At 65.5% G+C, this 227,443-nt stretch carries 208 protein-coding genes, 1 tRNA gene and 4 pseudogenes (2 of these 213 only partly in view); 102 read left to right on the forward strand and 111 right to left on the reverse strand.

Annotated elements, in window-relative coordinates:
• From AC4D2R_RS08815 to AC4D2R_RS08825, 3 genes are all read right to left on the reverse strand, one after another.
• On the reverse strand, positions 1–591 hold the 5' portion of the coding sequence (locus AC4D2R_RS08815; RefSeq protein ID WP_490939392.1) for an NADPH-dependent F420 reductase. The gene continues 102 nt to the left of window position 1, outside the view; 591 of the gene's 693 nt are visible here — the first part of the coding sequence; it begins with the start codon at positions 589–591; its stop codon lies off the left edge, out of view.
• A 96-nt stretch (positions 592–687) separates the two neighbouring features.
• Complete coding sequence (locus tag AC4D2R_RS08820) at positions 688–1,893, reverse strand: MFS transporter (RefSeq protein WP_490939394.1); 1,206 nt, start codon at positions 1,891–1,893, stop codon at positions 688–690.
• Between the two features lie 114 nt (positions 1,894–2,007).
• A complete protein-coding gene (locus AC4D2R_RS08825; RefSeq protein ID WP_490939396.1) occupies positions 2,008–2,691 on the reverse strand; it encodes an SDR family NAD(P)-dependent oxidoreductase in 684 nt (227 codons plus the stop codon).
• A 157-nt stretch (positions 2,692–2,848) separates the two neighbouring features.
• Here AC4D2R_RS08825 and AC4D2R_RS08830 point away from each other — a divergent pair, with 157 nt between their 5' ends.
• Positions 2,849–3,727, forward strand: coding sequence for a helix-turn-helix domain-containing protein (locus tag AC4D2R_RS08830; protein ID WP_490939819.1), 879 nt, complete (start codon positions 2,849–2,851; stop codon positions 3,725–3,727).
• 706 nt (positions 3,728–4,433) lie between these two features.
• On the opposite strand, the gene AC4D2R_RS08835 is transcribed toward AC4D2R_RS08830, so the two are convergent.
• From AC4D2R_RS08835 to AC4D2R_RS08845, 3 genes are all read right to left on the reverse strand, one after another.
• Positions 4,434–6,818, reverse strand: a complete 2,385-nt coding sequence (locus AC4D2R_RS08835; protein ID WP_490939398.1) for an ATP-binding cassette domain-containing protein — start codon at positions 6,816–6,818, stop codon at positions 4,434–4,436.
• A gap of 164 nt (positions 6,819–6,982) precedes the next feature.
• A complete protein-coding gene (locus AC4D2R_RS08840; protein ID WP_490939400.1) occupies positions 6,983–8,011 on the reverse strand; it encodes a zinc-dependent alcohol dehydrogenase family protein in 1,029 nt (342 codons plus the stop codon).
• A gap of 75 nt (positions 8,012–8,086) precedes the next feature.
• The gene (locus tag AC4D2R_RS08845) at positions 8,087–9,853 is read right to left on the reverse strand and encodes an MOSC domain-containing protein (RefSeq protein ID WP_490939402.1); all 1,767 of its coding nucleotides are present in this window, start codon (positions 9,851–9,853) and stop codon (positions 8,087–8,089) included.
• Between the two features lie 129 nt (positions 9,854–9,982).
• On the opposite strand from AC4D2R_RS08845, the gene AC4D2R_RS08850 reads away from it, so the two are divergent.
• Positions 9,983–10,627 (forward strand): peptide deformylase, encoded by a 645-nt coding sequence (locus tag AC4D2R_RS08850; RefSeq protein ID WP_490939404.1) that lies wholly within the window; start codon positions 9,983–9,985, stop codon positions 10,625–10,627.
• On the opposite strand, the gene AC4D2R_RS08855 is transcribed toward AC4D2R_RS08850, so the two are convergent.
• On the reverse strand, positions 10,624–12,654 hold the full coding sequence (locus AC4D2R_RS08855) for a S9 family peptidase (RefSeq protein WP_490939406.1): 2,031 nt from the start codon (positions 12,652–12,654) through the stop codon (positions 10,624–10,626). The two genes, AC4D2R_RS08850 and AC4D2R_RS08855, sit on opposite strands and share 4 nt — an antisense overlap.
• A 208-nt stretch (positions 12,655–12,862) precedes the next feature.
• On the opposite strand from AC4D2R_RS08855, the gene AC4D2R_RS08860 reads away from it, so the two are divergent.
• Positions 12,863–14,188 (forward strand): amino acid permease, encoded by a 1,326-nt coding sequence (locus AC4D2R_RS08860; protein WP_490939408.1) that lies wholly within the window; start codon positions 12,863–12,865, stop codon positions 14,186–14,188.
• Between the two features lie 73 nt (positions 14,189–14,261).
• On the forward strand, positions 14,262–15,095 hold the full coding sequence (locus AC4D2R_RS08865; protein WP_490939410.1) for a putative RNA methyltransferase: 834 nt from the start codon (positions 14,262–14,264) through the stop codon (positions 15,093–15,095).
• On the opposite strand, the gene yczE is transcribed toward AC4D2R_RS08865, so the two are convergent.
• The gene (gene yczE, locus AC4D2R_RS08870) at positions 15,067–15,711 is read right to left on the reverse strand and encodes a membrane protein YczE (RefSeq protein WP_490939412.1); all 645 of its coding nucleotides are present in this window, start codon (positions 15,709–15,711) and stop codon (positions 15,067–15,069) included. The genes AC4D2R_RS08865 and yczE overlap by 29 nt on opposite strands.
• Before the next feature lie 161 nt (positions 15,712–15,872).
• Between yczE and AC4D2R_RS08875 the strand changes: the two genes are divergently transcribed.
• The 3 genes from AC4D2R_RS08875 to AC4D2R_RS08885 all read left to right on the forward strand — a co-directional run bounded on the left by AC4D2R_RS08875 (position 15,873) and on the right by AC4D2R_RS08885 (position 17,884).
• Entirely contained in the window at positions 15,873–16,349 is a 477-nt protein-coding gene (locus tag AC4D2R_RS08875) for an NfeD family protein (protein WP_490939414.1), read from the forward strand.
• Positions 16,350–16,398: 49 nt separating this feature from the next.
• Positions 16,399–17,346, forward strand: coding sequence for an SPFH domain-containing protein (locus AC4D2R_RS08880; RefSeq protein ID WP_490900269.1), 948 nt, complete (start codon positions 16,399–16,401; stop codon positions 17,344–17,346).
• A gap of 190 nt (positions 17,347–17,536) precedes the next feature.
• Complete coding sequence (locus AC4D2R_RS08885) at positions 17,537–17,884, forward strand: RNA polymerase-binding protein RbpA (protein ID WP_120168085.1); 348 nt, start codon at positions 17,537–17,539, stop codon at positions 17,882–17,884.
• A 93-nt stretch (positions 17,885–17,977) separates the two neighbouring features.
• Here the strand turns inward: AC4D2R_RS08885 and AC4D2R_RS08890 are convergent, their stop codons facing one another.
• The 18 genes from AC4D2R_RS08890 to AC4D2R_RS08975 all read right to left on the reverse strand — a co-directional run bounded on the left by AC4D2R_RS08890 (position 17,978) and on the right by AC4D2R_RS08975 (position 38,692).
• The gene (locus AC4D2R_RS08890) at positions 17,978–18,724 is read right to left on the reverse strand and encodes a polyprenol monophosphomannose synthase (protein ID WP_490939416.1); all 747 of its coding nucleotides are present in this window, start codon (positions 18,722–18,724) and stop codon (positions 17,978–17,980) included.
• 490 nt (positions 18,725–19,214) lie between these two features.
• Entirely contained in the window at positions 19,215–20,843 is a 1,629-nt protein-coding gene (locus tag AC4D2R_RS08895; RefSeq protein ID WP_490939418.1) for an amidohydrolase, read from the reverse strand.
• A gap of 48 nt (positions 20,844–20,891) precedes the next feature.
• The gene (locus tag AC4D2R_RS08900; RefSeq protein ID WP_490939420.1) at positions 20,892–23,714 is read right to left on the reverse strand and encodes a DEAD/DEAH box helicase; all 2,823 of its coding nucleotides are present in this window, start codon (positions 23,712–23,714) and stop codon (positions 20,892–20,894) included.
• Positions 23,715–23,762: 48 nt separating this feature from the next.
• The gene (gene tatC / locus AC4D2R_RS08905) at positions 23,763–24,590 is read right to left on the reverse strand and encodes a twin-arginine translocase subunit TatC (protein WP_490939422.1); all 828 of its coding nucleotides are present in this window, start codon (positions 24,588–24,590) and stop codon (positions 23,763–23,765) included.
• 5 nt (positions 24,591–24,595) lie between these two features.
• Positions 24,596–24,898 (reverse strand): Sec-independent protein translocase subunit TatA, encoded by a 303-nt coding sequence (gene tatA / locus AC4D2R_RS08910; RefSeq protein ID WP_490900274.1) that lies wholly within the window; start codon positions 24,896–24,898, stop codon positions 24,596–24,598.
• Between the two features lie 37 nt (positions 24,899–24,935).
• A complete protein-coding gene (locus AC4D2R_RS08915) occupies positions 24,936–25,286 on the reverse strand; it encodes a hypothetical protein (RefSeq protein WP_490939424.1) in 351 nt (116 codons plus the stop codon).
• Positions 25,287–25,300: 14 nt separating this feature from the next.
• Complete coding sequence (locus AC4D2R_RS08920) at positions 25,301–27,283, reverse strand: helix-turn-helix transcriptional regulator (RefSeq protein WP_490939426.1); 1,983 nt, start codon at positions 27,281–27,283, stop codon at positions 25,301–25,303.
• A 134-nt stretch (positions 27,284–27,417) separates the two neighbouring features.
• Complete coding sequence (locus tag AC4D2R_RS08925; protein WP_490900277.1) at positions 27,418–27,813, reverse strand: FKBP-type peptidyl-prolyl cis-trans isomerase; 396 nt, start codon at positions 27,811–27,813, stop codon at positions 27,418–27,420.
• Positions 27,814–27,849: 36 nt separating this feature from the next.
• Positions 27,850–28,785, reverse strand: coding sequence for an FKBP-type peptidyl-prolyl cis-trans isomerase (locus AC4D2R_RS08930; protein WP_490939428.1), 936 nt, complete (start codon positions 28,783–28,785; stop codon positions 27,850–27,852).
• 125 nt (positions 28,786–28,910) lie between these two features.
• Positions 28,911–30,272 carry a Pup--protein ligase gene (gene pafA / locus AC4D2R_RS08935; RefSeq protein WP_490939430.1) on the reverse strand — a complete coding sequence of 454 codons (1,362 nt, stop codon included), beginning with the start codon at positions 30,270–30,272 and terminating at the stop codon, positions 28,911–28,913.
• On the reverse strand, positions 30,272–31,000 hold the full coding sequence (gene prcA / locus AC4D2R_RS08940; protein WP_490939433.1) for a proteasome subunit alpha: 729 nt from the start codon (positions 30,998–31,000) through the stop codon (positions 30,272–30,274). The genes pafA and prcA overlap by 1 nt, the downstream gene beginning before the upstream one ends.
• Positions 31,001–31,003: 3 nt before the next feature.
• Positions 31,004–31,819 (reverse strand): proteasome subunit beta, encoded by an 816-nt coding sequence (gene prcB, locus AC4D2R_RS08945; protein ID WP_490900487.1) that lies wholly within the window; start codon positions 31,817–31,819, stop codon positions 31,004–31,006.
• A 6-nt stretch (positions 31,820–31,825) separates the two neighbouring features.
• Positions 31,826–32,026: a ubiquitin-like protein Pup gene (locus AC4D2R_RS08950; RefSeq protein ID WP_490900281.1), complete on the reverse strand. Its 201-nt coding sequence runs from the start codon at positions 32,024–32,026 to the stop codon at positions 31,826–31,828.
• Between the two features lie 31 nt (positions 32,027–32,057).
• Positions 32,058–33,704: a depupylase/deamidase Dop gene (gene dop, locus AC4D2R_RS08955; RefSeq protein ID WP_490939435.1), complete on the reverse strand. Its 1,647-nt coding sequence runs from the start codon at positions 33,702–33,704 to the stop codon at positions 32,058–32,060.
• Positions 33,701–35,464: a proteasome ATPase gene (gene arc / locus AC4D2R_RS08960; RefSeq protein WP_490939437.1), complete on the reverse strand. Its 1,764-nt coding sequence runs from the start codon at positions 35,462–35,464 to the stop codon at positions 33,701–33,703. Before arc ends, dop begins: the two co-directional genes overlap by 4 nt.
• Before the next feature lie 140 nt (positions 35,465–35,604).
• Positions 35,605–36,669, reverse strand: coding sequence for a tRNA (adenine-N1)-methyltransferase (locus tag AC4D2R_RS08965; protein WP_490900284.1), 1,065 nt, complete (start codon positions 36,667–36,669; stop codon positions 35,605–35,607).
• A 101-nt stretch (positions 36,670–36,770) separates the two neighbouring features.
• Entirely contained in the window at positions 36,771–37,934 is a 1,164-nt protein-coding gene (locus tag AC4D2R_RS08970) for a site-2 protease family protein (protein ID WP_490939439.1), read from the reverse strand.
• Entirely contained in the window at positions 37,931–38,692 is a 762-nt protein-coding gene (locus AC4D2R_RS08975; RefSeq protein ID WP_490939441.1) for an HAD family hydrolase, read from the reverse strand. The genes AC4D2R_RS08970 and AC4D2R_RS08975 overlap by 4 nt, the downstream gene beginning before the upstream one ends.
• 139 nt (positions 38,693–38,831) lie before the next feature.
• Between AC4D2R_RS08975 and AC4D2R_RS08980 the strand changes: the two genes are divergently transcribed.
• Positions 38,832–39,689 carry a PAC2 family protein gene (locus AC4D2R_RS08980; RefSeq protein WP_490939821.1) on the forward strand — a complete coding sequence of 286 codons (858 nt, stop codon included), beginning with the start codon at positions 38,832–38,834 and terminating at the stop codon, positions 39,687–39,689.
• A gap of 78 nt (positions 39,690–39,767) precedes the next feature.
• Here AC4D2R_RS08980 and mshC read toward each other — a convergent pair whose 3' ends face one another.
• Together mshC and AC4D2R_RS08990 are read right to left on the reverse strand one after the other, a co-directional pair.
• Positions 39,768–41,051, reverse strand: a complete 1,284-nt coding sequence (gene mshC, locus AC4D2R_RS08985; RefSeq protein ID WP_490939444.1) for a cysteine--1-D-myo-inosityl 2-amino-2-deoxy-alpha-D-glucopyranoside ligase — start codon at positions 41,049–41,051, stop codon at positions 39,768–39,770.
• A 71-nt stretch (positions 41,052–41,122) separates the two neighbouring features.
• Complete coding sequence (locus AC4D2R_RS08990) at positions 41,123–41,947, reverse strand: undecaprenyl-diphosphate phosphatase (RefSeq protein ID WP_490939447.1); 825 nt, start codon at positions 41,945–41,947, stop codon at positions 41,123–41,125.
• A 50-nt stretch (positions 41,948–41,997) separates the two neighbouring features.
• Between AC4D2R_RS08990 and AC4D2R_RS08995 the strand changes: the two genes are divergently transcribed.
• Positions 41,998–42,933 carry an aldo/keto reductase gene (locus AC4D2R_RS08995; RefSeq protein ID WP_490939449.1) on the forward strand — a complete coding sequence of 312 codons (936 nt, stop codon included), beginning with the start codon at positions 41,998–42,000 and terminating at the stop codon, positions 42,931–42,933.
• Positions 42,934–42,938: 5 nt separating this feature from the next.
• On the opposite strand, the gene AC4D2R_RS09000 is transcribed toward AC4D2R_RS08995, so the two are convergent.
• Complete coding sequence (locus AC4D2R_RS09000) at positions 42,939–43,244, reverse strand: hypothetical protein (RefSeq protein WP_490939452.1); 306 nt, start codon at positions 43,242–43,244, stop codon at positions 42,939–42,941.
• Between the two features lie 41 nt (positions 43,245–43,285).
• On the opposite strand from AC4D2R_RS09000, the gene AC4D2R_RS09005 reads away from it, so the two are divergent.
• The gene (locus AC4D2R_RS09005; protein ID WP_490939454.1) at positions 43,286–43,519 is read left to right on the forward strand and encodes a DUF5703 family protein; all 234 of its coding nucleotides are present in this window, start codon (positions 43,286–43,288) and stop codon (positions 43,517–43,519) included.
• Here the strand turns inward: AC4D2R_RS09005 and AC4D2R_RS09010 are convergent.
• Positions 43,516–44,685 (reverse strand): acyl-CoA dehydrogenase family protein, encoded by a 1,170-nt coding sequence (locus AC4D2R_RS09010; protein WP_490939456.1) that lies wholly within the window; start codon positions 44,683–44,685, stop codon positions 43,516–43,518. The two genes, AC4D2R_RS09005 and AC4D2R_RS09010, sit on opposite strands and share 4 nt — an antisense overlap.
• The gene (locus AC4D2R_RS09015; protein WP_490939458.1) at positions 44,685–45,986 is read right to left on the reverse strand and encodes a M20/M25/M40 family metallo-hydrolase; all 1,302 of its coding nucleotides are present in this window, start codon (positions 45,984–45,986) and stop codon (positions 44,685–44,687) included. The genes AC4D2R_RS09010 and AC4D2R_RS09015 overlap by 1 nt, the downstream gene beginning before the upstream one ends.
• A 226-nt stretch (positions 45,987–46,212) precedes the next feature.
• Between AC4D2R_RS09015 and AC4D2R_RS09020 the strand changes: the two genes are divergently transcribed.
• Positions 46,213–46,296, forward strand: a tRNA-Leu gene (locus tag AC4D2R_RS09020).
• A 146-nt stretch (positions 46,297–46,442) separates the two neighbouring features.
• Positions 46,443–46,832: a hypothetical protein gene (locus AC4D2R_RS09025; RefSeq protein WP_490939460.1), complete on the forward strand. Its 390-nt coding sequence runs from the start codon at positions 46,443–46,445 to the stop codon at positions 46,830–46,832.
• 94 nt (positions 46,833–46,926) lie between these two features.
• On the opposite strand, the gene AC4D2R_RS09030 is transcribed toward AC4D2R_RS09025, so the two are convergent.
• Positions 46,927–47,277, reverse strand: coding sequence for a hypothetical protein (locus AC4D2R_RS09030; RefSeq protein WP_490939462.1), 351 nt, complete (start codon positions 47,275–47,277; stop codon positions 46,927–46,929).
• 17 nt (positions 47,278–47,294) lie between these two features.
• Here AC4D2R_RS09030 and AC4D2R_RS09035 point away from each other — a divergent pair, with 17 nt between their 5' ends.
• Positions 47,295–47,513 carry a hypothetical protein gene (locus tag AC4D2R_RS09035; RefSeq protein ID WP_490939464.1) on the forward strand — a complete coding sequence of 73 codons (219 nt, stop codon included), beginning with the start codon at positions 47,295–47,297 and terminating at the stop codon, positions 47,511–47,513.
• 94 nt (positions 47,514–47,607) lie between these two features.
• On the opposite strand, the gene AC4D2R_RS09040 is transcribed toward AC4D2R_RS09035, so the two are convergent.
• Positions 47,608–48,273, reverse strand: a complete 666-nt coding sequence (locus tag AC4D2R_RS09040; protein WP_490939466.1) for a hypothetical protein — start codon at positions 48,271–48,273, stop codon at positions 47,608–47,610.
• Between the two features lie 400 nt (positions 48,274–48,673).
• Between AC4D2R_RS09040 and AC4D2R_RS09045 the strand changes: the two genes are divergently transcribed.
• The gene (locus AC4D2R_RS09045) at positions 48,674–50,092 is read left to right on the forward strand and encodes a S8 family peptidase (protein WP_490939468.1); all 1,419 of its coding nucleotides are present in this window, start codon (positions 48,674–48,676) and stop codon (positions 50,090–50,092) included.
• A gap of 324 nt (positions 50,093–50,416) precedes the next feature.
• On the forward strand, positions 50,417–50,767 hold the full coding sequence (locus AC4D2R_RS09050) for a hypothetical protein (protein ID WP_490939470.1): 351 nt from the start codon (positions 50,417–50,419) through the stop codon (positions 50,765–50,767).
• Between the two features lie 13 nt (positions 50,768–50,780).
• Here the strand turns inward: AC4D2R_RS09050 and AC4D2R_RS09055 are convergent, their stop codons facing one another.
• From AC4D2R_RS09055 to AC4D2R_RS09080, 6 genes are all read right to left on the reverse strand, one after another.
• Positions 50,781–51,527: a M50 family metallopeptidase gene (locus AC4D2R_RS09055; RefSeq protein WP_490939472.1), complete on the reverse strand. Its 747-nt coding sequence runs from the start codon at positions 51,525–51,527 to the stop codon at positions 50,781–50,783.
• A 69-nt stretch (positions 51,528–51,596) separates the two neighbouring features.
• Positions 51,597–52,340 carry a GAF and ANTAR domain-containing protein gene (locus AC4D2R_RS09060; RefSeq protein ID WP_490939474.1) on the reverse strand — a complete coding sequence of 248 codons (744 nt, stop codon included), beginning with the start codon at positions 52,338–52,340 and terminating at the stop codon, positions 51,597–51,599.
• 107 nt (positions 52,341–52,447) lie between these two features.
• Entirely contained in the window at positions 52,448–53,677 is a 1,230-nt protein-coding gene (locus AC4D2R_RS09065) for a kynureninase (RefSeq protein ID WP_490939476.1), read from the reverse strand.
• A 75-nt stretch (positions 53,678–53,752) separates the two neighbouring features.
• Positions 53,753–54,664, reverse strand: a complete 912-nt coding sequence (locus AC4D2R_RS09070) for a MaoC family dehydratase (protein WP_490939478.1) — start codon at positions 54,662–54,664, stop codon at positions 53,753–53,755.
• Positions 54,661–56,001 (reverse strand): 3-oxoacyl-ACP reductase, encoded by a 1,341-nt coding sequence (locus AC4D2R_RS09075; protein ID WP_490939480.1) that lies wholly within the window; start codon positions 55,999–56,001, stop codon positions 54,661–54,663. Before AC4D2R_RS09075 ends, AC4D2R_RS09070 begins: the two co-directional genes overlap by 4 nt.
• Positions 56,002–56,003: 2 nt before the next feature.
• Entirely contained in the window at positions 56,004–57,320 is a 1,317-nt protein-coding gene (locus AC4D2R_RS09080) for an acetyl-CoA C-acetyltransferase (RefSeq protein WP_490939482.1), read from the reverse strand.
• A 64-nt stretch (positions 57,321–57,384) separates the two neighbouring features.
• Between AC4D2R_RS09080 and AC4D2R_RS09085 the strand changes: the two genes are divergently transcribed.
• Positions 57,385–58,176 carry a TetR family transcriptional regulator gene (locus AC4D2R_RS09085; protein WP_490939484.1) on the forward strand — a complete coding sequence of 264 codons (792 nt, stop codon included), beginning with the start codon at positions 57,385–57,387 and terminating at the stop codon, positions 58,174–58,176.
• Positions 58,173–60,260: an acyl-CoA dehydrogenase family protein gene (locus tag AC4D2R_RS09090; protein WP_490939486.1), complete on the forward strand. Its 2,088-nt coding sequence runs from the start codon at positions 58,173–58,175 to the stop codon at positions 60,258–60,260. The genes AC4D2R_RS09085 and AC4D2R_RS09090 overlap by 4 nt, the downstream gene beginning before the upstream one ends.
• A gap of 90 nt (positions 60,261–60,350) precedes the next feature.
• Here the strand turns inward: AC4D2R_RS09090 and glgA are convergent, their stop codons facing one another.
• Positions 60,351–61,544: a glycogen synthase gene (gene glgA, locus AC4D2R_RS09095; protein WP_490939488.1), complete on the reverse strand. Its 1,194-nt coding sequence runs from the start codon at positions 61,542–61,544 to the stop codon at positions 60,351–60,353.
• A 92-nt stretch (positions 61,545–61,636) separates the two neighbouring features.
• Here glgA and glgC point away from each other — a divergent pair, with 92 nt between their 5' ends.
• Both glgC and AC4D2R_RS09105 read left to right on the forward strand, forming a co-directional pair.
• Positions 61,637–62,881, forward strand: coding sequence for a glucose-1-phosphate adenylyltransferase (gene glgC / locus AC4D2R_RS09100; RefSeq protein ID WP_490900309.1), 1,245 nt, complete (start codon positions 61,637–61,639; stop codon positions 62,879–62,881).
• 191 nt (positions 62,882–63,072) lie between these two features.
• Entirely contained in the window at positions 63,073–63,615 is a 543-nt protein-coding gene (locus AC4D2R_RS09105) for a GNAT family N-acetyltransferase (protein WP_490939490.1), read from the forward strand.
• 95 nt (positions 63,616–63,710) lie between these two features.
• Here AC4D2R_RS09105 and AC4D2R_RS09110 read toward each other — a convergent pair whose 3' ends face one another.
• Positions 63,711–64,808 carry an alanine racemase gene (locus AC4D2R_RS09110; protein WP_490939492.1) on the reverse strand — a complete coding sequence of 366 codons (1,098 nt, stop codon included), beginning with the start codon at positions 64,806–64,808 and terminating at the stop codon, positions 63,711–63,713.
• Positions 64,809–64,911: 103 nt separating this feature from the next.
• Between AC4D2R_RS09110 and pepN the strand changes: the two genes are divergently transcribed.
• A complete protein-coding gene (gene pepN, locus AC4D2R_RS09115; RefSeq protein WP_490939494.1) occupies positions 64,912–67,518 on the forward strand; it encodes an aminopeptidase N in 2,607 nt (868 codons plus the stop codon).
• Here the strand turns inward: pepN and lplAB are convergent.
• The 5 genes from lplAB to AC4D2R_RS09140 all read right to left on the reverse strand — a co-directional run bounded on the left by lplAB (position 67,503) and on the right by AC4D2R_RS09140 (position 71,744).
• The gene (lplAB, locus tag AC4D2R_RS09120) at positions 67,503–68,582 is read right to left on the reverse strand and encodes a lipoate-protein ligase LplAB (RefSeq protein WP_490939496.1); all 1,080 of its coding nucleotides are present in this window, start codon (positions 68,580–68,582) and stop codon (positions 67,503–67,505) included. The genes pepN and lplAB overlap by 16 nt on opposite strands.
• Before the next feature lie 101 nt (positions 68,583–68,683).
• Positions 68,684–68,938, reverse strand: a complete 255-nt coding sequence (locus AC4D2R_RS09125; RefSeq protein WP_490900314.1) for a type B 50S ribosomal protein L31 — start codon at positions 68,936–68,938, stop codon at positions 68,684–68,686.
• Positions 68,939–69,020: 82 nt separating this feature from the next.
• Positions 69,021–69,701 (reverse strand): hypothetical protein, encoded by a 681-nt coding sequence (locus tag AC4D2R_RS09130; RefSeq protein ID WP_490939499.1) that lies wholly within the window; start codon positions 69,699–69,701, stop codon positions 69,021–69,023.
• 387 nt (positions 69,702–70,088) lie between these two features.
• Positions 70,089–70,901, reverse strand: a complete 813-nt coding sequence (locus tag AC4D2R_RS09135; protein ID WP_490939501.1) for a TrmH family RNA methyltransferase — start codon at positions 70,899–70,901, stop codon at positions 70,089–70,091.
• Between the two features lie 54 nt (positions 70,902–70,955).
• Entirely contained in the window at positions 70,956–71,744 is a 789-nt protein-coding gene (locus tag AC4D2R_RS09140) for an ABC transporter ATP-binding protein (RefSeq protein WP_490939503.1), read from the reverse strand.
• A gap of 115 nt (positions 71,745–71,859) precedes the next feature.
• On the opposite strand from AC4D2R_RS09140, the gene serB reads away from it, so the two are divergent.
• Together serB and AC4D2R_RS09150 are read left to right on the forward strand one after the other, a co-directional pair.
• Positions 71,860–72,762: a phosphoserine phosphatase SerB gene (gene serB, locus AC4D2R_RS09145; RefSeq protein WP_490939505.1), complete on the forward strand. Its 903-nt coding sequence runs from the start codon at positions 71,860–71,862 to the stop codon at positions 72,760–72,762.
• Positions 72,763–72,868: 106 nt separating this feature from the next.
• Positions 72,869–74,374 carry an MFS transporter gene (locus AC4D2R_RS09150; RefSeq protein ID WP_490939507.1) on the forward strand — a complete coding sequence of 502 codons (1,506 nt, stop codon included), beginning with the start codon at positions 72,869–72,871 and terminating at the stop codon, positions 74,372–74,374.
• Positions 74,375–74,483: 109 nt separating this feature from the next.
• Here AC4D2R_RS09150 and AC4D2R_RS09155 read toward each other — a convergent pair whose 3' ends face one another.
• The gene (locus tag AC4D2R_RS09155) at positions 74,484–75,233 is read right to left on the reverse strand and encodes an SDR family oxidoreductase (RefSeq protein WP_490939509.1); all 750 of its coding nucleotides are present in this window, start codon (positions 75,231–75,233) and stop codon (positions 74,484–74,486) included.
• Positions 75,234–75,330: 97 nt separating this feature from the next.
• A complete protein-coding gene (locus AC4D2R_RS09160) occupies positions 75,331–76,068 on the reverse strand; it encodes a beta-ketoacyl-ACP reductase (RefSeq protein WP_490939511.1) in 738 nt (245 codons plus the stop codon).
• A gap of 138 nt (positions 76,069–76,206) precedes the next feature.
• On the opposite strand from AC4D2R_RS09160, the gene AC4D2R_RS09165 reads away from it, so the two are divergent.
• From AC4D2R_RS09165 to AC4D2R_RS09175, 3 genes are read left to right on the forward strand one after another with little or no spacing between them, the layout of a single operon-like run.
• Positions 76,207–76,650: a DUF3099 domain-containing protein gene (locus AC4D2R_RS09165; RefSeq protein WP_490939513.1), complete on the forward strand. Its 444-nt coding sequence runs from the start codon at positions 76,207–76,209 to the stop codon at positions 76,648–76,650.
• Positions 76,647–76,988, forward strand: a complete 342-nt coding sequence (locus AC4D2R_RS09170) for a hypothetical protein (RefSeq protein ID WP_490939515.1) — start codon at positions 76,647–76,649, stop codon at positions 76,986–76,988. The genes AC4D2R_RS09165 and AC4D2R_RS09170 overlap by 4 nt, the downstream gene beginning before the upstream one ends.
• Positions 76,989–77,858 (forward strand): SURF1 family cytochrome oxidase biogenesis protein, encoded by an 870-nt coding sequence (locus tag AC4D2R_RS09175; protein WP_490939517.1) that lies wholly within the window; start codon positions 76,989–76,991, stop codon positions 77,856–77,858. It begins immediately after the preceding gene.
• Between the two features lie 41 nt (positions 77,859–77,899).
• On the opposite strand, the gene AC4D2R_RS09180 is transcribed toward AC4D2R_RS09175, so the two are convergent.
• Positions 77,900–79,498 (reverse strand): ABC-F family ATP-binding cassette domain-containing protein, encoded by a 1,599-nt coding sequence (locus AC4D2R_RS09180; RefSeq protein WP_490900324.1) that lies wholly within the window; start codon positions 79,496–79,498, stop codon positions 77,900–77,902.
• A 178-nt stretch (positions 79,499–79,676) separates the two neighbouring features.
• On the opposite strand from AC4D2R_RS09180, the gene AC4D2R_RS09185 reads away from it, so the two are divergent.
• Genes AC4D2R_RS09185 through AC4D2R_RS09195 form a run of 3 tightly spaced genes read left to right on the forward strand, consistent with a single transcriptional unit; the run spans position 79,677 to position 81,693 of the window.
• Complete coding sequence (locus AC4D2R_RS09185) at positions 79,677–80,351, forward strand: biotin transporter BioY (protein WP_490939519.1); 675 nt, start codon at positions 79,677–79,679, stop codon at positions 80,349–80,351.
• Positions 80,348–81,043, forward strand: coding sequence for an energy-coupling factor ABC transporter ATP-binding protein (locus AC4D2R_RS09190; protein ID WP_490939521.1), 696 nt, complete (start codon positions 80,348–80,350; stop codon positions 81,041–81,043). Before AC4D2R_RS09185 ends, AC4D2R_RS09190 begins: the two co-directional genes overlap by 4 nt.
• 23 nt (positions 81,044–81,066) lie before the next feature.
• On the forward strand, positions 81,067–81,693 hold the full coding sequence (locus tag AC4D2R_RS09195) for an energy-coupling factor transporter transmembrane component T family protein (RefSeq protein ID WP_490939523.1): 627 nt from the start codon (positions 81,067–81,069) through the stop codon (positions 81,691–81,693).
• 104 nt (positions 81,694–81,797) lie between these two features.
• Here AC4D2R_RS09195 and AC4D2R_RS09200 read toward each other — a convergent pair whose 3' ends face one another.
• From AC4D2R_RS09200 to AC4D2R_RS09225, 6 genes are all read right to left on the reverse strand, one after another.
• Positions 81,798–82,127: a metal-sulfur cluster assembly factor gene (locus AC4D2R_RS09200; RefSeq protein WP_490900328.1), complete on the reverse strand. Its 330-nt coding sequence runs from the start codon at positions 82,125–82,127 to the stop codon at positions 81,798–81,800.
• A 32-nt stretch (positions 82,128–82,159) separates the two neighbouring features.
• Positions 82,160–82,930, reverse strand: coding sequence for a Fe-S cluster assembly ATPase SufC (sufC, locus tag AC4D2R_RS09205; RefSeq protein WP_490900329.1), 771 nt, complete (start codon positions 82,928–82,930; stop codon positions 82,160–82,162).
• A 64-nt stretch (positions 82,931–82,994) separates the two neighbouring features.
• Positions 82,995–83,360 carry a non-heme iron oxygenase ferredoxin subunit gene (locus AC4D2R_RS09210; protein ID WP_490900330.1) on the reverse strand — a complete coding sequence of 122 codons (366 nt, stop codon included), beginning with the start codon at positions 83,358–83,360 and terminating at the stop codon, positions 82,995–82,997.
• Positions 83,357–84,622, reverse strand: coding sequence for a Fe-S cluster assembly protein SufD (sufD, locus tag AC4D2R_RS09215; protein WP_490939823.1), 1,266 nt, complete (start codon positions 84,620–84,622; stop codon positions 83,357–83,359). Before sufD ends, AC4D2R_RS09210 begins: the two co-directional genes overlap by 4 nt.
• 47 nt (positions 84,623–84,669) lie before the next feature.
• Positions 84,670–86,145 carry a Fe-S cluster assembly protein SufB gene (sufB, locus tag AC4D2R_RS09220; protein ID WP_490900331.1) on the reverse strand — a complete coding sequence of 492 codons (1,476 nt, stop codon included), beginning with the start codon at positions 86,143–86,145 and terminating at the stop codon, positions 84,670–84,672.
• A complete protein-coding gene (locus tag AC4D2R_RS09225; RefSeq protein ID WP_490939526.1) occupies positions 86,145–86,960 on the reverse strand; it encodes a helix-turn-helix transcriptional regulator in 816 nt (271 codons plus the stop codon). Before AC4D2R_RS09225 ends, sufB begins: the two co-directional genes overlap by 1 nt.
• A gap of 127 nt (positions 86,961–87,087) precedes the next feature.
• On the opposite strand from AC4D2R_RS09225, the gene AC4D2R_RS09230 reads away from it, so the two are divergent.
• Genes AC4D2R_RS09230 through AC4D2R_RS09240 form a run of 3 tightly spaced genes read left to right on the forward strand, consistent with a single transcriptional unit; the run spans position 87,088 to position 89,769 of the window.
• Complete coding sequence (locus AC4D2R_RS09230; RefSeq protein WP_490939528.1) at positions 87,088–88,038, forward strand: ABC transporter ATP-binding protein; 951 nt, start codon at positions 87,088–87,090, stop codon at positions 88,036–88,038.
• Complete coding sequence (locus AC4D2R_RS09235; RefSeq protein WP_490939531.1) at positions 88,035–88,778, forward strand: ABC transporter permease; 744 nt, start codon at positions 88,035–88,037, stop codon at positions 88,776–88,778. The genes AC4D2R_RS09230 and AC4D2R_RS09235 overlap by 4 nt, the downstream gene beginning before the upstream one ends.
• Before the next feature lie 4 nt (positions 88,779–88,782).
• Positions 88,783–89,769 (forward strand): COX15/CtaA family protein, encoded by a 987-nt coding sequence (locus tag AC4D2R_RS09240; protein ID WP_490900335.1) that lies wholly within the window; start codon positions 88,783–88,785, stop codon positions 89,767–89,769.
• Between the two features lie 33 nt (positions 89,770–89,802).
• Here AC4D2R_RS09240 and AC4D2R_RS09245 read toward each other — a convergent pair whose 3' ends face one another.
• Positions 89,803–90,699 carry a dihydrodipicolinate synthase family protein gene (locus AC4D2R_RS09245; RefSeq protein ID WP_490939533.1) on the reverse strand — a complete coding sequence of 299 codons (897 nt, stop codon included), beginning with the start codon at positions 90,697–90,699 and terminating at the stop codon, positions 89,803–89,805.
• A 22-nt stretch (positions 90,700–90,721) separates the two neighbouring features.
• On the reverse strand, positions 90,722–91,663 hold the full coding sequence (locus AC4D2R_RS09250; protein WP_490939535.1) for a heme o synthase: 942 nt from the start codon (positions 91,661–91,663) through the stop codon (positions 90,722–90,724).
• Positions 91,664–92,017: 354 nt separating this feature from the next.
• Here AC4D2R_RS09250 and tkt point away from each other — a divergent pair, with 354 nt between their 5' ends.
• Genes tkt through pgl form a run of 6 tightly spaced genes read left to right on the forward strand, consistent with a single transcriptional unit; the run spans position 92,018 to position 100,314 of the window.
• Positions 92,018–94,204: a transketolase gene (gene tkt / locus AC4D2R_RS09255; protein ID WP_490939537.1), complete on the forward strand. Its 2,187-nt coding sequence runs from the start codon at positions 92,018–92,020 to the stop codon at positions 94,202–94,204.
• 44 nt (positions 94,205–94,248) lie between these two features.
• The gene (gene tal, locus AC4D2R_RS09260; RefSeq protein WP_490900339.1) at positions 94,249–95,385 is read left to right on the forward strand and encodes a transaldolase; all 1,137 of its coding nucleotides are present in this window, start codon (positions 94,249–94,251) and stop codon (positions 95,383–95,385) included.
• A 5-nt stretch (positions 95,386–95,390) separates the two neighbouring features.
• Positions 95,391–97,016, forward strand: a complete 1,626-nt coding sequence (locus AC4D2R_RS09265; protein ID WP_490939539.1) for a phosphoglucose isomerase-related protein — start codon at positions 95,391–95,393, stop codon at positions 97,014–97,016.
• Positions 97,017–97,035: 19 nt separating this feature from the next.
• Positions 97,036–98,580 carry a glucose-6-phosphate dehydrogenase gene (gene zwf, locus AC4D2R_RS09270; RefSeq protein ID WP_490939541.1) on the forward strand — a complete coding sequence of 515 codons (1,545 nt, stop codon included), beginning with the start codon at positions 97,036–97,038 and terminating at the stop codon, positions 98,578–98,580.
• Positions 98,577–99,518: a glucose-6-phosphate dehydrogenase assembly protein OpcA gene (locus tag AC4D2R_RS09275; RefSeq protein WP_490939543.1), complete on the forward strand. Its 942-nt coding sequence runs from the start codon at positions 98,577–98,579 to the stop codon at positions 99,516–99,518. Before zwf ends, AC4D2R_RS09275 begins: the two co-directional genes overlap by 4 nt.
• The gene (gene pgl, locus AC4D2R_RS09280; RefSeq protein ID WP_490939545.1) at positions 99,508–100,314 is read left to right on the forward strand and encodes a 6-phosphogluconolactonase; all 807 of its coding nucleotides are present in this window, start codon (positions 99,508–99,510) and stop codon (positions 100,312–100,314) included. The genes AC4D2R_RS09275 and pgl overlap by 11 nt, the downstream gene beginning before the upstream one ends.
• Positions 100,315–100,410: 96 nt before the next feature.
• Here the strand turns inward: pgl and secG are convergent, their stop codons facing one another.
• The 13 genes from secG to AC4D2R_RS09345 form a co-directional block, all read right to left on the reverse strand.
• Positions 100,411–100,659 carry a preprotein translocase subunit SecG gene (secG, locus tag AC4D2R_RS09285; RefSeq protein WP_087027007.1) on the reverse strand — a complete coding sequence of 83 codons (249 nt, stop codon included), beginning with the start codon at positions 100,657–100,659 and terminating at the stop codon, positions 100,411–100,413.
• Positions 100,660–100,710: 51 nt separating this feature from the next.
• On the reverse strand, positions 100,711–101,526 hold the full coding sequence (gene tpiA, locus AC4D2R_RS09290) for a triose-phosphate isomerase (protein ID WP_490939548.1): 816 nt from the start codon (positions 101,524–101,526) through the stop codon (positions 100,711–100,713).
• Between the two features lie 84 nt (positions 101,527–101,610).
• The gene (locus tag AC4D2R_RS09295; RefSeq protein ID WP_490939550.1) at positions 101,611–102,861 is read right to left on the reverse strand and encodes a phosphoglycerate kinase; all 1,251 of its coding nucleotides are present in this window, start codon (positions 102,859–102,861) and stop codon (positions 101,611–101,613) included.
• A gap of 10 nt (positions 102,862–102,871) precedes the next feature.
• Positions 102,872–103,879, reverse strand: coding sequence for a type I glyceraldehyde-3-phosphate dehydrogenase (gap, locus tag AC4D2R_RS09300; RefSeq protein WP_490900346.1), 1,008 nt, complete (start codon positions 103,877–103,879; stop codon positions 102,872–102,874).
• A gap of 243 nt (positions 103,880–104,122) precedes the next feature.
• Positions 104,123–104,752 carry a superoxide dismutase gene (locus AC4D2R_RS09305; protein ID WP_490900347.1) on the reverse strand — a complete coding sequence of 210 codons (630 nt, stop codon included), beginning with the start codon at positions 104,750–104,752 and terminating at the stop codon, positions 104,123–104,125.
• A gap of 120 nt (positions 104,753–104,872) precedes the next feature.
• Positions 104,873–105,853, reverse strand: coding sequence for a DNA-binding protein WhiA (whiA, locus tag AC4D2R_RS09310; protein WP_490939553.1), 981 nt, complete (start codon positions 105,851–105,853; stop codon positions 104,873–104,875).
• Between the two features lie 10 nt (positions 105,854–105,863).
• Positions 105,864–106,895: a gluconeogenesis factor YvcK family protein gene (locus tag AC4D2R_RS09315; RefSeq protein ID WP_490939556.1), complete on the reverse strand. Its 1,032-nt coding sequence runs from the start codon at positions 106,893–106,895 to the stop codon at positions 105,864–105,866.
• Entirely contained in the window at positions 106,895–107,794 is a 900-nt protein-coding gene (rapZ, locus tag AC4D2R_RS09320) for an RNase adapter RapZ (RefSeq protein WP_490939560.1), read from the reverse strand. The genes AC4D2R_RS09315 and rapZ overlap by 1 nt, the downstream gene beginning before the upstream one ends.
• Before the next feature lie 75 nt (positions 107,795–107,869).
• Positions 107,870–109,912 carry an excinuclease ABC subunit UvrC gene (gene uvrC, locus AC4D2R_RS09325; protein ID WP_490939562.1) on the reverse strand — a complete coding sequence of 681 codons (2,043 nt, stop codon included), beginning with the start codon at positions 109,910–109,912 and terminating at the stop codon, positions 107,870–107,872.
• Positions 109,913–109,979: 67 nt separating this feature from the next.
• Complete coding sequence (locus AC4D2R_RS09330; RefSeq protein WP_490939564.1) at positions 109,980–110,648, reverse strand: lysophospholipid acyltransferase family protein; 669 nt, start codon at positions 110,646–110,648, stop codon at positions 109,980–109,982.
• The gene (locus AC4D2R_RS09335) at positions 110,635–111,306 is read right to left on the reverse strand and encodes an HAD hydrolase-like protein (protein WP_490939566.1); all 672 of its coding nucleotides are present in this window, start codon (positions 111,304–111,306) and stop codon (positions 110,635–110,637) included. The genes AC4D2R_RS09330 and AC4D2R_RS09335 overlap by 14 nt, the downstream gene beginning before the upstream one ends.
• A gap of 59 nt (positions 111,307–111,365) precedes the next feature.
• Positions 111,366–114,275, reverse strand: a complete 2,910-nt coding sequence (uvrA, locus tag AC4D2R_RS09340) for an excinuclease ABC subunit UvrA (RefSeq protein ID WP_490939568.1) — start codon at positions 114,273–114,275, stop codon at positions 111,366–111,368.
• An 86-nt stretch (positions 114,276–114,361) separates the two neighbouring features.
• Positions 114,362–114,739 carry a GntR family transcriptional regulator gene (locus AC4D2R_RS09345; RefSeq protein WP_490900355.1) on the reverse strand — a complete coding sequence of 126 codons (378 nt, stop codon included), beginning with the start codon at positions 114,737–114,739 and terminating at the stop codon, positions 114,362–114,364.
• Positions 114,740–114,896: 157 nt separating this feature from the next.
• On the opposite strand from AC4D2R_RS09345, the gene AC4D2R_RS09350 reads away from it, so the two are divergent.
• Both AC4D2R_RS09350 and AC4D2R_RS09355 read left to right on the forward strand, forming a co-directional pair.
• Positions 114,897–115,535, forward strand: coding sequence for an MBL fold metallo-hydrolase (locus AC4D2R_RS09350; RefSeq protein WP_490939570.1), 639 nt, complete (start codon positions 114,897–114,899; stop codon positions 115,533–115,535).
• Positions 115,536–115,745: 210 nt separating this feature from the next.
• Positions 115,746–116,402: a VOC family protein gene (locus AC4D2R_RS09355; RefSeq protein ID WP_490939572.1), complete on the forward strand. Its 657-nt coding sequence runs from the start codon at positions 115,746–115,748 to the stop codon at positions 116,400–116,402.
• Positions 116,403–116,460: 58 nt separating this feature from the next.
• Here the strand turns inward: AC4D2R_RS09355 and AC4D2R_RS09360 are convergent, their stop codons facing one another.
• Positions 116,461–116,649: a hypothetical protein gene (locus tag AC4D2R_RS09360; protein WP_490900358.1), complete on the reverse strand. Its 189-nt coding sequence runs from the start codon at positions 116,647–116,649 to the stop codon at positions 116,461–116,463.
• A 463-nt stretch (positions 116,650–117,112) separates the two neighbouring features.
• On the opposite strand from AC4D2R_RS09360, the gene AC4D2R_RS09365 reads away from it, so the two are divergent.
• From AC4D2R_RS09365 to AC4D2R_RS09375, 3 genes are all read left to right on the forward strand, one after another.
• Entirely contained in the window at positions 117,113–117,835 is a 723-nt protein-coding gene (locus AC4D2R_RS09365; RefSeq protein ID WP_490939574.1) for an HAD family hydrolase, read from the forward strand.
• A 47-nt stretch (positions 117,836–117,882) separates the two neighbouring features.
• Positions 117,883–120,240 (forward strand): glycoside hydrolase family 65 protein, encoded by a 2,358-nt coding sequence (locus AC4D2R_RS09370; protein ID WP_490939576.1) that lies wholly within the window; start codon positions 117,883–117,885, stop codon positions 120,238–120,240.
• A 95-nt stretch (positions 120,241–120,335) separates the two neighbouring features.
• Positions 120,336–120,914 carry a TetR/AcrR family transcriptional regulator gene (locus AC4D2R_RS09375; RefSeq protein WP_490939579.1) on the forward strand — a complete coding sequence of 193 codons (579 nt, stop codon included), beginning with the start codon at positions 120,336–120,338 and terminating at the stop codon, positions 120,912–120,914.
• A 32-nt stretch (positions 120,915–120,946) separates the two neighbouring features.
• On the opposite strand, the gene AC4D2R_RS09380 is transcribed toward AC4D2R_RS09375, so the two are convergent.
• The 3 genes from AC4D2R_RS09380 to AC4D2R_RS09390 all read right to left on the reverse strand — a co-directional run bounded on the left by AC4D2R_RS09380 (position 120,947) and on the right by AC4D2R_RS09390 (position 123,073).
• The gene (locus AC4D2R_RS09380) at positions 120,947–121,264 is read right to left on the reverse strand and encodes a hypothetical protein (RefSeq protein ID WP_490939581.1); all 318 of its coding nucleotides are present in this window, start codon (positions 121,262–121,264) and stop codon (positions 120,947–120,949) included.
• Between the two features lie 159 nt (positions 121,265–121,423).
• A complete protein-coding gene (locus AC4D2R_RS09385) occupies positions 121,424–122,119 on the reverse strand; it encodes an SGNH/GDSL hydrolase family protein (protein WP_490939583.1) in 696 nt (231 codons plus the stop codon).
• Positions 122,120–122,284: 165 nt separating this feature from the next.
• A complete protein-coding gene (locus AC4D2R_RS09390) occupies positions 122,285–123,073 on the reverse strand; it encodes a trans-aconitate 2-methyltransferase (protein WP_490939585.1) in 789 nt (262 codons plus the stop codon).
• A 39-nt stretch (positions 123,074–123,112) separates the two neighbouring features.
• Here AC4D2R_RS09390 and AC4D2R_RS09395 point away from each other — a divergent pair, with 39 nt between their 5' ends.
• The 3 genes from AC4D2R_RS09395 to AC4D2R_RS09405 all read left to right on the forward strand — a co-directional run bounded on the left by AC4D2R_RS09395 (position 123,113) and on the right by AC4D2R_RS09405 (position 127,541).
• Positions 123,113–125,659 (forward strand): DEAD/DEAH box helicase, encoded by a 2,547-nt coding sequence (locus tag AC4D2R_RS09395; protein WP_490939587.1) that lies wholly within the window; start codon positions 123,113–123,115, stop codon positions 125,657–125,659.
• Positions 125,660–125,703: 44 nt separating this feature from the next.
• Positions 125,704–126,189, forward strand: coding sequence for a GNAT family N-acetyltransferase (locus tag AC4D2R_RS09400; RefSeq protein WP_490939589.1), 486 nt, complete (start codon positions 125,704–125,706; stop codon positions 126,187–126,189).
• A gap of 83 nt (positions 126,190–126,272) precedes the next feature.
• The gene (locus AC4D2R_RS09405; protein ID WP_490939825.1) at positions 126,273–127,541 is read left to right on the forward strand and encodes an alpha/beta fold hydrolase; all 1,269 of its coding nucleotides are present in this window, start codon (positions 126,273–126,275) and stop codon (positions 127,539–127,541) included.
• Here AC4D2R_RS09405 and AC4D2R_RS09410 read toward each other — a convergent pair.
• Both AC4D2R_RS09410 and AC4D2R_RS09415 read right to left on the reverse strand, forming a co-directional pair.
• On the reverse strand, positions 127,538–128,302 hold the full coding sequence (locus AC4D2R_RS09410; RefSeq protein ID WP_490939591.1) for an ion transporter: 765 nt from the start codon (positions 128,300–128,302) through the stop codon (positions 127,538–127,540). The genes AC4D2R_RS09405 and AC4D2R_RS09410 overlap by 4 nt on opposite strands.
• Positions 128,302–128,814 carry a DUF421 domain-containing protein gene (locus AC4D2R_RS09415; protein WP_490939593.1) on the reverse strand — a complete coding sequence of 171 codons (513 nt, stop codon included), beginning with the start codon at positions 128,812–128,814 and terminating at the stop codon, positions 128,302–128,304. The genes AC4D2R_RS09410 and AC4D2R_RS09415 overlap by 1 nt, the downstream gene beginning before the upstream one ends.
• 304 nt (positions 128,815–129,118) lie before the next feature.
• Here AC4D2R_RS09415 and AC4D2R_RS09420 point away from each other — a divergent pair, with 304 nt between their 5' ends.
• The 5 genes from AC4D2R_RS09420 (at position 129,119) to AC4D2R_RS09440 (ending at position 133,323) form a co-directional block, all read left to right on the forward strand.
• Positions 129,119–130,465, forward strand: coding sequence for a DUF2254 domain-containing protein (locus AC4D2R_RS09420; RefSeq protein WP_490939595.1), 1,347 nt, complete (start codon positions 129,119–129,121; stop codon positions 130,463–130,465).
• A gap of 174 nt (positions 130,466–130,639) precedes the next feature.
• Positions 130,640–131,134 (forward strand): hypothetical protein, encoded by a 495-nt coding sequence (locus tag AC4D2R_RS09425; RefSeq protein WP_490939597.1) that lies wholly within the window; start codon positions 130,640–130,642, stop codon positions 131,132–131,134.
• Positions 131,135–131,240: 106 nt separating this feature from the next.
• Positions 131,241–131,501, forward strand: a complete 261-nt coding sequence (locus tag AC4D2R_RS09430) for a DUF2630 family protein (RefSeq protein ID WP_490900371.1) — start codon at positions 131,241–131,243, stop codon at positions 131,499–131,501.
• 284 nt (positions 131,502–131,785) lie between these two features.
• The gene (locus AC4D2R_RS09435; protein ID WP_490900372.1) at positions 131,786–132,058 is read left to right on the forward strand and encodes a hypothetical protein; all 273 of its coding nucleotides are present in this window, start codon (positions 131,786–131,788) and stop codon (positions 132,056–132,058) included.
• Positions 132,059–132,354: 296 nt separating this feature from the next.
• Positions 132,355–133,323, forward strand: a complete 969-nt coding sequence (locus AC4D2R_RS09440) for an oxidoreductase (RefSeq protein WP_490939599.1) — start codon at positions 132,355–132,357, stop codon at positions 133,321–133,323.
• Between the two features lie 114 nt (positions 133,324–133,437).
• On the opposite strand, the gene AC4D2R_RS09445 is transcribed toward AC4D2R_RS09440, so the two are convergent.
• The 4 genes from AC4D2R_RS09445 to coaE all read right to left on the reverse strand — a co-directional run bounded on the left by AC4D2R_RS09445 (position 133,438) and on the right by coaE (position 139,581).
• On the reverse strand, positions 133,438–134,475 hold the full coding sequence (locus AC4D2R_RS09445; RefSeq protein ID WP_490939601.1) for a TerC family protein: 1,038 nt from the start codon (positions 134,473–134,475) through the stop codon (positions 133,438–133,440).
• Positions 134,476–134,606: 131 nt separating this feature from the next.
• Positions 134,607–136,361, reverse strand: coding sequence for a hypothetical protein (locus AC4D2R_RS09450; RefSeq protein ID WP_490939603.1), 1,755 nt, complete (start codon positions 136,359–136,361; stop codon positions 134,607–134,609).
• A 76-nt stretch (positions 136,362–136,437) separates the two neighbouring features.
• Positions 136,438–138,516 (reverse strand): excinuclease ABC subunit UvrB, encoded by a 2,079-nt coding sequence (gene uvrB, locus AC4D2R_RS09455; RefSeq protein ID WP_490900376.1) that lies wholly within the window; start codon positions 138,514–138,516, stop codon positions 136,438–136,440.
• Between the two features lie 87 nt (positions 138,517–138,603).
• Positions 138,604–139,581 (reverse strand): dephospho-CoA kinase, encoded by a 978-nt coding sequence (gene coaE / locus AC4D2R_RS09460; RefSeq protein WP_490939605.1) that lies wholly within the window; start codon positions 139,579–139,581, stop codon positions 138,604–138,606.
• 106 nt (positions 139,582–139,687) lie between these two features.
• Here coaE and AC4D2R_RS09465 point away from each other — a divergent pair, with 106 nt between their 5' ends.
• Positions 139,688–141,337 carry a RecQ family ATP-dependent DNA helicase gene (locus AC4D2R_RS09465; protein WP_490939607.1) on the forward strand — a complete coding sequence of 550 codons (1,650 nt, stop codon included), beginning with the start codon at positions 139,688–139,690 and terminating at the stop codon, positions 141,335–141,337.
• Positions 141,338–141,368: 31 nt separating this feature from the next.
• On the opposite strand, the gene AC4D2R_RS09470 is transcribed toward AC4D2R_RS09465, so the two are convergent.
• Entirely contained in the window at positions 141,369–141,707 is a 339-nt protein-coding gene (locus AC4D2R_RS09470; protein WP_490939609.1) for a DUF8129 domain-containing protein, read from the reverse strand.
• Positions 141,708–142,080: 373 nt separating this feature from the next.
• Between AC4D2R_RS09470 and AC4D2R_RS09475 the strand changes: the two genes are divergently transcribed.
• From AC4D2R_RS09475 to AC4D2R_RS09490, 4 genes are all read left to right on the forward strand, one after another.
• Entirely contained in the window at positions 142,081–142,308 is a 228-nt protein-coding gene (locus tag AC4D2R_RS09475; RefSeq protein ID WP_490939611.1) for a hypothetical protein, read from the forward strand.
• A 98-nt stretch (positions 142,309–142,406) separates the two neighbouring features.
• Positions 142,407–143,117 carry a GAF and ANTAR domain-containing protein gene (locus AC4D2R_RS09480; protein WP_490939613.1) on the forward strand — a complete coding sequence of 237 codons (711 nt, stop codon included), beginning with the start codon at positions 142,407–142,409 and terminating at the stop codon, positions 143,115–143,117.
• A 9-nt stretch (positions 143,118–143,126) separates the two neighbouring features.
• Entirely contained in the window at positions 143,127–143,567 is a 441-nt protein-coding gene (locus tag AC4D2R_RS09485) for a hypothetical protein (protein WP_490939615.1), read from the forward strand.
• A 149-nt stretch (positions 143,568–143,716) separates the two neighbouring features.
• A complete protein-coding gene (locus tag AC4D2R_RS09490; RefSeq protein WP_490939617.1) occupies positions 143,717–144,859 on the forward strand; it encodes a class I SAM-dependent methyltransferase in 1,143 nt (380 codons plus the stop codon).
• A gap of 181 nt (positions 144,860–145,040) precedes the next feature.
• On the opposite strand, the gene rpsA is transcribed toward AC4D2R_RS09490, so the two are convergent.
• The 3 genes from rpsA to polA form a co-directional block, all read right to left on the reverse strand.
• Positions 145,041–146,513 carry a 30S ribosomal protein S1 gene (gene rpsA / locus AC4D2R_RS09495; RefSeq protein ID WP_490900384.1) on the reverse strand — a complete coding sequence of 491 codons (1,473 nt, stop codon included), beginning with the start codon at positions 146,511–146,513 and terminating at the stop codon, positions 145,041–145,043.
• 263 nt (positions 146,514–146,776) lie between these two features.
• Complete coding sequence (locus AC4D2R_RS09500; RefSeq protein ID WP_490939619.1) at positions 146,777–148,096, reverse strand: GNAT family N-acetyltransferase; 1,320 nt, start codon at positions 148,094–148,096, stop codon at positions 146,777–146,779.
• 77 nt (positions 148,097–148,173) lie between these two features.
• Positions 148,174–150,936 (reverse strand): DNA polymerase I, encoded by a 2,763-nt coding sequence (polA, locus tag AC4D2R_RS09505; protein WP_490939621.1) that lies wholly within the window; start codon positions 150,934–150,936, stop codon positions 148,174–148,176.
• Between polA and AC4D2R_RS09510 the strand changes: the two genes are divergently transcribed.
• The 3 genes from AC4D2R_RS09510 (at position 150,935) to AC4D2R_RS09520 (ending at position 152,285) form a co-directional block, all read left to right on the forward strand.
• Positions 150,935–151,420, forward strand: coding sequence for a PaaI family thioesterase (locus AC4D2R_RS09510; protein ID WP_490939623.1), 486 nt, complete (start codon positions 150,935–150,937; stop codon positions 151,418–151,420). The genes polA and AC4D2R_RS09510 overlap by 2 nt on opposite strands.
• A gap of 88 nt (positions 151,421–151,508) precedes the next feature.
• The gene (locus AC4D2R_RS09515) at positions 151,509–151,730 is read left to right on the forward strand and encodes a hypothetical protein (protein WP_490900388.1); all 222 of its coding nucleotides are present in this window, start codon (positions 151,509–151,511) and stop codon (positions 151,728–151,730) included.
• Between the two features lie 60 nt (positions 151,731–151,790).
• The gene (locus tag AC4D2R_RS09520; RefSeq protein WP_490939625.1) at positions 151,791–152,285 is read left to right on the forward strand and encodes a hypothetical protein; all 495 of its coding nucleotides are present in this window, start codon (positions 151,791–151,793) and stop codon (positions 152,283–152,285) included.
• 77 nt (positions 152,286–152,362) lie between these two features.
• On the opposite strand, the gene AC4D2R_RS09525 is transcribed toward AC4D2R_RS09520, so the two are convergent.
• The 4 genes from AC4D2R_RS09525 to AC4D2R_RS09540 all read right to left on the reverse strand — a co-directional run bounded on the left by AC4D2R_RS09525 (position 152,363) and on the right by AC4D2R_RS09540 (position 155,051).
• Positions 152,363–152,800, reverse strand: coding sequence for a response regulator transcription factor (locus AC4D2R_RS09525; protein ID WP_490939627.1), 438 nt, complete (start codon positions 152,798–152,800; stop codon positions 152,363–152,365).
• Positions 152,801–152,889: 89 nt separating this feature from the next.
• Complete coding sequence (ligD, locus tag AC4D2R_RS09530; protein WP_490939629.1) at positions 152,890–153,912, reverse strand: non-homologous end-joining DNA ligase; 1,023 nt, start codon at positions 153,910–153,912, stop codon at positions 152,890–152,892.
• A gap of 83 nt (positions 153,913–153,995) precedes the next feature.
• Positions 153,996–154,787 carry a ZIP family metal transporter gene (locus AC4D2R_RS09535; RefSeq protein WP_490939631.1) on the reverse strand — a complete coding sequence of 264 codons (792 nt, stop codon included), beginning with the start codon at positions 154,785–154,787 and terminating at the stop codon, positions 153,996–153,998.
• A gap of 45 nt (positions 154,788–154,832) precedes the next feature.
• Complete coding sequence (locus AC4D2R_RS09540; protein ID WP_490939633.1) at positions 154,833–155,051, reverse strand: hypothetical protein; 219 nt, start codon at positions 155,049–155,051, stop codon at positions 154,833–154,835.
• Positions 155,052–155,219: 168 nt separating this feature from the next.
• On the opposite strand from AC4D2R_RS09540, the gene AC4D2R_RS09545 reads away from it, so the two are divergent.
• Positions 155,220–155,897, forward strand: coding sequence for an alpha/beta hydrolase family protein (locus AC4D2R_RS09545; RefSeq protein WP_490939635.1), 678 nt, complete (start codon positions 155,220–155,222; stop codon positions 155,895–155,897).
• A gap of 872 nt (positions 155,898–156,769) precedes the next feature.
• Entirely contained in the window at positions 156,770–157,228 is a 459-nt protein-coding gene (locus AC4D2R_RS09550; protein ID WP_490939637.1) for a DUF4189 domain-containing protein, read from the forward strand.
• A 119-nt stretch (positions 157,229–157,347) separates the two neighbouring features.
• On the opposite strand, the gene AC4D2R_RS09555 is transcribed toward AC4D2R_RS09550, so the two are convergent.
• The gene (locus AC4D2R_RS09555) at positions 157,348–158,238 is read right to left on the reverse strand and encodes a LamG-like jellyroll fold domain-containing protein (protein WP_490939639.1); all 891 of its coding nucleotides are present in this window, start codon (positions 158,236–158,238) and stop codon (positions 157,348–157,350) included.
• Between the two features lie 399 nt (positions 158,239–158,637).
• On the opposite strand from AC4D2R_RS09555, the gene AC4D2R_RS09560 reads away from it, so the two are divergent.
• Entirely contained in the window at positions 158,638–159,444 is an 807-nt protein-coding gene (locus AC4D2R_RS09560) for an AfsR/SARP family transcriptional regulator (RefSeq protein WP_490939641.1), read from the forward strand.
• Positions 159,445–159,958: 514 nt separating this feature from the next.
• Here the strand turns inward: AC4D2R_RS09560 and AC4D2R_RS09565 are convergent.
• The 4 genes and pseudogenes from AC4D2R_RS09565 to AC4D2R_RS09580 all read right to left on the reverse strand — a co-directional run bounded on the left by AC4D2R_RS09565 (position 159,959) and on the right by AC4D2R_RS09580 (position 162,501).
• Positions 159,959–160,369 (reverse strand): DUF7793 family protein, encoded by a 411-nt coding sequence (locus AC4D2R_RS09565; RefSeq protein ID WP_490939643.1) that lies wholly within the window; start codon positions 160,367–160,369, stop codon positions 159,959–159,961.
• Positions 160,370–160,592: 223 nt separating this feature from the next.
• A pseudogene (locus tag AC4D2R_RS09570) lies at positions 160,593–160,817 on the reverse strand (thiamine pyrophosphate-binding protein); the annotation flags it as partial.
• A gap of 8 nt (positions 160,818–160,825) precedes the next feature.
• Positions 160,826–161,602: a cyclase family protein gene (locus tag AC4D2R_RS09575; protein ID WP_490939827.1), complete on the reverse strand. Its 777-nt coding sequence runs from the start codon at positions 161,600–161,602 to the stop codon at positions 160,826–160,828.
• A gap of 359 nt (positions 161,603–161,961) precedes the next feature.
• Positions 161,962–162,501 carry a helix-turn-helix domain-containing protein gene (locus AC4D2R_RS09580; protein ID WP_490939644.1) on the reverse strand — a complete coding sequence of 180 codons (540 nt, stop codon included), beginning with the start codon at positions 162,499–162,501 and terminating at the stop codon, positions 161,962–161,964.
• An 81-nt stretch (positions 162,502–162,582) separates the two neighbouring features.
• Here AC4D2R_RS09580 and AC4D2R_RS09585 point away from each other — a divergent pair, with 81 nt between their 5' ends.
• From AC4D2R_RS09585 to AC4D2R_RS09595, 3 genes are all read left to right on the forward strand, one after another.
• Positions 162,583–163,755, forward strand: coding sequence for an aminotransferase class V-fold PLP-dependent enzyme (locus AC4D2R_RS09585; RefSeq protein WP_490939646.1), 1,173 nt, complete (start codon positions 162,583–162,585; stop codon positions 163,753–163,755).
• A 312-nt stretch (positions 163,756–164,067) separates the two neighbouring features.
• Entirely contained in the window at positions 164,068–165,582 is a 1,515-nt protein-coding gene (locus AC4D2R_RS09590; RefSeq protein WP_490939648.1) for a Na+/H+ antiporter NhaC family protein, read from the forward strand.
• 593 nt (positions 165,583–166,175) lie between these two features.
• Positions 166,176–166,604: a nucleotidyltransferase domain-containing protein gene (locus AC4D2R_RS09595; protein ID WP_490939650.1), complete on the forward strand. Its 429-nt coding sequence runs from the start codon at positions 166,176–166,178 to the stop codon at positions 166,602–166,604.
• A 796-nt stretch (positions 166,605–167,400) separates the two neighbouring features.
• Here the strand turns inward: AC4D2R_RS09595 and AC4D2R_RS09600 are convergent.
• Positions 167,401–167,832, reverse strand: coding sequence for a cupin domain-containing protein (locus tag AC4D2R_RS09600; RefSeq protein WP_490939652.1), 432 nt, complete (start codon positions 167,830–167,832; stop codon positions 167,401–167,403).
• A gap of 161 nt (positions 167,833–167,993) precedes the next feature.
• Here AC4D2R_RS09600 and AC4D2R_RS09605 point away from each other — a divergent pair.
• Together AC4D2R_RS09605 and AC4D2R_RS09610 are read left to right on the forward strand one after the other, a co-directional pair.
• Positions 167,994–168,128: pseudogene (locus AC4D2R_RS09605) on the forward strand (aldehyde dehydrogenase family protein); the annotation flags it as partial.
• Between the two features lie 457 nt (positions 168,129–168,585).
• On the forward strand, positions 168,586–170,004 hold the full coding sequence (locus tag AC4D2R_RS09610; protein ID WP_490939654.1) for an NAD-dependent succinate-semialdehyde dehydrogenase: 1,419 nt from the start codon (positions 168,586–168,588) through the stop codon (positions 170,002–170,004).
• 1,064 nt (positions 170,005–171,068) lie between these two features.
• Here AC4D2R_RS09610 and AC4D2R_RS09615 read toward each other — a convergent pair.
• Positions 171,069–171,284 carry a hypothetical protein gene (locus tag AC4D2R_RS09615; RefSeq protein ID WP_490939656.1) on the reverse strand — a complete coding sequence of 72 codons (216 nt, stop codon included), beginning with the start codon at positions 171,282–171,284 and terminating at the stop codon, positions 171,069–171,071.
• Positions 171,285–171,659: 375 nt separating this feature from the next.
• Here AC4D2R_RS09615 and AC4D2R_RS09620 point away from each other — a divergent pair, with 375 nt between their 5' ends.
• From AC4D2R_RS09620 to AC4D2R_RS09690, 15 genes are all read left to right on the forward strand, one after another.
• Positions 171,660–172,139: a hypothetical protein gene (locus tag AC4D2R_RS09620; protein ID WP_490939658.1), complete on the forward strand. Its 480-nt coding sequence runs from the start codon at positions 171,660–171,662 to the stop codon at positions 172,137–172,139.
• Positions 172,140–172,222: 83 nt separating this feature from the next.
• Positions 172,223–173,080 (forward strand): hypothetical protein, encoded by an 858-nt coding sequence (locus tag AC4D2R_RS09625; RefSeq protein ID WP_490939660.1) that lies wholly within the window; start codon positions 172,223–172,225, stop codon positions 173,078–173,080.
• A 357-nt stretch (positions 173,081–173,437) separates the two neighbouring features.
• Complete coding sequence (locus AC4D2R_RS09630) at positions 173,438–174,091, forward strand: maleylpyruvate isomerase family mycothiol-dependent enzyme (RefSeq protein WP_490939662.1); 654 nt, start codon at positions 173,438–173,440, stop codon at positions 174,089–174,091.
• A gap of 131 nt (positions 174,092–174,222) precedes the next feature.
• The gene (locus tag AC4D2R_RS09635; protein ID WP_490939664.1) at positions 174,223–174,423 is read left to right on the forward strand and encodes a DUF1905 domain-containing protein; all 201 of its coding nucleotides are present in this window, start codon (positions 174,223–174,225) and stop codon (positions 174,421–174,423) included.
• An 882-nt stretch (positions 174,424–175,305) separates the two neighbouring features.
• Positions 175,306–176,361: an LLM class flavin-dependent oxidoreductase gene (locus AC4D2R_RS09640; protein ID WP_490939666.1), complete on the forward strand. Its 1,056-nt coding sequence runs from the start codon at positions 175,306–175,308 to the stop codon at positions 176,359–176,361.
• 785 nt (positions 176,362–177,146) lie between these two features.
• Entirely contained in the window at positions 177,147–177,803 is a 657-nt protein-coding gene (locus tag AC4D2R_RS09645) for a 4a-hydroxytetrahydrobiopterin dehydratase (RefSeq protein WP_490939669.1), read from the forward strand.
• 204 nt (positions 177,804–178,007) lie between these two features.
• Positions 178,008–178,364: a DUF6994 family protein gene (locus AC4D2R_RS09650; RefSeq protein WP_490939671.1), complete on the forward strand. Its 357-nt coding sequence runs from the start codon at positions 178,008–178,010 to the stop codon at positions 178,362–178,364.
• Between the two features lie 32 nt (positions 178,365–178,396).
• Complete coding sequence (locus AC4D2R_RS09655) at positions 178,397–179,425, forward strand: acyltransferase family protein (RefSeq protein ID WP_490939673.1); 1,029 nt, start codon at positions 178,397–178,399, stop codon at positions 179,423–179,425.
• Positions 179,426–179,858: 433 nt separating this feature from the next.
• Positions 179,859–180,983: a ribosome small subunit-dependent GTPase A gene (gene rsgA, locus AC4D2R_RS09660; protein WP_490939675.1), complete on the forward strand. Its 1,125-nt coding sequence runs from the start codon at positions 179,859–179,861 to the stop codon at positions 180,981–180,983.
• A gap of 533 nt (positions 180,984–181,516) precedes the next feature.
• Positions 181,517–182,833, forward strand: coding sequence for an ABC transporter substrate-binding protein (locus AC4D2R_RS09665; RefSeq protein WP_490939677.1), 1,317 nt, complete (start codon positions 181,517–181,519; stop codon positions 182,831–182,833).
• 60 nt (positions 182,834–182,893) lie between these two features.
• Positions 182,894–184,027: a carbohydrate ABC transporter permease gene (locus AC4D2R_RS09670; RefSeq protein WP_490939679.1), complete on the forward strand. Its 1,134-nt coding sequence runs from the start codon at positions 182,894–182,896 to the stop codon at positions 184,025–184,027.
• The gene (locus AC4D2R_RS09675; protein WP_490939681.1) at positions 184,024–184,926 is read left to right on the forward strand and encodes a carbohydrate ABC transporter permease; all 903 of its coding nucleotides are present in this window, start codon (positions 184,024–184,026) and stop codon (positions 184,924–184,926) included. Before AC4D2R_RS09670 ends, AC4D2R_RS09675 begins: the two co-directional genes overlap by 4 nt.
• The gene (locus tag AC4D2R_RS09680; RefSeq protein ID WP_490939683.1) at positions 184,926–186,380 is read left to right on the forward strand and encodes a GH1 family beta-glucosidase; all 1,455 of its coding nucleotides are present in this window, start codon (positions 184,926–184,928) and stop codon (positions 186,378–186,380) included. Before AC4D2R_RS09675 ends, AC4D2R_RS09680 begins: the two co-directional genes overlap by 1 nt.
• A gap of 42 nt (positions 186,381–186,422) precedes the next feature.
• On the forward strand, positions 186,423–187,442 hold the full coding sequence (locus AC4D2R_RS09685; protein WP_490939829.1) for a LacI family DNA-binding transcriptional regulator: 1,020 nt from the start codon (positions 186,423–186,425) through the stop codon (positions 187,440–187,442).
• Positions 187,443–187,567: 125 nt separating this feature from the next.
• Positions 187,568–188,635: a Gfo/Idh/MocA family protein gene (locus AC4D2R_RS09690; RefSeq protein WP_490939685.1), complete on the forward strand. Its 1,068-nt coding sequence runs from the start codon at positions 187,568–187,570 to the stop codon at positions 188,633–188,635.
• On the opposite strand, the gene AC4D2R_RS09695 is transcribed toward AC4D2R_RS09690, so the two are convergent.
• Positions 188,632–189,126, reverse strand: coding sequence for a Type 1 glutamine amidotransferase-like domain-containing protein (locus AC4D2R_RS09695; RefSeq protein WP_490939831.1), 495 nt, complete (start codon positions 189,124–189,126; stop codon positions 188,632–188,634). The two genes, AC4D2R_RS09690 and AC4D2R_RS09695, sit on opposite strands and share 4 nt — an antisense overlap.
• A 601-nt stretch (positions 189,127–189,727) precedes the next feature.
• Here AC4D2R_RS09695 and AC4D2R_RS09700 point away from each other — a divergent pair.
• Positions 189,728–190,342 carry an NADPH-dependent FMN reductase gene (locus AC4D2R_RS09700; RefSeq protein WP_490939687.1) on the forward strand — a complete coding sequence of 205 codons (615 nt, stop codon included), beginning with the start codon at positions 189,728–189,730 and terminating at the stop codon, positions 190,340–190,342.
• Positions 190,343–190,644: 302 nt separating this feature from the next.
• Here the strand turns inward: AC4D2R_RS09700 and AC4D2R_RS09705 are convergent, their stop codons facing one another.
• The 4 genes from AC4D2R_RS09705 to AC4D2R_RS09720 form a co-directional block, all read right to left on the reverse strand.
• Positions 190,645–192,375 (reverse strand): L-aspartate oxidase, encoded by a 1,731-nt coding sequence (locus AC4D2R_RS09705; protein WP_490939689.1) that lies wholly within the window; start codon positions 192,373–192,375, stop codon positions 190,645–190,647.
• 258 nt (positions 192,376–192,633) lie between these two features.
• Positions 192,634–193,113 (reverse strand): SDR family oxidoreductase, encoded by a 480-nt coding sequence (locus AC4D2R_RS09710; protein ID WP_490939691.1) that lies wholly within the window; start codon positions 193,111–193,113, stop codon positions 192,634–192,636.
• Positions 193,114–193,387: 274 nt separating this feature from the next.
• The gene (locus AC4D2R_RS09715; protein ID WP_490939693.1) at positions 193,388–193,813 is read right to left on the reverse strand and encodes a hypothetical protein; all 426 of its coding nucleotides are present in this window, start codon (positions 193,811–193,813) and stop codon (positions 193,388–193,390) included.
• Positions 193,814–193,880: 67 nt separating this feature from the next.
• A complete protein-coding gene (locus tag AC4D2R_RS09720) occupies positions 193,881–194,264 on the reverse strand; it encodes a sigma-70 family RNA polymerase sigma factor family protein (RefSeq protein WP_490939695.1) in 384 nt (127 codons plus the stop codon).
• A 538-nt stretch (positions 194,265–194,802) separates the two neighbouring features.
• On the opposite strand from AC4D2R_RS09720, the gene AC4D2R_RS09725 reads away from it, so the two are divergent.
• Both AC4D2R_RS09725 and qcrB read left to right on the forward strand, forming a co-directional pair.
• The gene (locus AC4D2R_RS09725) at positions 194,803–196,158 is read left to right on the forward strand and encodes an NAD(P)/FAD-dependent oxidoreductase (protein ID WP_490939833.1); all 1,356 of its coding nucleotides are present in this window, start codon (positions 194,803–194,805) and stop codon (positions 196,156–196,158) included.
• Positions 196,148–197,791, forward strand: coding sequence for a cytochrome bc1 complex cytochrome b subunit (gene qcrB / locus AC4D2R_RS09730; RefSeq protein ID WP_490939697.1), 1,644 nt, complete (start codon positions 196,148–196,150; stop codon positions 197,789–197,791). Before AC4D2R_RS09725 ends, qcrB begins: the two co-directional genes overlap by 11 nt.
• Here the strand turns inward: qcrB and AC4D2R_RS09735 are convergent.
• A pseudogene (locus tag AC4D2R_RS09735) lies at positions 197,782–198,648 on the reverse strand (IS481 family transposase); the annotation flags it as partial. The gene qcrB and the pseudogene AC4D2R_RS09735 sit on opposite strands and share 10 nt — an antisense overlap.
• 258 nt (positions 198,649–198,906) lie before the next feature.
• Here AC4D2R_RS09735 and sigJ point away from each other — a divergent pair.
• From sigJ to AC4D2R_RS09760, 5 genes are all read left to right on the forward strand, one after another.
• Entirely contained in the window at positions 198,907–199,809 is a 903-nt protein-coding gene (gene sigJ / locus AC4D2R_RS09740) for an RNA polymerase sigma factor SigJ (RefSeq protein ID WP_490939699.1), read from the forward strand.
• Positions 199,810–199,883: 74 nt separating this feature from the next.
• The gene (locus AC4D2R_RS09745) at positions 199,884–200,969 is read left to right on the forward strand and encodes a lipocalin-like domain-containing protein (protein WP_490939701.1); all 1,086 of its coding nucleotides are present in this window, start codon (positions 199,884–199,886) and stop codon (positions 200,967–200,969) included.
• Between the two features lie 84 nt (positions 200,970–201,053).
• Positions 201,054–202,160, forward strand: coding sequence for a pyruvate dehydrogenase (acetyl-transferring) E1 component subunit alpha (pdhA, locus tag AC4D2R_RS09750; RefSeq protein ID WP_490939703.1), 1,107 nt, complete (start codon positions 201,054–201,056; stop codon positions 202,158–202,160).
• Positions 202,157–203,152 (forward strand): alpha-ketoacid dehydrogenase subunit beta, encoded by a 996-nt coding sequence (locus tag AC4D2R_RS09755; RefSeq protein WP_490939705.1) that lies wholly within the window; start codon positions 202,157–202,159, stop codon positions 203,150–203,152. Before pdhA ends, AC4D2R_RS09755 begins: the two co-directional genes overlap by 4 nt.
• A 12-nt stretch (positions 203,153–203,164) precedes the next feature.
• Positions 203,165–204,436 (forward strand): dihydrolipoamide acetyltransferase family protein, encoded by a 1,272-nt coding sequence (locus AC4D2R_RS09760; protein ID WP_490939707.1) that lies wholly within the window; start codon positions 203,165–203,167, stop codon positions 204,434–204,436.
• Positions 204,437–205,892: 1,456 nt separating this feature from the next.
• Here AC4D2R_RS09760 and AC4D2R_RS09765 read toward each other — a convergent pair.
• A complete protein-coding gene (locus tag AC4D2R_RS09765) occupies positions 205,893–206,174 on the reverse strand; it encodes a hypothetical protein (RefSeq protein ID WP_490939709.1) in 282 nt (93 codons plus the stop codon).
• A gap of 495 nt (positions 206,175–206,669) precedes the next feature.
• A complete protein-coding gene (locus AC4D2R_RS09770) occupies positions 206,670–207,770 on the reverse strand; it encodes an alkene reductase (protein WP_490939711.1) in 1,101 nt (366 codons plus the stop codon).
• Between the two features lie 83 nt (positions 207,771–207,853).
• Between AC4D2R_RS09770 and AC4D2R_RS09775 the strand changes: the two genes are divergently transcribed.
• Positions 207,854–208,210 carry a MerR family transcriptional regulator gene (locus AC4D2R_RS09775; protein ID WP_490939713.1) on the forward strand — a complete coding sequence of 119 codons (357 nt, stop codon included), beginning with the start codon at positions 207,854–207,856 and terminating at the stop codon, positions 208,208–208,210.
• A gap of 161 nt (positions 208,211–208,371) precedes the next feature.
• Here AC4D2R_RS09775 and AC4D2R_RS09780 read toward each other — a convergent pair.
• A pseudogene (locus AC4D2R_RS09780) lies at positions 208,372–208,607 on the reverse strand (type I methionyl aminopeptidase); the annotation flags it as partial.
• Here AC4D2R_RS09780 and AC4D2R_RS09785 point away from each other — a divergent pair.
• Positions 208,587–208,757: a hypothetical protein gene (locus AC4D2R_RS09785; RefSeq protein ID WP_490939837.1), complete on the forward strand. Its 171-nt coding sequence runs from the start codon at positions 208,587–208,589 to the stop codon at positions 208,755–208,757. The pseudogene AC4D2R_RS09780 and the gene AC4D2R_RS09785 sit on opposite strands and share 21 nt — an antisense overlap.
• 110 nt (positions 208,758–208,867) lie before the next feature.
• The gene (locus tag AC4D2R_RS09790; protein ID WP_490939715.1) at positions 208,868–209,770 is read left to right on the forward strand and encodes an NADP-dependent oxidoreductase; all 903 of its coding nucleotides are present in this window, start codon (positions 208,868–208,870) and stop codon (positions 209,768–209,770) included.
• A 363-nt stretch (positions 209,771–210,133) separates the two neighbouring features.
• On the opposite strand, the gene AC4D2R_RS09795 is transcribed toward AC4D2R_RS09790, so the two are convergent.
• Together AC4D2R_RS09795 and AC4D2R_RS09800 are read right to left on the reverse strand one after the other, a co-directional pair.
• Entirely contained in the window at positions 210,134–211,189 is a 1,056-nt protein-coding gene (locus AC4D2R_RS09795) for a zinc-dependent alcohol dehydrogenase family protein (RefSeq protein WP_490939717.1), read from the reverse strand.
• A 574-nt stretch (positions 211,190–211,763) separates the two neighbouring features.
• Entirely contained in the window at positions 211,764–212,483 is a 720-nt protein-coding gene (locus tag AC4D2R_RS09800; protein ID WP_490939719.1) for an SDR family oxidoreductase, read from the reverse strand.
• Positions 212,484–212,566: 83 nt separating this feature from the next.
• Between AC4D2R_RS09800 and AC4D2R_RS09805 the strand changes: the two genes are divergently transcribed.
• The 8 genes from AC4D2R_RS09805 to AC4D2R_RS09840 all read left to right on the forward strand — a co-directional run bounded on the left by AC4D2R_RS09805 (position 212,567) and on the right by AC4D2R_RS09840 (position 220,508).
• Positions 212,567–213,139 (forward strand): TetR/AcrR family transcriptional regulator, encoded by a 573-nt coding sequence (locus tag AC4D2R_RS09805; RefSeq protein ID WP_490939721.1) that lies wholly within the window; start codon positions 212,567–212,569, stop codon positions 213,137–213,139.
• Between the two features lie 651 nt (positions 213,140–213,790).
• Positions 213,791–215,041, forward strand: a complete 1,251-nt coding sequence (locus tag AC4D2R_RS09810; protein ID WP_490939723.1) for a DUF418 domain-containing protein — start codon at positions 213,791–213,793, stop codon at positions 215,039–215,041.
• A 1-nt stretch (position 215,042) separates the two neighbouring features.
• Positions 215,043–215,276 (forward strand): MFS transporter, encoded by a 234-nt coding sequence (locus tag AC4D2R_RS09815; protein ID WP_490939725.1) that lies wholly within the window; start codon positions 215,043–215,045, stop codon positions 215,274–215,276.
• A 305-nt stretch (positions 215,277–215,581) separates the two neighbouring features.
• The gene (locus tag AC4D2R_RS09820; RefSeq protein ID WP_490939835.1) at positions 215,582–216,781 is read left to right on the forward strand and encodes a pyridoxal phosphate-dependent aminotransferase; all 1,200 of its coding nucleotides are present in this window, start codon (positions 215,582–215,584) and stop codon (positions 216,779–216,781) included.
• A complete protein-coding gene (locus AC4D2R_RS09825; protein WP_490939727.1) occupies positions 216,778–217,737 on the forward strand; it encodes a 2-hydroxyacid dehydrogenase in 960 nt (319 codons plus the stop codon). Before AC4D2R_RS09820 ends, AC4D2R_RS09825 begins: the two co-directional genes overlap by 4 nt.
• Positions 217,738–218,767: 1,030 nt before the next feature.
• Positions 218,768–219,133 (forward strand): TetR/AcrR family transcriptional regulator, encoded by a 366-nt coding sequence (locus AC4D2R_RS09830; protein WP_490939729.1) that lies wholly within the window; start codon positions 218,768–218,770, stop codon positions 219,131–219,133.
• Entirely contained in the window at positions 219,130–219,489 is a 360-nt protein-coding gene (locus AC4D2R_RS09835) for a hypothetical protein (protein WP_490939731.1), read from the forward strand. Before AC4D2R_RS09830 ends, AC4D2R_RS09835 begins: the two co-directional genes overlap by 4 nt.
• A 23-nt stretch (positions 219,490–219,512) precedes the next feature.
• Positions 219,513–220,508, forward strand: a complete 996-nt coding sequence (locus tag AC4D2R_RS09840) for an alpha/beta hydrolase family protein (protein ID WP_490939733.1) — start codon at positions 219,513–219,515, stop codon at positions 220,506–220,508.
• A 222-nt stretch (positions 220,509–220,730) separates the two neighbouring features.
• Here AC4D2R_RS09840 and AC4D2R_RS09845 read toward each other — a convergent pair whose 3' ends face one another.
• Positions 220,731–221,981 carry an MFS transporter gene (locus AC4D2R_RS09845; protein ID WP_490939735.1) on the reverse strand — a complete coding sequence of 417 codons (1,251 nt, stop codon included), beginning with the start codon at positions 221,979–221,981 and terminating at the stop codon, positions 220,731–220,733.
• A 74-nt stretch (positions 221,982–222,055) separates the two neighbouring features.
• Here AC4D2R_RS09845 and AC4D2R_RS09850 point away from each other — a divergent pair, with 74 nt between their 5' ends.
• Positions 222,056–222,613, forward strand: a complete 558-nt coding sequence (locus AC4D2R_RS09850) for an ArsR/SmtB family transcription factor (RefSeq protein ID WP_490939737.1) — start codon at positions 222,056–222,058, stop codon at positions 222,611–222,613.
• Between the two features lie 252 nt (positions 222,614–222,865).
• Here the strand turns inward: AC4D2R_RS09850 and AC4D2R_RS09855 are convergent, their stop codons facing one another.
• From AC4D2R_RS09855 to AC4D2R_RS09870, 4 genes are all read right to left on the reverse strand, one after another.
• On the reverse strand, positions 222,866–223,198 hold the full coding sequence (locus tag AC4D2R_RS09855; protein WP_490939739.1) for a hypothetical protein: 333 nt from the start codon (positions 223,196–223,198) through the stop codon (positions 222,866–222,868).
• Positions 223,199–224,128: 930 nt separating this feature from the next.
• Positions 224,129–224,818: a Type 1 glutamine amidotransferase-like domain-containing protein gene (locus tag AC4D2R_RS09860; protein WP_490939741.1), complete on the reverse strand. Its 690-nt coding sequence runs from the start codon at positions 224,816–224,818 to the stop codon at positions 224,129–224,131.
• 812 nt (positions 224,819–225,630) lie between these two features.
• Positions 225,631–226,332 carry a cache domain-containing protein gene (locus AC4D2R_RS09865; RefSeq protein ID WP_490939743.1) on the reverse strand — a complete coding sequence of 234 codons (702 nt, stop codon included), beginning with the start codon at positions 226,330–226,332 and terminating at the stop codon, positions 225,631–225,633.
• Positions 226,329–227,090 carry a FadR/GntR family transcriptional regulator gene (locus tag AC4D2R_RS09870; RefSeq protein ID WP_490939745.1) on the reverse strand — a complete coding sequence of 254 codons (762 nt, stop codon included), beginning with the start codon at positions 227,088–227,090 and terminating at the stop codon, positions 226,329–226,331. The genes AC4D2R_RS09865 and AC4D2R_RS09870 overlap by 4 nt, the downstream gene beginning before the upstream one ends.
• Positions 227,091–227,410: 320 nt before the next feature.
• Here AC4D2R_RS09870 and AC4D2R_RS09875 point away from each other — a divergent pair, with 320 nt between their 5' ends.
• Positions 227,411–227,443 carry the 5' portion of an APC family permease gene (locus tag AC4D2R_RS09875; RefSeq protein WP_490939747.1) on the forward strand. It continues 1,494 nt past the right edge of the window, so the window shows 33 of its 1,527 coding nt (coding positions 1–33); it begins with the start codon at positions 227,411–227,413; the stop codon falls past the right edge of the window.

Below are 227,443 nucleotides of genomic sequence, written 5' to 3' on the forward strand. Positions count from 1 at the left end.
CCACGATTCCTTCAATGGACTGTTCTCGACAGCATCGAAGCCAAGGTCGTTGTAGAAGTCCGTGACGAAATCGACGGCCTCGGGGTAGTCACTGGAGACAACCAGGGCTTTCCGGTCCGCAGCACCGGCGGGTCTGGCCAGACGGATCAGAGCAGGCTGGGTGTCGCTGGGGACGCGGATCTGGGCCCGTGCGTGGAACTGGACATGGGTGAATGCCTTGACGATTTTCGAGGCCGGAAGCTGCTCCTGGCGCAGTTCGTGGATGGTCTTCAGGCCGGAGTCGACTTCGAGGAAGTGGTCGTCGCGCCAGGTCATGTAGTTGTTGTTATCGATGACGATCTTCCCGGCGAGCTCTTTGGCCGGCAGGAGGTCGTCCGGGGAGTAGGGGAAGCCCAGGAAGGCGACATCCGCTGCGGCTGCCGCGTCGGTCGCGTATGCGGCGGAGGCCAGCGGGCCGAGCTCGCGAACCAGCCCTGTCAGGGTTTCGGGGTTGCGTGAGTTGGCGATGACGACGGTGTAACCTGCCGCCACTGAGGCACGGGCGAGTGTGCTGCCGGCCTGGCCAGCACCGAGTATGCCGATGGTTGTCATGAAAAGTGCTCCTTTTGGGCAGGCGTGGCGCGGGTGCGCGGGCCTTGTGAAAGTGGGGTTGTCACTCGTGATGCTGGGATGCAGCCGGACGGGGGTTTAGTTGCTTACAGGAGTGGAGATGTCGTTCGCCCGCCGGCGGAGGCTGGTCAGGACCATTCCGCCAAGGATGGCGAGGACACCGCCAATGATGAGGGTTGCGCTGGCCGATACGCTGTCGACCAGCACACCCCCGACAATTGCGCCTACCGCGATCGCGATATTGCAGACGGTGACGATGAGGCCGCCGATCTGTTCCAGCCGCCCAGGTTCGGTGCGGGCCCCCCAGCTCAGGACGGTCGTCGGGACGCCGCCGAAGCCGAAGCCCCACAGGGCGACGGCGATGAACAGGCCCACGGTCGATCCGCTGGTCAGAAGCATGGTCAGCATGCCGGCGGCCACGAGGAGGGGGAACAGGAGAATCGCGGCGCGGAGGGACCGGTCGACGATGGGCCCGCTCAGGGCGGTGCCAAGGACATTGGCGATCCCGAAAACGAGGAGCATGACAGCCAGGCCCCCGGCGTCGATATTCGAGACGCTTTCCGCCGCCGGACGGATGTAGGTGAAGCCGCTGAAATGGCCGCCGAAGATCAGCAGGATGGCGGTAAGGCCGGCGATGACGATGCCCGACCGCAGCGTGGCTCCAAGAGCGCGCAGGCCACTGACGGCCGTTGGTATGACATGCGGCAGGGTAGCCGTCTGCGCGATGAGCGCGACGAGCCCGACACCGGCGCCGAGGAAGAACACCCCGCGCCACCCCCAGACCTCCCCCAGCCATGCGCCAAGAGGAACAGCGACGACGGTCGCGACGGACACGCCTGCATTGATGATGGTCAGGGCGCGGCCGAGGTGGTCGCCGGGGACCAGCTTGGCCGCCATCGCGGTGGCCAAGGCCCAGAAACCGCCGAGCGCCACGCCAAGGAGGACCCGCGCCAGAAGCAGCACGGGAAGACTGGGTGCCAGGGCCACGATGACATTGGACACGATGGCCAGCGCGGTGAGGCCGATCATGATGAAGCGGCGGTCCACCCGTGGGAGCACCACGGCGATGAGCAGCGCGGCGAACGCGCCGGCGATGGCGGTCACGGTGACGCTTTGGCCCGCGGCACCGATTGATACCTCCAAGTCGTCGGCGATACGCGGGAGCAGGCTCGCCGGAAGGAATTCGGACATGACGATGGCGAAAATCCCGATGCCGAGGGAAATGACGCCTCCCCACGATGCTCGTTGGTGGTGTGTGGATTCTTGTGTGGTTGTGCTGGTCAAGATTTCATCTCTCTGGTGCGGAAGGCGTGTGCGTTTGAGAACATTCGAAACCGATGGCAGGGACAGGGTACTGAGGTGAGCGCGGGCGCTCACCTCAGTACCGCGGGCCGGCTGCTACCAGGAAACGTTGCCGTTCTCGTCCTGCAGAGTGCCGGTGGGGCCGTCCGCACCAAGGGTTGCAAGGCGGACGACGATGCGGGCGGACTCGTCCACCGGCCGGCCCACTCCGAAGGCCGCGGTCATGTCGGTGGCGGCGGTCCCGGGTTCGACTGCATTGAACTTGATGCCCGGCTGGGATTTGGCGTACTGCACGGTGAGCATGGTCGCCGCGGCTTTGGACGCAGAGTAGAGCGCCAGAGGCAGATTGAATTCGGGCCGCTCAGGATTGGTCACGGCCCAGAATGATCCAGCGGTGCTGGAAACGGTGACAACATTGGGGTTTTCCGAGTTGCGCAGCAGAGGGAGCGCGGCCTCCGTGACACGGACAATGCCGACCGCATTCGTGTCGAAGGCGTGAAGGGCGGTGGGTCCGTCCAGCTCCGTAGGCAGAACTCCGGCATTGTGGATCAGGACGTCAAGGCGGCCTTCGCGCGCCTCAATCGTCGCGAGAGCGTTGCGGACCGAAGAATCATCGGTGACGTCAAGCTGCACAAAGCGCGCACCGAGGACCTCGGCCGCCTTCTGGCCCCGCTCCGAATCGCGTGCCCCGATGTAGACGACGTGCCCGAGGTCCAGAAGCTGACGAGCGGTCTCGAAGCCGATGCCCTTGTTGGCCCCTGTGATCAAGGAGATGGTCATGATGTCCTATCGAAATAGATTGCGTGAATGGGTCGTTGACGACCGTATGCGCACCAACCCGAACCAACCAGAGCCCTCCCGAGACCGGGGTGTGGCAGGCCCCCCCCTAACCCGATCCCGCAGCAACCCCGAACCGGGAGCTCGAACAACGCCCGGAATAAGGGGTGGAAACGGTGGAGCAGGCAATGCGCTCGGCGCCTACCTGCGTGCCCGGCGGGAAATGATCACCCCCGCCCAGGCAGGCATCCCCGTCATGGGCGCCCGTCGTGTCCCCGGACTTCGGCGCGAGGAGGTTGCCATGCTCGCCGGTATCAGCGCCGACTACTATCTGCGCCTTGAACGCGGCCGCGACCGGCATCCGTCGCTGCAGGTACTGGAAGCAATAGCCCGCGTCCTGCAGTTGGATGACGACCACTTCACCCACCTGCTGTCCCTGGTGGCCGAAGTTCCGCGCCAGCGACAGCGCCGCCCGCGCAGGGAAATCGTACCGCCCGGGGCGTTGAAGCTCCTTGAGTCGCTGAATCAGCCGGCTTTCATCGAAGGGCGCTACTTCGACATCCTCGCATCCAACCCGCTCGCCAAAGCGCTCTCGCCGAGACTGGACACCGGACGGAACCAGCTGATGGACATGTTCCTTGACCCGGCGGAGCAGGCACTGCAGCCGCAGTGGAAAGACGTCGCGGAGTGCCTCATCGCCAATCTCCGCCAATCTGTCGGCACCGATATCGAGAATCCACGGTTCGTCGAACTCGTCGGAGAGCTTTCCCTGACCAGTCCCCTCTTCGCACAGCTCTGGGCCCGACATGAAGTGCGCGGGCAGAAGGGAACCATGCTCCGCTTCAACCACCCACAGGTCGGCGAACTGCTCCTCAATCGCGAAAGGCTGAGCATCGGCGGTGCCGAAGGTCTCATGCTTGTCGTGTTCCACCCAGATGCCGGCTCCCAGGACGCAGAAAAACTCTCACTGCTCGCATCAGCAGGCCTACCGGTCACCTCCGGGTCGAAGCTTTCCCAAGCGGTCCGTTCCTTCAGCTGACCTGGCATCTGCATGAGGGGCGCGGGTGCGGCAGGAAACACACCGTGCGGGTCGTTCCGGGTTCATCCGCCCGTGTGAAAGTACCGCCCGCTGGTCCGGTGAGTTTCAGGAGGAACGGGTCGGTGTGGAGTGTCGCCCATTCCGCGATGATGTCTTCAAGGATGCGCCCGTCGTGTTCGCTTGTCGGATTGACGGGCCGGCCGGTCGCCCTGCAGATGTCAATGCGGTGCATCCACACGTCACGTGTGAATCCAATGTCGAAAAGATAGTTCAGCGGCTGCCATCCCAAGGGCACTCCGTCCATGCTCCCTAGAGGCAGCAGCCGAAGCGCTCCAACCGCCTTGGGCAGCCGCCTGCGTGCCTTGAGCGCCGCGCCGGCAGCGTACTCCCACCGTGAAGGGATGTCCTCGGCGCTCAGGCTGGTCCTTGCCCTAGCTGTGCCTCTTTGAGCCCGTCGACCCAATGCCGGCGGCCGATCCGCGCGGTGAGTTTGCGCCCCCGCCGGACCTGGCGGGTCCGGCGGCGTGCCGACCCGGCCGCGGGTCCTGCGGTCTACCGCCAGCCTCCACGGGACCTTTCCTGGGGTGTGCGTGCTTCGAAACCAGGATCGGCAGTGCCGGCTGTCAATACGTTTTCTCCAAGAAATCGGGGATCCCTCCGGCAGCGGTCAAACAGACGCAGGGACGCCGTTGCCGGAAGTGAGCCCTCAGGCGCCGATGTAGGCCGCCAGATGCTGCCCGGTGAGCGTGGACCGGTCGGCGACGAGGTCGGCAGGTGTTCCCTCGAAGACGATCTTGCCGCCGTCGTGGCCCGCCCCGGGACCCAGGTCGATGATCCAGTCCGCATGAGCCATGACCGCCTGGTGGTGCTCGATGACGATGACGGACTTGCCTGAATCGACGAGCCTGTCGAGCAGACCGAGCAGCTGCTCGACGTCGGCCAGGTGGAGGCCGCTTGTCGGTTCGTCGAGAACGTAGACGCCGCCCTTTTCCGCCATCTGGGTTGCAAGCTTCAGGCGCTGCCGTTCTCCGCCGGACAGCGTGGTGAGTGGCTGGCCCAGGCTGAGGTATCCAAGCCCGACGTCGGCGAGCCGGTCAAGGATGGCATGTGCGGCAGGAGTGCGGGCCTCCCCCGCGGCGAAAAATTCCTCGGCCTCCTTCACCGACATCGCAAGGACCTCGCTGATGTCCTTGCCGCCGAAGCGGTATTCCAGGACGGATGCCTGGAAGCGCTTCCCCTCGCATTCTTCGCAGACAGTGGCGACGCCGGCCATCATCGCCAGGTCGGTGTAGATGACGCCGGCGCCGTTGCAGGTCGGGCAGGCACCCTCCGAGTTGGCACTGAACAGCGCAGGCTTCACGCCATTCGCCTTGGCGAAGGCCTTGCGGATCGGTTCGAGCAGCCCGGTGTACGTGGCCGGGTTGCTGCGCCGCGAGCCCTTGATCGCTGCCTGGTCGACCGAAACCACCCCGTCGCTTCCCGAGACCGAGCCGCGGATGAGCGAGCTCTTCCCGGAGCCGGCAACCCCGGTGACGACCACGAGGACCCCGAGCGGGATATCGACGTCGACGTCGCGCAGGTTGTGCGCGGTTGCTCCCCGGATTTCCAGCGCACCGTTGGGTGTCCGGGCGGACTGCTTGAGCGCGGCCCGGTCGTCGAAATGGCGGCCGGTGAGGGTGCTGCTGGTCCGCAGCTCCTCCACTGTGCCTTCGAAGCAGACGGTGCCGCCGGCGGTGCCTGCCCCGGGGCCGAGATCGACGACGCGGTCTGCTATCGCGATCGCCTCCGGCTTGTGTTCAACCACAAGCACGGTATTGCCCTTATCGCGCAGACGCAGCAGGAGGCCGTTCATGCGCTGGATGTCGTGCGGGTGCAGTCCGATCGTCGGCTCGTCGAACACGTAGGTGACGTCAGTTAGCGAGGACCCGAGGTGGCGGATCATCTTGGTGCGCTGTGACTCGCCGCCCGAGAGCGTGCCGGTGGACCGGTCAAGGCTGAGATAGCCGAGCCCGATCTCGACGAACGAGTCCAGGGTCTCCCCCAGCGCCGTCAGCAACGGCGCCACCGACGGCTCGTCAAGCGTCCGCACCCACCCTGCAAGGTCGCTGATCTGCATGGCGCAGGCGTCGGCGATGCTGATCCCTGCGATTTTCGATGACCGGGCCGCCTCGCTGAGCCGCGTGCCACTGCACTCCGGGCACGTTGTGAACGTCACCGCCCGGTCGACGAACGCCCGGATGTGCGGCTGCATTGCCTCCCGGTCCTTGGCGAGGAACGACTTCTGGATCTTCGGGATCAGGCCCTCGTAGGTCAGATTGATGTTGTCGACCTTGATCTTGGTCGGTTCCTTGTAGAGCAGGTCGTGGAGTTCCCGCTTCGTGAATATGCGGATTGCCTTGTCTGGATCCAGGAAGCCACTGCCGCTGAAGATGCGCCCGTACCAGCCGTCGACGCTGTAGCCCGGGATGGTGAGGGCGCCCTCGTTCAGCGATTTGCTGTCGTCGTACAGTTGGGTCAGGTCGAAGTCGGTGACCGATCCCATCCCCTCGCAGCGTGGGCACATGCCGCCGGTGATGCTGAAGCTGCGTCGCTCCTTGACCGTCGTCCCGCCGCGCTCGAGCGTGACGGCACCGGCACCGCTGATCGAGGCGACGTTGAAGGAGAACGCCTGCGCCGATCCGATGTGCGGCTGTCCGAGGCGGCTGAAGACGATGCGCAGCATGGCGTTGACGTCGGTGGCGGTGCCGACCGTGGAGCGGGGATTGGCACCCATCCGTTCCTGATCGACGATGATGGCCGTCGTCAGCCCTTCAAGTACGTCGACCTCCGGGCGGGCCAGCGTGGGCATGAAGCCCTGCACGAAGGCGCTGTAGGTTTCGTTGATCATCCGCTGCGATTCGGCGGCGATCGTGCCGAACACCAGGGAGCTCTTGCCCGAGCCCGAGACGCCGGTGAACACCGTGAGCCTCCGCTTTGGAATCTCGACGCTGACGTCCTTGAGGTTGTTGACGCGCGCGCCCCGCACGCGGATCAGGTCGTGGCTGTCGGCATCATGGATCGCCTGCTCGTCAGTCCTCGTGACCATGCTCATGGTGTCTCCCCCTCTGTTGTGCGGGCCCGTTTCCGCGGTGTCCCCCGGCGTCGTCTGGGTCTATCTAACCAGCAACCATCGACACTCCGCGGCTCTCTTGGTCGGCGTCAAGAAGCAGAGCGGAGGCGGTTCCACGGGGCGGCAGCCCGCCACGGCCCTGGAGCCTAGGGGCGGACCAGCACCTTGAGCGCCTCGCGGTTCGCCATGGCCCGGTAGCCGTCGGCGATGTCCTCGAGTTTCACGGTGCGGTCGAACACGCGGCCGGGCTGGATCCTCCCGTCGAGCACCTCCGGGAGGAGCTTTTCGATGTAGGCCCGCGCCGGTGCTACGCCGCCGCTCAGGGAGACATTGCGCATGAATTCCCGGAACGGCATGGGCACGTCGGCATACTGTGGTGCCCCAACCCGGCTGACGGTGCCGCCGGCGCGCACTGCTGCGATGGCCGCCTCAATGGCAGGCAGGGTGCCCACGCACTCAAGGACGGCGTGGGTGCCGTCTCCCCCGGTCAGTTCCTTCACCCTCGCGAGACCTGCCTCGCCGCGTTCGGGCACGATGTGCGTTGCACCGAAGTCCCGCCCCAGATCTGTCCGGACGGCATGACGGCCCATGAGGATGATCTGGTCAGCACCAAGCCGTTTGGCAGCGATGACGGCAGACAGTCCGACCGCTCCATCACCGATCACTGTGACGTTCGAGCCGGGTCCGACCTTCGCAGTCACGGCGCTGTGGTGGCCGGTGCACATGACATCGGAGAGGGTCAGGAGCGCTGGGATAAGGTCCGAGTCCTCCGGCACCGGCACTTTGACGAGTGTTCCGTCGGCCTGGGGAATACGAGCCGCCTCGCCCTGGCCGGCGTCGGGGTTGCCCCAGTGGCCTCCGTTCCGGCAGGAGGTCTGCAGGCCCGCGCGGCAGAAGTCACAGGTCCCGTCCGACCAGACGAACGGCACGATCACCACGTCACCGCGCCTGACTGTCGCAACTTCGCGGCCGATCTCCTCAACGACTCCGACAAACTCGTGTCCCATCCGCTGCCCCTGCTGGGTGGGCTCCATGGATCCGTACGGCCACAAGTCGCTCCCGCAGATACAGGAGGCGACGATGCGCACGACGGCGTCGGTGTCGTCCCTGAGCGTTGCATCGGGCACGTTTTCCACCCTGATGTCTCCGGCTCCGTACATCAAAGTTGCGCGCATCGCTTCCTTTCCTTGGCTGCCGGTCAATGGCAGCCACCTTCGTTGGCTAAGGCGGAGTCCAGGGCAGCGGGGTGCTCAGCTGTCCAGGACGACGTCTTCGGTTGGGCGGGCGCAGCAGATGAGTGCCTGCCCGGCGACAGGTGCTTCGAGAGGTTCGGGCTGATAGGCCACTTTCCCGGAGATGACCGCGGTGAGACAGGTATGGCACACACCGGTGCGGCAGGACCAGCGGGTGGGTACGTCGCACGCCTCGGCCAGTTCCAGTAGCGAGGCGTCGCTCCCGCGCCAGCGCACCGTGAGACCGCTTCGGGCGAAGGACACCGCGGGCCCCGTGCCGGGATCGCCGGTGGGCTGGTGCGGCGGCACGGTCTGGTGGTCGGTGACGCCGGGGTTGATCGGTGGAAGCGTGCCGAACAGTTCCGAGTAGATCCGGCCGGGCGCGAGACCCAGGCCGGTCAGGGCGTCGGTGATCGAGCCAATGAAGGCCTGCGGGCCGCAGACGTATGCCGATGCGTCTGCGGGAACGCCCATCGCACGGAACCGGTCGACTGTCGGCCGGCCGTTGACTGCGTTGGCGACGACGGACTCGGACCGCGTGTAAAAGGTGAAGCCGCGGGCGTGGGGCAGCCGGTTCAGGTACGCCTGCGCTTCGGTGGCGAAAACCTGCTCGGCCGGACTCCTCGCGGTGTGGATCCACCAGACGTCCCTGCTGCTGCCCGTACGGGCGAGCTCCTTCAGCATCAGGATCACCGGTGTGGCTCCGACACCGGCCGAGATGAGGAGCACCGGACCGTCTCCGTCGTGGAGCCGGAATTGCCCCCGGGGCGCCGCGACGTCGAGGGTCCCGCCCACGGCCAGGCTGTCGTTGAGGTAGCGGCTGATGAGCCCGTGGTCTTCGCGTTTGACGCTGATGCGGAAGGTGTGGGGATCGGGCATGTCCGATATGGAGTAGCTCCGGATCGAGGCCGGCCCGCCGGCGTCAACCCGGAGGGTCAGGTATTGGCCGGGGATCACCGGATCGAGGCTCACGCGCTCGCCCGCGCTGAGGTAGACGGAGGTGATCGTTGGCGTTTCGCGGACGGTCTCGGTGATCGTCATGGGGCGGAAGCCGGTCCAGCCGGGTTCCTCGTCGGGCGGGCCGGTCACTGTTGCGTTGGCCAGGTCGGTAGTGAGCAGGTCGTGAAAGGACTGCTGCCAGCCGGGGCTAAGCGCCGGAATGTCGACCGCCTTGCGCAGCGCCTCAGCCGAACGGTTCGGCAGGTAGAGCAGCGCGTCTGTTTCGGCGACGCTGAGCTGGTGCGGTCCGGAGCGGATCTTGATGATCGGGTCGCCCGGCCGCACTTCGCCTTCGGTGATGACCCTCAGGTAGAAGCCGGGGAGGTGGTGGCCCACCAGCAGGGCGGGCATCCGTGGTTCGCCGAGGTGCATGCCCACCCGGAAGCAGGTGACGCGGGGCTGTGTCACCTCGAATTCCGCCCCGCCGATCCGGTAACGGTCCCCGATGCACACTTCGCTGTCGGGCAGCCCGTCGACGGTGAAGTTTTCCCCGAATGCCCCCGGTTCCAGATCGTCGCGGCCGAGGAATTCCGACCAGTGCTCGTAGGACTGGCGCTGGTAGACGAGGACGGCGCGCTGTTCGCCTCCGTGCCCGCCCAGATCGCCCTGGCCGTCGCCGTCGACGTTGAGCGTGCGTACCATGTGCGGGCCGGTCACCGGGGTTTTGTAGACACCCGTGTAGACAGTGTCTCCCTGCCACGCGACGCCCTTGGGCTTTCCGACATTCAGCGACAGCAGTCTGCCGCTGGTGGGACTGCCGGCGTTCGTCATGCCGGCGGCAGCCATTCCCGCTTTTTCCTCTTCATGATGCGCGGTAGCCTACTCAGCGTTCCGCCCAGTCGCCAGAGTACGGCCTTTGGCGGCCACGATCCGGCGTAACATTCGCGCGCACTCGCCGCTCGCTACGATGATCTAATGATCCCCGCTCCCGGCCCGACCTACTCCCTCCACCAGCTCCGCGACGCGATCCATACGGTGATCGGCCTGGACGTGCCTCCCATCGTGAGGGCCGGCCACCCGGTGCTGCGCATGCGGGCCCTGCCCTTCGAGGGCCAGATCAACGAGGCCGACCTCGCGGCGCTTATCCAGACAATGCGCCGGGTCATGCACAACGCGCCGGGTGTCGGGCTTGCCGCCCCGCAGTTGGGCATACCGCTCAGCATTGCGGTGCTTGAGGACAAGGGGATCGACGACGACGCCATCGCCGCGGCCCGGCGGCGCACTCCCCTGCCCTTCCTTGCGATCATCAATCCGAGCTACTCCCCCGTGGGCCAGGCCGCCGACGCGTTCTACGAGGGCTGCCTCTCGGTTCCGGGTTACCAGGCTGTGGTGGAGCGGCACCGGGAGGTGTCCCTGACGTTCCAGGAGATCGGCGGGCGGACCATCGATAGGCGCTTCAGCGGCTGGGCGGCCCGCATCGTGCAGCACGAGACGGACCACCTCAACGGTGTCCTTTACCTTGACAAGGCCATTACCCGGTCCCTCGCCGAGAACACCGAATACACGCGCCGGTGGGCGCATCCGACACCCGATGAGGCGCGCCGCGGCCTCGGCTTCTAGCCCGCGTCCCCCTGCCTGGGGTTGAGGGAGCTGGGCAGCCAGGCGGCCCACCACCGAAGGATGTGCTCAAAGCGCTGCCTTCGGTGCCACGGCGAGCCGGTGCGCGAGAGCTCGTGGGTTTCACCCGGGAAGACCAGGAGTTCCGTGGGCACGCCCTGCTGCTTCAACGCCGTGTAATACCGCTGAGCCTGCTCGAGCGGGCAGCGGAGGTCCTCCTCCGAATGGATCACCAGCGTGGGCGTCTTGACCGCCGCGATCTGCGCAAAGGGGCTCTGGGCGCGCACGCGGTCGTGGTCGGTGCCGGTGTACTCCTCGGAGAAGAACCAGCCGATGTCCGCCGAACCGACGAACGACTGTGGATCGAGGTAGCCGCGCTCCACGATTGAAGCGGCGAACCGGTGGTCGTGCGCGATGGTCCACGCGGTGAGGTAGCCGCCGTAGGATCCGCCCATGATCCCGAGCCGGCCGCTGTCCATCGTCTCGTACTTCTGGAGGGCGCCCTCAAGGAACGCCAGCACGTCCAGGAGGTCCACGGTGCCCATCGCCTCCTTGATTGCCGCGCCGTGCGACGTGCCGTAGCCGGCGGATCCGCGCGGATTGCACATCACCACGGCGTACCCGGCCGCGGCGCAGACCTGCGCCTCGTCGAAGTAGCCCCAGCCGTATTGGGCAAACGGTCCGCCGTGGATCATGAGCAGCACCGGGTGCGGGCCCTCACCTTCCGGGAGCAGCACCCACCCGTGCACGGGATATCCGTCGGGACCGGGGAAGGTCTCTTCGATGGGCTCGGCGACCCGGGTGTCCGAGCGCAGGGCGGCGGAAAAGTCGGTGAGCGTGCGCAGTCCATCGGGGGTCACCACTGCGGCATCCCCCATCGTTTCGGGACCGGTGTAGCTCACGAGCACCGTATTTCCGGCCGAGGCCGCGCCCGTAACCGTCAGGGCGCCCCTGGCAAGGACGGTCTGTCCGCCGGCGGGGGAAACCTCGAGGAGTTCAACTGCTCCCCGGGTGCGGTTGAATGCCAGGACCGATGATCCGCCGTGCCGGACGAGCCGGTCCACCTCCCCCAGGTCGAACCCGTCGACGTCGGTAAGGCGTTCCACCGCCGACGGCGAGCCGGTGGGCGCGGCGTAGAGCGCGGTGCTGCGGGCGACGAAGTTCCGCCCGCTGGGGGAAAGGTCGACACCGAGGTAGTAGAGCCAGGCACCGTCGGCGCTTTCGATGGGCGACGCGCAATCGAGCAGGGACGCCTCGGCCAGGTTCGACAGCCGCTGCCTGTCGGAGCCGTCTCGTGAGATCGAGTAGACGTCGCTGACGAGCGTGAGGTCGGCGTCCGCACCAAGGGCTGCAGTGAAGAGGATGCGTGAGCCGTCTGCAGTGAAGCGGGGCACGCCATGGTCGGCGGGGTCGTCGGTGAGCCGGCTGGCCTCTGGAACCGGTCCCGGTGCGGTGTCGCCGTTCTCCTCCTTGGCCCGGCCGGCCGGTTCAATGAACGGCTCGGCCTGGAGATCCGGCAGGTCCACCGTGAAGATCTGCGCGCGCTTGTCCTGAAGATAGCCGAGCCCGTTCATGCGGTACTTGAACGTGGTGATGAGCCGTGGATCTTCGGCGGAGGGTCCAACACCGTCGGTGGTTCCGTAGCGTCCCGGGTCGGGGACGCGCGCGAGGAAGGCAATCGTCGAGGAGTCAGGCGCAAAGTCGAATCCTTCCACTCCCAGCGGCTGATCCGTGAGCTGGACCGGTTCGCCGCCGTCGGCTTCAACGATGTGGATCTGGGGTTTTCCGCCAGGGGCGCTCCGCAGGAAGGCGAGGACCGCGCCGTCGGGCGAGTACTGCGGAGCCGTGTCGCGGAAGCCCCGGGTGAGCCTGCGCGGTTCGCCGGTGCCGGTGCGCACCTCCCACAACTGCCCGACATAGGCGTCTGCGGCGAAGTCGGGCCGGGTCACCGCGACTGCCCCGCGTGAGCCGTCGGGCGAAAGCGCGGGCGGGCCCACCGAGGAAAGCAGGTTCAGCTGATCGTGTCTCATCTTTCCGACCCTAACCGTGCGCAGCCTCCACCCCAATCCCCCGGGCAGCTATTTCGGGCCCGGCGGTCCCCGCGCGGGCGTGGTGAGCCTTCTCCACGGTGACATATACCCCACCGATGTGCCGCCGGCACCGCGCATCGGATACAAAGGAATGATGCCCAGTCCGCCAGATCCAGCAGTTCGTCCGCCCCTTCGCGCAGCCCGGCTGATGAAACAACGGCAGCTGACAATGATGGGTCTCGGCAGCGCCATCGGCGCTGGCCTCTTCCTGGGTTCCGGTGCGGGTGTGGAGGCAGCCGGTCCCGCCGTCCTGATTTCATACCTCGTCGCCGGCACCCTGATCATCCTCGTCATGTGGGCGCTGGGCGAAATGGCAGCCGCCCATCCCAACAGCGGGGCCTTCTCGGTGTACGCGGAAAAGGCAATGGGCAAGACCGTGGGGTCAACAATCGGCTGGCTGTGGTGGTTCCAGCTCGTTGTGGTCATCGCGGCCGAGGCCCTCGGCGCGGCCGCCCTCCTGTTCTCGATCTGGCCGGTCCTGCCACCCTGGGCCCTGGCGCTGATCTTCATGACCCTGTTCACGGCCATCAACCTCACCGGAGTGCGCAACTTCGGCGAGTTCGAATACTGGTTCGCGATCCTGAAGGTTGCCGCGATTGTCGTATTCCTCCTCATCGGAGCCGCCCTCGTCCTGAACCTGCTCCCCGGGGCGCAGTCACCGGGGCTGTCCAATGTCACCACGGATTTCGCACCCGCAGGGCTCGAGGGCATCGCGACGGCGTTGTTCATCGTCATCTTCGCCTTCGGCGGCACCGAAATCGTCAGCGTCGCCGCGGCCGAGACCGAAAACCCCTCACGGAGCATCGGGCGGGCCGTCCGGACCGTCGTCTGGCGCATCCTCGTCTTCTATGTGGGCTCCGTCCTGGTGATCATCCTCGTGCTGCCCGCCACCTCACCGGCCCTGGCCTCCCCCTTCAAAGGGGTGCTCGACGCGGCACAGATTCCCGGCGCGGGCACCGCAATCACCATCGTGGCGGTCCTGGCACTGCTCTCGGCACTCAATGCGAACCTCTACGGTGCCTCGCGCATGATCTTTTCCCTTGCTGAGCGCGGGCAGGCGCCCCGGTTCATCGAACACCGCAGCCCGTCCCGGGTGCCGCGGCGGGCTGTGACCACGTCGGTGGTCTTCGGCTTCGCGGCCGCCATCCTTGAGCTGCTGTTCCCGGAGCGCATTCTGCCGGCCCTTTTCCAGCTGATCGGCTCCACCTGCCTGGTGGTGTGGGGATCCGCGCTGGTGTCCCAGATCATCCTGCGGCGGCGTGCGGACCGGGCCGGCACGCCCCTGCCGGTGCGGATGAAGGCGTTCCCCGGACTCACCGTTTTCGCGCTGGTCATCCTTGGAACGATCTTCGCTGTGGGACTCAGCGGCGAAACGAGCCGGACCCAGCTGATCAGCACCGCCTTCGTCATCGCTGCCATCGCCGCGGCCAGCACCCTGTTCCGGAAGGCACGTTCACGGCAGCTGGCTTCCTGACCGGAGCGGGCGGTGCCCGCTCCGTGGCTTCACGCGGGCGTCCCGGCACGGCGTGCGCGCCTAGGATTGCTCTATGCCTACCGATGCTGACGCGATCCTGCAGTGCCCGGTCTGCGGCTCGGCCGTCACGGTGCTGCCGGCACTGTTGAAGTGCGCGCAGGGGCACCGGTTCGACGCGGCGCGGCAGGGATACTTCAACCTCCTGACGGGCCGGGGAACCCGGTTCGAAGCAGACACGGTGGAGATGGTCGACGCCAGGGAACGGTTTCTCGGCGCGGGCCATTACGGTGCTCTGCGGGACGTGCTTGCCGACGCCGGTCAGCGATTCGCCCCGCGAGCCGGGGTGCTGCTGGAGGCCGGGGCGGGCACCGGCTACTACCTGCGGGGGCTTGCCGACCGCATTCCCGGTACCCCGGTGGCCCTCGATATTTCGAAGTTCGCGCTGCGCAGGGCCGCACGGCGGCTTCCGGAGGGCCTGAACCTGGTCTGGGACGTGTGGCGTGAACTACCGGTCCGGTCGGGTGCGGCCGACGTCATCCTCAATGTGTTCGCCCCCCGGAATACTGGAGAGTTTCTCCGCGTGCTCAGCCCCGAGGGGGTTCTCCTTGTTATAACGCCGCTGCCGGGGCACCTTGCCGAAGCCGGGGCGGTGATCCCACTGCTGAGGGTCCCTGAGGGGAAACCGGAGGACGTCGGTGCCTCCTTCGACGGGGCACTTGTTGAGATCGAACGCACAGCGGTCGAGTTCCCCATGATGCTCTCCCCGGCCGCGCTCCGGGACGTGGTGCTCATGGGACCGGCCGCCCGCCACCTCGGGCAGGACGGCCTGTCGAAACTGCCCGACGACAGTCAAGCCGACCGGACGGTTCGGGCGCGGTTCACTGTTCAGGTGTTCCGTCGCCCCTGACCGGACGGCCGGCGACGGGCACCCGGAGGATGTGAAGCGCCCAGTGAACCAGCGGCCCGATGGCCAGGGCGAAGATGACGGTTCCGGCGCCCACCACGCCGCCCAGGAAGAAACCAACGACGACGACGCTCAGTTCGATCGATCCGCGCACCAGCCAGACGGGGAAGCCGGTCACGCGGACCAGGCCCGTCATCAGGCCGTCCCGCGGGCCCGGTCCCATTCCGGCCCCGATGTAGAGCGCCGTTGCAAGGGCAAGGAGCAGCAGTCCCGCCGCGAACATGAGCGCCTGGAGGAGGACGAGCGACGGCGTGCTGAGGAAAACCAGCACTGCGTCGGCGGCAAGACCCACGAGGAAGGTATTGGCGATGGTCCCCCATCCCGGCCGCTGCCGGATCGGAATCCACAGCAGGAGCACGCCGATGCTGACGGCGACCGTTGCCACTCCGAAGCTCAGCCCGGACACCCGTGCGATCCCCTGGCCGAATACGTCCCACGGCGATGCGCCGATATTCGCGCGGATCATCAGCGCGATCGCAGCGCCGTAGAGGAAGAGTCCAACATAGAGGCGGGCGTGGCGCAGGAGCACGCGCCGGGCGCGGCGGGGGTGAGAGGGCACCCTCAAGTTTCCCACCCGCGGCAGCGCAGGACCCAAATCGGTAACGACCGGGCGCCCGGAGGCCGGATCCCTAGGTTCTCCGCCGCGACTTTGACACAATGGCAGGGAAGGGCACCGCAGCGGGCTGCGGTGCTGGTTCCTGCACTCGATGAGGAGTAGAAATGCTGAACTGGCTTATCGAGAACGCTTGGATCCTGTGGCTGGTCCTCTTCCTGGGGCTTGCAGCTGTTGAGACGCTGACGCTTGACCTGCTTTTCATCATGCTCTCGCTGGGCGCCCTCGCCGCCCTTGTTGCATCCTTCCTCACCGAATCGTTCTTCCTGCAGGGCGTCGTCTTCTGCATCGTGTCCCTCCTGATGGTCCTGCTCGTGCGCCCCATCGCCCTGAAGCACCTCAAGGCGGGAAGCGGTGACTCGCTCTCCAACGTCAGCAGGCTGATCGGGGAATCAGCGCTGGCCCTCGAAACTGTCACCTCTTCCTCCGGCACGGTGAAGATCGGTGGTGACACCTGGTCGGCACGGACGCTCGACGGGGCCTCACTGCCAGCCGGTACGCGCGTTGCCGTCGCCCGCATCGACGGCGCGACCGCCGTCGTCACGCCCGCCCAGCCAACCGGCGCGCCCGCCGACGAGCCCTAAGGGCCTGCACAAACCCAAGACTTGCATTTCCAACGATAAAAGGGGACCTATGAACGGCGACGCCGGGACCATCGGACTGACAATAGTCCTGATTTTCCTCATTCTTTTTGTGCTGACAGTGTTGGTGAAGTCGGTCCGGATCATTCCGCAGGCCCGTGCCGGCGTGGTGGAACGGCTTGGCAAGTACCTGAGGACCCTGCAGCCGGGCCTGACCATCCTCATCCCGTTCGTCGACCGCCTGCTCCCCCTGCTTGACCTCCGCGAGCAGGTTGTCTCATTTCCGCCGCAGCCGGTGATCACCGAGGATAACCTGGTTGTCTCGATCGATACGGTTGTGTACTTCCAGGTGACCGATCCCCGGGCCGCAACCTATGAAATCGCCAACTACATCCAGGCGGTGGAGCAGTTGACCACCACGACGCTGCGCAACGTGGTGGGCGGGCTGAACCTTGAAGAGGCGCTGACCTCGCGCGACCAGATCAATGGCCAGCTGCGCGGAGTGCTCGACGAGGCAACCGGACGGTGGGGCATCCGTGTCTCCCGCGTCGAGCTGAAGGCCATCGATCCGCCCCTGTCGATCCAGGACTCGATGGAAAAGCAGATGCGGGCCGAGCGCGACCGCCGCGCCGCGATCCTCACCGCGGAAGGCACCAAGCAGTCGGCGATCCTCACCGCCGAGGGTCAGCGGCAGGCCGCCATCCTCGCAGCGGAGGGCGACGCCAAGGCTGCGATCCTGCGGGCCGACGGCGAATCCCAGGCAATCCAGAAGGTGTTCGACGCCATCCACAAGGGAAATCCCACGTCGAAACTCCTCGCCTACCAGTACCTGCAGACCCTCCCCAAGCTCGCCGACGGGTCCTCGAACAAGCTGTGGATCATCCCCAGCGAGATCGGTGACGCACTCAAGGGCCTGGGCAGCGTCCTCGGTGCCGCTGGTGTCGACGAGTCGCCGCTGGCTGCGAGGCCTTCTGCCGATTCGTCAAGCCGTGCACAGTAGGCGCTGAACGGGTATACTTGGATGTTTGCGGGTATTTCTTTTGCCCGGCAGGAACATTCCCGCTGATGGCGGAGTTATACAGAGTGTGGATAGCGAGACGTCTCCGGCTGCGCAAAATCAGCAGGGGGCTGGCAAGAATCCACATATCGGTGCCGGGTTACCCGGAAGCCACTCTTGAGTAGGAGAAAATATGAGCGATCGCAGCCTGCGCGGCATGCGCCTCGGAGCGCAAAGCATGGAAACCGAATCCGGTGTGGAGCCGGCTCCGCGCCAACGCGTTGAGTACCGCTGCGAGGACGGCGAGCGAGTGTTCGTCACTTTTGCTGCCGAAGCGGAGATTCCGCCGGTTTGGGTTTCCAAGACCGGCAAGGAGGCGCTGCTGGTGGACGGGGAGCGTCCCGACACATCGAACGACAAGCCGGTCCGGACCCACTGGGACATGCTCCTCGAGCGTCGTTCGGTGGACGAGCTCGAACAGATTTTGCAGGATCGGCTGACAATCCTCCGCGAACGCCGGGGAGAACGCCGCTCGGCCTGACGCCTGCGTCAGCAGAACGGACCGTGAGGGCCGGTGACTACGCTGTAAGGCGCGGTCACCGGCCTTTCGCTTGCCCTGTGCCCTGCTGGGCGCCTAACGGACGGCGTCGCGCTTCTTCGTCAGTGCGGTGAGTTTGGCAAGGCGTGCCTGAAGGCCCCACTTGGTGACATTGGCGATTGCCTCGAAGACAATGTTTCCGCTCATCTTCGAGGCGCCAAGGACGCGCTCCACGAAGGTGATCGGCACTTCGGTGATTTTCAGGCCGAGGCGCGCGACGCGGAAGGTCATGTCCACCTGGAATCCGTAACCGACCGATTCGACGGAGTCGAGGTCGAGCTGCTCCAGGGTGGAGCGGCGGAACGCGCGGTAGCCGGCCGTGACGTCGCGGACGGGCAGGCCAAGCAGCAGCCGGGAGTAGGCGCTGCCGGCGCGCGAGAGCAGCTTGCGCCGGGCGGGCCAGTTGACGACGCTTCCGCCTTTCACCCAGCGCGAACCGATCACCAGGTCGGCGCCGTCCACCGCGTCGAGGAGGCTCTGCAGTTCTTCGGGACGGTGGGAACCGTCGGCGTCCATCTCCACGAGGACGCCGTAACCGCGCTCCAGCGCCCAGCGGAACCCGGCGATGTAGGCAGCGCCGAGCCCCTCTTTGCCCGTGCGGTGGAGCACGAAGACCTGTGAGTCCCCGGCGGCCATCTTGTCGGCGAGCTCGCCGGTGCCGTCGGGGCTGTTGTCATCGACGACCAGCACATCGGAGGCCGGAACGGCCTTGCGCAACCGGGCGAGGGTGAGCGGCAGCGAATCAATTTCGTTGAAGGTCGGAATGATTGTTACAACACGCACTCGGAGGGCCTTTCCAGCGGGATGCGCAGGGCGCAGGTGATGCTCCGGTCCCCGGAGCCAAACCGTCAGTATATGGGACGGAATGTTTCAGAAGGGACTGTTGCGCCGCTGGGTGGCTGATGTGCTCAGGTGCGTGGGGAACCGCTCTAGCCGGGTGGACGGAGCGGGTCCCCGCGTCTTCGTACCAGAATCGGCGGTACGCCAAACCTGTTCTCTGATGACGCGGGGACCTGCCCTCTTCCAGCACCGGCACCGCAGCACAGCTTCCCCACTGGACTGCCGGTATTGCGGTGGGATCCGGCCAGGTCATTCCCGAAGGAAAACTCCTCTAACCCGTAAAGCACCAGCTTACGTGCTCGCGTCGGAGTGTCAACACGCCTCTGACGTGGGAAAACGTGCCTTTGCGCAGGTCAGGGGCGTTTCCGAAAAACCCGGTTTTTCCCCCTTGTGCTCCCGCCGGTTTTGCCCTTCCGCCAGTGCCCGCGGAACGTCAGGCGAGCCCGGAGGAGTAAAGCACCTGCCCGTGGTGGACGGTTTCCAGGCACGCCGGCGGGTTCTCCGTGTCGAGGGCGGGCAGGACGGGGGTGCCAGCGCGGGGGTCGGTGCTCCATGACTGCACCCTGTTGTCCGGTGTCTGGACCATTAGCTCATCGACCCGCCACACAGCGTAGGAGGCCGGTGATCCCGGGACCAGCTGGCCGAGCATCGGGTTTCCAGCACCGGCCGTGCGCCAGCCGGCACGCGTGTGGGCGATGAACGCGGCGCGCGCCGAGATGCTCTCGTTGGGGTTGCTGTGGTTGATGCAGGCTCGCACCGAGGCCCACGGGTCAAGCGGCGTGACGGGGCTGTCAGATCCCATGGCGACGGGCACCCCCGCGGCCAGGAGCGAACCGAAGCGGTTCATGACCCCGCGGCGGTCTTCACCGAGCCGCTGGCTGTACAGCTCCCCCGGCCTGCCCCACAGGGCGTCGAAGGATGGCTGGGCGCTGACGGTGATGCCGTAGTGGACGAGGGCGGCGATGGCGGCGTCGTCGGTCATTTCGACGTGTTCGAGCCGGTGCCGTGAGCGCCGGATGGCGTCGATGCCCAGCTCCTTCTCGACCCGGGCGAGCCCGCGGAACACGACGTCGAGGCCGGCGTCTCCGATCACGTGGAAGCCGGCCTGCACCCCTTCGGCCGTTGTGGCGCCGAGGTGCGCCGCAACCTCGTCCTCCCCCAGGAAGGCGTGGCCGCGGTTGCCGGGGTCGTCACTGTAGGGCTGACGGAGCGCGGCAGTGCGGGAGCCGATCGATCCGTCAACGTTGAGGTCACCGGCCAGGCCGGCGAGGCGGCCGCCGAACGACTCAAGCGTCGAGCGCACCTGTTCACGGGACGTCGCCTGCTGTGCCCAGTAGGCAAGGACCTCGGGCAGCGCGCCGTGCGGACCGGAACCGCCGAGCTCAAGCAGGGTCTCGAGGTCCCCGCGGTCGGCGATGTGCGGGGCGGCCATCTCGACCACGGCGACGATGCCCCGGGAGGCGGCGTGGGTGAGCGCGGCCCGCTGGTAGGTGCCGCGCTGGGCGGGACTGAGCGAGCGTGACGCGGCGCGGGCAGCCGTGTGGGCGGCCCGCACGACGAACCCGTCGTCCCAGCCGTCGAGTGCGGCGAGCCCCAGCGTCGAGGCAAGCGCCCCCGAGACGGCGGCGGAGTGGACGTCGGCGCGGGTGAGGTAGACGAAGCGGCCGCCGCTGGCGGCGTCGAGTTCCCCGGCGGTCGGCACCCGTTTCTCCGGCCAACGGGACTCATCCCAGCCGTGGCCGAGGATAGTGCCTTCGGAGGACCGCGCCGAGGCCTGTACCGCGTCGAGGAGGTGGCGCAGGCTGGCGCAGCCGGAAAGGTCGACTGACGCAAGGCTGATCCCGGTTTCCGTCGTGTGAACGTGGGAGTCGACGAAGCCCGGGGCGATCAAGGCACCGTCGAGATCGACAGTGCGGATCCCCGGGCCGATCAGGTTTTCGGCAGCATGTTCGCCGCCGACCCAGGCGATCGTGTCGCCGTCGACGAGCATTGCGGTGGCAAACGGGTCAGCAGCACTGTAGACCGATCCGTTGCGGTAGAGGACCGGCAGTTTCGTATTCATCAAGTCTCGAAGCGGCTTTCGTTAGTGTGTGGCTGGCTGTGCCAGGGGCTATTCGGTGATGCTTGAGTAGGCGACAACGCCTCGCCGGATGAGGGCAATGGCTTTGATGCAGCGCCGGTGCAGGCCCTCGGGCAGGTCGCGTACCTTCGCCAACTGGTCGAGGAGGTCGATGACCTGTTTGGCCCACCTCACGAAGTCGCCGGCGGCGAGATCGGTTCCGTGGAGCGCCGCCTGGAGGGAGCGGCCCTGCGCCCATTTGTACATGGGCCAGGCAAGGCCAAGCTCGGGTTCGGTGGTGACGGGCAGGCGGTGCTGTTCCTCGAGGTCGGTGAGGCGGGACCATTCGCGAATGATCGTGTCCACTGCACCCTCAAGGCCGGCGCTGGGCATGACCGGCCGCAGCCCCCGCTCCTCCCGCTTGGCCTGGTAGACGAGCACCGAGGCGACGGAGGCGAGCTCCGCGGCGTCGAGCTCGGTGAACGCGCCCTTTTCGATCGACAGGGCGATCAGCAGGTCCTTCTCCCCGTAGATCCGTCGCAACCTCTGCCCCGCAGCGGTGACCCTGAGCCCGTCCCTCTCGTCGGCCTGCAGATAGCCGTAGGAGTGGAGTACCTCGGATACCCGGTCGAAGGTCTTGGCGATGGTGTTGGTGCGCCCCCGGATCTGGCCCGCGAGGCGGTCGGTTTCCTTACGGAGCTTCAGCCACCGCTCGGACCAGCGCGCGTGCTGCTCGCGTTCGCTGCAGCCATGGCACGGGTGTGCACGCAGGCGCCGGCGAAGGTCGGTGATGGCGCGCTCCTCGGCCGCAGCCGAGGACGAGTGGAGGCCGTCGGCGCGGCCCGCTCCCCGCCGCGGCGGGCGGTTGGCCTGGAGGGCGTTGCGCATTGACGAGGTGAGGTCCCGGCGGTCCTTGGGGCTCTTGGCGCTGAAGCTCTTGGGGATCTTGATCCGGGAGAGGATCTCCACGGGCCCGTCAAGGTCCTGGACCCCGACGCGCCGGATCTGGGTTTCAAGGGTCAGGACGGTGGGCCGCGGTTCGCGGGAGGTGTCGGTGTCGAGCACGACGGCGTAACCCTGGCTGCGTCCGCCGGGCACGTCGATGACGTCGCCGGGGCGGAGCGCTTCAAGGGAGGCCTCGGCAGCCGAGCGCAGGAAGCGCGAGCGGTCGCGTGAAGCCCGGGTTTCGAGGTCGGACAGCTCCCGGCGGAGGTTCGCGTACTCCCGGAAGTCGCCTAGGTGGCAGGTCATCGATTTCTCGTAGCCCTTGAGGGAGTCTTCGCGGCTGCGCAGCTGTTTCGCCAGCCCGACAACGGACCGGTCGGCCTGGAACTGGGCGAAGGAGGTCTCGAGGATCTCACGGGACCGTTCCTGGCCGAACTGGGCAACGAGGTTGATGCTCATGTTGTAGGTGGGCCGGAAACTTGAATTGAGCGGGTAGGTCCGCCGGGACGCGAGCCCGGCCACCGCGCCGGGATCGGTGCCCGGCTGCCACAGCACGACGGCGTGGCCCTCGACGTCGATGCCGCGGCGCCCGGCGCGCCCGGTCAGCTGCGTGTACTCCCCCGCCGTCACGTTGACGTGGGCCTCGCCGTTGAACTTGTCGAGCTTTTCGAGGACCACGGAGCGCGCGGGCATGTTCACTCCAAGCGCGAGGGTCTCAGTAGCGAAAACCGCCTTCACCAGGCCCGCCGCGAAAAGTTTCTCGACAACCTCCTTGAAGGTGGGAAGCATGCCGGCGTGGTGGGCGGAGAACCCCCGGACCAACCCCTCGCGCCAGGTCCAGAAGCCGAGGATCTCGAGGTCGTCGCGTGGAATGTCGGCGGTGGCGTCGTCGATGGTTTCACTGATGACGGCCCGCTCCTTTTCGGTGGTGAGCCACAGGCCGGCGTGCAGGCACTGGCTCACCGCGGCTTCGCAGCCGTTGCGGGAGAAGATGAAGGTGATCGCCGGCAGCAGGCCTGCCCGGTCGAGGGCGGTGATGACCTGGGGGCGGCTGGCCCGGCGCACAAGGGTGTTCTGCGGCTGGCGACGCGGCTGCGCCTTGCCGCGCCGTCCGTTGCCCGAGCCCCAGTTCGCGCGCTGGTTGAGCCGCACCTCGCTGCTGGCGAGTTCAAGCAGTTCGGGATTGACGTCGTACTGTTCGGCCGCGCCCGCCTGCGGGCCCCCCGGCGCAGCCTCGTCGAAGGCGACCTCGCCGGCAAACAGGTCAAGGAGGTTTTGGGCCACCATCACGTGCTGCCACAGCGGCACGGGGCGGTGTTCGGACACCACGACGTCGGTGTCGCCGCGCACGGTGTCGAGCCACGCTCCGAACTCTTCGGCGTTGGAGACGGTGGCGCTGAGGGAAACAAGTTTCACCTCCGTTGGCAGGTGGATGATCACCTCCTCCCACACCGCCCCCCGGAACCGGTCGGCCAGGTAGTGGACTTCATCCATCACCACGTAGCCGAGGTCGTCGAGGGTCTCCGAGTCCGCGTAAAGCATGTTGCGCAGGACCTCGGTGGTCATGACCACCACGTCGGCGTCGGGATTGATGCTCGTGTCGCCGGTGAGCAGGCCCACCCGCTCCGGGCCGTGAACGGCGGACAGCTCGGTGTACTTTTGGTTGCTCAGCGCCTTGATGGGCGTTGTGTAGAACGCCTTGAGTCCGTGCTGCAGGGCGAGGTAGACGGCGAACTCCCCCACTACCGTCTTCCCCGCGCCGGTCGGTGCCGCGACGAGGACGCCCTTGCCTGATTCAAGGGAGGTGCAGGCGTCGCGCTGGAAGGGATCGAGTTCGAAGGAGAGCGTCTGTTCGAAGGCCGAAAGGCTGGTCCGCGAATACCGGGTGCGTTCCTTGGCAGCCTGGTAGCGCTCTGCGGGGGTGCTCATCTTTCAACCCTAAACGCTCGGGATCACTCCAGCACGCATCGGAGTGCCTCAGGCCGGGTCGATGGAGGACGCCTGGCCTGCGGTTGCCGCCACAGCGGCCTCGCGGGCGGCGTTGCGCCGGTCCCTGCGCTTGTCGTTGAGCAGGCACAGGCCGATCGCGATGAAGAACAGCACGAGCATCGGCACGGCAAGGTAGAACATGCTCACGGCGTCGGCTCCAGGGGCGGCCATCGCCGCGAACAGGCACACAAGGAACACGGTGATGCGCCAGGCCTTGAGGATCTGTTTGCCGCTGAGGAGCCCCACAAGGTTCAGGCCGAACAGCACAACCGGGAGGAGGAAGGCAACGCCGAAGGCGAGCATCAGGCGCAGGATGAAGGTGATGAAAACCGTCACGGTGATGATGTTCGAGAATCCGCCCGGCGTGAAGTCGGTGAGTACCCGAACGGCGTTGGGAAGCACAAGCCAGGCCAGATAGATGCCGGTGAGGAACAGCGGCACTGCGACGGCGATGAAGGACAGCGAGATGCGGCGTTCCTTGGAGTGCAGCCCGGGGGTGATGAAGGCCCACAACTGGTACAGCCACACCGGGCTTGAAATGATCAGCCCCAGGAAGACCGAGACCTGGATCAGCAGGTCGAACGGGGACGCGACGCCGTCGAAGTTCAGGGCCGCGGTGCGGCCCTCGCGGGCGTTGAGCTCCACGACGGGCGCCGAGAGCGCCTCAAGCACCGGGTTGTAGATAAAGAAGCCCACGACGGTGCCCGCGATGACTGCCAGGCCCGACTTGAACAGACGGTTGCGGGCTTCCTTCAGATGTTCCTTGAGGGGCATCCGCCCCTCGGGGTTGGCTTTGCGCCCTTTGGTGCGTGCCATTGTTCCTACGGTGTCGGAGCTGAGGGTCCGCCCGGCGGGGTTGTGGAGCCGTGGCCGGGCGGGCTCTGCGGCGTGGTGGGGCGGTAGTCGGTGCCGGGTGTGCCCGGCTGCGTCGTGCCGACGACACGTCCTTCGACGGTCGGTGCGTCGCCGTCAGTGTTGTTCTCGTCCTTCATCTGCTTCACCTCGGACTTGAAGATGCGCAGCGACTGGCCCAGGCTCCGGGCGAGGCCGGGAAGCTTCGGCGCGCCGAAGAGAACAATCGCGAGGGCGATGATGATGACGATGTGCCAGCCTTCGAGCCTCATGCCCAAAATCCTTCCGTAGATGCCACTTAAGTTTAGGTCATAGATGAGGCAGGTCCCGCAAAAGCTGGGGCCGGTTGGCCTCCGCCCGGCGCCTGATCCGCCGTTCGCGCCGTCGCGCCCCGCGAAGGTCCCGCGCTTCGGCGTTGGCGCGGCGGACGTTTTCGGGGGCGGAAAACACCGCCGGTGCGGCCCGCATGGTGTGCCCGTTGTCCGGGACGGCGTCGGTGCGCGGCCCGGCGCTGACCGCTCCGAGACGCTCGGCCGTCGCCTCGAATTCACTCAATGTTGCGGCGGCCTTCCGGAAGACCTTGAAACCCACAACGATCAGGAACAGGGCGCTGAGCGCAAGAAGCGCGACCCACAATACAATCCACGTCCACCAAGGCATTCCCTCAGTCTAGTTCAGGCGTAGTTCGCCAGCGCCGCCTCGAGCCAGGCCTCCGTCTCGGTGCGCAGGTCCCGTGGTTCGACCACCGCCGCGGTCCCGCCGAGCCCGGCGAGCAGGCCCGGGAGCCATGCTGTTGATCCCGCGCGCAGGACCGCACCGAGGCTGCCGTCGGGCAGTTCCTCCGTCCTATCGGCTGTGTACTGCTCGGCAACCCATATGGCCGGCGGTCGCAGGAGCAGCGTGATCTCCCGGTCGGCGGCCGACGGTCGGTAAAGCTCCCCCGCCGGGCCCTGCCCCTGGCGCTCCACGTCCACCCGCCCTGCAGAGGCCGGGCGGGTGGTCAGGCTGGCGCTCTGGATGCGGTCGAGGCGGAAATTGCGCATGCCCGCGGACTCGACGCACCACGCTTCGACGTACCAGTGGTCGCGGTGGGAGAACGCGCGGACGGGTTCGATCAGCCGTCGGGTGATTTCATCGCGGGCCGGCACCAGGTAGGACAGCTCGACCTGGAGCCCCCGGCTCAGTGCCTCCTGGAGCACCTCGAGGGTCGGATTCACCTCATCCTCGCTCAGCTTCGCCGCGACGACGGTGCCCATCCTGGCTGCGCTCCCCGCAGCGGCGGTCAGCTTCGCCTGGGCTCCGAGCAGGGCGTCGCTGTCGACGAGTCCCGGAAGGTCGCGCAGGGCCTGCAGCCCAACGAGGAGGGCGCTTGCCTCATCCATGCCGAGGCGCACCGGGTGGGAAAGGTTCGCCGCATTGCTGAGGAAGATCCGTCCGCCTTCGACGGAGACGTCGATCAGCTCGTCGGGGTAGTAGCGGGGTCCGCTGACGAAGAGCAGGTCAAGGTCCCGTGTCAGCTGTGCCTCGGTGACCCCGAAGCGTTGCGCCGTGGCGGTCAGCTCGGCCCCGGGGTGGGCCAGGAGGTAGGGCACGAGGTCAAGCAGGCGCAGCAGGTGGTCCTGCGCGGAGGCCTTGCGCCGCGGCGCGTGGTTCGGGTCCGCGGAGAAGGTGATGTGTTCGGGGGCGGTGCGTGCGGCGTCGAGCGCGCCCTGCAGCAGGGTCCGCACTGCGTGCGCCAGGTCCGCCGGCTCCACGACGGCGGCGCTGGCCCCGAAACCGGCGATCTCGGCGGCAAGGAGCGCCTGGTCCGCGTACCGGACCTCGAGCCGGTCCCATTCCTCGCCGGCTTCCACAACGCTCGTGCCCCGGCGCACGCGCAGCAGGTTACAGGTGCCGGGCCGGGCGAGCAGGACAGCCGATGACTCGTCATCACGGCGCTTCAGCGAGGAAAGGGCGGCGTTGATGTCGAAGGACTCGGGTACGTCGAAGGTGCCTTGGAGCGTGCGCGGCGCCGATGTCATCCGGGACAGGCGGAAGAACCTCTCCTGTTCGCGGATCGTGTCGAAGCCCACCAGATACCAGTGGCCGAAGCGCGAGCCCATCCCCCACGGGAGGACGGTCCGGTTTTCGTCGCGTCCCGTGCTGGCCGCCCGGTAACCGAAGGTGAGGGGACGCCGCTGCGCCAGGGCATGCCACACCTCGTCCCAATAGGGATCGCTTGTCTGGATGCGCGGCTGGATGGGCAGCGGTGCCGGCGTCTCCGAGGCGAGGGTGCGGGTGCTCAGCTTCCGGATGGCGCGCGAGGCCGCGGAATCGAGCGCCGCCGAATCCCACATGCCGGCGGCGAGGCTCAGCAGCGTGTACTCGGCCGGGGTGAAGCTCACGCCGGACAGCCGGTACTCCTCGGCGTTGATCCGGTAGCGCTGGACGGTGTTGTCGGTGTCGAAGACATGGTCGTCGCTGAAGGCCTCAAGCGGAATGCCCTGTTCCCGGAGCATCGCCTTGTCGCGGTCGAACAACTTCTCGCGGGCCGCGGTGGTCGGAGCCTCGCGGTAGAGCTCGATCTCCTCGAACAGTTCCTCCTTACTGAAGCCCCGTTTGCTTGAGAGCAGCAGGATGACGAGGGTCAGGAGTCGTTCGGTTCGTTTAGCGGACACGGTGGATACATTACCGCCCGGGCGCGCCCGGGCAGGACAAGGCGGCCCTCCCGGTGGTGATATGCGAAAGTGCCGCGCCCCGTGGTGTGGGGACGCGGCACTTTCGCGGTGGTGCAGTGGCTAGGTGCTGGCTCCTAGCGCACGTCCAGCAGGTCAACGACGAAGATCAGAGACTCGTTCGGCCCGATGGCCGAACCGGCACCGCGTGCTCCGTAGGCCATGTCGGAGGGGATTTCGAGCCGTCGTCGTCCGCCGACCTTCATCCCGAGCAGCCCCTGGTCCCAGCCCTGGATGACCTGCCCGATGCCGACGCGGAAGTCCAGCGGTGCGCCGCGGTTCCAGGAGGCGTCAAACTCCTCCCCCGTCGAGAAGGCGACCCCAACGTAGTGGGTCGACACGGTGTCGCCGGCCTTGGCGGCCTGCCCGTTGCCTTCGATCAGGTCCTCGATGACGAGCTCGGTTGGAGCTGCGTGGGCGGGGAAGTCGATCTCGGGCTTCTGGCGGTCGAACTCGCGCTTACCGAATGACATGGGGCTCCTTCGCGTTAGTGATGGGTGTGCGGACCGCTACTTGGCAGCGGTCTTGGCTGTGATTTCGATGTAGAAGACCAGGGTGCCGGAGGGCCGGCCCTGCGGTGCCGGGTCTCCGTACGCCCACGGGCCGGGAATGACGAGGAGGACCTTCGAGCCGACCTTCTGGCCGCTCAGGCCCTCGGTCCACCCCTTGATGACTCCGGTCAGCGGGAACTCGGCGGGCTCGCCCCGTTCAAAGCTTGAGTCGAACTGCTTGCCGTCCTCCCAGCGCCAGCCGCTGTAGTTGGCGGTGATGCTGTCGGACTCCTTGACGACTTCGCCGGTGCCTTCCTTCAGCACCTTGACGACGAGGTCCTTGGGCGGGTCGTTCTTCGGGATGGTGACCTTGGGCACGCCCTTGTCGTCGAACGTGAACTTGGGCAGCTCTCCGGCCTTGTCGAGCTTCTCGACCTCTTCGGGAGCCAGGGTCTGGGGCTCGGGCGCGGCGTCCTTGGCGGAGAGGACCTTCAGCACGATGACCTGCTGCGGCGTCTCCGGCTGGCCCTCGACGGGCTCCATGGGGCGCGTGTACGCCACCTGCGAGCCGACGTTCGTTCCAACGAGGACCTCGTAGAGCTCGGCGTCGGCCTTCTTCAGTTCGTCGTTGACCGGCAGCGGCTGGGGCTCCCCGGACGAGTAGGTTTCGCCAACTGTGCTTCCGTCTTCGGCATTGAGGAAGATGGCGTTGAAGGTGATCTGCTGACCTGCCTCGATGGGATCGCCGTCGCCTTCGACAACGGTCTTCACGGCAGGGCCGGTGACCTTGAGGGGGGTCTCGAATTCAACCTTGGGCGCTTCCTCGTCGGATCCGCCGGTGACCTTCAGTGAGTCGAAGATCCCGGCTTCGCCGGCGGAGCGGCCCGTCGTCGATCCGCCGCACGCCGTCAGCACGAGCAACAGCGGCAGGAGGATTAAGAGTATTTTTCGCACAGAACTTCTTTCACTGGAATTATCGGTAGTTCAGGCGGCGCCGAACAACAGGCCGCATCAAGCCTAACGGGTCGGTGCGGCCCGTTTCTCCCGTCCGCCGGAATTCGTTGCAGGACGTGTCGGCCTCAGAGGTGTTCAAGCAGCGCGTCGACGCGCTCGTCAACCGACTTGAAGGGGTCCTTGCACAGGATCGTCTGCTGGGCCCTGTCGTTGAGCTTGAGGTGCACCCAGTCAACCGTGTAGTCGCGGTTGGCTTCCTTCGCCCTGCGCACGAACTCTCCGCGCAGCCGGGCCCGGGTGGTCTGCGGGGGCGTGTCCATCGCATCCTTCACGACGACGTCCTCAACCACGCGGGCAGCCTCGCCGCGGGCCTGGAGGAGGAAGAACAGGCCGCGGGTACGTGATATGTCGTGGTAGGTGAGGTCGAGCTGGGCGGCGCGCGGCGAGTCGAGGTCGCCGCCCTGCCGTGTGAGGTAGCGGTCGATGAGCTTTTTCTTGATCGCCCAGTCCACTTCCCTGTCGATGCCCGAGGTGTCTCCCGAGGCGATGGCGTCGAGGGTGCGCTCCCACAGGCTGAGGATGGCCGGCACGTGGGGCGTGTGGGCGCCGTGGCTCTCCACGAACGCGGTGGCGCGGGCAAGGTATTCGCGCTGCATCTCGAGGGCGGTGATCTGCCGGCCGTTCGCCAGCTTCAGCAGCTGGCTTCCGGTGAGGTCGTGGGAGATCTCGCGGATGCTGCGGATCGGGTTCTCGAGGCGGAAATCCCTCATCATCGCGCCGGCTTCGACCATGCGCAGGATGAGGTCGACGGAGCCGACCTTGAGCCGGGTGGTTGTCTCCGACATGTTTGAGTCGCCGGCGATGATGTGCAGGCGGCGGAAGAACTCGGCGTCGGCGTGCGGTTCATCACGGGTGTTGATGATCGGGCGCGACCGGGTTGTCGCCGAGGAGATCCCCTCCCACAAATGGTCCGCGCGCTGCGAGAACGCGTACAGCGACCCGTTCTGGGACTTGAGCACCTTCCCCGCCCCGACCAGCAGCTGCCGGGTCACGAGGAACGGGATGAGGATGTCGGCGAGCCGGGCGAACTCCAGCTTGCGGGGAATGAGGTAGTTCTCGTGGCTGCCGTAGGAGTTGCCCGCGGAATCGGTGTTGTTCTTGAACAGGTAGATGTTGCCGTTATAGCCTTCGTGGCTCAGCTTCCGCTGGGCTTCGACAACAAGGTCCTCGAGGATGAGCTCACCGGCCCGGTCCTGGGCAATGAGCTGGGCGAGGTCGTCGCACTCGGCCGTCGCATACTCCGGGTGGGAGCCGACATCCAGGTACAACCGTGCACCGTTGGTGAGGAAGACGTTCGAGGAGCGCCCCCAGCTCACGACCTTGCGGAAGAGGTAGCGTGCCACCTCTTCCGGCGAGAGCGGCCGGGAGTTGGGCCCTGAATAGGAAATCCCAAACTCCGTTTCTATCCCAAATATACGGCGGTCCATCAGCGGGAACCTTCGGGGGAAGCGAGCATCGATTCAAGCTCGGATGCGATGATGCGGCGGAACGCCCTGTGGCTCCCGCGGGAAGTCTCCGGGTCGCGGTCAAGCACCGCTACTTCGAGGAGCCCCGGTCCCAGCCGGTTGCCTCCCCGCCCGTCGGCGCCGTCCTGATGGAGCGAATCCACTGCGGCCCGGACGGCCTCGGGGAACGTCAGGTCCCCCGACCACTTATTCCTGAGCAGCTCCACGACGGTCTCGGCGGCGCCGCCCATCACCACGAATCCTGTCTCGTCTGCGATCGACCCGTCGAATGTGAGCCGGTACAGGTGGTCCGCCGCGGGGACCTCCCCGACCTCGGCGACCACCAGCTCCACCTCGAACGGTTTGCTTTCGGCGGTGAACACCGCGCCGAGGCTTTGGGCGTAGACGCTTGCCAGGCCCCGGGCGGTGACGTCTTCGCGGTCATAGGAATACCCGCGGACGTCGGCGTAACGCACTCCCGCCTGCCTCAGACTCTCGAATTCGTTGTACTTGCCGACGGCGGCGAAGGCGATGCGGTCGTAGATCTCACCCAGCTTATGCAGCGACGGCGAGGGGTTCTCGGCCACGAGCGCGATGCCGTCCCGGCAGCTCATGACGATGACTGAACGCCCCCTGCCGATGCCCTTCCGCGCGAAATCGGCGCGGTCCTTCATCAGCTGTTCCGGCGATACGTAGAACTGCTGTGTCATCGTCTACGCCTCCCGTCCAGCAATTGAGCGGCTCGACAGGACCCCGAGCGCGAACGTCTCAAGTTCCCGGTCCGCGACCTTCCGCGCCCCGGCGCCGCTGACCGTGTAGACAACGGGCCACAGCTGTCGGACCACGTCGGGGCCACCCGTGGCCGAATCGTCGTCGGCGGCGTCATAGAGCGATTCGACGGCCACCCGGATGGCTGTGTCCTCATCAAGGTTCGGTTTCCACAGCTTCTTCAGGGCACCGCGCGCGAACGCCGATCCTGACCCGACGCTGTGGTGCTCCTGTTCCTCGTACCGCCCGCCCGTGACGTCGAAGGAGAACAGGCGCCCTTCCCGCCGGACCGTGTCGAATCCGGCGAATAGAGGAACCACGGCAAGGCCCTGCAGCGCCATCGGCAGGTTCTGCCGGACCATCGCTGCCAGCCGGTTCGCCTTTCCGTCGAGGCTCATCCGTGTTCCCTCGATCTTTTCGTAGTGCTCAAGCTCAACCTGGAACAGGCGGGTCAGGTCGAGCGCGATGCCGGCGCTGCCGGCGATGCCCAGGACGGAGAACATGTCGGCCGGAAACACCTTTTCAATGTGCCGGCTGGCAATGACGTTGCCCATCGTGGCGCGCCGGTCCCCCGCCATGAGCACGCCGCCGGCGTAGGTCAAGGCCACAATGGTCGTGGCGTGCGGGGCGAGGGCACCGGCCGAGGCCGGGATGTCTACCCGGGTGCGGGAGGCGAGCAGGTCGGGATGATGTCGGCCCAAATGATCGGTGAAGGACGTTGCCGCTGCCCTCGCGATCGCCCCTGCTGCGTCTTCCGGCATCATCCGCTACTGGCCACCCTTCTGGACGAAGCCCCTCACAAATTCTTCGGCGTTCGATTCAAGCACGCCGTCGATTTCATCGAGAAGGTCGTCGACGCCCTCTGTCTGCGAGGTGTCCTGCCCGGCGGCGGCGGGCAGCGGCTCTGGCGTGCTGTCCTCCTGCTCCTCAGGACGTGTTTCCGTGGTCTTGTGATCCTGTGTTGCCATGATGAGCACCCTCCGGTTTGTTGTGCTGGTTCTATGGTGCCACGCGGGGTTCGGCCCCGCTCAACAATCGTGTGAGGAAGTCTTCAGCATTTGCCGATTGGGCAAAAAGCCGCTCGGTGAGCTGCGCCGTGCCCCGCAGCGGCTCCCGCGTCTGCACTCGCTGGAGGCGGTTCTGGTTGGGAAGCTCGAAAATGATCGAATCCCAGCTGGCACCGACCACTTCAGCGGGGAACGTCGCGATGCATTTGCCCCGGAAGTACGCCCGGGTGTCGCGGGGCGGTTCGGACATCGCGCGCTCGACCTGCGCGCCGGAAACCAGCAGTTCTGCCTGGCCGCGCTGGGCGAGCCGGTGGTAGATGCCCTTGCTGGGGCGCAGGTCGGCGTACTGCAGGTCGATCAGGGCCAGCCGGTGGTCCCCCCACGCCAGGGAGTCGCGCTCCCGGTAGGCCTGGAGGATCTTGAGTTTGGCCACCCAGTCGACCTGCGTCGAGGCCGACATCGGGTCCCTGCGCAGCAGGTCGATCAGCGAACCCCACCGGTCGAGCACGTCCCGGGTCTGCTCGTCGGCACCCGGGGCGCACGCCGCCGCGGCCGCCCCGTGGTAGATCTCCTGCAGATCGAGGGCTGTGACGTTCCTGCCGTCCGTGAGCTGGACGGTGGCCGTGAGCGTGGGGTCGTGGCTGATGGTCTGGAGGGCGCGGACGGGTTCGGCGAGTTCCGGCACCGGTGCGCTGCCGCTTTCGATCAGGGACAGCACGAGCGCCGTCGTGCCGAGTTTGAGGTAGTTGGAGACTTCATTGAGATTGGCGTCGCCGATGATCACGTGAAGCCTGCGGTACTTCTCCGCGACGGCGTGCGGCTCATCGCGCGTGTTGATGATCGGCCGGCGCACGGTGGTCTCGAGACCGATCTCGTTTTCGAAGAAGTCGGCGCGCTGGCTCACCTGGAACCCGGGCTCCTGGTGGGCCGCCCCGATTCCCACCCGGCCGGCGCCGCAAAGAACCTGCCGGGAGACGAAGAACGGAATGAGCGCCGCCGCGAGGTTCCCGAAGGGGACGCTGCGGGGTACGAGGTAGTTCTCGTGGGAGCCGTAGGAGACACCCTTGTTGTCGGTGTTGTTCTTGTACAGGTGCACCGGTGAGAAGCCGGGGGTGGCGGCGATGCGCTCCATGGCCGCAAGGGCCACCCGGTCCCCCGCCCTGTCCCAGAGCACGGCGTCGAGCGGGTTCGTTACCTCCGGGCTGGAGTACTCGGGATGGGCGTGGTCGACGTAGAGCCGCGCCCCGTTGTTCAAAACCAGGTTCATCAGCACGGCCGGGTCCTGGAGGTCGGCGCCGTCGTCGAGCGCCACCTGCTCGGCCGTGAGCACGGCAGGCTCGTCGGTGAGCTGCGCCGGAGGCACCGACGCCCGGTCGACCAGCCAGCCCCGCGCGTCGGCAAGGGGCGCTTCGTCGGTGTAGTCCCACCGGGTTCCGGCCAGGTTGCCGAGCCCCTCCCGAAGGGTCGCGGCGTAGGCGTTGACCACCTGGGAGGAGAGCATTGTCGGGTTCGCCGCGGGAAGGCCGGGGGCGATGATCCCGTACTCCGTTTCGGTTCCCATGACCCGGTGCACCGAAACCTCGCCCGCTGTGGTTCCCGCCAGGACGGGCGTGGACGAGGTGCCCGAGGTTGTGGTCATAGATACTGGCCGGTGTTGGCGGCAGTCTCGATCGCCTTGCCGGGCTCCTGGCCCGCCTTGCCCTGGACGATCGTCCTGATGTAGGTGATGCGTTCGCCCTTCTTGCCGGAGATCCGTGCCCAGTCATCGGGGTTGGTGGTGTTCGGCATGTCCTCATGCTCGCGGAACTCATCGACGACAGCGCGCATGAAGTGTTCGATGCGCAGGCCCTTGCTGCCCTCAAGCAGGAGGTCCTTGATCGCGTACTTCTTGGCCCGGTCCACCACGTTCTGGATGACCGCTCCCGAGTTGAAGTCCTTGAAGTAGAGCATCTCGGTGTCCCCGTTGGCGTAGGTCACCTCGAGGTACTCGTTCGACTTCTCCGTCGAGTACATCTTTTCCACCGTGAGCCGGATCATTTCCTGGACGGTGACCGCCGCGTTGCCGCCGTACTCGGCGAGGTCGTCGGCGTGGAGGGGCAGGTCCTCGGTGATGTACTTGGCGAAGATTTCCGCCGCACCTTCGGCGTCGGGCCGCTGGATCTTGATCTTGACGTCGAGCCGGCCCGGACGGAGGATCGCCGGGTCGATCATGTCCTCGCGGTTCGAGGCGCCGATCACGATCACGTTCTCGAGTTTCTCCACGCCGTCGATCTCGCTGAGCAGCTGGGGCACGATCGTTGTCTCGACGTCGGAGGACACCCCGGTGCCGCGGGTGCGGAACAGGGAGTCCATTTCGTCGAAGAACACAACGACGGGGCTGCCGTCCGAGGCCTTCTCGCGTGCGCGGGAGAAGATCAGCCGGATGTGGCGTTCGGTCTCCCCCACATATTTGTCCAGCAGCTCGGGGCCCTTGATGTTGAGGAAGTAGCTGCGGATCTGCTCGGTGCCCGACCGCTCCGCGGCCCTGGCGGCGAGCGCGTTGGCCACGGCCTTGGCGATCAGGGTCTTGCCGCACCCCGGCGGGCCGTACAGGAGGATTCCCTTCGGCGCCTTCAGGCCGTGCTCACGGTAGAGGTCGGGGTGGAGGAAGGGCAGCTCGACGGCGTCGCGGATCTGCTCGATCTGCGGGCCCAGGCCTCCGATGTCCTCGTACCCGATGTCGGGCACCTCCTCCAGCACGAGGTTCTCGACCTCGCTGCGCGCAACCTTCTCAAGGCCGAAGCCGGATTTCGTGTCGACGGCGAGGGCGTCGCCGACGCGGATCCGCTGGGTCTGCAGGGGGCCGCTCAGCCGGATGACGCGCTCGTCGTCCGTCCGGCCGACCACGAGCGCCCGGTCGACGCCGAGCAGCTCCTTGACCGTGACGATCTCACCGGCCCGCTCGTAGCCGAGGGCGGCAACGATCGTCAGCGACTCGTTGAGCAGCACCTCCTGCCCGGCGGAAAGCTGGCGCACATTGATCAGCGGGCTCACCGTCACGCGCAGCTTCCGTCCGGACTGCAGGATGTCCGCGGTGTCCTGCACGGTGGCCTGCGTTGTGGTTCCGGGCTCGGCCGCCTGCTGGGCGTTGACCTGGATGACCGTTGCGAAGCTGAACGGGGCCGCGCCCTCCTTTTCGAGGGCGGCCTTGAGCCTGATGATTTCGGTGCGCGCCGACTCGAGCGCTGAGACGAGGCGCGTGTTGTTCTGCGTGGCCGAGGCTAGCTGCCTGTCGATGTGCCGCAGTTTGTCCCGCAGCACGTTGAGCTGGCGCTGGGCCACAGCGTACTCGCCCGGCGTCGGTGCGTTCACCTGCCCGGAGCCGTCGGGACGGGAAGCGAAGTTTTCAGATTCCGACATAGCGTGTCGCCACCTTCAATTCGGCATACCTATGAATCGACCATAGCGCAGGCAAAGGCGCTGGGAACGATCGTTGCACTTTCAAACGTCTCAATTGCAATGTTCGTTTCCTTCGCGGCCGATTTTCATCCCCGGTCGGTTCAGGAACCGGTCGGGTTCTCCGCGTCGCGCCGCGCCTGGGCCTCCTCGGGAGGAAGCGCGCCGCGCTGGATGGTCGAGGCGGCGTCGCGGGCAACACGCCGCAGGCGCTTGTCGGACACCTCCCGCTCCCCCACGGCCTGCGGGGTCCAGGCGTTGAGGTCCGCCTCGCTGAAATCTGTTTTCGACGGGCGCCGCTTCTGGATCAGGCCTGTCGCCCCGTGCGCCAGGCGCCGGGTGGTCAGGAGGAATCCGGTGTGGGCAACCATGCGGTGGTCCGGACGCACGGCCAGGCCTTCGAGGTGCCAGCCGCGCACCATCGACTCCCAGGCCTCGGGTTCGGTGAACCGGCCGTCGGCCCGGATCGCTTCGGCAGTGCGCGAGAGCTGGGTCACCGTGGCAACGTAGCTGATCCACACCCCGCCGGGCGCCAGGACGGTTCCAACGGCGTCGAGGCACTCCCAGGGCGCGAGCATGTCGAGCACCACCCGGTCCACGCTGCCGGGTTCTTCCTTTTCGACCACCTGGTCCTGGAAGTCGCCGAGGGAGATCTTCCAGGCGGGGTGGGGTCCGCCGAAGATGGTTTCGACGTTGCCCCTGGCGATGTCGGCGAATTCCTCGCGGCGTTCGATCGAGTGGAGGTAGCCCGAGTCGCCGACCGCGCGCAGCAGTGAGATCGAAAGGGCGCCGGATCCGACACCCGCTTCGACTACCCGGGCGCCCGGGTAGATGTCGCCCATTGTGATGATCTGGCCGGCGTCCTTGGGGTAGACCACTGCGGCCCCGCGGGGCATAGAGAGCACGAAGTCGGACAGCAGCGGGCGCAGCGCCTGGTAAAGCTGCCCCGTGGTGTTGGGAAGGACGGTCCCCTCGGGCTGCCCGATGACCTTGTCGTGGAGCAGGAACCCCTTGTGCGTGTGGAAGGCGCCGCCCGGGGTGAGCGTGACGGTGTTCATCCGGCCCTTTTCGTCAGTGAGCTGGACCCGCTCTCCCGGACGAAACACGCCCCTCCTGCTCGCTGCGCCGTGGGGTCCGTTCCCGGCAGGGAGTTCGGCGGGTGTGTTCATTTTCGAGTGATCCTTCGCGTTGAGGTGATGCTGAGACGTGCAGGTCGTGCTGAGACGTGTGCTGGGACGAGCCTCTGGTGCGGGCCGATCGGGCGGGCGGGTCAGGGCCGACCCGGGGTGCGCCTGCCTGTGACGGCGTCGATGGCGGCCGAGCGGTGAAGCAGGCCGGTGACCCTCCCGCGGGGGTCGATGACGGGGAATTCGTTGCCTTCGAGCCGTGCCAGCAGCTGCAGGAGCTGCTCTCCGGCGGCGGACTCGGGAACGATCGAACCGGCGGGAAGGGGCCGTGCGGCCGCCGCTGCCGGTGTTGCGGCCGCCGCTGCCGCCGGCACGTCGCCCAGTGCCACCGGGTCGACGACCGCATCCGCCCCGCCCCCGGCTCCGATCAGGATCACGGCGGCGTCGGGGCGTCCCGCAAGGAGCTGGCGGACATGGTTCACAGGGGTGGCGGCGGGAACCGCGAAAGCGGGTTGCTTGAGCCGGGCGGCGCTCACCTCGGGCAACCGCAGGCGCATCCTGGCGATCGTGATGGCCTCTCCTGCTCCGGACCACATGACCGCACCGGCAATCACTGCCACGATGATGAGGGGCAGGGACGGTGCCTGTCCGGCAAGGAACGGCACGCCGAGCACGACGGCGAGAATCAGCACGACGATGAGGCGCCCGGCCCAGCCCGCGGCGATGGTGCCCTTCTCCTGGCTGCCGGTGGCTTTCCACACCGCCGATTCGACGAGCCGGCCGCCGTCCAGGGGCAGCCCGGGGAGGAGGTTGAACGCTGCAAGGAGCAGGTTCGCCCAGAGGAGGATGTTCGCGAGCAGCTGGGCCACCGAGAACGGCTCGGTGAGGGTGAGGATCCCCCAGCTGAGCACCGCGAGGACAAGGTTCGCCGCGGGCCCGGCAAGGGCAACGCTCAGTGAACGGCCGGGCGAGGCGCTGAACGTCTCGAACTGGGTGTGCCCGCCCCAGAGGTTCAGCACGATGCGGGTGGTCGGCCAGCCGAAGGCCCGGGCGGTAAGGGCATGGGCAAGCTCGTGGATGAGGACCGACAAGGCGAGCAGCAGGGCGTAGGCGAGGGCGACGCCGTAGGCGCCGACGCCAAGTTCCGGGAAGTTCAGCGCAACGCGTGGTCCGAAGAAGAGCGCGATCGCCGCCGTGATGAGGAACCAGGACCATGTCAGAACGATCGGGATTCCCGCGATCCTGCCCAGGGAGACCCCCAGCTTCTGGCTGCGGCGTTCCGGCCCGGTGGGGGCCGCGGCGTTCATTCTCCGGGCTCCGGTGTGGATGCCCCGCCGGAAACCAGGGAATCCAGGTCCCGGAGCGTCCTGCCCTCGAGGGTGGTCCAGTCGGTGCGCCGAGGGTCTTCGGGCAGCGGCACGAAGTGTGGCACCGCAAGCGTCACAACCCCGGCACCAAGGGCCGAGGTCACCCCGGGCAGCGAGTCTTCGATGGCGACGACCCGTTCCTTGGTCAGGCCGGGGGTACGCTCGGCAAGGCGTGCGAACGCCGTGAGGTAGGCCTCGGGGTGGGGCTTGCCGTGCGTAACGCTGTCGCCGGTGACAAGGAGGTCGAATGTGTCCTCGGGCAGCTGGGCCTGCACCTCGGAGGCGAGGGCGAGCTCGGACATCGTCACGAGCGCGCAGGGAACGCCGTTGAGGCGGAGTTCTTCAAGCAATTCCCGGGCTCCCGGGCGCCAGGGGACCTGACGGCGGACCTTCTGCACCACCACGCCGGTGAGGTGGTCGATGATTTCCCGCACGGTCAGCTGAACGCCGGCCTGCTGGAGGAGTCCGGCCGAGAACGGCAGGGCCTGCCCGACGAGCGCCTTGGCCTGCTCGGGCGACCAGGTTCCGCCGTGGGCCTTGACGATTTCCATTTCCGCTTCGATCCAGTACGGCTCCGTGTCGACGATTGTTCCGTCCATGTCCCACAGCACGGCCTGGACGGCGGCACGGGATTCCGGATCGGCTGGGAACGGGCGGGGGCGGGCGTCGACGGCGGTCGGGGAAGCAGGGGTGGCCATGTCCCAAGTCTACGGCGGGTACAGGGGCGTCTCCTGCGGCTCCGCTGTCCGCGAAGCACTCGCGCGGTGACTGACATGTCCGCTCGCTGAGGTTTAGGGTGAAGAAGTGAACACCTTCGACGACAGCCAGCCGCACGGCGTGCGCGACCTCTTTCAGGACGACGCGAACCCCGACCGGCGCGTCACCATCATGCTCGCCGCGTTCGAGGGGTGGAACGACGCCGGCGAAGCGGCAAGCGACGCCCTGCGGTTCGTGGGCCGCTATCTTGGCAGCGAGAAGATTTCGACCATTGACGCCGACGAGTTCTACGATTTTCAGTTCACCCGCCCGATGATCAAGCGCAACGCCGCTGGGCAGCGGAGGATCAAATGGCCGACGACGAAGATCAGCCGGGCGCCCGTGCCCGGTTCGAACGTCGACCTCATCCTCGTTCACGGCGTCGAGCCTTCCTACAAGTGGCGTGCCTACACCGCCGAGCTTGTCGCCTCCGCTAAGGAGCTGAAGGTCGACTGCATCGTCCTTGTCGGCGCACTGCTTGCCGACGTCCCCCATTCCCGTCCGATTCCTGTGACCGTTACTTCCGATGACGAGCTGCTGCGCGAGGGCCTCGACGTCGAGCCGTCAACCTATGAGGGTCCGATCGGGATTGTCGGGGTGCTGGCGGAGGTGGGCCTGCTCGCCGACATTCCGACGATGTCCCTCTGGGCGGCCGTGCCCCATTACGTGGGGCAGTCGCCGTCGCCCAAGGCCCAGCTGGCCCTGCTGAACCGGCTTGAGGAACTCCTGCAGGTCAACCTGGAGACGCAGGTGCTCAGCGAGGAGTCGGAGGCGTGGGAGCGCGGCGTTGACGAACTCGCCACCGAAGATCCGGAGGTGGCCGCGTACGTGAGGCAGCTCGAGGAGGCCAAGGACACGGTGGACCTGCCCGAGGCCAGCGGCGAGTCGATTGCGCGCGAGTTTGAGCGCTACCTCAAGAAACGCCGGCGCGAGCAGTAGCTGCCGGCCCCCGGGCCCGCGCGCAGGTTCCCGCCGTGGTCTTCCGGAGCCGCTCGCGCTTGGAGGCGGGTTCCGTGCCTACAGGCGGATGCCGAGCAGGGCGTCAAGCGCCGCGGCGGTTGACCGGGCGCCGTCGGCGGTGCCTGCCGGGAGCCCGGCTGCCGCAGCGGTCTCCGCCCACCGGTCTACCGCCCGCAGCGCTTCGGGAGCGTTGAGGTCGGCCGCAAGCGCGGCCCGCAGGTCTTTGATCAGGGTCTCGGTCGATGCGGCGGTCGAGGTGCCCAGTGCCCGGCGCCAGGCTCCGAGGCGCGCCGTGGCCTCCTGCAGCGCCTCGTCGGTCCAGGACCATTCGGAGCGGTAGTGGTGATTCAGGATGGCGAGGCGGATCGCCGCAGGCTCAACGCCGTCGGTTCGCAGCTTGGAGACGAGCACGAGGTTCCCCCGTGACTTGCTCATCTTCTCGCCGTCGTATCCAACCATCCCCGAGTGGGCGTAGTGGCGCGCCAGGGGAACACCGGCGCTCGCTGATGCGTGTGCGGCGCTCATCTCGTGGTGGGGGTAGATGAGATCGGATCCGCCGCCCTGCACCGTGAAGGGGGAAGGGAGGAACCGCTGGGCGATGACCGAACATTCGACGTGCCAGCCGGGACGTCCCTCGCCGAGGCTTCGGCCTTCCCAGCTCGGTTCACCGGTCCGGGCCACGCGCCACAGCAGCGGGTCGAGGGCGTGCTTCTTCCCGGACCGCTCCGGGTCTCCGCCGCGTTCGGCGAACAGTCGGACCATCTCGTCTTCCGCCAGGTTGGAGACCTGCCCGAGGAACCACAGGGCGTCGTCCTTGCCGTGCATGGCCGAGGCCGCCGTAACCGAAAAGTAGATGTCGCCGTCGGGCTCGCCGTCGGAGCCGGGCACGGCGTAGGCAAGGCCGGCGTCGCGGAGTGCCTCGACCACCGGAACGATCCAGTCGATTGCCTCGACCGCCCCGACGTAGTGGTCCGGCGCGAGGACGTTGAGGGCTTCCATGTCGGTACGGAACAGTGCGATCTGCTCTTCGGCCAGATCCCGCCAGTCCACGCCGGTGGCGGTGGCGCGTTCAAGGAGCGGGTCGTCGACGTCGGTGACGTTCTGCACGTAGCTGACGGTTGCCCCGGTGTCCCGCCAGACGCGGTTCAGGAGGTCGAACGCGACGTAGGTGGCCGCGTGCCCGATGTGGGTCGCATCATAGGGGGTGATTCCGCACACATAGAGGCTCGGATTGTCCTCCTGCGGCAGGGGGACGACGCGCCCCTGGGGTGTGTCGTACAGTTCGATGCCCGACTGCTGGCCGGGAAGGTCCGGGACGGGGCTGGAGTTCCACGCAATCACCCTTCTACCTTACGTTCTCGCGGCGGCTGCCCGGCACAGGCCGTCTGCGTCGCGGAGGCAGGCGGACCGGCTCAGGCGCTGATGACGTTGGTCCCGAGCAGGGTGAAGAGCACGAGGCCGAGCCCGATCCGGTACCAGACGAAGAGTCCGTAGCTGCGCGTGGAGACGAACTTCAGGAACCAGCCGATGATGGCGAAGCCCACACCGAAGGCGATCACCGTGGCAAGTGCGGTCTCCCCCAGCCCATAGGGGCCCTGGTTGTCAAAGCTCTTGACCAGCTGGAAGATGCCGCTGCCGAAGACCGCAGGCACGGCAAGGAGGAAGGAGTAGCGTGCGGCGGCTTCGCGGGTGTAGCCCATGAACAGTCCGGCTGTGATGGTTCCGCCCGACCGCGAAACGCCGGGGATCAGGGCCAGCGCCTGCGCGAATCCGTAGAGGATGCCGTGCCGGTAGGTAAGCCGCCGGAGGTCCCGGGTCTGCCTGCCGACGGCGTCCGCCACCGCGAGGATCAGCCCGAAGACGACGAGCATCGTCGCAACTAGCCACATGCTGCGGAACGTGCTTTCGATCTGGTCCTGGAACAGCAGGCCAAGGATCACGATCGGAAAGCTGCCCAGGATCACCAGCCAGCCCATGCGGGCGTCCGGATCCTGCCGGCTCACCTTGCCCGTCAGTGAGCCGAACCAGGCGCCGACGATGCGGACGATGTCGCGCCAGAAGAACACGATGACGGCGGTCTCGGTTCCCAGCTGGGTGATGGCGGTGAAGGCGGCACCCGGGTCCTGCGCGTTGGGCAGGAGTTCTCCGGCGATGCGCAGGTGGGCGCTGGAGGAGATGGGCAGGAATTCCGTAAGGCCCTGCACAAGGCCCAGGATGGCGGCTTCAATCCAATTCACATGTATAGACCCTAGAGCAACCTTCTCGGCGCAGGCTTTAGGCTTGCTGTATGCAACGGCGAAACGTGGGAATCAGCGGCCTGGCCGTCTCGGTGCTCGGACTCGGAACGATGGGCTGGGGGCAGGAGGTCGACGACGAGACCGCACGCGAGCAGCTGCGGCTCTTTGTCGACGCCGGCGGCACCCTCGTCGAGTCCGCCGCGCGTTACGGCGAGGGCCAGGCCGAGGCGATGCTCGGCGGACTGATCGGAGACGTCGTCGCCCGCTCGGAGCTCGTGCTGACCGTCCAGGGCGGGGCAACGCGGGCGGGAAGCCGGACGGCTGACTCGTCACGGCGCGGACTCCTCGATTCACTCGACGCCTCCCTGTCGCGGCTTGGAACCGACCATGTGGATCTGTGGCTGGCGCCGGCCCCGGACGCCCAGGTGCCGCTCCATGAAACTCTCAGCGCCCTCGAAGCCGCCTACGTGTCGGGGCGGGCCCGGTATGTGGGCGTTTCGAACCATGCCGGGTGGGAATTCGCCCGTGCCGCCGCAACCGCCGGGTTCCCGATCGTCGCGAATGAAGTCGAGTACTCCCTGCTCAGCAGGGGCGTGGAGCGGGAGGTGGCGCCGGCAGCCGCCGCGGCCGGTGCCGGCATCCTGGCCTGGGGTCCGCTGGGGCGGGGCGTGCTGACCGGGAAGTACCGCGGGCGGGTGCCTGCTCATTCCCGCGGAGCTTCGGACGTCTGGGCGCCCTACGTCGAGTTCTACCTCGAGGGCAGGCCTCTGCGCGTCACCGACGCCCTGTGCACTGCCTCACAGGGCCTCGACCTGCAGCCCCATGAGCTCGCCCTTCGCTGGCTCCTGGGCCGGCCGGTGGTTGCCGCTGCCGTCGTGGGGGCGAGGACGGCCCATCAGCTCAAGGAACTGCTGGCGACCGAGATCAAGCCCGTTGCCGGCCAGATCACCGACGTCCTCGATGAAGTGTCCGCTCCGGTGAGCTAGTCCGATCAGCGGTCGTTGTCAACCCGCTCTTGAACGGGTTCCTCGTCCAGCTCCTCGTCCGACACCTCGTCGAGGTCGTCCTCCGAGAGCTCGTCGGCGTCCTCATCGGACTCGTCGTAGATTTCCAGCGGCGTGACCTCGCCGTGTGCTTCGTACAGTGCTTCCTCATACGCTTCAAAGGCGTCGGCCACAGCCAGGTACGCCGCTTCAACCGCCGGATCGTCGTCCATTCTCCGCGAGGCCGACGCCGCGAGGTGCTCCTCAAGGGCTGTCACAAGGGTCTGGAGCGCGACACGCGGATCTAAGCTCATGGGTTAGACGTTATCGGTAAAGTGGTGCAAATTGGAGGGATATGCGCGAACAATTTCTCAACGCAACCACGGTGCGCAAGCGCGATTTCGCCCGCCAGTACGAGTACCTCGTCTTGACGGTCAATGCGGGCGAACCGGTGTCCGCTGCCCGGAAACTCCTCAGCGAGCACGCCGAATACGGCAAGTGGGAACTTGAGCGCAGCTGCATTTTCCTCGGCGGAGGACGCCGATACTGGCTCCGCCGGAAGGTCCTTCGCGTCGAGCGCACGGCCTAGCGCTCCAGCGGCCCCAGCCAGGCAGTCGCCACTGTATTGAGCGCCGAGTCTTCGGACGAGGGGTGGAACCGCCCGGCCAGTGCGTCGCGGTGGAGCCGCCCGATCTCGCTCGTTGCCGCGTAGCCGGCACCTCCCGAAACCGAAAGTCCCATGTCGGTCAGCCTCCGCGCTGCTTCGACGGCGTTGGTCTTCAGGCCCACCAGTTTGGCGAACCAAAACGGCCCGTGGTCGGTCACCGCGTCAAGATCCGTTGTGACAGCCCGCAGCTGCGCATCGAGGGCATCGAGGCGCATCGCACCTTCGGCTATGCGCCGGCGGACCAGGGGATCCTGGGCATGCGTAAGACCCTGCTGATGCGAAGTGCGGCGGTTCGCAGCCTCGACCGCCAGCTGCAGCGCCCGATCGGCTATCCCCGTGTAGACCGCGGCGATCAGCGTTTCGAACGCTGCGAAGAGCGCAAAGACCATGGGATCCGCGTTCGGGCCAACCGGCAGGTGCCGGAAGATCCGCGCTGCCGGAACGTGCACGCCCTCGAGACGGGTGGTGTTGGACTGGCTGGCGCGCATCCCCAGCGGATCCCAGTCCTCGATCACTGTCACCCCGGAGGTCCCGCGCGTCACGAAGCCGTGCACCAGGGTGTCGTCCCCATCGGCTGACCCGCTCGCCTTCCCGAACACCCCGAGACGCGTCCAGGCTGGAGACAGGCTCGTGAAAATCTTGGTGCCCGTGAAGGTGTACGAGCCGTCGGGCTGTGGGTCTGCCCGGGTGAGGGAATCGAACAGCACTGCGTCATTGCCGGGCTCGGAGAGGCCGAAGGCATACACCTCGCCGGCGGCGGACTCGTCGAGGATGAATTCCAGTGAGGGGTCACCGCGGTCGCTGAGGAGCTTGGCGACTGCTGTCCACACCAGGTGCATGTTGATGCCCAGCGCCGTCGCGGGGGCGGCCGCGGCGAGTCGGCGCTGGGCCGCGGCGGCCTGCACCATCCCCGCTCCCGAACCGCCTGAGCCGGCCCGGCAGAACAGGCGCAGGTAGCCGGCGGCGGCGAGGTCGGCGAGGTCCTCGGAGAAGAACGCGTTGCGGCGGTCGTACTCCGGCGCCCGCTGGCGGACGGCCTGCAGGAGCGAGTCGGGGAGCAGTTCCTCCTCGAGGGTTGGCGGGACCATCAGTAGGTGCTCAGCAGCCGGGTCAGGACCTTCGTCCCGAAGCGCAGCGAGTCGGCAGGCACGCGTTCGTCGACTCCGTGGAACATGCCGGTGAAGTCAAGCTCATCGGGCAGCTGCAGCGGGGCGAATCCGTACCCGGTGATCCCGAGGCGGCTCAGCGACTTGTTGTCGGTTCCGCCGGAGAGCGTGTAGGGAAGGACCTTGGCCCCGGGATCCTCGCTGTGCAGGGCATCGATCATCGAGTCCACGAGGTTCCCGGCGAACGGCACTTCCAGGGAGACGTCCTTGTGCTCGTAGGAGACCTCCACACCCTCCCCCGCCAGTTCCCGCACTATCTCAAGCACCTTCTCCTGCTGCCCGGGGAGTGTCCGCACGTCGACCAGGGCCTCGGCCGTGCCCGGGATGACGTTGTGCTTGTAACCGCTTTTCAGCATGGTCGGGTTGGAGGTGTTCTGGAGAGTTGCTCCGACGAAGCGCGCCACCGTTCCCAGTTCGGCGAGGAGGCGCTCGGGGTTGTCGGGGTCGAATTCGACGCCCGTCAGTTCGGTCACGCCGTCGAGGAACTGCCGGGTGGTCGGGGTCAGCTCGATCGGCCACTTGTACTCGCCCACCCGCGCCACGGCACGCGCGAGCCGGGTCACCGCGTTGTCGGTGTTGATTTGGGAGCCGTGCCCGGCGCGCCCGTGCGCGACGAGCCGCAGCCAGGAGATGCCCTTCTCCGCCGTCTGCAGCAGGTAGGTCCGCTGCCCGCCGATTGTGGCCGAGAAGCCGCCAACCTCGGAGATGGCCTCGGTGGCGCCGTCGAACACCCCGGGCTTGTTGTCGACCAGCCACGACGCCCCGTACTTGCCGCCGGCTTCTTCATCAGCGAAGAACCCGAAGATCAGGTCGCGCTTCGGGCGGATCCCGCTGCGCTGCAGGTGCCGAAGCACGGCAAGGATCATGGCGTCCATGTCCTTCATGTCGACGGCGCCGCGCCCCCAGATCAGGCCGTCGCGTTCCTCCCCGCCGAATGGGTCGGCGCTCCAGTCCTCCTTCTGGGCGGGGACGACGTCAAGGTGCCCGTGGACCACCAGGGCCGGCAGCGACGGGTCGGTTCCCTCCATGCGGGAAATGACCGAGGCCCGGCCGGGAGCCGCCTCATAAATTTCGGTCGCGAGGCCCGTCTCTTCGATCAGCCCGGCGGTGTACTCCGCGGCGGCCCTCTCCCCCGGCCCGGCATTGTCTCCGAAGTTTGAGGTGTCGAACCGGATGAGCTCCTGGCAGATCCGTACGACTTCGTCTTCGGGTTTGATGCTCATGAAGGTCCTCCTCGGTGGCGGTAGCTCCCCCAAGCCTACCGAGCCCGCAACGCCGCGGCCGGAGCCACCCCGGGGGCAGCCGACGCGGTGGGAAGGAAGGTCCGGAATTCCGCCTCCCGCCGGCCGCCGGGGTCGGGTGGAACGCCTCGATTAAACGGTTCGGCATATCTCGTGTTAGAGTTTTTTTCGCCGCTTTCGACGGTTTTCAACCGGAAAAAGCCCACCCGCGCGGGTGGCGGAATGGCAGACGCGCTAGCTTGAGGTGCTAGTCCTCTTATTGAGGGTGGGGGTTCAAGTCCCCCTCCGCGCACAGTGAAAAGCCCCGGATTTCCGGGGCTTTTCTGTTTAATCGTTTCCTCCGCGGGAGGAGGCGGATGTACGCAGGCTTACCCCTGCCGCCATGGCGAGGCTGCCTGTCCCGTTCCTTTCCGGCGGAGTCCCTGCGAGGATGGGGGCATGGGGGAAACAGGAAAGATCGTCAGCGCCGGCGCGCTCATCGCTGTCCTTGCGGGGTGTTCGTTCAACTACCTGTCGGAGGACGCCAAGCGGGAACTGCGCGATGGGTCAAGTCAGTATCAACAGGCGATCCTCGCCGACCTGCACGTCACCGAAGCCGAGTACCGGGGCGCGGTTGCCGAGGCCCATGCCTGCGTGGCCGCGGCAGGTATGACGGTCGAGCCGGTACGGCCGATGGATGACCAGCAGCTGGGCTTTGGCTCCTCCTATACCGGGGACCAGGCGGCCTCGGATGCTCTGCAGGAGAAGGCCACCCGTTGCCAGGAGGACCACCTTGGCGCCGTCGGCCGGGTCTGGGTGTCGCAGGGCGACAAGCTGACACCGCAGTAAAGCCCGGCGCGGCCTGGGAGTGATAATGGACGTTTCGCCCCGCGTTGATTCGTCGCGAATGGGTCCGGCGCGGCCGGAGGACGTACCCCGCCAATCAAGTGCCTGGCGGGTTCATGCTGACCCAGGTCACCGTGCCGTCGAAGGTCCGCCCGGCGCGGTTCAGCAGACCGGTGATGAGTTCCTCGATCAGCGTCTGCCGGACCGCGTATTCGACCCACTCACCGACCGTTGCAGGCTCCCAGGCCTGCCAGGACGGGGAGTCGGTCGTGTCCGGGTGCACGATCCGCACGCCGTACAGCACCGGGTCATGCTCCCAGTGGAAGAGGATTTCGAGGCTTCCGTCCGCAGCTGCGATGTCCACGATGCGCAGGTCGAAGCCCCCGACCGGGACCCGGAAACACTCCCAGGCTGCGGCGACTAATTCCCGGGGCGCGAGGTGCTTCATGGGGTTAGGCTTGGGGCATGGCGCAGCCGCCCATCAGTGCCACCTGGGTCAAGCTCTTGCTTGCCGGATTCAGCGCGTTCGTGAGCGTGTGCTGGCTGATCATCTGGGTTTTCGATCCCGACCGGATGCTCCATCCGCTCCTCGCAGCCCTCTTCCTTGTCCTTGCCGCGACGTACTGGATGGGCTGGCGCCGGGATCGGTCCCGGCAACGGCACGGGCACGGCGGAGGCCCGTAGCGCGGATGCGTTGCGGCGACGCGCCCTCCGCCTGAGAGGCACCGCCGAGCAGGCTGCACTGGCCCGCCGCCCGCGAAGGACGGCGGGCCCGCTGTCAGGACGGAGCCACGACGTCAACGATTGCGAATCTCTTGCCTTCCTCCGAGAGGGGCTCCGGCCGGGTCATGACCCCGTAGGTGCCCGGTGCGAGGTCCGCCGAGAGGGTGATCCGCATTGAGTAACACCCGTTGGCGTCGGCATACGCCACCGCATCTCCGATCAGCGATCGATCCGTCTGGTACGGACCGAACATGACGTGTACCGCAGCACCCGGGGTGTAACCGCCGCCGGAGATGTTCCAGGAGCTTCCCGCCTCGCGGGTGACCCGGACCTCATCCTCGCGCGAGGAGGGAACGAGGTCGGGGTAGGTCGCTGCCGGAGCGTGCACCGCGGGCTGGGCCGGAACGGGTACCTCCGGCATGGGTGCTTGAGCCGGTGCTTGAGCCGGTGCTTGAGCCGGTGCCGGAGCTGCGGCCGGTGCTGCGGCTGGCGCTTCAGCCGCGGGCGTGGGCGTTGGTTCCTCCCCGGCCGGCGTCGTCGTCGGTGCCGGGGTGGCTGTCGGTTCCGGAGCCTGCGTGGTCGGTGCGGCGTCGGCAGGTGTGGCGCTGGCTGGCGCGCTCGAGGCCGGGCGGTCCGGCGATCCCGAAACGTCCTGAGCCGGGCTGCACCCGGCGAGAAGGACCGCGGCGATGGAGAGTGCAAGGACGGGTGATTTCTTCAACGTAATTGCCTGTCTATGAGAGGTGTGGATGGCTCCTTTGAAATACATGCCCTGACGGCGCGCGGAAAGCACGGCGGAATAGGGTGTGGACTCATCGAAAACCGTGGCTGGGGCTCTGTTCAGCCCGCACACGAGTGCGATTTGGCACCCGGCTGCCCCCACAAGCCGCGTACTGAGGAGGACTCTACAACCGCCGTCGCCAGCTGGAACAGCCGGCCGGATCACGGTCGTACAACGTTTGTCCCACGTCAACCCCCGGGCAGATAGCTGACCCGCCTCCGTTCTCAGGCGGGGGCGTCGCCGATAGCATTTGTAGGGACACAGCGACCCGTCTGACCAGCTGCCCGTGGACCGCAGTTCCTGCTGATCCGCGCAGCGCCGCATCCCTTTGAGGACCCCCATGCCAAAAGATGCACGCCGTTACCTTTCCAAGGCCGCCGCCTGCGCCGTCGCCGTTCTCGTCGGTTCACTCGCCGTCCATCCGGCAGCGGCCACCGCCGATCCCCCACCAGCTCCCGCCGCTCCCCCCGGAACGGTCCGGGTGGATACGGGGGTGCAGCCGCCCGACCGGTTCATCGTGAAGTTCGACCAGCCTGCCGGAGCCTCCTCCGGCGAGCGCGCCGAGGCTTTCCGGCAGGTGGTCAGCAGCGTCGGAATCTCGATGAAGGAGATCCGCCAGACCTTCGACGGGGCAGCCGTGCTCCAGGCGGCAGGCAACTTGAGCGAAGCGGATGCGGGAAGGGTTGTGGCTGCGCTTGAATCCCGACCGGACGTGGAGTACGCCGAACCGGATCAGTTCCTTCATCCCGCTGCCACCGTGAACGACCCGTACTTCCCGCAGCAGTGGGGCCTGTTCGGGGCCGCGGGAATGCGGGTCCCCGCGGCATGGGACCTCTCGACGGGGGCCGGGGTAAGGGTGGCGGTCGTCGATACCGGAATCACCGCACACAGCGATCTCGCACCGAACCTGCTTCCCGGCTATGACATGATCGCCGATACCGCCCTCTCCGGGGACGGGGACGGCCGCGACGCCGACCCCTCCGACCCAGGGGACTGGTGTGCCGAGCTTGATACGCCGTCCTCCTGGCACGGCACCCATGTGGCAGGCACCATCGCCGCTGCAGCGAACAACGGCAGGGGCGTGGCGGGTATCGCCCACAACGCCAAGATCCAGCCCATCCGCGCCCTCGGCCAGTGTGGAGGGTGGACAAGTGACATCGCCGCGGCGCTGGTGTGGGCAGCCGGCGGGGGCGTGCCCGGGCTCCCGGTGAACCGCACACCGGCCCGCGTCATCAATCTCAGCTTGGGCGGGAACGAACCGTGCAGCGCCACAATGCAGGGAGCCGTCAACTACGCGGTGAACGCAGGAAACGCCGTCGTTGTGGCCGCCGCGGGCAACGAGAACGCGCCCGTCGCCCGGTCGACTCCGGCCAACTGCCAGAACGTGGTGACGGTCGGTGCCACCGGCACCCAGGGCGGCCGCGCGCCGTATTCAAACTACGGACCCGGCGTAGACATCAGCGCTCCCGGAGGAGACCCCTCCCCCACCGGGAGCGGGATCATCTCCACCTGGAACAGCGGAACAGCACGCCCGGCCGCTGAGAGCTACACCTACATGCTGGGGACATCCATGGCAGCGCCCCACGTCTCCGGAGCGGCAGCACTCATGATCTCGCTCAACCCCAGGCTCACCCCCGCCCAGGTGGAGCAGACGCTCAAGCGCACCGCCCGGCCCTTCCCCGGAGGCTGTGGCACCGGCGGCTGCGGGACGGGGTTGGTCGACGCCGCTGCTGCCGTCGGCGCGTCCCGCCCCCGGTAGAACGCCCCCACCGGGGAGCCCCAGCGGGGTGCAGGCGCGCTGTGCAGGGCCCGTCCGTTCCGGAGCCTGCAGGATGGGCCTACCGCGTATGCACGGCACCGGCCCTGCCGGGCATGCCGCGTTGAAGGTGCGATGTTAACGGCCGGCATGGGCTGCGGCCGCACCGTGTGCCGGCTCACCCCGAGCGCCCGGCGCTGCGACGCCACGCCGGGAAAACCGGCCGCCACGCCGTCCATGCCCGGCGCCGGGCATAGACGGGCGGTGGACAGCGTTCAATAACCCTGTCGCAGGAATCGCGACCGTACCCCCACCTGGAGCCCTTCTGTGAACAACGCTGCCCTTCCCGCCTCCGAAATCTTCGACGTCGTATGGACGCCGGAGCAGTTGCACACCGTCGCTGCGGAGAGCCTTCGCGTCCAGGAACACGTTGCCTACCGCGACGCGCTTGCGACTCTGGCGTACCACGCCTCGAAGCGGGAATACGACCGTATCCGTTGCCTGGTCAGCGGCGTCATGGGCGGTCTTGCCGGTACCCACCACATCACCGCGGCGCTCCAGGCAGCACACCTGGCGGTCGTCGTGCCCGGTGTGCTGAGCGCCCGTCAGGTTGAACTCCTCACGATGCCCCTCGCTGCAGCGCTGGCCCCCGAGGCCCGGCTGAGAATGGCCGCCTGACCGGGCGCCCTCCTCAGCGGACGCCCAGCACGACACTTCCGGCGAGTAGATAAGCGCTGCCGATACCGGCCCCGGCAATCACCACGGCAAACAGGAAGAGCCACACGGCTGATGGGATCCCGGTCCGTTCCTGGAGCAGGTGGGCGTCCGAGCCGAGCCGCCCCCGCCCACCGCGCCGGTGGAGCCTCACAACGTTCATCCAGTCCCGCAGCGACCCGACCAGGAGACCGAGCCCTCCGCTGAGCGTCACCCCGGCAACCACCGGTGGCGGGGCATAGGCCACAAGGAGGGATGCCGCGGCCGCTGCTGCTCCAGCGATGAGGAAGCCCTGGGCGTTGCGGATCAGGAGAACCAGCAGCAGCAGGACCACAGACCCGACGGACAGCGCCGCGGCGGACCAGCCCGATCCAGCCGCCCACACCAGAAGCACTCCGACGACCGCGGGCGCGGGGTATCCCCAAAAGCCCGTCCATACGGTCTTCCAGCCGGCGCGCCCCCAGCTCGTGGTTGTGCCCGACTGATCGAACCGCAACCGGATGCCGCTCACGCGCTGCAGGGTTGAGACCGCGGCAAAGGCGTGTCCAAGCTCGTGGACGACCGTGACGAATAGGCCCGAGTACCGCCACGCGGGCCGGGGCACCGTTGCGGCGAACGCCCCGCCCAGGATCAGCGCCAGGAAGGGCGGCGTCAGGACAGGCGGGGCGACGGCGACAAACGCTCCGGCGAAGGAATTCCACCACGCCTCACCAAAAGCGCTCACGGGCCCCAAGGCGTTGCGGCCGGTGCTGTGCCGGGCCGGCTTCCGGCGACGATGCCGAAGACAGGGGCGCTAGCCATCGAAGTGGGTTTTGACCGGCCCGTTGCCGGTCGAGGCCACGAGTGCGGCAGCGACATCGCGCAGCTTCATATTCCGCGAACTCGAGGCCGACTGCAGGATCTCGAACGCAGCCTCCTGGCTGCAGCGGTTCTGCCCCATGATGATCCCCACGGCAAGATCGATCGTCGTGCGGGAATCCATCGCCGCCTTGAGGTCTTTCGTTGAGTCGGTGAGCTTCGCGATGCGCACCGAGAGGCGCAGCGCCTTGGACGCCTCGTCGGCGAACTGTTCGGCTGCGGCGATGGCGTCGTCGTCGAACGCGTTCGGCTCCGTCGAGTACAGGTTCAGCCCCGCGCTCGCATCACCCTCGAGGAGAATCGGGACACCGAGGATCGAGTAGAGGCCGTGTTCCTGGATCGCCTCCCGGTATTCGGGAAAGCGGTTGTCTTCACGGACGTCCCGAACATGGACGAGCTTCTTCTCGCGTGCCGCCCGCAGGCACGGTCCATCCTCAAAGTTGTACTGGATCTCATCCATCTTCTGGGCATGTTCGCTGCTGCTGGCCACCGTGCCCGCACGCCGGTGGCGCAGGAGGGTCACGCCGCACAGCATTTCGCCGTTTTCTCCCTCGAGGGTTGCGGCAGCGAGCTTCACCAGCTCTGTCAGGAACTGTCCGACGTCGTCGCTGTCCAGCACCATGTCCTGCAGCAGGGAACTCATCTGCTCGTTTCGGATGCCGCTGTCGTTGCTAACCATGTATGGCCTCCGCGGAATCAGGGTCGTTTAACGTGAACGGGGAATACCGACACCTTACAGCCGGGCGCCCCGAAAACCGCGCGGCAGCCGTGATTCTTCCGCGCCGATTACTTGCCGGTCATCCTGCGCGCGATGCCGGTGACGCCGGCGAGCGTTTCCTCGAAGGTGGTGGACAGCGGAGAGAGTCCAAGGCGTATCCCCGAGGGATTGCGGTAGTCCGGGATGACCCCCTCGGCCCACAGCTCGGGAACCATCCCCTCGAAGCTCGGGTGGTCGATGGTGATGTGTCCTCCACGCTCGCCCGGGGCAGCCGGCGAGGAGACAACAACACCGAAGCGGCCGAGGAGTGCCTCGACGGCCTCTGCGGCGAAGCCGGTCAGTGCCACGGACTTCTCGCGCACCGCAGCCATCCCCACCTCCTCAAGGAGTCCGATCATGTCCTGCAGCGCAAGCATTCCAACGATCGGCGGAGTGCCCGAGACGATCCGGCGGATCCCCGGCGCCGGCTCGTACGAGCTGCCCATGGCGAAGGGGTCCGCGCTGCCAAGCCAGCCCTGGATCGGCTGCTCGAAGTCATTGAGGTGCCGCGCCGCCACATATGCCCAGGCAGGAGCACCCGGTCCGCCGTTGAGGTACTTGTAGCTGCACCCGGCGGCGTAGTCCACGCCCCACGCATCGAGTTCAGCCGGGACCGACCCCACGGAGTGGCTCAGGTCCCACAGCACGCGGGCGCCAACGTCGTGGACCACGGCGGTGATGCCCGGAACGTCGGCCGCGTAGCCGGATCGGTAGGCGACATGGCTGAGGACCACCAGCGCGGTCTTTGGCCCGACGGCGCCTGCGACCGCCTGCACTGTTGCGCCGGCGTTGGGCGGTACATCCAGCCAGCGGATGGTCAGTGCCCGTTCCCGGGCGATGCCCTCCATGAGGAAGCGGTCGGTCGGGAAGTTCTCGCGGTCGATGACGATCTCCGTGCGGCCGGGGGCCGCTGCGACGGCGGCACGGGCGAGCTTGTACAGGAGCACGCTCGTTGAATCGGCGACGATGCACTGACCGGGCGCCGCGCCCAGGGCCACCGCGCCGAGCCGGTCACCGAGGCGCTGCGGCAGCTCCAGCCAGCCCTCGTCCCACCCCCGGATCAGGCGCCCGCCCCATTGGCTCCTGATGAACTCGGGCAGCGTGTCAAGGGTCGCCGCAAGGGGCCTGCCGAGCGAATTTCCGTCGAGGTAGGCAACGATGCCGTCGTCGTCATCGGCGACGAAACGCGAAACGTAGCCGGCAAGAGGATCCTTGGCGTCGAGTTCCCGGGTGCGGGCCAGCAGTTCTTCTTCGATCATCTGCCCAGTCTAGAGCGGGAGGCGCCGGTGTTTGCACCGCGTTTCCGCGCTTCGGCCCGGCTGCGCCGTCACCGCTCACCCTGCGCGTTCGGTGACCCAGCCGGTGAAGTGGGGGCGCCGGGCCTCGCCGGACCAGGCGACGACGTCGGTTCGAAGCTGCTCCGGCGAGTGCTGGTTTGGGGACTGCCGCAGGGCCACGGCGACCTTCCGGGGAAGCAGCACCGGTGTGGAGAAGTCGATGGCCCATTCGAGGATTCCGGGCGCTGACCCGGACCCGCTCGGCCGGGCCTGCTCGACCATCCGCGCCGCCAGGTACATCCCGTGCGCAATCGCACCCTTCATGCCGAGGGCGCGCCCCGAAGGAGCGCTGAGGTGGATGGGGTTCCAGTCCCCCGACACCGCCGCGTAACGGCGCCCGGCGTCGGAGCCGAGGTGCCATACGGCCGTCGGCGGCGGGGGCGTGAAGGGCCCGCCGGCCGGTGCCCCGTCAACACCGTTCGCGGAACCGGTGCCGCGGGCCAGGTAAGTTGAGCGGCCCGCCCAGACCGGCTCCCCGGCCACCGAGACCTCGGCGACGAGGTCCACCTGGGTCCCGGACCGGTGCGGCCGCAGGTTTTCGGCGAACGCCGTCACGTCGAGGCGCTCGGCGGCGTCAATGGGGCGCTGCTGCTTCACGGCGTTCCCGAGGTGCACGAGTCCCAGCAGCGGCAGCGGGAAGTCCTTCCGGGCCAGGACGCTCATCGCAACGGGAAACGCGAGGGTGTGGAGGTAGGAGGAGGGCAGGACGTCCCGCGCGGTGGTTCCGACCAGGTGCTGATACGCGGTCAGGTGCGCCGGATCGACCGAAATCCCGGCGGAGGTGTGGCGGGCTGCGGGAAGGACAAGCGCCAGCCGGACGCCGGTGAGCTTCCGCCGGGCGGCGAGCAGGGCCGCCCGGCGGTACAGGTCGGGAAGCGCGGGCACGCCGGCGAGGGCGACGTCGCTCATGCGCCGACCAGGTTCTGCCCGCAAACGCGGATCACCTGCCCGTTGATTCCGGCGGCGGGGCCGGATGCGAGGAAGGCGATCGTCTCGGCGACGTCCACCGGCTGCCCTCCCTGCTGCAGGCTGCTGAGCCGGCGGGCCACCTCCCGGGTGAGCAGGGGAATTTTCGCCGTCATCTCGGTCTCGATGAAACCCGGAGCCACGGCGTTGATGGTCCGTCCTCCGCCGTCGATCCCCGCGGCCGTGGCCCGGACCATGCCGATCACGCCGGCCTTCGAGGCGGCGTAGTTGCTCTGCCCCCGGTTCCCCGCGATGCCGCTGGTCGAGGCGAGGCTGATGATCCTTCCGTCGGCAGCGAACGTGTCCGATGCGAGGAGTTCCTCGTTGATGCGCAGCTGGGAGGAGATGTTGACCGCCGTGACGGAGTTCCAGCGTGCCTCGTCCATGTTGGCCAGCAGCTTGTCACGGGTGATGCCGGCGTTGTGAACGAGGATATCCAGTGACCCGTACCGTTCACTGACATGTTTCAGGATCCGGGACGCTGCGTCCTGCTCGGTGATGTCGACCTGCAGGGCCGTGCCGTTGACGCTGTTGGCGACGGCCGCGAGCTGCTCCCCGGCGGCGGGAACATCGACAACGACCACCCGCGCGCCGTCCCGGTGAAGCACCTCGGCGATCTTGGCGCCGATCCCCCGGGCAGCGCCCGTGACCACGGCCGTCCTGCCGGCCAGGGGCAGCACCGGATCGTGCGCCTCCGTACCCGGAACCGGGGCCACGGCGATGAACTGCCCGTCGACGTACGCGCTCCTGGCGGACAGCAGGAAGCGCAGGGCCGCAAGGGCGCTGCCGGAATCGGCTGCCGCCCCCGCGGTGAGGACGATGCCGTTGGCTGTAGCCCCCGACCGGAGCTCCCGGGCGACGGACCGCAGCGCCCCGTCGACGCCCTGGCGGGCGGCGGCGACGGCGGGCTCGGACGATTCCGCTGCGGGCCTGGACACGGTGATGACGCGGCCACAGGGAAGCAATTGCCGCAGGGCGGCGCCCAGCGTGAGCATTGGGCCGGCCAGGTCCTCGGGCCGCGAGGCCTCATCGAGGACCACGACGACGGCGCCGAACTTGTCCGAGGGTGCGGCATGGCGGCGCACGTCAAGGTTCCACTCAAGGGCGGCGCGGGATACTGCGTCAGCCCCGGCGCCGCTGCCGAGCACCAGGAGCGGCCCCTCAAGCAGGGGCGCGCCGGGTGTGTGGCGGCGCAGGACCGCGGGGCGGGGAAGGCCGAGGGCCTTCGCAGCGCGTCCGGGAAGCGGGGAGTTGATGAGGTTGAGGTAGTTGTCCGCCACGGTCAGCGTGCCTCGAGGATGGCGATGACGCCCTGCCCGCCGGCGGCGCACACGGAGACAAGACCCAGGCCCGAGCCCTTCTCGGCGAGCGACTTCGCCAACGACGCCACGATGCGCCCGCCGGTCGCGGCGAACGGGTGGCCTGCCGCGAGCGATGAGCCGTGGACGTTGAGCCGGCTCCGGTCGATCTTGCCCAGTGCTCCGTCCAGGCCGAGCTGGTTGCGCCCGAACTCCTCGCTCTCCCAAGCGGCGAGCGAGCTCAGGACGGTGGCGGCGAAGGCTTCGTGGATCTCGAAGAAGTCGAAGGCGTCGAAATTCAGGCCGTTGCGCTTGAGCAGCCGGGGCATCGCGTAAACGGGGGCCATGAGCAGGCCCTCCTTGCCGTTGACGAAGTCAACGGCGGCGGCCTCGGCGTCGACGATGTTGGCGAGCATCGGCAGGTTGTTCTCGCGGGCGTAGTCCTCGGATCCGAGGAGCACCACCGAGGCGCCGTCGGTGAGCGGGGTGGAGTTGCCTGCCGTCATAGTGGCGGGGGTGCTGAGGCTGTTGCCGAACACCGGCTTCAGGGAGGCGAGCTTTTCGAGGGAGGTGTCGGGCCGGAGGTTGGCGTCGCGGGTCAGGCCCCGGTAGGGGGTGAGCAGGTCGGAGAAGAACCCGCTTTCGTAGGCGGCGGCGAGGTTCCGGTGGCTGCTCAGGGCAAGTTCATCCTGAGCCTCCCGGCTGATCTTCCAGGCGGCGGTGGTCAGCGCCTGGTGCTCTCCCATCGACAGGCCGGTGCGTGGCTCTGCCGTTGTGGGGGCGGTGGGTGCCAGATCCTTCGGGCGCAGCCTGCTGACGGCGGCAAGCTTCTGCTGGGGCGTCTTCGCCCGGGAAAGGTCGAGCAGCACCCGGCGGAACCGTTCGCTCACGACGATCGGCGCGTCCGATGCGGAGTCGACGCCGCCTGCGATTCCGGATTCGATCTGGCCCAGCTTGATCTTGTTGGCCAGCCCGACGACGGTCTCGAGCCCTGTGGCACAGGCCTGCTGCAGGTCATAGGCGGGAGTCTCCGGTGAAAGCGAGGAACCCAGCACCGCCTCACGGGTGAGGTTGAAGTCGCGCGAGTGCTTCAGCACCGCTCCGGCGGCCACCTCGCCGATCCGCTGCCCCTGGAGCCCGAACCGGGCAACAAGGCCGTCGAGGGCCGCGGTGAGCATGTCCTGGTTCGAGGAGTGGGCGTAGGCTCCCCCGGCCCGTGCGAAGGGAATGCGGTTGCCGCCGATGACTACCGCTTTGCGGACCGTGCTTGAGGTGCGGGTTTCCCCGGCCTGATCTGACATTGGAGGCTCTCCTGGATGGGCGGGCTGATTACCGATACCAAGCGTACCTGATACGCTGAGTATCATGAACTCTTCCCCCCTACTTTCCGGGGCTCGAACCGACACCGCGCCTCCCGCGGACGGCCGGTCAAGCCGCTGGGAGGAGCACCGGGCCGAACGGCGCCGCGCGCTGATCAGCACGGCGCGCCGCGCCGTCGACACGCTGGGACACGGGGCGTCGATGGAGGACATCGCCGCTGCCGCGGACACCTCCAAATCCGTCTACTACCGCTACTTCGGGGACAAGACCGGCCTGCAGCAGGCGATGGCCGAAGTGGTGCTCAGCCAGATGCAGCAGAAGGTGCTCGCCGCCGCACGTCAGGCCAGGACGCCGCGGCAGGGCCTGCGGTCAATGGTGTCGGCGTACCTCCAGATGGCTTCGACTTCCCCCAACGTCTACGCGTTCGTGACCCGGGTGGGCGCAGCCGACCCTGCAGCAGGCTCCGATCCCGCGGCCGGGGCCGGCCCCGGGACGGACCCGAACGGCGCGGGACGAACCCCCGATCCGTTGACCCACTTCCTCGAGGCGGTCACGGAGATGCTCGCCGCTCCAATGAAGGCCTACCTCCGGTCCGCTCCGCACGCAGCGGTGGATCCGGCGCTCGCCTACTGGCCCCGGGCGGCGATCGGGATGATCCGGGCAGCCGGTGAGCTCTGGCTCTCCCAGCCCCCATCACCGGACAAGCCGACCGAGGACCAGCTTGCCGAACAGCTCACCAACTGGCTGTTCGACGGCATCAGCCACCAGGTGCCCGCCGTGCGCACCGACGACCCCGCCACTTCACCACCCGTTTCATCCGCAAAGGACAAGTCATGACACAGACAGTGACCCGCCCGACCCTGAAGGTCCCTGCGGCGCCCGCGATCGCCGACAACGACCAGGCGGTCATCGACGCCGCAGTGCTCGGGGAGCTTCTCCTTGGCAAGTGGGCAGCGGTACGCCGTGTCGCGCGCGACCTCGCCGGGCGACCTGAGGTGCACAAAATCGAAGGGCTCACCCACACCGAGCACCGCAAGCGCTGCTTCGACCAGATGCACTACCTCGTGCAGCACAAAGCCATTCATCGGGCGTTCCCCACCGAACTCGGCGGGGATGACGACCACGGCGGCAACATTGCCGGGTTCGAAGAGCTCGTGGTGGCGGATCCCTCGCTGCAGATCAAGGCCGGTGTGCAGTGGGGCCTGTTCGGGGCCGCCGTGCTGCACCTGGGCACCGAGGAACACCACAAGGCGTGGCTGCCCGGCATCATGAACATGGACATCCCGGGTTGCTTCGCGATGACGGAGACGGGCCACGGCTCGGACGTCGCGAGCATCGCCACGACCGCCGTGTACAACCCGGCCGACGAAACCTTTGTCCTCTCGACGCCCTTCCGGGCGGCCTGGAAGGACTACATCGGCAACGCGGCGGTGGACGGGCGGGCCGCCGTCGTCTTCGCCCAGCTGATCACCTCGGGCGTCAACCACGGCGTCCATGCCTTCTACGTTGAACTGCGCGGCCCAGACGGCGCCTTCCTGCCGGGAATCGGCGGCGAGGACGACGGCATCAAGGGCGGCCTGAACGGCATCGACAACGGCCGGCTCCACTTCGACGGGGTCAAGGTGCCGCGCGCCAACCTGCTGAACCGCTACGGAAGCGTTGCTGCCGACGGGACCTACAGCTCCCCCATCGCCTCCCCGGGACGCCGGTTCTTCACGATGCTCGGCACCCTCGTCCAGGGAAGGGTCTCCCTCGACGGCGCCGCCGTGGCCGTCAGCAAGCTGGCGCTCAAGGCCGCCATCACCTACTCCTCCGAGCGCCGGCAGTTCAACGCCGCCTCCGACCTCGAAGAGGAGGTCATCCTCGACTACCAGCGGCACCAGCGGCGCCTGCTTCCGCGCCTCGCCGCGACCTACGCCGCCTCCTTCGCCCACGAGGAACTGCTCGAGAAGCTCGACGGCGTCTTCTCCGGAGCGCACGACACCGACGAGGACCGCCAGGACCTGGAAACCCTCGCCGCCGCCTACAAGCCGCTGTCCACCTGGCTCGCCCTCGATACGCTCCAGGAGTGCAGGGAGGCCTGCGGCGGGGCCGGCTTCCTCACCGAGAACCGCTTCACCTCGCTGCGGGCGGACCTCGACATCTATGCGACCTTCGAAGGCGACAACAACGTGCTGCTGCAGCTGGTGGCCAAGCGCCTGCTCACCGACTACGCCAAAGAGTTCAAGGACATGGACTTCGGGGTGCTGGCCCGCTACGCCGTCACCCAGGTCGCCGGACGCACGGTCCACCGCTCGGGCCTGCGCCGTGCTGTCCAGACGGTTGTCGACACCGGATCGGAGAAGAAGTCGGCGATCGCGCTGCGCGACGAGGCAACCCAGCACGGGCTGCTGGCCGACCGCGTCAGCACCATGGTGGGCGAGCTCGCCGGTGAACTGCGCGGAGCGAAGCGCATGCCCCAGGCGGAGGTCGCGGCCCTGTTCAACGAAAACCAGCACCAGCTGATCGAGACGGCGCGCGCACATGCCGAACTGCTCCAGTGGGAGGCGTTCACCCGCGCGGTCCACACCGTCGACGAGCCGGGAACCAAGCAGGTGCTCACCTGGGTGCGGGACCTGTTCGGGCTGTGCCTCATCGAAAAGAACCTGGCGTGGTACCTCATGAACGGACGGCTGTCGGCGCAGCGGGCCCGGACGCTCAGCGCCTACATCAACCGGCTGCTCGCGAAGATCCGGCCGCACGCGCTCGACCTCGTTGACGCGTTCGGCTACGGTCCCGAACACCTCCGCGCCCAGCTCGCAACAGGGGCCGAACGGCAGCGGCAGGAAGAGGCCGCCGCCTATGCCCGGGCCGCGCGGGCCGGCGGCGGGGCGCCCATCGACGAAAAGACGTTCCTCGCCCGGCGCGGCCAGGCCAGCTGACGGACGGCCCGCTGAACCACTCCCGTCGAGGGCGCACTAATGACCGGCCCAAGGGCGTTTGGGGCGTCGGTTGTGCGTCCTCGACGGGGATCAGAGGACGCTGCGGTAGACCTCGAGTGTTGTCTGGGCGATCGATCCCCACGCGAAGTGTTCCTCCGCGCGGGCACGCCCGGCCTCGCCCATGCGGCGGGCCCGGGCGGGGTCGGAAACCATTTCCGTCAGCGCCGCCGCGAAGTCGGTCACGAAACGCTCGGGATCAAGGGGAGTCCCCGTCCCGTCCGCAACCTGCTCGAGCGGGACAAGGGTTCCGGTGACCCCGTCGTCGACGACTTCCGGGATGCCTCCGGTGGCGCTGGCGACGACCGCTGCCCCGCATGCCATCGCCTCAAGGTTGACGATCCCCAGGGGCTCGTAGATTGACGGGCACGCGAAGGCTGTGGCGTGGCTGAGCACCTGGACCAGCTCACGCCGCGGCAGCATGCGTTCGATGAGAATCACCGAGCCGCGCTTTTCCTGAAGGTCGTTGATCAGCTTCTCGGTTTCGGCGGCCAGTCCCTTGGTGTCCGCCGCCCCGAGGACGAGGACGAGCTGGACCTCCGCCGGCAGCTTGGCTGCGGCGCGGAGCAGGTAGGGCACGCCCTTCTGGCGCGTGTTGCGGCCGACGAAAACCACGCTGGGGCGGTCGGGATCGATGCCCAGCGCCCGGACGGCGTCGTCATCCTCATCCCTCACCCACTCGCTGACGTCAATCCCGTTGTGGACTACGCGCACCCGCGCGGGGTCCACCTTCGGATAGCTGCGCAGGATGTCGTCCCGCATCCCCGCCGAAACCGCGATGACGGCCGCGGCGGCCTCGTAGGCGGTCTGCTCGACCCACGACGAAAGCGCGTATCCGCCGCCGAGCTGTTCGGCCTTCCATGGGCGCAGCGGCTCGAGGCTGTGCGCGCTGAGCACGTGGGGTATGCCGTGGAGCAGTGAGGCGAGGTGGCCAGCCATGTTCGCATACCAGGTATGGGAATGAACGAGGTCGGCGCCGCCGATATTCTCGAGCATCTCAAGGTCGGCGCCAAGGGTCTGCACCGCGGCGTTGGCCTCCGCCAACCCCTGCGGCACACCGTAACTGCGGACTTTCGCGCCGTGGTAGTCGGCCGGACGCTCGGCGCCGAAGCAGTGAACGTTGAGATCGACCTGCCCGGCCAGCACGCGGCTCAGTTCGGCAACGTGGACTCCCGCCCCGCCATAGATTTCTGGGGGAAATTCTTTTGAGACAATATCTACTCGCACCCCCCCAACGTAGTGCAGAGCGCCCAAGTCCTCTAGTGTGAGTTGAATTGGACCGACACGTTGAGCACTCAAGGAAGAGCAGGGGGTCACTCGTGGCACTGAAGAAAGTCCTAGCGGTTGTACTGGCAGGCGGCGAAGGAAAGCGGCTGATGCCGTTGACCGCCGACAGGGCCAAACCGGCCGTGCCGTTTGCCGGAAGTTACCGACTTATCGACTTCGCGCTCTCAAACCTCGTCAATTCCGGTTATCTTCAAATCGTGGTGTTGACCCAGTACAAGTCGCACAGCCTTGACCGCCACGTGTCGGAGACGTGGCGCATGTCCACCCAACTCCAGCAGTACATCGCCTCCGTCCCGGCCCAGCAGCGCCGCGGCAAGAGCTGGTTCCTCGGCAGCGCCAACGCCATCTACCAGTCCCTGAACCTGATCCATGACGCCCAGCCCGACATCGTCGTCGTCATCGGCGCCGACCACGTGTACCGGATGGACTTCGAACAGATGGTCAACGCGCACGTCGCCTCCGGCGCTTCGGTGAGCGTTGCGGCGGTGCGCCAGCCCATGAACCTGGTTGACCAGTTCGGCGTGATCGAAGTGGACCAGAACGACCGCGGGCGCATCGCCGCGTTCGTTGAGAAGCCCAAGTCGACGCCCGGGCTGCCCGACGACCCGAACAGCTTCCTTGCCTCGATGGGCAACTACGTGTTCACCGCCGACGCCCTGGTGAAGGCGCTCGAGGAGGACGCCGCCCGTCTTGACACCAAGCACGACATGGGCGGGGACATCATTCCCCACTTCGTGGAGCGCAACGACGCCGCGGTCTACGACTTTACGACGAACAACATCCCGGGTTCAACGGAGCGGGACCGCCAGTATTGGCGCGACGTCGGCACCATGGACTCCTACTACGACGCGAACATGGACCTCATCTCACCGCTGCCCCTGTTCAATCTCTACAACCTGCAGTGGCCGATCTACACTCGTCAGAGCGTCTCGCCCCCGGCGAAGTTCGTCCGCGGCGCAACGGGCCGCACCGGCGAAGCGCACGACTCGATCGTCTCGGCCGGTGCCGTGATCACCGGAGGCAGGGTCCAGGGTTCGGTGCTTGCGACAGACGTGTTCGTTGAGGAGGGCGCGGAAGTCACCGGGTCGGTCCTCATGGACAAGGTGGCGGTCGGTCCGGGCGCCATCGTGCGGCGGGCCATCGTGGACAAGAACGTGAGGATCCCGGCCGGAGCACGCATCGGCGTCGACCGGGAGCTCGACCTCAGCCGCGGGTATTTCGTCACCGACTCCGGACTGACCATCCTCAGCAAGGGCCAGACCGTACCGGCGGGCTAGCTCCTTCAGGCATTCGAGGCCGGTCCGCCGGTGGGCTCTGTGCGGGCCCACCGGCGGTCCCGGCCGGGGTTTACCATCTGCGGCGCTGGTTCAGGACGGCCGGGAAGGTGAATTCATTTTTCGCCCCATCCGATATCGAGCATCCGGAAAGAATGGCCGGCATTCAAGAAACCGGCACCTACACTTTCTCAATGGACATTGCGGGTGTGCGGATTCGCCGCGCGGTTGAGGACGACTGGCAGGACATTCGCCGGCTGCGGCTGGAAATGCTCGAAGATACCCCGTCGGCCTTTGTTGAGACTCTTGAAACCGCGCTGGGGCACGACCCGGAAGAATGGAAATTCCGGGGCCGCCGGGGTTCGGGCGGGGATTCCATAACCCTTGCCGCAATCGCCGGTTCCGGCCGTTGGGTGGGCACCATGGGTGCATACCTTCCGGCCGAAGAGCCCGCAGCGCTGCTTGTCGGCGTCTATGTGGCCCCTGCTTACCGGGGCCGTGAGTCCGGAGTGGCGGAAGGCCTCCTTTCGGGGATTGAACGGTGGGCCGCGCTCCGGTGCTCCAGGATCGCGCTGGAGGTGCACGAGGACAACCTGCGTGCACAGGCGTTCTACCGGCGCCGCGGCTATGCGCTGACGGGGACCACCCGCCCGTACGAGCTGAGCCCGGGTCAGCGGGAGCTTCAGATGGTCCGGGTGCTGGCCCCCGAGGGTCCGCTTCCCGGCTCGCCGCGCTGACCAGCGCCGCCGTCAAGAAGTCCCGCGCCCCTTCGCCACCCCCTGGGCTTTCCCGGGCCGGTTTGCTCGGGCCGGTTTGTTGAGGCGCCGGTGGATCAGCTGTTGCGCCCGCGGGCGGCGACCGACCAGCGTCCGACCACCGCGCCACCGCTGACGACTTCCACCTCGTCCACGAGGTTCATCGTGAGGCACACATGGTTCGGGACCACGCGCAGCCGGCGGCCCCGCGCCGGAAGCTCCTTCCCTTCCGGCCATTGAACCGTTGCGTGGTGCTCCGACAGCGCGGTGATCCGCGCCTCCGGGTGATCCAGCAGGCGCCCGTAGCCCGTGGCCCAGGCCGCCCTGTCGCTGCCGAGGACCTTGCTTCCGGTATCGAGGAGGAAGCGGCCGGGCTCTCCCCGCGTGCCCTTGTGGTGGCTGACCACCGTGCCGGCCACCGTCAGCGCTATGTCCTCCGGCGCACAGTTCCCCAGTTCCCACTGCTGCGCGTCGCCGAACACGTAGACGCCGGGGCGGAGTTCGGTGACTGTCGTCCCGCCGTGCAGGGTGGCGGTCGGCGTCGACCCGCCGCTGACATCGACAATGGCGAAGCCGGCAGCGCGCAGCGCCCCGGCTGCCTGCATCAGCGCCGCATCCTCCTCGCGCACCGCGGCGGCCGGCATGCCGGGAGCGTAGCTGTGGCCGGGGAACGTGAAGATTCCGGTGACCTCGAGCCCGGCCGCGGCCGCGGCGGATGCGACGGCCAGCGCATCGCCGGGGTCGACGCCGCTGCGGTGGTGGCCGCTGTCGATCTCGACGCGCACCGCAACGCCGCCTGCGTCCCGGCCGAGGTTCCGGCCCAGAACGAGCGCGCTTTCGGCCGAGTCGATCCCAACGGTGACGCGGGTGGTTTCCGCGAGCCTGCGCAGGCGGTCGGCCTGCCGCCGGTCCACCCACAGCGGATAACCGATGAAGATGTCCTCTACACCATGTGCGGCGAAGACCTCGGCTTCACCGATGGTCGCCACGGTCAGCCCTGCCGCCCCTGCGGCAAGCTGGCGGGCGGCTATTTCCGGAACCTTGTGGGTCTTCGCGTGTGGGCGGAGCGCCACTCCCCGGGCGCGGGTGGCAGCGCTCATTGCGGCGATGTTCCTCTCGAGCACGTCGACGTCGATCATCACCGCCGCGGGGGCGATCTCTTCGGGGATATTCATGCGATGAGCCTCCAAGCCGACATCCGTCGATTCTGCCACCCCATGGAGGCCGGGGGCCCGTACGGCGTCCGGCGGGGCGGGCCGCACGTGATTGAATAACCGGGTGTTAAACGAAAATCTGCGCCGGGACGAAGCCGCCGAGCGGTCAAGCCACATCCGGGTTGAGAGCTATGCCGTCACCCTCGACCTCGGTGGCGCGGAGGACGCCTCGGTCACCGGGTTCCCCAGCGAGTCGCTCATCGAGTTCAGCTGCTCCGAACCGGGAATGTCGACCTTCCTCGACTTCGTTCACGACGGCGTCGAAACAGTTCTGCTCAACGGGGACCCCCTCGACCCGGCGGCTGCCGTCGACGGCGCGCGCATCCACCTGCCACACCTGTCGGAGCACAACACGGTACTGGTGCGCGGCACCGCCAGCTACAGCCGCAGCGGCGAGGGAATGCACCGCTTCGTCGACCCCGCCGACGGGCTCACCTACCTCTACACCCAGTACGAGCCGGCCGATGCCCGGCGGGTGTTTGCCAACTTCGAGCAGCCGGACCTGAAGGCCTCATTCTCCTTCACCGTGCTCGCCCCCGAGGCCTGGACCGTCGCCTCGAACGCGGTTGCCTCCGCCGCGGAGCCCGCCGGAAACGGGACGCTCCGGTGGCGCTTCGCCCCCACCGAGCGCATCTCCACCTACATCACGACGGTCCTAGCCGGCCCCTACCACTATGTGAAGGACGCCTGGTCGCTTCCGGCGGCCAGTGACGGCGGCCGTCCTGAGATTCCACTGGGGCTGTACTGCCGCCGCTCCCTCGCGCCGTCCTTTGACCACGAGGCGATCTTCGACGTCACCAGGAAGGGCCTCGCCTTCTTCCACGACCTCTTCGACTACCCGTATCCGTTCGGCAAGTACGACCAGGCGTTCGTCCCCGAATACAACCTCGGCGCCATGGAGAACCCGGGGCTTGTCACGTTCACCGAAAACTACGTCTTCCGCTCCGCTGCAACCGCCGCACAGTACGAGGCCCGCGCCAACACGATCATGCATGAGATGGCCCACATGTGGTTCGGCGACCTCGTCACGATGACCTGGTGGGACGACCTGTGGCTCAAGGAGTCGTTCGCGGACTTCATGGGCACGCTCGCCGTCGCCGAAGCTACCCAGTGGAAGAGCTCGTGGGTCAGCTTCGCAAACAAGCGCAAGGCCTGGGCCTACGTGCAGGACCAGCTGCCCACCACCCACCCGATCGTTGCCGACATCGCCGACCTCGAAGCCGCGAAACAGAACTTCGACGGCATCACCTACGCCAAGGGCGCCTCGGTGCTCAAGCAGCTCGTCGCCTACGCCGGCTTCGATGCCTTCACCCGGGCCGCGCGGAACTACTTCGGCGCCCACGCCTTCGGCAACACCACCCTCGCCGACCTGCTGCATGAGCTCAGCGCCGCCTCCGGGCAGGACATGACGGCGTGGGCACGTTCCTGGCTGCAGACCTCGGGTGTTCCGGCGCTGAGCGCCGAGGTCGACGTCGACGGGAGCGGGCACTACACCTCCGTCTCCATCCGGCAGGACGCCCTCGACCCGGCCACCGGCAGCGAAGAACCGCGGCCGCACTCGATCCGGGTCGGCTTCTACTCGTTCGGCCCGGACGGGCAGCTGGCCCGCACCAGCGCCCACGAGGTGCAGCTTGCCGGTGCCACCACTGTCCTTCCGGAGCTGGCCGGGATGAAGCAGCCGGACCTTCTCCTCGTCAACGACGACGACCTGACGTACGCGAAGCTTCGTTTCGACGCCCGCTCGCTTGCAACGCTCCTGGCAGCGGTGGAGCGGATCACCGATCCGCTCGCACGGGCCGTGTGCCTCTCGGCGCTGTGGTCGAGCACCCGCGACGCCGACCTGAGCTCGCAGGACTACCTTGCGGCGGTGGAACTCGCGGCACCCGCCGAGACGGGGGTCGGGGTGCTGCAGGTGCTGCTGCAGAACGCGTCGACGGCAGTGGAGCGCTACACCCGGCCGGTGGCACGCCCCGGCATGCGTGAGCGGTATGCCCGCCTGCTTGAAGCCGGCCTGCGCGCCGCCGAGGAAGGCTCGGACATCCAGCTGGTCTGGGCGCGGGCACTGGCGGTGTGCGGCCGCACGAGTGCGTCGGCCGCCAAGACGGTCCGCGGCATGCTCGACGGTTCCGCCCCGGTGCCCGGGCTGGCCCTCGACGCGGAGCTGCGGTGGCTGCTGCTCTCCGCGCTGGCCGCGCAGAACCTGACGGGCGTCGACGAGCTTGAGGCCGAGCTTGCCCGCGACAACACCGCGTCGGGAAAGGTCGCGTTCACCCTGGCGTGCGCGGCCGTGCCCGACGCCGCGGTAAAGGAACTGGCGTGGCGGGAGGCCTTCTCCGGGACCCGCCTCTCGAACGAGCTGCTCAGCGCGACAATCGACGGGTTCTCCCTGGGCGGCACCGAGCTCACCTCCCCGTTCACGGCCCGCTACTTCGACGGCATCCGGGAGATCTGGTCGGCTCGGGGAATCGAGATGGCCACCCGGGTGGTGCGCGGGCTCTACCCCGGCAGCCAGGACCTCGACGGCGAGCCCCTGCAGCAACCGGTGGTGGAGCGCACCGACGCCTGGCTGGAAGCCAACACCGACGCCCCGGCGGCCCTGCGGCGCATCATCGTCGAGGAGCGCGACCAGCTGGTGCGCTCCCTCACGGCGCAGGCCTACGGCACCCGCTGAAGCCAGTCCTCCGTGCCGAATTTGGTCTCGACGAGTTCACCGGCACGCCGGAGGTCCTCGGCCGAGAGCACCGCATCCGTTGCTCCGTAGCGCTGCCGGAACGTGTCGATCAGGACGGCGATGATGTCCTCCCGGCTCAGCCCCGTCTGCCGGCGCAGCGGGTCGACGCGTTTCTTGGCGCTCTTCGTCCCCTTGTCCGACAGCTTCTCCTTGCCGATCCGCAGCACCTCAAGCATCTTGTCGGCGTCGATGTCGTAGCTCATCGTGACGTGGTGGAGCATTCCGCCGTTCGCGAGCCGTTTCTGTGCGGCGCCGCCGATCTTGCCGAGGTCCGTAGCGATGTCGTTGAGGGGCTGGTACCAGGCGGTGATGCCCATCTTCTTGAGGGCTTCCATCACCCAGTCGTCCAGGAAGGGATAGGAGTCGGCGAAGCTCATCCCGTCAACGAGGGTCTGCGGCACATAGAGGGAGTAGGTGATGGCGTTGCCGTGCTCCATGAACATCGCACCTCCCCCGCTGATGCGGCGGACCACCGTGACGCCGTGGCGCTCCACACCCTCTGGATCGACCTCGTTGCGCAGCGACTGGAAGCTGCCGATGACCACCGAGGGAGATTCCCACTCCCAGAAGCGCAGCGTCGGGTTGCGGGTGCCTGCGCCGACGTCGTGGGTCAGCACCTCATCCATGGCGACGTGCATGGCCGTGCTCAGCGGGGTCGGGGCGATGATCTCCCAGGCGTGGTCTGAGAAACCCGTGGCGCGGCCCAGGGCGCGCCGCACGGCTGTCGCTATGGCTTCGGGCGAGAATCCGAAGAGCTGCACCGACGGGTCGAGCCCCCTGCGCACCGCCTCCGCGAGGTCTCCCGCGCTTGTATCTGCGGGAAGGCCCTCAAGTGCGGCGTTGATATCGGCGAGGGCCTCATCCGGCTCAAGGAAGAAGTCACCGTTCACCGACACCCCGGAGAGGCGCCCATCACGCACCTCGAGGTCAACGGCCGTGAGCTTGCCTCCCGGGGTCTTGTATTCGCCGTGAAGGCGTCGCGGGCTGCCGGTGCTGGGGGTCATGTTCGTCTTCCTGAAGAGCCGGGCTTTAAGCGAGTGAAGCCACGCCGCAGATGGGGCGTGGCTTCACTGGAAAGCAGAGGAGCTGGGCGGTGCGCCCGTAATTACTTCTTGCCGAAGCCCTTGAAGCGGGCGTTGAAGCGCTCGACGCGTCCGGCGGAGTCCATGATCCGCTGCTTGCCCGTGTAGAAGGGGTGCGACTCGGAGGAGATTTCCACCTCGATCAGAGGGTACGTGTTTCCATCCTCCCACTCGACGGTCTTGTTCGAGCCGGCCGTCGACTTCGTCAGGAACGACTTGTCCGAAGCGAGGTCGCGGAAAACTACGGTTTGGTACTTGGGGTGGATATCAGACTTCACAGGAATACCTTCTCTGGTTGCCTGGATTTTGCCAGGCACTGGTGATTGAAAGTTAGGGCGGTCCGGGGACCAGCTATCCATCCTATCGTAACCCGGGCAGCTCCGCTAAAGGGGGCTGGGGTATGTCCACGGGCGCGCCCCACTGTGTGTACCGGGCGGAGAGTGTGGTCTGGATTTCGTTCTGGGAGCCTTGGAGGAACACTTCGGCAGGGCGGAAAAGATCGTCGAGCCACAGCTGGAACGAGGTCATCCGCACGCCCTGGAGTTCGGGACCTTGGCTGGCCGTGAGGCGGGTGTAGAGCATGCCCTCCCGGTCCGATGCGTAGTCGACCGAAAATTCGGCGGAACCGGACAGCAATGCCCTCAGGGCGGCCGGATCGGATGTGGCCGATGCCGCTTCAACGAGGACGGCCGCGTACCGTTCCTCCGGTCCGCCAGCGGGGTTGGCGGCTGCCCCGCCCTCCGCGGTGAGCAGGAACCCGGAGCCCCCGGTGACGAGGATCCGCACCCCGTACTGCTCGTTCACCAGATCGAGTCCGAAGTCCGGCGCGGTGCGGACCTCGGCTTCGTGCGTGCCTGCGGGCAGCCCAGTGGCATCGGTGGAGAGCACCTGGCGTGCCGTTTTGCCTTCGCGCATGGCCGCCTCGACACACGCGCCGGCCGGCTCCCCCGGCACGCGCTTGACCCGTTGCGGGGCGAGCAGCTCCCTGCAGGCCGCCTGCACCTCCGGCACCATCTGCTGCTGGCTCTGGGACAGCTTCACCGTGGGGCCAGGCTCGGCCGTGGCCGTTCCGGCTTTGGGGTCCGCCGAAGGCTTTGCCCCGGCGGTCGGCGCCGGTGGGTCACCGGGCGTCGGCGTCGGGATGGGAGCTGAGGAGGGCGGGGCCGGGGTCGGTGGGGCATTTGCGGCCGGTGCGGATCCGAGGGCGGCGGAACTCGCCGACGGCCGGGCCGGTTCCTCTAGTTGGCTTGCCAGCCGGCCGCAGCCTCCCAGCGCCAGGGCAACGGTGACCGACACCGCGGCTACAGGCAGAAACGCCCTCCTCGTGCGCGGTGGGCTGTGCCCCGTCCGGACCGTCACGCTCCCAGTGTTTCACCGTTGCCCGGGACCAGCCAGAGCGGGCCGCACAACGGGTGGACCGTCGCGCGGCTAGGGTACGCGGTACCTGCATTCCCAGAAAGCAACCGCCGCCGCCGCCGCGACATTGAGCGAATCGACGCCGGCATGCATGGGAATCCGGAGGGACAGGTCTGCGGCCGCCATAGCCTCCTCCGACAGCCCTTCACCCTCGGTGCCGAACAGCAGCGCAAGCCGTGCAAGGCCGGCCGCCCCGATCTCCTGGACCGGCCGCGAGCCGGGCCCGAGCGCCAGCGCCGCGACGGTGAACCCGGCGCCCCTGAGGGTCTCAAGCTGGGCGGGCCACTCGCTCAGGCGTGCCCATGGAACCTGGAACACGCTGCCCATGCTCACACGGATCGCCCTGCGGTACAGCGGATCCGCGCAGCGCGGGCTGATCAGGACGGCGTCGACGCCGAGGGCTGCAGCGGAGCGGAAAATTGCCCCCAGATTGGTGTGGTCAACCACGTCCTCAAGCACTGCGACCCTCCGCGCCCCGGCGAGGACCGCTTCGACCGTTCTGGGGGCCGGGCGGTGCATTGCGGCAAGTGCCCCCCGGTGCAGGTGGAAACCGGTGATCTGCTCAAGCGTCGCCTCGCTGCCGAGGAAGGCGGGGACGTCCGGGAAACGGTCCAGGACGTCCCCGAGTTCGGGAAGCCACTTTTCGGTGAGGAAGAAGGAGCGCGGAACATGTCCGGCGTCAACGGCCCGGCGGAGCACCTTCGAACTCTCGGCAATGTAGAGGCCCTCCTCCGGCTCTCGGCGCCGGCGGAGCAGGGTGTCGGTGAGGTTGGCATAGTCGGCGGCCCGGGGATCGCCGGGGCCTTCGAGGTGGATCAGAGTCATGAACCGGCGTCCGGGGCCGGGACACGGCAAATCCTGCTGGGCATGCCGCAGTGCCTAGTTTGTGCGCGCGACCGCGCTGTAGCGGCCGTCGGCGTGGCTGAGCCTCAGGGGCAGGTCGAATGCCTCGCTGAGGTTCGCTTCGGTGAGCACGTCGCCCAGCGGCCCTGCTGCAACCACGGCGCCATCGCGCATCAGCAGCGCGTGGGTGAAGCCCGGCGGCACCTCTTCGAGGTGGTGGGTGACGAGGACGATGGCGGGCGAGTCCTCGTCCTGTGCCAGCTCCGTGAGCCGCTGGATGAGGTCTTCGCGTCCGGCGAGGTCGAGGCCCGCGGCGGGCTCGTCGAGCAGCAGCAGTTCGGGGTCGGTCATCAGTGCCCTGGCGATCTGCACCCGCTTGCGCTCCCCCTCGCTGAGTGAAGCGAACGGACGGTTGATGAACGTCGACATCCCCCAGGCGTGAAGGAGCTGGAACGCCCGGCGCTCGTCAAGCCTCTCGTACTGCTCGCGCCAGCGTCCGGTCACACCGTAGGAGGCCGTGACAACGACGTTCAGCACGGTTTCGTGCTCGGGAATCTGGGTGGCAAGTGCCGCGGAAGCGAGGCCGATCCGGGGGCGCAGTTCGAACACGTCCACCGCGCCGAGAACCTCGTCGAGGATTCCGGCAACGCCCGTGGTCGGATGCAGGCGCGCCCCGGCGATCTGCAGGAGGGTTGTTTTCCCGGCGCCGTTAGGCCCCATGATCACCCAGCGTTCGCCTTCCTTGACCTGCCAATCGACGCTGTCCAACAGCGTCTTGCCTCCTCGGATGAGGCTCACCCCGGCCAATTCAAGAACGTCACTCATAGCACTAGACACTAGGCTAATACCCGGGCAGTTGGCGAAATCCGCACCGCCGCCCGGCCCCGCCCGAAGGGCCCGCCCGCGTCGGACGGGCACCCCTGCATCCCCTGGAGGTTCAATGACCGCGCCGTTCCGAGTCGTCAGCTACGGTTCCGGTGATTCCGAAGCCGCCTTCGACGCTGTCAAGGAGGCCGTCCGGTCCGCCGGAGGGCGCATCTCAGCGGTCGACGACGCCGGCGATTCCCGGTACCGGGTTCAGGCGCTGACGGTTGAGCATTCGGGCCCGGTCGGGGACCTGCGTGCCGCACTGCCCGGAGCGGGCAGCGCCGCAGCCGGCGCTCCGGCGCGACCCGTGGGAACCGCCGTTGTGCCGGCTGCGGTATTCGGTCCGGGCACCAAGCTCCTCGTGCTCGATGTCGATTCGACCCTGATCAAGCAGGAGGTCATCGAACTGCTCGCCGCATTCGCCGGCCGCGAGGCCGAGGTGGCCGCCGTCACCGAGGCCGCGATGCGGGGTGAGCTCGACTTCGCCCAGAGCCTCCACGCACGCGTCGCCGCCCTCGCGGGGCTGCCCGAGGCGGTCATCGACAAGGTCGGCGCCCAGATCGAGTTGAGCGAGGGTGCCGCCGTGATGGCGGAGGCTTTCCTTGGAGCAGGTCATCGAGTGGCGGTGGTTTCCGGCGGGTTCAGCCAGCTCCTCGACCCGCTGGCGGCTCGCCTGCGGCTGACGCACGCGAAGGCCAACCTGTTGGAGATCCGCGACGGGATCCTCACCGGCCGGGTGTCGGGCCCGGTTGTCGACCGGGCGGAGAAGGAGCGATGCCTGCGCCGCTGGGCGGAGGAGGCAGGCATACCGCTCGAGCGGACCATCGCTGTCGGCGACGGCGCGAACGACCTGGACATGCTCGGAGCCGCCGGCCTGGGAGTGGCCTTCAACGCAAAGCCCGCCGTCAGGGCCGCCGCGGATGCCGCCATCGACCTGCCGTATCTCGACGTCGTTCGGCATTTCGCCGGAATCTGATCCCGACCGGGCGCGGGATACTCCCCTTACGGGCCCCGCACGAGCCTCCGCGGGCGGGTCCGGCCTGGCGGCGACAGTGTCGGTGCCCGTCAGTACACTGGAACGCATGACCGGGCAGGAACCGGCCCACTCCAGGGCCGCTGCGGATCCCCACGCTGGCGCAGGCCCCTCCGAGGACGCGACCACCGCCTCCACGCCGATCGAGGACGGCGGGGCATCGGGCCCGGCCGACAGCGACGCCATCGACACGTCCCTGCGCAGTCCGGCAGAGCGGTCCCGCACCTTCACCGGCATCCTCGTGAACACCGGCCTTGCCAACATCACCACCAGTTATCTGTGGTTCGCCCTGACGTTCTGGGTGTATCTGCAGACGCGCAACGTCATCGCCACAGGGGTGGTCGGTGGCGCGTACATGCTGTTGATCGCACTCTCCAGCATCAGCTTCGGCACCTACGTTGACCGCTACCGCAAGCTGTCCGTGATGCGCTTCGCCGCCGCCTTCACCCTTGGAATGTTCCTGCTCTCCGGGGTCATGTTCGTGCTGACACCGACGGCCTCGCTGCTGGACCTGACCCGGCCGTGGTTCTGGATCTTCACCCTGATCATCCTGATCGGCGCTGTGGTGGAGAACATGCGCAACATCGCGCTCTCCACCACGGTCACCATCCTCATCGAGCCGGAGCGTCGGGCCAACGCCAACGGGCTGGTCGGCATGGTTCAGGGACTGATGTTCATCGTCACCTCGGTGCTCTCCGGGCTGTCGGTCGGGCTGTTGGGCATGGGCTGGACGATCGTCCTCGCCATCGTGCTCACGGCACTGGCCTTCGCTCACCTGCTCACGCTGCGCATGCCCGAGGAGGTGCGCGCGGCCGTCACCGACGCGCACGGCGGATTCGACCTGCGCGGCTCACTCGCCGCCGTGCTGGCCGTCACGGGGCTGTTCGCGCTCATCCTGTTCTCCACGTTCAACAACTTCGTCGGCGGGGTCTACCTGGCGTTGATGGATCCCTACGGGCTGGAGCTGTTCCCCGTTGAGCTCTGGGGAACATACTTCGCGGTCGGCGCCACCGGGTTCATCGTGGGCGGCGCGCTGATCGGCAAGTTCGGACTCGGATCAAACCCGCTGCGCACGATGCTCTTCGCCGTGATCCTGATGGGCATCCTCGGTGCGGTGTTCACGCTGCGGGAGTGGGCGTGGCTTTACATCGCCGGGATCTGGCTCTACCTCGTTCTTGTGCCCTTTGTTGAAGCCGCCGAGCAGACGGTCATCCAGCGGGTTGTGCCCCTGAACCGGCAGGGCCGGGTGTTTGGATTCGCCATGGCGTTCGAGTCCGCGGCCGCGCCGGTCACGGCGTTCCTCATCGCGCCGATCGCCCAGTTCTGGATCATCCCATACGCACGGTCCGAGGAGGGCGCCGCCCGGCTGGCCCCGCTGCTGGGCGAGGGCACCTCGCGCGGCATTGCCCTGGTGTTCCTCGTGGCCGGGATCATCCTGATTCTTGCCGCACTGCTGGCCTTCCTGACCCCGGTCTACCGCCGTATCTCGGCGTCGTATGCGCAGACCGCGGCCGAGGCGTCCGAAGCCGAAACCGCGGCATCCGACACCCGCTGATCGGAGGGACTGCGGCCCGCCGCTCGCGGCCTGTGATCCACGGAAACGCGACAGGCCCGCTCCCGGTACTCCGGGAGCGGGCCTGTCGGGTGAGGTGCGGCGGAAGCGGTCAGTCCTGTGACACGAAGCCGCGGGCTCCCCCGACCAGTTCGGTGTGGCCGGTCGGCACGTCGGCGGTGACCATCTTCACGATTTCCGCTGCGAACTCCGCAACCGAGTAGAGCTTGCCGGCCTCGCTGCGCCGGGCCTCGATCGCGCCGGGAGCTGCCCGGTCGAGCAGGGTGGCCGTCACGGTTCCTTCGATCATGTCGCCGGAGACGACGACGAGGCGAATGCCCCTGTCCTCAAGCATCGGAATGAGCTCCCGCAGGGCGTCCTCGCCGGCGCGCTTGCTGCGGGCGACGGGCTCGTAGGCGTCCATGGTGGGCACCGTGTCGATGAAGTGCGCCTGGTGGCTCGTCACGAAGACAACGCGGGAACCGGCGGGCATGACTTCGGCGGCGGCCTTGAGCATGTTGACCTGGGCGTCGCGGTTCAGTTTCCGCGCGTAGTCTTCGCCGACCCCGCGCTCCATGCCGCCCGAAGCGTTGAGGACCAGCAGGCCGAGCCCGCCGAAGTCGCTCACCGCCGCGTCGACGAGGGCCTGAGGGCCTTCTGGGGTTGTCAGGTCCGCGCCGACGGCGACCGCCCGGCCGCCCGCGGCCTCGATGCCTGCAACCACCTTGTTCGCCCGGGGTGCCTTCTGCCGGTAGTTCACCACGACCGATGCGCCTTCCGCGGCCAGCAGTTGGGCCACATCGGCCCCGATGCCCCGTGATGACCCGGTGACGATTGCTCCAATGCCGTCCAAAGCACCCATAAATACTCCTTCTTCGCGCGGGTGATTCCCGCGTATCGTGTCTTCGCGTGATCGCTGCGGCGGCAGCGGGTGCTGCAGCCGAATGCTGGTTCGGGGACTAGTGACCCATGCCGAGGCCGCCGTCGACCGGGATGACGGCGCCGGAGATGTAGCCGGCCTCCTCGCTGGCGATCCACCGGACAACCTTCGCCACCTCGTCCGGGGAGGCAAAGCGGCCGGCGGGAATCGTGGCGAGGTAGCTCTTGCGCGTTTCATCGGATAGTTCCGCGGTCATGTCGGTATCGATGAAGCCCGGCGCGATGACATTGGCCGTGATCCCCCGCGAGCCGAGCTCCCGGGTCAGGGAGCGGGCGATGCCGATCAGCCCCGACTTCGACGCGGAGTAGTTGATCTGCCCCGGCGCACCGTACAGGCCCGTGACCGAGGAAATCAGCACCACACGGCCGCGGCGGAGCCGGATCATGCCCTTTGACGCCCGTTTGACGACACGGAAGGCCCCGCTGAGGTTCGTGTCGATGACATCGGTGAAGTCGGTCTCGCTCATCCGCAGGAGCAGGGTGTCGCGGGTGATGCCTGCGTTGGCGACAAGCACCTCAACAGGGCCGTGCGCCGCCTCGACCTCCTTGAACGCCGCATCGATCTGCTCCTCGCTCGTCACATCCGCCTTGACCCCCAGCAGCCCCTCGGGCACGTCGCCGCTGCGGTAGGTGATCGCCACCTTGTCCCCGTTGGCAAGGAACGCCTTTGCGATCGCAAGCCCGATTCCCCGGTTGCCGCCCGTGACCAGGACGCTGCGCGCGGGCCTGCCTTCATCGCCGAGATTTGTTGCCTGCACAGGGATCCTTTGCTTTCGGGTACGCGTTGTTATTAAACGAACTATGTCAAAGTGTCCCGTCGATCCTAGCCGCGAGGTGGCCAACTTTAACAACGGACGCTCGGGTGAGACAATGGATTGGGCCCTTTTTGGAGTGTGATGAGTAAGCAGACAAGGCAGCGAAGGCGCGACACCGACGTCCACAGCATTTCCGACGCCCGCGAATCCCACACAGACGAGATGCGGTCGCGGATGATCAAGTACTCAATCTCCATGGGGGTCAGGCTTGTCTGCCTTATCCTCGTCTTCTTCGTTGAGGGCTGGATGATGTGGGTCGTGATCGCCGGCGCCGTCGTCCTTCCCTATTTCGCAGTGATCCTCGCCAATGGCGGCAGCGACGTAAGCAACATCCAGCACAGCGACGCCCTTGTCGACCACGTCCCCCTGCGCGAAATCGAGCAGTCGGCTCCCGCTGCGGAGCCTGAACCCTCCGACGAAATCCTGGCCGGTGAGCTGGTTGAGGACGACGACCCAGACCAGCCGGAGCAGCAGAGGGGCGACGGTTTCCCCTTCGACGGCCGCTCCACGGGGTCGGCAGCGTGAGAGGCCCGGGCTTCAGCATTTTCGACCACCTCCCCGGCAGCCAGAACCAAGACGGACAAGACCCAAACCGGCAGAACCAGGACCGGGCCGCAGGCCGCGGGGCTGGCGGAACGGCCGACGCCGTGTGCTCGCGGAAGGGCTGCAGGGAAGCAGCCCAGTGGCAGCTGTTGTGGAACAACCCCAAGATCCACACCCCCGAGCGGCGGAAGGTCTGGGCTGCCTGCAGCGCCCACGTCGCGTGGCTTGAGGACTACCTCAAGCTCAGGGGACTCCATAAGGAGACGGTGGCGCTGGCACCGGAGCGGACGGAAACGCCGGCACCGGGCGGAGCGGCATAGATGAAGCGGTACAGATTCCTGGTTTCCCCGCGCTGGCTCGGCTGGTTCGCCCTCGTCCTCGTGCTTGCCGCGGCCTGCGGTGCGCTGGGCAAGTGGCAGCTCGACCGCAGGGACAGGGTGGTGGCGACCATCGAGCGCATCGAGTCCAACTTCGAGCGCAGCCCGGCAGACTACGCCGCCGGTGCGAACGACTTCGCAACGTTCACCCCCGACCGGGAATGGACTCCCGTCCGGTTCACGGGTGTCTACGAGACGGCTGATCAGCTGATCGTGCGCAACCGCCCCTTCAACGGCCAGCCCGGCTACGAGGTGCTGACGCCGCTGCGGCTCGACGACGGTACCGCGGTGATCATTGACCGCGGCTGGCTGCCGATCGGCAATGACCGCGCGGGCCGGCCCGACACCGTTCCCGCCCCACCGTCCGGGCGGGTGGAGGTTGTTGCACGGGTGCGCCCTGCGGAACCGGCGGTCGACCGCGGGGCTCCGGAGGGACAGACGGCATCGATCGACCTCAACGGGTACGCCGCCCGGCTCGACTATCCGCTTCAGACCGGCGCGTACGGACAGTTGGACCAGGAAACACCGGCCCCCGCGCAGTCACCGCTGGCTTTCCCGAAACCTTCGATCGATGAGGGCCCGCACCTTTCCTATTCCCTGCAGTGGTTCGCCTTCGGGGTGCTGCTGTTCGTCGGCTTCGGATACGCGGCCCGGCAGCAGGCGGTCGTCGACGCCGACGAGTCCGAGGCCGCCGAGGGCCCCGCCAGCGGTACTCCCCCGGAAGGCCCGCAGCGGACGCGCGCGCCCAGGCAGCGAAGGCCAACGGCGGAGGAAGAGGAAGACGCACTCCTTGACGCCCAGGGCCTGCAGTGACCCGTCCTGTCCCGCCCGAAGGCGGGACAGGACCCACGCGGTCAGGCCAGCGTCACCAAATCCAGGTAGTCCTCGTTCCAGAGATCCTCGACGCCGTCGGGCAGGAGCACGACCCGCTCGGGCTTGAGCGCCTCGACGGCACCCTCATCGTGGCTGACCATGACGACCGCCCCGGTGTAGTTCGCCAGGGCGCCGAGGATTTCGGCACGGCTGGCCGGGTCGAGGTTGTTCGTCGGTTCGTCGAGCAGCAGCACGTTCGCCGACGACGCGACGATCGTCGCAAGCGCGAGGCGGGTCTTCTCTCCACCGGAGAGCACTCCTGCAGGCTTTTCGACGTCGTCGCCTGAGAACAGGAACGACCCGAGGATGCCGCGCACCTCGGCGTCCTTCATGTCGGGGGCGGCGCTCTTCATGTTTTCAAGGACGGTGCGCTCGGTGTCGAGGGTCTCGTGCTCCTGGGCGTAGTAGCCCACCTTGAGGCCGTGGCCCGGGATGACGCGTCCGGTGTCCGGGGTGTCAACCCCGGCGAGCATCCGCAGCAGCGTGGTCTTCCCGGCGCCGTTGAGGCCGAGGATGACCACCTTCGAACCGCGGTCGATCGCGAGGTCGACATCGGTGAAGATTTCGAGGGAACCGAACGACTTGCTCAGCCCCTCGGCCGTCATCGGTGTCTTGCCCGAAGGGGCCGGATCGGGGAAACGCAGGGCGGCGACGCGGTCGCTCGCGCGGACGGCGTCGAGGCCGCCCAGCAGGCGTTCGGCGCGCTTGGCCATGTTCTGGGCTGCGACCGCCTTCGTGGCCTTCGCCCGCATCTTGTTGGCCTGGTCCATGAGGACCTGCGCCTTCTTCTCGGCGTTGGCCCGCTCGCGCTTCCGCGCCCGCTCGTCGGTCTCGCGCTGCTGCAGATACCGCTTCCAGCCCATGTTGTAGATGTCGATGGTCGCGCGGTTGGCGTCGAGGTGGAAGACCTTATTGACCGTCGCCTCAAGGAGGTCGACGTCGTGGCTGATCACGATCAGGCCGCCCTGGTGGTTGCGCAGGAATTCGCGGAGCCAGGTGATCGAATCGGCGTCGAGGTGGTTGGTCGGTTCGTCAAGGAGCATCGTCTCCGCCCCGGAATACAGGATGCGGGCGAGCTCCACGCGGCGGCGCTGGCCGCCGGAGAGGGTGCGCAGCGGCTGGTTCAGGATGCGCTCCGGCAGGGCGAGGTTCGAGGAAATGGCCGCGGCTTCGGCCTCGGCGGCATACCCGCCGCCGGCAAGGAATTCCGCCTCGATGCGGTCATAGCGGTTCATCGCCTTGGCGCGCACGGCGGTGTCCTCGCTGGCCATGTCCTCCTGCGCCTGGCGGAGGTTGCGGACGACAGTGTCAAGGTTGCGCGCGGACAGGATGCGGTCGCGTGCGAGCTGGTCCATGTTCGGCGTGCGGGGGTCCTGCGGGAGGTAGCCGATCTCCCCGTTCCTGCTGACGCTGCCACCGGCCGGGAGGGACTCCCCCGCCAGCACCCGCGTCATCGTGGTCTTGCCGGCGCCGTTGCGACCCACAAGGCCGATCTTGTCCCCACGGTCAATGCGGAAAGACACCGACTCCATCAGCAGCCGGGCTCCTGCACGCAGCTCCAAGTTCGATACGGTAATCAATGCCGTGGCCTTTCCTTGCCCTGCGCATGCACAGGGCGTTCTTTTGTGAGAACCCTACAAAGGTTTCTATGGTGTCCGGCGCTATTGTCGGATGAGGGCGGCACCGAGTTGTCGATGGGCTCCAAATCCGGCCCGTTTCCGGGCGCGGCCTGTGTCGGACACTTCCAGGAAGAGAACAATGAATCGATCGAACCGAAAGTTCCCACGCCCGGTCGGAGAGCCCCGCCGGCGCGTCCGGGAGCGGTGGACTTCCACCGACCTGTCGCTGATTGCGGTCTTCGCCGCGCTCATTGCCGCCCTTGCCATCGTACCCGGAATCCCGGTAGGCGCGCTCGGGGTGCCCATCACCCTGCAGACGCTCGGCGTGATGCTCGCAGGGATCGTCCTGGGACCCGGCAGGGGCGGAGCCGCCGTCGGGCTGTACCTCCTTGCGGGTCTGGCCGGCCTTCCGGTGTTCAGCGGCTTCCGCAGCGGCCTGGGCGTCCTCGCCGGACCGTCCGCCGGCTACCTCATCGCCTTCCCCCTCGCAGCGATGCTCGCAGGCTTCCTGGCCGTCGTGCTCCTCAGGAGGGTCCGACGGTTCCGTGTCGGTGCACTCTTCCTTGCCTGCTTCGCCTCGAGCCTGCTGCTCATCCACCCGCTCGGAATCGCCGGACTGGTGATCAACGGCGGACTGCAGGTCCGCGACGCCATCGTGCTCGACGCCGCCTTCCTGCCGGGAGACGTGATCAAGAACATCCTCGCGGCAGGCATCGCGCTGGCCGTGCACCGCGCGTTCCCGGCACTGCTCCGCCGGGACCCCCTTGGAAGCCGCGTCGGTGAGCCCGCCGGAGGAACACCTCAGTCTCCATGATCGTCTTCACCGAGGCATCAGTCGCCTCGCCTGCCGACGAGGACGGCGGCAGCCGGACCATTCTCCATCCGCTCTCCCTCGAGCTGCGCGAGCGCCGCATTTCCGTCATCGGCGCCAACGGATCCGGCAAGTCCACCCTGCTGAAGCTGATCAACGGCCTCGCCGTGCCCACCTCCGGGCGGGTAACCGTCGGCGGCCTCGACACGGTGCGGCGGGGCCGCGAGGTGCGCCGGAATGTCGGATTCGTCTTCACCGATCCGCTGTCGCAGCTGGTGATGCCCACCGGGCGTGAGGACGTGGAGCTCTCCCTGCGCAGCCGGATCCGCAGGCCAGACGAACGCCGGGCCGCGGGAATGCGGGTCCTTGAGGCGTACGGCATCGGCCATCTCGCCGACCGGTCGATCTACGACCTCTCCGGCGGTGAACGCCAGCTGCTGGCCATCGCCGTTGTGGCCGCAGTGGATCCCGGGATCCTGATCGCCGACGAGCCCACGACCCTGCTCGACCTCCGCAACGAGCACCTCATCCGGTCGGTGATCAGCGGGCTCCCGCAGCAGGTGATCTTCACAACGCACAACCTGGCCTTCGCCCAGGACAGCGAACGTACCCTGGTGCTCGACGACGGGCATGTTGTTTTCGACGGAGCGCCCGGCGCCGCCGTACGGTTCTACCGGGAGCTGTGCGTCCCGTGAGGGGTCATGGTCAGCTCCTGGGGATGTACGTTCCCGGCAGCTCCCTGCTCCACCGGACCCCGCTGTGGATTAAGGCCCTGCTCTGCGTGGGACTCAGCACGGCCGTCCTCGTCGCCCGTCAGCCGGTGTGGACGGCGGCGGGACTGGCCCTGATGCTGATCCTGCTGACCATCGGCGCCCGTCTTTCACTCCGGCGGGTGGTGGGGGTGGTGCTGCCGCTGCTGCCGGTGCTCGGCCTCCTCGCCGTCTACTCGTGGTTCAGCCGGGGACCCGAGGCGGCTTTCGTGGTGCCGGGGAGCATCGCCGTGTGCGTCCTCGCCGCCCGGCTCCTCACTGTCACGACGCCCGGCCAGGAACTCCTCGACGGGCTTGTGTACCTTGTCCGGCCGCTGCGGCGCGTCGGCGCCGACCCCGAGCGGTTCGCCCTCGCCCTGTCGATCATGGTGCGGAGCATCCCCTACCTTGTGGGCTCGCTGTCGGACCTCCGTGATGCAGCCAAGGCCCGGGGCCTGCAGCGCAGCCCGCGTGCCGTGGTCATCCCCGTTGTCGTCAATGCCGTCGCCTACGCCCAGGCGACCGGGCAGGCACTGGCCGCGCGCGGGCTCGGCGAGCACCAGGAGGCGGACCGGGAGCCTCAGCAGGACCCCTGACGCTCGAACCAACACTCCACGACGCACGGAAGGGGCGGCTCCGTTCGAGCCGCCCCTTCCTTTTCTGCCTGCGCCCAGGTGGGGCGCCGCAGATACTGACAGTCCTAGATGTTGAACCCGAGGGCGCGCATCTGGTCGCGGCCGTCTTCGGTGATCTTCTCGGGACCCCACGGCGGCATCCATACCCAGTTCAACCGCCACTCGTCGACCACGCCGTCGAGGGCCTGGCCCACCTGCTCCTCGAGCACGTCGGTGAGCGGGCACGCGGCGGTGGTGAGCGTCAGGTCGATCAGCAGTGCGCCGTCGTCAGCATACTTGAGCCCGTACAGCAGCCCCAGGTCCACGACGTTAACCCCGAGCTCGGGGTCGATCACGTCCTTCAGCGCCTCTTCGACATCCTCAAGCGAGGTCGATGCTGCTTCTACTTCACTCATCGTTTTTCCTTTCCCGGTCGGGGAATTCGGTTCTACGCTTCGACCGCGGGGCTGGCCGCGGCGAACCGGTCGTAACCCTCTTCTTCGAGACGGTCCGCGAGCTCCGGGCCGCCCTGCTCGGCGATCCGGCCGTCAACGAACACGTGGACGAAGTCTGGCTTGATGTAGCGGAGGATGCGGGTGTAGTGCGTGATCAGCAGCGTTCCCATTTCGCCCTTGGCGTGCTCGCGGTTGACGCCCTCGGAGACGACCTTCAGGGCGTCGACGTCGAGGCCGGAGTCGGTCTCGTCGAGGATGGCGAACCGGGGGTGGAACAGCTCGAGCTGGAGGATCTCCACGCGCTTCTTCTCGCCGCCCGAGAAGCCCTCGTTGACGTTGCGCTGGGCGAAATCGGCATCGATGCGCAGCTGGCTCATTGCCTCCTTGACGTCCTTGGTCCAGTGGCGGAGGCTCGGGGCCTTGCCGTCGAGCGCCGTCTTGGCGGTGCGGAGGAAGTTGGTCATGGTGACCCCGGGAACCTCGACGGGGTACTGCATGGCCAGGAAGAGTCCGGCCCGTGCGCGCTCGTCGACGCTCATGGAGAGCACGTCTTCGCCGTCGAGGGTGATCGAGCCGCTGTCGACGGTGTAGCGGGGGTGCCCGGCGATGGTGGATGCCAGCGTTGACTTCCCGGAGCCGTTGGGGCCCATGATGGCGTGGGTTTCCCCGGTCTTGATGGTCAGGCTGACGCCTTTGAGGATCTGCTTGGTTCCCTGATCCGTCACGATGCTGACGTTTAGGTCCTTGATTTCAAGGGTGGACATCTGTATTCCGTTCTCCTTTGCCCCGGGTGCAGGGCGTCGTCTAAGTGTGCTGGTGCTGCGGCGGTCAGCCGAGCTGGGGGGCGGGCGCTCCGTTGGTGACAGTGGTGATGTCCACGTACACGTCGCCGTCGTGGATTTCCAGGGCGAACACCGGGACCGGTTCGTAGGCGGGAAGCTGCAGGGGTGCCCCGTTGCGCAGGTCGAACTGCGAGCCGTGGCCCCAGCACTCGATGGCGCAGCCTTCGACGTCGCCCTCGGAGAGGGAGATGTCGGCGTGGGAGCAGGTGTCGCCGAGAGCGTGGATGTCGCCCTCGGAGTCCCGCACGATCGCCACCGGGTAGTCATCGATCAGCACGCGCAGGGCCTGCTTCACTTCGATGTCGTCGACGCTGCAGATCAGCTCGCCGCGCGGCGTTGCTTCAGCACTCACAGGTTGCCTGCCGCGAGCTCGTTCTCAAGGGCAAGGGAGAGCCGCTCTTCGAGGGCCGGCACCTTGATCTGCTGGATGACCTCGATGAGGAAGCCGCGCACAACGAGGCGGCGGGCCTCCTTCTCGGGGATGCCGCGGGCCATGAGGTAGAACAGGTGCTCGTCGTCGAACCGGCCGGTGGCGCTGGCATGGCCGGCACCCTCGATCAGGCCGGTCTCGATCTCCAGGTTCGGCACGGAGTCGGAGCGCGCACCGTCGGTGAGCAGCAGGTTCCGGTTCACCTCGTAGGTGTCGGTTCCCTCTGCCTCCTTGCGGATCAGCACGTCGCCGACCCACACGGTGTGCGCACCGGCGCCCTGGAGGGCGCCCTTGTAGGTGACCCGCGACTTGCAGTTCGGCACGGCGTGGTCGACAAGGAGGCGCTGCTCGAGGTGCTGGCCGGCGTCGGCGAAGTAGACACCGTACATCTCGACCTCCGACCCGGGCGCGGTGAACACCGACGAGGGGGTGAGGCGTACGAGGTCACCGCCAAGGGAGACAACCACGTGCTTGAAGCGCGCGTCGCGGCCGATCCGGGCCTGCTGGGAGGAGACGTGGACGGCGTCGTCGTCCCACTCCTGGACGCTCACAACGGTGAGTTCGGCGCCGTCTCCGACGACGATCTCGACGTTCTGGGCGAGTGTCGCGTCTCCCGAGTGGTCAAGGACGACCACGGCGCGGGAGAACCGCTCGGCGGAGATCACCAGGTGCTGGGCGGCAGGAGCGGCGTCCGTTCCCGAAATGGCCACCGTCACTTCGCTGTCAGCGGTGGTCTCGGCCGGGATCGTGATCACCGTTGCGGTGGGGACCGCGGCCCACGCCGCGGCAGAGACCCGGTCCTCGGGGATGCCCGCCGACCCAACGCGGGCATCAGAGCGGTCGACGGTCTCGACCCGCACGTTCGACGCACCGGAAACCTTGAGCACCGGCTCGGCGCCGGTCAGTGGCTTGGTGTGCAGGCCGCGCAGGCGGGCAAGCGGGGTGAACCGCCAGTCCTCCTCGCGCCCGGTGAGGGGCGCGAAGTCCGCGAGGTTGAAGGACTTCAGCCGCTCCCCCCGTGATGCTTCCGGGACCACCGGTGCGTTGCCGTGGCTGTGCTTTTTCAGGCCGTGCTGCTCGGAGCCGGCGTTGAGCTCGGAGAGGCTTTCGCCCTCCTCGCTGAACCCGTCGATGGAGGGCGCGCCGAGGCGCGCCTTGCCATCAAGCTCTGAGACATCGGTCAGGGCGCCTTCCGGCGCTGTTTCATACACGTTTGTAGCGTCAGCCATTGCTAGCCTACGGCCCCTTCCATCTGGAGTTCGATCAGGCGGTTCAGTTCGAGCGCGTACTCCATGGGGAGTTCACGGGCGATCGGCTCGATGAAGCCGCGGACGATCATCGCCATCGCCTCATCTTCGGGCATCCCGCGGGACATCAGGTAGAACAGCTGCTCCTCGCTGACGCGCGAAACCGTGGCCTCGTGGCCCATCGTGACGTCGTCCTCGCGGATGTCGACGTACGGGTAGGTGTCGGAACGCGAGATGGTGTCGACAAGGAGCGCGTCGCAGCGCACTGTGTTCGCCGAATGCTTCGCCCCTTCGCGCACCTGGACCAGGCCGCGGTAGGCGGCACGTCCGCCGCCGCGCGCCACCGACTTCGAGATGATCGACGACTTCGTGTTCGGCGCGATGTGAACCATCTTGGAGCCGGTGTCCTGGTGCTGGCCCTCGCCGGCGAACGCGATCGACAAGGTCTCGCCCTTGGCGTGCTCGCCGACCAGGTAGACGGCCGGGTACTTCATGGTGACCTTCGAGCCGATGTTGCCGTCGATCCACTCCATGGTGGCGCCTTCGTGGGCGACCGCACGCTTCGTCACCAGGTTGTAGACGTTGTTCGACCAGTTCTGGATCGTCGTGTAACGGACGCGGGCGTTCTTCTTGACCACGATCTCGACGACAGCCGAGTGCAGCGAGTCGGAGGTGTAGATCGGGGCGGTGCAGCCTTCGATGTAGTGGACGTAGGAGCCCTCGTCAGCAATGATCAGCGTGCGCTCGAACTGGCCCATGTTCTCGGTGTTGATCCGGAAGTACGCCTGCAGGGGGATTTCGACGTGGACGCCCTTGGGGACGTAAACGAAGGAGCCGCCCGACCAGACGGCCGTGTTCAGCGAGGCGAACTTGTTGTCGCCGACCGGGATGATCGTGCCGAAGTACTCCTTGAAGATCTCGGGGTGCTCGCGCAGCGCGGTATCCGTGTCGAGGAAGATCACGCCCTGGCGCTCGAGGTCTTCGCGGAGCTGGTGGTACACGACCTCGGACTCGTACTGGGCGGCGACGCCGGAGACCAGGCGTGCGCGCTCGGCCTCGGGGATGCCCAGCTTCTCGTAGGTGTTCCGGATGTCCTCCGGAAGGTCCTCCCAGGTGTTCGCCTGCTTCTCGGTGGAGCGGACGAAGTACTTGATGTTGTCGAAATCGATGCCGGACAGGTCGGCGCCCCAGGCGGGCATCGGCTTCCGGTCGAAGTACTTGAGGCCCTTCAGGCGGAGGTCGAGCATCCACTCGGGCTCGTTCTTCTTCGCGGAGATGTCCCTGACGACTTCCTCGCTGAGGCCGCGGCGCGCATTGGCGCTCGCGTCGTTCTTGTCGGACCACCCGTACTGGTAGGTGCCGATGCCCTCGAGCTCGGGGTTCTTTTCCAGGATGTCGCTGATAACCGACTCCGGAACGGCTGTCGGGGTCAGTGGCTTCTGGTCTACTTGATCCGTCATCACGGCCTTCCTTGCTGATGGATTGACGTTGAGTGGCTTGTTGAGGAATTGGGAAGCGGCTCGGGCTGCCGCTGCGCGGCGCCCTGCGCGGGCCGGCCGACCGGAATGTGGGTCGTGCACACATGCCCGCCGCGTGCGAGCGTTGAAAGCCTTCGGACGTCGACGTCGAGCAGCCGGGAGAAGACCGCTGTCTCCTGGTCGCAGAAGGCGGGGAATTCGGCGGCCAGCTGCTGCACCGGGCAGTGCCCCTGGCACAGCTGGACGCTGAGCATGGCAGTGCGCGGTGACGCACCGCCGACAACCTTCGTCGATCCGACGAAACCGTCGGAGCTCAGTGCGGCGGCGAGGGCGCGGGCCCGGTCCTCAACGTCCGGTCCTGCCGCTTCGACGAGCGGGCGGTACCGCTCCTCCATGTCGGCGAAGCGCTTCCGGGCGAACTCCTCAACGGCCCCGGGGCCGGCGACCGCGGCAAGCTGGGCCAGTGCCGCCTTCGCGATGTCGAAGTAGTCGTTGCCGAGCCTCGTCTGGCCGCGCTGGCTGAGCACGTACCGGCGGGCCGGACGGCCGGCGCCGGTGGCAGTGCTCCCGCCGCGCTTGACCTCGATGAGCCCGTCGCGGAAGAGTGCGTCAAGGTGCCTGCGGACGGCGGCGGGCGTCAGCCCCAGGCGCGCCCCAAGTTCCGCTGCGCTGATCGGCCCGCGCTCGAGGACCGCCGATGCGACGCGGTCACGCGTCCGCTCGTCGGTGTCCGATCCGGGCCGGGCGGGGATCTCGGCTCCGCCGCTTCGTCCGGCGGCATGCTCTGCCACTGTCATGACGTCATCCCTCCCGGCCGAATTAAAAAATACACAACACAATCATGACGTAATGTCAGCCGGCGATCCAGTAAGGTGAGGCTTTCCACTGGGTGCCGTCCATTACTACGTGCCGTAGAATAGCCGGGTGCCAGATTCCCCCGCCGCCCTGCGCATCGACGGCCTCGTTAAGGACTTCGGGCCGGTTCCGTCCCTCGAGGGAAGGATGGTGCGCGTGCTCGACGGCGTCAGCCTCGAGGCATCAACGGGCAGCGTCACCGCGATCCTCGGTGCGAACGGCGCAGGCAAGACAACAACCCTTGAGTGCGCGCAGGGCCTGACCCGGCCCAACGCCGGAACCGTCCGGCTGCTCGGCGAAAACCCGTACCGCGCCAGCCCGCACCTGCGCTCCCGTGTGGGCGTCATGCTCCAGGACGGCGGGCTGCCCCCCTCGGTCAAACCCATGGCCCTGCTGCGGCACGTCGCCTCGATGTACGCCCGCCCGCGGCCGGTCGCCGAACTCGCCGAGCGCCTCGGCATCGACGAGTTCGATGCCTCGACCATCCGGCGGCTTTCCGGGGGCCAGAAGCAGCGCCTCGCCCTCGCCTGCGCGCTCGTGGGGCGGCCCGAGGTCCTGTTCCTCGATGAGCCGAGCGCCGGGCTCGATCCGCAGTCAAGGGTCATCGTCTTCGAGCTGATCCAGGAACTGCGCGCCGCGGGACTGGCCATCATCCTCACCACGCACCTTCTCGACGACGCCCAGAAGCTTGCCGACTATGTGTACATCATGGAGGCCGGACGCACCGTCGCCGAAGGCACCGTCGCCGAACTGACCGCAGCGGACCCGCAGGGCAGCGTCCGTGAGCTGCGCTTCGAAACCGTTCCCGGACTCCAGCTTCCGCCGGATCTCCTCCCCCACCTCAACGCCTACGAGCCGGCACCCGGCCAGTACGTGCTCAGCGGCTCGCTCACCGCGGCCGACATCGCCGCCGTCGCCGGCTGGTGGGCCGCCTCCGGCGTGATGCCCACAGCGATCAGCATGGCCCCGCGTTCCCTCGAGGATGTTTTCTTCGACATCTCCGGAAGGAGCATCCGGTGACCAACGCCACTCCCCTGACCGGCAGGGTCCTGCGCCACGGCCGGTATGAGGCCGCGGCGATGCTGCGCAACGGCGAACAGCTGGTTCTCGCCATCGCCCTTCCCCTGCTCGCCCTCACCGCCCTTGCCTTCACCCCGGTCCTCGACGGCTATCCGGGGGCACGGATCGACGTCGCGACTCCGGGCGTGCTCGCACTGTGCATCATGTCGACCGCCTTCACCGGGCAGGGCATCGCGACCGGCTTCGACCGCAGGTACGGTGTGCTGCGGTTCCTCTCGACAACGCCGCTGGGCAAGTCCGGGCTGATCTTCGGCAAGGCAGTTGCGGTGGCCGTGGTGCTCGCGGTGCAGCTGGTCGTCATCGGCGGGACCGCCCTCCTCATGGGATGGCGTCCGGAGCTTGGCGGGCTGCCCGCCGCCTTCCTGCTGCTTGTCCTTGGCGCAGCCGCCTTCACCGCGCTGGGACTGCTCGTCGCAGGGACCCTGCGGCCCGAGGCAACCCTGGCGGTCACCAACCTGCTCTGGATCCTCCTCGCGGCCGGCGGAGGAACCATACTTCCCGCAGCGCAGCTCCCGGCTTCCATCCAGCCCGTGGTCACCCTCCTTCCCTCGGCGGCCCTCGGTGACGGGCTGCGCAGCGCGCTTGCCGGGGGCGCCTTCGATCCCTTCGCCTGCCTGATCCTGGTGATCTGGGCCGTCCTGGCCAGCACGGCCGCCCTCCGCTGGTTCAAATGGAGTTAGCACAATGATCCGACCCGCTGCCTCCCGCCTCGCGGCAAGGCTTCCCGCCTCCGAAACCCGCCTGGTGCGGCGCCTCGCCGTCGCGTCGCTGGTTTCCCAGATCCTCATTGTTGTGACCGGGGGCGCCGTCCGGCTGACCGCCTCGGGCCTGGGCTGCCCGGAATGGCCGCGCTGCACACCCGAATCGATCGTGAGCACCCCGGAGCTCGGCCTTCACGGTGTCATCGAGTTCGGCAACCGGCTGCTGACGTTCGTCCTCGTGGCGGTGGCCGTGGCAATGCTGGTCTCGCTGATCAACCTGCGCAGGGACCGCAAGGACCTGTTCCGCCTTGCCCTGGCACTGCTCGCCGGCATTCCCGCCCAGGCGGTCATCGGCGGCGTCGCCGTGTGGACGGACCTCAACCCCTGGGTGGTGGGCTGGCACTTCCTCGTCTCGATGGCGCTTATCGCGGTGGCGACGGTGCTGGTCAACCGCTCGCGCCTCAACTCCGCACAGAGCCGGGCCTCCTTCCCGCAGGCGGCCCCGGCGGTGCTGCGCCAGGTGCTCATCGCGGTCGCCGTGCTCACGGCGGTCACCGTGGTCCTGGGCGTCGTGCTGACCGGGTCCGGGCCCCACGCCGGCGACCACGGCGCGGCACGGAACAACCTCAACCCCGAACTGATGACGCGCGTCCACACCGCGCCGGTCTACCTCCTGGTGATGTCCGTCGGCCTCGCCGTCGTGCTTGCCTTCCGCTTCGGCGTCTCACCGCGCCTGCGGCGGGCCCTTGTGCTCCTTGCCGTCATCGTTCTGGCGCAGGGCGCCGTCGGGTATGTCCAGCACTTCCTTCACCTTCCGGCGGCACTGGTGGCCCTGCACATGCTCGGCGCGTCCCTGCTGACGGCGGCCACAGTCAATGCGGTGTACTGCGCCTTCACGCGCCAGCCGGCCGACGCCTTCGACGCGGTACGGGCCGCCGCGGCCGCGCCGGCCCGGCAGGTCGACGCCTAGGGGGCGACGGCGGACGGTTTTCCGCGGCACGGCTCAGGCGGCGAGCGACGCCTCGGCGACATCGAGCAGGCGGGCGAGTTCGCGCTGTTCGCTCCCGGGCGCCGGAAGCAGCGGCGCCCTCGGTTCGCCGGCGTCGATGCCGCACACCTTCGCAAGCAGGTGCAGGCCGCTGATCCGGCGGAGGTTGATCACGTGCTGCACCAGGGGTGTGAGCGCCTTCCTGCACTCCTGAACAACGGCCTGGTCTCCTGCGGTGATGGCATTGCGCAGGCGGGAATAGTAGGCGGGCAGCAGCGCGCCCGGACCCGTGTGCCAGGCGTCCGCCTCGACGTCCCCGCTGAGCATCAGGAGGTCGCCGCTCACCCCGTGGCTGAAGCCCTTGGGCGCCAGCCCGCGCAGTGTGCCGTACCGGGCGCGGAACGACGCCGCGTCGGGTGCGGTGTCCTTGAAGGCGACGACGTTCGGCAGTGCGAGCAGCTCCGCGACCAGCTCAAGGGCGTAATGGAACTGGGTGGTGCCGGGATTGTTGTAGAGGCAGATCGGCAGGTCGGTCGACTCGCACACGGTGCGCACCTGAGCGAGCACCTCCTCCTCGCTCAGCGGCACGTAGGAGACGGGAGAAAGGACCAGCCCGGAGGCCCCCGCCTTTTCCGCGTCACGGGCCGCGCTGAGCACCTCCCGGGTGCCGACCGAACTGATGCCCACGTGCACGGGGACGGCGCCGCCGGCTGCCTCGACCGCGGTGCGCGCCACGTGCCCGCGCTCCTCAGGGCTGAGGTAGGCGAAGCTTCCGGAGGAGCCGAGGACGGCGATCGAATCGACGTCCGACTGTGCCAGTGAAGCAACGAGTGAGGCGAGCTCGGGGGTGTTGACTTCCCCTGCGGCGGTGAAAGGCGTAATGGGGTAGGCGACGAGCCCGGTGAAGGTCATTGCCCCACTCTAGGAGATCGGCCTAGAAAACGGGCGGTCCGACGAAGGGGTCGATCGCAAGGGCGATGAACAGGACGGTCAGGTAGCTGATCGAGCCGTGGAAGACCTTCATCGCCGCCCTGGTGCTGAGGTCGCCGCGCCGCGCCTGCGAGTAGAGGCGGTGCGCCTCGCGGATGAACCAGGCGCCGCTGGCGGCCGCGGCCACCGTGTACACCCAGCCCGCCCCTGCCGGGACAAGGAGCAGCGAGCAGGCAACGGTGGCCCAGGTGTAGAGGACGACCTGCACCGACACGGCGCGGGCACCGGCGATTGCCCCGAGCATCGGAACGTTGGCGGCGGTGTAGTCGTCGCTGTACTTCATGGAGAGCGGCCAGTAGTGAGGCGGCGTCCACAGGAAGATGATCAGGAACAGGACAACGGCCGGCCACTCCACGGTATTGGTCACTGCGGCCCAGGCGATCAGCACCGGCATGCACCCGGCGGCACCGCCCCACACGATGTTCTGCGAGGTGCGCCGCTTCAGGACGAGGGTGTAAACGACGACGTAGAGGAAAATCGCCGCGACGCCAAGCCAGGCGGCGAGCGGGTTGGCGCCGATCCACAGGATGGCGATCGCCGCGGCGCCGAGTGCCCAGGCGAAGACGAGCGCCTCGCGGGGGGAGACTTCCCCGGTGACAAGGGGCCGGTTTTCCGTGCGGTGCATCACCTTGTCGATGTCACGGTCGAAATAGCAGTTGAACGCTCCTGCGCTGCCCGCCGCGAACGCTCCGCCGACCATTGTCGCAACCATCAGCCAGAAGGGGGGAAACCCGCCCTGGGCGAAGATCATTGTGGGAAGCGTGGTCACCAGCAGGAGTTCGATAACGCGCGGTTTGGTGAGGGCGATATACGCCCTCACTTTGCGCCCAGCGCCCAATCGGGCCCGTGACGGGCTTGCCGGAGCAGGAAGCTGCTGGGTCTTCACAAGGCAACACTTTCGTTTCTTCCGGGGCACAAGACCTCTCCATCATACCCTTTTACGTCCTGTAGAAATCGGAGATGAAATTGGTGGGCACCATCGGGAATGCCCGGGCGCGCCGGTGACTTGTTAGGTAGTGAACTTCCATTGATCGATGGAAGGGATATGGTTGGTTTCAAAGCCGGCGCGGCCTTTTTTCGTTGTGTCGGCGTGCATTTGGACTAACCGGTGAAAGTCGGTATACGCAGTATTCAACGGTGAACGGCCAGCTGGTCGACGGTGCATCTACGCACGCCGGCCCCCAGCTCCACTCGGCGCCGCGGCGCTGGCCGCTCTGTACAGAGAAGGAGCCCGGTAGACGTGGCACAAACGCAAGAGCAGGATCTGAACTGGACTGAACTGGACGACCGGGCGGTGGACACGGTCCGCGTGCTCGCCGCGGACGCCGTTGAGAAGGTGGGCAACGGGCATCCTGGGACGGCAATGAGCCTCGCTCCGGCCGCGTACCTGCTCTTCCAGAAAATGATGCGCCACGATCCGACCGATCCGGAATGGACCGGACGCGATCGGTTCGTCCTCTCCCCCGGCCACACATCGCTGACCCTCTACATCCAGCTGTACCTGGCCGGGTACGGCCTCGAGCTCGATGACCTCAAGGCGCTGCGGACCTGGGGCTCGCAGACTCCGGGACACCCCGAGTACCGCCACACCAAGGGCGTGGAAATCACCACCGGCCCCCTCGGCCAAGGCCTCGCCACCGCCGTCGGGTTCGCGTACGGACAGCGCCGCCAGCGCGGCATGTTCGACCCGGAGGCCCCGCAGGGGCAGAGCCCGTTCGACCACACCATCTGGGTGATCGCCTCCGACGGCGACCTCCAGGAAGGCGTCACCTCCGAAGCCTCATCCCTGGCCGGACACCAGGAGCTCGGCAACCTCGTGGTGCTCTACGACGAGAACCACATCTCCATCGAAGACGACACCGACGTCGCCTTCACCGAGGATGTCCTCAAGCGCTACGAGGCGTACGGATGGCACGTCCAGCGCGTTGACTGGACCAAGACCGGCGAGTACGTCGAAGACGTGGCCGAACTCCACCGCGCGCTGCTCGCCGCGAAGAACGAGACGTCGAAGCCGTCGATCGTCTCGCTGCGCACAATCATCGGATTCCCGGCCCCCACCAAGCAGAACACGGGAAAGATCCACGGTTCAGCCCTGGGCAAGGATGAGGTCGCCGCACTGAAGCAGACCCTCGGCTTCGACCCCGAGCAGCACTTCGAGGTCGCCCCCGAGGTGCTCGAGCACACCCGCGGCGTCATCGAGCGCGGCTCGAAGGCCCGCGAAGCCTGGGAGACAACCTTCGACGCCTGGCGCAGCGCCAACCCGGACAATGCCAAACTGCTTGAGCGCATCGCCTCGCGCACCCTCCCCGAGGGCTGGGAGGAAGCGCTCCCCGAGTTCCCGGCGGGCAAGGACATGTCCACCCGCGCGGCCTCGGGCAAGGTCCTGACCGCGATCGGTCCCGTGCTTCCGGAGCTGTGGGGCGGTTCAGCCGACCTCGCCGAGTCGAACAACACGACGATCGAAGGCTCGCCGTCGTTCATCCCCTCAAGCCGGCAGACCGCGCACTGGTCGGGCAACCCCTACGGCAGGGTGCTCCACTTCGGCATCCGCGAGCACGCCGCAGCGGCCATCGTCAACGGCATCGTGATGCACAGCAGCACCCGCGCCTTCTCGGGAACCTTCCTGATCTTCAGCGACTACCAGCGCCCCGCAGTGCGCCTCGGGGCACTGATGGGCGTCCCCGCGATCTACGTGTGGACGCACGACTCCATCGGCCTCGGCGAGGATGGACCGACCCACCAGCCCGTTGAGCAGCTGTCATCGCTCCGCGCCATCCCCGGACTCGACGTTGTCCGGCCGGGCGACGCGAACGAGGTTGCCGTTGCATGGCGGACCATCCTCGAGAACACCAACAACCCCGCCGGCATTGTCCTGACCCGCCAGAACATCCCCACCTACGCCCGCGGCGCCGGTGCGGCGGAGGGAGACACCTTCGCCTCCGCCGAGGGTGTTGCCAAGGGCGCCTACGTGCTCGCCGAGGCGCGCAACGGCAAGCCGGAGGTCATCCTGATGGCGACCGGCTCCGAGGTGCAGCTCGCCGTGCAGGCACGGGAAACGCTCGAAGCCGAGGGAATCGCTACCCGCGTGGTCTCCGTTCCGTCGCTCGAGTGGTTCAACGCCCAGGACGAGGCGTACCGCGAGTCCGTCCTCCCGCGCAGCATCCGCGCCCGGGTCTCGGTCGAAGCAGGGGTCGCGCAGAGCTGGCAGGGCCTCCTCGGCGACGCCGGCCGCGCCGTCTCGCTCGAGCACTTCGGTGCCTCGGCCGACTACAAGACCCTCTACCGCGAATTCGGCATCACCGCCGAAGCCGTGGCTGCCGCCGCGAAGGATTCGATCGACGCCGCATCGCAGGCTCCGCTGGCTCCCAACGGAACCGCGGCAATGCCCTCCGGCCACCGCGCCACCGAAACCGGCGACCACCAGTAACCCACCACCTCGCATCCGCTGCTGCGGATCCTAAGGAGAACACAATGACTTCAACACCCACCGCCGACCTCTCGAACGCCGGCGTCTCAATCTGGCTCGATGACCTTTCCCGCGAGCGGATCAACTCCGGCGCATTCAAGCGCCTCATCGAGGACCTCAACGTCGTCGGCGTGACGACGAACCCGAGCATCTTCGCCGCCGCACTGAAGCAGGGCGAGTCGTACGCCTCGCAGGTCGGCGCACTGGCCCAGGCCGGTGCCTCGGTCGACCAGGCGGTCTTCGACATCACCACCCACGACGTCGCCCAGGCCTGCGACATCTTCGCTGAAGCGGCGAAGCGCACCGGCGGTTTCGACGGCCGCGTCTCGATCGAGGTCGACCCCCGTCTTGCCCGGGACACCCAGGGCACCATTGAGGAGGCCAAGCGCCTCCACGCCAAGGTCCAGCGCACCAACGTCCTGATCAAGATCCCGGCCACAGTGGAAGGCCTTGAGGCGATTTCGGAGACCATCGGTGCGGGGATCAGTGTCAATGTCACCCTGATCTTCTCGCTGGAGCGCTACCGCGAGGTCATCAATGCCTACCTGGTCGGCCTTGAGAAGGCGAAGGAGAACGGCCACGACCTGAGCAAGATCCACTCGGTGGCCTCCTTCTTCGTCTCCCGCGTCGACGCCGAGATCGATGGCCGCCTCGACGCCCTGGGCACCCCCGAGGCGAAGGCGCTCAAGGGCAAGGCCGGGCTCGCCAACGCCCGCCTCGCCTACCAGGTGTACGAAGAGCAGTTCGCAACCGAGCGCTGGCAGGTCCTTGCCGGTGCCGGCGCGAACCCGCAGCGTCCGCTGTGGGCCTCGACCGGGGTCAAGGACCCGTCGCTGCCCGACACCCTGTACGTGACCGGCCTTGTCGCTCAGGGCGTCGTCAACACGATGCCGGAGAAGACGCTCGAAGCGACGGCCGACCACGGCGTCATCGAGGGCGACACGGTCACCGGAACGTACGAGGAGTCGAACGCGGTCCTCAACGACCTCGACGCGCTGGGCATCTCCTACAAGGAGGTCGTCGAGCAGCTTGAGACCGAAGGCCTCGACAAGTTCGTGACCAGCTGGTCCGAGCTCCTCGAGACCGTGCAGACCGCCCTGAGCACCGAAGGGCAGACCGCCCTCAACACCGAAGGACGCTGATCGATATGGGATCTTTCGAACTCGTCGCCTCAGGGGCGGCCGCCGCGGCAATCGATGCAGCGGTGCCTGCCCTCGTCGAGGACAAGGTGGCCTCCCGCATCATGGCCAAGGACGCCACGCTGTGGGGCCCCGACGCAGAACCGGAAGCCTCGATCCGCCTCGGCTGGGTGGACCTGTTCGAGGAATCCCGCCGGCTCATCCCCCAGATCGACCAGCTCCGCCAGGACTTCGCGGCCGAGGGGGTGACCCGGTTCGTGCTCTGCGGCATGGGCGGATCCTCCCTCGCCCCGGAGGTCATCACCCGCTCCGCCGGAGTCGACCTCGTGGTGCTCGATTCGACGGACCCGGACCAGGTCAGTGCCGCATTGGCGGAGCGCCTGCAGGAGACGGCCATCGTCGTCTCCTCGAAATCCGGGTCGACGGTTGAAACCGATTCGCAGCGGCGCGCCTTCGAGAAGGCCTTTACCGACGCGGGAATCGACGCCGAGTCGCGGATCGTCATTGTGACTGATCCCGGTTCGCCGCTTGACGGCTCTGCCCGCGAGGCCGGCTACCGCCAGGTCTTCAACGCCAATCCCCAGGTCGGCGGGCGCTACTCGGCGCTCACCGCCTTCGGGCTGGTGCCCTCGGGCCTTGCCGGGGCGGACATCGCCACCCTTGTCGCCGACGCGGAGGAGATCTCCGAGTTCCTCGCCGAGGACGGACCGGACAACGTCGGGCTGCGCCTCGGCGCCGTGCTGGGCGGAACAAAGCCGCTGCGCGACAAGATCGTCTTCGCGGAGAACGGCTCGGGACTTCCAGGGTTTGCCGACTGGGCGGAACAGCTCATCGCCGAATCGACAGGCAAGCTCCAGACGGGCCTGCTGCCCGTCGTGGCCTCCGTTGACGCGCCCGAACTTGCCCGGGTGCCCGACGACGTCGTCCCCGTTCTTCTCTCCGGCAGCGACTCCACTGCGCCAGGGGATGAGGAGACCCGTGCGGTCGTCAGTGGCTCCCTCGGCAGCCAGATGCTGGTGTGGGAGTTCGCCACGGCGGTTGCGGGACGGCTGCTTGGCATCAACCCCTTCGACCAGCCCGATGTCGAGGCGGCGAAAAAGGCGGCACGCGGACTGCTCGATGAGCAGCCCGAACCGGCGCCGGCGAACTTCGTTGATGGTGCCATCGAGGTGCGGGCCGACGCGGGTCTGCTCGGCAATGCGGCAACGGTCGGCGACGCGGTGCAGGCACTCCTCGGCACCCTTGAACCGACCGGGTACCTCTCGGTCCAGGCCTACCTGAACCGGCATGAACAGACATCCCTTGAGGACCTGCGCGGCACCCTTGCGGCGCAGACGGGCAGGCCGGTCACCTTCGGCTGGGGCCCGCGGTTCCTCCACTCGACCGGCCAGTTCCACAAGGGCGGACCGGCCACCGGAGTGTTCCTCCAGATCACCGGGACACCAGGGACCGATCTCGAGATTCCGGGGCTGCCGTTCACCTTCGGCGAGCTGATTTCCGCGCAGGCGGCAGGCGACGCGCAGGTGCTCGCGGCCCACGGCCGGCCGGTGCTCCGGCTCCATCTCACCAACCGCGCGGCCGGGATGGAACAACTTTCCCGGGTCATCGGGTTCCTCACCGAAGCCGGCAAATAATTCAGAAGAACGGGTAACAATGCAGGACATCCTTACGTCGAAACCGGTCAATCCCCTACGGGACCCCCGGGACCGGCGCCTCAACCGAATTGCGGGTCCATCCTCGCTCGTCCTCTTCGGAGTCACAGGTGATCTTGCCCGCAAGAAACTGATGCCGGCGATCTACGACCTCGCCAACCGCGGCCTGCTTCCGCCGAGCTTCGCGCTCGTCGGGTTCGGGCGTCGGGAGTGGTCCGACACGGAGTTCGCCCAGGAGGTGAGGAATTCGGTCACCCAGTATGCGCGCACGCCGTTCAATGAGACGGTGTGGGAGCAGCTTGAGGCCGGAATCCGCTTCGTCCAGGGCAACTTCGACGACGACGACGCCTACCGGAAGCTCGGTGAGTCCCTCGCCGAGCTCGACTCCACCCGCGGGACGAGGGGCAACCATGCCTTCTACCTGTCGATTCCGCCGAAGGCGTTCGAGGTGGTCTGCCAAAAGCTGTACGAGCACGGGCTCGCGGAGCCGCGCGAGGACCAGTGGCGCCGGGTGGTCATCGAGAAGCCGTTCGGGCACGACCTCGAGTCGGCCCGCGAACTGAACAGCATCGTGGAGCAGGTGTTCCCGCCTGACTCCGTGTTCCGGATCGACCACTACCTGGGCAAGGAGACGGTCCAGAACATCCTGGCCCTGCGCTTCGCCAACCAGCTGTTCGAGCCGCTGTGGAACGCCAAGTACGTCGACCACGTCCAGATCACCATGGCCGAGGACATTGGGATCGGCGGGCGGGCCGGGTACTACGACGGCGTCGGAGCGGCACGCGACGTCATCCAGAACCACCTGCTGCAGCTGCTTGCCCTCACCGCCATGGAGGAGCCGATCTCCTTCGACGCCGATCACCTGCGGGCGGAAAAGGAAAAGGTCCTGGCCGCCGTCCGGCTGCCCGATGACCTGACCTGCTATTCGGCGCGCGGGCAGTACGACGGCGGCTGGCAGGGCGGTGAGCAGGTGAAGGGCTTCCTCGAGGAGGACGGCATTCCAGCGGACTCCGCGACCGAGAGCTTCGCCGCCATCCGGCTCGATATCAACACCCGAAGGTGGAGCGGTGTGCCGTTCTACCTCCGCGCGGGCAAGCGCCTCGGGCGCCGCGTCACCGAGATCGCCGTCGTGTTCAAGCGGGCGCCGAACCTCCTGTTCCTTGACCACAACGAAGACGACTTCGGCCAGAACGCCGTGGTGATCCGGGTGCAGCCCGACGAGGGTGCAACCATCCGATTCGGATCGAAGGTCCCCGGCACGCAGATGGAAGTCCGCGACGTCACGATGGACTTCGGGTACGGCCACTCCTTTACGGAGTCGAGCCCCGAAGCCTACGAGCGCCTGATCCTCGACGTGCTCCTCGGAGAGCCGCCGCTGTTCCCGCGCCAGCAGGAGGTGGAACTGTCGTGGCAGATCCTCGACCCCTTCGAGAAATACTGGGCGTCCCTGAACCAGCAACCCGACAAATACCAGCCCGGAAGCTGGGGGCCTGCATCGGCCGATGAACTACTGGCCGTCGACGGCAGAACCTGGAGAAGGCCATGATTGTTGACCTACCGAACACCACGACCTCGAAGGTCTCCAAGGAGATCATGAGCCTCAGGGACCGCGGCGGGGTCGTCGCACTCGGACGGGTGCTCACCCTGGTGGTGATCACCCGGTCCGGTTACGAGGAGGAGGCCATTGCGGCGGCGAATGAGGCGAGCCGGGAGCACCCGTGCCGCATCATCGTCCTCGCCGAGGGCTCGCCCGAGGAGACGACCCGCCTCGACGGCCAGATCCGCGTCGGCGGGGACGCCGGCGCATCCGAAGTGATCGTCCTGAAGGGGTACGGCGACCTTGCCGGCGAGAACGAGTCCCTCGTCTCGGCCCTGCTGCTCCCCGACGCACCGATCGTTGCGTGGTGGCCCCAGGGTGCTCCCGCCTCGGCGGCTGAAACCTCGATCGGCGCGATCGCCCACCGGCGGATCACTGACACCTCGACCGAGTCCGATCCGATCGGGGCGTTGTTCAACCTCCAGAAGACCTATGTTGCGGGCGACACGGACCTTGCCTGGACCCGGCTGACCAACTGGCGGATCCAGCTCGCCGCGGTGCTCGACCAGGTGGATCCGGCCCCGGTGACCGCGGTGACAGTCGAGGGGGCAGAGGGCTCCCCCAGCACCGTGCTGCTCGCCGCGTGGCTTGCCCTCGCGCTCGACGCTCCGGTCACCATCACCGAGGGCACCGCCGGAACCGGGCTGCGCCGGGTGCGGCTGTCCCGGGCCAATGGCGAGGTCGAACTCAGCCGGCCCGACGGCGAGGTCGCCGAGCTCTTCCAGCCGGGCCAGCCCGTCCAGAAGATTTCGCTGCCGCGCCGGAGTTTGCAAGACTGTCTTGCGGAGGAGCTTCGCCGGCTTGACCCGGATGAGGTGTTTGGAGAAGTCATTACAGAGGGTCTCGCAAGGACGAATCTAAGGAGTGTACGCGCCAGTGAACGCTGAGCCGAAGGTAAGCATCCACCCAAGTGCGTCCCTGCTCGCCGCCGCTGTGGCCGCGCGCCTGATCACCAGGCTGGTCGACGTGCAGAATGAGCGGGGAACGGCGACGGTGGTACTCACCGGCGGGTCGATCGGCACGGCCGCGCTCCGCGCTGTCGCCCAGTCCCCCGCCTGCCCGGCTGTCGACTGGCACAACGTCCACTTCTGGTGGGGGGACGAACGTTTCCTCAGCGCCGACGAGGGCGAGCGGAACGCCGTGCAGGCGTGGGATGCGCTGCTCGCGCAGCTCGACGTCGATCCGGAGAAGGTCCACGAGTTCGGATCGAGCGACGAGTTCGAGAATGAGGACGCCGCCGCAGCCGACTACGCGCACCGCCTCCAGAAGGCGGCGACGGCGGAACAGGACTCGGCCTTCCCCGGCCCGGACCCGCGCCTCCCCCGCTTCGATGTCCTCCTGTTGGGTGTCGGGCCGGACGCGCACGTGGCCTCCCTCTTCCCCGAACTTTCGGGCATCCGCACCAAGGGTCAGACGGTCGTGGGCGTGCCGGACGCCCCGAAACCTCCGCCGCAGCGGATCTCGCTGACCCTCGAGGCGATCACCTCGGCCGAAGAAGTGTGGCTGTCGGTGAGCGGCGTTGACAAGGCCGGTGCCGTCGGGCTCGCCCTCGCAGGAGCCGGCGCAGTCCAGGTGCCGGCGGCAGGGGCGCGCGGACACCGGAAGACCCTGTGGCTGGTTGACCAGGACGCAGCGGAGCAGCTTCCCGGACGGCTGATCGAACGCGAGGACGCCGAGCTCTAGGGACGGACAGCACGAAAAAGCCCCGCCGCACCGGTTTCGGTGCGGCGGGGCTTTTTTGGCCGTCGATGGCTTGAGGTCCGGCAGGGCTGGAAAGTCCTAGGAGTCGGCGAAGCGCTGGATCAGCCCGAGCGCAACGATCACCACGCCCCAGGCGAGGCCCAGCGCAACGGTGAACCGGTTGAGGTTCCGCTCAGCGACGCCGGAGGAGCCCATGCTCGAGGTCATTCCTCCGCCGAACATGTCGGACATACCGCCGCCGCGGCCCTTGTGGAGCAGGATCAGCAGGGTCAAAAGCAGGCTGGTGATCCCCAGCAGTACGAGCAGGATGATTCGAAGAATTTCCACTGTGCCCTTTCAAGGCTGATGACCCGCGCGGGCGCGGGCGTCCGCGAGTAACTAGCCTGTCACCAGGTGCTGTTCGAACCTGACAATACTAGCAAACTCCGAGACGTCGAGGCTCGCGCCGCCGACAAGCACGCCGTCGACGTCGCGCTCCTTGAGAATTGTCCCGGCGTTGGCCGCCTTGACCGATCCGCCGTACAGCAGCCGGATCTTGTCGGCCGTCGCTGTTTCGAACAGGGTTGCCAGCTCGGCGCGGAGGGCCGCGCACATCTCCTGGGCGTCGCCGGGGCCCGCGACCTCACCAGTTCCGATGGCCCAGACCGGCTCGTAGGCGACAACGAGGCTGGCGGCCTGCTCCGGGCTGAGGCCCGCTACGCCCTTGCGCAGTTGCTCAAGCGTGTGTTCGACGTGGATGCCTGCCTTCCGGACCTCGAGCCCCTCGCCCACGCAGAGCACCGGGACGAGGTTGTGCCGGTAGGCGGCGTGCACCTTCGAATTGATCAGCTCGTCGGGCTCGGCATGGATGGTGCGGCGTTCGGAGTGGCCCACCAGCGCGTACGTGCAGGCCAGGCGGCTGAGGAACTGGCCCGAGATGTCGCCCGTGTAGGCGCCGGAGTCGTGCGGCGAAAGGTCCTGGGCGCCGTAGACCACGGCCAGGTCGTCGCCCTTGACCAGGGTCTGTACCCCGCGCAGGTCGGTGAAGGGCGGGAAGACCGAAACCTCCACCCGGGCGTAGTCGTGGTTCGCGTCATCGAGGGTCCAGGCGAGCTTCTGCAGGAAGGTGATGCCCTGAACATGGTCCAGGTTCATTTTCCAGTTCCCTGCGATCAGCGGGCGCCGGTCGAACACGCCGTTCGTCGAGGTTGTCATGTCGATCTCCGTTTTCGTTCGTTGTTCTGCCTGATTCTGCCCGCGGGACGCTGGATGGCGTCCCGCGGGCAGGGGCAGGCCGGGCTAGGAGCGCTCGAGGGCGGTCAGTCCCGGAAGTTCCTTGCCTTCAAGGTACTCCAGGCTGGCTCCGCCGCCGGTCGAAATGTGCCCGAACTGCGAGTCGTCGAAACCGAGGCCCCGGACGGCCGCCGCCGAGTCGCCGCCGCCGACCACCGTGAGCGCGCCTGCCTGCTGCGCGTCGACCAGGGCCTGTGCAACGGCCCTGGTGCCGCCGGCGAATACAGGGAACTCGAACACGCCCATGGGGCCGTTCCAGAACACGGTCTTGGCCGCGGCGATGTGGGCGGCGAAGTCGGTTCCGGAGACCGGCCCGATGTCGAGCCCGAGGCCGCCGGCGCCGTAGGGGCCGGATTCGATGGCGTCGGCCGCCACCACCCCGTGCCCGGCGTCGGCAGCGAACTTCTCGGCCACCACGATGTCGGTGGGCAGGACGAACTCGCTTCCCGCTTCGGAGGCGCGCGCCAGGTAGCCGCGCACCGTGTCGAGCTGATCCTCTTCGAGGAGGCTCGCGCCGACCTTGTGGCCCTGGGCGGCGAGGAAGGTGAAGACCATTCCGCCGCCGATCAGCAGCCGGTCCGCCTTGCCCAGCAGGTTCTCGATCACCGCGAGCTTGTCGGAGACCTTGGACCCGCCCAGCACGACGACGAAGGGCCGCTCGGGGGCCGTGGTGAGCCGCTGCAGCACTTCGACCTCCGCCCGGACCAGGTCCCCCTGGTAGGCGGGCAGCAGCGAAGCGATGTCGTAGACGCTCGCATGCTTGCGGTGGACGGCACCGAACGCGTCGTTCACGTAGGCGCCGGTGTCCCCGGTGAGCTGCACGAACTCCGCGGCAAGGGCGCGGCGTTCGGCCTCGTCCTTGCTTGTCTCCCGGGGGTCGAAGCGGACGTTCTCCAGCACGAGCACCTGACCGTCCTGCAGCGCCTCCGCCGCAGCCTGCGCCGCGGGTCCGGTCGTGTCACCGGCCAGGCTCACCGGAAAATCGGCGAGCTCGGCCAGCCGGTCCACGGCGGGCCGCAGCGAGTACTTTTCCTCGGGAGCGCCTTTCGGCCTGCCCAGGTGGGCGGTGACGATGACCGCGGCCCCCGCCTGGCTGAGCTTGCGCAGCACGGGCAGGGACGCGCGGAGGCGCCCGTCGTCGGTCACGCGGCGTGCCGCGTCCGGGCCGTCGAGCGGGACGTTGAGGTCGGAGCGCACGAGGACGCGCCGGCCCCTGACGCCTTCCGCCAGCAGGTCGTCAATCGATGCGTAGCTCACGGCGCGGCCGTCAGGAGAGCTTCGAGGCGACGATTTCGGTGAGGTCGACCAGGCGGTTGGAGTAGCCCCACTCGTTGTCGTACCAGGAGACAACCTTGACCTGGTTGCCGATGACCTTGGTCAGCCCGGAGTCGAAGATCGACGAGGCCGGGTCGCCGACGATGTCCGAGGAGACGATGGGGTCTTCGGTGTAGGTGAGGTAGCCCTTCAGGGGGCCTTCCGCGGCGGCCTTGTAGGCTGCGTTGACCTCTTCGACGGTGACCTCGCGGCCGAGGGTGACGGTGAGGTCGGTTGCCGAGCCGGTGGGGACCGGGACGCGGATCGCGTAGCCGTCGAGCTTGCCCTTGAGCTCGGGCAGGACCAGGCCGATGGCCTTGGCGGCACCGGTGGAGGTGGGGACCATGTTGATTCCGGCGGCGCGGGCGCGGCGGAGGTCCTTGTGCGGGCCGTCCTGCAGGTTCTGGTCGGCCGTGTAGGCGTGGACCGTGGTCATGAGTCCGCGCTCGATGCCGAAGGAGTCCTGGAGGACCTTGGCCAGCGGGCCGAGGCAGTTGGTGGTGCAGGAGGCGTTCGAGATGATGTTGTGGTTCGCCGGATCGTAGTCGCCGTCGTTGACGCCGAGGACAACGGTGAAGTCCTCGTCGGAGGCGGGAGCCGAGATCAGGACCTTCTTTGCGCCGGCGTCGATGTGCTTCTGCGCATCGGCGGCCTTGGTGAAGAAGCCCGTGGATTCGATGACGATGTCGACATTCAAATCGGCCCAGGGCAGGTTCGCGGGGTCGCGCTCGGCAAGGACCTTGATGCGCTTGCCGTCCACGACGAGGTCGCCGCCGTCGGCTTCGACGCTGACTCCCAGGCGCCCGGCCACGGAGTCGTATTTCAGCAGGTGGGCGAGGGCCTCGGGGCTGGTGAGGTCGTTGACCGCCACGATCTCCAGGTCGGCGCCCTGTGCGAGCACGGCCCGGAAGTAGTTGCGGCCAATCCGGCCAAAACCGTTGATTCCAATACGAGTAGTCACTGGTTTCCATCTCCTTGTTAGGTGGTCTTGCCGGTCCCCGGACGCATATGGCTGGGCCGGCGTGGTAACACGCCCGCACGCCCATGTGCGGAAAATCTGAATCGACCTGCCGGAATCGCAGGTCGAGGTTCTTGCTTCGGTTCGCGCCGGGCGGACGCCATCGCCCCCGCCCGGCTCAACTCTACCTACAGCGCAGCCGCGGGTCTCGCGGACCTGCGCCTTGCCTGCGGTTCCCCGGAAGTGCTAGGAACCGGGGACGACGAGGCTCGAGGCCCCGGACCGGGCGCGCTCGAAGCGGGCCTGGACGTCCTCCCAGTTCACGATGTTCCAGAACGCCTTGACGTAGTCGGCTTTCACGTTGACATAGTCGAGGTAGAAGGCGTGCTCCCACATGTCGAGCATGAGCAGCGGGATGGTTCCCACGGGGATGTTTCCCTGCTGGTCGTAGAGCTGCTCGATGACGATGTTGCCGCCGAGGGGCTCGTAGGCGAGCACCGCCCAGCCGGAGCCTTGGAGGCTGATCGCCGCGGCGCTGAAGTGCCCGCGGAACGCCTCGAAGGAGCCAAAGGAGTCATCGAGTGCCGCGGCAAGCTCACCGGTGGGAAGGTCGCCTCCGTCCGGGGAGAGGTTCTTCCAGAAGATTGAGTGGTTCGTGTGGCCGCCGAGGTGGAAGGCGAGGTCCTTCGAAAGCTTCGGGATGTTCCCGAACTCGCCCTTCTCGCGCGCTTCTGCGAGCTGTGCGAGGGCGTCGTTGGCGCCCTTGACGTAGGTGGCGTGGTGCTTGCTGTGGTGCAGCTCCATGATGCGTGCTGAGATGTGCGGCTCAAGGGCAGCGTAGTCGTAATCTAGGTCGGGCAGTACGTACTGGCTCACGAAATCCTCCATCTAATGATTTACCGTGCCGCCGGCGCTTTCCGGCCCCAGGGTGTCGGGGGGAACCGCCGGTGTCCCGCAGCAGAACAGCGGGCTTGCTGTTCCATCCTATGCAACTATTCACTCCTCCAGCATGTCGGCAGTGACATTGGCGTCGGTGGCGGGGATGCCGATCTCCACAGCGCGCTTGTCGGCCATGGCCAGCAGCCTGCGGATCCGGCCGGCGATGGCGTCCTTCGTCATGGGCGGGTCGGCCAGCCGTCCGAGCTCGTCGAGGCTCGCCTGCTTGTGGCCCACCCGCAGTTCTCCGGCGTACCGCAGGTGCTCCGGAACCGATTCGCCGAGGATCTCGAGGGCCCGCTCCACCCTGGCGCCGGCCGCCACTGCGGCCTGCGCCGACCGGCGCAGGTTGGCGTCATCGAAGTTCGCCAGCCGGTTAGCCGTCGCACGCACTTCCTTGCGCATCCGCCGCTCCTCCCAGACCATGAGCGCGTCGTGGGCGCCCATCCGGGTGAGCAGGGCGGCGATCGTGTCGCCGTCGCGGATGACGACGCGGTCGACCCCGCGCACTTCGCGCGCCTTCGCCGCAATGCCGAGCCGCCGTGCGGCACCGACCAGCGCGAGCGCCGACTCGGGACCGGGGCACGTCACTTCGAGTGAGGACGAGCGTCCCGGTTCGGTGAGCGAACCGTGCGCGAGGAACGCCCCGCGCCAGACCGCTTCAGCGTCCGCCGCCGAACCGTTCACCACGGCCGAGGGCAGGCCGCGCACCGGGCGCCCGCGGGTGTCGAGCAGGCCGGTCTGGCGGGCGAGGGACTCGCCGTCGCGCACCACGCGCACCACGTACCGGTTGCCGCGGCGCAGGCCGCCGCCGGAGACAACAATGATTTCGCTGTTGTGCCCGTACACCTCCGCGATCGCGGCGCGGATTCTGCGCGCCGTTGAGGCGAGGTCCACCTCGGCCTCGATGACGATCCGTCCGGAGATGATGTGCAGCCCGCCGGCGAACCGGAGCAACGCAGAAACCTCGGCTTTCCGGACCGAGGACTTCTTCACTTCGAGGTGCGAGAGCTCCTCTTTGACGTCCGCAGTCAGCGCCACAAGTACACTCCTAGTTCTCCCCAAAAATATCGTGATAAGCCGTGGCGAGCCGCAGCGGGTCGTGCACGGGCTTACCCGATGACGATCCCACTTTACCCAGAACGGCGCGGCCCCCCATCTCCGCGACCGCTGCCTCGAACTGGCCGCGGTCCCCCACGACCGCCGGATCGGCCAGTACGACGTCCACGGTGAAGTCCGGCGCATACCGCCTGATGACCGCGAGATGGTCCGCCGCCGTCATGCCCTGGGTTTCCTTTGTTTCGTTGCTCATGTTCATGGTGAGGCACCGTTTGGCGGAGGTCCGGCACAGGGCGTCGCGGAGCTCCGGGAGCAGCAGGTGGGGCAGCACCGAGGTGTACCAGGATCCGGGGCCGAGGATCACCCAGTCGGCCAGTTCGATGGCCTCCAGGGCGTCCTTGCAGGCCGGGGCCGATTCCGGGCGCAGCCGCACGCCGCTGACGTTTCCCTGCTCGGCGGCCACGGCCAGCTGCGCCTGCCCGACGATCGTCTTCAGGCGCAGCTGGCCGTCCGTCTCCGTCAGGATGTCGCCCTCGATGGTGAGGGGAACGCTCGCCATGGGGAGCACCTTGCCGCGGGCCCCGAGGAGGGCACCGGCCCACTGGAGCCCGGCGACGGGGTCGCCCAGGAGCTCCCACAGCGTGACGATCAGCAGGTTGCCGAGCGCGTGGTTGTCGAGCGAGCCCTCGACGCCCTCGGTTGAGGTGAAGCGGTGCTGCATCACATCGCGCCAGGTGCGGCCCCAGTCGGTGTCGTCGCACAGCGCGGCAAGGGCCATGCGCAGGTCCCCGGGCGGAAGGACGCCCAGTTCGCGGCGCAGCCTGCCCGAGGATCCGCCGTCGTCGGCAACGGTGACGACGGCGGTGAGGTCCCGGGTGAGAAGGCGGAGGGCGGAAAGCGATGCGGAGAGCCCGTGCCCTCCCCCGAGGGCGACAACCGAGGGCGCGTTCTCGTGGCTTTGGGCGCCCGACCGGTTGGCGTTGGGCACGGGAACCAGCGGCAGCGGCCCGGAGAAAAGAGCCATTATTCGCGCCCCAGGTCGCGGTGGTGGGCGGCCACCTGGACGCCGGGAAGCTGGGCCAGCCGCTGGGCGATCTCCTCGGTGACGGCAACCGAACGGTGCTTGCCCCCGGTGCAGCCCACGGCGATCGTCGCGTAGTGCTTGTTTTCGCGCCGGTAGCCGTCGAGCACCGGCACCAGGGCCTGGACGTAGCGGCCGATGAAGTCGCCGGCACCGGCCGCGGCGAGCACGTAGTCGCGCACCGGTTCGTCGAGGCCGGTCTGCGGGCGCAGCTGGGGCACCCAGTGCGGGTTGGGAATGAACCGCACGTCGGCAACGAAGTTCGCGTCGACAGGCAGCCCGTATTTGAAGCCGAAGCTCATGACGTTGAGCCGGAGCACGATGGGGCCGGACTCGGAAAACAGTTCGGTGACGGCCGTTGCCAGCGCGTGGACGTTGAGGTCCGTCGTGTCGACGACGACGTCGGAGGCGTGCTTCATCTCCTTGAGCACTTCCCGCTCCGTGGCGATGCCGTCGAGAATCCGCCCGTCGCCCTGGAGCGGATGCGGGCGGCGCCCCTGCTCGAACCTGCGAACGAGGACCGAATCGTCGGCGTCGAGGAAGAGGACGCGGTAGTTCACTCCTGCCGCGCGCAGCCCGGCGAGGGCCGCCTTGATGTCGGTGAACAGTTCCTTGCTGCGCACGTCGATGACGACGGCGAGCTTGGGAATGGACTGCGGCATGCGGGCCACCAGCTCGGTGAGGGTTCCAAGCATCTGTGGCGGGAGGTTTTCGACAACGTACCAGCCGTGGTCCTCCAGGGCGTTCGCGGCGGTGCTCCGGCCGGCGCCCGACATACCGGTGACCACCAGCAGCTCGGATTCGGTGGGTTTGACCGGAGTCAGGCTTTCCGCCTCAGTCATGTATGCATCCGTCCCAGCTGTTGTTCGTGCAATTGATCAGTACGCCGCCGACAGCGCGCGCTTCTCCCAGCCTAGCTAAGAATCAAGAATCTCGCCCGTGGCGAGGTTCACAGACGGCACCAGCTCCTCGGCGGGGTCCCCTGCGAGTCCTGAACGGATTGTCTCGGCAAGGGCGGGCCCGATGCCGGGCACCTCCAGCAGTTCGGCGACAGTGGCCGCCTTGAGCTTCTTGACCGACCCGAACTGCTTGATCAGGGCCTTGCGCTTTGCTGGGCCGAGGCCCTGGATGCCGTCAAGGGCCGAGGCGGTCATCGACTTGCCGCGCTTCTGGCGGTGGAAGGTGATCGCGAAACGGTGCGCCTCGTCCCGGATGCGCTGCAGCAGGAACAGGCCCTCGGACGCGCGCGGGAGGATCACCGGGAAGTCGCTGTCCGGAACCCACACCTCCTCCAGCCGTTTGGCGAGCCCGATGACGTGGATGTCGTCGATTCCCAGGTCCTTCAGCGCCCGGGCAGCGGCGGCCACCTGCGGCGGGCCGCCGTCAACGACCACGAGGTTGGGCGGGTAGGCGAACTTGTTCCGCTGGGCCGGGGTGGTGGTGTCTGCAAACGGGGTCCCGGCCGCCGCGTCGTCGGCGGCTCCGGCGTCAAATGCGTGGTCGTCCGCTGGGTCGTCCACTTGACCGTCCGCTTGGTCGTCCGCCGCGCCTGCCGCCGGCGCGCCGGCAAGGTAGTTCCGGAACCGCCGGAAGATGACGTCGTACATGGAGGCTGTGTCGTCGCGGGCGGCGTCACCGGTGATAGCGAAGCGGCGGTAGTCGGACTTGCGGGGCAGGCCGTCCTCGACAACGACCATCGACGCCACGACGTTCGTCCCCGACACGTGGGAGATGTCGAAGCATTCGATGCGCATGAGCGCCTGGGGCAGTTCGAGCGCTTCCTGGAGTTCGCTGAGCGCGGCCGACCTCGTGGTGAGGTCCCCCGCCCGCCGGCTCTTGTGGAGGCGCAGGGCGTCGGCGGCGTTCTGCTGGACGGTCCCCATCAGGGTAGCCTTGTCGCCGCGCATCGGCACCCGGACATCGACGCGTGCCCCGCGCAGGCCCTTGAGCCATTCAAGCATCTGCTCGGCGTTGCTGGGCATCACCGGAACGAGCACTTCGCGGGGAATCCTGTCGGTGCTGGCACTCTCGCCGTACACCTGCTGCAGCAGGTGCTCGACGAGGTCGGGCGTGTCCATGTCTTCGACCTTCTCGACGACCCAGCCGCGCTGACCCCGAATGCGTCCGCCGCGCACATGGAACACCTGGGCGGCGGCCTCAAGCTCGTCCTCGGTGAGGGCGAAGATGTCGGCGTCGGTGTCCTCGCTGAGGACGACCGTGTTGCGCTCGAACACCCGCTTGAGGGCGGCGATGTCGTCGCGGGTGCGGGCGGCAGACTCGTAATCGAGTTCGGCCACCGCTGCTGCCATTTTCTGCTCGAGGCCGGTGATGAAACGCTTCGCCTCACCGGACATGAACGCGACGAACTCCCCTGCGAGGGCCTTGTGGTCCTCGGGGGAAATCCTGCCGACGCAGGGCGCCGAGCACTTGTCGATGTAGCCCATGAGGCAGGGCCGGCCGGAGCGTTCGGCGCGCTTGAAGACCCCGCTGCTGCAGGTGCGCACCGGGAAGACCCGCAGGAGGGTGTCGACTGTCTCGCGGATCGCCTTCGCCGGGTAGAAGGGGCCGAAGTAGCGCGTGTCCTTCTTCTTGTCGCCGCGCATCACCTGGACGCGGGGGAACTTCTCCCCCATCGTCACCGCCAGGTAGGGGTACGACTTGTCATCGCGGAACATGACGTTGAACCGCGGATTGAATTCCTTGATCCAGGTGTATTCGAGCTGGAGGGCCTCGAGCTCGCTTCCGACAACGGTCCACTCGACCCCCGCGGCGGTGTGCACCATGGCGCGGGTGCGCGGCATCAGTCCCTGCGGGTTCGCAAAGTAGGAGTTGAGACGGGAGCGGAGGTTCTTCGCCTTGCCGACGTAGAGAACCCTCCCGTGTTCATCCCGGAACCGGTAGACGCCGGGGTCCTGCGGAATCTCGCCCGTCTTGGGGCGGTAGCTTGCTGGGTTGGCCACGTGTTAATCCTATGGTTGCGACGGCGGCGGACCCGCCGTTTCAGCTCACCGCTGACAATCGGCCCGCCTAGTCGGTGGTCTTGCTCTGGTTGTAGCTGGCCGAACTCTCCTGGCCGGTCAGGGCGGCGATCGAGTCCATGACGGCATCGGTCGCCTTGCGCCGCGCCGGCAGTGAATGGTCCGGCCCGGTCTTCTCGAAGTAGAGGGGCGTGCCGACGCGCATCGTGAAGTGCTGGGGGCTGATCCCCTTCTTGCCCGCGGGCTGGAGCGCATCGGTCCCGATCAGCCCCACGGGCACAACGGGTGCGCCGGTGGTAAGGGCAAGCCATCCCACCCCGGTCCGGCCGCGGTAAAGGCGCCCGTCACGTGAGCGCGTGCCCTCCGGGTAGATCCCGACCCCGTTGCCCGCCTCGAGCAGTTCGAGCAGGGTCTTCAGCGCCTGGACGCTGGCGGCCTGCTGGCCGCGCTCCACCGGGATCGACCCGACACCTTCGAAGAAGGACCGCATGAGCCGTCCCTTCACTCCGGTGCCGGTGAAGTACTCGGCCTTGGCAAAGAAGGCAACCGACCGGGGCATGAGCGCCTGGATGAGGACGCTGTCGAGGAAGGAAAGGTGGTTCGCCGCGACAATGAAGGCGCCGTTTGCCGGAACTTTCTCGAGGCCCTCGACCGTGGGGCGGCACAAGCCTGCGATCAGTCCCCGGGTGGTGCCGCGGGTCAGGTCATATAAGCCCACGGAGCACCTCCAGCAGCTCATCGGCGGTGTCGACAACCTTCGTGGCTCCGGCGTCCTTGAGCTCACCCGGCCCGGCGAACCCCCAGCCGACTCCGATGCAGTCGAGCTTGTTGGCGGTTGCCCCGTGCACGTCGTGCGAGCGGTCGCCCACCATCACCGCGCGGCCGTAGCCTCCGGCGTGCTCGGACAGGGCTGCGGCGATGATCGAGGCCTTACCGTCGAGCCCGGCCGCCGCCCGCTCGTCCCGGGGCGAACCGTGGACGGAGTCGAAAAGGTGCCGCATACCCTGCACCGTGAGCAGCTCCTCGGCGAGCCAGGTCGGTTTTTGCGTGGCTACTGCGACGAGGCACCCGTCGGCCCGCAGCTCCGTAACGCAGTCGACGATTCCCGGGTAGGGCCGGCTCTGGGCCATGCCGGTCGAGCGGTAACCCGCGCGGTAGGTTCCCAGGACGGCGTCGAGCCGGTCCGAGGGTACACCGGCAATCGAACCGAGCGAGGCAACAAGCGCAGGGCCCACCATGCTGTTGAGCAGCTGCGCCGGCGGAACGGCGAGTCCGTGTTCAATCAGGGCGGCGCTGATGCCGCCCGTTATCGCCCCGGCCGGGTCCACAAGCGTTCCGTCAAGGTCGAACAGAACAAGCACACGCGAATTAGTCACCGGCCAAGTTTGCCACAGCGCGTCCCGCCAACCGCACCCGTATGCTCCTTTCGGAATGTTCAGTCAGCGGCAGCGAAGATTTCCGCGAGGAAGGTCCCCGTGTAGCTGCGCTCGCTGCGCGCGACCTGCTCCGGAGTGCCCGTGGCGATCACTTCGCCACCGCCGGAACCGCCGTCGGGACCAAGGTCGATCACCCAGTCGGCGCTCTTGATCACGTCGAGGTTGTGCTCGATGGTGATGACCGTGTTGCCCTTGTCGACGAGTCCCTGGAGGACGAGCAGCAGCTTGCGGATGTCCTCGAAGTGGAGGCCGGTGGTCGGCTCGTCCAGGACGTACACGCTGCGCCCGTTCGAGCGCTTCTGCAGTTCGCTGGCGAGCTTGACCCGCTGCGCTTCACCACCGGAGAGCGTTGTGGCGGGCTGACCGAGCCTCACGTATCCGAGTCCCACCTCGACCAGGGTCTTGAGGTGGCGGGCAATGGGGCTGAACGCCGCGAAGAACTCGGCTGCTTCCTCGATCGGCATGTCGAGGACGTCGGCGATGGTCTTGCCCTTGTAGTGCACCTCGAGGGTTTCCCGGTTGTACCGGGCGCCGTGGCAGACCTCGCAGGGCACGTAGACGTCGGGCAGGAAGTTCATCTCGATCTTCAGCGTTCCGTCGCCCGAGCACGCCTCGCAGCGGCCGCCCTTGACGTTGAAGGAGAACCGCCCGGGCAGGTAGCCGCGCACCTTCGCCTCGGTGGTTTCCGCGAACAGCTTCCGGATATGGTCGAACACGCCGGTGTAGGTGGCCGGGTTCGAGCGCGGGGTGCGCCCGATCGGGCTCTGGTCGACGTGGATCACCTTGTCGAGGTGGTCGAGCCCGTCGATGCGCTTGTGCCGACCCGCGACCTGCTTCGCTCCGTTGAGCTTGTTGGCGAGCACCTTGTAGAGGATGTCGTTGACCAGCGTCGACTTGCCCGAACCGCTGACGCCCGTGACCGCGGTCAGCACGCCGAGCGGGAAGGAAACGTCGAGCTTCTGCAGGTTGTTCTCCCACGCCCCGACGACCTTTAGCTGCCGTGAACGGTCGATCTTGCGCCGCTTCGCCGGCACCTCGATCTTCCGGCGGCCGGAGAGGTAGTCGCCGGTGATCGACTTCTCGTTGGTGAGCAGGTCGGCCAGGGATCCGGAGTGCACCACCTCGCCGCCGTGCTCCCCCGCGCCCGGACCGATGTCCACGATCCAGTCCGCCTCGTGGATTGTGTCTTCGTCGTGCTCAACCACGATCAGGGTGTTGCCGAGGTTGCGCAGCCGGATCAAGGTTTCGATAAGGCGGCGGTTGTCGCGCTGGTGCAGGCCGATCGAGGGTTCATCGAGCACATACAGCACCCCCACGAGCCCCGAGCCGATCTGGGTGGCGAGCCGGATGCGCTGCGCTTCGCCGCCCGAGAGCGTTCCCGCCGCGCGCTCAAGGTTCAGGTATTCGAGCCCGACGTCGAGCAGGAACGTCAGACGGGCCTGGATCTCCTTGAGCACCTGGTTCGCGATCTGGGCCTCTCGCCCGGTGAGCACGAGGTTGTTGAGGAAGTCGCTGCAGTCGCGCATCGGCATTGCCGCCACCTCGGCGATCGACTTGCCGTTGATGAGCACGGAAAGGGAGGCCGGGTTAAGCCGGGCGCCGCCGCAGGCGGGGCACGGGATCTGGCGCATGTACTCCTCGTACCGGTCACGGGCGTGATCGGACTCGGTCTCGAGGTGCTTGCGGTGGATGTACTGCACGGCGCCCTCAAAGCCCGTGCTGTACTTGCGTTCCCTGCCGAACCGGTTGCGGTACTGCACGACCACCTTGTGGTCCTTGCCGTACAGGGCGGCCTCGCGCGCGCGGTCGGGAAGCTTCCGCCAGGGCACGTCCATGCTGAAGTTCAGTTCCTTGGAGAGGCCCTCGAGCAGCCGCGTCCAGTATTCGAGTGTCGCCGTGCCCAGGGACCACGGCGCGATGGCGCCTTCGGCAAGGGTCAGGTCGGGGTTCGGGACAACAAGGTCCTCGTCCACCTCCAGCTTCGTCCCGATACCGGTGCACGCCGGGCAGGCACCGAACGGGTTGTTGAAGGAGAAGGAGCGCGGTTCGATCTCGTCGATCGCCAGCGGGTGCTCATTGGGGCATGCGAGGTGCTCCGAGAACGCGCGGAGCCGCTTTGAGTCGTCGGCGGGCAGGTCGACGAAGTCGGCAAGGACCCGGCCCTCGGCGAGCTTCAGCGCCGTCTCGACGGAGTCGGTCAGCCGCTGCTGGATGCCGTCCTTGACCACGAGGCGGTCGACGATGACCTCAATCGTGTGCTTGAACTGCTTGCCGAGCTTCGGAGGGTCGCTGAGCTGGATGAGCTCACCGTCGACCTTGGCACGCGAGTACCCCTTCGCGGTCAGTTCCTGGAACAGGTCGACGAACTCGCCCTTGCGCCCGCGCACCACCGGCGCGAGGATCTGGAACCGGGTCCCCTCCTCGAGTTCGAGGAGCTGGTCAACGATCTGCTGGGGCGTCTGCTTGGTGACCGGCTCCCCGCAGATGGGGCAGTACGGGCGTCCTACGCGCGCCCAGAGCAGGCGCATGTAGTCGTAGATCTCGGTGATTGTGCCCACCGTCGACCGCGGGTTCTTGCTCGTTGACTTCTGGTCGATCGACACCGCCGGCGAGAGGCCCTCGATGAAGTCGACGTCGGGCTTGTCCACCTGGCCCAGGAACTGGCGCGCGTAGGCGGAAAGCGACTCGACGTAGCGCCGCTGGCCCTCGGCGAAGATCGTGTCGAACGCCAGCGACGACTTTCCCGAACCTGACAGTCCGGTGAAGACGATGATGGCGTCGCGGGGCAGGTCGAGGTCGACGTTGCGGAGGTTGTGCTCACGGGCTCCCTTGACGATGAGCCGGGAGAGGTCGTGGACCGGGAGGTGCGCGTCGGAGGCGTGCTGCTCCAGGGAGTTGGCTTTAGACACCGTTCTACTCTAATTCAAACCGTCTTCGAAAACATATTCGAATACGTGATGTTTCCCGCCGCGGCAGCGGTTCCCGCGCCGAGCGTTCACGCTCGGCGCAACGCGGCCCGCAGGTACGCAACCGCTTCCTCCTCCTTGAGTCCGCTGGCCTTGACGATCCGCGCATAGTCCGCGGCGCCGTCGGCCGCCCGCTTGCGTGCCTCGTCTCCGGCGGCGGCGATGACGGTGCCCGCCCGGGACCGGGTGACAACGATCTGGGCGCGCTCCAGCTCCCGATACGCCCGGGCGACGGTGTTCGCCGCGACGCCCAGGTGCGCGGCAAGGGTGCGTACCGGAGGGAGGCGGGTGCCCACGGGAATCCGGCCGCTGTTGGCCGCCTCGACGATGAGCGCGCGCAGCTGCTCATAGGGTGGAGCCGGGTTTGACTGGTCGAGCTTCAGCCAATCGGGAACATCGTTGTCCAAGGGTTCCCCTTTCCCCACCGAGCACGGCGGCGTGTGCGTCGCCCGTCCCTAGCGTTCGTAAGTGCAGGATACCGCCTCCGCACGTGATTACTACCGGTAGCAGCAGGTATTCAGCAAACCCTGCGAGCGCTTATATTCCGGTGCCTACACTTGCCCCATGCTGAACCTCTCCGACGTCACCATCCGCACGATCGCCGTTTCCGAAATGGACAACAACGTCTACCTGCTCACCGGCAAGGCGTCCGGAGAGCAGGTGCTCATTGACGCGGCCGACGACGCCGATGCGATCCTCGCCCTGCTCCGCGGGGGCGCGGCCGATACGGACGCCGAGGCCCGGCTCGCCCTGCTTGTGACGACACACTCGCACTGGGACCACGTACGGGCGCTGCGCCGGATCGTCGACAGCACAGGGGTGCGCACGGCCGCAGGCACTGAGGACATCCCGGATATCGCGGTTCCGACCGACGTGGCCCTCGAGCACGGTGACGTGCATTCCTTCGACGATTATGAGCTTGAGGTGATCAAGCTCCGCGGCCACACGCCCGGATCGGTGGCGCTGCTGTACCGCGATCCCCACGGGCCCGCGCACCTGTTCACCGGTGACTCGCTCTTCCCCGGCGGCGTGGGGAACACGCGGGGAGATGCCGCGCGCTTCGCCTCGCTGTACGCCGACGTTGTGGATCGGGTCTTCGACTACCTTCCCGACGACACTCTCGTCCATCCAGGCCACGGCAGGGGCACGACGCTCGGCGCCGAGCGTCCGCACCTCGGGCAATGGCGGGAGCGCGGCTGGTAACAGCGCTCCCGCGGACCATCGAAAAGGGCGCCTGCCGAGAGGAGACCACCTCTTCGCGCTCACCGTTGCGGGAACTGCTCCCGAACCTGGGACGGGGGCACGGGCCGTGGGCGGGACCAGTGTCCAGACTAGGGTTTGTCACTGGCGCCTCGGGTGCTCCGGAGTGCGACCCTGTAGCTGACCTGACAGGGTACGACAAGGGAGGCCAACGTGAACACAACACAACCCGACACCAGCGCGGACACCGGGACGACGAGCGCCGCGGTCGACATGAAGCTGGAGGTGATCGTCATTCCCGTTTCGGATGTCGATCGCGCCAAACAGTTCTACGACAGCTTGGGATGGAGGCTCGACGGCGAATTCGTCGACGGCGACTTCCGCGGACTTCAATACACGCCCACTGGTTCCGGGTGCTCCATCCAATTCGGCAGCAAGGTCACGCTTGCCGAGCCCGGGTCCGCCCAGGGCATGCACCTGATCGTCACGGATATCGTGGCAGCGCAGCAGGATCTCGTGGCCCGAGGCGTCGACGCGAGTGAGGTCTTTCACTGCGAGGCCGGTTACGCATGCAGGTTCCCAGGCAACGACGCACCTGTTTCCGGCCCGCACCCCGACCGCGGCACTTACGGGTCGTTCGTCTCCTTCAGTGATCCCGACGGAAACGGCTGGATCCTGCAGGAGGTGACCCAGCGGTTCCCGGGCCGCGTCGAAGGCGATACCGCATTCGGCTCGCCCGCCGACCTCGCACAGGCACTCCAGCGCGCGGCCGCGGCCCACCAGGAGCAGGGGAAGCAGAGCATGCAGGAGGACCCGAACTGGCCGCAGTGGTTCGCCTCGTACCTCGTGCGGGAGCAGAGCGGCGAATAACCGCCGTCATGGCGTCGGCGACCGCCCGGGGGCGCTTCGGCCTACCCCGGGCGGCTCCTTACTGCGCTCCTCCTTCGAGGTGCTGAACAGCGTCGTCGTACGCCTGTTCCGGGGTGCGGCCCTGATCACGCGCCACGATGTACGCGGCGTACCAGCCTGACCAGTGATGGGGGGCCGAGTTCGCCTCGTATCCGCCGTGGTGCTCCTCTGCCTCACGAAGGAGTGAGGTCAGCGTCGATACATCCATTGGTCGTCCTTCCCTGTCGTTCGTTCTGCCCCTGTTGCTGGTGCTGTGGGGCCCTCCATAGATGCCCCTGCTCCGGCCGCGAACAAGGGTGGCAGCCAGGCGTGCCGAAATTCTACCCGCGGCCGTTACGCCGGACCATGCCCTGCCGGGGCAGCGCGGCCGGGCCCGTTCCCCTGAACGGGCCGCGGCGGCCGCGGCCCGATGATCCCGCGGATCCACCTTGAGAAATGGCTGGAGCGCCGCTGGCGGACGAGCCCCCACGCAGTAACACAAGGGCTTCGACACGTAACAATCTGCCTCGGGTAGAAAGACTTGTCTGTATAGGGAAGAATATGACGTTGGGCCGCGCGGTTGTTCCGGGCGGCACGCCCTCCCACCCATTGCCACCGCCGGCTGCTGGACGCCGAACGCGGTCGCCCGGTGAGCCGAGGCACGCGAACTCAAGAATGGACTTCGTCCGACAATGAACACACTCCGCCATTGGACGGGAGCACGAGCAGTGCTCTTCGACCTCGACGGCGTACTGACGCCCACCGCCGAGGTCCACGAAACCGCATGGCAGGCCCTGTTCGAGCACTACCTGCAAGGCCGCGCAGGCGTGCGGCAGTACTCCGGGGGCGACTACTTTGACCACATCGACGGCAAGCCGCGCTTCGACGGGGTGCGGGATTTCCTTGCCTCGCGCGGCATCACGCTTCCCGAAGGCCCAGCCGATGATGATCCGGCTCATGAGACAGTGCAGGGCCTTGGCAACCGCAAGAACAGGTTCTTCAACGACATCGTCAGGACCCAGGGCGTCGATCCCTATCCGGGATCAGTCCGTTTCATCGAGGCCGCCGAGGACGCCGGGCTCACGCTCGCCGTGGTTTCCTCCTCAAGGAACGCGCCGGCGGTGCTCAGGGCCGCAGGACTCGACGGGCACTTCCGCATAGTGGTCGACGGCACCGTGGCTGCCGCAGCAGGCATCCCCGGCAAGCCGGACCCGGCAACGTATGAGCACGCGGCGGCACTCCTTGAGTTTCCCAGCGAGAGCTGCGTGGTTGTCGAAGACGCAGTGTCAGGGGTCCAGGCGGGCAGCGCCGGCGCATTCCATTCGGTGATCGGCGTCGACCGGGGGGCCGGCAGGGAGACCCTCCTGCAGGCCGGTGCAACCTTCGTTGTCGGCGACCTCGACGAACTGCTCTAGCCCTTTCGACAACCCTCGAACCACCATCACCAAAGGACTGCCGAAAAATGGCGCTTATCAACGCGGACCGGGAACGTTTCCCCCGCACTCCATGGGGACTCGTTGAGACCTTCTCCAAGCCCGGGGACACCGGCGCACTCGAAACGCTGTTCTGCATCGGGAACGGCTTCCTTGGTGTGCGGGGCGCCCACTGGTCGGCTGCCGATACGGAGCTGCCGGGCAGCTTCATCAACGGTTTCCATGAAACCTGGGACATCAAGCACGCCGAAAATGCCTTCGGGTTCGCCCGCACCGGTCAACGGATCCTGTATGTGCCAGACGCCAACAACTTCAGGGTCGTCATTGACGGTGAACCGCTCACCCTGGCCGGATCGGCCGTGGCAGAGTACCGGCGCACCGTGGATTTCACTACGGGAATCTACGAATGCAGGATCACCTGGCTGACCCGCTCCGGTGCCGCAGTGACCACCGTGGAGCGGCGCGCCGTTGGATACGAAACGCGCGGCGGCCTGGCTATCAGCCTCGAGGTGTCGGCGGACCGGGCAGTGTCGGCGGATATCACCTCCCTGGTCATCAACCGGCAGGACCAGCCCGTTGAGGACCACTCCGAGCACGATCCCCGGCGCTCCGGCAGGCACGCAGGACGCGTCCTGCTGCCGCTGCGGCTCGACGGCGACACCGGCTCCCTCCGGCTGGCATGGGAAACCCAGGAATCCAAGCAGCAGGTCGGCGTTGCCGTCGATCACTGGATCTCAACTCAGCAGCCTCCGCTGGAGACGACCGCCGACCAGGACGAAAGCAGCGTACGGTACGTCCTCACCATCGACGACGGACTGCCTCTGCGGCTCGAAAAGAGCGTCGGGTACGCCGTCGCAGCTGCCGGGGGTGGATCCGACGTCGCATCGGCCGCGGAAGCCTCGGTTCGGCCCGCCGCGGCGGTTTTCGAGGAGAGCACAGCGCACTACAGGGACTACTGGGCAACGGGCGACATTGAGATCGGAGGTCCAGCAGATCTCCAGCAGGCCGTGAGGTGGAACCTGTTCCAGCTCGCGCAGGCGACCGCCAGGGCCGGGGTAGCCGGCATCCCGGCGAAGGGCGTCAGCGGATCGGGATACGAGGGCCATTATTTCTGGGACCAGGAGATCTATCTGCTCCCATTCCTCACCTACTCCAACCCGAAGGCCGCCCGCAAAGTGCTCGAGTTCCGGCATCGGCTGCTGCCCGAAGCCAGGGCGCGGGCCGGCGAGCTGAGCGTCGACGGGGCGCTCTTCCCCTGGCGCACGATCAACGGTCTCGAGGCAAGCGCCTACTACGCGGCCGGAACCGCACAGTTCCACATCGCCGCAGCAATCGCCTTCGCCACCAACAGGTACATCTGGGCCGACGGCGACGCCGCCTTCCAGCAGTCGGAAGGCGCGGATCTGCTGATCGAGACGGCCCGCATGTGGCTCTCGCTCGGCTTTTTCGGCAAGGACGGCGGCTTCCATATCCACGGAGTCACCGGACCGGATGAGTACACGGCCGTCGTAAACGACAACCTCTACACGAACGTCATGGCGCGGTTCAACCTGCGTGCCGCTGCGGCGCTTGAACGCTCGGACGTCGACGAGACGGAGCGGGACCTGTGGCTGCAGGCCGCGGCCCGGATGCAGATGCCCTTTGACGAGGTGCTCCAGGTGTTTTCGCAGGACGCCGACTTCATGACCCTCGAACCCTGGGACTGGTCAACGCCGCGCTCCAAGTATCCGCTGCTGCTCAACTTCCATCCCCTGGTGATCTACCGGCACCAGGTGCTCAAGCAGGCCGACACCGTGCTGGCGATGTACCTTCAGTGGCAGGACTTCACGGCCGAAGAGAAGCAGCGCGCCTTCGACTTCTATGACCCGATCACCACGGGAGACTCAACGCTTTCCGCGTGCGTCCAGGGAATCATGGCGGCTGAGGTGGGTTACGGCGATGTAGCGCTGTCGCACTTCACCGATGCCGCGTTCATCGACCTGGACAATTCGCACAGCAACACGATCGACGGCGTTCACATCGCTGCCGCCGGAGGCGTCTGGGCTTCCCTTGTCAGCGGGTTCGCCGGGTTCCGCGACCAGGGCCCGGTTCCGTATTTCGATCCGCGCCTCCCGGCCGAATGGACCGGACTCTCGTTCAGCCTCAAGCACCGCGGCGGATCCTTGAGGGTTGAGCTTGAACCGGGGTCGATCACCCTCTCCTTCGCCGGTGGCCCGCCCATCGATGTGCAGGTGCGGGACCGGCTCGTGACAGTCGGTGCCGAGAGGGTGACGCTCGCTGTTGCCCCGGTGGCGGCGCCGGCCCCGTCGGTGTTCCACAGCAGTTTCCCCACAGCCGGCATCCCGATCGTTCAGCCACGCACGCCGATTCAGGAGCCCGCCCTTTAAGTCAAGAAATTACTCGCGGTGTGCACGCAGACCCCGAATACTGGTGGTATGGACGCAAAGCATGCTGAAGGTCCGTCCACTGCATTAGGAGCCTAATGGAAACCATGTCACCGGTGGCTGAACCCCGCGAGCGGATACTCGCGACGGCGTACGACCTGTTCATGCAGCGCGGCATCCGCGATGTTGGCGTCAACGAGCTGATCCGTGAGGCGGGAATCGCCAAAGCCACCTTCTACTACCACTTTCCATCGAAGGACGACCTGGTTCTCGCGTTCCTTGCGCGGCGCGAAGAGCTCTTCACCGTGGGATACCTTGTCGCGGAATCAACGCGCCGGGCAGACACTGCCGAGGAAAGACTGCTTGCAATCTTCGATGTGCTTGATGAATGGTTCCGCCGTCCCGATTATGAGTCGTGCTCCTACATCAAGACGCTTTTCGAACTGGGTCACAGCCATCCCCTGGGGAGGGCGAGCGCGGAGTACCTGACAAAGATCCGCGGCGGGGTTGAGGAGCTCGCAGGGGAAGCCATGCTCAAGGATGCTGAGGAATTTGCCCATGCGTACGTGCTGCTGATGAAAGGTGCGATCGTTGCCGCCGCCGAGTCCGACGCACGGGCGGCAGAACGGGCGAAACCCATGGCGCGGTGGCTGATCGAGCACCACCGGGCTGACTGAGCGGCACCTGCAGCCTGCGGGTCAGCGACGGATCAGTGGTGCTCCCCATCCCGGGGATCGCCGTCGGACATGTCGAAGCCGGGGTTGTTGAGCCGCACCATCTCCTGGAGGTGCTCCAGCAGCACCTCTTCCGACCGCTCCGGAGCGGTCGACCATTCGAGCCGCTGCCGGAGCCGGGCCCGCCCGTCCTCGCCTGCGGCGTCAGGACTGCGAAGCGTCTTCTGGATGATTTCCAGGGCTTGGAACCGGATTGTTATTGCAGGGTCCACTGTGAGGGCGCTTGCATCTTCGGGCACGCGGATCCGCTCGGGATCGGCGGAAAACGGGCGGGGCAGGTATTCGTCGAGCATTGCATCCTTATGGCATGGCCGGTGTGTTCGTCTCCGGCATCCAACAACCCGCAGGATGACCGCCCCCTGGACCGGCCGCAGGCGCACATGCGCCACCCGCTGCCATACATTTCCACGTACCGTCCTGCAACGATGTTACCGACAGGTAGACAAGTCTGTCTAGAACACGGCGTGGCGGGGCGTGCCGACGAAAACGGAACTGACGGCGGTCTCCCCCGCCGACAGGGCACCGGCGATCGCCTTCGCGATCTTCCTGCCGCCCTGGACGGACGGTTCAATCGGGTTGGCGTAGTCGCCGTCGTCGCTGCAGATCAGACGAAGATCGATCAGCGAGACGCCGCGGGAGAACGCGGCGCGGGTGATGTGGTCGTTAAAGATGGCTGCCGCTGTACGGATGATCCGCTGGTTCGGTTCAGAGCGTGGAGTGTCGTAGATGGTGCAGACAGCGGTGGGAAGTCCGACCGCCGCCACCGCCTCGATCATCGCGTCGTAACTGGGCGCGAAGGAGTCGCGGGCATCACTGAGCATCCCCAGGGCAGCCGCGACCGACCGGGCCGGCTGGTCTAGCAGGTACGCGTATCCCAGGGCGTCATTCCCGCCGACGCTCACCACCAAGTGGGTCGCGTCGGAGGGCAGCCCGCGCAGCTGCCGGGCCACGCCGGAGGCCACATCGCCGTCGATGGCCAGGAGGGTGGCGGCCCAGCCGGGGGGCAGCTCGCCGCGCAGCTGCGCCACGACGTCGGGGCCGCCGGACACATAGGCGGCGTTGTCAAATACGGAGTCGCCCAGCAGCACCACGTGGCCGGCCGGTGACTCCGTGGCTGGTACGGCTTTCCCCGCACGCTTCCTCCACATGCGGCAAATGTATCAACGCGCTAAGCAGTTCACACCGTCTTTTTATCCTGCACACGGCAGGCGCCCGCCGCCACGTGCAGGCGGATCCTCGCCAGCAACAGCGCAGGGCGGGCACGGGACCGATGCCGGAAGGTAGTGCGGCGGCGCTTCCCGGGCGGCCCGTTCCTAGGGCCTGCTGCCGACGGTGAAGATCCTTCGGAACGGAAACACCGTCCCGAAGGACTCAACCGGGTATGCGCCGCGCAGCAGTTCCGCATACCCTTCCTCGAATTCGGCGGCATCCGCCGCGGAGAGTGCATCGAGGACCGGTCGCAGTCCGGTTCCGCGCACCCACTCAAGGACCGGGTCCTTCCCTTGGAGGACGTGGTGGTAGACCGTCTCCCACGCCTCGACGCGCATTCCGGCCCCGGCGAGCAGGCGCAGGTAGTCCTGCGGCTCGCCCACGGCGTCGGAATGCCGCAGCACGCCGTCAAGCAGGTGTGCCCACCGGGAGGAACCAGCGTGCCGGCGCATCAGGGAGTGCGATGGCGCGTCGAAGTTCGCCGGCACCTGCACCGCCAGCCACCCTCCGTCCGGCAGCCCCGCCGCCCACCGCGCCAGGAGCTGCTGATGCCCCGGCACCCACTGCAGCAGGGCGTTTGAAACCACGACGTCGTCCTCGGGCCCGGGCGTCCACTCGGCGACGTCGCCTTCGAGGAACGTGAGGTTCCCCGGAGCGTCGAGCGCGCGGGCACGGCCGACCATCTCGGGCGAGGAGTCGATCCCGGTGACCTGCGCCCCGGGCCAACGCACGGCGAGCGCCGCGGTCAGCTCCCCGGGCCCGCAGCCCAGGTCGACGACGCGGCGGGGCGACGGATGGTTGATTCTGGCGGTCAGGTCGAAGAAGGGCCTCCCGCGCTCGTCCACGTACTGCGAATACTGGGCGGGGTTCCACGTCACGATGCTCCGTTGCATAGCTCACCCTAACCCCGGCACGGGTAGGCTGAAGCGACAATGAGGATTCAAGAGCATCTCCCCGCGCCATCGTCCGATCAGCCCCAGGCCGACGCGGTGTACGAGGCCTTCACCGACTGGGCGGCGTCCCGGGGGCTTTCCCTGTACCCGGCGCAGGACGAGGCGGTGCTTGAACTCGTCTCGGGGAGCAACGTGATCCTCGCGACGCCCACGGGATCCGGCAAGTCCCTTGTGGCGATCGCCGCACACCTCCTCTCCACGGCCGAAGGGCGGCGGACCTACTACACCGCCCCGATCAAGGCCCTGGTCTCCGAGAAGTTCTTCGCGCTCACCGAGATCTTCGGCGCCGAGAACGTCGGGATGATCACCGGTGACTCGAGCGTGAACTCCGACGCGCCCATCATCTGCTGCACCGCCGAAATCCTCGCGAACCTTGCGCTGCGCGAAGGAGCGGCAGCCGAGCTCGGCACAGTGGTGATGGACGAGTTCCACTTCTACTCCGACCCCCAGCGCGGCTGGGCCTGGCAGGTGCCGCTGCTCGAGCTGCCCCAGGCGCAGTTCCTGCTCATGTCGGCCACCCTTGGCGATGTATCCCTCTTCGAGAAGGAACTGACCAACCGCACCGGGCGCCCCACCGCAACGGTGACCTCGGTGGAACGGCCCATCCCCCTTCACTACTACTACGTTGAAACGCCGGTGCAGGAGTCGATCGAGGAGCTCCTTTCGACGAACCAGTCGCCCGTGTACGTTGTGCATTTCAGCCAGGCCGAGGCCATCGAGCGGGCACAGAGTCTGATGAGCGTCAATGTGTGCACCCGCGAAGAGAAGGACCGCATCGCCGAGCTGATCCGTTCCTTCAGGTTCTCCTCCGGCTTCGGCAAGACCCTCAACCGGTTCGTCCGTCACGGAATCGGCGTCCACCACGCGGGGATGCTCCCCAAGTACCGCCGGCTCGTCGAGCAGCTCGCGCAGGCGGGCCTGCTCAAGGTCATCTGCGGAACCGACACCCTCGGGGTGGGCATCAACGTGCCGATCCGCACGGTGCTGCTCACCGCGCTGAGCAAGTACGACGGCGTCCGGACCCGGCTGCTCAACGCCAGGGAGTTCCACCAGATCGCCGGGCGGGCGGGCCGGGCGGGCTACGACACCGCCGGCACCGTCGTGGTCCAGGCCCCCGAACATGTTGTGGAGAACACCAAGGCGATGGCCAAGGCCGTGTCCAAGTTCGGCGACGACCAGAAGAAGCTGCGCCAGGTGGTCCGGAAGAAGCCGCCGCAGGGATTTGTCTCCTGGGGACGGCCCACATACGACCGCCTCGTCGAGGGCGTCCCGGAACCCCTGACCTCCTCGTTCACCGTCAGCCACTCCATGCTGCTGAACCTGCTCGAACGCCCGGGGAACCCGTTCAAGGCGGCGCAGCGGCTGCTCAGCGAGAACCATGAGCCCCGCGCCTCGCAGCTGCGGCTGATGCGCCGCGCGATCGGCATCTACCGGGAGCTCGTCACCGCCGGCATAGTCGAGAAGCTCCCCGAACCCGACGCCGACGGGCGCCAGATCCGGCTCAGGGTCCACCTCCAGGCGAACTTTGCACTCAACCAGCCGTTGTCCCCCTTCGCGCTTGCCAGCATCGAACTGCTCGACCCCGAGGCTCCCGGCTATGCCCTCGACGTCGTCTCCGTCATCGAAGCGACACTGGAGAAGCCGCGTCAGGTGCTCTCCGCACAGGAGAAGAAGGCCCGCGGGGAGGCGGTTGCCGCAATGAAGGCCGAGGGCATCGACTACGACGCCCGGATGGCCCGGCTCGAGGAGATCACCTACCCGCAGCCCCTCGCCGAACTGCTGCAGCAGGCCTTCGACGTCTACCGCGGGACGGCGCCGTGGCTTGGCGACTTCGAGCTCGCCCCGAAGTCCGTGGTGCGCGACATGTACGAGCGGGCGATGAGTTTCGGAGAGTACGTCGCGTTCTACTCCCTCACCCGCTCCGAAGGCATCCTGCTGCGCTACCTTGCCGACTGCTACAAGGCGCTGCGCCAGACCGTTCCCAGCGATGCGCTGCGCGAAGACCTCAGCGACATCATCGAGTGGCTCGGCGAGCTGGTCCGGCAGGTTGACTCCAGCCTGATCGACGAATGGGCGCGGCTCGCAGCCGGAGATGTCTCCGGCCTGGCCGGCGGAACCGTCGGGCCGGACGTCGACCTGCCGGAGGAGCCTCCTTCGGTCACCTCGAACGAGCGTGCTTTCCGGGTGATGGTCCGCAACGAGATGTTCCAGCGTGTCCAGCTGTTCGCCGACGAGAAGGACGAGGCGCTTGGGGCGCTCGACTCCGACTCGGGCTGGACCGCCGACCGCTGGGCGGAGGCGATGGACGGGTACTTCAACGACTACGAGGACATCGACGACGGCCCCGAAGCGCGCGGACCGAACCTGCTGATCATCGACAAGCAGCCGCGGGTGTGGAAGGTTCGCCAGATTTTCAAGGACCCGGAGGGGAACCACGACTGGGGGATCAACGCGGTCATCGACCTGGCGGCCTCCGATGCCGCCGGTACGCCCGTGGTTGAAGTCACAGGAGTCGGCGCGCCGTAGCCCGGGGGCGACTGAGGTGTCGGCCGCCTCGTTAGGCTTGGAGGATGAACGTAATCCGCGAAGCCCGGCCCGAGGATGTGCCGACCATCCTCCAGCTCATCCATGATCTTGCGATCTACGAGAAGGAGCCGGATGCCGTTAAGAACACTGTCCCCAAGCTCACCGAGGCACTGTTCGGGTCAACTCCGACCATTTACGCCCATGTGGCGGAGAGCCGGGGTGAGATCGAAGGGTTCGCCCTATGGTTCCTCAACTATTCGACGTGGGAGGGCGTGAACGGGATCTACCTCGAGGATCTCTATGTCCGCCCCACCGCCCGCGGATCAGGGCACGGCAAGGCCCTGCTCCGCCAGCTCGCCCGCATCGCCACGGAGCGCGGCTACGCCCGAGTGGAGTGGTCGGTGCTCAACTGGAACGAACCGTCGATCCGCTTCTATGAGAGCCTTGGCGCCCGCCCGCAGTCCGACTGGTCGACCTTCCGGCTCACGGGCGCAGCGCTCAGCGGCTTCGCGGGGACTGAGGCACAGTGAGCACCCGGAGCAGGGCGGGATCCCCGCGTGCGGAAGCCACCGCCGGCGGCTCGGACGCTTACCAGCCCGGGCCGACCTTCCTGATGCGGGGGCTGAGGGCGAAAACGCACCGGTTCACCGTGCCCCTTGACCATGCGGCGCCCGACGGCGAAACGATTTCCGTCTTCGCCCGGGAGTACACCTCAACGGACCACAACGACGACGAGGTTGAGCGCCTGCCCTGGCTGCTGTTCCTCCAGGGCGGTCCGGGCGGCCGGGGCAACCGTGCCACCCAGCTCAGCGGGTGGATGAAGGCCGCCGCCCAGACCTTCCGCATCCTCATGCTCGACCAGCGCGGAACCGGCCTCTCCACCCCTGCGGACGCCATGACGCTCGCGGCCCGTGGCGGAGCGGCGGAGCAGGTGCGGTACCTGACGCACTTCCGTGCCGACTCGATCGTCGCCGACGCCGAAATCATCCGCCAGCGGCTCGTGGGCGGGCGGTGGACCATCTTCGGGCAAAGTTACGGCGGCTTCTGCGCACTGACCTACCTGTCCCGGGCCCCCGAAGGCCTCGAGCGCGTGCTGATCACCGGCGGGCTCGCACCGCTGACGGGAAGCCCCGACCGGGTGTATACGGCCACCTACGCCCGGGTCGAGGAGCGCAACAGCGAATACTTCGCCTGGTATCCCGGCGACCGTGAGATCGTCACCCGCATCGCCCGGCACCTGGAGCGGGTTGATGAGCGCCTGCCCACGGGAGAGCGGCTCAGCACCCGGCGCTTCCAGATGATCGGCTCCTTCCTCGGGGGCAACACGCGCGTCGATGCGCTTCACTACCTCCTTGAAGACGCCTTTGTTGACACTCCCGGCGGCCCGCGGCTGTCCCAGGTGTTCCTCGACCAGGTGGGACCGCTCGTCTCCCGCAGTTCCAACCCCCTCTACGCGCTCATGCACGAGTCGATCTACTGCCAGGGGGACGCCTCACGCTGGTCCGCGGAGCGGGTCCTGGACAAGTATCCCCAGTTCCGTGCGGAGGTGGAGGAGCCGCTGCTCACCGGGGAGATGGTGTATCCGTGGTACTTCGACGAGGACCCGGCACTGCAGCCGTTGAAGGAAGCCGCCCACCTCCTGGCCCAGAAGGAGGACTGGGGCGCACTGTACGACCCGGGCGTCCTGTCCCGGAACTCGGTGCGCGCGGCGGCTGCCGTCTACCGTGACGACATCTACGTTGACCGCGCGCTGTCCCTTGAGACAGCGGCGGCGGTGAAGGGCCTGAAGGTGTGGGAGACACCGGACTTCCACCACGACGGCATTTCGGATGACGGCGAGGCGATCTTCAGCCGGCTGCTGGCCCTGACCGGAGACGCCTAGCCGTCCTCGGGCGGTGCGGCCGGGGACCGCAGCTCGGTCGGCGCCGTGCCTGCCCGGCCCTGGTCTCCCCGGAGAAAGAACGCGCCGAGGGAGCCCGCAAGGGTAGCGAACACGGCCACCGAGTAGAGGGCGAGGATCACCTGGAGGATTCGCGAAAAACCGCTTGGGGAAGTGATCCCGCTGCCGGTGATCGTGGCCATCGCCGCCTCGTACAAGGCGTCCCCGTAGCTGGTGTGGGATCCGGTCGCGTAGAGCAGCTGGCTTGAGGCAAGGATCACGACGGCGGTGACCGCGGCCAGCCAGCCGATCCGGCTCGAGAGAAGGCGGCCCGCGGACCGTGAACCGCGGATGCCTGCCGAAACGATGCCGCCGAACCGGGCGAGGCGTGCCACCCGGATCAGGCGCAGGGCCTGGAGCGCGCGGAAAAAACGGAGGAACGGCACAAGAAGGAAAATCACCTGCCACCAGTTGCGTTTCCAGAAGCTCCGCTGAAAGCCGGCGATGTAGGCGCGGAGCAGGAATTCCGCCACGAAGATGGCCCAGAACAGCCATCCCACAATCGCCAGCGCGAGGCTCAGGCGCGCTTCGGTCGCCAGGAGCTGGCCGAGGACCACGAAGAGGAATATCATCCCGAGCACGCCCATCGGTTTGTCGAGGCGCCGGGCGAAGATTTCGGCGGCGCCCAGCTTTTCCTCCGGCCTGGGGCCGCCGGAAGGCGCCACCGCGCCGGGGTGCTGGTGAGGGTCGGGGTTTTCCTCCATCAGTTTCCGCTCACTACGCCCTTCATCGCCGACCCGTCGCCGAATTTCGAACGTTGAATGACGCTGAGCGTTCCGTTGGTCTCAAGGACCACCGCCGCGACGTCGGCGAGGTCCCCCGATCCGCTGCCGCGCACCGCCTGAAGCACTTCGGATTCCGTGAGCCGGTTGCTCAGCAGCTGGGAATGCTGCAGTTCCCCATTCCGCACCAGCGCAACGGGCTCGGAGGTCACAACCCGCCGTACGCCCGGCCATCGGACCGAGACCGCTGCAACAAGGTACTGCAGGCCCGCGAGCAGGGCCAGGGCGGCGAACCCTTCGGCCCAGGCGACCTCGCTGCTGAGGAGGATCGTGGCAAGGGTCGAGCCAAGAGCAACCGTCACGATGAAGTCGAAAGCGTTGAGCTGCCCGAGCGTGCGTTTGCCCGAGGCGCGGAGGACGAGCACCAGGGTCAGATAGGCGGCCGAGCCCACAGCAAGGGTCCTGACGACGTCGGCCCAGCCGTCAAACCACATGGTTTTCCCCCGGTGCGTGCTGCCCGGGTGCCGGTCCCTGAATCATTGTGTTGCCTCCTCGACCTTGTGGATTCTCGAGCTGGATGGTGAAGCCGTCGGACCGTCAGCCAGTACCGGAACAGCGCTGGTGACCCTGCTGCCGGGCGGAGGAGCGTCAGCCGGGTCCACGAATCGATTGACAGCCACCTTATCAACGTGTGCTAGGTGCCTTACGGCCCTATGGCGCCCCGTCAGCGTTATCCTTTGTCGATGGAGCTCGACGGCGCACCTCCCAGACCGCCCGGCGACAAGAAGGAGGGCCGGCATGAACAGACGCGCGCGAGCCGTACTGCTTAAGGACTCCCTGAAAACACAGCTCTGGCCGGTACCGCTGCTCGCCGTCTGCGTGGCTCTCGGACTGGGACAGTACCTGCCGTACCTGGATCAGCGGATTGACGACGACCTGCCCGCCCCGGTCTCAGGGCTTTTATTCGGCGGAGGCCCGGAGGCCGCCCGCTCCCTCATGGAGACAATCGCCGGGTCCCTCGTCACCGTGACCTCGCTGACCTTCTCCCTGACCGTCGTGACGCTCCAGCTCGCGAGCAGCCAGTTCTCGCCCCGGCTGCTCAGAACGTTCACCCGGGACAGGTTCGTTCACAACACGCTCGCCCTGTTTCTTGCCACGTTTGTCTTCGCGTTGACGGTGCTGCGCAGCATCCGTGTCGAGACCAGCGCCGGCGCAGGATTCGTTCCCGAAATATCGGTTACCGTGGCCTTCGTCCTCACCATCGCCAGCGTCGTTGCCCTTGTTCTCTTTCTCGCCCACCTCTCGCGGGAGATCCGGGTTGAAACGATGCTGCGTAACGTCCACGCAGAAGCGAACAGGGCGATCGACCGGATCTTCCCCCACGTTGCACCGCCACCGGCCGGGCTTGACGCGGGAAAAGGTGCCTCCCATGCGGTGATCGACAGCGACACCTCCGGTTTTTTCATCGACCTTTCACATGACGCCGCGCTCAGCGCAGCGGTCGAGACCGACACCCTCATTACCGTTGACGCAATGCCTGGCGCGTCCCTCATTACCGGGGTGCCCATAGGGCGCGCGTGGAGCATGAAGGGGAGCGGCATCGATACGCAACGAAGGAATGCCCTGCAGGAGAAACTCTGTGCCGGCCTGGCGACCAGCTTTGAGAGAACATCCACACGGGATGCGGGTTTCGGGCTGCAGCAACTGCTCGACGTGACCAGCAAAGCCCTCTCACCGGGCATCAACGACCCCACGACCGCGGTCCATGCGCTCGGACACATTTCGAGCGTCTTCTGCGTGCTTGCCCAACGGACGACCGGGCCAAAAGCGCTCGTCGACGAACACGGACAGGTCCGTGTGGTCCTGCGTTACCCCGCCTTTCCGGAGCTGCTTGACCTGGCGATGCGGCAGCTGCTCGCCTATGCGATGGAGGACCCGCGGACCGCCGGACGGATCGTTCGCATGCTTCGGGAAATCGCGTGGAGCGACAGGGACGGTGATCACCATCCAGCGCTACGCGCCCAAGCCGCGGAGACGCACACCGCCATTGAGCGCTCATCTCTCCGGGCTCCGGACAAGGCGCTCCTCAGGGCCGGTTGCGCGGACATCGAGGCGGCGATGCGCGGATCGTGGCCCGCCGACTGAAGGGCCCTCTCGCGGCTCGTCGGGCCGCTTTCCGCTGGGGCAGCAAGCGGTTATCAAATTGGAAGGTCAATTGAGCCGCACGGCTGCACACAATGGCCCATGACCACTTCCGGCGAATCATCCCAGCGCCATCGCGAACACCGACCAACACAGGCTCCCGGAAGAGCGAGAAAGTTGTGGATCCTCATCATCGCCGGATTCGCACTCAGCATCCTGCTCGCTGCCGTGAACGGGCTGCAGCTGGCCTCCCTTCGGCGGGCGGTGGGTGGATATGCGATGCCCGAAACCTCCTTCACCGGGTACAGCCCTGATTATGTGAGTGCAGTGCAGACCCTGATGACCGATGAGCTGTATGAGCGGTACGGCGCGTCCCACTACCTCTGGGACCTGTTGTTCCCCCTCGTCTTCGCCGCAACCGTGACCCTGCTCATCCTTCATGCAGTGGGACGAAGGCTCCGCTGGCTGCTCCTGCCGGTTCCGGTGCTGTACGCCATAGCGGACATCACGGAGAACCTGCTCATCGAGGGCATGTTCGCGGAGTCTCCGGTGGATCCGGGAACGGTGGCCGCCGCATCGACCTTCACGGTAGTGAAATTCATCCTCTTCGCGGCCTGCATTGCCGTGGGTCTTATCGCGCTGCTTTCCCGGCCACGCCGCACCGAGGAGTGAACCCGCGGATCTGCCCGTCACGCAGCGCCTATGCTCTGGTCTTTCGGCCGCCCGCTCAGTACCCTGACGGGTACGGCGGTCAGTAAAAAGTCGAAAAGAGGACACCGTGGACGATCAGAACATCCTCGAACGCATCAAAGCGCTTGTGGCCGAAGAGCACGACCTGCGCCAGACCGGCGAGGAAAGCGTGCGCGGCGGGCAGAACCAGGTGCGCCTGCAGCGCCTCGAGGAGAACCTCGACCAGTGCTGGGATCTCCTGCGCCAGCGCCGCGCGCGGCTTGAGTTCGGTGAGGACCCGAATAAGGCGACGGTCCGGCCGGTCAGCCAGGTGGAGAATTACCTCCCGCGGACCAAGGGTGGAGCGTAGCCCCCGCCGTCGAACGCTTGAATGGTGCGGCGCGGGGCGGCCCTGGAAGGCGCCCCGCGGGGTCGCCCCGCGGCAACGCCCGGCGGGGCGCCGGTGCTCAATGGGCTGGGCCGCACCGTTCGTCAAGGCCTCCCCCACCTTTTTCCTTGCCTTTACGGCCTCGCTGGGGCGCCGCTAGATTATGCAACCAGCGGCCAAAGTCCCGCTGACGGGCGGGAGCCCACCCCGCCCGAGACCGGAACGTCCTGCCCGCATGTCCGCGGGCTTAGGTAAAGGAGCATCACGTGGTCCCCACCCCGCAGCAACCAGTAACGGATGACAGCATCCAGGTCCGCCAGCTCAGCCACTACCAGTTCAGCTGGGTCGCCGGAGAGCCGGGCCAGCCCGGCACCTACACCCTGCAACTTGTCCTCGACCAGGGCGCGTGGGAGGAAGTGCTGACCCTGGACCCGGATGATGCGGACAACCTCCAGGATCTCCTCGTCGCCTCCGAGACAGTGTTCTACGACGTGCGCCGCCGGACGCTGATGTTCGGAACGACGAGCACCGGCCACTGAGCCGTTTCCTTACCGGATCCGCCGACGGCGCCGCAGGCTTCCTGCGGCGCCGTCCGTTTGTCCAAGGACGACCGCCCCGCCCCTGACGGTGCAACAGCGGTCCCCTGCTCCCTTCGCTGGGTTCCCTTCGCTGTATTCCCTTCGCCGTGGGCGCAAGCCCGGCCGAGGTGCCGGGCGCCAAGGTAGACTGAACGTTCAGCGAGTGTCGATCAATGACGTCATATTCCATTGCGCACCGCCCCCGGCAAGCAGGAAGAATCTCCTGCGCCGTCCCACCCGGAACGAAGGACTCCCCCATGAACACGCCTCAGAAACCGCTGCCCTCCGGCTTCGGTCCGACCACCACTGCCGCTGAACTGGTCGCCGGACGCGACCTGACCGGGCGCACGGCCATCGTCACCGGCGGATCTTCGGGTCTCGGCCTCGAAGTCACGCGTGTCCTTGCGGGAGCGGGCGCTACGGTGATCGTTCCGGCGCGTGACGCAGATAAGGCCCGGACGGCGCTGGCCGGGCTCGAGGGTGTGGAACTCGAGTCCCTTGATCTCGCCGACCCCGCCTCAGTCGATGCCTTCGCCGACCGCTTCACGACATCGGGCCGCCCCCTGCACCTGCTGATCAACAACGCCGGGATCATGGCTGTGCCGTTCACCCGGGACGCCCGTGGGTTCGAGGCGCATTTCGCAACGAACCACCTCGGCCATTTCCAGCTCACGCAGCGCCTCTGGCCGGCCCTGACGCAGGCGCAGGGCGCCCGCGTCGTCAGCCTGACGTCCCTCGCCCACCGGTTCTCCGGGGTTGACTTCGACGACCCCAATTACGACGAGCGGGCCTACGAGAAATGGTCGGCCTACGGCCAGTCGGTGACGGCGAAGTCCCTGTTCGCACTCGCCCTCGACGCCCGGGGACGCGCTCACGACGTGCGTGCCTTCGCGGTGCACCCCGGCACCATCCCCACCGGCATTGCCAGGCACCTCAGCCGAGAGGAGCTCCAGGCACTCGGGGCGGTCGATGAGCAGGGCGAGCCGGTGGACAACGAAGCGTACAAGAGCATCCCCGAGGGCGCCGCGACAACCGTATGGGCCGCGCTGAGTCCGCAGCTCGACGGCCGCGGCGGGGTGTACACGGAGGACGCGGACATCGCCGTCGAGGTGCCCGACGACCATCAGGGCCCGGCCGGTGTCCACTCCTGGGCGGTGGATCACGAGAGTGCCGAGCGCCTGTGGACGCTCAGTGAAGAGCTGACTGGACGCCCGTTCAGCATCTAGCCGCACATGAAGAAGGCCGGGACCTTGTCAGCCAAGGTCCCGGCCTTCTTCATGTCCTGTGCCTCCCGCGGAGACGCTGGTGCCGCCCAGGAGGCGGTTTGGGTCGGCTTCGCGCTACTCCGCGGAGTCGGACTGCCGCGACTTCAGGTCCGCCGCCGTCAGGTCGGAGTCGACCTTGGCCGCCTTGCCGCGCGAGCTCATCAGGCTCGCAATCACTGCAACGACAATCGTTCCGACAATGACGGCGAGGGAGACGAATGTGGGGATCTCCGGGGCCCACTCAATATGCTCGCCGCCGTTGATGAACGGCAGTTCGTTGACGTGCATTGCGTGGAGGATCAGCTTGACGCCGATGAAGGCGAGGATGACGGACAACGCATGCTTGAGGTATACGAGCCGGGTCATGAGACCGCCAAGCAGGAAGTAGAGCTGGCGCAGTCCCATCAGCGCGAAGATGTTGGCGGTGAAGACAATGAACGCGCTCTGGGTGAGCCCGAAGATCGCCGGAATCGAATCGACGGCGAAGAGCAGGTCGGTCAGGCCGATCGTGACGAAGACGACGAGCATCGGGGTGAAGACCTTCTTGCCGTCGACGACCGTGCGGAGTTTCCCGCCGTTGTACTTCTCCGACATGGGCAGCACGGCCCGCAGCTTGGTGACGAGCTTGTTCTCGCCGGCGTGTTCCTCGTCTTCCCCTGAGTCAGTCGCCTGCTTGTAGGCGGTGTAAAGCAGGAAGGCGCCGAAGATGTAGAAGACCCAGCTGAAGTTCTCGATGACCGCTGCGCCGAGGACGATGAAGATTCCTCGGAGGATCAGCGCGATGATGATGCCCACCATGAGCACTTCCTGCTGATATTTCCGGGGAACCGAGAAACGCGCCATGATGATGATGAACACGAAGAGGTTGTCGATGCTCAGGCTGTACTCGGTGATCCAACCGGCGACGAACTGGCTGCCGTACTCAGGGCCGGTGAAGATGAACATGAGGACCGCGAAGATCAGCGCCAGGGAAACGTAGAAGGCGACCCACAGGCCGGCCTCCCTCATTGAGGGCACGTGCGGCCGCTTGACGACGAGCAGGAGGTCGAAGAGGAGGACGAGTCCGAGCACAATAAATGTGCCGACCTCGAACGCGATGGGCAATTCGGGCATGAAACGCCTTTCGGGAGCTGCGACGGAAGTGCGTAAGTCTCTCCGCCGGGGCACGTTTGCCGACCGACCGCTACGCCCGGCGGAGCTTCGCTGCCCCGCGTGTTGACGATCGTAGCGCTTGGGATACTCCCCTACGTAGGGTCAATCGTACCGGCGGCCTGCCGGTATGGAGAAATAGGTTCCTCATCCGCGAGAGCTTCGACATGTGAGAGGATCTCCCGGGAGTTCCAATACCCCTCATGCCCGCGGATCACACCGTACTCGTCGGGGTCGGGCAGCTTCACGTTTGCCGCGCCACGGACCGGAGCCGCGAGCGGGTCGGTGTCGCGCCAGAAATTGACCCAGCTTGTTGAGCGTTCAGCTAACCGCCTGAACCATTCTTCGGGAAAGTAGGCCGGGAAGAACACCGAGTAGAAGGGACCGAGCGGGGACCCGGTCGTCACCAGGTGGACTTCGCTGCAGCGTCCGAGGATCCGGGTGTGGACAATCAGCCAGGCGCAGATGACGCCGCCCTGGCTGTGCGCCACGAGGGCAACCCGGGACGGCCTCGCCTTTTCCGCTTCAAGTCCGATTCCGGCGATCACCGCGTCGCGGTAGGACGCCCCCGAGAGCGGATGGTCCCTCACCGGCCAGAAACCCGCGGCGTCGGCCACCTTCCCCAACACTTCCTGCAGGAGCCTCAGCTGCCCGAGCAGCAGCGTGAGGACGACCACCGCGCCGGCCACCTGCAGCAGGAGGATTGCCAGCGCAAGCCAGGGGCCGCCGAGCCGTCCCTCACCCATGCTCACCGCCGCGGCCATGCCGGCGAGGCCGAGCACGCTCGCGAGCGGCAGGAGGACCGGGAGGAACGCCGGGGCGCGCTGCACGATCCGCTGCCCCCAGAGCAGGCGCTCCCGCCTTCCGCCCCACAGCGGGGACAGGCCCAGGGATCGTTCCCTCAGGAGGACCAGCACAGCCGCGGCGAGGGCTCCAAGGAGCGCCAGAAGCGCAAGCAGCGGAAAGAGGTCGAGCCGGCTGTCACCGGCGTCGGCCGGGTTGTCCCAGGCGAGCAGGACCCGGGAGGCCGCGTCGACGCGGGCCCGGCCCCCGAACAGGCCGACGACGTAGCCGAGCAGGTTATCAAGCACCATGCGCACCAGCGCGTTCACCGTATGCATGAGGTAGAGCCCGATGGTGAGGAGGCCCATTGCGGCAAGCAGCGGAACCTGCTCCCCGCGCGCCGGGCGGGGCCCGAGCCAGTACCCCAGGGCTGCGAGGAGGCCCAGGGCCAGCACCAGCAGCAGGCTCCCCGCCACCCAGGCGGCCATGGCGTCGAGGCGGTACAGCCCGTCCGGGCCGGCCGATGAGGGCCAGCGCCGGTAGACGGCCTGTCCGGGCAGGACGGCGGCGAGGACGACGCCGGTCACCAGCAGCGCGGCCGCGTGACCGGCGGCGACGATCCCGGCCCGGCGCCTGCGCTGCTCCTCCTGGCGGCGGATGACGTTCACCCACCGGTACCCGAGGAATCCGGCCATGAGCAGGGCCGCGGCAACGGGAACGACCCGCACCGCTCCCGTCATGTCCGCCACGGAGAGCGGTCCCGCGAGATGCTTCAGCAGCGTTTCGCCCAGGACGGTCAGCCAGGCGAGCTGGGTGAGGGTGAACAGCAGTGCCACGCCCTGGAGCAGCCACCAGTTGAGGGAGGCGGTGCCGGTTCGCCCGGCCGGCCGCTCGATCATCCGCCCTGCCACATTGGCGAGGGTGAAGGGGAACACCAGGTACCAGAGGAAACCGGTGCGCCTGCGGTTCGACCGCGACCAGTTGATCAGACTGAGGCTGTGCCGCGGAAGCACCGGCGGTTCGGCGGCCTCGGTCCAGGGGTTCAGCCGCCGGACGAGCGGGCTCATGATGCTGTTCAGGTAGTCCTGCTGGCCGACTCCGTGTATCCGAAGCTCGACGAAGCGCCCCCGGCCGGGCATACCGCTACACGTGCCCGGCCGACTGCATCTGACGCAGTTCCTTCTTCAGGTCACCGACCTCGTCGCGCAGCCGGGCGGCGAGTTCGAACTGCAGTTCCGTTGCCGCGGCGTGCATCTGGTCGGTCAGCTGCTGGATCAGGTCCGTGAGGTCCTCGGCCGGAACAGCGGCAAGGCCCTCCCGGTGCGTTCCCTTCCCCGGCTTCTGCTTCCGGCCCTTCGAGGCGGCCTCGAGCAGCTCCCGGGTGTCGGCGTCCTCCTTGTTGATGGTGTCGGTGATGTCGGCGATCCGCTTGCGCAGCGGCGTCGGATCGATGCCGTGCTCAAGGTTGTGAGCCACCTGGATCGCGCGGCGGCGGTTCGTCTCATCGATCGCGCGTTCCATTGAGTCGGTGATCCGGTCGGCGTACATGTGCACCTGGCCGGAGACGTTGCGTGCCGCGCGGCCGATCGTCTGGATCAGCGAGGTCGCGCTGCGCAGGAAGCCCTCCTTGTCGGCGTCGAGGATGCTGACCAGCGACACCTCGGGAAGGTCGAGTCCCTCCCGGAGCAGGTTGATTCCGACGAGCACGTCGAAGGTGCCCATGCGCAGTTCCCGCAGCAGCTCAACCCGCCGGAGCGTGTCGACGTCGGAGTGGAGGTACTCAACCTTGACGCCGTGCTCCAGGAGATACCCGGTGAGATCCTCGGCCATGCGCTTGGTGAGAGTTGTGACAAGCACCCGCTCGTCACGCTCGGTCCGGGTGCGGATCTCGTCGAGCAGGTCATCGATCTGGCCCTTGCTGGGCTTGACCACGATCTCCGGGTCAACAAGGCCCGTGGGGCGGATGATCTGCTGCACGTACCCGTCTGACTTGCCAAGCTCGTACTTGCCGGGCGTTGCGGAAAGGTAGACCGTCTGTCCGATGCGCTCGAGGAACTCGTCCCACTTGAGCGGGCGGTTGTCCATTGCCGACGGAAGCCGGAAGCCGTGGTCGACGAGGGTGCGCTTGCGCGACATGTCCCCTTCGTACATCGCCCCGATCTGCGGGATGGTCACATGGGATTCGTCGACGACGAGGAGGAAATCGTCGGGGAAGTAGTCGAGCAGGCAGTGCGGGGCGCTCCCCTGCCCCCGGCCGTCGATGTGCCGTGAGTAGTTCTCGATGCCGTTGCAGAATCCCATCTGCTCCATCATTTCGAGGTCGTACGTCACCCGCATCCGCAGCCGCTGTGCCTCGACAAGCTTGTTTTGGGACTCGAGCTCGGCAAGGCGCACCTGCAGCTCGTCCTCGATGGCCTTGATGGCGCGCGTCATGCGCTCCGGTCCGGCAACGTAGTGCGAGGCAGGGAAGACGTACATCTCCTCCTCTTCACGGATGACGTCGCCGGTGAGCGGATTGAGGGTGTAGATGTTCTCGACCTCGTCGCCGAAGAACTCGATCCGCAGCGCCTGCTCCTCGTACATGGGGATGATCTCCACGGTGTCGCCGCGCACGCGGAAGGTCCCGCGGTGGAAGTCCATGTCGTTGCGGGTGTACTGCATGCCAACGAACTGGCGCAGCAGGGCATCCCGGTTCATCTCCTGGCCCTTGCGGAGGGTGACCATCTTCTCGATGTACTCTTCGGGCGTGCCAAGGCCATAGATGCACGACACTGTCGCAACAACGATCACGTCGCGCCGGGTCAGGAGGGCATTGGTGGCCGAGTGCCGGAGGCGCTCGACCTCCTCGTTGATCGAGGAGTCCTTTTCGATGAAGGTGTCAGTCTGGGGCACGTAAGCTTCGGGCTGGTAGTAGTCGTAGTAGGAGACGAAGTACTCGACCGCGTTGTTGGGCAGCAGTTCCCGGAACTCGTTGGCCAGCTGGGCGGCAAGCGTCTTGTTCTGCACCATCACCAGCGTCGGCCGCTGCACCTGTTCGATCAGCCACGCCGTCGTCGCGCTCTTGCCGGTGCCGGTGGCGCCGAGCAGGACGACGTCCTTCTCTCCGGCTTTGATCCGTTCGCTCAATTCGGCGATTGCGGTGGGCTGGTCCCCCGCCGGCTGATATTCGCTGATTACCTCGAACGGGGCAACAACCCGCTTGATATCCTGCGCAAGACTCATACCTAGTACGTTAGCGTCTTCCGCGGACAACGGCGGTCCGCTTTGCTTGAGGCTGAACCCGGTTCCGGCAGGTGACGGTGCGCGGCGTCAGAGGGCCTTTGCGGTCCAGGCCGGCGAGTCGAACGTCCGCACGCGCAGCTCCGCCGCCCTTCCCGGGTCGGCGCTTGCGTGACGGCGTTCCACAGCCCCGGGCTCGCCCGCAGGGCTGACCGGCGGGAATCCCGCCGCCGTGAACACCTGCGCAAGGGCGGCGGCGTCGTCCGCCGAACCCACACCGGCCTGGAAGTCGAGGACGTCCAACGCCCGGGCACCGGGCTGGGTCGTCGGTCCGATGTGCTCGACGGCGAGCACGCGCGGGTCGACCCTCTCCAGCCGGGCAGCGAGACGCGCCGCCTGGGCGGGCCAGCGGGGGTCGTATGCCACAGGTGGCGCCGCCGGGCGCACCGCGGGGACGCCGGCCGTCAGATTGTCCCTGAACGGTACGATCCGCTGCTCCCACAGGCGGTCGACCTCGGCCATCGTGTCTTCGGGAAGCCCCGAGTTCTCGATCACGATGTCGGCGATGCTGTTGCGTTCCTCCCTGCCCGCCTGGGCCGCGATGCGGCTGAGGGCCGCCGCCTCGCTGAGCCCGCGGTCCCGCACCATGCGTGCCACCCGCAGGTCGTCGGGGGCATCGACGACAATGACCAGGTGGAACCGCGCCCCCTGGCCGGTTTCGGCGAGCAGGGGCAGGTCCTCGACGACCACGGCACCGGGCGGGGCGGCACCGACGAGCTCTTCCGCCCGCGCGCGCACCCTTGGGTGAACGATGGCGTTCAGCCGCTTCCTCGCCTCGGCATCGGCGAAGACCCTTTCGCCGAGGGCCGCGCGGTCGAGGGTGCCGTCGGGGAGGAGGACTTCGTTGCCGAATTCGGCCGCCACCTCGCTCAGCCCGTCGGTGCCTCTGGCCACCACCTCCCGGGCGATGATGTCGGCATCCACAAGCACGGCGCCGAGGCCTCGCAGCCGCTGGGCCACAAGCGATTTCCCTGCAGCGATCCCTCCGGTCAATCCCACGTTGAGCATCCGCCTAGGGTAGCGCGGCAAACCCTGTCAAGGCCGACCATCCTGCCTGGAGCGCCCCTCCGGCACGATATGCTAAGTCGCCTTAGTTCTTCGCCGGGGAAGGTTCATGGCCACTTCACTCACCCACCTCGAGGAAGCGGCGTCGTCGCTTTTCGGTTGGCACGACCTCCGCCAGGGCCAGCGCGACGCGATGCAGGCCCTCCTTGACGGGCTGGACACGCTCTGCGTGATGCCCACCGGATCCGGAAAGTCGGCCATCTACCAGGTTCCCGGAATGGTCCTGCCGGGAACCGCCGTCGTTATCTCACCCCTGATAGCCCTGCAGCGGGACCAGGCCATCACGATCAACGAGAGCACCGGTGACACCCGGGCGTACGTACTCAACTCATCACTCGGCCATGCAGACGCCGAGGAGGCGTGGGCCGCGTTGACGGAAACGGATGAGGCGCACAGGGCCAAGTTCCTGTTCCTCGCCCCGGAACAGGTTGCCCGGGCCGAGGTCATCGAACGGCTGCAGTCCCTTGAGGTGTCGCTGCTTGTCGTCGACGAGGCACACTGCGTCTCGGCGTGGGGGCACGACTTCCGCCCGGACTACCTGCAGCTCGGGCACCTCGTCGACGCGCTGCGCTGCCCGGTCCTGGCGTTGACCGCTACCGCGTCGAAACCGGTGCAACAGGAAATTGCCGAACGGCTCCACCTCGACTCCCCCGTTGTGCATGTCGAGGGTTTCGACCGGCCGAACCTCTTCCTCGAGGTGATCCAGCATGTCGGCGAGCGTGACAAACACCGCGCAGTGCTCGAGCAGGTGCCCGGCATCGAACCACCCGGGCTCGTGTATGTCGCCACACGGAAGTCCGCCGACGCCCTCGCCGCCGAGCTCCGGGAACGCGGCGTCAGGGCCGACTCCTACCATTCAGGGCGGCGCCCCGGGGACCGGGACGCCGTGCATGAAGGGTTCATGCACGGGGAGGTTGACGTCGTCGTCGCCACCACAGCGTTCGGCATGGGAATCGACAAGCCCGACGTGCGGTTCGTGCTCCACGAGGCGATTGCCGATTCACTCGACAGCTATTACCAGGAGATTGGCCGCGGAGGGCGCGACGCACTTCCGGCAACCGCCACCCTTCACTACCGGCCGGAAGACCTCTCCCTGCGCCGGTTCTTCGCCGCGAAGACCGCTGACCGCGCCGACCTCGCCGGCATCTTCGCCGTGGTGAAGGCCGGGCAGGAGCCGGCGACGGCCGCCGCGCTCTCAACGCTCACCGGATACAGCCGGCGCAGGACCGCGGGGCTGCTGAATCTGCTTGAGGCAGCCGGAGCCGTCTCCGCACGCGACGGCGGGTACACCGCGGAAGACATATCCCCGGAGGAGGCCGCCGACCGTGCCGCCCGGCAGGCCGAGATCCGTGAGGCGATCGACAAGTCGAGGGTGGAGATGATCCGCAGGTACGCCGAGACCAGGGGATGCCGGCGCCAGTTCCTCCTCGGCTATTTCGGCGAGGATCTTGCCGAGGCGTGCGGGAACTGCGACAACTGCGCCAACATCGCCGACGACCCGGAGCCTGCCGTTGAAACCCAGGGAACCGCGGGGCCGTACCCGCTGCAGTCGGGCGTGGAGCACGCCGAATGGGGTCCAGGCGTTGTCATGAGCTACGAGGAGGGCGCTGTGACGGTCCTCTTCGAATCCACCGGGTACAAGACCCTCTCGCTTGAACTCGTCGAGGCCAGAAAACTCCTGCGTCCCGCCGACCGATGAGCTGCGCCTGACCCGCCGGGCGGCAAAGCGCTCAGCGGGGCTGGCTGGGATTGGTGGGATCGCCCTGCGACGGCGGATTCACCGGAGGTCCCGACGTCGAGGGGCTGACCGGCGAGCCCGCCCGGCCCTGCGTCATCTCCGGCATGCTCGTCGCCGCCGCATCCGAAAGATCGGCGCCGTTCCGCACGGCCTCAAGCCGCCGCTGCAGCACCTGCACGACAGGCAGGCGGTTGCCGTGCTGTTCCTCGAAGGCAAGGAGGGTTTCCAGCTGGCCTTCATCGAGGGAGGTGATGCGGGACGGAAGGGTTCCCAAAGGAATATGGTCATAATCCGGAAGGGGAAGCTCGTCGTGCTTCGGGGAATCGTTCACTGTTCCTCCAACCTCGTCGGTGCCGTGGAGCCAGCGTATAAACGCCGGACGGCCACCGGCAACCACTCCCGGGAACCTCGTTTTCCGCCGATCCCCCGGGCCCGGCAAGCGCGTCCGCCCGGCGCTTTTACCTTTTTCTTGCAGGCAGTCACCGCGCACCATAGGCTGGGAAAGGTTGAGCACACAGCCATGGAGCTGCCTATGGAACCGCCTTTCGACATCCAGTGACGACGCTCCCGAACAGCCACTACCTGCTGAAACTTACTGCACGTGGTGTTGCACCGGGGTGTATGCCGTGTTTTCAGAAAGGGGATGTGCCGGATTCAGATCCCCCAGATTCCGGTGACCTGCCGCCTGTAGAAAAGACATTCCCGTGAACACTCATACCCTCCGTATCCTGGAAACCGCGGCAGCCCAACTTGAGTCGGCGGAATTCACCCGCGACCAGGCCGCCAGCGCGCTTCAGTCCCTGGTCCTCGAGGCAGTCGGCAACGGTGGCACCGTAGTTGAGGTCGCCCAGGCCGCTGAGCTGACGCCAGAAGCAGTATTTGCCATGTGCGACCAGTGTGGCGGCGATTATGCGGGGGCACTGGTCATCTGAATCGTCACGGCGGGTCCCGGTTTCTCCTCCGCCGCGGCGCACTGTGTATGCTGAATTGGCCCGCAGCCCGCGGCGCCAACCCCCTGTGTGGAGTGCCGATGATGAACCTACCGCCGGAAGAACTTGTCATGGCGCGCATCCGGGGTCTCCTCCTCACTGAGTCCCGCGCCGGCACCGCCGTCGAAGGCCTTGCCGAGGCGATCAAGAAATCGATCCCCGGCTCGATCGGTGCGGGCGTCAGCCTCATGAATGCCCAGGGTGGGCGCAGGAGCACGGGCTACACCGATGACGTGGTTGCCGCCGCCGATGCCATTCAGTACGAATTGGGGCAGGGCCCCTGCCTCACCGCCTGGGCCGGCAGTTCGACGGTACAGATCGATGACGTGCGCACGGAGACCCGCTGGGCGATGTGGTGCGCCGCCGTCGCCGACCTGCCCATCCGGTCGGTGCTCAGTACGGCGCTGATCTATGACGGCGTAGCGATCGGGGCGCTCAAGGTATACTCGCCGCTTCCCTATGCCTTCACCGAGCGGGATCGCCGCCAGCTGACGCTGCTCGCGACGCCTGCGGCGACGCTCCTCGGAAATGCGCAGCCGGACAAGGCACCCGCCGAACTGAGCAGGACACTCCAGGCTGCCATGCACAGCCGGGACACAATCCACACTGCACGCGGCATCGTGATGGAGCGCCGCGGCGTTGGGTCCGATGAAGCGATGCGCAGAATGCTTGACGCGGCAATGCATCGCGGAAGTGACCTGCGGAGCGTCGCTCAGAACCTCGTTGACGGCTCCGCCGACCTCCCGCGCTGAGGACTGTCAGTGAGCAACTCATTTGACCAGGAGCAGCAGCGGTTGCTGCTGCTGAGTGCCATGCGCCACGCCCACATCTCCCTGAATGACCTCTGGATCTACTACTTCGGCATCGGCGGCGACGCAGGAGAATACGAAATTGAAGCCTACCTCCATGGCTCCTTCATGCTTCCGCCGCTCCAACGGGATCTCCTTGCGCATGCGGCGAACGAGCTGATCGATGTGCAGCCGCCGCCTCCTCGCGCCCCCTACAGCACCGATGCCGATGGCACCGACGGCACTCAGGAACGGGCAGCCGCCCGTTCCTGCCGCTGGGACGACAAGCGGGACGACAGCCCCGGCGGCGAACGCGGCGGGCGAAGCAGCATGGCCGGGCGTGCCGAAATCCGTGACGGCGGCGAAGAACAGGACGACGACGCCGTCAACAGGGACCCTGACGCTTCCCCGTAGCATCCCGGCGGGCGCCCCTTGCTCAGCGAGGTACCGGCGCCGTCTAGAATGGCGCAGGTGACTTCCAAGCAACACGCCGCCCCAGTAGTGGCCCCGGACCCGATGGGGCGCGCTGCCGGGTCCTCCTCCCGGGCGGCAGGGAACAGGCCTTGACGGAGTTCGAATCCGCGGCCTTCGATTTTCCAGGGCTGCGCCGCTGGCCCGATGTCGAGGCGGGCAACCTCCAGGCCTTCGACTCAGCCGATATCCTGCTGCTCGACACCGCTGCGCAGCGCCTCGCGGGCGATCCCGGCGGCGTTGTAGTAGTTGGTGACAGGTACGGAGCCCTCACCCTCGGCGCGGTGCTGCGCCACGGCACCGGGAATCCGCGAGTCCATCAGGATCCGCTCTCCCACGAGCTCGCCCTGGCCGCCAACGCTGCCCGCTTCGGGGCCGAAGCCCGGTTCACCCGGGAGGACCTCGGCGCGGAGCTGCTGCTCGGCGCACGCACCGTTCTGATGCAGCTGCCCCGCTCCCTCGATGCCCTCGATGAGGTTGCCTGGCACATCGCGGCCTACGCCGATCCGTCGGTCACCGTGTACGCCGGCGGGCGGCTCAAGCACATGACCCGAGCCATGAACACCATCCTTGGGAAACACTTCGGTTCGGTGTCGGCCGGGCTCGCCCGCCAGAAGTCCCGCGTGCTTACTGCGCACTCCCCCCAGCACGCCGGGGATTCGCCCTTTCCAGTCTCCGAGGCACACGACGTCGGCCTCTGTGAGCCCCTGACGCTCCGGGCCTTCGGGGAAACCTTTGGCGGAGCGGCGCTCGATCCCGGCACCCGGTTCCTCCTGCCGCACCTCGCCTCGGCCCGGACGGCTGAGCGCGCCATTGACCTCGGCTGCGGCAATGGGGCAATCGCGGCCTACCTTGCCCTCACCCGCTCGGGCATCACGGTGCTCGCCTCCGACCAGTCCGCTTCAGCGGTTGCCTCGGCCCGCCGCACCGCCCAGGCCAACGGCGTCGAGGACCGGATGCGTGTGGTGAGGGACGACGCGCTGTCGGCCCAGCCGGACGGGTCCGCCGACCTGATCGTCCTGAACCCGCCCTTCCATATCGGCAGCAGCGTCCACACCGGAATCGCGGTGAAGCTGTTCGCCGACGCCGCACGCGTTCTGGCTCCCGGCGGCGAGCTCTGGACGGTCTGGAACAGCCATCTCGCCTACCGGCCCACGCTCGAGCGCCTCGTCGGCCCGACCCGGCAGATCGACCGCAACCCCCGCTTCACGGTGAGCTGTTCCGTGCGGCGCTAGCCCATCGAGGACGCACAACCGACGCCCCAAACGCCCCTGGCCCGGTCATTGCTGCACCCTCGATGGGTGCGCGGGCCAGTACTGCACTGTCGATGGAGACGCGCGGACATGCCGGGGCAAAAAGAAGGACCCCCACCAGGCGGCGGGGGTCCTTCTCAGTGTTCGGCGGAAGCCGGAGGGTTTAGGCTCCGGTCAGCTTCTCGCGGAGAGCCGCAAGCGCCTCGTCCGAAGCAAGCGTGCCTGAACCGGTCTCGGCGGCAACGGGCTCCGAAGAGTAGCTCGTTGCGTTCGACTCCACAGGCTCGTTCGCTGCAGCGGCGTCGTCGGACGCGTGCTGCACAACCTGCTTCTTGTGGGACTCCCAGCGGGCCTGGGCCTCGGCGTACTGAGCTTCCCAAGCGGCGCGCTGGGTCTCGTAGCCTTCGAGCCATTCGTTCGACTCGGGGTCGAAGCCCTCGGGGTACTTGTAGTTGCCCTCTTCGTCGTACTCTGCGGCCATGCCGTACAGGGCCGGGTCGAACTCGGTGCTGTCGGCGTCGACGCCCTCGTTGGCCTGCTTGAGGCTGAGGGAGATGCGGCGGCGCTCGAGGTCGATGTCGATGACCTTGACGAAGAGCTCGTCGCCAACGGAAACGACCTGCTCTGCAAGCTCAACGTGGCGGACTGCCAGCTCCGAGATGTGGACAAGGCCTTCGATGCCGTCTTCGACGCGGACGAACGCACCGAACGGAACCAGCTTGGTGACCTTACCGGGAACAACCTGGCCCAGCGCGTGCGTGCGGGCGAAGGTCTGCCAGGGATCTTCCTGCGTGGCCTTGAGCGAGAGCGAAACACGCTCGCGGTCCAGGTCGACTTCGAGGACCTCGACTGTGACTTCCTGGCCAACCTCGACAACCTCGGACGGGTGGTCGATGTGCTTCCAGGACAGCTCGGAAACGTGAACCAGACCGTCGACGCCGCCGAGATCCACGAACGCACCGAAGTTGACGATCGAGGAGACAACGCCCGGGCGGACCTGGCCCTTTTCGAGCTTGTTGAGGAAGGTCGAGCGGACCTCGGACTGGGTCTGCTCGAGCCATGCACGACGCGACAGCACAACGTTGTTGCGGTTCTTGTCGAGCTCGATGATCTTCGCTTCGATCTGCTGGCCGATGTACGGAGCCAGGTCGCGAACACGACGCATCTCGACGAGCGATGCGGGCAGGAAGCCGCGCAGGCCGATGTCGAGGATAAGTCCACCCTTGACAACTTCGATAACGGTACCGGTGACGACGCCGTCTTCTTCCTTGACCTTTTCGATGTCGCCCCAGGCGCGCTCGTACTGTGCGCGCTTCTTGGACAGGATCAGACGGCCTTCTTTGTCTTCCTTGGTGAGCACCAGGGCTTCGACCTGATCACCGACGGAGACAACGTCTCCGGGATCAACGTCGTGCTTGATGGAAAGCTCGCGGGAAGGAATGACACCCTCGGTCTTGTAACCGATGTCGAGCAGGACCTCGTCGCGGTCAACCTTGACGACCGTACCCTCGACGAGATCTCCGTCGTTGAAGTACTTGATGGTTGCGTCGATTGCTGCGAGGAAGTCCTCAGCGGTACCGATGTCGTTGATGGCGACCTGCGGGGTACCTTGCTTCTCGGTGGTGGTGATGGTCATGTAGTTGGGGCTCCGTTGTGGAAGTTTTCTTGATCCGGTCATTACGGACGCTGAAGGTCAGCCCAAAGGCTGGCAATCCAGGGGAATCCGATGTCCGGAAGCGGACAGATTGGATAAAACCTAAAAAGCGGTTCTATTGGTAATACGCAAGGCCGGGTTCGGCGGAGCCGACCCGGACCACAGCGCAATACGCGCCCGTCTAGTCTAACTTCGCGGGGCAACCCAGTCAAAGCGGGGAAGGTACCCTCCCCTCGGTCTGCTTCCTAGAAATGCGTGATGCAGTAAGGGTTCTCGGGAACGTGGAACAGCGCGTCCAGGCTTTCGACGGCACCAGAGGTGAGAGCGGTGATGGAACCGCCGGCTGCGAGGGCCGGGGCGCGCACCCCGCCAAGGTAGAGCGAGCCGAGGGCCGTGACGTCCAGTTCAACATCGGCGGGCGCATCCGCGTCGAGTTCCCGGACGCGGGCGCAGCCGTCGGCCGTGTCGATCTCGAAGGTGCCGGCAGCGATCCCGAGGGGGTCGCCCACGCGGAGTACCAGCCGGCCCGGCGAGGTGTACGGGCGGGCCTCAAGGGCGGCGGCCGGGTCCAGGATGCGCAGCCAGAGCACGTCGTCGCTGCCCGTCACCCGGTAGGACCTCCTGTCCTGCAGCGCCCACGGAAGTGGGTCGTCGAGCCGCGCGCCGCCCCAGGTGACCCGCTGCACGAGATCGAGGTCGCCCAGGTACCGCCACAGCTCCCGGTAAGCCTCGGGGGTCGCCGCGACGAGGTCGATGACCTTCATCGTGTAGGGGGTGGTGTCCCAGCCCGCAAACTTGTAGCTGACGTACCCGACGGCCTTGCCGTCGGCGTCGTAGTGGGCCGCCATGCGCACTCCTCGGTCCTCGACCGGGCGCTCCCGACCCCAGCGGCCGCTTGCCCTGCGGGCGTAGGAGTACTGCCGGCCGACGGAGCCGAGGGTGCCGGCCTGGAACCGGGCGAACACGGCTTCCGCCGTCTCGACGGCGCTTTCGGGCGCGACGAGGGCGGTGGTGCCGATCCGGGGCGCCGAAATGGCGAACCGCTCGGTGACATCGACCTCGATGCTGTTCGCGAAGGTGGCGCAGCCGAAGCCGAACCTCCCATAGATCGTCGCCTCCGAGGCCATCAGTGCAGCCACGGCTTTGCCGGCGGCCGCGGCCGCGCGCAGGTCATCGCTGATCACCGAACGCAGGATCCCCCTGCGTCGGTGGCTTGCGCGGACCGTGACTCCAGTGATCAGGTGCGCATCGAGCTGGGCTCCCCCGCCCACGTTCAGCGAGTTCACCATCGTTCCGTACGTGGCAACCGGCACCTTGGCGTCCCACGACGGCGCGGCCTGCTCCGGGTCATGCACGCCCGTGAGCGTGCGGGCATCGGCGGCGAACGCTTCCACGTACTTCGGGTAGTCCTCGTCGGCGATGTCCGGTTCGTGGAATCCGAGGTTCTCCGCGATGAACCACTGGGCGAACCGTCCGTCGGGCGATGCATCCTCCTTCCCCGACACCAGGAAGGAATGGACATCGTAGGGAGCGGCGGGGCCTGTGGGAAGCATGTTGTCGGTCACACCGACCCACCCTAGACTGCGGGCGCCTTCCCTGCCACCCCTTCCCTGCGACCCTCCGGCAGGCGGCGGGGCGGAACCTAGTGCGCCGCCTCATGCCAGCTCAGCCCGGTTCCGACCGAGACATCCAGGGGAACCGACAGCTCCGCGGCGCCGGCCATCTGCTGCCGGACCAGGGCTTCGACCTTCTCCGATTCACCCTCGGCGATCTCAAGCACGAGTTCGTCGTGGACCTGCAGCAGCATGCGCGAGGCGAGGCCTTCGGCCTTCAGCGCGCGGTCCACGCCGAGCATCGCCTTCTTGATGATGTCCGCCGCCGAACCCTGGATCGGCGCGTTCAGGGCCGCCCGCTCGGCCATTTCGCGCAGTTGGCGGTTGTCGTTGGAGAGGTCGGGCAGGTAACGCCGCCTTCCCTCGATGGTTGAGGTGTAGCCGTCTTTGCGGGCCTGCTCGACGATGCCGCGCAGGTAGTCCCGCACGGCGCCGAACCGCTCGAAGTAGTCGCGCATCAGGGTGCGGGCCTCGTCGACCGAAATCGCCAGCTGCTTGGACAGCCCGAAGGAGCTCAGCCCGTACACCAGTCCGTAGGACATCGCCTTGACCTTCGAGCGCATGGCGCTTGTCACCTCCTCCGGTGCCACACCGAAGATGTGGGACCCGACGAACCGGTGGAGGTCCTCCCCCTCCTGGAAGGCGGAGATCAGCCCCTCGTCGCCGGAGAGATGGGCCATGATGCGCATTTCGATCTGCGAGTAGTCCGCGGTCATGAGGCTCTCGTACCGTGTCCCGTCGGTTCCGCTTCCGACGACGAACACTTCGCGGATGCGCCGGCCCTCATCGGAACGCACCGGGATGTTCTGCAGGTTGGGGTTGATCGAGGAGAGCCGGCCCGTCGCGGCAACTGTCTGCGCGTAGGTCGTGTGGATCCGGCCGTCGTCGGCGACTGACTTGCGCAGTCCCTCGACGGTCTGGCGGAGCTTGGTCGCATCTCGGTAGGCCAGCAGCTGTTCGAGGAACGGGTGGCCGGTCTTGACGATGAGGTCCGTCAGGGCGTCGGCGTCGGTGGAGAAGCCGGTCTTGATCTTCTTCGTCTTGGGCAGCCCGAGCTCGTCGAACAGGACCGTCTGCAGCTGCTTGGGCGACCCGAGATTGATCTCCTTGCCGATGATGCGGAATGCCTCCGCGCCCGTGGAGCTGATGGTCTTGGAGAAGTCATCGAGGAGCCGGTCGAGGCGCTCGACGGAGACGGCGACGCCGGTGAGTTCCATTTCCGCGAGCACCTCGGAGAGTGGGAGCTCGAGCCCTCCAAGGAGCTGGTTGGCGCCGCGCTCCACGAGCTGCCCGGCGAAGTGTTCGCTCAGGCGCAGCGCCGCAAAGGCCCGCACCACCGCGGGGCCCGCAACATCCTTCTCCCCGAGTTCGAGGGCGAGCTGCCCCGAGGTGTCGCCGGGCCCTGCGCCAAGGGTCAGCCTCAGGTGGTACTGGCTCAGGTCGGCGAGGTCGTAGTTGCGGCGGTCGGGCTGGATCAGGTAACCGGAGATCGCCGTGTCGTCGACCTCCCCGGCCAGGCGCAGTCCGCGCGGGGCGAGCAGCTTGTAGGCCTCCTTGAAGTCGTGGACCACCTTGGGTGCGTCGAGGTCGGCGAGCCAGGCGGCAAGGACCTGCTCGGCGTCGGCGTCGAGGCCTTCAAGGGGCACGAATGCCGCAGCGGACGACGTCACGATCGCAATCCCGACGACGTCGGCGCCGCCGGTTGTCGCTTCGGTGGCAAGGTGAACCGCGGCAAGGCCCTGGTTCGTCGCCTTGAGCCACGAGGTGAGTTCGGCCGCGTCGGTGAGGACAACGTGGGGCGGCGGGGTGAGCTCGTCGGCCGATTCTTCGGACTCTTCCTCGCCGAAGAGGTCGAAGAGCCGCTTCCTCAGGGTGTTGAACTGCAGCGAGTCGAAGAGGTCCTCGACGGCGAGGCGGTCTGGGTGCTGGGACACCATGGCGTCGAGGTCGACGGGGAGGTCGAGGTCGGTGAGCAGCCGGTTCAACCGGCGGTTGCGCCGGACGTCGTCGGCATGGGCGCGGAGGGCGTCACCGACCTTGCCGCCGATCGAGTCGAGGTTCTCGAGGATGCCCTCGAGCCCGCCGTACTGGCGGATCCATTTCGCGGCCGTCTTGGGGCCGACGCCCGGCACGCCGGGGAGGTTGTCGGCGCTCTCCCCCACCAAGGCGGCGAGGTCGGAGTACTGGTGGGGCGGCACGAAGTACTTCTCCTCGATGGCCTTTGCGTCCATCTGCGGAATGTTCGTGACCCCCTGCTTGGGGTAGAGGACAGTCACGCGGTCGTTGACAAGCTGGAAGGCGTCGCGGTCACCGCTGACCACCTGGACGTCCCAGTCGGCGGCGGCCGCCCGGGCGGCGAGCGTTGCCAGGATGTCGTCGGCCTCGTACCCGTCCATGGAGATGGTGGGGATCCGCATCGCCTCCATGACCTTGATGATCAGGTCCACCTGGCCGTGGAATTCCTCGGGGGTCTTGGACCGGCCCGCCTTGTACTCGGAATACTCCTCGGTGCGGAACGTCGGGGTATCGAGGTCGAACGCGACGGCAACGTGGGTTGGCTTCTGGTCTTTGATGAGGTTGATCAGCATCGCCGTGAACCCGTACACGGCGTTGGTGTGCTGACCCGTATCGGTTGAGAAGTTTTCGGCGGGAAGGGCGAAGAACGCCCGGAACGCCATTGAGTGGCCGTCAATGACCAGCAGCCGGTTGCGGGGGCCCTCTGTTCGGGGCGGGGCGGTCAGGGTGGATGCTGGTTTGTTGATTTCACTCACAGGTGCCAGCCTAGTTGCCATGGTCGACAATTTCACTCAGGCCCCCGTGGGCGGCCCCGAGGACAGCCCGTACGCAGCCGAGCTCACCGAAGCCGGTGTTCCACCCGAAATGCATGAGTGGCTGGGCAAGCACGGCATTGGGCGGTTGACCGCGAAGATGGGAATCCGGTTCCTCGAAATGAGCCCCGAGCGCATGGTTGCCACGATGCCGGTCGAAGGAAACGAGCAGGTCGCCGGCATCCTCCACGGCGGGGCGCACCTGGTCCTCGCCGAAACCCTCGGCTCCTTCGCCGCGGGAATCCATGCCGGCCCCGGCCGGCATGCCGTGGGAATCGAGATCAACGCGACACACCACCGCAGCATCGCCGCCGGCGTGGTCACGGGAACCGCCGTCGCGCTTCACCTGGGCAGGACCCTCACCACTCACGAAGTCGTGATGACCGACGAAGCCGGGCGCAAGTTGTCGACGGCACGGATCACGAACCTCATCCGCGACTCGCGCTGAGCACCTTTTTCTTGCCGCGCCGCGCAGCCCGTGCCTACGGTTGAGGGACCGAAGGGATCCTTAGCAGCGGCGATCAGATGGAGTTACCGTGCAAGCGAAACAAGCAAAAGCCGGTGCCGCCGTTCTCGCACTTTGCGCTTTCCTGCTCCTGGGCTGCGACAACACGGCAGGCGGGGAAGAAGCCCCTCCCGGTGAAACGCAGCAGCAGACCGCGGAGACCGAAAACAAGGACGAGGACAGCGGCGCCTACGATGACAACAGCGGCGTCGACACCGACCAGGACGACGACGCACAGGGAAATGATCAGTAGCTTCGCCGGCCCGGCGGACCTGCACCCAGGCCCGGGCCGACGCCGTGGCGGGGTGCCGGCGTGAAGGCGGGGCGCGCGGCGCTGCTTCGATCCGCCGCGGTGCGGGGCGCCCTCGCCGGACTCGCCGGCACGTGCGTGATGACGGTCGGGGAAAAACTCGAGCAGGCATTGACCCGGCGGCCCGATTCGTACGTTCCAGGGCGTACCTTACTTATCCTGCTGCGGCGCCCCGTCGGTAGACGCGCGAAGCCGAAGGGGTGGAACTGGGCGATGCACTGGGCCACCGGAGCAACGCTTGGGGCGCTCCGCGGGGTCTGGGCGGTAACCGGCATCCGCGGCGGCACCGCGAACGCCACCCACACCGTTGTCCGACTGGCCTTCGACCAGACGCTCGAGAACGCAACGGGCGCCGGAGCCGCGCCGTCGCTCTGGCCTGTCGGAGAGAAGGTTGTCGACTACCTCCACAAGGCGGTCTATTCGCTGGCGACGGGAGCCACAGCAGACCGGTGGATCGCCCCGCGGCTTGTCTCGCGGCAGGGAGTGCGCAGCCGCTGAGGGCTGCGGCACCGCCGCGCACTGCACTGGTGAAGCCGCGTCGGGCGGACCGCCGTGCGCCGCCCGCCGTGAACTGCCTACTTCGGCTGCGAGCCGGGGACCGGCGCGAGCCTGCGGTCCACAGCAGGCAGGGGCACTTCACGTTCCAGAAGCCCGGTCTGGATGAGCTGGCGAAGATCGGCCGGACGGAAGGGTTTCGTCAGGTATTCGTCGGCACCTGCGGCAACCCCCCGCTCTTCGTCGCCTGGATCAGCCCGCGCGGTGAGCATCACGATCAGGGTCTTTGAGAACCGTCGAATACGGCGGGCGACCTCGAAGCCGTCGATGTCGGGCAAACCGATATCCAGTGTCACAACCGCAGGCCTGATCTGGCGGACCATTTCAACGCCTGCCTGCCCCGCGGGTGCCGTGTGGACACGGAAGCCCTCGCCAGTGAGCACCGCGTGGAGAAGATCCCGGACGTCGTCGTCATCCTCGATAACCACGGCATCGCGGATCGGAGCGTCAAAAGGCATGCGGCAATTCTACGTCCTGGCGCTGTGCACCTGCGCATCCGCCCGGCCGTGCCGTTCGGCTCCGGCGCGCCGGGCCGCTGGCAGGCACCTCAGCCGGGCCTGCGCGCGCGGCTTGGCTGCACACGGGGCGGCTCCCCGGGCATCTTGGGGTAGTCCGGAGGGAACGGAAGCTCACCCAGACCGGCTTTGACGTCCCGCTCCCACCACGCCAGCAGCGTGTCGATCGTGCCTGCGAACGAGTCCATCGCGGCCCATGGATCGCCCAGTTCCGCCAGGCGCCCGGGCACCGTGGCGATGGTCAGGGTCCGGGGGTCGGCGGTTTCCAGCTCCTCCCAGCGCAGCGGGCAGGAGACCGGCGCGTGGGCCAGCGGACGGGGGCTGTACGCGCCGGCCATGGTGCGGTCACGGTTGGCCTGGTTGTAATCGACGAAGACCTTCTCCCCGCGCTCCTCCTTCCACCAGGCGGTTGTGACCGTTTCCGGCATGCGGCGCTCCAGTTCCCGGGCGGCGGCGATCACCGCGTGCCGGACCTCGAGGAATTCATGGGTCGGTTCGATGGGCGCGAAGACGTGGAGCCCGCGGTTGCCCGAGGTCTTGATGAACGCGGTGAGCCCCGCCTCCCCCAGGAGCGAGCGCAGTTCAAGGGCAGCGGGTACGGCGTCATCGAAATCGGTGCCGGGCTGGGGGTCGAGGTCGATCCGCAGCTGGTCCGGGTTGTCCGTGTTGCCCGTACGGGACGGCCACGGGTGGAAGACGATCGTGTTCATCTGCACGGCCCACACCGCCGCCGCCGGTTCGTCAAGGGCGAGTTGCGGGTGCGAACGTCCGCTGGGATAGACGACGGGAACCGACCGCACGTAATGGGGCGCACCCTTCGGCGGGTTCTTTGAGAAGAACTGGTCGCCGTCGATTCCGCCGGAAAACCTCTGCAGTGACAGCGGGCGGTCTCCGTTCGCCGCGAGGAAGGCCTCCCCCACATCGACGATGTAGCGGGCGAGGTCCAGCTTGGTCAGGCCCAGGTCGGGCCAAAGCACGCGCCCGGGGCTTGAGATGCGGACATCGCGCGCGCCGGAGGGGCCGTCGACGGTGAGGGTGGTTTCTTCGCGGGCCATTTGAACAACCTACTCCGCGCAGCCCGCCACGTCAGCCGTCCTGTCTACGTGCGCGGAATCCTGTGTCCGCTGCCGGAAGGGGTTCAGGCCAGGGACAGCGCGAAGGAGAGGGCGAACCCGGCTGCGGTGCTGAGCGCCACGGCCGGCCCGCCATGCTCATACGCTTCGGGCATCAGCGTGTCGGCGAGCGAGGCGATCACCGCTCCTGCGGCGAAGGCCAGCGGCATGGAGATCGTCTGGGGATCGCTGCCGGAGAGCGGGCCGGCGCCGATGACCACGGCAAGGACCAGCAGGGCCGCGCATGCAGACCAAAGCCCGAGGACAGAGCCTGTCGACCGGCCCTGGCTGCGCATCGATGCGGCGCCCACCAGGGATTCCGGCAGGTTCGAGACGAAGATCGCGGCAAGCAGGGCAAGCCCGCCGGTGCCCTCGCCGAGTGAGACACCCAGTGCCAGGTTCTCGGGGACGCCGTCGAGGGTGACCGCGGCGAGCAGGGCCATTCCCGCGGCACCGCGGGTGGAGGCCGACGACGACCGCTTCTCGGTCGCCGCGGCATCGGTGTCAAGCTTCGGGCTGCCTTCAAACTCGTCGGCCGGGGTTGTGTCCGACCCCGCCTGCGCCCACCGGTCCAGCAGCGCGCTCAGGACCGTGAAGACAATGGCCCCGGCCGCAAGACCGATCGTTGCCAGCAGGATGCCGCCTCGCTCGTAGGCGTCCTCGAAGAGTTCGAAGGCCAGGGCCGTGATGAGCGATCCCGCTGCGAAGGAAAGAAGAATGGCGAGGATCCGCTTCGGCAGTTCGAACCGAACCCCGATCAAGGCACCGATAATCAGCGCGCTTGACGCGAGGATTCCGAAGAGCAGCGACGACACCATGCGCAAGTATAAAAGCAGAAAACGCAGGCACGCCTTCTTTTTTTCCTACCCGCCGGGAACCGACTCGGTGGGGACGGCGCCCTCGTCCGGGGCTGCGCCGTCGGTGGGTGCAGGGGCGATGTTTCCCGTGGGCGGCGGGGCGCTCTCCTGCCCAACCTCGTCGGTCGGGGCCTCTTCCTGCTGGGCGGGGTTGTCGCAGCCCAGCAGCAGGAAGGCGCTGACGGCGAACACTGCCGCGCACCGTTTGGGGGTCTTTGCCTTCATGCCGACCACTTCTTCCGCTCTCTTGCATGAGTGCTGACCCGTCAACCGTAACCATGGGCATTGGACCCGGCAAGAAAGCCCGAGGGCGGCGAATACCTTCCTGTACGGCCCCGCGCGGCTTAGCATGCCGGATGCCCGGTTTCCGGACGCAGCAGGCATTATTAAGGCATGCCAACCGCCGAGACTCCCGTCACCATCACGGTGGGCGAAGCCGAGGTCTCGGGTGTCTTCGCCCGGCCCGCCGCACCGTCGGGCTCTCTCGTGGTTGCCCATGGCGCCGGGGCGGGCATGGAGCATCCGTTCCTGCAGGGCTTCACCCGCGCCCTTAATGACGGCGGCGTAGCAACCCTGCGCTTCAATTTCCCGTACCGCGAAGCCGGCCGGAAATTTCCCGATAGGCCGCCTGCGGCGATCGCCGCCTGGCGGGCGGCGATGGGTGTTGCAGCTGAGCGCTCCGACGGGGAGCCGTTGTGGGCCGGAGGGAAGTCGTTCGGGGGACGCATGGCGTCGATGGCGGTGGCCGAAGGCATGCCTGCGGCAGGACTGGTGTATCTGGGTTATCCGCTGCACCCGCCGGGCAAACCGGAGAAGCTCCGCGACGGGCACCTCTACGGACTGACCCTTCCGATGCTCTTCCTCCAGGGCACGCGCGACACCTTCGCCACAGCCGACCTCCTTGAGGGGGTCGTTGCCCGGATTGGGCCGTCAGCAGTGCTCGAATGGGTTGAGGGCGGAGATCACTCCTTTGCCGTCGCGGGCGCCAAGCGCCCCTCCGACGACGTAGGGGCGTCCCTTGCGGCCCCGGTCGCGGCGTTCCTGAGCGGGCGGCTGATCCCAGGAGGGTGACGGAGCCTCCGACGGGCCGCCGTCCTGCGTGTACAAGTTGATCACCGGATCGGGACAGCGTTGACGGAAAGTGACCCCCCAAAAGAACGCCGGCAGCATCGCTGTCAGCCCGGGCGGTGAGGTGTGCTTACGACATGGATGAGGAGAAATCAAGGTCCTTTGATGGGCTTTTTCCTCCGTGTTGACTGAGGTCGAGCAAGGGAGCAATATGAATTCAGAATCCTCCCCGAACTTCACGGATTCGAAGTGCGCGCCCACTTCCGCCGCCACAATGAGCCCGCGGAAAGCGCAATAGCAGATTATGTCTGCATGCCGATAACTGACTTATCTCTGTATCCACCACGGGAGCGCCGTTCTCTCCAGGTCGAACAGTTGCCTTGAAAGGATTGTCAGCACTGGATCACAGTCGGCTGGCCGGTGTCATGGTCCGATTGTCCTGATCGCCCCTTTCGGTTCATCCGATGCGCCGTCTCGTTATGCCGACTGGTCCGTTTCCAGCACATTTGATCACCCACTGATTCTTTATCAAAAGATCGTCGATGCACGCACTACGAATTATGGTAGTGCCGACCACATGACGGGGACGTTCGCTGCCCTTGAATTGATTGGGGTTTATATCTAGAGGTCAAGGCAGTGCCTTTTACGGGAGCGTCTCCACATGCGGATCAATTAGCGCGATATGCCGATTTTCGAACTTCCGTGCGGTCAAAGCGCTCTTTGATTTTTACGGCACCGGACAGGCCAATGCGTCGCGGCCATAAGAGAGATGCCCGACGAGCACCAGCTGTTTGCCGCAGCGGATGCAGCGGCTGTCCCCCGCCCCCCAGCCTTATATCTAGGTCCCCGAATCTGTCGGGGCCAAGGAGCCAATCATGAAAACAGCAGACGGACGCCGACGTCCACTCAGCACCGCCGCAATGTTGCTGGCGGCCCTGTTCACGACCACCGGCCTCTCAGGCGCAGCGGCCCCGGCCGAGAACCCCTCCCTCACCCGGGTCGAGGTCACGGCCGACCGCTACGTCGCCATGGCTTTCTACCCCACAACCTTCGGGTGGTGGGCAACGTGGTCTGCCAACGCCACTGACGCAAAGAACCGCAGCCTTGACCAGTGCAACCTCCTCAAGTCCGAGGGCACGTACAACTGCGTGTCCGCCGGCCCGGCACGCAACGGCTACCTCGCCGTCGCGGTTTCCGAGAAGAACGGTCCCTGGGGGTGGGCTGCATCCACGTCGGCTACCGTTGCCGGCCAAAACGCCCTCTACTACTGCAAGTACTACGGAGGTGGAGATGCCTGCCATGTGATCTTCAACAGGCACTCAAGCGAAAAGTAGGCAATGCAAAAGTAGGACGTGGCCAGCCCGACAGGCGGTCACATCCAGACTGCCGCACTTTCTGTCGGACCGCTAACGAGGAGCCTCCCCGCCAGGGAGAGGCTCCTCGTGCAGGTAGGTCACTTCCTAGTCATGGTCTTGTAGTGGGCGAGGATCCGGGCCGCCGATAGTTCCTTCCCGTAGATCGCGACCTTGCCCACGGCGCCCTCAAAGAAGGAATCGAGGTCCCGGGTTCCCACTCGGAACGGGGCGCTCCCGCGGGTGGGCACGATCACGCTCCCTTGATAATCCAGGTTGCGGGTCTGCCGTCGCACGCCGTCGCGGTAAATCCTGGTGTACCCGTTGGGATAGGCGGCTGACTTCGCATTGGCGTTGATGACCAGGACGTAATGAATCCAGGTGCCGGCGCGGAGTCGGTCCTGGAAGTATGTGCCCGCACCCTTCCCTCCGGAGGCGTTGAACAGGTAGCCGGAAATGCGGTTCGGGCGCTCGGGGTCAGTCCTGGAATACATCCTCGCCACAAACTCGTGCTTGCCCGCTTCTCCCTTGCCCATCCAATGCACATACCCCTTGTTCTCCTCCTTCCCGGGAAAGGAAAGCGCGTCCGGTCTCATCCACGCTTCGACGGTGAGCACACCGCGGGTGGCAGGGCTCAGCGACGGAGCGTCCCGGACCTGCAGATACTCGGTTTCACCGTCGAAGTCCGCGGCGGTGTCCCCGTTGGGCAGGGTGGTAGCGGCCGGGCGGCCGAAATAGGTGCCGGTGTGGCCGTTGCCGGTCAAATCCCTTTCGACGGGTCGGCGCGGGCTGCCCAGCGTCCAGTAGGCGACCGGCCTGTCATCGAGCACGGTACGGTCGTACGAGCCCTGTGCAGTTATCTGCGGCCGCTCGGACTGTGGGGGCTGTGCGGCGGCGACGGGGAGTCCGGTGAAGCTGAGGCCGAGCGCGGACAGCAGCACCGTCCTGCGCTGGACAGCGGAACCGGTGTTTCGGTCCGATAGATGAGTCATTGAAGGAATCCTTTCCTGTTCTGGTTGCGCAATTCCACGGTTATGGTCGCGCCCGGCGGTTAAGCGATCCTTAATTTGGAAGGCAGTCCACGTGCCGTTTGAATCCTCGGATGGGCCGTGGCAGTGGTGAGCGCCGGAACAGGCGGCTGGCTTGCCCAATTAGAGCTTTTCCATCGCTGAAGTGTCCGGGGTGTTGATTCGAGAACGGCCCGGGGGCGTTAATGGATGTGTAACCGGGGACCTCTTTGATGGATGAGTTGTAAACGTCCCGCAACCCGGCATGGGCGGGATAGTCAATCGGCCAGAGCACTGGAAATAGTTCCGGGGTGAGCCGAAGCGCATCCACGCGCACGATTGCGTCCTTTGGACAGATCACAGCCGAGTGAGGAGTGCTCCGACGTGGGTGCACTGTCGATACGAGCCCTGGGCCCGCTGGAGGTGACCGCCGGCGGCAGAACCATTCCAATCGGTGCAGCGAAGCACCGGGTCGTGTTGGAGTCTCTTGCCTTACGGCCGAACGCGATAGTGTCGGCTGATCTTTTGATCGAAGCGCTTTGGGCGGATAGCCCGCCCGCGAAACCTGGGGCCCAGCTGCAGGTCTACATTGCCAATCTGCGCCATACGCTCGAACCCCATCGTTCGAAGGGTGCCGCCTCCCAGTGGTTGGTGAGCAGGCCAGGAGGCTACCTTCTGGCGGTCGGCGAGCAGGAACTCGATCTTCTCCAATTCAGGAAGCAGATCGAGGCCGGGGACTTGGCGGTGCGGCTCGGGGATCTGGCGGCAGGGGCGGACTGCCTCCGTCAGGTCGTCGAACTCTTCGCGAGCCCCATCTTCCCTGATCTGGCCGACATTGAACTATTCCGACCAGAACTTGATGGGCTGCAAGAAACCTGGCTGCGCGCATACCAGAGCCTTGTCGAGGTGGAGCTCGCTCTGGGCAGGCACAGCGTTCTGGTGGGTGAGCTTCAGTCTTTGGTGACCAAGCACCCGTACCGCGAGGGGTTGTGGGCCTCGCTTGTGCTTGCCTTGTACCGCTGCGACCGGCAGGTCGATGCGCTGGCGGCCTGTCGTAAAGTGCGACGCGTCTTTATGGGCGAGCTGGGCCTTGAACCAAGTCCGCGTATACGGCAATTGGAGAGTGCGGTGCTGCGACAGGACATTTCGCTGACAGCTCCCTTCTTGATGAAGCGGGGAGCCTCAGACTAAAGCACGCTGAGTTCCCACTGCCTCCACAGATGTGGTCCTGAGGCCCATCCGGGAGCTCTGGCAGGTGCGGCTCTACGCGGGTGAACAGAAAAAACAGCTCCGAGCTGACCAGGGAAAACATGTGCCCGAAGTGGGACTCGAACCGGACTCCAGGCACCGGAAATCCGCCACTCCACAAAAACATCCGCAATCTGGCCCGGTCCGGCACCTCCCAGTCCGAGACTTGAAGTGTGGACACTGTCCACACCCCCGCTTCTCCCCACTAGTGGCCTTCCAAGACCGCCGTGCCCCGCATTGACAGGGTGCGGCGCTTGCAGGACGCAGGGGCCTTATCGGGCCGGGCGTGTTTTTCCATTCTGGTGGCCGTCGGCGTGGTCATCGACGCGGCGGCGGCAACCCCTCGTATTGTCCGCCCGGTGCTAAAGAGGCAGGTCGCGGGTCCGGATCCGCCTGGCCGCGCGGCGGCACCCGGATGGTGCCCGCCACCGTGCCGGTGCGGTGCCGGTGCCGGGTTTCACCGGGGCTCGGAGGCGCCCTGCTGGCGGAGCCATTCCAAGGCCCGGCGTCGGCTGCGGAAGTACGCGACGGGAAAGGGCGGGGTGTGCACCCGGCGGAAAAACTCGGCCAGGAGGTCCTCGACGGCGGAGGATCCCAGGAGCGCAACCCTCAGCGGTGCGTGGTCACCGGCGAAGGCGTTGAGGGACCGCACGCTCACGGACATGATGCCGTTGAGATCGATCAGTATCGGGCGGGGGCCGCCCGCGGCCAGCAAGTTGACGCGGGCGATGAGGCTTACGGCGTCGTCCTCCTCGATCCGGATCCCCCGGTCCCAGCGCACCCGCAGGACGCCGTCGGGACCCTCGGTGAGGGTCCACCGGTGGACGCGGCCCTGGGCCCGGGCGGGCCGCCCGGGCGCCGGGCTCATGTCCGGCCCGACTGCGGCCGGGCGGGAGCGTTCGCGCCGGGCCGGGCGCGGCCGCTGAACAAATCGATGCTGCACATAGGCACTTCCGGAGGATTGGACGGGTTCCCCTGACCTCATTGTTCCCCGTGGCGAACTCCAACGGCGAACAAATATTCATCTGATGCCCCGTGGCCGGCGGGGAACGGGCGGCCCGCCGTCCCTGCTGGACGAAGGGCTGAGCGGCAAGGCCGCAGCCCTGATGTGTGCTGACAACTCCCACGGTGTTGGACATCCTGGAGTAGGCACCAGCCATGGTCGCGGCCCCGCCCTCATGGCGGCTGGCCGTGAAGGGCACCCCTTCACTGATCAGGGCATTCGTGACCTCGAAACTGCCGCTGCCGACAACGCCGAGGACTCGTCCGACGCCCGGCCTGGCTAGGGTCTGTCCCACTAGTGTGGAGACCCATATGCTCCTGCTTACAGGGACTCGACAAGTGCGAAAACACGGGCCGGGCTGCCCGTTCCACCCACGATGGGCAACGGGGCGACGACGAGAGTCGCTCCAAGCACGGGCAGCTGATCGACGTTTCGAAGCGAGGTGACACCATACTTATCAGAGCCGAGCAGATAGAAGTGAACCGGGAACATCGGATCGAACGTGCCAGCCTGCCCGGCGTCGACGCCGACGGTCTCCACTCCAAAACCGCTGACGTTGCTGTTACCCGCTATCCACCGCGCACCCGCCACCGAAACCCCGGGCGAGTGAGGTCCGGTCTCATCGGCGTTGATGAAATCGGTGGAGTTGGCACCGCGGGCGGACCAACCGGTCCGGAAAATAATCCAACAGTGAGGAGGAAAGGGCCCATGCTCCTGCTGCCACTGCTCAAGATGCTCAGGTTCCAGCAGGAAGTCCGAATTGAATTCCACATCCTCGGACTTGTCGATCACGACCAGAGGCCCGACGAGACGAGAAGGTTCGATCTGATCCACCGACTTGCCGTCACGGCCGGAAATCCAATGCACCGGTGCATCCACGTGGGTACCGGCATGCTCGCCTACGGTGACGTCGTTCCATGCCCACGCAGGACCGCGGTCATCGAAACTGCTCACAGGTGAAAGGCCCAAACCGACGGTATTAGCGAATGGTTCAGGCAGGTTCAGTATCGGGGTGTCCTTACTCAGCGGAGTGGTCAGGTCAACGACCTTCACTGAACCGTCTCCGAGCGCCGCAGCCAGCCCTTTCAATAAAGACATCGTTCTCCCCTTCAGTGTGCTGCGCAGAACAAGCAGCTGTTCATGGAATCCGGTCATCACACCCTAGGGACAGGCCGAGCGCCCCAGCTCTGGGAACCACGCGTTCTTCATGACCGGCAGTCAGCTCCAACCCATCAGGCGTGGCATGAATCTAACCACACCCCGACCAATTTGTATCGCCCACTTTCCGACCGTAACAAAGGCGTCATATTGTCATGAATGCCGTGGAATACCCCATCACCCCTCCCACCTGAGGACATGACCGACTTCGTCGGCCAGCCGGCCCGCCGAGCGGGCCATGGGTGTTGCGATGACGGGGCTCTCTATCGGTCAGCATGTCCACCTGTCATCGCGACAGCTTATTGGCTAGGTGGAGTCACCGCGATGATGAACTCCGTTTCCTCATCCCCGCTGTTCACCATGCGGTGCGGAATCCGCGAATCATAATGTGCGCTGTCGCCCGGACCCAAGATCGTCCGCGACCCTTTGAAGTCAATTTCCAAGGTCCCCGTGAGCACGACGACGCATTCCTCCGCCTGATGGGAGCGCACCTCCGGACTCGATACGCCTCCCGGCGCAAGAGTCCCGTGGAGCATCTCCAGGTTACGACCAGGTGCTGAAAGGCGGCCGTATTTGATCTGAGTGGCCGGCGAATTGATCTCGATGTGCTCACCCCTCCGGATAACCGAGACGGTTGACGCATCCTCGGAATCGGTGAACAGTTCGAACACCGGCACGTTCAGAACGCGGGCGATCTGCCGTAGCGTCTCAAGGCTTGGGTCCGTGAGACCGCGTTCCACCTGACTCAACATGCTCACGGACACCTGGGAGGCGGAGGCAAGTTGAGCCAAGGTCAGCCCTTCTGCCAGGCGGAAGGTACGAATGCGCAGCTCGCTCATGAAGAAATTATGTCATTCAACTTTTTCAACGTGGGTGAATAATTGTTGACGTGAGTTAAAACACACGCGTATGGTCTCTGCATGACGCTCGTGCAAAACGTTCCCTCCGCCGGATCTTCCTTCTCGCCGGAAGATTTCCGCTCCCACTTTCCGCCACTTCAGAACATGACTCATATGGCCAGCTGCAGCCAAGGAGCCCTGTCGACGTCCCTGACATCCAGTCTGGAAAATCTCACCTCGTCGCTGACAGACTCGGCAGCACCCTGGGGGCTCTGGATGGACAAAGTCGAAGCCCTTCGCCGGAGATTCGCGGCCTTCATCAACGCCTCGCCCGAAGAAATTGCCATTGTGCCCTCTGCGTCCGAGGGCGCCTACCAAATCGCCTCCAGCTTCCCTTGGGCCTCCCAAACCCGCGACACCATCGTCACCTCGGCCCTGGAATTCCCCTCCGTGGGCCACGTGTGGCGGGCGCAGCAGGCACAAGGCGCCAAAGTGAAATCAGTCGAGGACCGTTTTACGGCCCTTGACGCGCAGAACTGGGCATCCCACATTGACGAATCGGTCCAGTTCGTCTCGGTCCCCCTGGTCAGCTATCACGACGGTTCGAGGGCACCTCTTGCCTCCATCAGCGCACTGGCCCGCGAAGCGGGAGCCCGAGTGTTCGTGGACGCCTACCAGGGGGCCGGAGTTGTGCCTATCGATGTTCGCGCCATGGACTGCGACTACCTCGTAGCAGGAACCCTCAAGTACATGCTGGGCCTGGCCGGTGTCGCCTTCATTTACGTGCGGGAAGGTCTCACCAGCGATCGTGCACCTGAAATGACAGGCTGGTTTGGCAGAGTGAACCCCTTTGAATTCGACCCCAACCATGTCGACTATCCGGTAGAAGCACGTCGCTTTGAAACCGGAACCCCAGCTATTCCCGCGGTGTACGCAGCTCATGCAGGCCTTGATCTACTAGAACCGGTGGATCAAACCACCGCCTTTGAGCATGTAAGGGCTCTCGCCAAGGATCTCGCTCATCAGCTGATGCAGGCCGGCGAGCGCCTGAGTAGGCCCGAGGCACCCGAGCTGTGCGGACCTCAAGTTGCCGTTTACGACGACGACCCGGTCGCCATGTCGGTTTTCCTGCACGAGCGGCGCATCATGTCAGCCCCCCGCGGAGAGCTCCTCAGGCTGTCCCTGCACTATTACACAACACCCCAGGATATTGCTGCAGTCGTCGACGCCATCCACGCCTACCGGACCCGCTAGCTCAACAGCTCACCACACATCAGCACAACCGGTCTGACTCAGGTCGTCGCAGCCCTCGCACAACTTCATGCCAACTGCCACTGCCAGCCGCCGACTCTGCCATAACGCCCCTTGCGCAGAGGAAGCGGGTTTCACCGGCTTTCTGACACTCCATCGTCCGCGATATGTACACAGTTCCTGTGCCGGTTGCTCATATCGTCTTCCTGCCACACACCTGCCGGGGAGCACGCCGTAACACCACGCCCTGTTCCTAGAAAGACCGGTACAGAACGTTCCCTACATCAACTTCTCTACTTACCAGGAGACCCGAAAATGACAGCTCACGTGCCGGCCGAGACCGGTTCCGATCGCCTCACTTTCCGAATCGGGATGTTGGGTGCTCTGATCGCGCCCGCGGTCTTCCTGATGGGCGTCATCGGCTACTTCGTCGTCTTCAGAGTGTTTGATATGAACGCCATCACCGCATCAGGCCTCGTCGGACTGCTCACCGCCGCCCTGTTCGCCCGCCGCTACAGCAGGTTCTGGGAGGCGGTCATCGCAGGTGTCTCCTCGAAACCATCGGTGAATCTTCTCCTGATTCTCCTCGTTGTCGGTCTGATCTCCGGCCTAATTGAAGAAACCGGCCTTTCGGGTGGATTCATCTGGCTCGCCAGCACCCTGGGAGTATCGGGCGGTCTTTTCATCACGGTTACCTTCCTCATGGTGTGCGTCATCGCCATGTCGACGGGGTCATCAATCGGCACACTGTTCACCGCTTTTCCTGTCTTTTACCCTGCCGGTGTCGCCCTTGGTTGTGATCCTGTTCTGCTTGCGGGAGCCATCCTCTCGGGCGCGTTGTTCGGCGACAACCTCGCCCCGATCTCCGACTCAACCATTGTCTCCTCAGCAACGCAGCGATACCGGCGCCGCGAAGGAACCGCCGAAATCGGAGGTGTCGTGCGCTCGAGGGCCAAGTATTCGCTGACGGCGGCCGCCATCAGCGCCGTCATGTTTTATGCCTTCGGCTCCTTGCGTTCCTCATCCTCCAGCGAAGCCTTCGTCATCGACACCGCTGGCAATTCACCGCTCAGCCTTGTCATGCTGCTTCCCATCGCGCTCCTGCTGGCGGTTGCGATCTGGAAGCGGGACATTTTCTTCGCCACGACAATCGGACTGATTGCCGGCACCGCGGTGGGCCTCATCACCGGTCTCCTCAAGCCCTCGGGCATCATCAGTGCGGCCGACGACGGCACAGCAGGCGGTTTCCTCATCACCTCGGTGGTCGGGATTCTTCCTCTCATCGGCCTGGGTATCGTGATATTCGGCATTATCGGCGTCTTCCAGGAGGCAGGTATTTTCGACTGGATCGTGGATGCCACGGGCCGGTCCGCCTTTGCCCGCACACCGGTCGGCGCCGAACTCACGATCGCCCTGGGCGCCCTGCTCACCGCCACGATCTTCGCCGGCGTCAACGGACCATCCATGATCATGTACGGTCCGGTCGCCGACAGGATCGGCGCCCGCGCCGGCCTGCACCCCTACCGGCGGGCAAACGTCATGGACTGCGTCACTGTGGGACTCGGGTCCGTCGTGCCCATCGTCAGTTCCTTCCTGCTCATCGCCAGCCTTCTCAGCGTGGACGCCAATGGGAACACGCTGTCGGCACCATCGATTATCCTCGGAGCGTTCTACCCCCTCGTTCTAACCGGCGTCATCACCATTGCCATCCTGTCCGGGTGGGGACGGCGCTTTGAAGGGGACAAGGGTGCAGAAAGCCGCACACCCTTCGTCGGGCCCGCAACTTCCTCAGGGTCAGTGCCCGCGCCGCAGCAAATGAGCAAAATCTAGAAAGACAATCTCACCAACAGTGTGAGATGTGATGTAGCAGCTGGCTCACCTTCGTACAGTGAGGATTTTGAATCCGAAGAGGAGAACGACCACGACCGCTGGAACAAGAGCCAGGATATTGGCAACAATAAAGTGGTCGTTCACGATGAGGACGATGCCTTGGCCAGTCTGCGAGAAGACGCACTTCACGCCCAGCGGCCACCCCGTATCGGTGCCGGTCCAGGAGCAGACGCTGATCCGATGCGGATTCCAATCCGCCGGCAGGTGAAACTCCTGGCAATACTGGTGTGCCGAGTGATGAAACCTGTAGATGTACTCCCGGATGAGGACCCAGACTGCGATGTACCAAGAAAACGCTATAAGTTGCCCCAGGATCGACTGCTTCAGCCCTGACAGCCGGTGTCTTTCCATCACTGCCCCCGGAGGTCGTCCCAAGCGTGTCACGGCCGGACCCGGTTAGGAAGACCATCCCATATCCACCGTTACTTCACGTCCTCCGCTGGCTTGCCGCGTGGCACCCGCCCGAGAATTTGTCCGTTGAGGGATCCCCTTTACGGTCATTTCGCGAATATTCAGCGGATAGCATCCCTCTCATGGCAGCAAGACTAAAAGGTCGCCGGCGGGTTGCTCAGCGGATCATCAGTGACGTTGCTACCTGGGCGAAGCAGGAAGACAGAGTAAGGGCTGTTGCTCTCGTGGGGTCTTACGCCCGAGGAGCTGAGCGAATCGCCAGCGATGTCGACCTCGTGGTGTTGAGCGACACTCCCGGAAGCCTTGAAGACGCGACGTGGTTCGAACAACTCCGTCCGGGGGCGCGTCTCATCCGCTCCGAGGCATGGGGGCCAGTACGCGAGCGCAGATTCCGGTTGGCCTCAGGACTGACTGTGGAAGTGGGCATCGCTCACTCGAGCTGGGCTGATGTCCCCTTGGACGAAGGAACGCGTCGCGTCCTCAGAGACGGCCACCGCATTCTGTACGACACAGGTCTCCTCGGAAGGGCTGCCATAACCGTCACCAGGTAACACATTTGGTTGCCTCAATGTTGCAGTAGAGGATCGACCTATGCGGCACCTGCTGCGACCATTCCGCTGCCTGCCCGTCACCGATCCAGGGAGGCCCGTACCGCTAACGCCACCGGTTTCACGGTCCATGGAAATGGGACTGGCCTCGAGTTGCCGCAGCTTAGGTCCGCTCGTGGTGATGGTGCTCAAGAGGTTGACTCTCGGTGCTGCTTCGCCTGAGCTGCTCGGCGAGGAGGATGACCAGGTCAAAAGCCTCACCACAGTCATGTACCCACACTGCCGCTCCCCCATGAAGGAGTGAGAAGGCCCAAACCGGGCTTCACGAGAGAAAAGAGGCACCCCGCCCCCATGAAAACTCCACCCCCGCCATCAGGTCCGGCACCGGAACCGCACACCTTGCGCCAGCTTGTCGACAGCCAGAGAGCACAACAGCCTCTGGCTTGGTAAAACACGGTGCCCGCAGTGGGACTCGAACCGGACTCCAGGCCCTGGAAATCCACCACTCCCCCGAAAACATCCGCAATCCGATCTGGTCCGGCGCCGGTCCGAGTGCGTCCGAAGCCCAAAGTGTGGACACTGTCCACACCCCTGCTTCTCCCTACCAGAGGGTCGCACCCCAATCGGCCGCACCCCGCATAGACAGGCGCTTGATCGTGTTACTGAGGATCGAACTCGACTGTAACGAGGTGCTCTGCCCGCGCTCGCTGCCTAGGGTCGGGCACGCCGAACGGCTGGTGAGAAGCCCGAGCCTGGGCGGACGCGGGCGTCTCATCTCTGACGTGCCGAGCCCCTGGGCTCAGGGTTTGGCGTAGTCGGCGAATCCCTGCCAATCAATGACCACACAGGGTTCATCTCCCAGCACCCAGGCATCGTGCCCAGGGGCCATGGTGGCGAAGTCACCCGGCCCATACTCCATCTCTTCACCGTCGTCCATCACGACCTTCATTCGGCCGGAAACGAAATAGCCCATGTGCGCGGCCTGGCAGCTGTCAGTTTTCGCAATGGGCTTGACGTGCTCGGACCAGCGCCATCCCGGATTGAACGTGGCGCGGCCCACGGCGCCCTGCTCCAGGTTGACGAGTTGAAGTTGGCCGGTACCGCCCTCGAAGGGACGCGTCTCCTCGGGCGAATCGAGGCTCTTTCGAACTAGAGCTGACATCTTGACCTCCAGTGGATGATACTGCTTGTTGTTGTAAGTGAAGCTCCGGTGACTGCTTTCTGGTGGCATTCACCTCCTCGGATACGAGTTAGTATCGGTTGACGATCCCCGCAGCCAAAGGGCCGCCAACCCACTGGGCTACAGACATAAGGTCTAGCCTTCATCGCCCTCTTTGCCTAGAGCACATCGTCCCCACATCAGTTGAGCCTGGGTCTGACTGCAACACCCGGGTTAACACCGTCGACGCGCTGGGCCTGACCACGCCCTTCGGCGGGTTTCGGCAGTCAGGATTCGGCAAAGACCTTTCAGTCCATGCGCTCGATAACTATGTGGGATTGAAGACCACCTGGTTCCAGCAGGGTTAGTACCGGGGCGCACGCAGGGCAACACGTTGATCGCAAGCTGACTTCCCCGCTTGGCATCCTTATCCCAGTGGGAACGTTACCGGCGGAGTCACTTTACTAGGGGAAGGGGTAGTAAGCCCCCAGTCATGCGTTGCGAGAGCTTTTCTCCGTCAGAAGGTCCTGCATAGGTGTGACAGGGCGGTCAGGGCTGGTGTTCAGGCGCCGGCGGGCGCCGGCGGGCGCCGTCGACGCCTCGATGATCCGAGTCGGGTACCGTGCCTACCTGCCCAGGATGACGAATTCATTGGGCACGCGGTGGGTCATAGTCAGTCCGTGACAGTCGACAGCCGGTTCATGGGAATCACTTGCGGGGAAACGATGGTGCCAGCCGGAACAACCGTCGATGCCGACCTCGGTATCCTGAGGTGTATCTGGACTTGAGAAGGCCCATTCAAATCAAAGAAGAGGACGATGAGCGATGACTGCTGATGTGCGTGCGACGGCCACCGATGCTTCGGGTGGGCCGCATTCCTATCGGGTGCTGAACCCGGCCACCGGTGAGGTGGAGGAGGAGTTTCCCAGCGCCACCGATGATCAGATCCAGGACGCACTGGCTGCGGCTCATGGAGCGTTCCTGGCCTGGCGGGAGGTGCCGATCGAGGAGCGCGCGCAGGTCGTGAAGCGGATCAGTGAACTGTTTACTGAACGGGTGGACGAACTTGCCACGATCATCACCTCGGAGATGGGTAAGCCCCTTTCCGAGTCTCGGGGTGAGGTCGAGTTCTGCACCGACATCTTCAACTACTTCGCCACAGAGGGCCCGGCTCTGGCCGCCGATCAGCCGATCAAGCCGATCGGGGGCGGTAAGGCGGTCATTCAGAAGCGGCCCGTGGGTGCGTTGCTGGGCATCATGCCGTGGAACTTCCCGTACTACCAGGTGGCCCGCTTCGCTGCGCCGAACCTGGTGTTGGGCAACACCATCGTGCTCAAGCATGCGGAGAGCTGCCCGCGTTCTGCGCTGGCTATCGAGCAGATTATGAAGGACGCGGGCCTGCCCGACGGCGCCTACGTCAATGTCTTCGCCACTCACGACCAGATCGCAGACATCATCGCCGACGGCCGCATCCAGGGCGTGTCCCTGACAGGTTCCGAACGGGCAGGGGCGGTGATCGGCGCCCTTGCCGGGGCTAACCTGAAGAAGGCCGTGCTGGAGCTCGGCGGCTCGGATCCTTATGTGGTGTTGGACAGCGCCGATGTGAAGGCTTCGGCGTCAGCGGCGTGGGCAACGCGTCTGGAGAACACCGGGCAGGCGTGCAACTCCAACAAGCGCATGATCGTCATGGAAGACATTTTCGAGGAGTTCGTCACCGAACTCACCGAGCAGGCCCGGCACCTCAAGCCCGGCAACCCAGCCGAGGACTCACCCGGCACCTACGCCCCGCTGTCATCCCGAGGTGCGGCCGAGTCCCTGTACGAACAGCTGCGCGACGCGGTCAATAAGGGCGCTACGCTGCATGCCGGCGGTGAGCTGTCCAAGGATGGCACCGCCTACTTCGCCCCTGCGGTGCTCACCGGCGTCACTCCGGAGATGCGCGCCTGGCATGAGGAGCTCTTCGGCCCGGTTGCCGTCGTTTACAAGGTCTCCTCGGACGAGGAAGCCCTGAAGTTGGCGAACGATACCCCGTACGGTTTGGGCGGCGCCGTGTTCAGCACCGACGAAGAACGCGCCCGGGTGATCGCCCAGCAGTTGGACGTCGGCATGGCTAACGTCAACGGGGTCGGTGAGGCCGCGGACCTGCCCTTCGGCGGCGTGAAGCGCTCCGGCTTCGGCCGTGAACTTGGACCTCTGGGCATGGACGAGTTCGTCAACAAGCGCCTGCTCTACATCGCTGAATAACCCGGGGAAGCACAACGGGGGCGGCACCCAACAGTGCCGCCCCCCCCACTCCCCTGAACGGTGCTGCAGCTCATCCGCGATGCCGGCGCTTCTCCCGAGGCCGTTTCGATTCTCGCATCCATGCCGGAGGCCGGCATGGATGAGGGTGCACGCTAGGCTTTCCTCGCGCTGGCACTGTACGACGAACGTTGATACAGCGGCTCGTTGCGGACAGCGCTGCTCGCCCTCATGCCCAGACTCGACGGCCACAAAAGAGCCATCACACATTATGCGGCGGAACTCCTGAGCACCGTTCCAGATCGTATAGAGCCGGTTGTCGGCTGAGGGATCGGCTTTTGCGTCCGCTGCTCAACCGTGGTTGAGTGCAAGGCTCCCTCTCCGCGTTTAGCGGTACGATCGCGGGCATGACCGCCTGCTCCGTACTGCGTTGTCCAGAGACTGGATCGAGCTCCTTCGTGTTGGCGCCGTACTCGGACCGTGAAGTGCCCGTCTGCCTGGGGCACAAGACGACTCTGGAGGGAGGCGCCCCCTGGAGGGCCAACCCAGGCACAATCACTGGAGCCCTTAGCGCAACAACGGGTTCGGTCGAGGTCACGATCCTTATGGGGCCTGACCTTCCATCCGAACCGCGGGTACGGGAAATCGGCCTTAGCCCGACCATTGGCAGTGAGGTCGGTTTTTCCGTGAACCTGGCCATCGAAGGCCAAGACGGCCAGCAGCAGGAGGTCATCTTCTGGATGACCGAGGAGCAGGGTAAGTGGCTTGGATCCTGGCTGACCGAGTAGCACCACAACCATCATTGGAGCATCCTCTATCCGGTGTCGGCACACCGGTCTTTGGAACAGTCACCAGAAGTACCGCGACTGATTCAAGATTGGGTGAGCCGATGGACTGACACGTCAGCACGGGCCTCTTCATGTTCTTGTCTGCTCTGTTCAGCGGTGGCCTGGTTGGACGGAAGCACCGCTCTGGTTTCGGCGCTTGCTCATCTTGGGTCAAAAGCGACGATCCTCATCGTGACCGGGAAGCGCACTGTCCAATCAGAGTTAGTCCCGCCAAGCGAGCTAAGGAATCAGCGCGCGCTGCCGGTTCATCTGGTCGATCTCAGCAGTGAGATCCAAGCGTGTGAGGAGAAGGTCGCCGGCGTTGACCATCGCCGAGATCGCAAGAAGGGTGACCGCCGCAGCGAGGATCACAATCCCGACGATGGCTGGAACGGAATTGCGCCGTTTGCCGGCGAGGACGACGACGGTGACTGCGCTCAGGATGTCGACCTTCATTCGTTGGATTTCCCTGCAGTCACAAAACGTCCGCACATGAGGCTCATTCTGCCCCACCCGTGATCACTGGCGGCTCTCCCATCTGTGGACGGCTTTGAGCGACGTCTCTGATCGCCTCCGAGGTAGAAATCATGTCCTCACACGGGTCGTCCCTAAGCTCTTGGGTGAAGCGTCTTCGTGAAGCAGTCAACCTGGCAATAGCGCGTCGGTAACGCCATAAGCGCTCGAATAGATACGGTCTCGGGCGCTGTTTCCGGTGGGCCCTCCAGGGGACGCCATACGCCTTCTACATGTCGGTGCCGCTCACCGAATTCCGGCGATCACCTTTCGAGAACGGGTAGAATACACCATAAATACCGCCTCCGGGAGGAAGTCGTGGAGGAACAAGAAGCTCGTCAGAAACTGATCGCAAACATCGAGCAGCGACAGTCAGCTGTCAGGCTGTTCCTGCGTCATGAACGACCCCGCCGGAACAGGCTGGTGATGACGAGCGTCGTTGGTAGCGCGCTGGCTGCGGGCCTTACAGCAGGCCCCGCCCTTGGCGGCACGAAGTTCGCCGCGGGGATTCAGGAAGCACTCACGCTGGAACAAAGCTCCATAGTTTGGCAAGTGCTCTGCCTGGCAGCGATGCTGATGTCCGTCGCCGCTGCCATATCGACCAGTTTGAGTAATTCGCATGCAGTGGCCGCAAAGGTCACTGCAGCAGAGGTATGCAATGCCCAACTTGATGGTCTGAAAGCGGCGCTGGACCTCGGACGCATGCCCTTGGAAGATGCCATTGAGCTCTATAAGCAGTACACGCTTCAGGTAGCGTTCGTGGATGATGTGGAAGACAGGGCGAATATCCCACGGTGACGATTTTTGGGCCCGAACGGGGAGTCGAGGATAAGGGTGGCTCCAAATTTGAATTGTTCTATTTGGTGGATGCCTTGCCTGCCATGACCCATTACCTGAACCAGACCAAGACGCAAGCTGCTGCGTCCCTGCGGGAGTTCCTCGACGAGCGCGCCCCGGCTTTGGACCGCCTTCGGGAGTCGATCGCAGCCGACGGGAGGGATCCACACGCGATCCTGGACGGGACGGTGGGAAGCCTGGTCCCCCTGTGGCGCTGGATCCTCGCCCGTCTAGCCGGGCCGGGTTTCCCCGGCGCGACGGATCCGGCGTCGGCACGCCGGGAAGACTGGCCGTCCTGGGAGCGGTACACCATGGAGGAAGAACGCGTCCTGTCCCTGGAGTCCCTCTTCCTCTTGGACGGCCTGGTCTCGTACCTCGCCGCGGTGGTTGTGGACCGGGCACCCTCGGCCCGCTGGGATATTGCACGCCATCGCATCAAGCGTTATGCCTTCAAAAACCACCCGGTGCTCGTCAGCGAGCATACGGATAGTCACCTCTTCCTGCCCGCGGTGCCGGCCGGAGACGCCAGGGCTGTCCTCCTCGGTATGCGGGAATCGCCGGACGACAGAATCGCCCAGTACGCGCGCGCTGCCATCGACGACCTGAACAAGGCGGAGGAGGACGCTCCCGCGGTGGTAGGGGATGAACCGCTCGTCGTGGTGGAGGACCTGGGCGGGGACGCACTGCGCGGGGGTGAGCTGGAGGTGTGCTTGCGCGAGGATATCGCCCACGAGCACTCCCGGGTGGTGGACCGGCTCGTCAAAACCCTCGCAAAAGAGGACGGCATCACCGGCGTCGTCCGTGAAGACCGCGAAGTCCTCCTCGTCGCCACCCCGGGTTGGAGTACCGAGCAGCTTCAGGACTGGGTCACCGGCTACCTTGAGGCCAAACTCAGTGACTAATTATCTGAACCTGCGCCAAGCCTGGACCGGAGTTGCACTCGAGGAATCCCTTGTCGAACGCCGGGCGGCATTGAGCGCCTCTAGAGGCCGGACCCGCGTTGCATAGGTCGTTTTGACTCCACCTCCAGCGGATCGGATGGCCTCCTTTACGGGGGTGCCCGGACCGCCAGCATCAGAACGCACATCAAGACCGCGTTATTGCAGCTTAGCGATCGGCGGCCGCTTCATCGCGGCTAGTCGCTTCACCGCCGAGGAGGTCTCGCGCCCCAGCTCCTCGGGAGCAAGGCAGTCCCACTGGTCGTCCCTGTCGCGTATCGGTACTAGGTAGCCGGTCGTATCGCGTGGTTATATTGCCCCATGCCTTCCCGACCTTCGACCGCGGTGTGGGCAGCCGTTCACAACGAACGCCGAATCCTCATTAGAGAACTTGAGTCGCTCACCCCAGAGCAATGGGCCCGGCCCTCGCTCTGCCCCGGCTGGGACATTCACGACGTCGTAGCTCATCTCGTGGATTCGGCGAAGACAACTCGTGTCAGCTTTCTGCGTCGACTGATCGCCGCGAAATTCGATTTCGACAAAGACAACGCAAACGGCATCACCAGGGAACGTGCCGCGACCCCGGAAGCGACCCTGTCTGAGTTCCGCCGCATACGCGATGCGACCTCGACGCCGCCCGCTGCTCTTGCAACGCGGCTTGTCGAGGTAATCGTGCATGGTGAGGACATTCGACGTCCCCTAGGGCTTCGGCGCTCCTACCCGAGTGAGTCAATCGACGCGGCCTTGCGTTATCAACTCAAAACCGGCATCTCTATGGGCGGCGGCAAAGAACGCGCAGCTGGATTTCGTCTGCAAGCTTCCGATTCGGGGTTTGAGCACGGTTCTGGATCAGAGGTCAAAGGAACCTCGTTGGCACTTCTCATGGCCATCTCGGGTCGCCCCGTCGATAAGGAAAATTTCTCAGGTGAAGGTGCCGCAACATTCGTACGAAAGCTGGAACAAGCGTCTCAATGAGCGGCCTCGTCTCGCACTGCCTTCCATCAGGAGCCCGAGCATGACAGATCCCCCCCAACTTCCCCGCCCTCGACATCGCACTCTCTGCGCAGATCATCGCCGACAGCAACAGCTGACGGCTGTGCGTCCGAATGCCAGGCTCCGCCGAGGCATTCGGTACAGGTAAATCCGTCAAAGTCGAAGGCACCGTCAATTGCTACGAGTACGCGGCCTCCATGTTGCCCGTTGGCGGTGGCAGCCACATCATGCCCATCCGGGTGGCTTTGCGGAAAACCCTCGGCAAAGGACGCGCAGACGTGGCGGAAGTGCACATGTGCACGCACCCCGCCTAAGCAGCCTCCTGCATCCGGTTGAGGATCCTCCTGCGGGACTGGGCGATCGGCCTTAGAGCGCCGGGAAATGCGCCATTTATCGCAGCGACTCACATTCTTCCGGGCTCCCGGGTCCCACGTGGCCGCTTTCTGTGTCTCTGTCGCCGCCCGCGAGCGAACCTGGCGCAGCCTAAGTCCGCTCGTGGTGATGGGGCTCCTGAGTCGTCAACTCTCGGTGGCTGCTTCGCCTGAGCTGCCCGGCGAGGAGGATGGCCAGGCCGAAAAACCCTCACCACAGCCATGCACCTACACCGCCGCTCCCCCATGAAGTAGTAAGAAAGCTCGAACCGGGCTTCGCGAGCGAAAGGAGGCACCCCGCCCCAACAACCACAACCCAACCACCAGATCCGGCACCCGGGCCGCACACATTGCGCCGGTTCGTCCACAGTCAGAGAGCAAACAGCCTCTGGCTTGGGATAACACTGTGTCTGAAGTGGGACTCGAACAGGACTCCCGCCCTTGAATACTCGCCCCCCCCGAATACATCCGCATTCCAGACCGATCCGACGCCGGTACGGCACAGTTCCGGACCTGAAGTGTGGACACTGTCCACGCCCTGCGTTTTCCCCTGCCGGGCCTCGCCAAAACGGTCGCGTTCTCAGCAACAGGTGGAGATTCTTTGCTCTGGAAGACTTGACCAGGTTTGAGGAGTTCGGCCTCGTCCGAAGACCAAAGCTTCCCGCGGTTGTTCCGCCCGACCCCTCAATGCACACCCCGGTCAGTAGGTGTGGTGCGGGGCGGCGTCGATGACGCGAAGGGAAACTTTCCTTCCTCCTCGCAGGCGTCGCGAGACCCGGCGCATAGTCTGGGATCAGCAGTACACCGATCCTTCGAAGGAAGCCCATGCCCGTCTCCCCGCGCCCGCTACGCAAGCTCGGATTCCTTACGATCGGTTTGTTCGATCCGGCGGATCCGGCCGCGGGGCACGAATCGACCCTGGAGATCATCGAACTCGGCGAGCGGCTCGGATTCGACAGCGCCTGGCTGCGCCACCGCCACCTGCAGTTCGGAATCTCCTCGCCTGTCGCGATGATGGCCGCCGCCAGCCAGCGCACCTCCCGGATCGAGATTGGCACTGCAGTGACACCCATGGGCTGGGAGAACCCGCTGCGCCTGGCTGAGGATCTGGCCACCGTCGATCTGCTTTCGGGCGGGCGGATCAATCCGGGCCTGAGTGTTGGGGAACCGATGCACTACGACACCGTGAAGGACGAGCTGTACCCGAATTCGTCGGGGTCGGAGGACTTCAGCTACGCACGCGTGGAACGGTTTGCCCGCTTCATCGCTGGGGAATCGATACGGGCGTTGTCTGGACGGCAGGGCGTGGTCGAGGAGTTTTCCGATCGTGTCGAGCCGCATTCCCCCGGGCTCCGGAAACGCCTGTGGTACGGGGCAGGGAGCAGGAGGTCGGCCGTATGGGCCGCGCGGAATGGGTTCAATCTGCTCTCCAGCAGCGTGATCTTCCCCGACGAGGACCAGGACCCCGTCTTTGCCCGGATTCAGCAGTCTCAGATCCGCGCCTATCGTGAAGCAGCGGCGGCATCACCCGAAGCGCTCGGAGGGGGCCGGGTCTCGCAGGGCCTGGTGGTAATCCCGACCGATTCGGCGTCGTCGAGCCAGCGGGAGAAGTACAAACAGTACGTGCATGAACGCCTACCACGTACCCGGGCACCGCAGGGGCCGAGAGGGATGCTGTTTGCCCCGGACCTTATCGGCACCAGCGACCAGATCGCGGAACAGCTTTACGCGCATGCCGGCTTCCAGGAGGTCGATGAGGTGGCTTTCGCCTTGCCTTTCAGTTTCGATCATGAGGACTACGTCCAGATCCTCACCGACATCGCCACCATCTTGGGACCCGCCTTGGGATGGTCCCCGGCGGAAGTCGTCCAGGACTCATAGGTCCAGGACCCATAGTAGGAGCGCCGGCTACGGCCCCGTATTACAACGGTGAACCCATCGACACCTAGGATCACCAACCTCAAGCCGCCGCGACCATCGAACAAACAACCCGGCGCGGCCGTCTCGCGCCCTCGATCTCATGTCAGGGAAAAAAGTTGTTCGGCCGAGAGCCGTCCCGTCCCTGCTTTGCTAGTTCGTGAGGACGCGTCGGTCGACTTCACATCAGGGGTTCCCCTGGTGAAGGTGTTCTCGATGGTGTCGGTGCCTGTGACGTCGAAGTACAGGTACTACGGTCCAGATCCTTCGCGGGCGTCCGGCCAGCTAGGCATCCACCGCGGTCCCTGGCCCGGAGGGGCTCCGGTGGGCACAACCAGCGGCCCTAGCCGCGGCCCAGCAGCTTTTCCCGGTCTGCGGCCACCTGCTCCCGCAGTGCGTGAACCACTAAAACGGGCGGAATGCGATCCCCTGGCCGTGGTTTCCGTCCGCACCTTTAGGGCCACGCGAACCGGTACGAGCACACGCTTGGCGTGTGAGCCAAGAATGTGGTGTGCAGCCGACTTCGGCCATGAATCGACGTGTGAGGGTCCGTTGGGCTACGTCAGCAACGCGTGCCATGGCGGCAACCGTGATGGTGTGCGTAATATTCTCAGTTATCCAGTCAAGCATGGGCTTCAGGCTCTGTCCGGATCGGGCGACCGCGGGCCTTTCGATGAACTGATTCCGGCCACCATCCCGGCCCATGCGGCAGACCCCAATCTGTGACTGGAAAACCAGAGGAGAAAACGATGCCAGCAAGAGATGTTCTGAACCAGAAGCAAATCCAAGCAAATCTGCTCCAGTTGCCGGAGTGGCGCTACGGTTTGGGTGCTTTGCGGACCGCATTTAGATGTGAATCATCCGCCAGTGCCTTGGATTTGCTTTCCACCATTGGTGGGCTGGCAGAGGAATCCAACCACCACCCTGATGTGGACTGGCGGTATGACACATTGTTCATCACGCTCACTTCGCACGATGCCGGAGACAGGGTGACGGCGCGTGACGTGACGTTGGCCCGCGCGATATCGAAGCAGGCCCAAGCCACTGGCGTCACGCCTCTCCCGGAACTCCTGCGCACAGTGGAGATAGCCATCGATACCGATGCCCCGGAAGCCATTTCGAAAGTGTGGCAAGCTGCACTGGGCTACAAGATGCGGGAAGACGGAAGCCTAACCGATCCCTATGGCAGGGGTCCGGGCATCTGGTTTCAGGAGTCCCAGAGTCCCAGCGTGAATCGTCTTCACCTGGACGTCACTGTCCCCTTCAGCGAAAGCGCCTCGACTCTGGATGCTCTGGTAAGCGTTGGTGCAACACTCGATGATGAACACGCGCCCATGTGGGTAGTGGCCACTGACGCCCAAGGCAACCGGCTGTGCATCAGTACTGAAGCCGGCCGCGGCGACTAGCGCGGCGCCCTGCCCTTACGAGGGACCCGTGGCCGGCAATCAACGGGGTCTCGTCAGGTCGAGGCCGCTGAACGTGGAGAACGTGCCGGGAAAGCGGCCCGCAGGGGTCAGCGGTGGCCCCCCGTCGGGCGCGAAGGTCGGATCCGCCGTTGATGTAAGCGGCCGTTCGAGCTTCGCGCTGGTCGGGCCCTTCCCCCGTACCTTGTGTACGAAGCAGACGGCTCGAGAATAGTCCTTGGAAGCGACACAATCACAACGCGACACCGAAGGAATCTAAGCCACCACTACACGCAGCTTCCAGACGAGGCCGATGACGCATTCCTGCGACGCTCGCACACGATCTGCGGCTTCATGATTTTCCCCGTCTCGCAGGGCAGCCTCAACCAGACTCGAGGCACATCCGCGGATCCAGCACCGATGGGACCCGACCCTCGAAGCGATCCGACGCTTCTACGACGCTGGCACGACCCGTTGACAATGAGGCAGGGGAAGACGTTTCACCGAGACAGAACCTGCTGTGACGGGCCATCCGGATTCATCCCGACACCGAACCTCACCTAAGCGAACCCAGGGGCAGTACCCAGGTTCGATTGATGAGACTCGACGGGGAGGCCGCCATCAGTACTTTGACGGACACGCGTATACGATGGCTGGACAGCTGCCGTGGGGTTGCCATCCTGCTGGTCGTCCTGCTGCATGCGGGCGAGGCCCTTCGAATAGCCGTCGGCCCGACTCCGGGCGTCGACCAGTTCAACCTCTTCCTCGAGCCGTTCCGCATGCCCGTGCTCATGTTCCTGTCCGGGATCGTGCTTCCCCAGTCGATGGCCAAGACCGGGAGGAAGTACTTCGTCGGCAAGGGCTCCAAGGTGGCCTGGCCGTACGTTCTCTGGTCGCTGATCATTCTCGCTGCAAGCGGCGACCTCAGCCCTGCGGCGGTGACCCAGGTCTTCCACAATTCGCCGACCTACCTCTGGTACCTCTGGTTCATCCTCGTCTTTTACGCCCTTGCCTATCCGCTGCGGCGCGTCCCACCGCTGCTGATCGCCGGCACCGCAGTGGGCGTGTCGTTCATGCTCACCGACGGCAGCCGCCCGGAGACCATGGCCTTTCTCTCAGCGTTTTTCTTCTTCGGGGCCTGGTGCGCCCAGCACTGGCCGGAGATCGCGGGAATCATCGGGAAGCCGTGGGTCCTTGCTGTGGCCGGCGCGGGCGCGGTGACAGTTGGTGTATTGAACGTGGCGGGTCGGGAGGTGCTGTACCAGGGGGAGTTCGCGTGGGGCGTGGCGGGGGCGCTCGTGGTCGTGTGCTGGTTCTTCCCCCGGCTCCCCGCCGGACCGGTGACCGCCGCGCTCGAATTCGTCGGACGCTACTCGATCGTGTTCTACGTCGCCCATCTCGGACCGATCATGATCACCCTCGCCCTGGCCGACGCGATCGGCTCTGCCGGGGCATGGTACGTTCTGCCGCTGTTGCTGCTGGCTGGCATCGGCGTCCCGCTCGCGCTCGCCTGGGTCTACTCAACCCGCCAGCACGTCTCGGTGACTCTCTTGTTCGAGCTGCCCGCGCTGCAGCGACGCCATGGCAAACGAACAAGCCATGGGGAACGAACAAGAAGCCTCTGAGTTAGTGCAGGAGCCCCCGAGTTCCTCAATGCTCATCACAGGTGGCATTCCTCTTTGTTGAAAATAGCTGACCGACACCCGAATCAGCGGCGTGATGGATACCGCTGCAATTCACAGGTTCCGGATCGCGAAGGCCATGGCGAAAGCCTCGGTCAGAAGCTAGAGTTGGGAACCGGTCCGGTATCACTTCGATGGACCACAGCAGAGAGGGGAGGTGTTTTTTGATGACTGTCATTGCCGTGCGCCCCGGGCGCCTTGAAACCATCAAAACAACCGCCCCCGTCTCCAGCTTCCGTACCGCATAGGGCACTGCCCGCGGAACGCCACAACACCTTGGGCCTTTGCCCGGGAGTGGCCGGTGCCAGGGGACTTTTCCCGAGGTATCACAGTGAAAAATTCTCTAGGCCACGGCCTAAACAGTCTTGTTGCATCCATGTCAATTCGCACCGGCCCAACCCTTTACGGCTACAACGCCGTCGTCGCACGCCACTTCGACGAAAACCCGCCACCTGTTTCCAGCGCGGACAATCCCTGCGAGCCCGGCCGTGTGGTGCGGGTTGACCGCAGCTTGGTCCTGGTGGCTGTGGGCATGGAACTCCTGCACCTTCCCTACCCGCTCGATGCCGGCGTGCCGGTCACGGGCGACTGGGTTTGGATAGGACCCAACCGCGCGGGTGATCGCCAGATTCTCGGCGTGCTGCCCCGGCGTTCGGAGCTCAGCCGGAAGCGCGCCTTCGAGGACTCCTCCGCCGCCCAGGTCCTGGCTGCCAACATAGACGTGATCGGCGTGGTGGTTCCTGTTGACCGGCCGCTCACGCACAACCGTCTCGAACGGACGCTCGTCGCCGCCTGGGATTCAGGCGCCGTCCCCCTGGTGATTGTCACCAAAGCGGACCTGGCGCATGTGACGGGTGACGTCGTCGGGCAGGTCATCCTGCAGGCGGCAGGTGTTGACGTGGTCACCACCTCCGCGGAGAACGGGGACGGGATCGAGGAGCTGTTGGCACATCTGCCGCCGCGCAGCACGCTTGTCCTCCTGGGGCCCTCCGGCGCAGGTAAATCCACACTGATCAACGCCCTGGTTGGCCACAACGTGCAGCACACAGGCGAAGTCCGCTCCGGCGACTTCAGGGGCAAGCACACCACCACCTCCCGGGAGCTTGTGCCGCTGGCGGACGGCACTGTCCTCATGGACACTCCCGGCGTCCGCGGGTTCGGGCTTTTCGACGCCGACGACGGGATGGAGCAGATGTTCGGGGATGTGGAGGAACTCGCCAGCCTCTGCCGGTTTTCAGATTGCGCCCATCAACTGGAACCCGGTTGCGCCGTGCAGGCGGCCCTCGCTAACGGCACACTCGAGGACCGCCGCTGGAACAACTACCTGAAACTCCAACGCGAAATGGCCGCGCTGGCCCGCCGCAAGGATGCCGCAGCCAGCCGGGCGTACCAGCGTGAATGGCACCAAAAAGTGGTCGGAGGAGGGAAATCCCAGCGTTCTGCAGAGCGCGCCAGATCAGAGCGGGAGGCGGAGCAGCGGTCAAAGCGGAAGCGGCGCTGAGCCATGCACCCGCGTGCCCCCGGAGCAGGCCCTATTGGCCCCTGCTTGCCGCTGCGCTTCAACCCCTCTTGCCGGGGCAGCGAGGTAACCGGGGTGTCGGGTAACCGGGGCGTCGGGAAAGACAGGTAGTGGCGGCCCTGGTGCCGGCTTGCCTGCAGTCGGAGGTTCTGAGTAATCGCACCAGTCGGCAGTGAACGGGGAGCGTCCAGCATGCGGCCGCTTCCACCGCCGGACGGCGCGTTCCGCAATCCGAGACCTTGTTAAGGGCGAGGAGGTCCCCCGCTCTGCTCCGATGCGCAGACGTCTCTGTGAAACCCCTCCAAAGTGAGGGGAAACAGGTCTTTCTGGTGGCCTTCAGGCTGTGCGGAACATCGTCCCCGCCTGCCATCCGCCGCCCACAGGCAACACCGCTACTGCTTCAGAGAGCGCTCTCTTGACGATGTGAGGATGCCCACATACAGTTGACCTACTTCACAGAGAGCGCTCTCTCGCCCGTCGGCGTACGTCGCTCGCACACACACAAAGGAGTGACCGTGGAATTCTCGCGACTCAGGAAAATCACCGCCCTCGCCGGCGCAGCTTCCCTGGCCCTCGTAGCCTCGGGCTGCAGCGGCGGATCGGATGAGGCGGCAAGTGCCGACAATCCCGTCAATCTGACCGTCACCACGTTCGGACAGTTCGGCTACGACGATCTGTACGCCGAATACGAAGAGCAGAACCCCGGAGTGACCATCGAGGCGACGAACATCGATGGAAGCGCCAACGCCCGCGTCGATGCATTCACCAAACTCGCGGCCGGTTCCGGCCTGAGTGACGTCGTCGCCGTCGAGGAAGGCTGGCTCGGCCAGATCATGGAGGTGTCCGACCAGTTCGTGGACCTCAACGATCACGGCGCCGCGGACATCAAGGACAACTGGGTCGACTGGAAGTTCGAGCAGGGCACCGACCCCGACGGTCGCGTCATCGGTTACGGTACCGACATCGGACCACAGGCCCTCTGCTTCAACCAGGAGCTCTTCGAAGCGGCGGGCCTGCCCACCGACCGCGAGGAAGTCGCCGAACTCTTCGGCGGCGGCAACGCGACGTGGGAGACCTACTTCGACCTGGGCCGCCAGTACAAAGAGACCACCGGAAAGGCCTGGTACGACCAGTCCGCTTTCGTCTGGAACTCGATGGTGAACCAGATGGACGAGGGCTACTACACCGCCGACGGCGAGCTGAACATCGAGGGCAACGAGGCCATGCGCGCCCAGTTCGACCTCCTCGCCGCCGGCACCGCCGACGGCCTGTCCGCCAACCAGAAGCAGTTCGACTGGGGCAAGGGCAAGGCGTTCGTGGATGGTTCCTTCGCCGTCCACGTCTGCCCCGCCTGGATGCTCGGAACCATCAAGGAACAGCTGGAGTCCGCCGGTGGCGGCGCCGAGAGCGGATGGGACGTCGCCGACGTCTTCCCCGGTGGTAGCTCCAACTGGGGAGGAGCCTTCCTCTCCGTTCCCGAGAGCTCCGAACACCCCGCCGAGGCCGCGAAGCTCGCCGCATGGCTGACGGACCCCGAACAGATGGTCAAGCAGTCCGCAGCCGCGAACAACTTCCCCAGCACGCTGGACGCCCAGGCGGAGATCGTCGAAGCAGCCGTACCGAACGAGCTCTTCAACGACGCTCCGTACGGTGAGATCTTCGCATCGCGTGCCGAAGGCGTCGTGGCCCAGTTCAAGGGCCCGGATGACTCCGTAATCCAGGAGAACGTCTTCGCGCCCGCGCTGAAGATCCTGGACAACGGCACGGGTACGGCCGATGAGGCCTGGAACGAAGCCATCACGCTTCTCAACGACCTCGTCGTCAACAACTAGCAACACCCGGCCGCGGGGCCTCCGGCACCACCGGAGGCCCCCATGGAGTCTGGAACCCTCATGACCACGACACTGAACCGCCCGGCAGCCAGCAGTCCTGCCCCGGCGAAACCGACCCTCACCTTCCGTCAGCGACTGAACGTCCTCGACATGAAGGGCTCGCCCTACCTTTACATCGCACCGTTCTTCGTCCTCTTCGCCCTGGTGGGCCTGTTCCCTCTCGGCTATACCTTCTTCGTCTCGCTGTTCGACTGGCACCTGCTCAAGGGGCAGGGCGAGTTCGTGGGCCTGCGGAACTTCCAGGAAGTCCTCCAGGACCGCTTCTTCTGGAACTCGCTGTTCAACACGATGAGCATCTTCCTGCTCTCGACCATTCCGCAGCTGATCGTCGCCACTGCCATAGCGGCCGTGCTGGACCAGAACCTCCGTGGTAGGACGTTCTGGCGCATGAGCATCCTGCTCCCCTACATCGTGACGCCCGTCGCCGTCGCCCTGATCTTTTCGAACATGTTCGGCGAGCAGTACGGGCTGATCAACAACATCCTGGCGAGCTTTGGGATCGACCGGATCCTGTGGACGAACGAGACGCTGCCAAGCCACATCGCGATCGCCACCATGGTGAACTGGCGCTGGACCGGATACAACGCACTGATCCTGCTGGCAGCCATGCAGGCGGTGCCCCGCGACATCTACGAGTCCGCCGCGATCGACGGTGCCGGAGCCTTCCGCCGCTTCTTCAGCATCACGCTGCCGAGCATCCGGCCCACCATGATCTTCGTGGTGATCACCGCCACCATCGGTGGGCTGCAGATCTTCACCGAACCCCGCCTGTTCGATCCGCGGACGGCAGGCGGAACCGGACGCCAGTTCCAGACCACCGTGCTCTACCTCTGGGACATGGCCTTCCAGCGGTCGAACTTCGGCAAGGCGGCCACCATCGCGTGGCTCCTGTTCCTCATCATCATCCTGTTCGGCCTCGTGAACTACCTGATCTCACGGAGGATCGCCACCACCGGCGACGGGCGCGGACCGGGCGGGGGTGCCGATAGCCGCCGACGCAAGCGGTCCACCGCTCCCGCCGTCGTGCTTCCCGCCGTGGGCCCCCAGCCGCCGGCACCCGCTGCCGAACCGGCACCCGAATCCGCCGGATCGGCCGGCGCCCCCGCAGCTACGAACCCGAGGAGAGCGCGATGACCGCCATCGACACCAGGCCGCGCACGGAAGCGAGCACGCCGGGCGGCCGAGCACGCTCCCTGCGCCGGGGCCTGTTCGGCAACGGGCGCCGACCCGGGTTCCTCACCTACGGGCTGCTGTTCGCCTTCTTCCTGGCCTCGGCGTACCCGCTCTGGTGGTCCGTGATCATCGGCAGCCGATCCAACGAGGCACTCGGTCAGACCTGGCCTCCGCTTTTCCCGGGAGGAAACTTTTGGACCAACGTCGGCGAGGTCTTCGACACCATCCCGTTCTGGCTCGCGCTCGGGAACAGTGTGCTGATCTCGGGGATCATCACGGTGTCGGTCGTCGGGTTCTCCACGCTGGCCGGCTATTCCTTCGCGAAGCTCCGCTTCCGCGGCCGGAACGGCCTCATGGTCGCCGTCGTCGCCACCATGGCCATCCCGACCCAGCTCGGCATCATCCCGCTGTTCATGCTCATGCGCACGCTGGGCTGGACCGGCGAGATCGGCGCCGTGGTCATCCCCACGCTCGTCACGGCATTCGGTGTCTTCTTCATGCGCCAGTACCTCGTGGATGTCATTCCCGACGAGCTCATCGAATCCGCCCGCATGGACGGCGCATCCATGATCTCCACGTTCTGGCACGTGGCGCTCCCCGCCGCGCGCCCGGCCATGGCGATCCTGGGCCTGTTCACCTTCATGACGGCGTGGACCGACTTCCTCTGGCCCCTGCTGGTGCTCGACGCCGGCAACCCCACCCTGCAGACGGCGCTCAGCCAGCTGCAGTCGGCCCGCTACGTGGACTATTCGATCGTCCTCGCCGGCGCGGTCCTGGCCACCCTCCCGCTGCTGGTGCTCTTCGCCGTTGCGGGCCGTCAACTCATATCCGGAATCATGCAAGGAGCAGTGAAGGGCTAATGCCACCAACACACCACCCCGCCAGCAGCGGAACCACCCAGCGGACCTGGCCGGAAGGCTTCATCTGGGGCTCGGCCACCGCCGCCGCCCAGGTCGAGGGGGCCAGCCACGAGGGCGGCAAGGAGGACTCAGTGTGGGATGCCTTCGCCCGCGTGCCCGGTGCCATCGCCAACGGCGACACCCCGAAGGACGCCGTGCAGCACTACCACCGCATGCCGGAGGACGTCGCGATCATGAAGGAGCTGGGCCTGGGTTCCTACCGCTTCTCGACCAGCTGGTCCCGCGTGCGCCCCGGCGGCAGGGCAGCCAACGCGGAGGGGCTCGACTTCTACTCGCGGCTCGTGGACGAACTCCTCGACGCGGGCGTCCTGCCCTGGCTCACCCTCTACCACTGGGACCTTCCACAAGCGCTCGAAGACAGGGGAGGCTGGGCCAACCGGGATACGGCCTACCGTTTCGTGGACTACGCCAACGACGTCTACTCGGCGCTGGGCGACCGGGTGCGGCACTGGACCACCTTTAACGAACCGTTCTGCTCTTCGCTGCTGGGCTACGCAGCGGGTGTGCACGCCCCGGGGCGCCAGGAGCCCGCCGCCGCGGTTGCGGCCATCCACCACCAGCACCTGGCGCACGGCCTCGTGGTCAACGAACTCCGGGCGCGCGGCGCCCAGAACCTCGGCATCACCCTTAACCTGAGCAACGCGATTCCCCGCGATGCGTCCGACCCGGTGGACCTCGACGCGGCGCGGCGCTTCGATTCGCTGCAGAACCGGATCTTCCTGGACCCGATCCTGCGGGGCGCCTACCCGGAGGATACGCTGGCGGATCTGGAGCAGTTCGGCATCCGGGAGGTCATTCGGCCCGGGGACCTCGACGTGATCGGGACGCCGCTGGATTTCCTGGGCGTCAACCACTACCACGACGACCTGATCAGCGGGCACCCCACGACCGAGCACGGCGACGGCCACGCCGGTGGCGCGTCCCGCCCGACGTCCTCGTGCTGGATCGGCTCGGAGGACATCACCTTTCCCAGCCGCGGCCTGCCGCGCACCGCCATGGACTGGGAGGTCAACCCGGACGGGCTGCGCAAGCTGCTCGTGCGCCTCGGCGAGGAATACACCACCCTTCCGCCGCTCTACATCACAGAGAACGGAGCTGCGTACGAGGACCTCGTCAGCAGCGACGGCGCGGTGCACGACACCGAGCGCACCCGGTACATCCTTGAGCACATCAACGCCGTCGGCCAGGCCCTCGACCAGGGGGCCGATGTCCGCGGTTACTTTGTATGGTCGCTGCTCGATAACTTCGAATGGTCCTGGGGCTACGGGAAACGCTTCGGCATCGTGCGCGTGGACTACGACACCCTCGAACGCACCATCAAGGACAGCGGCCACGCCTACGCCGGCGTCGTCGCCGCAGCGAAGGCGGCTGACCTCACACCGACGAGCGCCTAAAGTAGCCTTCACAGCTTCCCTTTCGATGTTCCGGAGATGACGATGACGCAGGACACCAACGGGCCCCGGCCGGTACCCACCCTTGAGATGGTGGCTGCCCTGGCCGGGGTGTCGAGGGCCACGGTGTCCCGCGTCGTCAATAATTCCCCGAGCGTTGATCCGGAGCTCGCGCAGACCGTGAGGAAGGCCATCCTCGCGCTCGATTACACGCCCAACCGCGCCGCGCGCTCCCTGGCGAAGCGCCGTGCGGGCGCGGTCACGCTCATTGTCTCCGAGTCGACGGCGAAGGTGTTCGCCGACCCGTTCTTCGCCTCCGTCGTGCAGGGCATCGCCCTTTACCTCACCGACACCGAGTACACCCTGAACATGGTGATCGCCTCGGAATCCAAGCCGGAAAAGACGCGCAGCTTCCTGCTCGGAGGAAACGTCGACGGCGTGCTGGTCGTCTCCCACCACAGCGGTGATCATTCGTGGACGCATTTGTCCGGATCGCTGCCCATGGTGTTCGCCGGCCGCCCCCTGGTGGGCGGCACGGAGAGCTACTATGTCGACGTCGACAACGAGCACGCGGCCTACACCGCCACGCGCCTGCTGACCGAGGCGGGCCGCCGTCACGTTGGCACGATCGCCGGCCCGCAGGACATGCCCCCCGGCATCGACCGGCTCGCAGGGTGGCGGACGGCCGTGCGGGAGGCCGGGCTGGGGGAAGGGCTCGTCGAAGTCGGTGACTTCACCCTCACCTCGGGGGCGCGTGCGATGCACCGGCTCCTGGACCGCGGCGCTCCCATCGACGCCGTCTTCGCGGCGAACGACCAGATGGCGGCCGGGGCATACACCGCAATCCAGGGCCGCGGCCTGCGCATCCCGGAAGACATCGCCGTCGTCGGCTTCGACGACGATTCCTTCGCGACCTCTGTGACACCGGCGCTGACCACCGTGCACCACCCCATCGTTGAACTTGGCAAGAAGATGGCGGAAACCCTCGTCAACCTGATCGAGGGAAAGCCGACCGATCGTACGACGAGGATGCCCACCTCGCTCGTGATCCGTGACTCTGTATAGCGATTCCGAATAGCGACTCCGGATTGCGCGGTCGGGACAGCCGCGCTGAGCATCGTTGCCGCATCGGGCCCTCGGCGCGCCCATGGTGGGTGGGCCGTCACCTTCTGACCGAAAGGCCTTTCCCGATGCTTCCAGCTCCCGTGAGCACCGCTGCCCCGTCCTCCGCAACCGGCCGCCGGATCCGCTGGGGTGTCGTGGCAACGGGCTCGATCGCCGCCCGCGTGGTGCATGACCTCGCACTGCTCGATGACGCCGTCCTCCAGGCCGTCAGCTCCCGCACCGAAGAGTCCGCCCGGGCCTTCGCTCTACGTTTCGGCTTCGCCACCGCCTATTCGGACGCGGACGGATGGACCGGCTACCAGCACCTCTTCGCCGACCCTGCCGTCGACGTCGTCTACATCGCCACGCCGCACGCGCACCACCACGCCGTCGCACTGGCTGCCCTCACCGCGGGCAAGCACGTGCTGTGCGAGAAGCCCCTAGCCATGAACGCCAGGCAGGCCGCCGAACTCGCCGAACTCGCCGCGGAACGCGAACTGTTCCTCATGGAGGCCGTCTGGACACGCTTCCTGCCCAGCTTCCGCCGTGCCATGAAGATCCTGCGCTCCGGTGAGATCGGACAGCCACGCTGGCTGCAGGCCGACCTTGGCTTCGCCGCGCCCTTCGACCCTGACTCCCGGATCTGGGACCCGGCGGCCGGCGGCGGGGCCCTGCTGGACCTGGCGGTTTATCCGTTGACGTGGGCGCTTGGCGCACTCGGTGAGCCCAGTGCCCTGACCGCCCGCGGCGCACTCACTGAGCACGGCATCGACCTGCACAATGCCCTCACCCTCACCTACGAGGGCGGCGCGCACGCGCAGCTCACCACCTCGATCGGTGCCGACGGTCCCAGCGCTGTCACCGTCGGAGGCTCCGACGGCTGGTTGCGCTCCTCCGCTCCCCTGTTCAACCCCGCCGAACTCCTCATCCAGCCCAGACAGGGCACGCTGCGAACGGAACGCTTCGAAGTCTTCGGCAACGGCTTCAGCTACGAACTGCGCGAAGTAACGCGCTGCCTTCAGGCAGGACTGACCGAGAGCCCGTTCATGCCACCTGCCGAATCGGTCCGCATGATAAAACTGCTCGACGAGGCACGCCGCCAAATGGGGTTGCACTACCCAACCGACACCGAACCGGTCCCGGCGCACTCCTAGGCGACACCACTGACTCCCCGGGAGGTGCTCTCAGTGCCACTCGACCAGCGGTTCTCCTCGAGCACCGGGAGAACCGTGCCGCAACGATGATCGCTAGTGACGATCCCCACCGCGCCAGAAACATACGTTCTGCCGACGTGATGCCGACATGAGCGAGAAGGATCCTCGTTCGTGGTTCGAACAGTCCAAAGGCGAAATTGCGCGCCGATTCGCGGAGTCATCACCATGCTCCCAGCGCTCACACCGACCCAGACGGTGTCCGTGAGGGACGGCAGCAGATCTGCCAGACCCAACTGCCGCATCCAATGCGCGAGGTAAATTGCCTCTCCCCCATCAACCAGGAGAACATCTGCTTCCAGCACCCAGGGCAGCCAGCGGCTTTTTGCGATGCTTGGCAACGCCGTCGGCTCCAGAACGCCGACTGACTTCCAGCCCAGCTCGAGCAGACCCTGATGGCCCGGCACCGCCACGATATGACCCAGCGTCGACACTTGTGCGCCCGCAATTCGGTGCAGCCGCCAACCTTCCCACAGTGCCAATTCACGGGTATACCGTACTCAGAGTTGGAGACTTGGCCGGTCTGAGCTTGGAATCGCTACACCAGTCTGGTGACGAGACTGACGTGGCTAGTCACGGGGAGCTACACGGACCACCAACCAATTCTGCTAGATCGGCTCATTAACCCACCAAACGCGTGCCTGTTATCTCGCGCCACAGTTGCGTCATCAGTGTCTCCATCGCGGACTCGCATCTTCCCAGTTCCTGAGGCTTGCTGTTGCCCTGCTGTTTTTGACCGGGGCTAGGGGGCCACGAATCCGTCTCAGGATAACGGGCTAAGAGATGGCGTCAGCGGCGGTGACTCGTACTGTTGCGGCCGTCGCGCACCGACACATTCACACAAGCTCACACATCAACCGTGCGGCTGGTCTCTATTGGTGTAAGCCCTCAAACGGGAGGACTCTGAGCGATTCGGACGTCTAGAACCGACGCGAGAATGACCGTTCTGCGACGCGCGCAGCGCGAGCGGAGCTACGAAAACAGAACAAGCAATTGACCAGCCGGTCTTACACCGTCCTTAGAAAGGATCAATTCATGCCAACGTACAAAATCGGGTATATTGTTGGGAGCCTAGCCAGTGGCTCCATCAACCGTATCCTCGCGAAGGCTTTGATCAAACTCGCCCCGGAGGGCTTCGAGTTCACCGAAATTCCCATCAAATACCTCCCTCTTTACAACTACGACTATGATGCGGATTTCCCGCTCGAGGGCAAGGCGTTGAAAGCAGCCATCGAGGCCTCTGACGGCATACTTTTTGTCTCTCCGGAATACAATCGATCCATTCCCGGAGCATTGAAAAATGCTATCGACTGGGGATCCCGCCCTTGGGGGGAAAATTCTTTTGCGCAGAAGCCCACCGGCATCATCGGCGCTTCTCCGGGCAACATCGGTACAGCCGTGATGCAGTCCTCCATGCGGGCAGTGCTGAGCTTCTTGGACGCACCGCAACTGAATTCCCCCGAGGCTTACGTGAAGTTTAACGCCGACGATTTCGGTAACGACGGAGAAGTCAAGGACGAGTCCCTGGCCGATTTCCTACAGTATTACATGAACGAATACGGTGCGTTCGTACAGCGAGTCCTTGCCTCTAACGCACCTGGTCACTTTGGAGATGATGAGTTGGAAGCGTCCCTTGGCCCCTCCCGTTGAGCAAGCAGCCCTGCCCGCTGGAGGTAGCCCAGATAATGATCCACCCTGCACAAGTCGCCTGCCGGTAGTAGGACAAACCCCCAGTATGGCGGAATATCCACTGAATGGTGGCGGGGATCATCACCGAGCGGGCATATCGCCGGGTAAGTAATCGGTGCAGTGGTGCCGGTGATCAGCGGCAAGCCGCGAAAGCTTTCAAACAAGATCACCGGCACCGTGTTCCGGACTATTAGGCCAAGGTGTTAGTGCCCCTGGCTGCCTGTTCGTGAGCCTCAATGAGGCGCAAACATCATTAACCGCTCCTATTCGACAAGCTTGCCTGCAGTAGAGACATCGCGGATGTACTCCACGATCTCTGCGGGGACCTCCGGGATTGTTTGGTGGACGATACCGGCATTTGGGGACCAGATGAGGTTCACCTGCAGCGCGGGGTCCAGTTCAGGGTAATCGCTGCGGTTATGGCAACCACGCGTTTCACGACGTTCCAATGCGGACTCTAGGGTCGCCCGGGCAGCGAGTGCCGCAGATTTGAGGTCGAAGGCGTGAGCGAGGTCCTGGAAGCCTGCGATATCAGGATGGATGCCGATGTCCTGTATCCGTTCCTCGATAATGGCAAGTTCTTTGAGGCCTTCTTTGAGCCCATTCTCGTCTCGTACGACGCCTGCGTGCTCCGTCATCGTGTCCCGGATGGCTCGTTGGAGGGCCCGCACATTCTCTGTACCGTCAGCAGCGAGCAAGCCATCAACTTCGGTGCGTGCCTCGCCCACAGCCGGCGCTGAACGGCGATGCGCGGAGAGCCCCGCAGAGTATTCAGCCGCAGCCTGCCCGGCGATCCGACCGAAGACCAGCAGCTCTATGAGGGAGTTGCCGCCCAGGCGGTTTGCTCCGTGTAGCCCGCTCGACGCCTCACCGATCGCATAGAGACCCTCAACGTCCGAGCGGTGGTCTTCTGGCCGCACTAAAACACCACCCATTGAATAGTGTGCTGTAGGTGCAATTTCGATGGGCTCCTTGGTGATGTCGAGCATCTGTAGTTCCATCATGGTCTGGTAGACGCGCGGCAGTCGGTTCATGATGGTCTCGCGCGGAAGGTGTGAAACGTCGAGCCAGACGCCGCCCTTCTTGGTGCCGCGCCCTTCTTTTATCTCGGTGTATGCCGCAAGTGCCACTCGGTCGCGCGTGGACAACTCCATCCGCTCGGAGTCGTAACGTTTCATGAAGCGCTCGCCAAGGGAATTTCGGAGAATGCCACCTTCACCGCGGGCCGCTTCGGAGATAAGAGTCCCTGCAGCGTTTTCTGGCTCGATGATGCCAGAAGGATGAAACTGGACCAGCTCGGCGTCCCGCAGTCGCGCGCCTGCTTCGACGGCAAGGCGGAATGAGTCGCCAGTGTTTTCGTCGCGGCGTGAGGACGTGCGCCGCCAAATGCGGTTGTGCCCGCCAGCAGCAAGGATCACTGCGTCGGCGTGGATGAGGTAGCGGGTGCCGTCGTTCAGGTCGAAGCCATAGGCACCGAATATGACATTATCTTCGGTGAGGAGACGGGTGACGTAGAACGAATCAAGCACTGGGATCTTAAGTTCTTCAGCTCGCCTGACCAGCGTTCGCTGGATCTCAAGCCCGGTGTAATCACCCGCGAAAGCAGTTCGTCGATAGCTATGGGCGCCGAAGAAGCGCTGCGAAATGCGGCCGTCCTCCTCACGGGCAAAGGGCATGCCATACCGCTCGAGGTCGCGGATGCCTTGCGCGGCCCCTCGGGTCACAATCTCCACAGTGTGCGGGTCGGCGAGGTAGTAGCTCTCCTTGAGGGTGTCGGCGGCGTGTTGCTGCCAGGAGTCTTCGGCGTCCATAGTGCCAAGCGCCGCGTTGATTCCGCCCGCTGCGAGAGAAGTGTGTGCGTCTTGGCGCGGTCGTTTACCGACGGCGAGTACATCCACTCCGCTCTCGGCAAGTTCAATGGCAGCTCGCAGGCCTGATCCCCCCGTTCCAATCACGAGGACGGAGGTGGATATACGGTGTTCTGAGATTGTCATAGTGGTGTGGTCCTTCGGTGAGGCGGCATGGCTGCATGCGCGCGAGGTTGGTTCGACAGAGTGAAGTCGCTGCCCCTGGTGGTAGGGGTTACCGGATCCTTTGAATCACAGGAGATTGAAACTCCAGGCCAGGGCGCGGGGGGAGCTTTCCACTTCGTGGCAGCTGGCTCGAGGCGGCGACGTGGTGGCTCATGGCCAACAATCTGTTCACAACGCCATGGCTAAGGACGCCAGTTCCGCCGACAAGAATAATATTCATCAAGAGAGGTTCCTTTCTGTTACTGCTGTGAGCCACTCATCGAAGCTCTGTTTCGTGGTTCTGGTGTCACCGGAGGCCAGCAGACTGCCACCGCGCCTAGCCTTGCCTGCGACCCCAGGCATTGAGACGGAGAACAGCGGATCAGATTCACCAATGGCGCGGGCATAGCCGCGCACCATATCAGCCATGTACACCTCGCAAGGGCCAGCCAAATCCGGTTCCAGGCCCCTCGGGCCGGTTTCAGCGATACGGATGAGCTCGACGGCCACTTCGGCGGTGGCGACGGGCTGGACACGCATCTTTGGGGAGATGAGAAAGCCGGCGATGGTGCCTCGGCTAACGGTCTGCTCCGCGCATTCGTGGAGCTGGGTGCAACGGAGCATCGACCAGGGGTGTTTTGAGGAGGTGACGATCTTCTTCTGGACCGTTTTGCCCGCGTAGTAGCCCGATGGGTAGTCGCGAGCACCGATGATCGACAATGCCACATGATGAGGAACCCCTGCTAGACGTTCAACGACAAGGAGGTTCTCAGTCGTTGTTTCGAAGAACGTAACGACCTTCCTGGTCGACAGAGTCGCGACGAGACGAGGTCAATGACGGCATCGAACCCCACGAGTCGCTTAGAAAGGCCATCTGCGGCCATCAGGTCGACGCCTCCACTGCGACTAAGAACGCAAACCACGTGCCCGGCATCCCGGGCGAGAGAAACGACATGCCGACCCACCGCGCCGTTGCCCCCGGCGACAGCAAACTTCATTTCTTGTTGTCCCTAGCGAAGCGGGTTTTGCGGGTGGGAAACAGCAAAAGGATGCCGAGGACCGCACTGATCGCGAGACTTAGTACTGTTCCTATAATGTCCACGACTGTGCCGGCAAGATGACTTATGTGATACGCAAAGTGGAGGACACCGAACACGGTCCACCCCAAGCCAGCGATCCGACCGATGACCGCGGTTTTTGAGAAGAAACCGGCGATGCTAATCGAGGTTAAGGCAAGGTAGAGGCTCCCAACGTCACGGATGAGATGCTCATTCTCTGCACCATCAATGCTGATCCAGCGCAGACCGAAACCAGGGAAGGATTCGTAAAAGGCGTGCGGGAAGAACTGCGCCCATACGCCTACGTAGAGGCCAACGACCACGGTTGCGGCAAGCACCGAGCGGCGGTAAGAAGTATTCACACCTATTAGGACAACGCAGCCCTTCAAAGTGTGAGGTGGTTAACTCTCCAATGCTTCAGGTGACATCTTATTCAGGGTTCCACCTGCGAAGCTTCTCCGGGTTTACAACGATCCAAATCTCTTGAATGCGGCCGGATGCAGCTTTGAGTCCGAGAACCCCGACGATACGGTTTTTGTGGTCAAAGACAAGACCCGTTTGCCCGCTCACTGGCTGGGCTCGCACGATCATGTCCGGGGCAGTAGCAAGATCCAGCAGGAACTGAGCGGCTTGCCGCGCTCCAACAACGGGTTCCGTTGGGGCACGCACCTTGCCTCCACTGTCGATTACGAGGATCACGGAGGGATCGAGCAGACGGGACAGGCGGACTTGGTAGCCCCCCACGCAGGCGTCCAACAAGTTGAGCACAACGGCATCATGTTTTTCTTCTGAGATGTCGTTGTCTTGCGCCATATGTTCGTCGCTTTCTCTGTGTTTTCATCGCATCGTCAGAAAAATCTCGGGCCGTCGATTTTGCCCTGCCGCGGGGTAGCGCTCGTTAAACGGGGTGTCGGGGCATCGGTCAAAATGCATCATGCACCCCTCCTCTGGTTGTGGATACGTAACTTAGATGCCCGGGTCCGGCGGCTGTGCCATCGCCACAACCAAGACCGTGCAGGGTGCCAAATTGTGAGGTTCGGACACAGTAGGGAGGGCGTCTCACAAAGCGGGGAGCAGTCTGGTCATAGTCCATGAGGCGGGGAGCAGATTTCCCGCTAGGAGGCGACATGGACATGATTTTCACAGGTCGAGCAACTGGCATCCGGTTGCTCGATGAAGCCGCCTCGACGCCTCGCCAATTTTTGGGCCACATTCCTCGTCGTGGAACATCGCTGCGTGCTGAGATCATCACCGCCGCCTGGTCAGGTCGACGATCAAAGCGATGCTCAACCGCCATCACAACAAGCAGACCTGCGCGGTCTTGGTTATAGAACGGAATCTGGAGAAAATCATGCGGAATATTCTGATTGTCGGTGGCGGTTATGCCGGGTTTTATACAGCCTGGAATTTGGAAAAAAGACTCCGCGCCGATGAGGCCCAGGTCGCGATAATTGAGCCTCGTTCCTACATGACATACCAGCCGTTCCTGCCTGAGGTCACGGCAGGCTCTGTGGAGGCTCGACACGTTGCCGTCTCGCTGCGATCTCACCTACGCCGTACAAATGTGGTGGCCGGATCGGTTACAGAGATCGATCATGCACGTAAGAGGGTAACGATCCGTCCGCTCGAAGGAGAATCTCGGCAACTTGAATACGACATTATTGTCGTCACAGCAGGGGCGGTCACCAAAACCTTCCCTATCGATGGCGTGACCGAACAAGCCATAGGCCTCAAGAACGTAGAAGAAGCCGTCAATATCCGAGACCGACTGTTCACTGCGTTCGAACGTGCAGCCGGCCTCCCGCCCGGGCCCGAACGGCAAAAACTTCTGTCCGTCACCATAGTCGGAGGTGGGTTCACTGGAGTCGAAGCATTCGGTGAGCTCTTGTCCTTAGCATCCGGCTTGTTGAAGTCATACCCGGAATTAGAGTTGTCTGAGCTCTCTTTCCATCTCGTCGAAGCGAAGGGCCGCATTCTGCCCGAGGTGACTGACCAGCCAGGGAAGTGGGTCGTCGCGCACCTCGAACAACGCGGAGGTAAAATTCACCTCAACACACAGCTCGTCTCTGCAAGAGACGGACATATCGTCCTGTCCACTGGCGAAGAGTACGACAATGAAATCCTCATCTGGGCTGCCGGAAACGCCTCTCACCCAGTAGTTGCCAGCCACACCGATCTGCCCGTCGATGAACGCGGACTGCTGTCCGTCCTTCCAGACCTTAGAGTAGCTCGTGGCGATGATGTCGTAGTAGACGCCTGGGGGGCCGGAGACAACGCTGCCGTTCCGGATCTCGCATCACCGGAGTCAGGAGCCCGGACCGTACCGAACGCCCAGCACGCTGTTCGACAAGGAAAGCGACTGGCAAAAAATCTTGCCGCGCACGTCCGCGGAAAACCTCTGAAGCCGTATCGGCACCACAGCCTCGGTACCGTAGCAACCCTCGGACTGGGCCATGGGATCTTTCAGTACCGCCGTATCGTCATCAAAGGTTTTGCCGCCTGGCTGATGCACCGTGGCTATCACGTGCTCGCGGTCCCAACCTGGGAACGGAAAGTACGAGTATTCCTCATGTGGGTGACGGCCGTTCTATTTGGACGCGACATCGTCGCTTTGCCGTCGATGCAACATCCGCGCGCCGCCTTCATCGACGCTGCACGACCCCGGAGTTCGGCAGCACGAAAAAGCGAAAAAGCTCATGCCCGTTGACCGCCGTCGCACTGCCCTGATAACCGACCGAGCATCCAACTATCTGCGGGAACACACCGGCGTCGGCCGACGCCTCGCCCTGAACGCGGAACTTAGGCATCGAATAGTCCCGCTGCATTGGAGCAACCTTTTCGGCGTCGTGGCGTTCGTAAGCATGATCCTCTTGTTCGTATCGGGCGTCCTGTTGATGTTCATATATGAGCCTTCCAGCGACCGAGTTATCTACAAGGGCAGCTACACAATCCTGCAGGGTACAGAGGTCTCAAAAGCGTTCAACTCCGTGATGACAATCTCGTTCGAAACCCCGGGAGGTCTGCTCCTTCGACAACTTCATCACTGGACGGCGCTGCTCTTACCGATAGCCATAATCATGCAGTTACTCGTCATGTTCTTCACTGGTGGGTTCCGGCGGCCCAGAAGAGGCAGCTGGGTGCTGCTTTTCGCCCTCTTTGTCGTAGCCCTCGCTGGAGGGTGGAGTGGCTATGCCCTCCCCGACGACATGCTTTCCGGATCCGGTCTGCGGATCGTGGAGGGCATCATCCTCGGTATTCCTGTCGTTGGCACGTGGATCGCGGCAATCCTATTCGGCGGTGGATTTCCCGGGTCAATTATTGAGAACCTTTACCCCATTCATATCCTGGTCGTGCCGCTCGCCCTCATCGGGCTGCTGGTGGCGAGGATAAGGCTTGCATATAAAAACAAGCCGGCGCAGTTTGCCACCGCAGGACGCACGGAGAACAACATTGTCGGCATCCCGCTGCTGCCAAACGCTGTGACACTTGCGGCAGGACTGATGGCGTTCGTTTCCGGTGCGCTCGTGCTTATCTCGGCGACAGTGACCATCAGTCCTACTTGGATGTTCGGCCCGTCCGACCCTGGCAACGCAACTGCCGGTAGTCAGCCGGACTGGTACACCGGATTTCTTGATGGTGCGCTCCGACTGGTGCCGCCAGGGTGGGAATTCATGTGGCTAGGGCGTACATGGGCGCTTTCCGTTCTGGTACCACTTGCCGTCGTCGGAATCTTCATGACGGTGGTGGCGATCTATCCGTTCATTGAGGGGTGGATTAGCCAGGATCGAGGCGAGCACCACATTCTTGATCGTCCTCGAAACGCTGCGGCCCGCACCGGAATCGGTGTTGCAGGCGTGGTGTTCTACGGAGTGTTATGGGCGGCAGCTAGTGCCGACATCGCTTCGTTGGCCCTAAAAATCAGTTTCGAATCAGTCATCGTTGCCCTGCAGATCAGCTTGTTACTCGGGCCCCCGATCGCCTTCGAGGTCACTCGTCGCGTGTGCCTCGGGCTGCAGAGGAAAGACCGAGAAATTGCCCTACATGGGTACGAAACAGGTCGAATCGTCCGTTTACCCCACGGCGAGTATGTCGAGGTCCACCACCCGGTGGACTCCTACGAACGGTGGCGACTTACCGCCCACACGCATCCTTCGGCACTGCCAGCCCGCCCTAACGAAGCAGGCCGTTTGAGCCTCATAGAGCGGGTGCGCTCGCGACTAGCGGCTTGGTTTTTCGAAGATCGAATTGACCCAGCAACACCTCAAGAACTTGACAGCGTTCGGGAACAGGAAAGTCGTTCGCTGGCACATGCGGCCACTAACGACAAGGCCGAAATGTGACGGCGGGTGAAGGCCCAACCATCGGCGAGGGGTCGGTGGAAGCGTTCGATCTTCCCGTTGGTCTGCGGTCGGTAGGGTCTGGTCTTTTTGGCTTTGATGCCGAGGCTGGCGCAGGTGTGGGCCCAGAGATGCGATTTATAGGCCGAACCGTTTTCGGAGAGGACCCTGTGGACGCTGATCCCTCGGGCGGCGAACCAGGATATTGCCCGCTGCAGGACACCGACGGCGGTGGCAGCTGTCTCGTCGTCGTGGTTCTCCGCGTAGGCGAGGCGGGAGTGATCATCAATGACGGTGTGCACGAACGCGGTTCCCATCAGCGGGCCGCGGTGTTTACTGCGGGCCTTTTCCGGGGTGTCGGCCCTGTTCCGCCCGCCTTGACGGTGGCCGACCTAACGCCACCCGCCGCCGTCGGGAATGTTGCCGAGTCTCTTCTCGTCAATGTGGGTCAGGTCGTGCGGCCGCTCATGCTTGTACCGGCGCTCGGGATCACCGGTACGGTTACCGACGTGGTGCTGGCAATTCGGCCCGTAAGGGGTCAGTCCGGGGGGACGGTGGAGGCCGGCACCCCGAGACGCGCTCCAATACCGACCGGCCTGAGGCGTCTTTTCCACCGCAGATGCACCACCTTCCGGACCACGGCGGGCGGGGGTCTTCCCCGGGCTGTGGTTCGGGCGCGAGGACCGGTCCTGCATGCCTTCCCGGCCCATCGCCGCGTACCGGTCGGCCCACCGCTTCGCGGTCGGCCAGCCAACATGGAAGAACGCCGCGGCGTGCGCCACGGGCCACCCGTCATCGACGATGAGTTTCGCGATCCGCAGGCGTTGAATCGGAGTCAGAGCAGCATTAGCGTGAGACACGAGGACCGCCTGATCGATACCGGAACCCAGGCAGCTCCACTCTCGATTGGGGGTCCGCCCCGCGTCCCGAACCTACAACGCGTCGTCACACATCAACCAACGTCCCTGTGCAGGACAACTAGATCGAGCTATGGTCTAGTGCTGAACTTAGACCGTGCACGACTTGATATGAGATTCGAATGTGCGATGTCGGGTCACAATCCACGGCGCTACCCGGTCTGATATGTGGGGCAGGGTCTGATATGAGGTGAGGACACGATGACACCCGACGAACGTGACGCAGTACATGCCGATGTCTTAGGTGAGCGGCGACACCTTGTCTCCCTGGCATTTCGAATGCTTGGTACTGTCGCCGAGGCTGAAGACGCGGTTCAGGAGACGTATTTCCGCTGGTACCGACTTAGCCAGGACGAGAGAGACGCCATCATCGTGCCACGAGCATGGCTCACCCGCGCCGCAAGCCGAGTGTGCCTCAATGTCCTTTCCTCCGCGCGGCAACGCCACGAAAGGTACGTTGGTCCGTGGCTTCCCGAGCCGATTCCTGCTTATTCCTTTCCTGCTCCCAGTACCATGCCAGCGGATCCGCTTGAGCGCGTAACACTCGATGAATCGGTGAGCACTGCCCTCCTCGTTGTGCTTGAGTCCATGACACCGGCCGAACGCGTCGCGTTTGTGTTGCATGACGTTTTCTCGATGCCTTTCAGTGAAATCGCGGAGGTTGTCGGTCGAACGCCGGCGGCTTGCCGCCAGCTCGCCACATCGGCCCGACGCAGAGTCCAGCAAAGCCGAAGCCGTCGTGCATCACGTGCCGAGCACGACGATATCGTCCGGACTTTCGCCGCTGCGGTACGAACCGGAGACATTGCCAGCCTCATTGCCGTCCTTGACCCTCAGGTGGAGCTGCGCTCCGACGGCGGAGGAGTGGTAACTGCAGCACGCAACCCCCTACATGGGGCAGAACATGTCGCTCGTTTCTTGGTTGGTGCGTTAACCAAGAAACTGAAAGCCACCGTTTTGGAACAGGAGACACCAGACGGACTTGGCGTTACGGTTTGGGATGAAGGGAAGATCGTTGGTGTCGTCACCTTCGAAACTGCGTCCGGCCTTGTGACCGATGTACGCATGATGATGAACCCGTACAAGCTCACACTTTGGAACTGAACCTCACATCCTCTCAAGTCATCCGGTCTTGCTTATTGACGGCGCCACTCAGCGCGTCGCGATTGAGAGGGATCATGGCCGCCACACACACCGCAAGCATTGCAAACCAAGACAATGACTACCAGCGGATCGGCATCAGCCGGGATGAGATTGCCTTATGGGAGGACGGCGCCCGCACTGATGGCCGCAGAGGAACCTACGAATGGTGGTACTTCGATGCCCACCTTGATGACGGCGCCAAACTCGTCGTAGTCTTCATGACCAAGGATCTCTCAGCGCCAATGAAGCCGCTGACGCCGATGATCCGCCTGAACCTCGATCTCCCTGATGGCCGAAGCCGGACATTTATCCGGACATACCCATCTCAGTCCTTCTCCGCCTCCACCGAACGTGCTGATGTGCGAATTGGGGACAACCGATTCGCCGGTGATCTCTCGCATTACAAGATTGACGCCGAGATTGACGACGTCAAAATACATGTAACGCTGGATGCGCAAATACGCCCGTGGCGACCTCACACTGGATATCTCGTCTTCGGCAAAGATCGCAACCAGGAGTTCTCCTGGCTCCCGGCAGTTCCACAAGGGGCCGTCAAAGGCTCTTATGAAGTCGATGGGGTACGTAAGGAAGTCACAGGGGCTGGGTACCACGACCACAACTGGGGCAATACCGGCATGATGTCCATCATCAATGACTGGTATTGGGCCCGGGGACAAGCCGGACCATACTCCGTCATCGCCTCGTATATCACCGCCCATAGGCAGTACGGTTATGCCCCGATTCCGATCTTCATGCTTGCCCGAGACGGAGAAATTGTAGCCGACGACGAAATGTTCGTGTTTTTCCAGGCCACAAAAACATACACCGATAAGACGACCGGAAAACCCGTCGCGACTGTCACACAATACACCTACGACGACGGCACCGATCGTTACGTGGTGACTTTCAAAAAACACACAGACCTGGTTACTAACAAGTTCGTTGACGAAATGAAGGGCTTGCGCGGACTCGCTGCACGCCTAGTTAGATTCGACGGCGCCTATCTGCGTTTTGTGGGAGACCTCACCATCGAACGATGGTCAGGAACCAAACTCGTCGAATCATTCACAGATGAGGCGATCTGGGAACTGATGTACTTCGGGCATCCCCGCACCGACTAACAGCGTTCGTTCAACTCGCGCACGCAACTCCGGTCGAGCAATCGATCGGTCCTGCCCAAATGTGCGTGGTACAAGGAGTTTCAAATGGCCACTCGTAAGCCCACATCACCGAACCGGAGCACCCCAGCTTCTCCCTTATCAACGGAGAGACCGGGGGCTGAGACCGATATCCTCCTTCGCTTTTATCGGCAGATGGTTCTGATCCGCCGATTCGAAGAACGGGCGGCTCGCTCCTACACGCAGGCGGAGATTGGGGGCTATTGCCACCTGAACCTCGGTGAGGAGGCAACCGTTACGGGACTCATGTCCGCGATGGAAACGAACGATTACCTATTCACAAACTATCGGGAACACGGATACGCCATAGGTCGAGGCATAGCGCCCGGGCGAATCATGGCAGAGCTTTACGGCCGTCGCGATGGAGTCTCTAAAGGCTGGGGAGGATCGATGCATCTGTTCGACATGGATTCTCGGCTACTCGGTGGGTATGGAATTGTTGGCGGGCAGGTGCCTCTGGCGACAGGGGCCGCCCTGGCCATCGACTACCACGGAGGCTCAGAGGCCGTCCTCTGCACGATGGGCGATGGAACAACCAACGTGGGGGCGTTTCACGAGTCGCTAAACATCGCCGCGCTCTGGAGTCTACCCATCGTCTACGTGGTCGTTAACAACGGCCTCGGAATGGGAACGACAGTAGAGAAAGCGTCCAGTGAGCCCGTGCTGCACAGGCGCGCTGCATCGTACCGGATGGCATCGGCTCGCGTCGACGGCAACGATCCGCTCGCCGTGCGCGAGGCAACCCTCGCAGCTCTTAAGAGCGCACGGGCTGGAAAACCGTTCCTACTCGAAACCATGAGCGGACGTCTGAAGGGTCACTCTGTCGTCGACCCGGCGAAGTACCGTTCGAAAGAAAAGGCCGAAGCACTCAAGGCCGGAGATCCAATCGCGGCTTTCGCGGTCCGCCTATCCGAGCAGGGAATCCTCACTGATGAAGACATCCGTGACATTGACGCAGATGCGCTGCGCACGGTGGCGGAGGCCGTCGCTTATGCGGAGTCGAGCCCTCATCCGTCGGTAGACACCCTCTTTGATTACACCTACGCCACCAATGTGCCCAACGACTCACGGCGACTGCCAGGCGAACCGTTGTTCGGGCCCCTCCCCTTCCCCCAAGTTGGAGCAACACCATGAGCGTGATGACATACAGGCAGGCCCTACACGACACCCTCCGATCTGAGATGCTGCGGGACGAAAATGTACTACTTATCGGTGAGGAAATAGGAGTATTCGAAGGCTCCTACAAAATCACTGCCGGCATGCTTGCCGAATTCGGTGAAAAACGCGTCCGCGACGCTCCCATCGCCGAAGAGGGTTTCACCGGTGCCGCTATCGGTGCCGCGATGCTTGGCCTGCGCCCCGTTGTTGAGATTATGACCATTAACTTCTCCCTATTGGCGCTCGATCAGATCGTAAATCACGCCGCCAAAATCTACGGCATGTTTGGTGGACAAGCATGCGTGCCCCTCGTTATCCGCACGCCGGGCGGTGGCGGTCAACAGCTCGGAGCAACCCACTCGCAGAATATCGAGTTGTACTACGCCTTTGTCCCCGGAATGAAGGTCGTCGCCCCATCAAGCCCCGCTGATGCCAAGGCACTGTTGATTGCAGCCATCCGAGATGACGACCCCGTCCTATTCCTCGAGAACCTAGCCCTCTACAACACCAAAGGTGAAGTGCCAGAGGATGACACCCCTGCGGAGATTGGCAAAGCCGCTATCACCCGCCAAGGCGCCGATATCACGGTGGTCGCATACTCCCGCATGGCTGCCATCGCATTGGAAGTCGCCCAACGACTCGCTGAGAACGAAGACATCGATGTTGAGGTGGTCGACCTGCGAAGCCTCCGGCCTCTCGACCGCGACACAGTCATCAAGTCAGTGAAAAAGACCCACTGCGCTGTCGTGCTCGAAGACGACTGGCTCACATACGGCATAGGCGCTGAAATCGCCGCTACGATCTCCGACGGCGCATTCGACTGGCTCGACGCACCCGTGCGTCGAGTCGCCATGGCTGAAGTACCGCTTCCTTATTCCAAGCCATTGGAAACTGCAGCTCTACCTTCTGCCGAGGACGCCGCCACCGCTATCAGGCAGACTCTCGCCGCCGTCGCTCGCCGAGCCTAGAAAGACACCCTCATGATTGACATCCTTATGCCACGTCTGTCCGACACTATGAAAGAAGGTGCTATCGCCATATGGCATAAAAAACCAGGCGACCAAGTGAACGCTGGTGACATTCTGGTCGAGATAGAAACTGACAAGGCGACGATGGACCACGAAGCCTATGAAACCGGCGTCCTCCACGAGATCCTTGTTCCCGAAGGCGAGCAGGCCACCATCGGAATGGTTATCGCCCGTCTCGACGACGGAAACTCCCCGTCCCCGACGTCAGCATCGGTTAACACTTCACGGGGCACCGCAAACGTCGATGCCGTTGCCACTTCGCCTACTGATGAGCCGGCCGGCCCGGCCCATAAGCGGCTTTTCGCAACACCGCTCGTGCGCAAGGTCGCCCGTGAGAAGGCAATCAATCTCGAGCACATCACCGGCTCCGGTCCCGGTGGTCGGATTGTGCGCGCAGACTTGGAAGACGCTCTCACACAGCTGACCCCTACCATTAGCCCGTCTCCTGCCGATGCCGCCAGTTCCGATGGTGCCTTAGCTGAAGTGTCCGTACTGGGCAAGACGGTACCTTCAACTGACGATCGTCGAACTACTGCTGTCCCTTTCAGCAAGACCCGCCAGGTGATTAGCAGCCGACTCACAGATAGCAGCAGTGGCACACCGCACTTCTACATGACAGCCGTAGCCGATATTGAAAACTTGATAGGCCTTCGTGCGGAGCTCAACGCACAACTCATACCGGTTGGCCTTGCCAAAATAACGGTCAACGACCTCCTCATTCGGGCAAGCGCGATCGCGTTACGGAAGCATCCTGAGGTCAACGCCTCGTACTCCTCGGAGGGATATGGGCAAACCCTTCTGCACCAACGTATTAACATCGGAATCGCGGTCGCTTCGAAAGCGGGTCTTGTCGTGCCCGTGATCACGGACGCCAATCAGAAGACGGCATCCCAGATTGCCGCCGAGTCCAAAGACCTCGTGAACCGCGCGCAGAACCGAAAACTTAGCACTGCAGACTTGACCAACGGTACCTTTACGATTAGTAACCTCGGCATGTACGGAATCGAGGAGTTCACAGCAATAATCAATCCGCCCGAAGGGGCTATTCTTGCGGTGGGCGCGGCCCGGCCAGAGCCCGTCGCAATCAATGGTGACGTGATAGTCCACACCCGCATCCGATTCACCCTTTCAGCTGACCACCGAATAATTGATGGTGCTCTTGCCGCCCAGTTCCTTGCGACACTCACCGAGCTCCTGGAACAACCCTTGAGAATGATTGCTTGAAGAAGAACCCACGGTCCTGTGAGTTCAGTTGAGATGGTGACAGAATTCCTGCAGGTTAAACGAGGTGAGTGCTGCCTATCCAGGCGCGGCGCGCACAGGGGAACCTCGCAGCGAGCTATTGTTACTCGCTCGTTCTGTGCGGCGGATTCATCGCACGCCCATCCCGGCAGTCGAGCTCTGCTGTACGTTCCTCGAAGCGTCCTTTAGTTTCAGGTTCGAGATTGAAATCAAGGTATTCGGCGTCCAGTTCTCGGCGGACCTTACTGTTGAGTACCTGTAACTCAATATTATTCAAGATGGTTGGGTCCTCGGGAAGTATGTGAGTCCGGCCGAGCCTGTACCGAATCATCGACCCAGGGCCCGCTGCATGGGTCGGTAACACCGGTCAGCGTGCTGCGCTAGCCGAGCTGCAGGGAGACGTATTGGGCCTGGCCGAGGGCGAACATGAGGCCGCCGCAGCGTTGGAGGAATTCACCCGCGACCAGCTCGACTTCACGGATCACCAGGAACTCGGCTCACCGAGTACAGCTTCCACTGCCTGTGGAACCTCCACGCAATCATCAAGGGCACTGCTCACCACGACGGTGCCTCGGTTATTCCTGTGCCTGCCGCTGCTTGAGTTCTGGTTCGGGTGAAGGATGCTTACGTGAGCAGACGGACTAGCGCCGAAAGCCCCCAGTCCTGGGCGACCTTCGGCGCTAGAAAGCTTCCGGCCCGCTATTACCTGGTAATTCTGATCTCCGTGTACAACTCGGAAACCGTGCAGGGTTCCTCGGGGGTGCGGCAACTGTATTGGCTTACGGACGCTGCTGCTACGCCGCGCTTGAACGCCGGACCACTATTCGCCAGCACCCAGACGGAGATGGTCTGCCTCTCACCCGTGCATTCAACGCGACCCCCGGACGGGCTTCCACTGCCAGTGGCGACGCCCCTGCCGCTTCTCTGCGCCAGCCTTACGGAGGTGAAGACCTCAGCGTCTGCGTCACAAACGAACGAGTAAGTTACGTCGACTGCTGCTCCTCGCGCGACCAAGGAAGCGCTGTCGACGCTAAGAACACCGTCGGCGGCGAATGCCGGGGACGCTGTTGCGAAGAGCCCGATCGCGAAGGTGAGGGCAAGGGTTCTGATAGAAGTTTTTATCACTGTCATGACGACTCCAATGTCACAAGCAGCAACGCTCGATGGGATCGGCGGCGTCGCTCTCTACAGGATTACTGCGATCGCAGTTCTCACGAGCCTAGGGTCCTTCGACTGCAAGCTTTGCTTCAATACGAGCCCCGGCATGAAGGACTCGCATTGCTAAGATTGGCTTCCCTAGCCGAAAAAAATGACTACCAAAACACAAACTAGAAGCGTAACAGCCCATACTCGCGTGTAAACGGGACATCCCTATGGCGGCGAAAGCAACGCCGCTGCCAACTCGAAGACCGTTCGGCGACGGCTCGGTGAGCAAATTCTACTCCTCCACGCGCTGATACTCCCGAAATTTGCGGGTGACGAGTTCGCCGATAAGCATCATCAATCCGCCCACCGTTTTACCGCCGCCTGTGTTTATTTTGACTAGCAGGCCGGATTCGGTGCGCCGATCGTGCCAGCTGTCCCAAACTTGTGTTTGAACATCCCATGGTCGGGAGTACTTAGTGGATCGGGCCGGCAGAGCTGCAAAGATCCGCCTTGGCTCGGTTGCGGAATCCACCACCGATCGCTTGGTCAGTGTTCCGAAATCGAGTCCCGTCATCGTTAGCCCCCAAGTGCGTGCAAAGCGTGTTAGGTCTGCCTTGGTGGTCGTCATCGTACCGGCTGGGTGTCGAGTTCCCGGGCGTCCGGTTGCGTGGTTGGGCGGATAACCTGCTTCCTGTGAACTTCGGACCGCCCCGGGTTTGTTTGACTCCTGACCAAACGGAGCCTGCTGGAGCTAGTTGCCATATGACGGTGCCTGAGGGCCGGCCCCGGATCCCGCGTGGCCGCTCTTCTGTGTAGCACCGGCGAACAATCCGAGAGTTGTCGCAGCTTAGGTCTGCCCGTGGCGATGGCGCTCATGAGTCATTGACTTCGGTGAATGCTTCGCCTGAGCTGATTCAGGAGGATGACCAGGTCCGAAGCCTCACCACAGTCATGTACCTGCACCGCCACTCCCCCATGAAGGAGTAAGAGAGCTCAAACCGGACTTCTCGAGAGAGCCGGTGCGACATTGCGGTGATGGGCGTGAGTCGGCTTGGCTGGGGGCGTCTCCTTAGCCCTCCGCGGCGACCAGGGCGGATGACGCGTGGGAGAAGGGCTGGTAGGTGATGTAGCCTTCGTCGCCGCCTTGGTAGTAGGTGTCGACATCCGCAACGGCAAGAGGGTGATCTGCGCGCAGGCGTTCGACAAGGTCGGGATTGGCCAGGAACGCCCGCCCGAAGGAGATCAGGTCTGCGCCCTCAAGAAGCCAACGGTCAGCATCTTCGCGCGTCGATGGAACGGCACTGCCGGGCTTCGACGGATTGACGATGAGAGTGCCCTCCCACGCCCGGCGCAGGCCGCGGATCACGTCTTCTTCCGGGCTCGCGGCCACGTGAAGGTATGCCAAGCCAAGCGGGGCCAGTTCTTCGAGCAGCGCCCCGTACAGCTCCGGGATGTCTGACTCGCTGACGTCCCAGATCCCCGCGCCGGGCGACACCCGCAGCCCAACGCGGTCTGCCCCGATTGCATCGGCCGTCGCGGTCACGGCTTCCACGGCAAAGCGGATGCGCCCGGTGACGGTTCCGCCGTAGCGGTCGGTGCGGAGGTTGGCGTTGCTCGACAGGAACTGCCCGATCAGATACCCGTTTGCGCCGTGCAGCTCAACGCCGTCGAACCCTGCCTCCATGGCCCCCCGCGCCGCCGTCGCGTACGACTCCGCCACACCGGGGACTTCACTGGTCGCAAGTGCGCGCGGCACGGGCGCCAACTGCGGGCCCGAGGGGGTGAAGACATATGCGTCACGGGCTGCAACCGCCGAGGGCGCAACAGCCTGGTGGCCGGTGGTGTCGGGGTGACTGATCCTGCCGGCGTGCATGATCTGGGCGAAGATCCGGCCGCCGTTGACGTGAACGGCTGATGTGACCTGTCGCCAGGAGTCAATCTGCGCGGCGTTATACAGACCCGGCGTGCGTGGATTCGACTGTCCTTCCAGGCTCGGTTGGATGCCTTCGGAGATGATCAATCCAGCGGCCGCCCGCTGCGCATAGTAGGTTGCCATGGATGCCGTGGCGAGTCCCTCAACACCGGAACGTACCCGCGTCATGGGAGACATGACGATCCGGTTGGGGAGGCGCAGTTCGCCGAGGGGAAGATTATCGAAGAGAGAAGTCATACAATTACGCTAGGACCTGACGCTAACGTCAGGTGCAAATCTATGGCGGTCATGGTCGAATACGCCGCACGAAGGGAGCGTCGATGCGCATTGGTGAACTGGCTCGGCAGTCTGGTGTGAGCGTGCGGGCGCTGCGGTACTACGAGGAGCAGGGACTGCTGGTGAGCACGCGCACGGCCGGCGGCCAGCGCGAATTCGAAAGCAGCGCGGTGGACCGTGTCAGGTTTTTCCAGACGCTGTACGCGGCGGGGCTGAGCAGCCGCCGCATCGCGGAATTGTTGCCCTGCATCGACACAGGCGGCACCACCAAGGAACAGCAGGCGATGCTGCAGTCCGAGCGCGAGGCGCTGGCGCATCGCATCGCAGAACTGCACGAGGCGAGTGCACGTCTCGATCAACTCATCACCGCATCGAAAGCCCGCTCCCTCGAGACGGTCTAGCCTCAAGGCTGCCCGACGGCAGGCAGTCCACCGGGCAATGCGGTGGGAGCCGGAACACTTTTCACCCGTTGCAGCGCGTCGCCGTCCGGTTCGCCAGATTGAAATGCGGCACCCACATGCAAGGCCGCTGGCGCTGGCTTAGCGCCAGTGGCCTGCGCCCGCAGGGTCGGGATCTCGGCGCCGTCGTCGGTGATCGCGATGATGTGCTCGCTGCGTGCCGTCCGGCTGCCTGTGGCGCTGCGCAGTGTCCACCCGTCGGCGTCGGTGATAAGGCGGGCGGTGCCGGCCATCACCATGGCTCGAGCGCGAGCAGCAGCCCGGGACGCAGGGTGTACCCGCGACCCGGCCGACCCGTGTTCGCGACATGGGGGTCCTGGTGCATCGTCGATCCGATGCCATCGTGCTTCACCTCGTGCTGAATACATTCCTCCTCCTTGCTGCTCCGCTGCTGCGCATCGACCTGGGCGCCCATAGGCGCCGAGGCTCGCTGAAGGTCGTGGTGCTCGTGATGCCTGGCGCGGTGACGATGCAACGAACCGCACCTTGACGAGCGCATCGGCCGGTCACCCAGCGGTCATTTGCACCTGACGTTAGCGTCAGGTCCTAGGCTGGCGCTGCTGCAGGGAAACGCCCTGCACGGGAAGTTAAGGAGACCCCATGCGGGCTGCGCGCTATCACCAATATGGAAACCCGGACGTGATGATCATCGAGGAAACCACCGAACCCCACGCCACAGCGGGTTCCGTCCGGATCAAGGTGCAGGCGGTGAGCGTCAACCCCATCGATTACCTGCTGCGTTCCGGTGTCCTGCAGGAGGTGCTTCCCATCGGGCTGCCTGCGATACCTGGACGCGATGCCGTTGGAATCATTGACGAGGTCGGAGAGGGAGTCTCGAACGCACGTGTCGGGGACCTCGTTTTCGGACTTGGAGGTGTGAGTGACACCACCGCGGAGTTCGCGGTGCTCACGGCCTGGAGTGAGGTTCCTTCCAACTGGTCGGTGGAACAGGCGGCCGCCGCGGGGCTCGCCTCCGCCACGGCCGCAGGGGTGCTCAACGCGCTCGGTGACCTGTCGGGCAAGACGTTCCTGATCGAGGGCGCTTCGGGTGCCGTCGGAAGCACCGCTGCCGCGTTCGCACTGGCCGCCGGTGCCCGCGTGATCGGCACCGCGCGGCCGGAAAACCATGAATACCTCGAAAAGCTCGGAGTAGCAACGACCACGTACGGGCCGGGCCTGGCCGACCGGGTGAAAGCGCTGGCGCCCGAGGGGATCGATGCCGCCTTGCATTCGGCGCCATCCGCCTCGCTGCAGGACCTGGTGGACATCGTCGGAGACACCTCCGGTGTCATCACCGTCATCGACGCGGAGGGAGCCGCACGGCTGGGCGTGCGCAAAGTGGACGCCGTGAACGACTCCTCCCTTCTCGACCACGCAGCCAACCTCGGCCGGCTCGGACTGTACAGCCCGCGTGTCGACCACGTCCTGCCCCTCGACTCAATTCGCCAAGCGCACGAGCTCTCCGCGGGCGGGGCCGGCAAGATCGTCGTCACCCTGACCTGACAGCAACTCAGAGCGCCAGGGGCCAGAGCCATGCCGGGGCAGGGGGCAGGGGGCACGAGATCTTGAACGGCAAGCTCGCCGCAGTGCAGGATCAGTTCTCCCCCGCGTTCCGTTCCAGCGAGGTCTGGCTCCGCGCAAGCATCGGAACTGGAACTCTCCGCCGGGGAAATCAAGGCACTTTCCGGCACTGGATAGTTCTTCGTCACTCAACCGGAGCGCCCGTCCTTCTCCACGGAAGGACGGGCGTTTGTGCGCTGCGGAACGCAAGAGACCTGTCTCCTTGCGGTAACGGCCCGCTGCGCCTCTCACCCCTGTCCGCGTTCAGATTGAGGTGAAAGGCCCAGGCGTATACCCGAAATCTGCTCAGGCGTTGAGCATGACCTTGAGCGCGTTTGTTTCGGCGGCGCGGGAAAAGGTGTCGTAGGCCGTCTCGATGTCATTGAGATCGAACGTGTGACTCACGAACTGCTCGACCGGCAACTTCCTTTGCGCAACGAGCTTGAGCAGGGTCCCCGTGGTGTTGGTGTTCACCAGACCCGTGGTGATGGTGATGTTCGAGATCCAGAGCTTGTCCAGCGGCAGGTCCACACCTCGGCCGTGAACTCCCGCGTTGGCGACGTGGCCGGCGGGCCTGACAATATCCACGACCATGGCGAAGGTTTCCGGTATGCCCACAGCTTCGATGGCGACGTCGACTCCAAGTCCGTCAGTAAGTGCCATCACCTGATCTCTCCAGTCAGCATCCGTCGACACGATGCCGTCCGTGGCGCCGAACAATTTCGCCTGCTCCACCCGGTTCCGGTCGATGTCGATGGCGATCGTTCGTGCTGGACCGTAGAGCTGCGCGGTGGTGATGGCGGCGAGCCCAACAGGACCGGCACCGATCACTGCGACGACATCGCCTGGCTTGACTGCTCCGTACCGCACCCCGATTTCGTGGCCGGTGGGCAGGATGTCGGAAAGCAACGTTCCTTCCTGCGGACTGACACTGGCCGGAATCTTATAGACGGACGTTTCTGCGTACGGGACACGCACGAAGTCGGCCTGGGTTCCATCGATGAGATGCCCAAGAATCCATCCGATCCCCGAAGTACCCTCATCACCGAGACAATGCGAGAACACTCCCTGCTTGCAATAGTCGCAATGCCCGCACGCTGAGATGCAGGAGATGATGACGCGGTCGCCGATTGCGAGGCCGGTAACCGCGGAGCCGATCTCAGTGATTGTGCCGACGCCCTCGTGTCCGAGGATGCGGCCGGGTTCGACTGCTGGCACGTCGCCTTTGAGGATGTGCAGGTCGGTGCCACAGATGGTTGTGGTTTCGATCTTGACGATGACGTCGGTGGGTTTCTGAATCCTGGGATCGGGTACATCTTCCCAAGCCTTCTGCCCCGGACCGTGGTAAACAAGCGCTTTCATCGATATTCCCTCGATCGACCGAGGCGCTCTCGCTTGAGAGCAGCGTTCGGCGGCTTTCCCGTTTTCAGGAGTTGCGCCTAGCGTATACCCCAGTAATTGGGGCCACGCCGGGCGCAGTGGTCGTTCGAGTACCGCAGCACGAATTACTGGGCCTGCCCTACCTGTCCAGATTCCGCGACTCCAAGCTCCTCGTTGCAATCACCGCAAGAACCCAAGGATGCTCAAACGCACCACTCCCCGCTTGCTGCCGCGGGCCCATCCCAGCCACATAGCGGTATGCACTCCTTCGCATCACCCTGCAGGATGCGCCTTTGCAGATAGCCACCGGCAAAAGCGACATCGGCACACCGACCGTCCACTGAGCGGTGAGAGCCTTCAATACGTGCGATTCAGTAGACGCAACCGATGTGTTGAAGGCTCTCACTTCTACTCTGGGGTTCCCCGAGTTTCGGGCGGGCCCGGAACTTCAGACCGGCGAGGGTCCTGCTCGGAACTCTCTGAGGGCGCTTTCACCGTCGGAATCGTATGCCGGATGAGTTCCACGGTCACCGTTTCAGTGCAGTCAGAGCCGGGATTAGGGGTTGGGCCGGGTTCCGTACCGTGCGGCGGGATCAAGGTGGAGACCGGACTTAAGCCCGACCGTGATCGGGTCGGCGAGTACCTCTGTTTTGGACTGCTCGATGCCATCCAGAGCTGCGGCGACAACATCGGCGGGGTGGGCCTTTGGCACATCGATCCCGGCTGTCATGTCAGTGTCGACCAGGGCCATATGCAGACCGAGTACCTCGGTGCCTTGCGCGGCCAACTGAACACGCGTGGCATCGGTCAGGCTCCACGCAGCAGCTTTCGACGCCGCGTAGGACGTTGCTCCCGGAGCGCTGAACCACGCGGCCGCTGACAATACGTTAAGCACGGCGCCTCCACCGTTGGCTCCGAGAACCGGAGCGAAGGCCCGTGTCATTTTCAGGGCGCCGAAGAAGTTGATCTCAAACTCCCGCCGGATCACTTCGAGGTCCCCGGCCAGGAGATCGGCCCCCGACGCCACGCCTGCGTTATTGATCAACAGGTCGATATCGACCGCCAGTGCGGCCACTGCCTTGATCTGATCGTCGTCGGTGATATCCAGCTCGAGAACTTCGACACCCTCGACTCCACCATGGAGCTGGATGGAGTCTGTATCGCGGGCGGTCGCGTAAATTTTGCCCGCTCCGCGGGCCTTGAGCTGACGGACGAACTCGGCGCCGATCCCCCTATTGGCGCCCGTGATGAGCACTGTTGAACCCTTGATCTGCATGGAAACACTTCTTTCTGTAGTGGGCGCTAGTAAATCCATACAGAACGTAGCACATTTCCTAGCGGCCACTATATAATGGCTCTATGGCAGGCAGACCGAGAACATTCGACCGTGATGCGGCGCTGATTGTCGCGATGGAGCACTTCTGGCGGAATGGGTACGAGGGAACGACCGTGGCGAAACTGACCGAAGCCATCGGCATCACCCCGCCAAGCCTCTACGCCGCGTTCGGCGACAAGGATCAACTCTTTGAGGCTGCCGCGGCCTGGTACTTCGCCGGCGTGCGTCGGCAGTCCGAAAAAGCTTTGTCCTTGCCGACGCTCCGCGAAAGCCTCACCGAGATGCTTCACCTCAGCGCCTTCTCCCACACCAGCCAAGACACACCTCCGGGCTGTTTCCTCGCGCTCGAACCCCGCCTGGCTGAGCACAGGGAAGTACTCCGGCGTCGCATCGCGGAGCGCGTCGCCCAAGGCATCGACGAGGGCGAAGTCCCCGAAGGGTCTGACCCCGAGCAAATTGCCAACTACATCATGGCTGTTCACAACGGCATGGCAGCACGCGCGCGCGATGGAGGAACCACCACCGAACTGCTCGCAATCGCCGACATGGGACTCAGCGCCCTCCCTGCCGCTGAACACAAACAAGAGCACGCCTAAGACAGGTATTGGAGCGGCGCCGCTCCGCAGCCGTCGGTTCACGAGGTTGCACACCCGTGCTGAGCTTCACATGTTGGTGATGAGGCGGTGTGCAACCGGCTGAGTGGATCCTGTTGTCCCCGTGGGCGTGAGAAAGCCCATTGGAGAAGGATCCTGTGCAGCGCGCCTCGGGGCGAGGGCCGGACCCGCATCCTGGGCCCCTCCACCCTGTGATGCCGGTGCTCGGGTGGCGTGCCGGCAGTAATTGTCGCCCGCGGCAGGCCTGCCGGCAACGCCGAAGCATCTGAAGTTTGACTCGGTGGTAAGAACATGGTTTCTACTCGAATTCGTGCACGCGTGGTGGACGCCACAAGCTTCCCCCACACGGCCTCCCCCAGTGGAGTGGAGTCGTGGCGCTGACCGTCCTGGTCGTTGGCGTCCGCCTGAATGTCCCGCAGTTATTGCAACCGGTACTGGCGGTGCCTCCTCTGACGGAACGCTTCGACGCTTACGCACCTCCCATCCCGCTACCTCTCCGGCCAAGCATTCCGCTTGGAATTGCGGCCGCGTTGGGAAGCATCGGCCGCGTGCTCCGACGCGAAACCACTGGTTGCTCGAGGGACTGGCGAGTCGACCGGTGCCCATCAATAAATCCCATATGAAGGAACTAACATGACGAATCGGTTCGATCAGACTGCACGGGATTCCGGAGGTGAGGAGCAGGGGCATCAAACGCTGGTCACGGTGCGCCCCACTCCGCTAAAGGAAAGGTCTCTGGCGCCCGACCTCGCACGTGGCGTCATGCTGCTGCTCATCGCCCTGGCACACGCCCCCTACTTCCTCTACACCGCGCCCATCGGGACCATAGGCATCCACCCCGTCATCGGTAACCTGGCGGATCGCCTCGCCCAGGGGTTCACCCTGATGGCGGTCGATGCCCGCGTCTACACCATGTTCGGATTTCTGTTCGCCTACGGGATCGGGCAGATGTATGCCCGCCAGACCGCCAAAGGCACCAGCCCCGCCGATGCCAGGCGCCTCCTGCGCCGGCGCCACTGGTGGATGATAGCCTTCGGCGCCGTGCACGCGGCCCTGCTGTGGCAAGGAGACATCATCGGGTCGTACGGCCTGATCGGGCTGATCATGGTTCCGCTGTTCTTCAACCGAACGGACCGCACCTTGAAGATCTGGATCGGCGTGCTGCTGGCACTCACCGCCGTCTTGGGGCTCGTGGGCGCGCTGGCGTCCACGGTCACCACCGGGCAGCCAGCAACCAATCCCCAAGACGTGCAGCTTCTCAGCATCGCTGAACCGAACTACCTGATCTCGGTGCTCGAACGGTTCCCCGCCTGGATCGCCGTCCTGATTGGCAGCCTTGCGGGCGTTTCGCTGCCGGCGGCGTTCCTTATGGGCGTGCTTGCCTCACGGCATCGGATCCTGGACAACCCCGGTGAACACCTTGTGCTCCTGCGGCGGCTGGCCGTAGGAGGCATCGCCGCCGGCTGGGCGACGGGCGCCGCCCTGGCGCTTCAGCACACCGGCGTCATCGATATCGCCCCCGACGCCGTCGTCCTACACATCAGCCTCTTTGCAGGAACCTTCACCGGCATCGGCTACGCCGCACTGTTCGGCCTCATCGCGCACCGCGTGTCCCGGAGGTCCGCACCAGCCAGCGGCCCCGTCCGCTGGGTCTCCGCCCTTGGCCGGCGCTCCATGAGCGGATACCTCGTCCAATCCCTCGCATGGGGTCCGGTACTCGCTGCTTGGGGACTAGGCCTCGGCGCCCAGCTCTCCAGCTGGTCCGTCCTCGCCTACGCCGTCGCGGTCTGGGCGGCCACCGTTGTCCTCGCCGTTGCCATGGAGCGCCGCGGCCTGCACGGACCAGCCGAGCTGGCACTGCGCAAACTCACCTACAAGGGGTGAGGTGCTCCCCACCGAGATCCGAGGAATTGGAACAGGTTTCGCAGCCGCCGTCAGCTGGGTCGGAGCAAGTATCGGCACCTTCCTGCTGCCCATGTCGATTGAGAGGCTCGGGGCCGGTCCCACCGTGCTGATCGCCGCCGCAGTCGCCGTTGCCGGTGCCGACCTGTCCCAGTGGCTCGCACCGGAAACCAAGGGCAAAACCCTCACCGAAGCAGCCGCCGGGTATGCCCACTAACGACGCGCTGCCAAGGACCAATAAAATCGGCGTCGGACCCCCGGTCCGGCGCCGATTGCCTGCTGCGGTAATAATCCGGGGGCACCACATGGCGCTCGGACACCGCCCCGGTCAGGACCACCAAACCTCTCCGGGACGCCCATTCGTTCGTCTTAAGGCGAGCTGCCGACCACAGCAAATGCTGACGACCGTACCGATCACGGCGCCTCCCCCCTCTCCAGCAACTTCGGAGGAGTATCTTCAAACACACAGCACCAACGATGACCGCAAAGATCTGACAAACTATCGATGAGGAGTTGAACAGCATGCAGCAACTCGCGCACCGGCTCGACCGTCTAGGCACCGAAACTGCCTTCAGCGTCGCCCAGGCCGCGGCTCTCTGGAAGGCTGAGGGGAACACCGTGTATCCCTTCCACCTCGGTGACATCAACATCCCGACGGCTCCCCATATCGTGGAAGCGATGAATCGGGCTATCAAAGACGGTTACACAGGCTATTGCCCGGGCCCCGGCATTCCACAGCTGCGCGAGGCCCTCGCCGATGATGTCGGTGCTCGTCGGGGTATCAAGTTCTCCCCTGACAACGTCGTGGTGATGACCGGCGGCAAACCTGTCATCACCAAGTTCCTGCAGGCCGTCATGAACCCGGGTCAGGAAGTGCTCTACCCGAACCCCGGTTTCCCAATTTATGAATCCCAGATCGAGTATCTGGGAGGCACAGCGACGCCGTACCGGTACCTGCCCACGAGTGAGGGCTTCGCCATCGATCTCGACCAGGTCAGAGCATCGATCACCCCAAACACCGTGGCCATCATCTACAACGACCTGCAGAACCCCATCTCAGCTGAATCCTCGGATTCTGAGCGGGAGGCAATCGCGCGCCTCGCTCAGGAGCACGACCTTTGGGTGCTTTCCGATGAGGCGTACTTCGAGACGCGCTACGAGGGTGTTTCGAGCTCGATCGCGTCGCTCCCCGGCATGCTGGAGCGTACCGTCATCCTCTATACCTTCAGCAAGAAATTCGCCATGACCGGATCCCGTTTGGGCTGCGCCGTCGCCCCGATCGAAATTGCCGGAATCCTCAGCACCCTCAACACCAACGATGAATCGTGCACGACGCACTACGTGCAGTGGGCCGGCATCGAGGCGCTCCGCGGCACCCAGGAACCGGTACAGCAGTTGCTCGATATCTTGCGTCAGCGTCGGGATACCACGTGTGAACTTGTGAATGGCATTCCCGGCATGCACGTTGCCGTTCCGCAGTCGACGTTCTACCTCTTCCCTGACGTCACCGACGTCATGGAGCGCATGGGGTACGCTGCAGTGGGCGAGTTCGCTTCCGCAGCCCTGCATTCGACAGGTGTTTCCTTCTGTACACGGGAGCACTTCGGTCGCCGTCAACGCGGGGAGGACCGGCAATACATCCGGTTGGCGTACTCGGGCATCGACGTCGCTGACATCAGGGACGGTCTCGGCCGCCTGCGCACATGGATCGGGACCGCATGAGTCGGATCGTCGTCACGGGTCACATACCCGAAGTCGCACTCGAAAAGCTGCGGGTTGAGCATGAAGTTGATGCATGGACGGCCTCTGAGTCAATTAGCCGGGAAGAACTCCTGATTCGGGTGGTGGGGGCTGACGCCGTGGTGAGTCTGCTTACTGAACGCATCGACGCAGAGCTTCTCGACGCCGCTGGACCGCAACTCAAGGTCGTTGCGAACGTCGCCGTGGGCTACGACAATATCGATGTGCCCGCCTGCACCGGTCGAGGAGTTATAGCGACCAACACCCCCGGCGTCCTCACGGAAGCCACTGCCGACATTGCGCTTGGCCTGATCCTCTCTGCAACCCGCCGGCTAGGCGAGGGCGAACGGCTCCTCCGCTCCGGTCAGGACTGGAAATGGGGTATGTTCTTCCTGCTCGGCAGCGGCCTGCAAGGGAAAACCCTCGGCATCATCGGCATGGGCGGTATTGGTCAGGCGACCGCACGCCGGGCCAAAGCCTTCGGCATGGACATTTTCTACCAATCACGCAGTGCAATCACCTCCGAAGTCGGTGCCGAACTGGGCGCCCGACGAGTCGGGTTCGATGAGTTGCTGGCGACCTCCGACATCGTCTCCCTTCACTGTCCCTATGGGCCGGCTACCCACCATCTCATCGGGGCCGATCAACTGACAGAAATGAGGGATTCGGCTTACCTCATTAATACCGCGCGCGGGCCGATCGTTGACGAAGCAGCTCTCGTCGCCGCCCTGCAGGAAGGACACATTGCAGGGGCAGGCCTCGACGTCTTCGAACACGAACCAGCTGTTCATCCCGGACTACTCAAGCTGGACAACGTGGTACTCGTGCCTCACCTCGGTTCAGCCACCATCGAAACACGAACGGCGATGGCCATACTCGCCGCCAATAACGCCATCGCCGTGCTGAGCGAGCAAAAGCCCTTCACGCCCATCAACTAGCGAAAGACCCCCTGGACGAGAAGATGCCGTCATCGTCCTCGAAATCGCCGACCACCTACCTATGACAGGTAGGAGTCATGACTGTGCACCTGCCGACATGTGGGACCACTTCGCCGAACGTCGGTAGGTCGATTTGGCAACCGATGACTTGACCGGCCGGGCTTTGCATTCATGGCTCCACTCCGGCGAGGCGGGCAAGGCCACCGGGAGTTGTCACTCCGCTCGGCCAGCGCCTGAGGATCCGATAATTGAGTGGTTTCGTTGGTCCTACGGGATGCGGGCACTGCTCTGCCGTGCGACCAGTTCAGGCGTGAATATGAGCTGCCGAACCTCGGCGAGGTGCGCCGCAAGCACTATGCCGGAATGATCCGCTTCGCCGTGCACAGCGAGATCAAGCACTACTCGAACACCCAGCACGTCCTGAGCCCGGACAACGACTACGAGCTCATCATCGACGGCGTGACTACGACACCGAGGACAACATGGCCTCCCTTAGCCAGGACGAGAACCGCGAGCAGTGGGAGCGCCTGGCGAACACCGCGTGCCTGCTGGCCGCCAACGAGAACATCCACGCTTAGCACCGGGACCGCGAAGCCGCCCGAGATCTGCACAAGAGGGGCCGTCCGCGCCGGACGGCCCCTCTGTCGTTTCTGTGTCCTGCAGCCTCACTCTTCGAGGTGGAACTTCACCCGGTAGCGCAGGAACCGGACGTTGGGTGCTTTTCACCACGGCGGCGCGGTCGACCGAGCGGGCATGAAACCGCCAAGCCATCCATACCTGCCCTCCCCCTGGTTCAGGTAGGCCTTGTTGAGGAGATCCCCGCGACGCGGACGAGTCATCGTCGGAATCACGGAAGTAGCTGGAGTAGACACGGCGCCCGCTGTAGACGTGTACGCCAGACAGCTCCCCTCCTGCTCGGTAGGTGAGAAGTAGGGGCCAGGACCCCGTGATTCCCGTGACACGACCCCGTTCCAGATATCTTCAACCGGCAGTTCTTGACCGGTCGTTCTTGAACGGTTATTCTTTAACCATGGGACGCCCGCGAGAGTTTGATATCGGGTCCGCCATTGCCGCGGCGGCGAGGTTGTTCGCCGCCGAGGGATATGAGGGCTGTTCAATGGATCGGCTGGTGCAGGCCACTGGTGTGCATCGAGCGAGTTTGTACGCGGCCTTTGGCAGCAAGCGCGGCATTTTTGTCGAGTGCCTGCGTACATCCATGGCTGATGTCGAGGGCCAGTGCGGACTCTTGCTGGTTGCACTGGTAGAACTGGCGGCACGAGACAAAGAAGTACGTGCTCTCTGCGCCCAGACCACCGGGGCGTGGGGCGATGACGCGGCCCTGGAGCTTGGAACGCGATTGCTGGTGCGAGCCGGCCTGAACGGAGGAACCTCATGAATAAGGTCTCAATCGACGACATCCGCAAGGTCCTTGTAGTAGAACCACGGGGACTCGATAAGGTCTGGGGCTTCGTTCGGCGTATCGAAGTGCCCTTCGATCAGGTACGTGGAGCGACACATGACCCGGGAATCACAGAGGAATACAAGGGAGTGCGTAGCCCTGGCTTGGGTATACCCGGCCGTAAATGGGTCGGCACCTGGCGTAAGGACGGCCAGCGACACTACTGGAACGTCGCCGGCGGGAGAACCGCCATCGTTATCCAAACAACATCTCCTCGCTTTCAGCGCCTCTTCCTCAGCGTTGAGAATCCGCGGGTGGTTGTGGACCTCATCAACGCGGCGGCGGCCCGGTGATTGGTGGTTGTGGGACTGAGCGGGTGACGGATTCTTTTGATGTGTCGTGGCAGCTCGATGGCATCACCATGGAGGGAACGGTCGTCCGGCCTGACGGTGACGGGCCGTTTCCGGCGGTGATTTTGGTGGCAGGGTCCGGGCCAACTGACCGGGATTGGTGTTCACCGATGGTTCCCGGCAGCCATGGCAGCGGGCGGCTCATCGCGGAGGCACTCGCCCAGGCAGGCATTGCCTCTCTGCGCTACGACAAGCGGGCCTCCGGTCCCCATGCAGTGGAAAACGTCACGAAGCTTCTCGGGAAGATCAGCATGCAGTCTCACCTGGATGAACTGGTCGCGGCCGTTCAGGTGCTAACCGGGCTGGACATGATCGATTCCTCACGCATCGTCGGGCTGGGCCATAGCGAGGGGACGCTCCACGTACTCCGTTACGCCACCGGCACCCAGCTAGTCCCCTTCGCCGGGCTTGTGCTCGCCGCGCCCCCAGGCCGCCCGATAGGACGAGTCCTGCTATCTCAACTGGCTCATCAACTCGCCCAGATCCCCGGCAACGACGAGTTCCTTCCCATGATCGAGGAAGCTGCCGCGCGCTACGCTTCCGGAGAGCCGATGAATCCCGACCCCGCTTTGCCGGGCAGCATCAAGACGCTCCTCGGCGGCTTCGAGGCCCCGGTAAACCTGCCCTTCGCGCGCGAGCTGTTGGTCGAGTCAGCATGCGGCCCTTTGAGCAGGGTACGGATTCCCACGCTGGTTCTCATCGGCGGGCACGACATCCAGGTCGATGTCCATGCGGACGGTGAACCGCTCCAGGAAGCCGCCGCGTCCATGCCAAATGTGACCTTCGCATTCCCACCAAACGCGAATCACGTATTCAAAAGAGACACCCGTGACCAAGCCGACGTCACCGCCTCACCATTGAGCGGATACAACGAAGCCGGATCGCCACTGGACCCCGAGAGCATGGAGGGCATTCTCACCTGGCTTGGGAAGACATTCGACCGCACAGTCCTCTCCGTCTGACCCCAGCGCTGCTCCCGGTCCGATAGTCGCACCACCGGCACACCTACGCAAAGTAGCGTGAGCCTGCCCCGATGTTGCATCAGGTGTACTTGACGCAACACTCCCCCGCGACCACCTAACGCACGTATGAGGTGCAAATTTCCGGTCGCCTACGGGTGGGCTCCGTAGTGGACTTCGGAAAGCCGACATTCCAGAGGGCGGTCGGGAAAGGTCCGTGACGGCTTATGCCTGGAGGTCAGCGGCGATGATTGCCTTGTTCGTGAGGGTGGGCATCAATCCCAGCAGTGCCAGGGTCAGCATTCCCATAATGGCGAACATGGCCTGCAGGCCAAGCCACTGGGCCAGCAGGCCGGCGGCGGCAGCTCCGAGCGGCATGGTGCCCCAGGCCAGCAGGCGGTAGGCGCTGTTGACTCTCCCGAGCAGGCGGTTGGGCGTGATGCGTTGGCGCAGGGACACGGTGATGACGTTCCACAGCACGATCAGCATGCCTCCTACGAAGAAGACTGGTCCAAGGACATAGGGGTTGTCCGTGATGGCGGGCGCACCGACGAACAAGGCGACCCCAAAGATTGTCAGCGTCAGCGATGCCGACCTGCCGAGCCTGGCCTCCACCCGTTCGGCGATGAACGAGCCGGCGAACGCGCCCAGGGCCGAGGTGGTCAAGAGCAGGCCGAAGCCCGTTGTGGACAGCCCCATCGGTGAAGCCGGGCCGACGGCGAACAGCACCAGGACAGCGAAGGCGGCGCTGGAGGCGAAGTTGAACACTCCGGTCATCACCGCGAGGGTGCGAAGGATCCTGTGGTTCAGAAGGAACCGCAGCCCTTCGCCGATGTCGAACCGCAGTGTCGTCCTTTGCTCACGATCTGTGCGGAAAGATCCCCGGATCAGGAGCAGGCCACCGGCGGCCACAAGCCACAGTGCCGCCGGCACGGCGAAACCGGCAACGACGCCGAGTGCCACCAGCAGCCCGCCCAGTGGTGGCCCAATGAACTGGTTGGCGATGAGCTCGACCCCGTAGAGCCGGCCGTTGGCGCGCGAGAGCTGATCCCTGTGCACCACCTGGGGCATGATCGACTGGGCGGAGGTGTCATAGAGCGTTTCGGCCACACCCACCATCAGCGCGACAACGTAAAGGGCCCAGAGGGACCCCCCATCGAGCAAAATGGCGCCCACCAGCAGGGCCGGGACCAAGGCGCGGCCAAGGTTGGCCCACACCATGAGCCTGCGCCGGTCCAGCCGGTCGGCCAGCGCTCCGGCGGTCAGGGTGAACAGAAGCCAGGGAAGTGTCGCTGCGACACTGAGCCCGGCAATCAGGACAGGCGACTGGGTGAGCTGGATGGCCAGCAGCGGCAGCGCGATCTTGAAGACTCCGTCGGCGAGGTTGGACAGCCCCGAGGATGTCCACAGCTTCCAGTAGGAGGCGCCCAGCGGCGCCCGCCCCGTCTTGTCCGCCTGCGCTGCATGAGAACTCATGCATGGACCATTCCACACCGATTGATAAAGTTCAAGGTGATAGATTCCAGTACATCGGATTGTAGGATGGGCCCATGACCGACACAGCACCGGCAGAAACGGACGGGCAGGCGAACCGCATAAGGAAGCCGGCCGCAACGGCCCGGGAAATCAAGGCGCTGGCCCATCCGCTGCGCCTGAGAATCCTGCGCCTGTGCGGGCGTCACGAACTGACCAACAAGCAGCTTGCCGACCGACTGGGCCAGGATCCTGGAACAATGCTCTATCACGTCCGGCAACTGCTCTCGACCGGGTTCCTCGAACCAGCCGAGGTCCGCACCGGAAGCAGCGGCGCACTTGAAAAGCCGTACCGATCCACGGGGCGGTCCTGGAATCTGGATACCGCCCTGGGTGACGCCGGTCCGGACGGGCCCCTGGCACCGGTCGAGGCGTTCCGGGAAGAACTGACCGAAGCGGGGCCGGACGCACTCACGAGCCTCTCGCGCTTTGTCCTGCACCTCTCCGCAGAGGACGCCGAGGACCTCATCACCCGGGTCCACGCCGTGCTGAGCGAATACACCGACAGCGACAAGCAACGATCCGACCGGCCCGCATACGGTGGGATCTTCGTCCTTCACCGGACACCGGACTAGGCTGTCGATCCCCTCAAGGACGAAACCGCGGAACTATCCGGCTCAAGGTGTGGCGGTGAAGGATCCTCTCGCGCACCCACTCCTCTACTCGGAATGCCGTGACCGTGAACCGCTCGCCATCGACAGGCGCGGGTACTGACAGTGGTCCTCACCGCGCAGACAACCAACGATTCGATGCTCTCTGAGCTCAACCATTGGCTCACATATCGCCAGAGACGGTCGGCGCTAAACGCAATTTCACCCGGCGCCGGACTACCAGGTCCCTTCCTGATACCCGCACAGAGAGGTGTCATTCGGGTTCGTCGGCCGGTCCTCCGACCGGACGCTATGGTCCTCATGCTTGTTTGCGTAGGTGCGTGGGTGGTTCATCTCAGCACGGCGGCGGATCGATCCCATGACCAGCAGCGCTCCCCCAGGCACGAGCAGGACGGCCGCTGCACCCAGCAGGACCAAGGCCTGCGACAAATCCCCGCCCGCTGTCCCATAGGTCGCGGTGTTGTACCGGTCGATGCCGGGCAGAAAGACCAGCACACCGGCGATGATCGCCGCCGCACCGGCAGCCGTCTGCCATGCCGCGGGCCTCATTCTTCGACCAACCACGGTATACCTCCCCTAAGCTGTGCTGCGGCTTCGACGTGGGGCAGCACCGGAAACCCATACCCGACGGCCGTGTCGGCTGCACCCGATCCTACGCCCGGGTCACCGAGCCCGCCCCGGAATCCACAGCATCGATATAGGCCCGAACCGTGCACCTCTATTCGTCGCTGAGCTAAGGACGATTCACCATCACCCCCGCGAGAAACACCCCGCTGCCGCGTTAGACCCGCCAGCAAGAGCGCCCGCTGAGGACTCCACATGCGCGCGCTCCTCAACCCTGGTCGAATGCAAGACTCCCTATCTAAATTCAGGGGTACGATCGCGGGCATGACCGGTTGCTCTGTCCTGCGTTGTACAGAAACTGCATCGAGCTCGTTCGCGTTGGCGCCGTAGTCGGACCGTGAAGTGCCTGTATGCCTGGGGCACAAGATGAACCTCGAGGAAGGCGCCCCCTCGATGACGAACCCGGCCACAACCACGGGAGCGCTGACGGCGACGGCAGGCTCGGTCGAGGTCACGATCCTTATGGGGCCCGATGTTCCTTCCGAGCCGCAGGTCAAAAACTCTCACCACAGTCATACCGCTAACCGGCCGCTCCCCCATGAAGTAGTAGGAAGCCCAAACCGGGCTCCGCGACATAAAGGAGGCACCCCAGCCCCAGAAAACTCCGACCCAGCCACGAGATCCGGCACCCCGGACCGCACACTGCGCCGGATTGTCCACAGCCAGAGAGCAAACGAGCCCCTGACTAGGGGAAACATGTGCCCGAAGTGGACTCAAACCGGACTCCAGGCCCTGGAATTCCGCCGCTCCCCCGAAAACATCCCGAATCCGAACCAGTCCGGCACCGGTACGGCCCAGTCCGCGACCCAGGGTCTGGACCCTGTGCACACCGCGCTTCAGGTCAGCACATGATGCTCAGCGCTTCTGCTCGCTTTCGGAATTGAACTGTAGCCAGTGCCCTTCGGAGATGATTTTCACGGTGCCATCCACGACGGAGATCACCGTTTGGTCGTCGATCGCATAGGCCGGTCCACGAATATCCATGGCCCACCGACGCGCGCTCTCGGACGTGTTCGCGGACCACCCCGGATAATCCAGGTGAGGGAAGATCGAAAACTCCACCACGCCGAGCGCTTCGTCGCCCCCGCGGGGGTTCCAGTCCAGAAATTGCGCGCCGATTCGCGGAGTCATCACCATGCTCCCAGCGCTCACACCGACCCAGACGGTGTCCGTGAGGGACGGCAGCAGATCTGCCAGACCCGATTGCCGCATCCAATGCGCGAGGTAAATTGCCTCTCCCCCATCCACCAGGAGAACATCTGCTTCCAGCACCCAGGGCAGCCAGCGGCTTTTTGCGATGCTTGGCAACGCCGTCAACTCCAAAACGCCCACCGACTTCCAGCCCAGCTCGGGCAAACCCTGCCGGCCGGGCCCGGGGCCGGCCAGTGTCATCCACACCGTCTGCGGTGAGCACATGGGATGTCTCCATTGGGCGGTCGGAATGAATAAGGCCTTGCAGTCCTCGATCGGCTTGCCGAGCATCTCCACCAGCATCCCGCGAATCGACGCATTGGTGACGCCTCCAGATGTCAGCAGTAGCCTCATCGTCGATTCCTTCCCCTCCGAGCACACGGTCCTCGTGGTTCACCGTCCAAAGGTGGACACGGCGATAAAGCCATTCTCATCCCTCTCCCGGATCAACCAGACACCCATGATCGGCCGCTCTCCCCGCCGCGATGGCGTGTTCCCGCTGGAGGATCATCCTTTGTCAGCGCTGGTCGAAAAGTGAGCCGTTTCGCGGATTGAAAGTGAGCCACGTTGATGCTGCTGGTTATTCTGCCGCATCTTCCGGTCGTGTCGAGGGCACGAGTCCGTTTGTGCGTGTATGAGAAACACCCAGCTGCGCCGCTGGCGACCTCATCGATTCGCCCTTGGTCAGATGCAACCGCCGAATAAGCGCCCTATCCGCCACCGTGGCCACCCACCCAATCGTTTACAGCCGTGGCCTGTTAAACCGACGATGTGACCAAGGCCTGTCGGACCTGCCAGCGACCAGACCGTCGCTCGACCGTCAAGGCATTCCCGAGGGGAATGCGCAGCTGCGGCACCGGCACCGGCGCCCCTTGTTGGCGGCCGATCAGATGCAACAGGTCCGCCAGCATCGAGAATTCAGTAGGACTTTCATTGGCCTGGGCCTAGGGCACTATGCCGGTGTTGTCGGCAGCCACATGCCGCGCGCCATGCTGTTTTTCCGCCTCGACTGGCCATGCTCACTGCCCAGCAGAAAACTGGTCGAGGACCGGAACGCCGAGGTGGCGGAGTGGCGTTGCGAATCCCCTGACAGGACTTCTGAGTCGGGGTGGGTCCTGGGCGCTGGCGTGGAGGACCAGTGTGGCCAGTAGTCCGACCTGGTCGAGCTAGCGGCAGCTGAGCAGTGAGAATCCCAGATGGGGCACATCGATCGGAACCACCATTTTGTCACTTGGAGTGAAGCGTATTCTCTCACCGACCAGATAGGCACCTGAGTTCCCGACGACCACGCGGCCGCTTGCATTGAGCAGCGCGGCGTCTCCAGGAATGGCCCGCAGTGCGGGCATGAGAATCTCTTCGAGCTGGCGGATTCGTATGTCGCAGCCGGCCACGCCTGCGAACTTTCCATCGAGTTGGATGGGGGCAGAGTGGGTGAGGATATATTCATCCAGTCCCAGGTAATCGACATATGGTCCCCACACGGTCTGTTCGCCTGTGCGGCCAGCGGCGGCGAAGAACGGCATGTTCTGGTAGTCGTAGAACCGCTCCCCTCCTGGTGTCAGATCGAATTCGAGCTTCTGGACGCTGTCCTGACGTTGAATCCACCACTCGAGGCCGCCTTCGCTGGTCTTGAGGGCCTCGGTGGAGAAAATGACTCCCGCTCCCACCACGAAGCTGTGTGTCTCAAGGAATTCCTTCGCCAAGCTCTCCAGCTTGGCGATGTCGCTTGGGGAGATCCTGAGGGGACTTCGGCGGCCCGACCACAGCGTTGCCGTCCGAGCCGCGAAGTGGTTAACATCGACACCGAGAGCGTTCACCCATGCAGCGATTTCGGCCGCGGCCTGAAGCGCAGGGGTAGAAGTCGTCATGGGCGCTCCTGCTGATAAGTCGGGTATCCGAGGGACAATTTGGCGTCCACGAGGTGGTGGACGTCGTGCCGGATGTGCTGCAACACTAACCGCTGTGCGTCTTCGGGTGCGTCGTTCGCTATGGCGCGGGCCAAGGCGAGATGCTCTGCTGCCACCCGTTCAGGATCGCGGGTCAACGCTACGGGCGCCCACAAAGCCTGAACTGTTTCCGCCTGCAGCCTGATCTCTGCGTTCATCAGCCTCGGAGATTGGGCCAGGACCGCCAGTTCGATATGGAACCTGCTGTCCGCGCGTGCGCGTAATTCCGGTTTGTCCGACATGACGAGGGAGGTTGCAAGTTCGAGGAGCCTGCTTACTTCATGGGGCTCGGCCCGCTCGCAGGCCAGCCGCACAGTCGCAGCGGCAATAGCGGCATGCTCATCCCCGACGTCCCGAATCTCGGCGATTGAAGTGTCCTGGAACCATTTCTTCAGAACATCGGCCGAGGTGAAGGGCTGCTTGACGATGAATGTTCCGCCGTGGCGTCCCCGACGCGTGGTGACAATCCCCTGATCCCGGAGGTCCGCCAGTGCTTCACGGAGAGTAGACGGCGCTACACCGAACATTTCCGAAAGAGCCGTCTCAGGTGGAAGCTGCTCGCCAACCTTCAGCAGGCCCAGTGCAATAGCTTTGGAAATACGATTGACAATCGCTTCAGAGCGCTCCGTCTCAGGCAAGGAGCGATAGACCTGAGCTTGAAATGCGGTATTCGATGCCAAGAGGCGACTCCATGCGTATAGGGACCAGCTCAAATTCTAAACCGGCGCCGAAGGACGGTCCCGCGGCCAGGCCCATCCGTCGTGCCCCGCATCTGGAAAGCACTCCGTCCTGACCTGCTCTGGCTCCGAGTCTAGTTCATTCAAGCGCGCAATCCAATGGAAACATAACTTACAGACCGGGTCGTACGGGCGCTTGGTCGAGTTTTCAACTACTTGCAGCGATTCTGGACCCGGTATTGCCCTTCCAAACCTTTGGAAGTAGGGTTTTACGAACGTGGCCCTAATCACACTCAACCCGAGGGCCCATTCGAAGGAGTCCCATGCGTGGAGAGATCGCGGAGCCGGTGAAAGAG

It is taken from the genome of Arthrobacter sp. TJ-217 (assembly GCF_058269255.1).

Bases quoted from the DNA above. Each gene is read 5' to 3' on its own strand.
- AC4D2R_RS08825 (WP_490939396.1), bottom strand. From the start codon at position 2,691: ATGACCATCTCCTTGATCACAGGGGCCAACAAGGGCATCGGCTTCGAG.
- AC4D2R_RS08835 (WP_490939398.1), bottom strand. From the start codon at position 6,818: ATGAGCATGGTCACGAGGACTGACGAGCAGGCGATCCATGATGCCGAC.
- AC4D2R_RS08840 (WP_490939400.1), bottom strand. From the start codon at position 8,011: ATGCGCGCAACTTTGATGTACGGAGCCGGAGACATCAGGGTGGAAAAC.
- AC4D2R_RS08845 (WP_490939402.1), bottom strand. From the start codon at position 9,853: ATGGCTGCCGCCGGCATGACGAACGCCGGCAGTCCCACCAGCGGCAGA.
- AC4D2R_RS08850 (WP_490939404.1), top strand. From the start codon at position 9,983: ATGATCCCCGCTCCCGGCCCGACCTACTCCCTCCACCAGCTCCGCGAC.
- AC4D2R_RS08855 (WP_490939406.1), bottom strand. From the start codon at position 12,654: ATGAGACACGATCAGCTGAACCTGCTTTCCTCGGTGGGCCCGCCCGCG.
- AC4D2R_RS08860 (WP_490939408.1), top strand. From the start codon at position 12,863: ATGAAACAACGGCAGCTGACAATGATGGGTCTCGGCAGCGCCATCGGC.
- AC4D2R_RS08865 (WP_490939410.1), top strand. From the start codon at position 14,262: ATGCCTACCGATGCTGACGCGATCCTGCAGTGCCCGGTCTGCGGCTCG.
- AC4D2R_RS08875 (WP_490939414.1), top strand. From the start codon at position 15,873: ATGCTGAACTGGCTTATCGAGAACGCTTGGATCCTGTGGCTGGTCCTC.
- AC4D2R_RS08880 (WP_490900269.1), top strand. From the start codon at position 16,399: ATGAACGGCGACGCCGGGACCATCGGACTGACAATAGTCCTGATTTTC.
- AC4D2R_RS08885 (WP_120168085.1), top strand. From the start codon at position 17,537: ATGAGCGATCGCAGCCTGCGCGGCATGCGCCTCGGAGCGCAAAGCATG.
- AC4D2R_RS08895 (WP_490939418.1), bottom strand. From the start codon at position 20,843: ATGAATACGAAACTGCCGGTCCTCTACCGCAACGGATCGGTCTACAGT.
- AC4D2R_RS08900 (WP_490939420.1), bottom strand. From the start codon at position 23,714: ATGAGCACCCCCGCAGAGCGCTACCAGGCTGCCAAGGAACGCACCCGG.
- tatC (WP_490939422.1), bottom strand. From the start codon at position 24,590: ATGGCACGCACCAAAGGGCGCAAAGCCAACCCCGAGGGGCGGATGCCC.
- tatA (WP_490900274.1), bottom strand. From the start codon at position 24,898: ATGAGGCTCGAAGGCTGGCACATCGTCATCATCATCGCCCTCGCGATT.
- AC4D2R_RS08915 (WP_490939424.1), bottom strand. From the start codon at position 25,286: ATGCCTTGGTGGACGTGGATTGTATTGTGGGTCGCGCTTCTTGCGCTC.
- AC4D2R_RS08925 (WP_490900277.1), bottom strand. From the start codon at position 27,813: ATGTCATTCGGTAAGCGCGAGTTCGACCGCCAGAAGCCCGAGATCGAC.
- pafA (WP_490939430.1), bottom strand. From the start codon at position 30,272: ATGGACCGCCGTATATTTGGGATAGAAACGGAGTTTGGGATTTCCTAT.
- prcA (WP_490939433.1), bottom strand. From the start codon at position 31,000: ATGACACAGCAGTTCTACGTATCGCCGGAACAGCTGATGAAGGACCGC.
- prcB (WP_490900487.1), bottom strand. From the start codon at position 31,819: ATGCCGGAAGACGCAGCAGGGGCGATCGCGAGGGCAGCGGCAACGTCC.
- AC4D2R_RS08950 (WP_490900281.1), bottom strand. From the start codon at position 32,026: ATGGCAACACAGGATCACAAGACCACGGAAACACGTCCTGAGGAGCAG.
- dop (WP_490939435.1), bottom strand. From the start codon at position 33,704: ATGACCACAACCTCGGGCACCTCGTCCACGCCCGTCCTGGCGGGAACC.
- arc (WP_490939437.1), bottom strand. From the start codon at position 35,464: ATGTCGGAATCTGAAAACTTCGCTTCCCGTCCCGACGGCTCCGGGCAG.
- AC4D2R_RS08965 (WP_490900284.1), bottom strand. From the start codon at position 36,669: ATGAACACACCCGCCGAACTCCCTGCCGGGAACGGACCCCACGGCGCA.
- AC4D2R_RS08970 (WP_490939439.1), bottom strand. From the start codon at position 37,934: ATGAACGCCGCGGCCCCCACCGGGCCGGAACGCCGCAGCCAGAAGCTG.
- AC4D2R_RS08975 (WP_490939441.1), bottom strand. From the start codon at position 38,692: ATGGCCACCCCTGCTTCCCCGACCGCCGTCGACGCCCGCCCCCGCCCG.
- AC4D2R_RS08995 (WP_490939449.1), top strand. From the start codon at position 41,998: ATGCAACGGCGAAACGTGGGAATCAGCGGCCTGGCCGTCTCGGTGCTC.
- AC4D2R_RS09000 (WP_490939452.1), bottom strand. From the start codon at position 43,244: ATGAGCTTAGATCCGCGTGTCGCGCTCCAGACCCTTGTGACAGCCCTT.
- AC4D2R_RS09005 (WP_490939454.1), top strand. From the start codon at position 43,286: ATGCGCGAACAATTTCTCAACGCAACCACGGTGCGCAAGCGCGATTTC.
- AC4D2R_RS09010 (WP_490939456.1), bottom strand. From the start codon at position 44,685: ATGGTCCCGCCAACCCTCGAGGAGGAACTGCTCCCCGACTCGCTCCTG.
- AC4D2R_RS09015 (WP_490939458.1), bottom strand. From the start codon at position 45,986: ATGAGCATCAAACCCGAAGACGAAGTCGTACGGATCTGCCAGGAGCTC.
- AC4D2R_RS09025 (WP_490939460.1), top strand. From the start codon at position 46,443: ATGGGGGAAACAGGAAAGATCGTCAGCGCCGGCGCGCTCATCGCTGTC.
- AC4D2R_RS09030 (WP_490939462.1), bottom strand. From the start codon at position 47,277: ATGAAGCACCTCGCGCCCCGGGAATTAGTCGCCGCAGCCTGGGAGTGT.
- AC4D2R_RS09035 (WP_490939464.1), top strand. From the start codon at position 47,295: ATGGCGCAGCCGCCCATCAGTGCCACCTGGGTCAAGCTCTTGCTTGCC.
- AC4D2R_RS09045 (WP_490939468.1), top strand. From the start codon at position 48,674: ATGCCAAAAGATGCACGCCGTTACCTTTCCAAGGCCGCCGCCTGCGCC.
- AC4D2R_RS09060 (WP_490939474.1), bottom strand. From the start codon at position 52,340: ATGGTTAGCAACGACAGCGGCATCCGAAACGAGCAGATGAGTTCCCTG.
- AC4D2R_RS09065 (WP_490939476.1), bottom strand. From the start codon at position 53,677: ATGATCGAAGAAGAACTGCTGGCCCGCACCCGGGAACTCGACGCCAAG.
- AC4D2R_RS09070 (WP_490939478.1), bottom strand. From the start codon at position 54,664: ATGAGCGACGTCGCCCTCGCCGGCGTGCCCGCGCTTCCCGACCTGTAC.
- AC4D2R_RS09080 (WP_490939482.1), bottom strand. From the start codon at position 57,320: ATGTCAGATCAGGCCGGGGAAACCCGCACCTCAAGCACGGTCCGCAAA.
- AC4D2R_RS09085 (WP_490939484.1), top strand. From the start codon at position 57,385: ATGAACTCTTCCCCCCTACTTTCCGGGGCTCGAACCGACACCGCGCCT.
- AC4D2R_RS09090 (WP_490939486.1), top strand. From the start codon at position 58,173: ATGACACAGACAGTGACCCGCCCGACCCTGAAGGTCCCTGCGGCGCCC.
- AC4D2R_RS09105 (WP_490939490.1), top strand. From the start codon at position 63,073: ATGGACATTGCGGGTGTGCGGATTCGCCGCGCGGTTGAGGACGACTGG.
- AC4D2R_RS09110 (WP_490939492.1), bottom strand. From the start codon at position 64,808: ATGAATATCCCCGAAGAGATCGCCCCCGCGGCGGTGATGATCGACGTC.
- lplAB (WP_490939496.1), bottom strand. From the start codon at position 68,582: ATGACCCCCAGCACCGGCAGCCCGCGACGCCTTCACGGCGAATACAAG.
- AC4D2R_RS09135 (WP_490939501.1), bottom strand. From the start codon at position 70,901: ATGACTCTGATCCACCTCGAAGGCCCCGGCGATCCCCGGGCCGCCGAC.
- AC4D2R_RS09140 (WP_490939503.1), bottom strand. From the start codon at position 71,744: ATGAGTGACGTTCTTGAATTGGCCGGGGTGAGCCTCATCCGAGGAGGC.
- serB (WP_490939505.1), top strand. From the start codon at position 71,860: ATGACCGCGCCGTTCCGAGTCGTCAGCTACGGTTCCGGTGATTCCGAA.
- AC4D2R_RS09150 (WP_490939507.1), top strand. From the start codon at position 72,869: ATGACCGGGCAGGAACCGGCCCACTCCAGGGCCGCTGCGGATCCCCAC.
- AC4D2R_RS09155 (WP_490939509.1), bottom strand. From the start codon at position 75,233: ATGGGTGCTTTGGACGGCATTGGAGCAATCGTCACCGGGTCATCACGG.
- AC4D2R_RS09165 (WP_490939513.1), top strand. From the start codon at position 76,207: ATGAGTAAGCAGACAAGGCAGCGAAGGCGCGACACCGACGTCCACAGC.
- AC4D2R_RS09175 (WP_490939517.1), top strand. From the start codon at position 76,989: ATGAAGCGGTACAGATTCCTGGTTTCCCCGCGCTGGCTCGGCTGGTTC.
- AC4D2R_RS09185 (WP_490939519.1), top strand. From the start codon at position 79,677: ATGAATCGATCGAACCGAAAGTTCCCACGCCCGGTCGGAGAGCCCCGC.
- AC4D2R_RS09190 (WP_490939521.1), top strand. From the start codon at position 80,348: ATGATCGTCTTCACCGAGGCATCAGTCGCCTCGCCTGCCGACGAGGAC.
- AC4D2R_RS09195 (WP_490939523.1), top strand. From the start codon at position 81,067: ATGTACGTTCCCGGCAGCTCCCTGCTCCACCGGACCCCGCTGTGGATT.
- AC4D2R_RS09200 (WP_490900328.1), bottom strand. From the start codon at position 82,127: ATGAGTGAAGTAGAAGCAGCATCGACCTCGCTTGAGGATGTCGAAGAG.
- sufC (WP_490900329.1), bottom strand. From the start codon at position 82,930: ATGTCCACCCTTGAAATCAAGGACCTAAACGTCAGCATCGTGACGGAT.
- sufB (WP_490900331.1), bottom strand. From the start codon at position 86,145: ATGACGGATCAAGTAGACCAGAAGCCACTGACCCCGACAGCCGTTCCG.
- AC4D2R_RS09225 (WP_490939526.1), bottom strand. From the start codon at position 86,960: ATGACAGTGGCAGAGCATGCCGCCGGACGAAGCGGCGGAGCCGAGATC.
- AC4D2R_RS09240 (WP_490900335.1), top strand. From the start codon at position 88,783: ATGATCCGACCCGCTGCCTCCCGCCTCGCGGCAAGGCTTCCCGCCTCC.
- AC4D2R_RS09245 (WP_490939533.1), bottom strand. From the start codon at position 90,699: ATGACCTTCACCGGGCTCGTCGCCTACCCCATTACGCCTTTCACCGCC.
- tal (WP_490900339.1), top strand. From the start codon at position 94,249: ATGACTTCAACACCCACCGCCGACCTCTCGAACGCCGGCGTCTCAATC.
- AC4D2R_RS09265 (WP_490939539.1), top strand. From the start codon at position 95,391: ATGGGATCTTTCGAACTCGTCGCCTCAGGGGCGGCCGCCGCGGCAATC.
- zwf (WP_490939541.1), top strand. From the start codon at position 97,036: ATGCAGGACATCCTTACGTCGAAACCGGTCAATCCCCTACGGGACCCC.
- AC4D2R_RS09275 (WP_490939543.1), top strand. From the start codon at position 98,577: ATGATTGTTGACCTACCGAACACCACGACCTCGAAGGTCTCCAAGGAG.
- tpiA (WP_490939548.1), bottom strand. From the start codon at position 101,526: ATGACAACCTCGACGAACGGCGTGTTCGACCGGCGCCCGCTGATCGCA.
- AC4D2R_RS09315 (WP_490939556.1), bottom strand. From the start codon at position 106,895: ATGGCTCTTTTCTCCGGGCCGCTGCCGCTGGTTCCCGTGCCCAACGCC.
- rapZ (WP_490939560.1), bottom strand. From the start codon at position 107,794: ATGACTGAGGCGGAAAGCCTGACTCCGGTCAAACCCACCGAATCCGAG.
- AC4D2R_RS09350 (WP_490939570.1), top strand. From the start codon at position 114,897: ATGCTGAACCTCTCCGACGTCACCATCCGCACGATCGCCGTTTCCGAA.
- AC4D2R_RS09360 (WP_490900358.1), bottom strand. From the start codon at position 116,649: ATGGATGTATCGACGCTGACCTCACTCCTTCGTGAGGCAGAGGAGCAC.
- AC4D2R_RS09365 (WP_490939574.1), top strand. From the start codon at position 117,113: ATGAACACACTCCGCCATTGGACGGGAGCACGAGCAGTGCTCTTCGAC.
- AC4D2R_RS09370 (WP_490939576.1), top strand. From the start codon at position 117,883: ATGGCGCTTATCAACGCGGACCGGGAACGTTTCCCCCGCACTCCATGG.
- AC4D2R_RS09375 (WP_490939579.1), top strand. From the start codon at position 120,336: ATGGAAACCATGTCACCGGTGGCTGAACCCCGCGAGCGGATACTCGCG.
- AC4D2R_RS09380 (WP_490939581.1), bottom strand. From the start codon at position 121,264: ATGCTCGACGAATACCTGCCCCGCCCGTTTTCCGCCGATCCCGAGCGG.
- AC4D2R_RS09385 (WP_490939583.1), bottom strand. From the start codon at position 122,119: ATGTGGAGGAAGCGTGCGGGGAAAGCCGTACCAGCCACGGAGTCACCG.
- AC4D2R_RS09390 (WP_490939585.1), bottom strand. From the start codon at position 123,073: ATGCAACGGAGCATCGTGACGTGGAACCCCGCCCAGTATTCGCAGTAC.
- AC4D2R_RS09395 (WP_490939587.1), top strand. From the start codon at position 123,113: ATGAGGATTCAAGAGCATCTCCCCGCGCCATCGTCCGATCAGCCCCAG.
- AC4D2R_RS09400 (WP_490939589.1), top strand. From the start codon at position 125,704: ATGAACGTAATCCGCGAAGCCCGGCCCGAGGATGTGCCGACCATCCTC.
- AC4D2R_RS09405 (WP_490939825.1), top strand. From the start codon at position 126,273: ATGCGGGGGCTGAGGGCGAAAACGCACCGGTTCACCGTGCCCCTTGAC.
- AC4D2R_RS09410 (WP_490939591.1), bottom strand. From the start codon at position 128,302: ATGGAGGAAAACCCCGACCCTCACCAGCACCCCGGCGCGGTGGCGCCT.
- AC4D2R_RS09415 (WP_490939593.1), bottom strand. From the start codon at position 128,814: ATGTGGTTTGACGGCTGGGCCGACGTCGTCAGGACCCTTGCTGTGGGC.
- AC4D2R_RS09420 (WP_490939595.1), top strand. From the start codon at position 129,119: ATGAACAGACGCGCGCGAGCCGTACTGCTTAAGGACTCCCTGAAAACA.
- AC4D2R_RS09440 (WP_490939599.1), top strand. From the start codon at position 132,355: ATGAACACGCCTCAGAAACCGCTGCCCTCCGGCTTCGGTCCGACCACC.
- AC4D2R_RS09445 (WP_490939601.1), bottom strand. From the start codon at position 134,475: ATGCCCGAATTGCCCATCGCGTTCGAGGTCGGCACATTTATTGTGCTC.
- AC4D2R_RS09450 (WP_490939603.1), bottom strand. From the start codon at position 136,361: ATGAGCCCGCTCGTCCGGCGGCTGAACCCCTGGACCGAGGCCGCCGAA.
- uvrB (WP_490900376.1), bottom strand. From the start codon at position 138,516: ATGAGTCTTGCGCAGGATATCAAGCGGGTTGTTGCCCCGTTCGAGGTA.
- coaE (WP_490939605.1), bottom strand. From the start codon at position 139,581: ATGCTCAACGTGGGATTGACCGGAGGGATCGCTGCAGGGAAATCGCTT.
- AC4D2R_RS09465 (WP_490939607.1), top strand. From the start codon at position 139,688: ATGGCCACTTCACTCACCCACCTCGAGGAAGCGGCGTCGTCGCTTTTC.
- AC4D2R_RS09480 (WP_490939613.1), top strand. From the start codon at position 142,407: ATGATGAACCTACCGCCGGAAGAACTTGTCATGGCGCGCATCCGGGGT.
- rpsA (WP_490900384.1), bottom strand. From the start codon at position 146,513: ATGACCATCACCACCACCGAGAAGCAAGGTACCCCGCAGGTCGCCATC.
- AC4D2R_RS09510 (WP_490939623.1), top strand. From the start codon at position 150,935: ATGGTCGACAATTTCACTCAGGCCCCCGTGGGCGGCCCCGAGGACAGC.
- polA (WP_490939621.1), bottom strand. From the start codon at position 150,936: ATGGCAACTAGGCTGGCACCTGTGAGTGAAATCAACAAACCAGCATCC.
- AC4D2R_RS09525 (WP_490939627.1), bottom strand. From the start codon at position 152,800: ATGCCTTTTGACGCTCCGATCCGCGATGCCGTGGTTATCGAGGATGAC.
- ligD (WP_490939629.1), bottom strand. From the start codon at position 153,912: ATGGCCCGCGAAGAAACCACCCTCACCGTCGACGGCCCCTCCGGCGCG.
- AC4D2R_RS09535 (WP_490939631.1), bottom strand. From the start codon at position 154,787: ATGGTGTCGTCGCTGCTCTTCGGAATCCTCGCGTCAAGCGCGCTGATT.
- AC4D2R_RS09540 (WP_490939633.1), bottom strand. From the start codon at position 155,051: ATGAAGGCAAAGACCCCCAAACGGTGCGCGGCAGTGTTCGCCGTCAGC.
- AC4D2R_RS09545 (WP_490939635.1), top strand. From the start codon at position 155,220: ATGCCAACCGCCGAGACTCCCGTCACCATCACGGTGGGCGAAGCCGAG.
- AC4D2R_RS09550 (WP_490939637.1), top strand. From the start codon at position 156,770: ATGAAAACAGCAGACGGACGCCGACGTCCACTCAGCACCGCCGCAATG.
- AC4D2R_RS09555 (WP_490939639.1), bottom strand. From the start codon at position 158,238: ATGACTCATCTATCGGACCGAAACACCGGTTCCGCTGTCCAGCGCAGG.
- AC4D2R_RS09565 (WP_490939643.1), bottom strand. From the start codon at position 160,369: ATGAGCCCGGCGCCCGGGCGGCCCGCCCGGGCCCAGGGCCGCGTCCAC.
- AC4D2R_RS09575 (WP_490939827.1), bottom strand. From the start codon at position 161,602: ATGTCTTTATTGAAAGGGCTGGCTGCGGCGCTCGGAGACGGTTCAGTG.
- AC4D2R_RS09580 (WP_490939644.1), bottom strand. From the start codon at position 162,501: ATGAGCGAGCTGCGCATTCGTACCTTCCGCCTGGCAGAAGGGCTGACC.
- AC4D2R_RS09585 (WP_490939646.1), top strand. From the start codon at position 162,583: ATGACGCTCGTGCAAAACGTTCCCTCCGCCGGATCTTCCTTCTCGCCG.
- AC4D2R_RS09590 (WP_490939648.1), top strand. From the start codon at position 164,068: ATGACAGCTCACGTGCCGGCCGAGACCGGTTCCGATCGCCTCACTTTC.
- AC4D2R_RS09595 (WP_490939650.1), top strand. From the start codon at position 166,176: ATGGCAGCAAGACTAAAAGGTCGCCGGCGGGTTGCTCAGCGGATCATC.
- AC4D2R_RS09600 (WP_490939652.1), bottom strand. From the start codon at position 167,832: ATGCCACCAGAAAGCAGTCACCGGAGCTTCACTTACAACAACAAGCAG.
- AC4D2R_RS09610 (WP_490939654.1), top strand. From the start codon at position 168,586: ATGACTGCTGATGTGCGTGCGACGGCCACCGATGCTTCGGGTGGGCCG.
- AC4D2R_RS09615 (WP_490939656.1), bottom strand. From the start codon at position 171,284: ATGAAGGTCGACATCCTGAGCGCAGTCACCGTCGTCGTCCTCGCCGGC.
- AC4D2R_RS09625 (WP_490939660.1), top strand. From the start codon at position 172,223: ATGACCCATTACCTGAACCAGACCAAGACGCAAGCTGCTGCGTCCCTG.
- AC4D2R_RS09630 (WP_490939662.1), top strand. From the start codon at position 173,438: ATGCCTTCCCGACCTTCGACCGCGGTGTGGGCAGCCGTTCACAACGAA.
- AC4D2R_RS09635 (WP_490939664.1), top strand. From the start codon at position 174,223: ATGCCAGGCTCCGCCGAGGCATTCGGTACAGGTAAATCCGTCAAAGTC.
- AC4D2R_RS09640 (WP_490939666.1), top strand. From the start codon at position 175,306: ATGCCCGTCTCCCCGCGCCCGCTACGCAAGCTCGGATTCCTTACGATC.
- AC4D2R_RS09645 (WP_490939669.1), top strand. From the start codon at position 177,147: ATGCCAGCAAGAGATGTTCTGAACCAGAAGCAAATCCAAGCAAATCTG.
- AC4D2R_RS09655 (WP_490939673.1), top strand. From the start codon at position 178,397: ATGAGACTCGACGGGGAGGCCGCCATCAGTACTTTGACGGACACGCGT.
- rsgA (WP_490939675.1), top strand. From the start codon at position 179,859: ATGTCAATTCGCACCGGCCCAACCCTTTACGGCTACAACGCCGTCGTC.
- AC4D2R_RS09670 (WP_490939679.1), top strand. From the start codon at position 182,894: ATGACCACGACACTGAACCGCCCGGCAGCCAGCAGTCCTGCCCCGGCG.
- AC4D2R_RS09675 (WP_490939681.1), top strand. From the start codon at position 184,024: ATGACCGCCATCGACACCAGGCCGCGCACGGAAGCGAGCACGCCGGGC.
- AC4D2R_RS09680 (WP_490939683.1), top strand. From the start codon at position 184,926: ATGCCACCAACACACCACCCCGCCAGCAGCGGAACCACCCAGCGGACC.
- AC4D2R_RS09685 (WP_490939829.1), top strand. From the start codon at position 186,423: ATGACGCAGGACACCAACGGGCCCCGGCCGGTACCCACCCTTGAGATG.
- AC4D2R_RS09690 (WP_490939685.1), top strand. From the start codon at position 187,568: ATGCTTCCAGCTCCCGTGAGCACCGCTGCCCCGTCCTCCGCAACCGGC.
- AC4D2R_RS09700 (WP_490939687.1), top strand. From the start codon at position 189,728: ATGCCAACGTACAAAATCGGGTATATTGTTGGGAGCCTAGCCAGTGGC.
- AC4D2R_RS09705 (WP_490939689.1), bottom strand. From the start codon at position 192,375: ATGACAATCTCAGAACACCGTATATCCACCTCCGTCCTCGTGATTGGA.
- AC4D2R_RS09720 (WP_490939695.1), bottom strand. From the start codon at position 194,264: ATGGCGCAAGACAACGACATCTCAGAAGAAAAACATGATGCCGTTGTG.
- AC4D2R_RS09725 (WP_490939833.1), top strand. From the start codon at position 194,803: ATGCGGAATATTCTGATTGTCGGTGGCGGTTATGCCGGGTTTTATACA.
- qcrB (WP_490939697.1), top strand. From the start codon at position 196,148: ATGCCCGTTGACCGCCGTCGCACTGCCCTGATAACCGACCGAGCATCC.
- sigJ (WP_490939699.1), top strand. From the start codon at position 198,907: ATGACACCCGACGAACGTGACGCAGTACATGCCGATGTCTTAGGTGAG.
- AC4D2R_RS09745 (WP_490939701.1), top strand. From the start codon at position 199,884: ATGGCCGCCACACACACCGCAAGCATTGCAAACCAAGACAATGACTAC.
- pdhA (WP_490939703.1), top strand. From the start codon at position 201,054: ATGGCCACTCGTAAGCCCACATCACCGAACCGGAGCACCCCAGCTTCT.
- AC4D2R_RS09755 (WP_490939705.1), top strand. From the start codon at position 202,157: ATGAGCGTGATGACATACAGGCAGGCCCTACACGACACCCTCCGATCT.
- AC4D2R_RS09760 (WP_490939707.1), top strand. From the start codon at position 203,165: ATGATTGACATCCTTATGCCACGTCTGTCCGACACTATGAAAGAAGGT.
- AC4D2R_RS09765 (WP_490939709.1), bottom strand. From the start codon at position 206,174: ATGACGGGACTCGATTTCGGAACACTGACCAAGCGATCGGTGGTGGAT.
- AC4D2R_RS09770 (WP_490939711.1), bottom strand. From the start codon at position 207,770: ATGACTTCTCTCTTCGATAATCTTCCCCTCGGCGAACTGCGCCTCCCC.
- AC4D2R_RS09775 (WP_490939713.1), top strand. From the start codon at position 207,854: ATGCGCATTGGTGAACTGGCTCGGCAGTCTGGTGTGAGCGTGCGGGCG.
- AC4D2R_RS09790 (WP_490939715.1), top strand. From the start codon at position 208,868: ATGCGGGCTGCGCGCTATCACCAATATGGAAACCCGGACGTGATGATC.
- AC4D2R_RS09795 (WP_490939717.1), bottom strand. From the start codon at position 211,189: ATGAAAGCGCTTGTTTACCACGGTCCGGGGCAGAAGGCTTGGGAAGAT.
- AC4D2R_RS09800 (WP_490939719.1), bottom strand. From the start codon at position 212,483: ATGCAGATCAAGGGTTCAACAGTGCTCATCACGGGCGCCAATAGGGGG.
- AC4D2R_RS09805 (WP_490939721.1), top strand. From the start codon at position 212,567: ATGGCAGGCAGACCGAGAACATTCGACCGTGATGCGGCGCTGATTGTC.
- AC4D2R_RS09810 (WP_490939723.1), top strand. From the start codon at position 213,791: ATGACGAATCGGTTCGATCAGACTGCACGGGATTCCGGAGGTGAGGAG.
- AC4D2R_RS09820 (WP_490939835.1), top strand. From the start codon at position 215,582: ATGCAGCAACTCGCGCACCGGCTCGACCGTCTAGGCACCGAAACTGCC.
- AC4D2R_RS09825 (WP_490939727.1), top strand. From the start codon at position 216,778: ATGAGTCGGATCGTCGTCACGGGTCACATACCCGAAGTCGCACTCGAA.
- AC4D2R_RS09830 (WP_490939729.1), top strand. From the start codon at position 218,768: ATGGGACGCCCGCGAGAGTTTGATATCGGGTCCGCCATTGCCGCGGCG.
- AC4D2R_RS09835 (WP_490939731.1), top strand. From the start codon at position 219,130: ATGAATAAGGTCTCAATCGACGACATCCGCAAGGTCCTTGTAGTAGAA.
- AC4D2R_RS09845 (WP_490939735.1), bottom strand. From the start codon at position 221,981: ATGAGTTCTCATGCAGCGCAGGCGGACAAGACGGGGCGGGCGCCGCTG.
- AC4D2R_RS09850 (WP_490939737.1), top strand. From the start codon at position 222,056: ATGACCGACACAGCACCGGCAGAAACGGACGGGCAGGCGAACCGCATA.
- AC4D2R_RS09855 (WP_490939739.1), bottom strand. From the start codon at position 223,198: ATGAGGCCCGCGGCATGGCAGACGGCTGCCGGTGCGGCGGCGATCATC.
- AC4D2R_RS09860 (WP_490939741.1), bottom strand. From the start codon at position 224,818: ATGAGGCTACTGCTGACATCTGGAGGCGTCACCAATGCGTCGATTCGC.
- AC4D2R_RS09865 (WP_490939743.1), bottom strand. From the start codon at position 226,332: ATGACGACTTCTACCCCTGCGCTTCAGGCCGCGGCCGAAATCGCTGCA.